Source organism: Leptospira ilyithenensis, assembly GCF_004771005.1.
Classification (GTDB): Bacteria; Spirochaetota; Leptospiria; order Leptospirales; family Leptospiraceae; genus Leptospira_A; species Leptospira_A ilyithenensis.
Genome location: NZ_RQHV01000050.1, coordinates 1 through 209,468 on the forward strand (window position 1 = coordinate 1; position 209,468 = coordinate 209,468).

Genomic DNA, 209,468 nt, shown 5'->3' on the forward strand with positions numbered 1-209,468 from the left:
GAAAACGCGCCGACGCTAACGTCTCTACGAGACTCAGCTACGGACAACGTCGGTAAGGCTAGTTCGTTATACGAAATGTGGCAAATCATGATTAAAAAAACAAAATAAGAAAAACTGATAAAAAGCAATTCAGAGGAATTAAAAATATTGACTCTGTAACGCTTTCCCGTTACACCTAAATAGTGAAAGAATTCACTGCCTACAAAGGTGAAAAATTTACTATCGAATGGTATTTTGATGAGAGTGAAAATTCTGATGTTTTAGATTATTTTGAAAAACTACCTGAGTCATTTCAAATTAAAACCTTAGCTTTATTCAAAAGATTCGCTGAAATTGGGGAAATTAAGGACAGTACTAAATTCAATTTTGAAGGGGACGCCTTATTTGCTTTTAAGCCTATTCCACATAGATTTCTTTGCTTCTTTGTAAAAGGTAAAAAGATTATCGTTACTAACGCATTTCACAAAAAAACAGACAAATTGCCAAAAAACGAAAAAGAAAGAGCATTAAAAAGAAGGGAAGATTATGAAAAACGAACAAAAAAAGGCATCTATTACTAAAACTACATTTGATCGTTTAATGAAAAATCAATCTTTTAAACAAAAGTTTGATAAGGAATACGATGCTTTAACTCTTTCGGAAACCATTATTGAATTAATGGAGTCAGAGAAACTTTCTGTAAGAGAACTCTCTAAACGCGCAAATGTTTCAAGCACAGTTATTCAAGAAATCAGAAGTGGGAAACAAGATAATCCTACTTTACTAGTGCTTTCTAAATTGGTTCACACATTAGGCGCAGAGATTATTATAAAAAAAGGCAAGAAAACACTTGCTAATGTATAAGCCACATTTCGTTTAACTACGCCTTACCGCTACGCTGCGGGATTTGCTACGCAAACCCTTGCTCGGTCTCCGACACATTGTCCTCCGTCACGTTTCTTGCTTACGCAAGAAAACGCGCCGACGCTAACGCCTGCATCGCAGGCTCAGCTGCGGACAACGTCGGTAAGGCTAGTTCGTTAAACGAAATGCCTAAAATTCTTTAAGATTAAGCAAAAATGAACAAATTAGTCTCCTTTTTAAGAAATATTACATACTCTCACTCTTTTAAGTAAGGATTGAATCTTGACAAATTTCTATATCATTGTCTAAAATATAATTATGAATTATAGAGAACATCTCAGCGCTTCTCCTCAAGTTATGCTTGGTAAACCGGTCATCAAAAATACCAGAATTACCGTTGAGCTTATTCTTGAAAGATTAGGGGAAGGTATGAATATCGAAGATATTCTCTCTGCTACCCCTGGCATTTCGAAAGAGGACATCTACGCTTGCATTGCATATTCTAGCGAGGTCATTAGCAAGGAAACTCTTCTTGCTAGCTAGTTTACTAGCTGACGAAAACGTTGATTTTCGTATTATCAAAACACTTCGAGATTCTGGTATTACTGTTCATTCCATTCTTGAAGATTACAGAAGTGTTTCTGATTTCAAAGTTATTGAAATTGCTAGAAAACTAAATTCAATTATACTTACTTTAGATAAAGATTTTGGAGAATGGGTTTTCTCACATAAAGAATTTACCATTGGTGTTATTTTACTTAGATATAATCCAAAAGAATATTTAGAAATTACAAAAGCTATCCAAACTTTAATTAACCAACATAATGATAGCTTAATTGGCAAGTTCGTTGTTCTCTCTACTTCGAAGATCAGAATTAGAGAAATTCATTTATAATTCTATATCACTTTCAAAAATCTTTTTTTCTTCATTTTAGAAAATATAAAAGGTCAAAATCATGAAAAATTTAAAACTATTTTCAATTATAGTTATTAGCTCTATGCTAATAGTTTTTGCAATTGAGGCTGCTGGACGAAAAGGCAGTAAACGTGTTGGTGGCACAAACAGTAAAGGCAAAGGAAGTCATTACGTCGGTGGGAAGAAGAAAAGTAAATAGATTCTTACTAGACTTATCTTTGTCGTAGGCACTTCGTTTAACTACGCCTTACCGCTACGCTGCGGGATTCGCTTCGCTCACCCTTGCTCGGGCTAAAGCCACATTTCTTGCGTGTCACTGCGCTTGCAAAAGCAATCTCGTGCCACTTCAGAAACGTCGGTAAGGCTAGTTCGTTATGCGCCATAAGCAAAAAAAATTTCCCTCCTGAATAAAAAAGTATCATACACCTATAGAAAAAGATGAAATTGCGAATAGCAGTATTGCTTCTTATCGAAAACGCGCGCTCTCTTGTAGTTGAATTATAAAACTAATACGAACTGTGGTATTTAAATGAAATTTAAGAAAGCCATGTAAATTATCTAAAAATAAATTCATCTTACTTTAGCGAATAAAATGCAGGAATAAAATTTTGATAAGAAAGAGATTAACCATAATAACTTTCAAAACTCCTCAGAAAAAGTAATTCTAAAACAAGTTACAAAAATAAGTTATTATCTGAAAAACCATTAGAGGTGCCATGAACGAAAGTCTATATAAAAATCCATTCTCCGAAGAGACAATAAAGTTACGACGAAACCTTTTAGCGGTATCTACCGTTAATATCTTTATTTGGGTAACTTATGAAATACCAAATTCATTCTCTCTTTTTGGGTTAACATTCTCTTCATTTCAGAATCCCCACTTAGGGTGGTTTATTTTTACAATTTCATTGTATTTTTTATTACACTATCTTTCAATCTCGTTTCCCGAAATAGCTATATGGCTTAAACCAATATTAGAGTCAAAGTATCGTCAAAAAGAACGAATGAAACATCCTGCTTTTGGTGTTACAGATTTTCTTGATCTACCTGGACCTTATGATGGTGAGAATATTGATTCCGTTATTGAGGATGCCAAATACGAAGCTAGGCAAAAAACGATAAAGAGATTAAGCCTCTTCTATTCCTTTATTTATTTAAAAATAGTATTAGATGTTCTTTTACCTATTGTGTATTCAATATTTGGAATTACTGTACTACTCGTTTTAATTATTAAATAGTATTTTCTCGATTATACTACAATATGCTTACAGCGCATAACTACGCCTTACCGCTACGCTGCGGGATTCGCTTCCGCTCACCCTTGCTCGGGCTGAAGCCACATTGTCCTCCGTCACGTTTCTTGCTTAGCAAGAAATCGTGCCGACGCTAACGTCCCTTTGGGACTCAGCTACGGACAACGTCGGTAAGGCTAGTTCGTTATGCGAAATGAGTTCAAATATACTTAAGGAGAAAAAATGGACGATTTAACTTACCAACAATATCTTGAGAGTTTTGATAAATTCCCCAAAATAACTTTATCCGCATTTGATGTTAGTATATTAGATATATCAAAGTCAGAGTATCTTAATTTAATCAACAGAGAGGAAGATGGACCAGAATTACAGATTGATTCAAAAGGGATTTCAATAAAACTAAAAAGTCCCGCCTATATTGCAAATATAAATATTATAATACCCGAATCTGAAAAATCAAAAGAATTAAATATCCTGTTTCGTCCGTCATTTGGATACGCAGGTTTGATCGAAGGAAAATTCAAATTCGAAGAAAGACCAGATCTAATAACATTTAGTATAGATACTTTAGTAAGCGAAATTGTTATAAAACACAAGAAATGGTTTTTTCTTGCAGGAGATAAACAACCTGTAAGGAAAATAATCTTAAAAGGAATTCTTACAAAAGACATAATTGAACTAATTGAAAATTTTAAGCAAACCATTAGCTTTCAAGAGAACTATATTAAAGAAATAACAAAAGATAAATTAGAATTAGATACAAAAAAAACAGAATTAGTTAAACAGGAGACTCAACTTAAAGAAAAAGCAACAAAACAAGAAACTGAACTTATCCAAAAACAATCAGAGGCTCAGACCAAATCAAACGAAACCGATATTTTATTTAAATCGAAACAAGCTGAATTAAAGATTAAAGAAACAGAATTAAACTCAATATCTTCTCAATTGGAAACACTTAAAGAAGAAATAAATAAATATAACAAGCAAATAGAAACCAGTAAAATACAATTAAAAGATGTTAAAGATAAAGAAAACTCAGCGCTTGAAAATGCAAAATCCAAAAACCTTGAAACATTAGAACTAGATAAACAAATAAATATAGGTAAAGCAGAATTAATACGACTTAGTCAAGATAAATCACTTTTTACAGAAGATATTAAGGGGCATTTTCAGGAAGGTTTTAAACAAATAAGGCTATATTCTATAATCGTTTCTTTACCAATTATAGTAGCAATTTCTATGGGAATAGGCATTTATTTAAATTCTGATAAAGTTACAACCCTTCTAATTGAACACCCAGAAATAGGAATTATTAGTTTACTATCTTCTAGAATTCCATATACCACAATTTCCTTAGCTTTAATCGCCTTTTTTTCAACTATCAGTACAATTTTCATTAAAAGAATGATTTCAATCCATAAGTCGAGACTTAGATTTTCTGAAATAGGAATTTTAACAAAAGATGCAAGCGACTCTTTTTTATCAGGCCAGAGCCTATCGGAAAATCAAAGACAGGAATTTAGATTAGGGATGAGAATGAAGTTATTACGTGAATATATTTCAGGAAAGTTCGACTTTGATACGAAAGATGATGATCTATTAAATTTCATTTCGATTAAAAAAATAACAAAAAAAAATGCGAATGAAACTTCAGAATAAAACTCACTTCGCTTAACGAACGAGCCTTACCGACGTTGTCCGACCCTGAGCCTCATAGAGGCGTTAGGGACTGGCGCGTAGTTTGCGTATGCAAACGAGTGACAGAAGGACAATGTGGCTTCAGCCCGAGCAAGGGTGAACGTAGTGAATCCCGCAGCGTAGCGGTAAGGCGAAGTTATACGCAGTGGTCAATCTATTTCGGTAAAACATTTTCTAAAATATTTATCTTTAATATTTCATTTACTTTCTTTAGTTTATTTGATAATTTACCTTGAATTACAAGATAACATTTAACTTTTTTATTTATAGCATTTACTTTGGTTTCTGCAATCAAACTAGAATGATATTTGATACATTGATAAAGTCCTCGCTCTAAATCATCTTCGCCTGATCTGATTGACTTAACTTCAATTGCAGTCAGCATCTCGTTATCTTCGAAAACGACATCGATTTTATCACCTGACTTCAATGGATACTCTCTGATTCCAATGAGATCAGTTGAAAGAAATACTAAACTTGGGTTATTTTTGACATATTCACAAAGTGCTTGGTGTTCAGGAGATCCTTCACTACCGTAAGGATTATAGAAATTATTTTTTATGTCAGAAAATGATTCTGAGCTTTCTTCTTTAATCCTAAGAAGAGTTAATATTTTTTTCCATTTTTCGCCAAATTGGAAAATCTTTTTATATTCCTGTTGAACATAATCTAATTTCTTCTCTTTCGTCATATTTGGATAAGCTTCGTAAAATTCTCTTAATCCAACGCCTGGTAAATTTTCCGTTTTTGAAACTACTAAAGCTTGTATAAACGGTATTCTTTCATTCCATCCTTCAATCTTTAAGTCATCAAAGAAGTGGCCCATTTCCCCTAAGGTTATCCCAATATTACGGCCAAAAGCATCGCCAATGAGAGGTTCAGGGTATTTAATATTTTGTGCCAGTTCACTATAAGTAATATACTTATTACCACCTTTGAAATGTTCTAGCCGGTTAACTAAATATTTAAGGATTATTTTTGCCCAATAATTATGATTTATATCATTCATGTGTAATATTTTTTGACCATTGCGTATAACTACGCCTTACCGCTACGCTGCGGGATTCACTACGTTCACCCTTGCTCGGTCTCCGACACATTGTCCTCCGTCACGTTTCTTGCTTAGCAAGAAGACGTGCCGACGCTAACGCCTCCTCAGAGGCTCAGCTGCGGACAACGTCGGTAAGGCTAGTTCGTTAAGCGCAATGTCAAAATTACAATGAAAATAAAAGAATATATTAAACAATTTGAAATTAGAGATCAGCCAGATGCCTATCGATTAATCGAATCGCTCGAATTCATTTCATTTAAAAAAGTGAAGAACGAGTTGTTAGACAAAATCCAAGAATTGAAAAAAACAAACCCTGGTAAAATGGCAATTTATTTAATAAAAAAGGAAACATTTGGAAAGCGTTTTCAATATACTAGTGCCGAAAAATTAGGATATGCAATGCGCGAGCTAGAAAAGAATTTTCCTAGAGACTTTTGCATAGCACCCACTATTTCTAGTTTAAAAGCAGAGAAAATGAAATCGATTTTGCTCTTAGATGATATAATTTGTTCTGGCACTAGAGTAACTAATTTTATAGATAGAACGATTGATAAAACGATCAAGTCGTGGGTGTCCAAAAAATATACAAATGTTTTCATTCTATCTTACATTGGTTATTCAAAAGGACTTAATATAGTAAAAAAACATTCAAAATCAATACCCGCGGAGAATATAATAGTATGTAAAGAAGCGGACATTCGGAATCCGATTAATTCTGGTCTATTTGATGAGCTGTTGCAAAAATATGCACACTTAACAAAAAAAGGCAAAGCCGCTTTAGGTTACAAGAATTCAAGAGGGTATCATATATTCGAATATGGGTGTCCGAATAATATTCCATCAATTTTGTGGTCTGATGGCAATAAATGGAAATCATTACTTCCAAATCAAACGATACCTAAGGAAATCAGCCCCCTGTTCGGAGATTCTGCTAGCAGAGAAAAAACTATTTCAAAGATTCACTCTTCGGGACAGGAAAAAATAGCTATTGGAATACTTGATTTAATTGAGAAGAAAACCAAATCAGAGGAAAAAGCTAACGGATTAATTATTCTCTCAATTTTAAATATGGGTGTTAAAAAGCGAAATATAAATAAGTATATTTCGATCGAGCAATCAGAGATTTTAAGTTGTTTAAAAAAACTTCAAATAGCTGGCTTAATCAAATCCAATGGAAAATTAACCGCGATTGGAAAAGAAGTATTAAATAAATATAAAGCGAAAGACATTAATAAAAAATATTTAAGTGATGAAGTTACATACAAAATATCATTTCCAAAGTTCTTTAGGGGATTTCCGGCGAAAATTTAGCGTACAATTGGCAGAGATGTCAAATGCTAAAAGAGCAGAATAGTTTTCTGCTCATTGAAATAGCTACCGATGGATAAGACCGTTCAATCGCGAATTAAACTGCGTTCGACTTGTTTTTCGCGATTGAACGACCTTTTCGGCGTAGCTCAAAGGCTTATAAGTAAATGACTAACCGGAATCCCCATTTTTTTACAAAAAAATCACGGATTATCTCAAATAATCCAGCTTATCAGAAAGCAATTGAAACTTACGTTATTAAATTAACTTCGCAAGGCTTACCTCCAATTCTCTCTCTAAAAGATCTTGGTTACTTAACATATACTTCAAATGACTTTATCAAAAAAATTGTCCAAAGAAATATCGATTGTTATAAGAAATTTACGATTAGAAAAAAGTGGCGGTTTACGATGGATCTACATTCCTAATCCGCAATTGAATTCACTTCAATATTGGATCCAAAAAAACATTTTAGCCACCAGAACTCCACACTTCGCTTCACAGGCATATACGAAAGGTAACTCTGTCAAAAAAAACGCATCAATTCATTGTAATTCTGAATGGATGGTAAAAATCGATATTAAAAATTTCTTCGAATCAATCTCCGAATTGAAGCTATATAAAGTTTTTTTAAATTTAGGATACTCAAAATTAGTTTCGTTTTGTTTAGCTAGAATATGTACGGTTCAAATCAAAAGAAAGACTTAATTCGAAAAAATGGAAATACAAACGCAATCGAAATGACTTAATTCTAGGAAGTCTTCCTCAAGGTACAGTTACTAGTCCCTTACTTTCAAATCTTTGTGCGTTCGATTTAGATACTAGATGTAGTTTGATAGCTTCAGAATATAATTTTATTTATTCAAGATATTCCGATGATCTTATATTTACTAGTATGGTAAAAGACAAACAGAACGCCTTAGATCTTATGCGTGAGGTATTTGAAGTTTTAATTTCTTTAGGTTTTACTCCTAATTATAAAAAAACATCACTGGTACACTCAGGTAAACGTAAAATTGTAACTGGACTCGTCGTAAATTCAGATCATCCTACGCTACCAAAAGATTTTAAAATATATATAAAAAACAGTTTATACTACTGCAAAAAAATTGGACCACTTGAACATTGTAAGCGAATAGGATTTAAAAGCGTATTAGCTTTTCGCCAGCATCTTAAAGGAAAAATACTTTTTGCAAAATCAATTGATCCTAAATTAGGGGCTCTATTCGAATCAGACTATTTCAAAATAATCTGGCCAGACGCTTGACACTGCGCTTAACTACGCCTTACCGCTACGCTGCGGGATTCACTCCGTTCACCCTTGCTCGGTCTCCGACACATTGTCCTTCTGTCACTCGCTTGCATACGCAAGCTACGCGCCAGTCCCTAACGTCTCTTTGAGACTCAGGGTCGGACAACGTCGGTAAGGCTAGTTCGTTAATCGCAATAAGCAAAATATATGAGTGTAAAAAGAAAATTTCTAGTAGAAGCATTACTAAAATATAATTATTTCCCATTTCAAAAGAAGAAAAGCGAGGAGCTACCTCCGATTTTTTCATCTTCAAAACTAACAATCCCTTGTGCCGAGGAAATTTCAAAAGAAAAAATCCCAAATGACAGATCGAAAGAAGGTTATGACAGTGTTTATTGCAAGGCAACAAGATTTAATAGTATTCCGAGACTACTTAGCATTCCACATCCAAAGCCATATATAGACTTATGTTTCGAATTTTATAATAATTGGAATAAACTTACATCAATATGTACAAATGATCATAGTATAATTATTCCACGCACGCATAAGGACGGAAGAATAATAATAATGGACTATGAATCTTCCTATCAAAGAAGAGAAAGATATTTTAAAGAAGCCTTTGGCAAAAAATACGAAGTTCATACTGACATTGCAAACTGTTTTCCAAGTATTTATAGCCACTCCATCCCATGGGCAATAGTTGGATTTGAAAAAGCAAAAAAACAAAGAGGAGATAAGTTTTGGTTTAATTCTTTGGACAAAAAAATACAAAATTGTTCAAGAAAAGAAACAACTGGCATACCGATAGGTCCCGCTACTTCAAATATAATAGCCGAAATAATTTTAGAAAAAATCGACAAAGCCTTAAAAAGAAAATATAAATATGTTCGATTCATAGACGATTATACCTTATATAGTAAAGATGAAACAAATGCGCAAAATTTTATTAAAGATCTTGGCAATGAACTCCTAAAATTCAAATTAAATCTAAACATAAAAAAGACAGAAATCCACAAGTTGCCTCAACCCCTAAATGAAGAATGGATAGGAAGAATTAAAGAAATTTTACCAAAAGGAAAACCAGTTACGTCAAATCAAATATCTGATATTCTAGATTCCGCAGTAAGACTTCAGGCAAAACATCTTGATGGGAGTGTATTAAAATACACAGCTAATGCGTTAATCAAAGGATTAGACAATAAATCAGCAGATGCCTTCGTAAAATATATAATAAAATTAGTCTATTATTACCCGAACCTTCTTCCTTCGATCAAAAAACCATTAGAATTATTTCCAGAAACTAGGACTAAAAATTTAAAGAAACAAATCGTTCTCCTTTTGAAAGAGTCAATAGCCTACGGTAGAACTGATATTGTATGCTGGCTCATGTATTATTTAAAATATTTCAATTTCCAAATAGATAAACGTACAGCAAATATGTTAATTGAACAGAAAGACTGTTTACCTCTTACAATTCTTTTTTATTCTCCTGAACATAGAAAAGAAGTTGTTAAGTTTGCAAAGAAAATAGATAAGCAATATCATTATGAACTTGATAATTACTGGATTCTTCTTTATCAAATTTATTTAGAAAATCTTATAGAAAATCCATATAATGATAATGTTTTTCCAATCCTAAAGAAAAATAAAATTTCCTTTGTGAACATTGCCAAGTAAAGTTTGCTTACTGCGATTAACTACGCCTTACCGCTACGCTGCGGGATTCACTTCGTTCACCCTTGCTCGGGCTAAAGCCACATTGTCCTCCGTCACGTTTCTTGCTTAAAGCAAGAAAACGCGCCGACGCTAACGCCTCTCCTCAGAGGCTCAGCTACGGACAACGTCGGTAAGGCTAGTTCGTTATACGAAATTGTGCAAATATGATCCTGGCATAGTCTTAAAAAAAATTATAACTGCTTGACAGACATATCTGACATGCAAGCATAGCTACAGTGATTAAATCTTTCGCGGATAAGGAAACTGAGAAAATATTCAATCAAGAATTCTCTAAAAAATTTCCACCAGATATTCAAAGTCGAGCTTTGATCAAACTCTTACTTTTAGAAAATGCTGAAAAGGAAGATGACCTTAGAGTTCCTCCTTCAAACAATTTTGAACATTTAAAAGGAAATAAAAAAGATTTTTGCTCCATCAGAATTAATAAACAATGGAGAATTACTTTCAAATTCAAAAATGGCAACTCTTTTGATGTTGCTATTGAAGATTATCATTAAGGAGTTTTTTGTATGAAAAATAAGCGCATTCCAACCCCTACTATTGCAGAAATTCTAAGACTTGAATTTCTTGATCCTTTCGATATTACTCCTTATCGATTGGCAAAAGAATTACATGTTTCTACTTCTACTATCCTTGAGATTCTACATAATAAAAGAAAAATTACTGTTGATATGTCTTTAAGATTGGCTAAATTCTTCGGTATGTCAGATAAATTTTGGATCAACTTACAGAATGATTTAGAAATTAGAAAACAAAAAGAAAAACTCAGAGACAAATTAGAAAATATTCAAGCACTGCAAAAAACTGCCTAACTTTTACCATAAATAACAACTTAAAATATATAGAATTTATTACTGATTTAATAATCTCTAAGATATTGATATTAAGAAATCAATTTCTTGTAAAACTGATTCTATCAGTTATTTTACAGATTTCATTGAATTTATAACTGCACAACTTCGTATAACTTCGCCTTACCGCTACGCTGCGGGATTCGCTTTCGCTCACCCTTGCTCGGTCTTCGACACATTGTCCTCCGTCACGTTCCTTGCTCAGCAAGGAAACGCGCCGACGCTAACGCCTCTCTGAGGCTCAGCTACGGACAACGTCGGTAAGGCTAGTTCGTTAATCGCAATAAGTGCAATTGTATCTTCTTAAGAAGTAGGACTTAGAAATGTTTAATCAGAAATGGAAAATTTTATATTGGTTTTTACTATTGATTGCCACTGGCATATTATTGAATGAAAGATTAAGTTTTATTAGAGAAGGCCAATCTGCTCCTATAGATATATTTATTTTTTTAGTTTTTATTGCAGTTTTGCTCGTCCCAGTATTTAATGAAATTTCTTTCTTTGGTTTGAATTTTAAACAAGGATTGGAAGAATTTAAAAATCAATTGCAGTTTCAAATACAAAACCAAATCACCTCATTACGATTTGATTTACAAAACACAAATAACAATAGTATAAATCTTTCTTTTCCGAAGCCTCCATCTGATGAACAGTTACCCGATTTACAAGAAAGAATAAGGGATGTTGTTTCTCAAGCTTTAAGAGAACAAGGTATTACCGAAAATACCACAGCTCCACCAAATAATGCTCCTAACCTACCAGAAGATAATATTTTTTTATTTTCAGTAAGATTTAACATCGAAAAAAGGTTACGAAATATTGCTTTAAATCGATTAGAAATGGATAATCGAAAATTTGCGCCAATTTTCCAAATTACCAATGCACTAATCTCAGCTGAACTATTAAACAAAGAACTTGGTAGTGTAATACGTGAAATTTATTCAATATGCTCGCCAGCAATTCATGGAGAAGAAATTTCCCCAGCAAAAGTAAGATTTGTTAGGGAAGTTAGCGGTGATATAATAAATACATTAGATGAACTTGAACAACGTTTAATAAGGTAAATTAAATAGAGCACCTCTTATACTTAAAACAGCACTTACAGCGTATAACTACGCCTTACCGCTACGCTGCGGAATTTGTTTCGCAACCCCTTGCTCGGGCTAAAGCCACATTGGCTTTCCGTCACGCTTCATGCAGAAGCAAGAAGGCGCGCCAGTCGCCAACGTCGGTAAGGCTAGTTCGTTAAACGCAATCGCAAAATTTTAAAAGAAAAAAGAACTTTAGTAAAAATATGATTTACGGTATCTCATTTTGAGATAAACTATCTTCTGAGTGCATATTATCAGCTGGAAAAAATTAGATGATTTTATTCAGAAGTATCCCGCTTCTGAATCCTCTCTTAAAAGCTGGTTTAGAATTGTTAAAAATACTAATTTTAGAGATTTTAATGAATTAAGAAAGGTTTTTAACTCTGTCGATCAGGTGAATAAATTTAATGTTTTCAACATCAATGGAAATCATTTCAGATTGATTGTCGCTATTCATTTTAATCGACAAAAAGTCTTTGTTCGGCACGTTCTTACTCACTCCGAATATGATAAAGCCAAATGGAAAAAGGAATAATTATGATTCTTGAAATTGAAAAAGTTAAAAATGTTTGGCATGAAGTTAAAGATATTCTCTCTGTTCCTCATAATGAGAAACAGTATAAAAAACTTTTAAAAGTTCTAGATGAATTAATTGATGAAGTTGGAAATAATGAAAAACATTCTTTAGCTCCTTTATTAGAAACTGTTGGAAATTTAATTGAGGAATATGAAAACGATCATTTCATTCAGCCTAATAATCAACCTTTAGACGTTCTTAAGTTTTTAATGAAAGAAAACCAATTCTCTCAGAAAGACCTTGCGGAACTCGGAAGTCAAGGTGTTGTTTCGGAAATTCTTAATGGGAAAAGAGAACTTAATGTCAGGCAGATTAAAGCTTTGGCTCTAAAATTCAAAGTATCTCCTTCTGTTTTTATTTAATCAAATCTAATTAATTTGCGACTGCGTTTAACTACGCCTTACCGCTACGCTGCGGGATTCGCTTCGCTCACCCTTGCTCGGGCTGAAGCCACATTTCTTTCGCGTCACTGCGCTTGCTTAGCAATCTCGTGCCGCTTCAGAAACGTCGATAAGCCTAGGTCGTTATACGCCACCCGCAAAAACAAGAAAAACTAAACAAATAATAAGTATTTTTTTGTTTTTTTCTGGAATCTACCGAAAATAGTTGTACAATCTAAAGTGCCAGGCTCAAAACTGAGAGAACAGGGGGGAATAAATGTTTGCTTACTCATATGAAAGATTGATAAATTCAATTGCATTTTTTTCAACAGAACATCAAAAAATAACGCGAAAACCTCTTTATAAGACTACCCTTCTCAAATATCTTGCATTATTTTATTACAAGGTATTTTCCGAATCAGGGGAACCTCCGTTAGAATTATCCTTTATTGCGATGGAAAATGGACCTGTCGCAGAGGAAGTTTACGTTGGGATCAATGAAAATGCATTCAACGTTGCTGAATTTGAAATAATTAAAAGCACAACATCTAATGATTCAGAGCAAATACAAATACTAGGTAAAAGTTATAATTTAGACTTTTTTTCAGAATTTGAAATTGAAATCATGAATGAGCTAATTCAAAATTTTGCCACCATGTATAAAAATAACACCGCAATTATTGATGCTACACACGAACTTAGACCGTGGAAAATTGCCTGGGAAAATCGCGGAAAAAGTAGACTGAAAAAAATGAATGATGAAGATATCTTTGATGAATCATTCCAAAATACATTAGCCTCAGAACACTATGCAATTTATAAAAATTTAAGAGACATTTCAGGTGCCCATTTCAGTAGGTGATGTTTTTATTTGGTCTCAATTTAAGGGTCACAACGATGGCAGCATTAAAGATGCCTGGTTTGTCTACATAGGAAAGACCGGTCTTTATTCTGAGATTTTTATAGCATACTTATTAAGAACAACAACACAAATACATCATTACTCTCAGGGCGGATCGAGAAGTAATCATATAACGCACGTATTTAATCCTAAAAATATAGCACACAATTTCTTTACCAGCGAATGTCTATTAGATTTAACAGAGAAACCTTTCAACATAAAAGATAATATTGATACGCTTGAAAAAGTAGGTGTCCTATCAAAGAAAGGTAGATTAAATGAAAATGAATTAAGGGAAATTTACATAAAATTATCAAAAAATAAATTCATTTCCAAAATTGATAAAATGAACATTCGAGATTCCTTAAGACTACATGGAATATCTGGCCTGCCAGATTAGAAAACTAATAATTAAAAGCGCGGGCAGCGTATAACTACGCCTTACCGCTACGCTGCGGGATTCGCTCTCGCTCACCCTTGCTCGGGCTGAAGCCACATTGTCCTCCGTCACGTTTCTTGCTTAAGCAAGAAAACGCGCCGACGCTAACGCCTCCTCCAGAGGCTCAGCTACGGACAACGTCGGTAAGGCTAGTTCGTTAGCCGAAAGCCAGAAAATTTACTACAAAAAGAAAAAATAAAGAAATTAAAGCACCAAAAATACAGACTAATATATGTATTGACATACATATAGGATATCCTATCATTTGCATGTGGAGTTTGAATGGGATTCTAGGAAAAATCAAGATAATCTAGAAAAACACGGAGTAGATTTTTATACCGCACAGCTAGCTTTTCTTGATCATAATAGAGTTATTTCAAAAGACATTTTACATTCTACGGAATCAGAAGAACGATTCTTTTGTTTTGGGTCCATTCCCGAAGGTATTATTACTGTCAGATTTACTTTGAGAGCCAACAATATCAGAATCTTTGGCGCTGGGTTCTGGAGAGAAGGAAAGAAGATTTATGAAAAACAAAACAAGCTACTCTAAAGCTCCAAAGGATATTACTAACGCTATCAATTCTTCAGTAATTATTAATGATTTTTTACCTCCTCCTGATAAATTAATTACAAAAGAAGACAACTCAAAAGTTACTATTTTATTAAGTAAAAAAAGTATTAGCTTTTTTAAAGCTCAGTCCAAGAAATCTGGCGTTCCTTATCAATCTATGATCAAAAAAGTTCTCGATTTATACGCAGATAAGTTTGCTCACAAGTAAGTTTTCTTTAAAAAAGTGAATTACTATTTGAAATTTTACTTACAAATATCTATATAAATTTCACTATCCTTCTAGAAATACATTTGCCTTTTATTAATTATTTTGAATATCTCTTCAAAAGTTGCACTTAATCGTTGAATCCGCTTATTTAACTTAAGGCTTTGAAAAGACCACTTAACAATTTCTGGCCATCGGCATAACTACGCCTTACCGCTACGCTACGGGATTCGCTGCCGCTCACCCTTGCTCGGTCTCCGACACATTGTCCTCCGTCACGTTTCTTGCAAAAGCAAGAAAACGCGCCGACGCTAACGCCTGCATTGCAGGCTCAGCTACGGACAACGTCGGTAAGGCTAGTTCGTTAGCTGAAATGTGGCAACAGGTGAAAATCCATACGGTATTTTCAAATCTTTATCCATAACCAAATGACCCTACTCATTTAGTCAGAATTTTAATTGGGAATTCAGATCTTAGGAGAAATAAAAAGATCAATTCTAAAATTACTTCTCTCTTTTGCATTTCTAGATTTAAACCTAAATCAGGCTTCTTCTTTAAACGTTTTTGTTTTTAACAAAAATGCAATTAATTGTTATCAAAAGGTCGGGTTCGAAACTACAGGTTTGATTTGGGAAAACACAAAATTCAAAAATACTACAACCATGAGTATCCTTAAAAAGAGTCTATTTTTTGTAACTAAAAAAAGGTTGCAAATTTGACACCTTTAACTAAATTTAAAAAGTGTCAAAAATAGATAAGCTAATTCTTAGGTTTAAGGCTAAACCAAAAGATTTTACTTATGATGAATTGAGAAAATTACTGGGTGCTATAGGATATTTAGAAGACAATTCGGGAAAGTCGTCAGGCTCCAGGGTCGCATGGAGTCATTCAAAAACAAAGCACATCATTCGACTTCATAAACCCCATCCTCAAAATATTCTTAAAGCTTACCAAGTTACACAAATCTTAGATGAACTAATTGCAGAAGGGTATATCGAATGAAAGACATTATTGAATATAAAGGTTTCCTTGGATCTCTTCATTTTGATTCTGATGATGAGATTTTTTTTGGAAAGATCGAAGGGATAGAAGATCTCATATCTTTTGAAGGGCAATCAGTAAAAGAAATCAAAAAAGCATTCGCTGAATCTGTTGAAGATTATTTGGAACTATGCAAAAAAACAAAGAAAAGTCCCGAAAAATCATTTAAAGGAACATTCAATGTTAGAATTTCTACGGATTTGCATAGACGGGTTTATCGAAAATCTTTAATTGAAGGTATTTCCCTTAACCAATTTGTTCAACGAGCTCTTGAAAAAGAGATAGATACTAGAACGCCACACTTCAGCTAACGTCCCTTCGGGACTCAGCTGCGGACAACGTCGGTAAGGCTAGTTCGTTATACGAAAGTTGCGATTTACCTAATTCCAGGAGAAAACTAAGCAATAAAAATGCAAAATTTAAGAAATGCTCTGTAATCCGATCAAATTTTTACTAGATTTTTGACAGCATATACGCTACCATTTACATGTGAGAGTCACTGTCGACACAAACGTAATCTATCAAGCTTTAAGAGATAATAGAGGTGCTTCTTTTTACATCCTATCACTTATTGAAATTGGAAAAATTGAATTAGCATTATCTACGCCTGCATTTATGGAATATTCTGATGTCTTATTAAGGGAAAAATCTTTAAAAGACTTACAATTCAGGAAAAATGAAATTAATCTTTTTCTTGATTTTATTTCTCATATTGCAACGCCTTTTTCTATAAGTTATCTTATGAGACCCAATCTTGAAGATGAAAACGATAACATGTTTGTTGAATTGGCTTTTGCTAGCGCAAGTCGTTATCTTATTACTTCAAATGTAAAAGATTTTAATTTGGGTAATAATCTTAGATTCGACTCGTTTAAAATTATTACACCTACTGATTTCGTTAAAATGTGGAGGAAAGCATATGAATAAGAAAAATGTTCTAACTATTAGAATTCCTGAAGATTTAAAAGATAGATTAGAAAAGACCGCATCTACGCAAGGGGTCTCTTTAAATCAATTTGCTCTTTATGCTTTTACTAGAGGGATTAATGATATTGAAACTTCTAATTTTTTTAAACAACGCATTAGTGGAAAAACCAAAGAAAGCATTGAAGCAGGTTTTAAGAAAGTGATGAAGAAAATTGGGACAAAAGGCAAGCTTCCCGATTGGGATAGAATCTAATCCTAGAACCGCAACCATCGGCTAACTTCGCCTTACCGCTACGCTGCGGGATTCGTTTCACTCCCCCTTGCTCGGGCTAAAGCCACATTGTCCTTCTGTCACTCGCTTGCATACGCAAGCTACGTGCCAGTCCCTAACGTCTCTTTGAGACTCAGGGTCGGACAACGTCGGTAAGGCTCGTTCGTTATGCGTCATGATCTAAATTCATATATAATCAAAATTATTGTTCTTGAAACAAGAAAAGATAGAAAGACGCTGAATACCAGAATGAGAAAAATAAACACTATATATGATACGATTCAAAAATGGTTCCGATTAGAAAAAATCACTAATGGTCTGACTAGATCTGAGTTACGATCGGTTCGCACGACACTTTACGTTCAATTTAGTATGTTTTTAATGCCAACGCTCCTACTTGTCCCAGTATATTATAATGAACCGCCAGAAACGCATTTCTATTCTTATATCCATTATATCATTCTTGTTATTCCATTGATATTTGCATTCTTCCTTCTTAAGTTGCGTTATTTCAATTTTTCCGCTGTATTTACGTTAGTAGCTATTAATTATCACCTCGGAGCACTGACATTAGCTCAAGCTGATGATCCCGCACCACTAGGTTTTCTAATTACTTCAATTTTATCATTTCTAATGATCTCTAAGAATTTTAAGGTTTCCCGATTTCTAATGTCTATTTTGCCTTTAGGACTTTTTATTTCTAGCCAGTATCATTATAGAGTTTTAGGTGGAAATGCATTATTTGGTCCACCCAAATGGATAGTGTCTGCTGAGTATCTTATTCCCCCTCTAATACTATTATGTTTTCTTATCGTGTTGGTTGTTTACCAGTTTGTGAAAGCAGTAGATATTGCAGAAACAAAATTAATGGAAGAGCATGAAAAGTCAGAAAAATTATTATTAAATATTATGCCCCAAGAGATAGCTGAAGAATTAAAACAAAAAGGAGCTAGCACACCTAGGCAATTTAATTCCGCCACAATTTGTTTTACTGACTTTGAGGGGTTTACAAGTATCGCCGAAACTATGAGCCCAAAAGAGTTGGTAGCTGAATTGGATAGATGTTTTTCATATTTTGATAGCCTAATGGATCATTATAATCTTGAAAAATTAAAAACAATTGGAGATAGCTATATGTTTGTTGGAGGAATCCCCACTGAAAATAAGACCCATGCCGTGGATTGTGTACTGGCTGCAATAGAGATACAAGCGTTTATGAACCAAATGAAAGATATAAAAAAATCTCAAAATCTACCGTATTGGGAATTAAGATTGGGAATTCATTCCGGTGAAGTAATTGCCGGAGTAATCGGGGAGAAAAAATTCGCATATGATGTTTGGAGTGATACCGTCAATATCGCAAGTAGATGCGAATCTTCGGGCTCCACTGGAAAGATAAATATATCTGGAGATACCTTTGAGCTTATTAAAGACTTTTTTGATTGTGATTATCGCGGATACATAGAAGCAAAAAATAAAGGTAAAATTAAAATGTATTTTGTTAATGGTCTACTAGAGAAACTTCAAGAAAAAGATAATCCAAATACACCCAATAGCCAATTCAAAGAAAGATACGCACTATTATAAATAAAAGATCACGACGCATAACTACGGCTTACCGCTACGCTGCGAGATTTGCTTCGCAAACTCTTGCTCGGGCTGAAGCCACATTGTCCTCCGTCACGTTTCTTGCCTAAGCAAGAAAGCGCGCCGACGCTAACGCCTAAAGGCTCGGCTACGGACAACGTCGGTAAGGCTAATTCGTTATGCGTCATCACCTAAAATTTGATTTTAATCGAATAATAACTATTGACAACAGTATCGTGACACGTTAGCGTTTACATGTGATTCTAGGTTTTGCTGATAAAAGAACCGAAAAAGTTTGGAAAGGCGAATTTTCTAAAGAGCTACCCTCTGAAGTTCAGCTACAAGGAAGGAAAAAACTTAGGATGATCAATAATGCTATGAATATTGATGATCTTAAAGTTCCACTAGGAAACAAACTTGAACCTCTAAAAGGTAATAGAAAAGGACAGTTTAGCATTAGAATTAACGATCAGTGGCGGGTTTGTTTCATCTGGAACGGAAATAATGCTGCTTCCGTTGAAATTGTTGATTATCATTAAGAAGGAGTTTGTATGAAACGTTTACCTAACATCCACCCAGGGCAAATACTACAGGAAGAATTTCTTACTCCTTTGAAAATTACTGCTTATAGACTCGCAAAGGAAACAGGAATCCCTCAAACTAGAATTAGTCAAATTTTACTTTATAAAAGATCTATCTCTGCTGACACTGCAATTCGTTTTTCTAAATTTTTCGGCACTACTCCTCAATTCTGGCTTGGATTGCAAAATGATTATGACCTAGAAGAAGAAATGATAAAGAAACAAAAAGAATTTAACGGAATTCACAACTATAAAGATTTAGCAATCGCATCTTAGTCTAATAGTAAAGATCCAAAAAAATATTTTTGAAATGGTTGGAACTTCATTTCTTATACCATCAAATGATAAAATATACTTAACTACTGCCAGACAGGTCTTAGAATATATAAAAAAATCTCTATTTGGCTGGAATTGGAAAAGAATATCAAACTATGATGGAAACGAACAACACAGAATTTTTTTTCGAACCAACTTTCTTACTACTAAACTGTATCGAATAAAATGGTGACTTCGCATAACTACGCCTTACCGCTACGCTTCGGGATTCACTTTGTTCACCCTTGCTCGGTCTAAGACACATTGCTCTTTTCTATCACTCGCTTTGCATATGCAAGCTACGGATCGACACGCTAACACCTGCACACGCAGCAGGCTCATAGACTACCAACGTCGACAAGGCTATTAACTTTATTTTGAGGCCATTATAGGGATTGAAAACCAATCCCCAAGCAACCTGGTCCAATTTTCCTTTTTTAAATACATAGAGATTACACTTGCCATTGGGCCTTTAAGCAATATTGCTTCCGGGCTTTCATTTTTTTTGTTGACATGCAGGTAAATACCTGCATGTTGTTCTGGTATGCTGAAAGAAATGCAAGGGGCTGACAAGGTGTTCAAGGCGTTGGCTGACCCGAGCCGCCGGAAAGTTCTCGACCTTCTTTATGACAACAATGGGCAACCGCTTTCAGCTCTCTGCGAACACCTCAATATGCAACGACAATCCGCGACGCAACATATTGACATCCTAATCGATGCGATTCTGGTAACGGTAGTTTGGAAGGGTCGAGAGAAACTCCATTTTATCAATCCCGTGCCGATTTACGAGGTATATGAACGTTGGGTTAGAAAATTTGAACAAAATCGCTTAAGACTTTTACACGACCTGAAAGCGCAACTCGAAGGAGAGAACGATGGAAAAACCTAGTTTCGTCTATGTCACGTACATAGCCAGCACACAAGAGAAGGTATGGCGTGCATTAATTGATACGGAAGTAACGCACCAATATTGGCTTGATCCATTATCTAGCAAACCGGCACACATAAACGTTTCGGATTGGGAGCCCGGTTCGGAATGGAGGCACCAGCGCGTAGATGATGAAGGGACAATCGATATTATCGGCAAGGTTGTAGAAAGTATTCCTCCACGTCGCCTAGTTCTTTCATGGGCTAGGCCGAACGAAGTTGAAGAAGAATCAAAACATTCGCGGGTAACATTCGATATTGAGCCTTATGGCAATGGGTTAGTTCGATTGGTTGTTACCCACGAGGATCTAGATCATCAGATGCATGCGGGAATATCTAAAGGCTGGCCAATGATTCTTTCGAATCTCAAAACATTCTTGGAATCAGGCCGCGCTCTATCAGAGCAAATTTCAGTGACCTAAACCTTGAACATACGATTTTTCAAAAACTTTCAAATGGAGAACAAATATGAATAATCCCTATTCAGGTGGATGTGCTTGCGGCGAAATTCGTTACAACATTTCTGATGAACCGATATTTATGAATGATTGTCAGTGCCGGGACTGTCAACGGATGAGTGGCACTGGCCATGGGTCCTATCTGACGTTTCCATCTCGGGCAGCTGTAACGCTTAATGGTCAAGCATCACACTTTAATATGGTTGGCGACAGTGGCAATACCAAGACTGGTGGCTTTTGCCCAAAATGCGGCTCGCCCGTGTACATGACGTTCGCCGCAATGCCTGAACTATTTACGGTGCACGCTGCAAGCCTTGATGATCCGCGTCGATACAAACCGCAGGCAGTGACATACTCTGTGCGCGGTAACACTTGGGACCACATCGATCCGTTACTGCCAAAATTCGAAAAGATGCCTCCGACATAAAGGATTGTCGGAGAGAAAAGGTGAATTAACTAAAGCTCATATAAAAAATTCTGAAATCGATAATTCGAATAAGCCTGCCTTATCTACATTATCAGAAGCGGATGAATCGTTAGTTGATAATTTTATTCTACAAATTAAATTAATCGAAACAAATGTATTGATTGAGTTCAATAATTCATTTTCTTTTTCGAAGATACCATTTTTAGTAGTCCATCGGCAGCATCTTGTGTGGTTTTAGGAACAGCTTCGTCCGGACCTGAAGAATGGAAAACGGAAACTAGGATAAAATTAAAAGATTCTGTAGAAAGCTAACAGCGCATAACTGTTATATTCGCAATGCTCACGTACGACTAACATCTGTGTGCAAAATTAAAGGAAGGTCAAATGAAAAAACTAAAGATTTTTACAGTATCATTTGCTAGTGTTTATCCTCTCTATTTGCAAAAAGCAGAGAAAAAAGGCCGAACTAAATCAGAAGTTGATAAAATCATCTTTTGGCTCACCGGATATAACGAGAAAACCTTACAAGAACAACTGAATAAAGAAGTCAATTTTGAAGAATTTTTTGAACAGGCGCCACACATAAACGACAATGTTTCACTTATCAAGGGAATGATTTGCGGATATCGAGTAGAAGAGATTGAAGATGGGCTTATGCGAAATATTCGTTACCTTGATAAATTAATTGATGAATTAGCAAGAGGAAAGGCTATGGAAAAAATATTACGCAAACAAGATCATCAAATGAATTAATAAAAAGGTTTTGCTTATTTTTAAGAAAACTTATCTTTGAGTAATGAATTTTCCGAACGTAAAAGGGATTGAAGGTTATTCTATTTCAATTGATAAATTCATAGATGCTACAACAAAAATTGAATTCTCTGAACTGCACAAAGACTTTCTCATCTTCCTAACCGATCAAAATGCTTCTATTCTTGACATTGGTGCAGGTATCGGGAGAGATGCTTTTTATTTAGCAAATATAGGTCATTCTGTCATTGCCGTTGAACCTTTGCAGGAATTTATAGATGTGGGTAAAAAACTTTATCCTCATCAAAATATAAGATGGATTAATGATTCTTTACCAAACTTAGAATCTTTAAATCTCCATCATGGCTGCTTCGATTTCATTCTTGCTTCCGGTATTTGGCATCACTTAAATGATGTTGAACAATTGGATTCCTTAATTAAAATTAAAAATCTATTAAAACCTAACGGTATTTTTGCTCTCTCTCTTAGAAATGGTCCTCCAGGTTTAGGCACTCATGTTTTTCCTACAAATACTACGCTTACTGTTATACATGCGCAAAAGATTGGATTGAAAAAAATCTTTCTTATCGAAAATCAACCAAGTCTTATTAAATCCAAGAAGGATGTTTTTTGGTCCAAATTAGTTTTACAAAACTAAAGGACATAGTGGCGCCTTTCGGCCCAAGCCATCTGGAAAAGAGTTCAGGATTGACCCACATTTCAAAGACAGTCTTTATATCGGCCTCAAAGAAATGAGCGATAATGAAAACATCTCCACATTTTTACTCGTTAGTTGCTAAATTGGGTTTTGAACTTGCACATCCCAATACTAGCAACGTTCAAAAAGATGACAAACTTAACAAGTATTTCATGATGAAACATTATTTAACCTCCCCAAGTATTTGCCGAGGTTGCCAATATGTTGTTTACCACCTTCGATCGCACCATATTTTTTATTAACTCTTTCAAGTTCTTCTTTGCTCGGGAAAATCTGTTCCATTGTTAGATTTGTTCCTTCACCAGCTTCTTCAAATATAATCTTCGATTGAAAATCAACATCCTCGGTGCCTTCACCGTCACCAATATGTTTATAGTAAATGGAATGAGGTTTCTTAATTTCTATAAATTGAATTTTGTTTTTATAGTCATGTCCGTCAGGACCATGCATGATGAAGTCCCAAATCCCGCCATTTGAAAAATCCATACTTTCTGTCGTTAATGTAAAGCCATCCGGCCCCCACCACTGTGAAAGATGCTCGTGAGATGACCACACCTCAAATACAAGATCGATTGGTACATCAAAGTATCTATTATAAATGACTTTATTATCTTGAATGATTGTATTATCATTATTTTTAATCACGGCCTTTCTCCTTCTTAATTTTCAACAGGTATTTTTCTAGCTTATCCAAACGTTTATTCCATAAGTTTTTAATATCCAATAACCAATCTTCCATTTCATTTATCCCCGAACTATCAAGACTATAGATACGTTTTTGCGCCTCCTTTTTCATTTGAAGCAGTTTCGCTTCTTTTAGTACTTTTAAGTGCTGTGAAATAGCGGGTGAACTCATCTTGAAATTTCGGCTTATCTCGGTTGAGGTAAGCTCACCGTTCTTGGCTACCAATGTCACAATTTCTCTTCTCGTATCATCTGCCAGAGCAGCAAACGTATTCATATAAGCATATTTAAGTATTTTATTAATTAAGTCAATACTTAATTAATATTCAAAAAGTCAGAAGTAAACCCGGACAGAAATATTCAAAATCGTCTTGTATAGTCCCCCGATGAGACATAAAAATCGGATTACCGATAGTTACGGCTGAACCCTACACCTAACAAAGCACTTGCTGAAATATAAACAGAGAAATGCTTCACATCTTTCGCCAGTGTCGGAAAGATTCAAAATATATAGAAATTTTTTTCTTAACAAATAAAAATGAACCTCGATCATGTTAGTTCGTTAGACGAAATCCTAAAGGATCAATAGATATATCACCTAATATTAACTCCAAACAAGAGAAACAACTAAGTTCTAAGCCGAACCTGATGGTCGATTTTCGTGTAAAATCATATCGGGAGAATAACAATGATTTTTTTACATAAACTGGAGACAAAAATAACACAGACCTCCGTTTCGCTTAGCGCAAATCTTGTGTTACGACAGAATTAATTTGCAATACAAAGTAAGGATATTTTAGTGAAAGAATACAAAGCGAAATCTATCAAAAGCGGATCCATGAAAACGCCATCTATGGCTTAACTTAATTCTTCAACCTCGAAAACTTCGCATAACTACGTTTCAACCATTCCTGCAAAAGATTTTTTTCGTTCTGGGATAACACGTTCAGATCCTTTAAGTTTGCGCCTAATGTTTGCAAAGCATTAGAAATTACTTCATCGCCATTACTATATGATTCAGTTGTAATAGATGAAATCATAGACTCTCTTATATTTATATAATAAGAATTCTCGTGAAGGAAATCCGGCCAGGAAAGCATCGTAAGAACAACCCCTGATGCAGATGCAAATGCGCTAAACGTAGCTTCCTCCTGGCTAACCTTAAGGCACCCGGAGGTCGCCAAACGAATAATGAGATTTTTCAGTCCATCATACGCAATCTGCGCAGCCGGTGTAAATCTACCTGAGTATGATTCCCCATACATAAGCCCGTAAAGTTCGGGATTCTCCAGTCCGAATCTGACATGGATATCCCATCCTGCGCGTAATTCTTCAATTGGATTTAATGTTCCTTCGGATTTGGGCCGAATTTTCATATACCTTACAAAACCATGTTCAGCAATAGCATCGAGAAGACCGCTCTTATCACCAAACAACCTGTATATCGTAGGAAGTTGTACTTTTGCCTCATCAGCTACCGCACGAATCGTAATGGCATCCCGACCAATACTTTTTAAAAGACGTTCCGCCGCGGCGAGTATACGTGTCCTGTTCGCATCTTGTTTTTCCTTATTCATTCATCAAAACCTGAAACCTAATATTATTAACAAAAGTCCTTATTTTTTATTGACCATTTTTGGATAAAATCCATCATTATCAATGATATCATTTTTATGTTATCATTGATAACATAAAAAACAACCGAAAAGAACTAAGGAGAACGATTCATGTTTAATCTAATAACCGAAATAAATTGGATAGCTGTCATATTGGCTGCATTGACCTCTTCCATTTTGGGCGGACTTTGGTTTACAGTATTTTTTGGTCGACTTTATGCAGAAGCACTAGGTAAAGAATATACACCCAAAGAAAAACCTGCACCCATTTTCATTGTAGGACCCTTCGTATGCGGCTTTGTTTCAACCGTTGCAAGTGCAATTTTGATTTATGCCTTAAAAATTGAATCGGTTTCAAATGCGCTTATCTTTGGTTCCATTGTTGGGATCGGTTACTTGGCTTCTACTACTGTCAATACTGCGATTAACCCAAACATACCTCGTCCGCTTTTTTACGGTTTAATTAGCGGAAGCTACTTTTTTCTTTCCAGTTTGATTGTTGCCGTTATTATTTGTTTAATAAGATAGCATTCGCAAGTTCAGAACTTTTTTGATTACTGAATTGATTTGAAAATCGATTTACTTTTTTGAAATGATTTTTTGAAAAAAACCGATCCCATGTTTGTATTTGTTATGCGATAGACCCTAAAAGAATATAATTCCTAAATATATGAAAAAATTTATAAGAGAAAAATCAAGTATTCGGAATACTCTTATCCTTTGCCTTTTCTTTACTTTCACTCTCAACTGTAAAACTCAAAGCAATTTAAAAGAACCGAATATTAAACCTTCATCACCCATTTCATCTTTAGAAAAAGTCAAGATCGGCGGAGCCAGTCAATGGATTCTTTCTCGTGGCAATGATATAGAAAAACCTGTTTTGTTAATTCTTCACGGTGGACCGGGTGCCGCCTCCATAGGCTTTGCAAGGTATTTCTATAACGACTTGGAAGACCATTTTATCGTTGTTAATTGGGATCAGCGTGGCTCAGGCAAATCCTTTTCATTATTCATGCCGGAAGTAACCCCCGAAACTTACATTTCAGATACCCTTGAAGTAGTTCTTTTCCTCAAGAAAAAATTTCATACTCAAAAAATCGTTCTTATGGGGCATTCTTGGGGTGGATACATCGGTGCAATAGTTGCCCATCGCTATCCGGAGCATTTTTTTGCGTACATCGGCATTGGACCCGTAGTCAATGGCGAACAAAGTGCTCGGATTTCTTATGAATTTATATTGAATCAAGCAAACAAAGATCCGAGCTTAGCTCCAAAGGTAAAAGATCTAACTCTATTATCATACTTGGAAAATAGACGGGAATGGTTAAACAAATTCGGAGTCGGGATGTTTCATGGTGATCATAGAAACGATGAAGATGAATTTCTCCGGGGAGTAATGTTCGATTCCCCGGATTATTCACTAGTTAACATGCTGACTTATTTACCCGGAATTTGGAAGACCGCTTCCCGAATTAGACCGTTCTTTTTCAAGATGGATCTTTTTAAAGAGGCTCCTGAAATTAACGTTCCTGTTTACTTTTTTTCAGGACGTTTCGATTACTACAATCCTGGAGAAATATTAGTAAAATATGTTTCAGCTTTGAAAAGTCCTAAAAAAAGTATACATTGGTTTGAATGTTGTTCGCATGCACCTCATTTCGAAAGGCCAAAGGATTTCGCGGAAAAATTGATTTCTGTAATAAACTCAACAGCTCTTTTCGAAAATTGACTTCTTTGTATTTGTTGCGTTGTATCAGGATAAGGTGGTCAGAGGATTAACTGCTTATACCTTGCATCAATATTACTGCAAACAAAACGGTGTAGAAGAAGTTTTCTTACAAGCTGATTTAGGGGATGATTATGCAATTGAATTTTACAGATCAACCGGAACTACTCCGGAAAGTGTTGTTCATTTTTATTATCCTTTACATATGTAAAAACGATTAGACTAAAGATGAAATTAGTTACAATTTTATATGTTAAAAATACTACCCAACTCAATCGCGTATTCATGGCAAATATCCGAGTCAGAGAAAAGTCAAGTTTTTGCCTGTGATGAATTTCTAAGCAATCCTGATGACGTTCTATTTCGCGGAATATCCATAAATGCATCGCCTGAGCGCGTCTTCCTATGGCTATGCCAATTAAGAGTAGCACCATACAGCTACGACTGGATTGACAATAAAGGAAAGCCTAGCCCTAAAACGTTGAATCCAAAACTACGAGATTTGAGTATCGGACAAACGTTTATCATTTTCGAACTGGCACAATTCAAGGATGCCGAACACATAACTCTTGTTACCAATGACATCCAAATAGAATCTTTTTTCGGTAAAATAGCGATGACATACCTAGTGCAAGAGAGAGACGATGGATCTTCGAAGTTGTTAGTAAAAATTCTTGTGAAGCGATCATCTCATAAACTTATAGCGGCCTTGCTTCCCTGGGGAGATTGGATAATGATGCGTAAACAACTCCTGAACATAAAAGAACTCGCCGAACAGCCTATCTAATATGATTACTCTTGATAAATTTAGAAAACTTGTCTTTGCATTTCCGGAAGTGAAAGAGATGCCTCATTTTGAGAAAATTTCCTTCAGAGTGAAAAATAAAATTTTTGCAACTTTCGATGCCAAGGACGAAGAAGCCGTTTTGAAATTTTCTAAAAATGATCAGGAGTTCTTTTCATCGGCCTCGGGTAGCTGCGTTTATCCTATTGATAACAAATGGGGTCAACAAGGTTGGACAAAAGTCGAATTAAACTCTGTGAATTTAAACCTTTTCAAGGATATGTTGATTATTGCATATTGTGAGTGCACCAAAGAAACTTGTCGATTTGGTTAAACAAAAAAAATAACATATTGGCATTCTCCGGTAAATTTACCGTTTATAACTTCGACCGCCGTGGTCGCGGTGATAGTGGAAACACTTTACCATACTCTATAGAACGTGACATCGAAGCTGGGATGCCTAGAATATTTGTTTGGTTATTACCGCTCTTTCCCGGTTGGCGAATCATGAAGGCTCTAGCTTCGACACTTGCTTATGATATTGCCTTAATGCAGGATCTACCACCGTTGGAAAGAGCCTCACGTGTTTCCTTACCAACTCATATTATTGTTGGTGAAAAAAGTCCTTGGGGCATACATGATGTAAGTAACAAGCTGGCAGGACAGGATCATATGGCTAGTGCCAAAGTCTTATTACCATTACTTACGGATTTCTTAAAGTAATCTAACATGATAAAGTATTGGTGACTAAATTACTAAAGAGGTTATTATGGATGCAAGTTTTTGGCACAAAAAATGGGGAAAAAACGAGATCGCTTTCCACGAAAGGGAAGCTAATCCGCTACTGGTAAAGTATTTCAAAAAGCTATCTTTAGCAGAAGGCAGCCGCGTATTCGTACCATTATGCGGAAAGACTCTTGATATTCCCTGGTTACTTTCAAATGGCTATCGTGTTGCCGGAGCCGAACTCAGCAAAATAGCGATTGAGCAATTATTTCTTGAACTTGATGTTGCACCGAAAATATCAGTCGTTGGTGAAGTGGATCATTACAGTGCAGAAAATATCGACATCTTTGTCGGTGATATTTTCCATTTGTCTGACAAGATACTCCGTCCGGTCGATGCAATTTACGATAGGGCAGCCCTAGTCGCGCTTCCCGAAACAATGCGCAACAGATATACAACGCACTTAATGAAGATTACTGATAAAGCACCGCAATTGCTCATTTGTTATGAATACGATCAAAGCTTAGTAGAAGGTCCTCCTTTTTCGATTAGCAATGAAGAAGTAAACCTACACTATAAAGATCATTATAATTTAAATCCTATTGAAAGCAAAAATGTAATTGGTGGGTTGAAGGGAAAAACTACTGCAAAAGAAAATGTTTGGCTACTGCAGTCGGAGAGAAATTAATTGAAAGCGATCGTATATTCAAAGTACGGATCCCCCGATGTTCTTGAGTTTAAAGAAGTAGAAAAGCCTACTCCCAAGGCCAACGAAGTTTTAATTAAAATTCATGCTGCCTCCGTGAATGCTGCGGACTGGCGTCTTCTAAGAGCTGACCCGTTTTTAGCTCGGCTGCACACAGGACTTTTTAAACCGACAAAATTCCCAATACTCGGTTCCGACATAGCGGGACAAGTGGAAGCCGTAGGTAAAGATGTTGTTCAGTTTCAACCTGGCGATGAGGTGTTCGGAGATGTTTTCAAATCCGGTCTTGGAGGATTTGCAGAATACAAATCTGCTTGTGAAGACGAACTGGTTTTGAAGCCAACCAATATATCGTTCGAGGAAGCGGCGGCAGTTCCTTTGGCCGGTCTCACCGCCTTACACGGACTTCGCGATAAGGGACTGATAAAACCGGGACAAAAGGTTTTGATAGGCGGAGCCTCCGGGGGAGTTGGTACGTTTGCAGTGCAGATTGCAAAGTATTTTGGAGCGGAAGTAACCGCAGTATGCAGTACCGCAAAGATGGATATGGCACGTTCAATTGGCGCTGATCATGTTATTGATTATACTCAGGAAGATTTTACGAAAGGTGAAAAGCGTTATGATCTTATTCTTGCGGTGAACGGATTTCGTTCCATCTTCGATTACAAACGTGCGTTAGATGTCGGAGGGATTTATGTTATGGCCGGAGGCGATACTGCCCAGCTATTCCAAGCTCTACTGTTGGGTCCATGGATATCCTTATTCGGTAACAAGAAGATGGGAGCCCTAACATCAACTCCGAATCAGAAGGATCTGCTCTTTTTAAAGATGCTTCTTGAAGAAGGCAAAATAAAGCCGGTGATAGATAGACGTTATAGTTTAAATGAGGTTCCCGAAGCTCTCAGATATCTTGAAAAAGGGCATGCCGGAGGGAAAGTCATCATCAGTATCAGTGTGTGAAAATGCGCGGTGTTGCCTGACAACCCGCGCATAAGAAAAACCATTAGTTCATATCATCAATCTTAATGTCATCCGGCGCAGGTTGACCGTGGCCGACTTCGACAAGATTTCTCAGACTGAGTAGAAAGGTTGCCCACTTCATGCTGCAATGTGCTGTGAAATCACTTTCATTTTTCCAGTCTTGATGGCGAAAGTGGATGATCGTCATGGCCGCTCCGTCCGGTGCAGTGCTTGCTTTCAAATTAAAATCGATATGCGAACCGATCCAGTCGTCCGGTCCTGAAGTGCATTCCCAAAGAACACGCTCTGGCGCAAACTCCCGAACTTTCATCTCCATATTGGCTTTGTGTCCGAAGCCGAAGTGAATCGATTCACCTACAGCAGAAGACCCGCCGGAAAATGCTCCCTCAACTTCCTTAGTCCACCAACCTGCAAGGCCAGTCTTTGTCGTCAGCGCTTTTACCACATCAGTAGCTCCAGCGCGAATTCCTATTTTGTGATATATCCCATTCATATTCTGCTCCTTTTTCCTTTGTTGTTTTTTCTTTCCGGCAATGCCGAATCAAAACGTTATTTTATTCTTTCTCTGCCATCCAGTTTTCTAGACCCTCAAGAATACTCGCCCACCCATGGTGATGCATTTTAATTTCAATGTCGTTTGCCAAACGTTCGTGAACCAATGTTACAAGCGTCTGTGGTTTGTTAACCGCACCTGCCGAACTCTTGCCGGTAACCGCAGGCAGCGCAGTAAACGTAACTGTAACGAGTGTATCACGACCTCCGGTTGCATGGGATCGCCAGGTGAATACAAGCTTTGTGGGCTCTTCAATGGTAATGTATTCGCCCTCATGCGGGAATATTTTGCCGTCAAGAAGCATATTGATTTGAAATCGACCGCCTGGACGTGGATCTATGTTAGTCGATTCAATGCCAATAAGATCTCCGGATAAAAACCAGCGCGAAAAGTCTTCGGCTTTCAGCCACGCACGAAACAGCCGAGCCGGTTCTGCATTAATTTTTTTTTCTACTCTTAGGACCTCTGTGGTCATTGTCTTGCTCCTCTATGAAAGTCTCGAGTCTATCGAGTTTGTTCGTCCAGAATTCCTGATGGTAGGCGAGCCAGGAAGATGCCTCGGAAAGTGATTGGTTTTGCAGCTCAAGCCGAAAACTACGGCCGTCTTCCGGAGCGCGTGTTTTGCGTATAAGACCTGCTTCGGTAAGTACTTCGATATGTTTGGCAACTCCGGCAAACGACATAGAAAATGGCTCTGCCAATTCTGAAATCGTAAGCGGGCGTTTCCGTAGACTCGCTAGCATTTGCCGTCTTGAGTGATCGGCAAGCGCGGCAAATACACGATCCAACTTTTGCTCTTTTTTATATAATTCAACCATCTAGTTGAATAATTCAAGCTATTCAAACTTCGTCAACTATTAAACCATTTAGTTGAGTATTTTTTTGTCTTTAGGAAATAATGCGTCCTCTTCAAAAATTCTAAATTTTAACTTTAAACAAATGATTGAAGAAATTCCGAATGAATGGATCAATGAATTGAATTTTCTCAAAGTAGACCTGTTAATTTTTCTAGAGAATCAAGTTCTACTATTTAACAGTCTGCGTTGAGCCTTACCCAGTCCTTACGGAGCTACTACTATGCCGCAAAACATAAATGAAAACGATGCTCTCGAAGATTTCACATGTCGGGAAATCACTCTCGATGGCGCTACGAAGAAAGTATATGTAGCTGGCAGTGGACCCGCAGTGATCGTCATGACCGAAATGCCGGGCATCAGTCCCCATGTAGCGCGTTTCAGCCGTTGGGTGCGTGATGCAGGTTTGACAGTTTATATGCCATCTCTCTTCGGTCTTGATGGAGTGATATCAAGTGCCAAGGAAGGAAAAACAGTGCTAAGACGAGCTTGTGTTAGTGCGGAGTTTCGCGCATTCGCAGCCAACGAATCTAGTCCAGTTACGCAATGGCTGAGAACATTGGCAAGACTCGCACACAAAGAGTGCGGTGGTAGAGGAGTCGGTGCCATTGGAATGTGCTTCACGGGTAACTTTGCTTTGTCGATGATGCTTGAGCCCTTGATGTTGGCACCCGTCTTATCCCAGCCGAGTCTACCGTTCAACGATCTTTCCGGTATCGGGATTGCTCCCGACGAACTTGAGGCAATTCGAGAGCGACTCATCCGGGAAGACCTGACTGTAATCGCCTACCGATTCGAAGGAGACCAGCTTTGCAAAGCCGAACGCTTTGCGGCTTACTCCGAGGCCCTTGGGGATCGCTTCGTCGGACGAGTACTTCCCGACAGTGCCGCCAACACTTCCGTCCCACCGTTTTTCGCAGAACATGTGCCGTTCCCACATAGTGTTGTGACTGTCCATCTGATTGACGAAGCCGGCCAACCGACAATGGCAGCTCGCGATGAAATCCTGTCGTTCTTTGTTCAGCGGCTCACATAATATTTCGAGCTGTCTTTAGAAAATCTTTATAGATTTGGCATAAGTGAGAAAATAAAATTATGAATCATTTAAATGATATCAAAGAGAATGTTTTTGATCATTGCGGCATTCAATTACTAAACCCTTCCATGGAAAAGGAAAGTTCTGAGTATGGCGCTTGTCATTTTGAAATTGATGATTTGAAAATAACATTTCGGATCGCGAAAATAACTCCTACAAAGATCGGTCAATTTGTCACTTTATGGAAACGAAAAGACAACGGACCGATCAAACCATTCAACATCAAGGACAACATAGATTATTTTATCATTCGTGCTAACAATAAAAATCTTTCGGGACAGTTCATATTCCCCAAACATGTATTATACGAAAAAGGAATCATATCCGGCAAAAAGGAAGGAAAACTCGGATTCAGAATCTATCCTTCATGGGATATTCCGACAAACAAACAAGCGCAAATGACCCAGAAATGGCAATTGGAATACTTTCTGGAAAGTTCCAAAAACAAACCTATCGACACGACCCGGGCCAAATTCCTTTTAAACTACAAAAAATAATCCACTTCATTGGAACGCGGATTCCAACTTGACTGAGAGAAATGTAAAGAACGAAATTAGCAAATGATATCGTCTACGCAACGCCTCAATGCCGAGACCTTTCGAAATCTTCATACCAAAGATACATTCGTAATGCCAAATGCTTGGGACGCCGGAAGCGCTCGTATGTTGGCCGGTTGCGGATTTTCTGCCATTGGAACAACCAGCGCAGGCATTGCTTTTGCAGCAGGTTTGCCCGACTACCAAGTCTTAGATCGTGAAACTATGCTCGCGCGTGTTAAGGCGATCGTAGACGCTGTCGACATTCCGGTGAGTGCGGATCTCGAAGCTGGTTACGGAATTCAACCTTCCGAAGTAGCGGAAACGATACGCCAGGCAATTGCCATCGGAGTTGTAGGATGCAATCTGGAAGATCTGAGCGGTGACAAATCTTCTCCATTGCTGGATGCGGAACTTGCAAGCGAGCGCATTTATGCCGCTCGAAAGGAAGCCGATGCAAACAACCTACCGTTTACCCTAACAGCCCGTACAGATGCGTTTCTAACAAACCACCCCAATGCGTTTGATGAGGCGGTTCGGCGGGCCAATATGTATTACAAAGCAGGGGCCGATTGTCTTTTTGTTCCGGGCGTTGGCGACGCGGAAACAATCGGTAAATTGGTAAACTCCATTCAAGGACCTATCAATGTCGTCATGGGCCTCACTCAAGGCAAACTAACAGTTGATCATCTAAAATCTCTCGGAGTTAGGCGAATCAGCATAGGAGGAAGTCTTGCGAGGGCTTGTTTTGGTCTGATTCGCAGAGCGGCTTTGGAGATAAAAGAAACAGGCAGCTTTACCTTTGCAGACAATCAATATCCTCATAATGAATTATGTGAATTTTTCGAAGCATGGGAGACTAGAACCTGATGATTTTAAAAATAGCGAAAACACAAATACCTATTATCCTACTAGTATGTTTTTTTCTTCTACCGCCTTTCCTTACATGCAAACGGAAAGAATCAGCTAACAATAACCAGACGATACGGGTAAATGAATCTGAAACAATTGCACCTTCCCCAAGTATGGAAACACAACGCTTGGAAAATAAAATGGAAGATGTACATTCTCTGGGTTGGTCCAAAGACGGTGCCCTTTTTGTTTACAGGACTTTTTCAAACTCCAATGCAATCACATCCCATTCGAATCTTACCGTCAAAGTCGTTGATATTGTATCGGATAATATATTGGGATATTTTTTGAATCCAAAAAGGGATCGTATTGCCATATTGATCAAAGAATCGAGAGGAGAACCGTATTTACCTGACTATTTTATAGTAGGATGTTCACTCGGTTCAGGATTCAAAAAATGAAAAAGGCTACAACGGAAAGTATGCGTTATGCGGTAAAATTCAAAACCGTCGACGAATATATAAAATCTTTTCCTGTCGATACCCGGACACTCCTAACTCAAATGAGAAACCTGATCAAAGAATTGGCACCAAATGCAAAGGAAAAAATAAGCTACAACATGCCTGCCTATGAATTAAACGGAATCCTCGTTTATTATGCAGCTTATAAAAAACATTTCGGATTTTATCCTACCTCAAATGTGATCGAAACATTCAAAAACGAACTTACTTCATATAAATTTTCAAAAGGTGCGATACAGTTTCCTCTGGACAAACCTTTGCCGAAAGGGCTGATTACTAAAATTGTTAAGTACAGGGTAAAAGAAAATCTGCAGAAAAGTAAGCAGTAAAAGATTTGTATTCCAAAGGACAACTATATGGATAAATTCAATTTAGAAAAAGATATCAACGTCTTGTGTGTGACTGCAACATCCTTTCCTGACGGGGTAATTGAAGCGCATAACAAGCTTCATTCTCTGATCTCGCCCTCAAAGGAAAGAAGATACTTCGGAATATCACGTCCGAACAAAGACGAAATCGTTTACAAAGCCGCAGCCGAAGAAATGGAAGAAGGAGAAGCGGACAAACTATCTTGCGAACGGTTTGTAATCAAAAAGGGAGAGTTCATTTGTTTGACCATAAAAGATTTTATGGAAGATGTTCAAGGCATCGAGAATGCATTTAGAAAACTGATTTCACGCGATGATATAGACCCCAACGGATATTGCCTTGAATGGTATTTGAATGAGAAAGACGTGAAATGCATGGTCGGATTAAAATCCTAAAAATCCCCCGAGGATGTCCAATTTTTAAAATCTCGATTGATATAGGAATGTAATTCCATTCAGCAAGAGGTAAACAAAATGAACGAATTCGTATTATTGTTCCGCATGGACATCAAAACCAAAGAAGCACAACCGTCGCCGGAACAAATGCAAGTATACATGAAGAAATGGCAGGATTGGATCGGAGGCATTGCAGCCCAAAACAAGTTGGCCGAAGGAGGCAATCATTTGTCTTCCGATGGTAAAGTAGTAAAATCGAACAATATGGTAACCGATGGCCCTTATGCCGAAATCAAGGAATCAATCGCAGGTTACATCATCATAAAAGCAAAAAACTACGAAGAAGCTGTGAAGATTGCAAAGGATTGCCCTATTTTGCAAGGAGAAGGAAATAGCGTGGAAGTGAGAAAAATCGATTCGCTTGATACCAACGACTAAGATAAAAAAATACCTCTGCAACCGTAGAGGTATTTCCTTATGAAAAATGCAGAATTGATTCCGCATCTGTTTAGAACGGAATACAGAAAAATCATATCGGTTCTTTGCAGACATATCGGATTCGAACAGATAGACATCGCCGAAGATATCGCAAGCGACACCTTCCTCAGTGCGGCAGAAACATGGGGATTGAAAGGTGTTCCTCAAAATCCGGCGGCTTGGCTTTATCATGTTGCAAAGAACAAAGCCAAAAATCACTTGCAGCGCAATTCTATCTTTGAAAACAAAATTGTTCCCGAACTAAAAAAAACTTATTCCGATTCATCAGAACAGGAAATCGATCTATCTCCTCAAAATATATATGACAGCCAATTGCAAATGATGTTTACCATTTGCCACCCTTCCGTCTCAACGGAAGCGCAGATCGGATTATCACTTCGCATTCTCTGCGGTTTCGGGATTGAAGAAATTGCGGATGCGTTTTTAACGAATAAGGAAACAATCAATAAACGATTATTTCGTGCCAAAGAAAAACTAAAGGAAGAAAAGATCAAAATCGAACTTCCCGAGTTGCAGGAAATCGATGAACGATTAACAACAGTATTAACAACGATTTATCTATTATTCAATGAAGGGTATTATTCCGTCAGCGGGAACAAAACTCTTCGCAAAGATCTTTGTTTGGAAGCAATTCGTTTGTGCAATATGCTCGTTGAAAACGAACATACCGATAAACCTCAGGTAAACGCATTGCTTTCTTTGATGTGTTTTCACGCTTCCCGATTTGAGGCAAGACAAAACGATAACGGTGAACAGATATTATATGAAGAACAGGATAAAAATCTCTGGAACACCGACTTAATCGGCAAAGGAGAATATTTTTTTACCCGCGCTACAACGGGAACTAAAATTTCCAAATATCATTTGGAAGCTGCCATAGCCTATTGGCACACTCAAAAATCAGAAACAAAAGAAAAATGGGAGAACATTCTGCAGCTTTACAATCAGTTGCTACAAATGGAATATTCTCCTATTGCAGCACTGAACAGAACGTTCGCTCTCTCAAAAGCAAATGGAAAAGAAGAAGCAATCCGAGAGGCGGAAAAACTAAATCTGACAGACAATCATTTTTACTTTACCTTGCTTGGTGAACTTTATACTGACATTGATAACGACAAAGCGAAACAAAATTTTCAAAAGGCTCTCGCACTTGCAAAAACAAACTCGGACAAGTCGGCAATTCGGAAAAAAATTGATAACTTATGAGAATATAGTTCAAAAATAGGAAAAACAAGTGAAAACAAACATCCATGTTCTTTTATTTCTGTTGAAGCGATTAAACAAGATTACAAAAAGAATGATTGCCTAGAATAAAAAATACATTTATGACCTTTCTTCGCAGATTAACAATACTCACCGCCATCATGACCGCTTGTTCCTTTTTTCTTTCCGGTCTTGTAGCATATTATATTTTGCTTAAGGATTCGGTGCTTCGGGAAGAATGTTTCGCCAGGAATGAATCGGATATCAATTGCAATCTGATCGGAGAGTGGAGTTTCATCGCCATTCCCATGATGGTACTGATTGCTAACTGGATCTCAGGCTTGATCATTTCCTTTGTAGCTTATTTTCTACTTCCGCAGAACGCCAAACAGCATTTTTATACTTCTTTGATTGCCGTTTTATTACATCCATTGTTGGTTTTCATCATTTGTATGCCGATTATTTCATTGTTATAAAAGTTAACATCAATTATACTTAATGGTGGTGATGCATAAAGCGAGCCCGATGGAGAGAAGTTCGTTGTTCCCAAAGTAGCTACCGTATAGATGCGATTTTTTCTTATCCTTCCGACTTCCCGCTCACCGACTCCAAATAATCCCGTAACGAGTAATAAGAAGACCATAGTATTTTTTTATCTCTAAAACTTTTTGCCAAACCAAAGGATCCTTCATGGACCGCAACAATGAACTCGGCAATCTTTCTCGGATCCGATTTTTCTTTTAAATAACCTTCGTTTTGTGCTCTTTCCAGATAGCCTTCCAATCCTTCTATCCACAGCCTCATCACAGAATGAAGTTTTTCTCCAAACTCAGTATCTACTGCCGACATCTCCTGAGTCAGATTGTTGATCGCACAACCATACGTCAGAAAATCATCTGAAACGGTTTCGATGAATTTTCTATAACGACTGATGATTCCTTGTATGGGATTTTTATAAGCGGCCAAAGGATATATCCAAGTTTCCAAAGTTACCTTTTTGATAACTTCATCTACCAAAGCGTAACCCAGATCGTTCTTGGTCGCAAAATAATGAAAAAAGGCACCAGTCGTCAAATCCGTCTTGGCAACGATATCCCGAATGCTCACCCCTTGAAACCCTTTCCGGTACACTTCTCCGAATGCCACTTCAATAATGTGGGCTCTTGTTTTCTCCGGATCTCTTGTCTTTTTCACCAAATCTCAACCTTTTTTTAGTTTTGATTATACCACCTGATATGTCGATGATATTTTTTTTCCTAATTTTATTGGAAAATCGTCAAATAAAGTTCAAATTTCTAATTAATTTTATTTTTTTTGCTTTACAACATATCAAACGGTATGTTATCTAAATCGCTACGGACCCATTTTTGGATGTTCAACTTCCATAAATCTAAAATACAATAACAAACTAAAAAAGGAATAAAAACATGAAAATAACACTCATTATACTGGGAGTCATCGCATTTGCGGTAATCCTATTGTGCATATTCGCACCAACGGATTTTAAGCTGGAAAGAGATATTACAATCAACAAACCTAGGAACATAGTTTTCGCGGAAATCAAACTTCTAAAGAATCATTCCAAATGGAACGCATGGTTAAAAAAAGACCCTTCTGCAAAGATGGAATACAAAGGTACAGATGGTACGGTCGGGTTTATTTCGTCTTGGGAAAGTGAAAACCAGGAACTAGGAATCGGTGAACAAGAGATCATAACTATCACGGAAGGAGAAAGATTGGAAATGCAACTCCGATTCAAAAAGCCGATGGAGGGCAAACTTGCTTCTTATATAATCACCGAATCTCTCGGGGAAAACCAAACAAAAGTTACAGTCGGCATGTATGATAAAATGCCTATCCCTATGAACGCGATCCACCTGATCGTAAACGTGTGCTTTGAAATTCAGAAAAAGATGACGGATAATATGGATGCAGGTCTGAACGATTTGAAGGTTATATTGGAAAAATAAATTCCAGGGCAATGATCTGTCATAGGTACCACAAATATGTCCTGCCGCGTAAGCAAAGAAACTCCGGCTTATGTGGTAGGTACCACAAAATCACAAAACTCCCAGCTTACCCCACCCACTCCGCCTCTCCCACTAGTAGACCCAAACCTACTTTTTTTCTTTCTTTCCTATCATTTTCCCTTGACGAAATTTTCGAATTGACCGTATTTTACCAAAAGGTTAATTAACCATATGGTTCAATATACTTCCACTCCCGACCAACTGAGTCTCACATTTGCGGCCTTGGCAGACCCAACCCGCAGACAGATCCTCTCTGCTTTGAAATCGGGGGAGGTATCGGTAAAAGAACTCGCGGAACCTTTTTCCATCAGCTTGCCTGCGATTACAAAACACCTGAAAGTTTTGGAAAAAGCCGGACTCATTTCCCGTGGCAAAGAAGCGCAATGGCGCCCTGCCCGGCTGGAAGTTGGTCCCCTGATCGAAGTAGCTACCTGGGTGGATAAGTACAGAGAATTTTGGGAAAAACGCTTTGATCGTCTGGAAGAGTATTTACAAGAACTGCAAAAAAAAGAAAAAGAACAGAACTGAAGTAGTCAGAGGAGAATAACATGAACAAAGAAAAAATCAAGACCATCGCATATTGGGTCATCACGATCCTAATAGGAGCAAACTATTTGTTTGCCGGATTTATTTACCTCACAAGAAATCCTGAGGTCCTTGCAGGAATGGCTCAATTGGGCTATCCTTCTTACTTCCCTTTCATTTTAGGCACATGGAAACTATTAGGTGGAATTGCCATAATGGTACCGGGATTTGCTCTTTTGAAAGAATGGGCGTATGCTGGAATGTTTTTCAATCTTACCAGCGCTGCCATTTCCAGCGCCGTCTCAGGCTTGGAAATACAACACGTGATCAGTCCTCTCGTAATGCTTGTATTTGTGATCTTATCCTGGTGGTTGAGACCGGAAAACAGAAAGTTAACTTCGATTAAATCTAAATAATCGAAAAACCCAGAGGGCGTAGCGTAAAAATAACACGTAAAACAAGTCATAGGAAATGAAAAATGAACAGTAACAATACGGAAGACAGAACAATTTCCACCACACGAGTGTTTGATGCCCCGAGGGAACTGGTGTTCCAAATGTGGACAGACCCGAATCATGTTGGAAATTGGTGGGGGCCAAAAGGTTTTACAAACACGATAGAGTCCATGGATGTAAAACCTGGCGGAGTTTGGAAATTCGTAATGCATGGGCCGGACGGAGTGGATTATCCGAATGTGATTGTATACATAGAAGTCCAAAAACCGAAACTACTCGTTTACAGACACGGATCAGATATCGAAGACCATCCGGGTGATTTCCATGTAACGGTGACATTTGAAGAGGAAGGTAAAAAAACCAAACTCACAATGCTTGCTTTATTCCAATCGGCGGAAGCAAGAAACGAAGTCGTAGAGAAACACGGAGCGATCGAGGGTATGAGTCAAACAATGGAACGACTCCGGGATTACTTGGAAAAGGTCTAAGTATATAAATACTTTATAATATAACGGATGGAATCAGGAGAAAACAAATGGTGAATACGAATACGGAAACTTCCAAATTAGCAGACAGGGAAATCATATCCTTACGAACCTTAAGTTTTCCGCGTGAACTTGTTTTCAAAGCATGGACTGAACCGGAACGATTGGCACGTTGGTGGGGACCGAAAGATTTCAGGAATACATTTGAAGAATTCGATCTCCGTCCAGGAGGTAACTGGCGTTTTGTGATGCATGGCCCAAACGGAGATGATTATCCAAATCATTGTGTTTTCGTGGAAATCGTAAAACCGGAGCTTCTTGTATTCAACCACATTAGCCCGGTTCATTTTTTCCAAGTAACTGCAAGCTTTGAAGAAGTTTCAACGGACAAGACAAAAGTTATATTCCGTATGATGTTCGAGTCTGCGGAAGAATGCGACAAGTCCAGACCTTACATTATCAAAGGAAACGAAGAAAACTTCGATCGTTTGGAAACGGAATTGGCAAGAGTTGCTTAACCGAGCGGAATATGGGAAAGCTGATTTTTCAAATGATGGTATCTTTGGATGGATACCATGAAGGACCAGATGGCGAAATCGATTGGCATGTTGTGGAGAACGAATTCAACAACTATGCAGCGGATTTATTGGACAAAGTTGATGCTTTGATCTTCGGATTAAAAATCAAACTGAATTTAAAACTGATTCAAGCCAAAGCACTTAATTCCAGTTTGGTTATGATTTATTATAAACCGAATACAAATATATGAATCAAACGACAACCACACCACCCCGGGCAGGAAAAAAAGAATGGATCGGCCTTGCAGTCATCGCCCTTCCCTGCCTGCTTTATTCCATGGATCTGACGGTGTTGTACCTCGCAGTTCCTCACCTAACAGAGACGTTAAAGCCTACAGCCTCCCAGCTTTTATGGATCGTGGATATATACGGGTTTCTTGTGGCAGGATGTATGATTACGATGGGAACACTGGGAGACAGAATCGGAAGACGCAAACTACTATTAATTGGTGCCTTTGCATTCGGGGTTGCCAGTATTCTTGCCGCATTTTCCACAACGGCGGAAATGTTGATTATTACCCGTGCCTTGCTCGGAATCACTGCGGCGACACTTGCCCCTTCCACTTTATCCCTGATTCGAAATATGTTTCATAATCCGGAAGAGCGCACTAGGGCCATCGGGATCTGGGGAACCAGTTTTTCCGTGGGAGGCGCTATTGGCCCACTCCTAGGAGGAGTTCTATTGGAGCATTATTGGTGGGGTTCCGTATTTTTAGTCAGTGTCCCGGTGATGGTACTTCTGTTAATAGTGGGTCCCAAATTATTACCCGAATTCAAAGACCCGCAAGCAGGCAGGCTTGATATAACGAGCGCTATACTCTCACTTGTATCGGTACTCTCGGTGATTTACGGGTTAAAGCAAATAGCGGAACACGGTTGGGGACTAGTTCCCGGTTTTTCCATTTTCGCAGGAATCATCTTCGGTCTTGTGTTTGTTCAAAGACAAAAAAAATTGAAAGACCCTCTCATCGACTTGGAATTGTTCAAAACACCCGCATTCAGTGTAGCTTTGCTTGCAAATACTCTTTCTATCTTCGTAGGACTGGGAAGTTTTTTATTCATCGCTCTGTATCTGCAATTGATATTGGGACTCTCTCCTTTTGAAGCCGGGTTATGGACCTTGCCAATGGCTGCCGGAAATATTTTGGGATCCATGTTTGTTCCGATACTCGTCAAATACATCCGCCCCGCCTTTGTCATAGCAGGTGGATTTGTACTTACGGCAATAGGCTTCTTTCTTTATGCACAATTGGACGGAAGTTCCGGTCTCAGCTATATCGTGTCAGGCGGGATTATTCTTGCATTCGGAATCTGCTGTGTAGTGATTTTGGGAACGGACATCATAGTAAGTGCCGCTCCCGCAGAAAGAGCCGGTGCTGCCGCATCCATATCGGAAACAGGAGCCGAGTTAGGTGGTGTTCTGGGAATAGCCGTCTTGGGAAGTATAGGAACCGCCGTTTACAGAAGTAAAATGACAGAATCCATTCCGGCAGGATTGACACAGGAAGTCGCTTTTGCTGCACAAAACAGCATCGGTACTGCGGTTGCCATCGCAAAAGAAGTTCCGGTTCAAACAGGTTCCATAATTCTCAGTTCGGCAAATGAAGCATTTACAAGCTCATTACAGCTTACGTCCGTTATCTGCGCACTCATTTCAATCGTTCTCGCGGTTACAGTCGTTTATATGCTTCGCAATATGAAGAAAGGAGAAGAAACATGAAGACAGGCTATGATACAAAAATTGAAATTCCCGATAGGGAATTGGTGATTTCCAGAATCTTTGACGCCCCGAGAGAACTGATCTACCGGATTTGGACCGATCCTAAACATGTTGTCAAGTGGTGGGGACCGAAAGATTTTACCAATCCTGTCTGTGAGATGGATTTGCAGGTAGGCGGAAAGTATAAATTTGTTATGCGGTCTCCCGAAGGAATCGACTATCCGGTTGTTGGGGTTTATCTGGAAATCGTAAAAAATGAAAAAATCGTATGCACCGACGTTGTCGAAGATCATCCGCAGGAATGGATGGATCAATTGAAGAAAGATATAGGAGAAAGCAAAGATTCTCCCGATTCGGTCGTAACGGTTCTTTTTGAAGATTTCGAAACAAACAAAACAAAGCTCACCATCCAAACTCGTTTCAAATCGAACGGAGTCAGAGATGCATTCCACAATATGGGCATGGCGGATGGTTGGACGGAAAGTCTCGATCGTTTCGAAGCGGAAATTTTGAAAGTCTAATGGTAACTTATGAAAGCGGTTAAAGAGAAGTCGGGCAAAAAAGTTACAAATCAAAAGACGGAAAACTATACGTTTATGCTTTTCCCGCTTTTGATAGATATAAAATTTAATAAGAAAACCGATGAAAACAAATCGGAATCTGAAGATAAAAAAAGAATCCCAAGCGAAAATCCGCAAAGGTAAGAATTACGACCTTTTTTCCCCTTTGCCTTTGGAAGCATTTGCCAGTTTTGGTAGTATGGTGAAAGAACTCCAGCTCCGGCTGCTTCCTGAAATCGCAGGACAGACAGAGGAATTAAAAAACTACCTGGCTTTAACTTTAAAAGTTCCTCCGGAAGACATCACTCATGTGGAAATAATCAATCGTTCCATAGACGCGCGCCAAAGAACCGTGTACGTCAATTTAAAAGTAAACGTTTTTATCAAAGAAGAATTTACGGAAAGTTTGCCGACTTTGCCTCGTTACCCGGATGTAAAAAACGCAGAGGAAGTTCTTATCATCGGCGCAGGTCCTGCAGGATTGTTTGCAGCCCTCAAACTCATTGAACAAGGAATCAAACCCATTCTGATAGAACGGGGAAAAGACGTAAAGGAACGAGTGTCCGACCTGCGGGGAATCAACGTCCATCATATTGTTAACGAAGACTCTAACTACTGTTTTGGGGAAGGGGGAGCCGGAACATATTCGGACGGAAAACTTTATACGAGGTCGAAAAAACGGGGAAATGTCCGGGAAATTTTGGAACTGCTCGTGGCATTCGGTGCCAACAAAGATATATTAGTCGAAGCACATCCCCATATTGGTACAAATAAACTTCCGGATATCATCCGTCGCATCCGTGAAAATATCATACAACACGGTGGAGAAGTTCATTTTCAAGAAAGAGTGACGGATCTCGTCATAGATAAAAACCAAATTCAAGGAGTATTGACAAAAGACGGACACCATTTCAAAGCAAAAAAAGTAATCCTGGCTACCGGACATTCTGCACGGGACATATTCGAATTATTGCATAACAAAGGGATTCAAATCGAAATGAAGCCTCTTGCCGTTGGAGTCCGTGTCGAACACAAACAGTCTTTGATCGACTCCATTCAGTACAGTTGTGAAGATCGGGGCCTTTATCTTCCTCCTTCTCCTTACAGTCTTGTCAAACAGGTGGATGGAAGAGGAGTGTATTCTTTTTGTATGTGCCCCGGAGGTGTGATTGCACCTTGCGCCACCAAACCGGGAGAAGTCGTCACGAACGGATGGTCTTCTTCGCAACGATCCAGATCCACAGCCAATTCAGGCATCGTAGTGGAACTGAAATCGGAAGATTTCAAACCATTTGCAGAACACGGCCCGCTTGCAGCGATGGAATTTCAAAAAGACATTGAAAAAAAAGCATGGGTCTTGGGCGGAGAAAAACAAACAGCTCCCGCGCAACGACTGTTAGATTTCATAGAAGGAAAAATTTCCGAAGACTTGCCGAAAACATCTTATCCTCCAGGTATTATTTCCAAAGACTTAAAAAATATTTTCCCCGACTTCATATACAAGGCCCTGCAAAAGGGATTTAGAGAATTTGACAAATCCATGCGCGGTTACCTAACCAACGATGCGGTTGTCCATGCCCCGGAAACCAGAACCTCTTCCCCGGTTCATATCCCCAGAGATCCGGAAAGTTTACAACATATCCAAATCAAAGGATTGTTTCCTTGCGGAGAAGGCGCCGGTTATGCGGGGGGAATTATTTCCGCCGCAATGGATGGAATCAGGTGTGCCGAAGCATGCTCGGTTCCCATTCCGAAATAAGAGGTTTCCAGAGTGATCCTTATTTATTTTAGTTTTAGATCTAGTGCCATTGAATAGTTTAGGTTTCCAACGAGGAAAGATATGTTCACACTGGAAGAATTGAAAAAAAATTGGATTTTTATCTTGGGAATCGTATTCCTGTTTCTCGCTACAATCTACGGACTCAGTGTTGCTTTCGAAGAAAATCTGATTCCCGAAGAAGCTAAAATCGGATTCGGCTTATTCCTTTCTCTTACCATTTGTTTTATAGGATTCAAATTATTTTCCAATCAAATTGAACTCATAGGAGAAGTCATTTCGGGATTTGGAGTTTCCATCTTATTTGCAACATTCGCATATGCGAGCTTTGTCTCCCACATTCAATGGTCTTCTTATACTTTATTCGTATCTCTTGCCGCAGTTTCCGCTACTCTGATTTATTTTTCCTACAGATTCGGAATGAGAATTCTCATGAACATTTGTTTGGCGGGAGGTCTGATAACTCCTCTCATCATCAATGCTGTCCCTTCCCAAACAGTTCTGCTCTTCGTTTATGTTTTCATTTTAAATATTACAAGTCTTTACCTGAGTTTTCTCAAAAAATGGCCTGAGACCAGAGCTGTTTCCCTTTTCATTACCATTCTTATTTTTCTAACTTATTATATCAAATTTTCACCCGTCACTTGGCCCGAACCTTTCTTCTATATTTCCGTTTTGTTTTTAATTTATCTTATCGGACTTCTCGTCTCTGCCAAATTTGAAAAGGAAAAATTCGACGGAATCAGCCTTTATATCAGCGTTCTAAATATACTAAACTATGTTATATGGACTATTTACATATTCAAAGCATTTACCCTTGTTTATTCGATTCCTCTGATCATTCTCAGTTTTATACTGATCGGGACGGCCGCCTTATTGCATTTTTTTTTGAAAGAAAGCAATTTATCGGCGATCGTCTATCTGGTCGTAGGTTATTTGTTACTCGGTATTTCTTTCGGAAATATTGCCGACTCCTACCAGGACAAAGGTATGAATTATGTGATCGTCACTACAGGATGGCTTTTCATCATTTCCTCCATTTATATGTTTGGAAAAAAAATCAAACAACAACAACTCATGCTTGGAAGTATCTATCTGTTCGTTGTCCTCCTTGTCTATTGGTATGCGAATGCATGGAGCGTGGAATGGATCGAAATTTTGGGATTCAAATACATTCCTTTTTTAAATCCCGGTGCTTTGGTTTGGATCTTGATCGCATCCGTTTCCTTTTATATCGCTAAGGTGGGAACAAGCGAGCTTGCGGATGAGAAACATGAAATTCTCCAACTACCTAGAGTGATTTGGGAACTTTCTTTTTCCATCATCGGTCATTTGGTTGTAGGGGGACTACTCACTGTTCAAATTCAAAACCTTTGGTTGGCTTACGAATTTACTTCCATCCAATCGGACGTGGTTCTTTCCATCTCATGGACCATCTATTCTTTGATCCTATTTCTTTGGGGAGCTTACTCCAAGAACACTGCTTTTCGTGCCTTCGGATCCATAGTTTTGATTTTGGTATCTTTAAAAGTTTTTTTCTTCGATCTGGAAGATCAGTCTAAGGCATACAAAGCGGTTTTCTTCTTTATTTTAGCGGTTCTTGTCATCTCCATTGCTTATGTAAATCAACGATGGAACACTCAGGAAACAAAAGAAAAACCAAAAACGTAAAATTAAAAATAACTTTATGTAACTTTTATCCGCCTTAAAGCGAAGTATAGGGAGACCTTATAATGAAAATCAACCATCAAATCATCTCCCAACTTCGTGTACTCGGCACTATCCTCGGCGAACTCAAAGAAGAAGAGTTTGTCGAAAAAGATTCTCTGCTTTGCGGAAGCTCCATCGGCCAACATGTAAGACATACTTTGGAATTCATTGAATGCTTAATAAATTCCAAAGAAGGGGAAATTTTATCTTATGACGATCGTAAAAGAAACCTTACATTGGAATCATCTCTTTCTTTTGCAAGAGAGACTTTGGAAAAAACCGAGCTTGATTTGTCCGATTACATTCCTTCCGGAAAAATCCGAATCAAACATATCTTAAATGAAACGGAAAGTTTTATCACGGAAACAAACGGAGAAAGGGAATTGCTTTTTGTACTCGATCATATGATCCATCATATGGCTCTCATTCGAATTGCGATGGAAAATAAATTCCAATGGATTTTTTTACCTGCGGATTTCGGATACACTCCTTCCACTTTGATCGCCAGATCCGTCCCAAGATAGTTTTCCATGTTGGACTTTCTTCTACTGATCGGGGGTACGTTCGTATCTGAAGATTTCACCTGTATTACGGGTGGAGTGTTGGCAAAAGACGGAAAAATCAATTTAGCGCTAGTTATATTTTCGTGCACGACAGGAATCTACCTGGGAGATGCAATTCTGTTCTTTACGGGAAGATACTGTAATCAATTTTTACTCTCCTTTTCCCGATGGAAATCCATTACAAATTCCGGAATCATCCGATCCTACCAGACAAAACTGGATAATAGCTTCGGATTCACTATCTTTCTATGCCGGTTTCTTCCCGGAACCAGACTTCCTATCTATGTGTTTGCGGGGATCACGGGCAAAAGGGTTTTTTCATTCCTGGTTTATAGTTTTTTTGCAGCCCTACTTTGGACGCCTTTACTCATACTTTTGGCGTATTACTTCGGAAAGGCGGTTGAGGCTTTTTTCCATTCGGGGTATTTTTATCTTTCCCTATTCATAGCAGTTCTTTCTTTTTATTCGGTATATCGTTTTGTTTTGTCGATTCTTATCCGAGAGAAGAGAGTGGCATTGGTTCTATCTTTAAAAAAATCGATTCGTTTGGAATTTTGGCCGGCTTGGATTTTTTATCTTCCACTAGTTCCTTACGCAGGATTTCTAACGATTCGTTATTTAGGTTTCCGTTATATCACGGCGTCCAATCCCGGGATTTTTGCAGGCGGGATCGCAGGTGAATCCAAATCGGAAATTTTATCGAATCTTCCCATCGATTCCGTTTCCAAATTCAAACTTCTTTCACCAAATATAGATTATAATGAAGATCTGATTCTGAAGTACATCTCTGACTTGCAAATTCAATTTCCTATCATCATAAAGCCGGATATAGGAGAAAGAGGTGCGGGAGTGCATTTGGTTCATTCCGTACAGGAAGCTTTGGAAGTTTTGAAAATCAAACTGGCTTTTATTTTGCAAGAATATCATCCGGGGCCGTTGGAAGCCGGAATTTTTTACTACCGGTTTCCCGATGAGGGCAAAGGTCATATTCTTTCCATCACTGACAAAATTTTTCCCATTCTATCAGGCGATGGCAGAAGAAATCTAAAAGAACTGATCGAAACTCATGAAAGATTTCGATTTCAAAAGGAGACTTATTTCCGAATTCTAAATTGGAAATTGGAACGGATTCCCGCACCGGGAGAAAAAGTCAAACTGGGATTTGCGGGCAATCACATCCAAGGATGTATGTTTAAAGACGGATCCCATTTGATCACAGACAAGCTGGAAGAGAAGATAGACAAAATTTCCAAACAATTCAAAGGATTTTATTTTGGAAGATATGATATTCGTTATGCGAACGAAGGATCACTCAAACTCGGAGAAAATTTCAAAATCATAGAACTCAACGGGGCGATGAGCGAATCCACGAATTTATATGATCCTGATTTTTCTATTTGCAGGTCTTACCGATACCTTTTCAAACAATGGGCGATTCTCTTCAAGATAGGATATCAAAATTATAAATCGGGAAACCCGATGGTCACTTGGTACCAGTTTTATCGGATTTTAAAAGACCATACTCAATACAAAAAGAACATCAGCTCGGTTACAAAACTTTCCGTTTGATCATTGAAAATAATGTTTCAAGACAGGAATGTTTTTTCTCTCAACATATACCAAATATACGGATGAGATCAGAACGATACAAGCCAAACCGAATAGAACTCCGTAATCTCCCATCACTTCCACTCCAAGAAAGATCAAATGGGAAAGGATCGCTCCGCTTATGATATTGAGAGAGATAAGGGCACCTAACCAGACAAAGGAGGGAATCAAAAGCAGCACAGCAGCGAGCAATTCCACTCCTGCGGAAACATATCTGCCCCAAGGCTCCATTCCCAGGGTTGTAAAAATATAAACGGACTCTTCCGCACCCGTAAACTTAAAATAAAGAGTCTGGCCAAGTATAATAGCTGCTATAAATCGTGCGGAATGGAAAATGATTTTTTGTGATTTTGTCATTTAGAATTTACCATTAATATTTTATCTTTGATTAACTTCTCTTGGGTCCAGGGAATGAAATGATTTTCATCCGTAAGTTCCATACTTTCGAATCGACGGGGATTTATTTTTTTTCTCATATATTCAACATTCTCAAATGAAACTAAAAAATCCTTTTTTCCATGAATGCTAATGACTGGAAAATTAATAAATTTCCAAATACCATCCCAATCAGTCAGTTGCCATTTTAGGGGTATCATCTCATCATTGCTATTGATTATTTCTTTCGGTAGGAAAATTTTAACAAAAAAATAAGTGGCCAACCGATTATACCACCTTACTTCCTCTAGTTGGGAGTCCATCGGCGCGGATAGAAGAAAGAGCGCATCTTTTCTATAAGGAATATCAATCGCGACTTTAGCGGCAATCGGCCCTCCGTAAGAATGGCCCACTAAAATCAATGTCGGTTTTGTTCGGTCGGAAACAAATTGTTCTTTTAAAAAACGTTCAATTGCAATACGGATGAGTCCGGCTTGCAATTGCAAATCGGCAATGGAAGAATCCTTACCGGAAAGTCCGAAACCGGGACGATCCAAAGATAGTATACAGAAAGAACTTCGAAGATCTTTGTCTTTCAAATAAGCGATATAATCACTCCATCCGCCGGGAGAACCGTGGACAAAAATCAAAACTTTATTTTTGTTCGGCAAACAACCGCTTGTTACAAGAAATATTTTTCTATCTTCTGCAGTAACATAAAACTCCTTCACATCCGATATCTCCGACTTTAATTCCAACAACGATTTTTTGGAATCCGCGCTGCAACTGAAACAAAATAAGAACATACTGATCATACAGAAGCAAAATAAATTCTTATTATTGAATATAAGATTTGTTGCTAACACAAAAATCGGATTTTTAAGAATTCTGAATCCCCAAATACATTTCTTTGAATTTGGAATTCGGTTTCAACGGATCTCTCAAATCGGAAAGGTCTTCCTTCAAACCTTTGACCAAATACATATCGATCTCTCCTTTGTTTTTGGCAGTTATCTTTCCTCTATGTTCGCATTCGAAAAAATCTTTGACTTGTTCATAAGTTGCAAAAGATATATTCACTTCTCCCACAATCCCGGAACTTTCCAAACGACTCGCGGTATTTACACTATCACCCCAGATATCATAGGCGAATTTTTCAGTACCGATCACTCCCGCGACTGCGGCGCCGGTGTGAATGCCTAATCTCAACTCCCAAAAGGGTTGATTTTTCAATGATTTGACCTCTTTTTCGTCTTTCATGTATCTTTGGAATTCAAGACCACATAACACGGAATCAATGGGATGTGTTTTGTTCCGAACCGGCAATCCTCCCGCAGCCATATACGCATCACCGATGGTTTTGATTTTTTCCATATTATGGTTTTTAATAATGGAATCGAAACTTCGGAAAAAACGATCCAGTTCGCTTAATAGTTCTTCAGGACTCATTTTTTCCGCGACTTTCGTAAATCCTGCCATATCCGTAAAAAGGATGGAGATGCTTTCGTAACGGACCGGAGCAACGGATTGATTCTTTTTTAATTCTTCCGCGATGGATCCCGGAAGAATATTAAGCAAAAGAGAATCCGATTTTTTTCTTTCTATATTCAGGTTTCTACTCAAAATAAAGATAAGTATCCCTGTTAGTATTTGCACGAATATGTAATTTCCGCCGGCATCCAAGTACCTTTCCGCATCATTTGGATAAAATATTACAAGATCCCTTCTATAATATTCTATCGTGTATAGGGAAGCGGTAAACCCGATGTAAATCAGATATAAAATCCAAACACGATGATCCCTCAAAAGAATCATGGCAATTACCAATGCAGGTATAAAATAATAATGATTTCCCCCGAGAGAACCCCCGTTATAAAACCACATCGAGGACAAATACGTTAAGATCGTAAAATTAAAAGGCCAATACAGAGAGTAATATAAGTTCTTTACCCGAGCCAGAATGTACATTCCGAACATCAAAAGTCCCGATGTTAGATTTAAGATAAAAATAACTTCAAAATTGGGTAAGTAAAAGGAGCCCAATGCCCCGAATATATTGAGGAATGCATTTACCAAAGAAACAGTATTAAAGAGACGATGTTCCAAGGAGTTATGTCTGGGATCACCAAATAGCAAATAAACGAAGGATAAAAAGGTCTCTTTCATAATGACTCATTTTCAGAAGGAAAGACAAACTAAGCAATAAATAATTTAGTGATGTACTTGGTTTTGCTTTACTAAAAAAGAAAGCGGGCTGATAAGGAATAAAGGATATAGTCCTTTTTTCCATACAATGGGAAACATATCAGGCAATTTCAATGTCAAAGTAGATGGATCCGTAATTAGAAAAAATGATACCATCTAATGTCTATTTTACTATCATCCGAAAACGACAAGATTATATCGGAAAAGAATTTATTCTCAGGCCTACAAATACAAACAATGAAACGTAAAAAAATTTTCGCCATCTCAGGCAGCACGCGTTCCCAATCTTCGAACGAATCCATTCTCAAGACCATTTCAAAAATACATTCGGATCGGTTGGAAATCGAAATTTTCAAACAGCTGACCGAGCTTCCCCACTTCAATCCCGATTCGGACAAAGACAATCCTCCCGAAATCATTCAAAATTTTAGAAATTCCATTAGAGAGTCTGACGGAGTTATTATCTGTACGCCGGAATATATTTTCAGTCTGCCTGCGGCTTTAAAGAATGCAATCGAATGGATGGTATCTACTACCATCTTTACGGACAAACCCACAGCGTTTATCATCGCATCGGGTCTTGGAGAAAGAAGTTTCGAATCTTTAACAGTGATTATGGATACATTGCAGGCGAAAACAAACGATAGGACCAGATTGTTATTGAAAGGCTCCCGAAGTTCCATTGACGAAAACGGTTATTTATCCGATCCTTCTTCCATCGGAGAAATTGAAAAATTAGTTCATTCTCTGGAACGGATGATGGAATGAATTCATGTAAAATCCTTTTAGCTGATTGACAGAAACCAAACAAATGCAACAATGTTGCAAATGAAGAATTTAGAAAAAACCTGGGATGTAATCATTATCGGAGGAAGTTTCTCCGGACTAGCGGCGGCACTTGCACTCGGACGATCGATTCGAAACGTTCTGGTAATTGACGATGGAAAACCATGCAATAGACAAACACCTCACGCACATAATCTTTTGACTCATGACGGAAAACCTCCTTTCGAAATCAAACTACTTGCAAAATCGGAATTATCCCATTACCCAACCGTTCAATTTTTAGATTCCAAAGCGATCAAAGTATCCCGATCAAACTCCAATTTCGAACTCAAAACTGAAAACGGAGAAAATCATTTCGCAAGAAAATTATTATTTGCAACAGGAGTAACGGATGTTATGCCTGATATTCCCGGTTTTAAAGAATCCTGGGGTATTTCCGTATTTCACTGTCCTTACTGTCACGGTTATGAAGTCAGAGATCAAAAGTTAGGAGTCTTTGCCAACGGTGATATCGGTTATGAATCAATCAAACTGATCAGCCAATGGTCCAAAAACCTGACCTTCTTTACAAACGGACAGTCCTCTCTTTCCAAGGAACAAAACTGGAAACTGAATGAAAAGAAAATCAAAATCATAGAGACGGAAATTTCCTCAATAGAAAATAACAATGGTTATCTTACAAAAATTTTATTGAAAGACGGGAAGATAGAACCGTTGGATGCATTGATGGCTCGTGTTCCTTTCGTTCAACATTCCCATCTGCCACTGGACCTGGGCGTTGAGCTGGATGAAATCGGTTATATCAAAGTGGACGGTTTCAATAAAACAAATCTGAAAGGAGTTTATGCCGCAGGAGACAATACTACGATGCTTCGAAGTTTAGCCGCTGCCATTGCATCGGGAACGTTATCAGGTGCCATGATCAACAAAGAATTGATCGGAGATGATTTTTGAATTTCTGAAAATCGGAAAAAGTCGGATATGAGGTTTGATAAAAACATTGAACTGAAATGTTAACTTATTTAGGATCGTATGGAGACGATCCTTTTCCAACTTACGCATGTACACTCCGAAACCGTTTGCAATCACAGACCCTAACATCATCAACCAAATCATTTATGACAATAGTTTCGCCACACTTGTTTCAGAAACGGAAGGCTCCTCCCTTACCGCTACACATATTCCACTACTTTTAAATTCTTCGGAACAAGTTCTATTCGGACATATTGCACGCCAAAATCCGCAAGGAGAGGTATTGGAAAATAAAAAGATTCTCGCGATTTTCCATGGTCCGCATACTTATATTTCTCCCAGCTGGTATGAAACAAAGAAATCAGTACCTACTTGGAATTATCTGAGCGTTCATGTTTACGGTAAAGCAAGCTTGGTTCAAAACGAAGAAGAGCTGAGAAAATCGTTGGATGAACTGATTCTGAAATATGAAGGTGAAGAGAGTCCCTTCTTTCTCAGAAACATGGATGAAAAGTATATCGATGCATTGATCAAAGGAATTATAGGAATCAAAATCAAGATTACTAAAATCGAAGCGACTGCGAAACTAAGCCAAAATCATAGCTTGGAAAGAAAAAACTTAGTCATTCAAGAGTTGGAAAAACAAAAAGATCAAAATGCGAATGAAATCGCAAAGTGGATGAGGGAAAATCTAAATGCCTAAACATAAAAAATTTCTATCGGGTTATTATATTCAATTTTTATTATATTTTTTACTACTTATCCTTCACTCTGCGATTTTACCTTGTGATAAGTTTAAAGATTTTTCCCTTCCTCCCAAGGACGAATCTGATAAAGACAAATCCTTTCTGGAATTCAAAACCAAATTCATGCAAGCTGTTCAAAAGAAAGATGCGGAATTTCTAAAATCAATTACCGACAAAGATATCAAATTCAGCTTTGGAGAAGAATCCGGCAAAAAAAGATTTTTAGAATCTTGGGAGTTGGATAAAAATCCGAAAAACTCAAACATCTGGTCCAGTTTGGAAAACAGTTTTAAGTTGGGATTTTCCAAAGACAAAGATGGTTTTTCCGCACCATACTTATTCAATCATTTCCCCGAGGAATACGATGTATTCAGTTATTCTCTCATCAGCGGAACCAATGTGAATGTTCGGGCGGAGGCATCCATCAAATCGAAAGTAGTTACAAAGCTAAGCCATAAAATCGTATTTTTGGATAGAGATTCCAACGAAAATGAAGCTGAAGGTTCCAAAGATGAATGCATCTGGCAGAAGGTATGTCTCGCGAACGGGGAAACAGGCTTTGTATGCGATCAGTATTTGCGAAGCCCTGTGGACTATAGAGCGATTTTCACAAAAAAAAACAATAAATGGACGATGGTAGTTTTCATTGCAGGAGACTAAAATCCTTCTCAAAAGAAGAATTTCCTTCTTTTTTCACAATTTAGGAATATTCAATTTCCGTTTCATTCGTAACAGTATTATCAAGCCATAATCTAAATGAAAAACTTTATCTCACAAAAGACCTCATTTACACTATTAGTAATTTCAATTTTGCAAATTCATTCCCTGCGAGCGCAAGAGACCGTCAAACAGATCAAAGATGAAAATCCTCCCGCAAGGATCAAAGAACTTTATATCGATGAAGCAACCGGACAACTTTTTTCCACGCCAGGCGCTAATCGAAGAAAGGTTGTTTTGGAAAACCAAGATTACACTGTAAAAGTTCCCGAGCCTACAAGTGGATTTGCCAATCGCCCGGAAGAACCGGTGAATGAAAAATTAACCATCTCTGGTCGGGTCCAGTTCCGGGGAATCACGGGCCAATCCGGTTCCGTTTATGCCAATGGAAAAGATGATTACAGTGCGGTGGATTGGAACTTCAGGCGACTCCGTTTGGGATTTATCTATGAAGGAAACAAATGGTGGGGCGGTTTTGCCAATCTTCGATTGGAAAATGCGATGAGCAATTCCTTCCTTAGAGTCACCAAAGATTCTGCAAGCGGAAATGTAAAAGACGTAAGTCTTGCAAATTCCAGAGGAATCATTCAGGAAGCAGGGATCTGGCTGAACATTCCTTTTATGAAAACACGCGTCACATTCGGAACGGTACATGTTCCCTTTCAAAGAGAATACATGATGACTTCCGCCAACCTAACAAACATTGAACGGTCTATGTCCACTTTGACTTTGCCTCAGTTTGATACTGGAGTGAGTATAACTTCGCATCTATTGAAACCGATCAACGAAAAATGGGAGCGTCTCTTGACCGGACATTTTATGGTAGGCAATGGCCATGGCGGGACGGGAGATTACGGATACGGAAGAAGGGCGGACTTGGCAGATGAAAGACCGAATGCACCCAAGCTGCTTTCTCCCGCTTATTACGGAAGATTGCAATGGAATCCTTTGGGAGGTTTGGAGAAAGACGGAAAGGATTTGGGTTGGATTGAAGGAGAAGAAATTTTCCAAAGAGACACCAAACTTTCCATAGGTACTGCATTTGCAAGTATGCAAAATGTAAAAGTCCCTTCTCCGTTTAACCCCGATTATTACCCTGCGGGAATGGCTCAACCCAGTTTGTTAGCCTATCAAACCACCAGAGACGGAGGTGATCCGGGAACAGCATACGGTGATCAAACCTTAAATAAAACCAGTCCTTCCAGACCGAAGTTGGGAATGGTCGCACATACTTACGATTTTACTTTTACCACTCACGGTTTTTATACAAACGGGGCGTATTCCGTATTTACCGGTTCGGCAGCTCCTCAACATGAAAAAGGTTATCAATTTACGTTCGGATATGTCATTCCGTTAGGTGGAGGAAAATTCATCATGCCGATTACCCGCTTTGATTATTTCCAAGCTGACCTCAACTGGAATAAAAATTTGGAACCCGGAGAAGCATTTCGTTCCTATTGGGTGGGCTTGAATCTATTCGGAGACAAACACGTATTCAAAGCTCAGATCTTTTATCAAGTATTCAATGATAAGTTGCATAAGACTGCGATCACAGGTGAATCCATAGACATTAGGGATAATGTTTTTTATTTTCAACTTCAGGCGAATTTCTGGACAGGGACAATGACTCCTGATCGTTTTTCCAGACTGGAATAAACACGCATCATTCTTCTCTTAAAAATTTCATTGTATCTCCCAAGAGAAGACCGATTTGAAGGCGCAACTGAATCAATTCATAGTGGTTTTGGATTTGGTTACGCATAACCTCACGAATACGTCTATCTACAGTTTGCAATTCCACAATGGAAGCGGAGCCGGTTTTATACGACTTTTCCATAATTTGCAAGTTCTCTTCCGCAGTCCTTTTGCTTTCCAAAGAAATATCATTCAGCTCGACCAAATTATTATGTTGTTGGACCAACTCGAATAAATACAATCCTGTATTCTCTCTCAGGAACTGAGATTGGGATTTGGCAAGTTTGATCTCGATTTTCGACTTATCGAATTCGTTTTTCGACAGAAACCGGTTAAACAACGGAATCCTCACTCCGAAGTTTGCTCCTGCGGAAGAAAAAGGATCTGGGTTATTTGCATAAAGCGAATAATCGCCTCTCGAATAATCATAAACGTAATTCGGTTGAGTCCAACTTCCACCGATTCCGTAAATTGTTTGTTTGGTGCTATTTTGATATAAGTTTACAAAAAAATCGGGAACCCAAAGTTCATTGAACCGGACTTGTTTTTGTACTTCCAAAATTTTGACCTGGTTGATGGATAGAACGATATCAAAATTGATTTCGCTTAGATTTTTTTCATATTCCTTGAGGGTTTCTTCCAAAGGCAATGCTTTGAATTCTCTGGAAGGAATCGGCTTTAAAGAAACGTTCTTCAATAAAAACTTTCTTCGAAAGACAGATTGGCTTTTTTGCTGATCTAACTTTGATTTAATGGCATTGTACTTATAAAATAAAAAATCCACTTTCGAGTTTTGGGCAACCATATAGGATTCAATACCTTGTTTGTATAATTTTTGAATTGTTTGGTATTGTTTTTCGGCATCCTCTTCGTTGGAAAAATCATAATCGAAAAAAGCTAGTAGCTTCAAAGTTTCCGCATATTGAAATGCCTGATCGAATAATTCTTTTTGAAAGAGCGCTCTGTATTCCAAAAGCAATCTTTCGTATTCCAATTCCATGATCAGGTTTGTTAAAACAGCATTGCCTTGTTCCTGGAAATTCCAATTCAGATTTAAAGAGCGGGACCAACCTTTCCGATCAAAACCTTCCGAAGGAAGTTTCTCAAAAAAAGGAGCGTATTCGAAATTCAAAGAAGGAAGATAACGGAGATTTCTAGTATCCATATCAACTTGTTTTCTTTGAATTTCCATTTCTTTCAGTTTCAGTTCATAAGACTTTTCAGCGACTAATTTTGGTAAGTTGAAAAAATCAACAGCCTCTCCCCTTACTTCCGCAACCAAGGCAAAAAACAAAAGGCAGAGAATCTTTCTAAACCGATGAGTCACTGTTTCAATTATCGGATCGCCTCCTGTCTGGAATGAAGCAAATGATAGATTCCATTTCCTTGCAACAGTTCCGTATGTGCGCCGCTTTCCTCGATTTTGCCGGCTTCCACAACGAAGATTTTATCATAATTGCGGATCGTATCCAATCTGTGGGCGACCACAATGATGGTTTTGTCTTTAAACACCCTGTGTAGATTGTTTAGAATTTTTTCTTCGGTTTCCCGATCCATTGCCGAAGTGGGTTCATCCAAAACGAGCAAAGACGGTTTCTGTAAAAAAATCCTAGCCAGTGCCAACCTCTGTTTCTGCCCCCCCGAAAGGATCATCCCCTTCTCGGATAATTCCGTATCATACCCAAGAGGAAGTTTGCTTATATCCTCATGAATGAGGGCGAGTTTTGCCGCTTCCACTACTTCCGAGAGAGTCCCCTCGGGTCTTCCCAAACTGATATTCTCCCGGATGGTTCCCGTTAGAACCGGGTTTTCCTGAAATAAGACTCCCATCTTGGAACGATACGAAGGGGTCCAGATCTCGGATAATAAAACACCATCCAAAAGTATTTCACCTTGCGAAGGTTCATAAAAACCTAAAAGCAATTTGAGAATCGTGGATTTGCCGCTCCCACTTCTACCAACAAACGCGTATTTGCTGCCTGCATTCAAAACGAAATCTGCACCGTTCAAGCCGAACCCCGACTTGGAAGATCTATAATTATAGTAAACGTTCTTAAATTCGACTAATCCTTGTATATCGGGAATTTCAATCCTACTGATCCGCATATCCGGAGAATATTCAGATTCCAGTCCGTCCCATTCCTTCAGACGGCGCCAGGAAAGATTTGCTTTTTGGTAACGGTAACCGTCTTCCGCGAGAGTCATCATGGGAGAGCGTACATAAGAGATAAGACCTAAAACGGCAAACAAAGTGCCCAATGTAATTTGATCCGAGAAAATCTGGTAAGTACCGAACAACAATACGCAAATATTTGTTAATAATCGAAAGGATTCCGAACTGGTTTCCAAAATGCTGTGATAGAACATCCGATTGCTTTCCGAGTTAAGTTGTGCGGTGAGTTTCTTTTCAAAATCCCATCTTTGTACCGAGACTGCTCCCAAGTTTTTGACGGTTTCGTTTCCGTTAATGGTTTCTATAAAATAGCTGAGAGTTTCGGAGCTTCTCAAAGATTCCCTTTTCGTTTCCCTTGCAATGATAGGATGCAATTTATAAACCAGGATCATCTCAGGTATCAGAAAAAAGAGAATGGTTCCGAGTAGAATAGGAGATAAAAAGAAAAACAACATGAATACGATCACCCCGAAGATCCAATCCAAAACCTTAATGGAACTTTGCTCCGAAAAATAACGGGTGATCCCTTCGATCTCCTCCCATCTTTGCAGGATCTCTCCTTTTTTGTGTTTCTCAAAAAAAGACAAAGGAAGAGATAATAATTTTTCCAAAAATCGAATAACGATTGTTTGATTTACTTTGCTCGTGGAATAAAACAAAACATTTGTTCTTAAATATGATAAATAAATTTGGGAAAGACTTAGCAAGGTAACAGCAGTGAGGACAGGTATAAAGTATTCCCTACTCTCCTGTAATAAAACGCTATCGATTAAATAGAGATTCACCAAAGGCAGACAAATCTCAAGAGACTTGATTAAAAAACTGGCAAGGATTCCTGAAAATAAAAAAGAAAAAGTAGATCTGAAATAAACAGCTAATCCGGGAAAAGTCGGGAAAGAATCGAAAAAATTCAGCTTGGGTTTTGTTTTGGGAATAAAAACGACTGCAAGCCTTCCCGCTTTCGCTTCCCATTCCTTTTTGGAAACTTCTTTGATTCCAAAGCGGGGATCGGCGATCTTCACTCCATAAGAAGAAAAAGAAACCACAACCACATACTGATTTCCCTCCCAGCGAACAATCCAAACACGATTTTTTAAATCCCTTTCAAATCTCCTTCTATTTACCACATAACAAGAACCACCTGCTCTTTCAAAACTTTCCTTCCAGGATGCGGTTGTGACTTCACCGTCCGGATTTGGAAAGTTGGAATCCAAAAGAAGATCTACATTTCGAAAACCCCAAAAAGACAAAATCATCTTTCTGCAGGCATTTGCAGTCTCATCCGATGATTCTTCCAAAATAAAGGGAAATGAACGGAACCAGAATCTTTTCGGAGAAAAAGACGGAGAAGGCAAAAAAGTAAGTGAGTCCTCTTCTTCCTGAAAATCTTCTTCGGAACTTTCCTTCAAATCAGAACTTGTTTGATTCCATTTTCTTTCCGCAACAACACTTCTTAAAGTAGTATAAAGACTTTCCGACTTTTTAAAAAAGGTTTCCGCATCCTTTGCAAGCAATTCATAAAAAATACTATCTTCACTCGCGGTGACTGTTGCATTCCTTACTTTTTTCTCAATAACTCCCATCTCACCGAGAACCGAACCTGCCTCCACAAACGAAGAGTAATCATCACTCCAACTGGATTTTGTTATACGAAACTTGCCTGACTGTATAAAAAACAAAGAAGAAGACTTGCTTCCTTCCCGAATCAGTATTTTTCCTTTACTGATTTCCCTTTTGATCAAAAGTCCGGACAACTCGATAATTTCATGTTTGGAAAGTTTTCGAAAATAAGGATGGATGCGAAGCTCGTCTCTCAGTCGGATTTCCTGAACAAACCGATTCCAAATTTCCTTTCGTTTGGGATTCGATTGGAAAAAATGAAGGAAAGATTCCTGAGATAGTACCAGTAGTTTTGAATTTTCCTCTGCAAGATAGGAGTTTTTATTTAATACATTTAATCCAAGTTCTGCGATCCCGTAAATTTGCCCTTCGCTGATCGTTTTGACTAATAAATCGTTTCCACCTATCGTCAAACGAATCTGAAGACTACCTGTTTCCACATAAACCAGATTCGTTTTGTTTTCTTCATCTCCCTTGAGTGGCTCCGATTCGGAGAGAGACGTAATCTCCCAAAGTTTAAAAAACGCCCTTTGTTCCGAATCGGATAAAAGTCGGATCGGATCTTCATTGGAGAGAGAAAAAGGCAAATCGTTTGTAATTTGTTTGGACTTCATTTGTCTTCTTGAAGATTTGATTTTCGAAATAGAACTTGGAAGATTCGTTTTCGACTTGTGATGATATCCGCTTCTACCTTGAGACCCGGAAACAATTTGAAAACTTTATCGTCTTTCTTCAAGTCCTGGTCACTGATGCTAAGTACTACCGAGAAAGTATCTTTTTCTTTTACGTTAGGAACAATCTGTTCGACTTTACCACCTAATACGCCGAAGTCGTTCTGGTGAAATGCATGTATCTTGATCACCGCATCCATTCCCGCCTGGATCAGACCGATATCTTTATTTCGGATCTCTACAAATGCTTCCAAAGGTTGACCTTCTTCAATCAGCTCAGCAATCGTTTCGCCTCTTGTTACATTTTGTCCGATATTATTGACAAGTAAAGCTCCTACAAATCCCGAAAAAGGCATTCTAAGCACAGCGTTATCCACTCTCTCCTTTTTAAGACGAGTATCTCCCCTGAGACTTGAAATCGTATTTTGTTCTTTCTGAATTTCGTCTTTTAAGTTTCCGAATTCTTCGTTGAACTCCAATAGACTTTGATCATATAAAAATTTGGCGCCGATTCCGTTTTTGAAATCCATAAATGCTTTTTTGAGAGAAACGAATTTACTCAAAACAGCGCCGGATAATTCCGAACCGGGATTTGATTCCAAATTGAATTCCAGATTTTTTAAAATCTTTTCGGCTTCTTTTCGGTTACGAATCAGCTTTTGTAAACGTTTCTCTTCATAACCTAACGTATTAGAATCTTTGGAAAGCTCAATCTGCTGCTCCGAAAATTCCAATTCCAGAATGGGATCTCCTTTCTTTAAAAAATCTCCGGGCTTCGCATATATGGACGTGACAGTTCCCGTTTCCAATGCTTCCGAAACAAAATAATTTCCCTTTGGTCGAAGGATTCCCTGGGAAGGAATGATCACATCCACTTTTGCAACAAAGAGAAAAATTAAAAAAACAAAAAAGAAACCAAATAGTAGTAAGATGCCCTTTCTATCCCAATCGGGGGCGGGATGTTTTAATAATTCATCATAATAAGACGAAGAATGGGTTTGTTCCCAATTGGAATCCGTTTCTTTTAAATTCTTAAATCGTTTCAAATTCATTGTGTGAGTCCTCACTGGAAGGAAATAAGTGATAATAAAAACCTTTTGCAGAAATCAATTCCGAATGAGTTCCCATCTCTACAATCTTTCCCTGATCCATAACGATAATCCGATCGGCACCCACGGTAGAGTGAAGCCTATGCGATATCTGAACAACTGTTCGGTCCCGAAACATATTTTCCCATTGGTTTTGGACATAGGCTTCCGATTCCGCATCGAGAGCGGAAGTAGGCTCGTCTAAAAACAGAATGCTCGGGTTTGTAACAAGTGCGCGTGCAATTGCAATCCTTTGTTTTTGTCCACCGGACAATCCGATACCGCCTTCCCCTAGTTTGGTGTCATAACCGAAAGGAAGCCTTTCGACAAAACTATCTACTGCGGCAAGTTTTGCTCCTGCGTACATTGCTTCTTTGGAAAGAGATGGATTTTTTTTGCATAAATTTTCCGCGATTGTCCCGGAAAATAAAACAGGTTGTTGTTCCACCGCACCAAACTGGATTCTTACTTCCTCAGGATCAAGTGTGGACAAATCGAAAGAATCTACGAATACCTTTCCTTCCGTAGGAGCCAAAGTTCCCATCATCAATCGGAGCAATGTGGATTTGCCGCATCCGCTTCTTCCAACGATCGCCACTTTTTCACCCGCCTGAATTTCCAAGTTTATATTTTTAACTATATTTTTAGTCTCTTTCGAATATCTAAAACTAACATTCTCTAGCCGAACCTTGCCTTGAAGTCTGGGCAATTCTCCAAAGGGCCTTTGGCTTGCAGATTCTCCCGGCATGGAATAAATATCCATCACCCTTCTTCTGGCAGAACGAAGTTCCAACATATCTTCATACAATCTGCAAATCCTTAAAATCGGTTCTACCAAAAGCCCGAACAAAACCTGAAACCCCAGAAAAGTACCAAGAGTGATCTTATCTTCCAAGACGGAATTGATTCCGATCGCAATCACAGCAAGCATTCCCACCTGCTCGAAAAACTTTCCGGAAAACTGAAGCAAACTTGTTCGTTTAGCCACATTAAGCTCGGTTAGTATCGTCCTTGAAATTTCGTTCATTCCTCTTTGTAAAAACATTGTCTCTTGCGAAGATGCTTTGATGATAGAGATTCCGTTGATGATGGATAATAAAAAGGATACCGTTTTCTTTTTGGATTCGAAAGTATGTTCCGACAACTGACGGATACGTCCTGAGACTCTAACAACTAACAAGGCATAGACAACCAGGAAAGAAAGTCCGTATATGGTAAGACTGAATTCATTAATAAGCAAAACCAATAAAAACACGGGAAGAACGATCAAATCAAGCAGCACCGAAACTCCCGAACGCGATATTATTTCCAATATCCTTTGGTTTTCCTTAAGTCTCTGGGTATAATCGCTTGCTTCGAATCTACGGAATTCAGGCAGAGAAAGTCTGAGAATGTGTTGGAAAAACCGAACAAGAAAGGTATATTCCAAACTTTGCATAATACCTATCATCAGTAAATTTCGGAAAAGGGAAAATAAACCTTGGAATACGATGGAAATCCCGACTCCTAAAAATAATGTCAGTAAAAAATTCCGATCGGAAAAAACCAAAACCCGATCGATCACTTCTCTTAAAAAATAAGGAACGGACAAAGCAAGAATCGCCGATATAACAGTTGTTCCGAGAATCCAATTCAACTCGGAACGATGTGGCCGAAACAAAGCTCGCAATTCCCGAACAAAGCTGAATAATCCCGAATCAGCCGTCATAGCGGGAGGAGAAGGCACAAATTGTAAAATGATTCCGTCCCAGGAAGATAAAAATGCTTTCATATCCATTTCTATAATCCCTTTTAAAGGATGGGATATCAATGCAGCATTGGCGGTTAAGTCCCAAGCATACAGCGCACAGGGCAAATTTTCTTCATCGGTAACGAAAACAGGAAAACTAACATTATTTAGCTGGCTAGGTTTGATACGAAGTTCTTTGGTAAGAAATCCCATTTTTTCCAATTCGATGGCAAGTTCGAAAATGCCGGGAATCCTGTTTCTGGAGAGTTCGTTTTTGATTCTGATTTTCCAGTTGGCAGGGAGAGATTTGTCAAAATTTCTAAGTGCAATCTCCGCACAGACAAGACCCACAAGTGTTGGTTTATCTGTTGTTACTTGATCGATTCTGATTCTACGAATTCCCTTTCCCAATTCGTATCTTTTGGATTCGAAAGGTCTAAGAACATTTTCTTCCTTTTCCTTCGACTTATAAGTAGAATATCTAAGCAAGCGGGATTGAACCACTTCTTCCAGTTTGTGACCTTTCTCATCGCCTAATAATTTATGGAGAGATTCACCTGGCACCCGATAGACGACTGTGTCTTCAGCACTGATCGCACTCGCAAGTCTCGGTCCATGACTAAAGATGGCAATCTCTCCGAGTATATCTCCCGCTTTCAGGATGGAGATCAGCTTCTTAGGATTTTCCGTTCGAATATGAATTTTTCCTGATCGGATGATATAGGCAGAATGCCCTTCATCTCCTTCCTGGAATAAAAATTCCCCCGCATCAATCTTTACTGTTTCAATCGTTTTCAAGAAAGTACGAACTTCATCGGGAGACAGTTCCGAAAAAAAACTGAGTTTGCGAACAGAATGAAACTTCTCCTGTTCTTCTTCCCTATGCCTAGCCTTCTCGGCAATATTCGGATGTTTTTTTACCAGATCTAAAAATGTCTTAACAGGCAACAAAAGAAGAACCAATGGTTCCACTGCAAAATGATCCTGTTTTGCGGGTATTCCCGTTAATGTGATCCTTTCGCCAAAGGATTCGCCTTTCTCCAAATAACCGGACTTGTCTTCTTCCGTCTCCTCCGATGAAAGTCCGGAACCGATCCGTCCGTTCAAAACGAAATGAACAAACTTAGGCATTTGACCTGCTCTTAAAATGGTTTGTCCCGTTTTGTAAAAACGGATTTCCAGGTCAGGATATAGATCGTCTAACTCTTGTTCATGTAATTCGGCAAATAGATAATTGTTCTTAAAAACTTGTCTTATATTTTCTGCATGACGGGAAATTTCTGGTTTCACACCTATTTTACCGCAATCAAAAGCATATTGGTAACAGGCCAGGAGACAGGCGTAAGATCGGAAAGCGAATGTATGGAATGAGAGACGGCTTCCCAAATTTCAGATTTGTTCTGATAACGATTTTCTATGATCCAAGGATTGCTATAGGCGCGGGAAGAATTTTGAATTTTAAATCCTATTTCTTCGAGAGAAGTTTTCCATTCGGAAAAAGACCAATAGCAGAAAGACTCGTGCATTTCACTGTCCCAATTGTCCGTATAATCCTTTTTAGAAAGATACTCGCAAGCATCCTTCAAGGAAAGAACCAGGAATGATTTTCCTTCGATGGTTTTCAAAGCATATTTCAATTTATAGTTTTGATCTTTTCTAAAATCCCTTTGAAAATAAAAAAACCTCGCATAAGTGGATAAGGAATCCAGATGTTTTTTCCTTTCTTCTTTGGAAGAAAACACTTTTCCTTCGGCATCGGCGACTCCGTCTTTATCGTCCAACCAAAGATAAACTTCCTTCTCCTTGTCTTCCGGTCCCACAACATCCCGGTTGATCCAAACGCCGCCTAAGGAAAGTTCTTCGTAGCGGTTTTGAATGAAACTTAGGAGGTTTTTCCTTCCGGTATAAGATTCGATCTCATGTGTCAAAGAAGAAGTGTGAATCGTTTTCATAGAGCTCTTCGGAAAAACAAGTCCTGTGACCGCATTTTTTCTTAGGAAAAATACGTTTGTATTGTGAAAGTCACCGTTCTCTTTTCTTTGGTGGCAAATATCGTAAAGTTTGCGGGCAATTTCCACTCCGTAAAAATCACTTTCCACCAAAGCCAATTCTTCCGTAGCAAGCTTAATCCAGGAGCCAACGGCACAACCTATATCGCCGATTCTTCCCGGGCGGATAAAATCCCTTGTCTCGTTAAACTTAAGTTCTGCGATCTCGTCCATTTCTCTGACATAGGAATTGTAATTCCTAGTTTCCGTCAGATCACCGTCATCCCCTACAACCGCATCGGAAAACAACAGTCGAACCTTTTCAACCACTCCGTATTCTTTCCACAAACGTTTGCTAGCCGGATGAACGTAATTGATGTATTCCAGATGTTTGTCGATCGGACGATCATCCGCAACAATCCCTTCGATGATCTGCCATGGTAACTTGGTCAGATATTCTTCTTTTTTACCCGGAATCTTCTCTACAGGTAAAATCCGAAATCCCAAATCCTCATACAACTGGACAACCGGTGTAGAACACAGCACGATCGTATTATCCGAATTCAATCGAAGCAATCCATCCGTTTCGGCTTCGATTTTTTTTATCGTATATTGTCCGAAATGTTCCGAATGGCCTACGTCATCAATGGGTACCACATAAGAAGAGTATCCCAGATCCGAAGAAAAATCCTGGATCATCATCGCCCTCTGGTAAAGAGGCAAAGGATTTCTTCTTGTAGAATTATGATTGGCCGAGGTAACAGCAAATATAACTGCCGTTACCTTTTCTTTGACTTCCAAATCCTTTCCATGTATATCCACTGCTCCCCAAAGCCCTTCTTTGCCCAACATCGAAAGATACTCATGTTGAAACCTGGTAAGTAGATGGTGTCTTCCTGGAAGCAGCAAATACATTATGCTTTCGGATTTTCTAGAACGATTGCGATTCCTTGACCGCCTCCGATACAAAGCGATGCTACTCCGTATTTCACTCCTCTTCTTCGCATTTCAAGTGCTAAAGTAAGAGTCACTCTGTTTCCCGATGCTCCGAGCGGATGTCCGATTGCAATCGCACCTCCGTTCACGTTTGTGATCTTCGGATCCAATCCCAATTCCTTTTGAACTGCAAGGTATTGCGCCGCAAATGCTTCGTTTACTTCCACAAGACCGATATCTTTTAGACTGAGTCCCGCTTTTTGCAAAGCGATGGGAATTGCAACGGCAGGACCGATTCCCATCTTTGCCGGATCACAACCGGCAAGACCCCAACCTTTAACAATTGCTAGTGGCTCTTTGCCTATTTTTTTTGCCTGAGTCAGAGATGTCACAACAATCGCGGATGCGCCGTCATTGATTCCGGAAGCATTTCCGGCAGTGACAGTTCCGTCTTTTTTGAATGCGGGCTTTAAAGCGGAAAGTTTTGCCGCGCCTGCTTTTCCTCTTACAAATTCGTCTTTGTCAAACACAACCGGAGTTTTTCCGCCGATAGTGATTGGCAGGATCTCTTCTTTTAATGCGCCGCTCACTGTGGCAGCTTCCGCTCTCTCTTGGGAAACCGAAGCCCATTCATCCTGTTCTTCGCGGGAAATTTTGTACTGGTCGGATAAATTTTCCGCAGTCATCCCCATAGGAAGTTCCACATAAATATCAGTAAGACCTTGTGCTAACGAATCTTCAAATTCAGTATTTCCATAACGCACTCCGAATCGTGCATTGCGAACCACATAAGGCGCGTTACTCATTGATTCCACACCACCGGCAAGAACTGTATGAGCTTCTCCGAGCAGGATTTTTTTTGCAGCCTGGATCACAGCTTCCATTCCCGAACCGCATAACCTATTCAAGGTGAGAGCAGGTGCGGAAACAGGAACTCCTGATTTTAATCCGATATGTCTTGCTAAATAAATTCCTTCTTTTCCCGTCGGAATTACGTTTCCAAAAATGGATTCTTCGACGGAAGCAGGGTCAATTCCTGCTCTAGAAAAAGCGGCTTTGGAAACTTCCACTCCCAAATCCACTGCGCTAAAATCTTTGAGTGAGCCGCCGAAATTGCCGAATGCGGTTCTAGCCCCGTTTATAATACAAACTTGTTCCATGAAACCAAAAACTTAGAAATTTAGCCTATTGTCAGCTAAGAATTCAAATTTCACTTGAAACTCCAAACTTAACGTTTAGCCTTCCCTGCATGAACGAGGAACCTCTTTTCGGTTTGAGCACAGGCTTTTTATCAAAACAAATGACTGGGCTTGTCTCTACCATTCTTCGAAAAAAATACTCGATCCTTCCGGGCCAGCCAATTCCTTTAAGATTTGAAAATTCTCCCCTTTATCCCGGCCTCGGACTCATAGGTACCAAAGGAAAATCGTCCGTAGAAACCGGTCTTATTGTTGGCTCTATCCGAATGGGATACGGGCACCACAGAATGGCTTTGTCAGTATACTCCCACTCTCTCGCTAAAAAAATTCCCACTTATCTCCACGACTTACTTGCGATCGAATCCAATGAAGCACGGGCGATTTCGGACATAGACAATTCCTATAGTTATCTGAGCAGACTTTCCACCGACTTAGGCGGTGCCGCAGAATGGGCATGGGGTCAATTTTTGAAACAAGGAAATCTCACCTCACTCGAGTTATCCTGTTCTCTCGCAGATTCTTATAAAAACATAATGTCCTCTCTTCCCAAAGACAGTCCTGTCATTTCCACACACCCGCTCAACGGACAGATTGCCGTGGCTTCCGGATTTAAGAAAGTCATCCACCTGATCTGTGATAACCATCCTCAATACTATTTGCTTGTCCCTGGTGCGCTTAATTTAGTACAAAGTCCTTCTTCCTATATGAAATTCCTGGAGATGGGAGTTCCGAAGGAAAATCTTTCCGTTGCAGGACATTGGGTTTCGGAGGACATCGCTAAAAACGCGATCACCGATTCTGAAACACGGATCAAAAGAATTACTTATAAAAGAAAAAGACGGTTTTTGATTCCGATTGGGGGAGCCGGAGCACAAAAAGGGTATATCAAAGAGTTAATCCATTTAACAAAGAGTAGGCTATTGGATAAAAAATGTTATTTTTGGATCAATACCGGGGATCATAATAAAGTACTGAACAGCCTGGAGTCTTATCTGAACTCGGAAAAAATCCCTTATGAATCCGTTTTAAATTGGGAGGACCTGAAAAAATTCATCAACACATCTTCTTTTAAAGAAGAAGAAAAGGACAAACTGGCTTCAATCGTTTTGTTTAATTTTTCCAATCACACGGAAGCGTTTTCAGCTACGGAAAAACTGATCCGACTCGCGGATGTATTGGTAACAAAACCTTCTGAACTTGCATTTTATCCGATTCCCAAGTTATTTATCAGAAGAGTAGGAGACCACGAGGCCGGTTCCGTAGCCCGTTCTTTGGAACTGGGAGAAGGAACCGTGGAATGCAGGGAACCGGAACATGCGGCAGATCTGTTGGGAATCTTTGCTTCTTCGGAAGAGCCGCTTTTGCGGATGAACGAAAGAGTGATCAAAAGTTCGGAAGACGGAATCTATAACGGAAGCAAGGTGGCTGTCGAGATGGCGGAAAAGTTCCTCAAATAAGAGAGGAGCTACTTAAACTTGGCCTGTAATTCTTTTTTGGTTTCTTCCCAAACAGGAGGAACTTGAATGGAAAGCGAAACAGATCCTTCTATATCACCCTCTTTGACTTTTGCCTCCGCTTCCACCACCAACTTGGACATGGCGGCAAGACCGAAATTGGCAGCAACACCTTTGATTTGGTGGAGCTCGGCTTGGAGTTCTTTTGCCTCTTTGGATTGAACCAATTCAGTTAGATTTTGCATTCGAACAGTCATGTTTTCCAATAAGGAAACAATCATGTCCTTAAGCCATGCTTGATCTTCCGGATCATTAATATCAACTAGGGATTCTATTCTGGACCAGTCAACGTTCAATTGGCACTCCGTTTGCTACTCATTTAATTCCCTTGAGAACTCAGTTGTAAATTACTTTTTAAAAAATCCTTTGCAGTTGTCTTGGAGGAGTTTTTTCTGATCTTACATGAAGATTCACCCCACAGCGATCATTGATCCAAAAGCAGAGCTCCACGAATCCGTGGAAGTAGGTCCGTTTTGCGTTATTGATAAAGACGTAAAAATCGGAGAGGGAACGGTTCTTGATTCCAACGTCCGAATTTATTCAGGCACACATATCGGCAAATTCAACAAAATTTATTCCGGTGTTGCACTAGGCGGAATCCCTCAGGACTTAGGGTTCAAACCTGAAACAAAAACCTATCTTGAGATAGGCGATCATAATACGATTCGGGAAAATTGCGTTTTCCACAGAGGAACCAAAGAAAACGGATCAACCAAGATTGGGAATGATAACTTCCTAATGGGAAATATCCATATTGCTCACGACGTGATCTTGGGAGACAATAATATCATTGTACAAAGCAGTATGCTCGCAGGCCATGTTGAAGTAGGAAACAAGGTATTTATCTCAGGTCTTGTAGGTGTGCATCAATTTGCAAGAGTGGGAGATTATTCCATGATTGCCGGTCTTGCGAAAGTAGTGAAAGATGTTCCTCCTTATTGTACGATTGACGGAAATCCTGCAACAGTCATCGGACTCAACTCCGTCGGTTTGAAAAGAGCGGGACTTTCTTCCGATGTTCGCAATGCGATCAAAAGAACATACAAAACCATCTATCACAGCGGCCTCAACACAAAACAAGCATTAATCGAACTCAAAAAAGAGACCAACCCGATCCAGGAAGTAAAACACATCATCGAATTTTTTGAATCGGGCAAACGTGGTGTAACCGACCATAGAGCCATAGGCGGTGGTGGTTCGGAAGAATGAGGGTTCTTGTAACTGGTGGTGCCGGCTACATTGGAAGCCATATTGTTTTAGAACTGATGGAACTTGGCCATAACATCCTGGTTGTGGATGATATGGCAAATGGAAACGAAGCCAATCTGTTTCCCGGAAACGAATTCATCAACGGTCATATCCAGGATCCGAATGTCCTAAAAGAAATTTTCTCCCGTCCTGTAGATGCTGTTTTTCATTTTGCAGCATGGAAGGCAGCGGGTGAATCCATGACCAACCCGTCAAAATACACGCTCAACAACTTAAACGGGACTTTCCAACTAATATCCGCTATGTTAGAGAATGACTGCAAATACATAGTATTTTCCTCTTCTGCAGCGGTTTACGGAACTCCTCAGTATCTGCCTTTGGATGAAAAACATCCTCTATCTCCTGAGAATTACTACGGCTATACGAAACTCTGTATCGAAGAAAACTTACGTTGGTTTGACCAATTGAAAGGTCTGAAGTCCGCTTCTTTACGGTATTTCAATGCAGCAGGCTACGATACCAAAGGAAGGGTTCGAGGAATCGAAAAAGCTCCGGCGAATCTTTTGCCAATCATTATGGAAGTCGCTTCCGGGCTGCGCAAAGGATTCGAAATTTACGGAGATGATTACGATACTCCTGACGGAACTTGTGTTAGGGATTATATCCACGTATCCGATCTTGCCACTGCTCATGTATTGGCATTGAAACAAATCATGGAAACTAATCAAAGTTTGACGGTCAATCTCGGATCTGAATCAGGTTACTCCGTCAAAGAAATGGCGGATCTTGCTGAAAAGGTAGTCGGAAAACCGATCGCCCACAAAATCGTCGGAAGACGTGCAGGTGATCCGGCAAAGCTACTCGCCTCTTCCGCAAAAGCAAGATCTCTACTAGGCTGGAAACCCATCTACAGCGATGCCGATACCCTTCTTTCCAGTATGTGGGAATTGTACCGAAACCTTTAGTAAAATTTAAACTTCAAACTGAATATACAAAATAAGAGGTGCTAACAATGTTTTGGCGCCTCGTATTTTTTTCAATTTCCAGTTTTTGTTTGTTACACGACCGCGCTCTTCGCTTCAATCAGACGTAAAACAAGTAAAGTTGATCCATTCTTAAATACGGAAAGCAATTCTCGCGGTAACGGAGGCCAAGGATGGCCGGAGTTTTTTCGTCGGAACAGGATGTTCCGCGAAAAAGAGCGGGGAATGTTTTCCGTTTGATTTCCGCTGCGATCGCTGGCGCGGGACGATTCGGCAAAAAGGCGAACTTTTTGGAAAAAATTTTGCAATGAATAGGATTGGGATCGAAGGAATAGGGAATTTATGTTAGGCGGTTATTTGCAGCCCACGACCCTCACCCCCCAACCCTAAAAAGGGAGGGGGCTCGATCGATTCCCCAAGAAAACTATGTCACATCCGTATTCTATCCGCCACGGATTGCAGCGGAAATCATGAACATATATTCACTCTTTAACAAGGAGAACACATCTCGCGGTGGCGAAGGCCAGGATGGCCGAAGCTTTTTCGTCGGAACAGAATGTTCCGCGAAAAAGAGCGTGATTTGTTTTCCGTTTGATTGAAGCGAAAAGCCGGGTCCCACGAAGTGGGAGGCGCCATTGTGTTTAGTTTAAGGGATAGAAATGCCCGCGCAATCGGCATTGATGGATTGAACATAATCGATTGCGCGATCACCCAATACAGCAGCGCCAAAAAAACTACCGGCAAGATTGATCTTCTTTTCCCGAAAAGATTTTACCCATTCTTTTTGCAATCTGTTGGAGATAGGAGCATAAGACCAATGCCATTTTTCTTCATGGTATCCTTTTCCTCCGCGTTTCGCCAATTCATTGTAAGGTTGGCAAAATCCGAATCTGGAAGCGTTCTCTTTCATCCAATCGTAAAGAACCTTGCCCTTACCCGAATTTTCAAAATAAGAATTTTCTAATGCATTGATATCAAAATCAGTTCCCCAATGGTGTCTTGAAGTGCCGGGTGCACTCGAAAATTCCAAGATAAGAGAAATGATCTCTTCGGGAGTTTTGTCTTTGATAGGTTCCCGCATAACTTTCTTGCCGGTATACTTTGACTCCCAAATTCCCTTCTGATGGGAAAAATTTCGAAACGAAGATACAAGAAAGATATGCTGTTTGTAAGCAGAAGGTTTGCTTTCTTCGAAGGCTGTGATCATTTTTAAAAATGCTTTTTTTACTTCCGGTCTGAGATAATGATCTTTTGAAGTGTCATCCGGTTGAACCTCGGAAAGTATATTCAGAGAATTGAATTTCCCGGTAAGATAAGATTCTTTTTCCACGCCCAAATATAAATTTTCAATTTGTTGCGGCTGGGACTGAACGGACGGATCTCCACAAGAAATACAAATGAAAAATACGATGAACACCAAAACTTTATACATAAAAATCCTTAGACGAAACATATTTCAAAACAGTTTGGGAGTCAATTCGCAAATAAAAATTTGCCTTCTTGAAAACGAGATTGGATTTCCCATTTTTCCGTATCATCTCCGTTTGCAAATTCCGTTGCATCTTTTTTTGCATCCTCAAGTAAATTGCGATCATGCACCAAATCGGCAATTTTAAATTCGGGAAGTCCACTTTGTTTTACGCCTAATAATTCACCGGGCCCTCTGATTTCCAAATCTTTTTCGGAAAGCGCATAACCGTCATTAGAATTTACAAGCGCGTTCAAACGTTCCATAGCATCGTCACTGATATAATTTCCCGTCATCAAAATACAATAGCTTTCCAGATCACTTCTTCCCACTCGTCCCCGCAACTGATGCAATTGGGAGATTCCGAATCGATCCGCATGTTCCACCACGAGTATGGTTGCATTGGGAACATCCACTCCTACTTCCACAACGGTTGTCGTTACTAAAATTTGAATTTTATTCTGTTTGAAAGCAGCCATAACAGTATCTTTTTCGGCGCTCTTCATCTTTCCGTGCAAGAGTCCCACTTTCAAATCGGAAAAAATATCCTTACTCAATTCCTCGTGCGCTTTGGTACAAGATTCCAAATCCAATTTTTCGGAATCCTCTACCAAAGGATAAACGATATAACATTGTCTTCCTTCTTTTACATACTTTCGAATGGAATTATAAACACCTGCTCGGCGGTCTTCTTTGTACCATCTGGTATCAATCGGTTTACGTCCGGCAGGTTTGGAACGGATATTTACCAATTCCAAATCCCCGTACAAAGTCAAACAGAGCGTTCTGGGAATGGGAGTCGCGGTCATCGCCAGAATGTCGGGATTTTTTCCTTTGGATCGGATCGTTTCCCTTTGATCGACTCCGAATTTATGTTGTTCATCAATTACGACGAGTCCGAGATCTGCAAATTGAACATCGTCCTGAAACAAGGAATGAGTTCCCACAACCAAGGAAGATTCTCCGTTTTTAATCCTTGCCAACTTTTCCGCTCTGGTCTTTTTATTTTCGCCACCTAGCAAAAGTTCAATACCGAGGAACGGCATATTTCCCAAAAACTTGTAAATAGTTTCGAAATGTTGTCTGGCTAAAATCTCGGTAGGAGCAAGAAAGACCGTTTGTATGCTATTGTCAATATAATGAAGTGCAATGAGTAATGCGGTGATCGTTTTGCCCGATCCCACATCCCCTTGAAGGAGAGCCGCCAAAGGAGCGTCTTTCTTAGTGGATTTTAAGATGCTGTCAACAGCATTCTTCTGATCTTCTGTCAGAGAAAAAGGAAGATTTTTCAAAAGGCTTTCGGCACTTTTGGATTTCGGCAAAGGCCAAAGTACACGTTTGACTTTTTCTCTTTCCTTTTGTTTGTACAACAGCAACAACTGAAAGTAGTATAACTCTTCATAGGCGAATCTTTGTCTGGCCGGTTGAATGGACTCCATTGTTTCCGGAAAATGAATGATCCTGATGGCCTCATCCCGATTCATAAGATTTCTTTTTTTTATGACTTTGGTCGGCAAATTTTCAGGAATGGCACCCTGTTTCAAAATCGAATCGATCGCTTTTCGGAATCCTTTCGAATCAAAACCCTCTTCTTTCAAAGCTTCCGTAGAAGGATAAAGAGGAATGATCCTTCCCACATGCAATAGATCGTTTTCATCTTCATGTCCGTCGGTTAACAACTCATATTCAGGATGTAAAATCTGATAACCTTTGAAGTATTCCAATTTTCCGGAAACAACTAACTTACGGTCAACGGTAAGCAGTTTATTAAAAAAATTGACCCCCCGAAAAAAAACCAGATTCACCCGTTCATTGTTTTGAGTACGAAATCCCACAATCAGTCTGGATTTTCTGCCGTGAACCAGATAAGAATCCGAGATGGATCCGAGTAGTGTCACAACATCACCCTGTTTGAGAATGATGTCCTTTGTAAAATTCCGATCCAGATAACGACGAGGATAAGTCGTGAGAAGATCGCCGTAGGTTTCTATTCCATGCGATTTTAAAACTTCCAATCTTTTGGGACCGATCCCTTTGATCGAAGTAATACTCTCGTCTAAATTTATTTTCCCCATCAGAGTTCCGGTTGTTCTTCCGGTTTATTATGAATTGAACCGGAGTCCTGTTCCAATTGCAGATAACAGTATTTGCATCCGTAGATTTGTGCCTGTTTTTTGCCTTCCGAATTGATTTGGCTGGAAATGGCCGCATATAAAAACTCATCTTTGCGGAGCAATGTTCCACAAACAGGGCAAAGGCGAGGTCTTGGAACATCGGGGTTCCAATCTTTTGAGTATACTTTTTTAGGATCGGCCCCGCGGAATAGATCGTCTTTTGCCTTTCGTATTTTTTCCTTTTTGTCCAAAGAACGGTTGTCTACGGCAGAAAGCGCATAGAGAAAAAAACCAATCGTAAACAGAACACCACAAATAGTAACAAATGTTACCATATCAATTCTCGCGTATAAAATCTTCTGAGCTGACTTTGGAAATCGGGTTTTGGCGGATCAATTTGAGATTTTTTTCCGAACAGTCCACTTCAATCAACTGATTCCAGCCTTCGTCTGTTGTTTGGCAAAGATTGGTTTGAATTACTATTTTATCTTCTATGAATATTTCCGCAAAATACCCGCCTTCCTGGAAACCATGAACGGAGTCCACCGGACCGAAGTTAGATGGATTCAGATAAACGGTCCCCCTTTTTTTTACTACACCCTGGTCTTCATGCACATGACCTGAAACCACGAGAGACGGGGAATAATCGTCCAAATATCTGCGAATCCCCTGACTTCCAATATTTCCCACACCGGGAATTTTATCTAAAAATCCGTAAGCAGGATTGTGAATCACACAAATATCAGGCTCTTCTTCACGAAAAAAATCTTCGGGTTCGCTATAATTTTTGCCATGTTTGGTGTATTCATGAAAAACAACGGCTAGTTTTTCCGGAATCCCGGAAGTCCAAACAGGTGCTCCTCCATAACCGGAGAATTTCAAACCCTTAAATTCAAAATTTTTACGATGGATGTCTCTTTCGTAAAGCTCGGTGTATTGGAGATCCAGATCGTAATTCCCCGGCAAACAGTATACAGGCGACTTTGCATATTTGCGAATTAGCTTTTCAATGATCTCGTATTTGTCCTTCATTGTCTTTGCGGCGATTTGATAAAGATGACGGTAAGTATGCGATTTTTCCACTATCGCCGCATCGTATTTTTCAGGGAAACGGATCGCCTTGGTTGTAAAATCATAAGGAGTGATATCGTCTTTCTTTTCATTTAACAGATAATACAACTCTTCCTGAACTCCGCAAAAATCAATGATGCGATCGTAAGAAAAGAAGGCTTTGTAAATGATATCGCCTGAAAACAAATAAAGATCGGCTTCCGTATTCTGCAATATGGCTTTTAACCCGTGAAGACCATCATGAATATCCGTTAAGTAGATGATCTTCATAAAATTTTACGATTTTCCCCAGAGAAGCAGAGGAACATCTCTATCTTCTTCTATATAATCAATCTTTACATACTCAGGCCCGAAAAAATCCACAAGCGGTTTCAGAATAGTTCCCGAACGTACAAAGAAATAAATTTCAGAATTGTCTGCGACGAGATATTGGATTTCAATATTTCCCGCAATGGATGGAACAAGTTCCAAAAAATATCTCAGGTTGATTCGAATTTCCCATTGAAGGCTTGTTAGAGATAGGAGATGGGGAGATGATTTTAAAATTGAATCTAGTACTTTCTTTTTGTGAAACGGTTCCACCTTTCCAAACCATCTTACAAAATCAAAACGCCTCGGTTTCGTATCCCAAACCCGATACCCGATGATTTTACAGTGAGCCTTATTGTCTTTTACAAGGACAGGTTTCAATCTTACCCGGTAATGGATGGCTTCCACACCGAGAAAACGGGCAACCCAAAGCCAGCCCATCAGATAAACTCCCGTCAGGATAATCTCCCCGTTAGCAGATGTTATTTCCAAGGTTTCCAGGTCCGGTTCTTGGTCGATGATTTCAGTCCGAATGACAGTTCTTATGTTTTTCAATAAGAGCGTGACTTTATAATTACTCTTTGGAACCACTTTTTGTGGCAAGAGTAGGTTCAAAGGATTGAAACGGAAGAGATCCGTTAAAAGCATAATTTAAAATTATTTTCTATTGCCTTTTTGGAAAGCAGATTTAAGATACTGAACTCATGAAGATCGGAGTAATTGGCTCGGGAAGTTTTGGCACCGCACTAGGTAGCATCCTTGCGGATAAAGGGTATAATGTGATTCTTTGGACTCGCAATCCGGATCAGGCAAAGTCCATCAATGAAAACCATATCAACAACAAACATATGCCGGATTTGGTTTTGCCGGACCTGCTTAAAGCGAGTACGGATCTCATTGAAGTTGTCAAAGACAAAGATATGATCGTCTCGGCACCCCCTTCCCATGCTTTGAGCGGGATTTTAAAGGAAATCAAAGACCATATTCCTAAAAAAATCCCGATCGTTTCAGCATCCAAAGGAATTGAAAACGAAACCCTCCGCCTTGTATCCGAAATCTTCGAATCGGAATTGCCCGGTTCCTTTCATTCTCAACTTTCCTATCTTTCCGGTCCCAGTTTTGCCAAAGAGATGGTTCGCAAAGTCCCGACCATCGTTTCCATTGCCTCTAAAAATGAAGCCACTGCAAAACGAGTTCAAGAAATATTCAGTTTCAAATATTTTCGCACTTACTGGACTCCCGATGTGGTGGGAGTGGAAGTCGGAGGTGCTTTGAAAAACGTTATCGCCATTGCTGCGGGAGTTGCCGACGGATTGGGTTTCGGCCAAAATACAAGGGCGGCCCTCATAACACGCGGGTTAAATGAAATCACCAGACTGGGATTGAAGATGGGCGCGGATCCGATGACTTTTCTAGGTCCCGCCGGGATGGGGGATTTGGTTCTCACTTGTTGCGGAGAAGCATCGCGTAACAGAACGGTAGGTTTTCGTTTGGGCAAAGGCGAAAAATTAAAAGATATTTTAGGATCAATGAATGAAGTCGCGGAAGGAGTCAAAACCACCGAGTCTGCAAAAAATCTAGCCGACAAACTGGGAGTGGAGATGGCGATCACCGGCGAAGTCTACAAAATGTTATACGAAGACAAAGACCCTAAAGAAGTGGTGAAAGATCTGATGGGAAGGGATCTGAAACGGGAAGGGGTTTAAAATCTGATTTTTTAAACGCGGATGTTTATGTTTAAAGATATTTTACTCATCGGCCTGGGGGGATTTCTCGGAACAATGGGTAGATATGCCTTAAGCACAATGATCAATCATCAGATGAAATCCTTTTTCTTGGGAACATTTGTAGTCAATGTGCTCGGCTCTTTACTCATCGGTATCTTTTACGGCTGGGGAGAAAGCCGCAGTTGGATGAATCCACAAACCAGAATATTATTAACTTCGGGTTTTTGCGGAGGATTCACAACTTTCTCCGCATTCGCTTTTGAAAATGTAAAACTGATTGAATCCAATTCGTTTTCCATTCCGGCACTTTATATCATAACCAGTGTATCCGTCTGCATTTTCGCCGGATACGCCGGCTATCAACTAACTAAGTAAAAATCTTCCAAATCAAAAATGCAAAACAGACTACCTGTGTGACGTAAGCCGTAAAACGGATATCGACTGCCCGAGAGGAACCTGAGATAATATGAGTGACCGATTGGAAGACTCTTGCACCGATTATAACCAAAGTAACATTTCCGAACACATTGTCCGCACTTCCTGTCAATGTCGCAACGATTACAATAGTAGCGAAAATCGGCAGATTTTCCAGACAGTTGGCATGTGCACGGTTGAGTCTCCAATAACGTTCCGGTCCGTGTTGGATGCCTGCAGGAAATTCATTGGATTGTTTTTTTCCGAGTAATACTTGAACGGTTCGATAACCGACCAAACTTAAGCCGAGTCCGATCGTCCAGATAACAAAAAGAAGGAGGGAGATAATCTCTAGATTCATATGTTGTTTACTTGATTCCTTTTGAATTCATACATCCGGCGAGTATTCCATTTTCAAAAAGAATACTTTATCAGATGTTTAGAATCGAGCTAAAGTATAATGGATTTCCAAAAGATGAAAAGAAAAATTTATATCCTTTCGAGGGATTCTATTCATTCATCATTGATGAATATAATTGATTTATAAAATTTCGGATTTGATCCGGGTCCAAACGGAAATCCAAGAACCGGTGAAAAAATGATCTTTTGCAGAAGGAATGGTTTCTGTGCTGATACCGGCAAGTTTCGCAGTCTCAACGGTTTTGAATATAGGGAACCAATCGTCAGAAGTAGGAAGAAAAATCTTAACCGGTTTTTTTGCCTCTGATAAAGAATCGTTCACTGCAAAACCGGGTAAAAACAAATTCCGAAGAAAGAGACTCAATCTGGAAAAACGAATCTTAGAATTGAGAACGGGAAAATCCAAACCATCCACTTCTCCCGATTCCAACCAATCGGAACTGCCAAGTGTTCGAAGTGTTAGTTCATTTTGCAATAAGATCGTTTCTTTTTTCAAGTCACTCGACTTTTCATCAGTCATCAACAAATCCAAAAACTGTCTGATGTTTCCCTTTTCATATAAATAAAAAAGACTCAATCTGCTATCCAGAATGGGAGATAAAAGATAACGGCCGCTAAAGTTAATTCGATCTTCCATCATCAGAAGTGCTGCCCCTCCTCCGCTATGTCCGATCCCAATCGTGGGAAGATGTATCCAATTTTTTAATTTCAAAAACTCAAGAATATCTTTAACTGCTGTTTGTGGGTTATAAGTTCCACCGGAATTCCCGTGAGAAGGGGGATTGTATCGAATGATGGCGTAGTCTTTCGCTGCAAGTTCGGATTCTTTCAAACGAAAGGAACGCGCGTTTCCTCCGGTAGACGGCCAGATCAATAGGAGCTTTTTCGGATCCGTAGATCCGGATGTTAAAATTTCAAGTTGGTTCAAAGTTGGTGGTACGGCTCAAATGGAAATCACAATCTTTCCAAAATGGGAGCCCGATTTCAAATAATCCAACGCCTCTCTTGTTTCTTCCATAGGAAAAATTCTATCGACAACAGGCTTCAATCCGCCAGATTCAATGGCTCGATTCATTTCTTGAAACGCCTTACGCCCACCCACAACAATTCCTTGGATTTTGATATTATTCATCACGGCAGGAAGTAGATTCAATTCTCCGGAACGTCCGGCGAGAATACCGATCAAATGAATCACACCAAACGGTCGGCAGGCGGCGATCGACTGTTCCAAAGTTCCCGCCCCTCCTACCTCTACAATATGGTCAGCTCCGTTTTTTTCCGTTAGATTGCGAACTTCCTTTCCCCAATCAGGTGTCTCTTTGTAATTAATACAAAAATCAGCTCCCAAAGATTTTGCCTTTTCTATTTTTTCATTGCTGGAAGAAGTCAAAATTACTTTTGCACCGGAGAGCTTGGCAAACTGCAATCCGAAGAGAGAGACTCCTCCCGTTCCTTGGATCACAACTATTTCTCCTGCCACCAAACGACTGTAAACATGAAAGGCGGACCAAGAAGTAAGAGCCGCACAAGGCAATGTCGCACCTTCTTCAAAACTTAAATGTTTTGGCATTTTAACAAGCCCTGATTCGGGAAATAAAATGTATTCCCTAAGTGTTCCGTCAATAGGACCACCTAACGTGTATCTCATCTCCTGATGAGTTGCCTTATCGGCTATCCAGTGTGGGGCAAATGTAGCCAATACCCGATCTCCCGCATGAAACTCACTTACTCCTTCTCCGATTTCAATTACCTCGCCTGCTCCGTCACTGCAAGGAACCATAGGAGTGGGAAATTTGGGATTGTATTTGCCTGTAATGACCAGATTGTCCCGAAAATTTAAAGAAGCTGCACGCATCCGGACAAGCACTTCTCCCTTGCTTGGTTTGCCAGGCAAGGGAGTATTTATTAATTTGAGATTTTCAATTCCGAAAGAGGAAAGTTGGATTTGTTTCATAGAAAGATTCGGTTACTAAAATAAAAATTTTTGATTTTCCTTGTCAATGAGATTTGAGAGAAGAGCTAACTCGACGATCGAACCAGCCTTACCTACGTTGTCAGTAGCTGAGCCTTCGAAGAAGGCGTTAGTGTCGGAGCCCGAGCAAGGGTGAACGCAGTGAATCCCGCAGCGTAGCGGTAAGGCGTAGTTATGCGAAGTAGAGGTATTTAACCGACTTTCTTAAATTCTTCATTCACTTTTTCTGAAAGTAAAATTTTGATGAGCGATTGATAAGGGACATCATTTTTATTCGCTAAGGTTTTAAGTCTTTCTAATAAAGCTTCAGGCAATCTGAGAGAGATCATTTTAGTAGAAGGTTTAAGGTTAGGGAATGTTATTCTCTCCGGATTTTGAAAATCGAAAAAATCAGTAGCTTCATTTTTATCCCAAAATTCAATTTCGTCGTCAGTAGATTTGAATTTAGGGATTTTCTTTTTGATAGTTTTCATAAACTTTTCTCTCTTTTTTACTCATATCTCTGACAGAAATAATTCTAATTTTATTATTACGTACAGTGAAAACAGCGAATAGCCTTCTCGAAGAGTTAGTAATTCCTAAGGCAGCAAATCTTACTTCTCTTTCGGAATGATTTTCATCATGTGCAATAAGTATAGGTTCATTAAAGAAAATTTCTTCAATTTCTCCTGGTTTAACTTTATGTTTAATCCAATTTTTATCAATATTCCCATTATCCCACTCGAAACCTTCAATTAAGGAGAAATCAGGCAGTTTCATGTATATTTCTAATATATACAGAATTTATTACTGAATCAATTAATTTTTCCTTATTTTATTCCCCCTTTGGTATTTTTTATACAAAAGTATTACCAATGTCCTGAGGCATACATTACCTCTATTTCGCTTAACGAACTAGCGCCTTACGGACGGTGTCCGTAGCTGAGCCTCTCTGAGGAGGCGTTAGCGTCGGCGCGTTTCCTTGCTTAAGCAAGGAACGTGACGGAGGACAATGTGTCGCAGACCGAGCAAGGGTGAACGGAGTGAATCCCGAAGCGTAGCGGTAAGGCGTGGTTATACGAAGTCGCTGTGGTTAATCGAAGAGAGTTTTTTCTTTCTCAATGATTTCTGCAATTTGTAAGTAAAGGGTAGGAATTTTATTCTCAACAAGATCCCAAACTATATCATAATCTACAATAAAGTATCCATGAACAAGGTGGTTTCTAGTTGCCGCAAATTTTCTCCATTCGGGATCCGGGTATTTCTTTTTAAAAGAATCAGAAAGTTTATTTGAAGCTTCCCCAATAATTTCAATACTTCTAACAAAAGCACGTTTAAGAACATTATTAATTAAGAAAGAGTCTTTGTTTATTTTATTGAACTCTTCTCTTAAGAAAAGAATTTCTCCATAAATGTGATTAATGTAATCTAGATCAGACTTCAATTAAAATAGACTCATTTTCAATAGATTGTTTGATAGAACCGGCAATAGAATCAGAAGTAAGTAGGTCGACTTTCACTTCAAACAAATCTTCTAATAAGAAAGTAAGATTAATATAATTATCAAAATTTTTCATCCCGGATTTGAAAGTAACAAGAAAGTCAATATCACTATTTGGCTGTGCCTCTTTTCTTGCGACTGAGCCGAAAATGTAAATAGCCTGAACGCCCAAAGAATGTAGCTCTTCTTTATGATTTCGTAAAGATTGCTGAATGCTTGTTTTATCTAAAGAATCGACGGCGATCATATTTCAAATTTCTTGATAAATCTTCAAAAGTCAAGCGAAGGACTTTTCTCGTTTTTTTAATTTTTTAAGGTATTTTATACTCATTTTACAGCGATTTCGCATAACGAACTAGCCTTACCGACGTTGTCCGTAGCTGAGCCTGCGATGCAGGCGTTAGCGTCGGCGCGTTTTCTTGCTAAGCAAGAAACGTGACGGAGGACAATGTGGCTTCAGCCCGAGCAAGGGTGAACGGAGTGAATCCCGCAGCGTAGCGGTAAGGCGTAGTTATGCGCCGTTGAGTTGTTTTAGAATAAGATTAACGGTAGTTTTTAGATTATCCAACTTCTCATTACAGATATTAAAGATAATTTCGTGATCAAGACCTTCATAATGATGAGAAATGACATCTCTCATTTTCATAATTTTTTCCCAATCAGTGCTGGAATAATTTTTTAGGAAATTAGAGTCAATTTTAACGATGGACTTTATATTATCGCCGATGGTTTGAAGCCTCATAGCAATGGAGTCGAGAATGGTTAAACCTTCGTCAGAATTTATGAAATCATCAGGGAATTTAATTTTTTTAAATCTAGTTTCAATAAGAAGAATGGATTCAGTAATAAATTCGAATCTTTCTTTAATTTCTTCAGACATTAATAAGATCTTTTTGAATGCGCTTCAAGAAAGAGAGTTTAATCAGATTTCTTTTTCTAATTAAATCGACATTTCTTTCAAGAAGATTTTCGAGGAAGATTTGAAGTCCGGCCAGAGAGTCAAAATTGGGATTTTTTAAATCGACGAAGATGTCTACATCACTATTTGAATTAATTTTGTCTTTCGCAAAGGATCCAAAAATACCAATCTGCAAAACCCCAAAATCAGATTCGAGCTTTGGTTTAACATCAGAAAGCGTTTGAATCAATTCTTGCCTGCTTTCTACCTTCATATGTAAATTATCTTGAATTAGAGCGAAAAGTCAATAATTGGATTTGTGAATCTTCCTTAATATAGCGTTCCTGAAAGGAGAAACGACAGATTTTTTCATATTTTTCGTAAAAATATGCTCAATGGCGCTTAACTCTTAATATGCGTTTAGCAAATTAGTCCGGTAATACGACCTCTCCCTTTTCGTTCAAAGGAAAAAAAGGATTGTGCGCCACTTCGAAAATATGTCCGTCCGGATCGGCAAAGTAGGAGCTGTATCCGCCCCAGAAAACTTTCTGCGGGGTTTTTAGAATCTTTGCTCCAAGAGAACGAACCTTTTCAATCACTTCGTCCACTTCTTTTTCGCTGGCTGCATTATAAGCGATGGTGATTCCGGAAAACCCGGTTCCCTCTGCGCTAAGGTGGGCATCTTCCGCCAAAGCTTCTCTTGAAAACAAGGACAACACCAGGCCATTTAACTGAAAAAAGGCGACAGATTCCTGACTAGCGCTTGATTTTTTCCAGCCGAGGCCTTGTTCATAAAATAGCAGGGACTTTTGTAAGTCGGATACTCCTAATGTGATTAGGTTCAGTTTTTGTTTCATGGTAAGAGATATCTTGAATCAAATCGGTATGAGTAAAGTCAAAGAGGCAAAAAGGCGAACAAATTTATAAAAAAAAGGACAGAATTAAAGAGAGCGTTGTCAAAAAAATCCATTTGTGGTAAATGGAAAGCATTGGGTGGCGGGTGGTTCACCCCTCCCAATGTCGATAGGGCGGGGATAGTATTCTAAAAATTTCCTTTCTTTACCGTTCGCCTAGGATGATCTCAAAGCACCAGGGATCGGAGCGAGGAGACCGCCAGGTCACCGTCCGAAGGACCGAAGCGGATGCGGAGTCGCGGAAGAGCCCGGTCTCCCACCTAATGTATTAAAGGTGAATCTCCGATCGATCTGTGGGAGAGGCGCCCTCAGACAATTAAAAATTCATCAATGTATTCTACTCTTAAAAACAAGTGAGATGCTTCCGGCGGTGGCGAGGCCAGGACGGTCGAAGCTCGTGCGTCGTGACAGGATGTCACGCGCACAGGAGCCCGAAGCATCGAACGTTTATTTAGACCCAAGTCCTGTGGTTTTTGCTCCGACAAGGATTGACATGTTTCCTGCTGGGTGTTTGTTTTCCCGCATCAACTGATGGCATTCCCCCGTTTGGTTGAACTCGTAAGTTTTTGCAAGAACAGGATCGACTTTCTTTTGAATCACAAGATTGTTCAGGTCGCGGCAATTATCGTCGTTCGCGAAATGAGAACCTTGCAGACGTTTTTGTCTCATCCACAGATAACGAAGGTCAGACGTTGCATTGAAACCGGATGTTCCCGCACAGATCACGACCATACCGCCGGTTTCACAAACAAATGTGGAAGTAGGAAGAGTGCTTTCGCCCGGATGTTCGAAAACGATTTGAGGGTTTTTGCCTTTGCCTGCAATGTCCCAAATCGCTTTACCGAACTCGCGCGCATCTTTGGTCCATTGACCGAATACTTCCGGTTTGTTGATCTCGGATGTAATCGCACCCCAATGTTTGAACTTGTTACGGTTGATCACACCTGCAGCGCCAAGGTTTTTACAGAAATCGATTTTGTCATCGGAAGATACGACTGCAATTGGAATTCCGCCCGCTGCCTTTACGATTTGGATTGCCATAGCACCGAGTCCGCCGGCACCACCCCAGATGAGAACTACGTCATCCTGTTTAACATCGTTCGGTTTCCAATGATGTAACATGCGATATGCTGTAGCAGCAACTAACATATATGCTGCGGAAGCTTCCCAAGTCAGATGCTGAGGGCGAGGCAAACATTGATGATCCTGTACTTTACAAAATTGCGCGAAAGATCCCCAGTTGGATTCATATCCCCAAATGATTTGGCTCGGAGCGAACATAGGATCTTTTCCGGCAACCACCCAAGGGTCTTTCGGGTCCCACATCGCACAGTGAACTACAACTTCATCGCCTACTTTGACATTTTTGACTTCCGATCCGACTTTATAAACGATACCGGATGCATCCGATCCGCCGATATGGAATTTTTCCGGTTCGCCTTTTTTGTTTCTGGCACCGATGACATCGACAGGATATCCGAGGGCGGCCCATACGTTATTATAATTTACACCTGCCGCCATAACGGCAACTAGCACTTCGTTAGGTGCAATTTCGGGAACATCGATTACTTCTGTTTGAAAGGACTTGGTTGGTTCCCCATAACGCTCCGGACGAATGACCTGTGCGTGCATTTTTTTCGGCACAACTCCTACTGGTGGAAGTTCTCCAACTGGTACGATTTCAACGTTACTCATGTGATTACCTTTTTATGGATTTCTCTATTTTAAGCGATTTCCTTGCAGAGTAGAAATCCGGCTCTTACTGTCAATCGCTTCCCCACTCCATGGAAAAGGCAAATGTCCAGGCGGAATGATAGAGTCTGTAGTCCCGATCCCTCTGAAACGGGTATCTATAAGCTACGTTGAAGTTGTATTTTTCCGAAAAATTCCACGAAAACCCGAGAGACCCTTCCGTAAAATACTGAGGGTTCAGCTTATCCTTGCTAGCTGAGAAGTCCACTCCGTTATAAGGATTGCGGTATAAGATCCCTGTAAATATGGAAATCTCAGGCATCAAATAATAAGTAACGTAGGCGGAAAGAATTGCCGTTTTTTTGAATTCATACTCCGGCGTAGGTGGAGTCGCGGACGGAAGTCGCAACCAATAGGGAATCCCGTCGTTGTCCTGGAGATTGTTCGGTTGTGGACGGGTCAAAGGTTGGAGGCCACCGAGCTTGGTAACAAACGACCATTTTTCGTAGAGATAACCTAACTTCAGATAACCGGCACCGGCATAATAATTTCCTCCGGTAAAACGATCCGTATCTGGGCCGGAAGGAAATCCTACCGACCCTTCGATCACAAAAAAATAAGATTTATCCAAATCAAAGAAAGGTTGGTATTTGAAACCTAAGTAGCTTTTCCCAACTCTCGCCGCATCCTCCCGATTTCTTTGCTGATAATAATTCCAGGGAACAGCGGCATTCAGCGCAAACCTTCCTCCGAAAAAATTCATTTCAGCGAATGCGGTCGTTGTGAACAGATTGCTGTTCTCTCTAGTTGATTTGTAATAATCCTGAGTGATCACCAAATAATTGCTAGGTTTCTCTCTTTTTCCGGTAAACGGATCGACGAATCGGGCAGTCGCATTAGGACTGTCAGACGAACCTGTGTGATGAGCGGACATTTCACCGGAAAAAACAAAAACGATGAAAAAGAAGAAAAGAAAAAAAGGTAAATTTGAAAAACTGGATTTCATTGGAATGATTTTTGATTGATTGTTGTTAGTTGGTTTCACTAAAATGTTCCCTTACCGCAACTCTACGTTGGGAAAACATCCGGGGACAAAAAAGATCAGATCTTCCGTTGAAAGATTGTCACTTAAGATCTTGTATAAGTCGGTCGCGGAAAATTCGGCGATGACAAGAGAGGAAGTGCTCCCAATAAAACTAGGATAGTTGGCAAATAAAGTCTGTAAAAAAGTATAAGTCTGCGATAGATAGATCCGATCCTTGAAGATATTGGAATACTGAAGTGAAATGGGAACGGGAGTTTTACGGGCACCGTCCACAGGGATTCTGCATTTGGGAGAAATCATTTTTGTTCCCGGTTTCAGATAAATTTGCGTTTTTATAATAGAATTATCGCTCTGACGTATAATCTGCAAATCCCAATACCATTCCGGGATCGACATGGACACAAGTGATACCACCCCGACCGGCGCATCTGTAATGGTTGTTAAATTCGGAACACTATAGGCATACCCCGTATCCGTCTGCGCATTCGCCGTAAAAAACGAATTCAAGACGGAACTACCTATATAAGAATACGATTTGCCATACGGATCAGTCGTAGGCAAATCCAAAGGAACCGTATAAGGAGTATGTGTTTTTACGGAAACAGAAGAGCTTGCATTTATAGAACCAAACAACCGATTGCTGGGGTTGATTCGATAACTCCCCGAATCGATTTTCAAAACTGCCGATTGAACCGTAATCGAATAGGTAATGTTATTGCTGATCAGATTGAATCTACCGAGAGAATCATCCGACTGATCATCATACAAGACCACCTGGCTTTGTAAGCTGGTACGGATTTCATTGATTTGGGTCAATAGGTTTTGAAGAATGGTCAATTTTTCTGCGTTCGCATCTCCAATGGAACCGAATGTGCAACCACTGGAGAATAATACTGAAAGAAGGAAAAAAAAGGGAAATCGTTTGTTATGCATTGTATTCAAATAGGGTTTGGTCATCGAATGATTTGTTATCAGATTTTCACTATCTCTTCAAAAAACATATCATTGGAACGGATTGGAAAACTTGGAATCGGTTAAAAATTCGGAATCGGTCAATGCCAAAAGAAAATTGATCAAATCCGTTTTTTCGGAAGGCTGCAAAGAGAAAGGGCGGATCAAAGTGGTGTCGACATTCGGATGCCCTTTTCCTCCCGCAACATACTGATCGATCACTTTTCCAAGCGCATTGCGTGCACAAGTTTCAAGAGTAGCACCACTGGCCACACCGGTCGGATGTCCGGGATTCGCAGAATCATCACACATAATGCTTCCATCGTGCATATAAGGAAAAGTCACTCCCACATTACGAAGACTAGGTGCTCTAAATTTTCCTTGATCGGAAGCAAGTAAGGTAATTTCTTCAAGTCCACGTTTGTTTATTGGTAATGCAAGATATTCTGCCTGTGTATGAGTTCCATTATTATGATATGCAAACTCTTCCGAAGTCTGTTTTGTATGAAGGGTAGTATCCGTAAAATTGAATCCCCCGTGGCAGTGAAAACATTCCGCGACTTCCCCGTTGAAAATACTAGCCCCTCTGGTTGCAGATGCAGACATGGCGGAACGGTTTCCGTTGGTAGCCTTATCATAAGGAGAATAACCGGAAATCATCGTTCTTTGAAAACTTGCCAATGAAAACCGTACATTCTGTTCGGTAACAGCAGAGTCTCCGTTTCCGAACGCTGCGGAAAATAATTTTTGATAATTGGAATCGGATTTCAATTTTCCCAAATAATCTTCATTCGCAAGACCTAGTTCCGGAGGTGCCAATGAAAACATAGGAACACGTGCTTGTTGTTCCAATGTTTTCAACAAGGGATTACTCCATGTTAGACGGGGATGGTAGGCCGCATTGCTTAACTGTTGCGCGTTTCTCGGATGTGCTTCCGAAGTGATTCCCGAAGGAGTTGTCTTTCCATCCGAAAATGCCAGGTTTTGGAAATGACAGGAAGAGCAGGCCATGGATTCGTTTGCCGAGAGTTTACTATCATAAAACAAAAACTTGCCCAAGTCCACCTTGGCCTGAGACATCGGATTTTCCGAAGGAACCGTCGGTATAGGAAAACCGGGAGGCAAATTCCAAACCCAACCGGAACCTTGGCTGAGAGCCAAGGCAAGTAGCAATAGATTGTTATCGTCTTTTGATTTTTTGAGATCTAAAAAATCGGGAACGCAAACATTTGTAAAATTCAAGATTCCTAATAACAATAATACTTTATATAATTTCATAAAAAACCTCAGCATAACGGCTGTTCCATAATCAACATCCACATTAATACATTATAAAAAACTAAATGGGGAAAAGTAAAAACCTCTCCCCCGTTTCCCTTTAAGGTTTCAAATAAAACGCACTTTGCACTGTCAATGTAGCTCCGTCGGTTTCATTTACTCCGACGTTATTCAATAGTGTCTTACACGCCGCCGTTGTATTTCCTGCCATACAGGTAAGTGCCGCACCACCGCTATTAGGATTCGTATTTGTCCCGCTAACCAAACTTTTTATATCGAAATACACAGGGTTTGCAGTAGGATTCCAAGCTACGCTTCCGGAAGTTTTGATTGTAACAGTCGGGCGATTTGGGTATGTACATGATGTAGTTAGTATGGAGGTACCGGATCCATTGCATCCGCCGCTTCCCAGATGAAAAGTTCCGTTTGTAGAAGCACCGTCTTTCGTAACCCAATCAAACTTCATAAAAATATATCCGGATGCCCATGCCCAAAACATTGCCGAATTATTCAAAGGAGCGTCCGCAGTCGTACTGTTTAGATGATTCAAGTCGAAAGGAACACCCACTTTGAATTGAATGCCCACATAACTACCTGATGGTGCCGTTCCTTTGATGCTGGTATTTGTTTCAGTAGTCCCCGTACAGTCGCCTGTTTTATCTTCAAAATCCAGAAAAGCTACTTTGGAAGTCTGCCATTTGTTATCGGAAGTTAGAGTAAAATCAACTGTAGACCCGTCCGCTTTCACAAGCTTTACATCGTGAATATAAAACCTCGCATCTCTTAAGTAAAAATTCATACTTTCCGAGATATGTTTTGTATCCATTACGGAACCCGAATGTCCTGTGGTCAGTTGATTGCATTTTGGTGCAGTATCCGATCCCGCCACCATTTGAAACGGGATTTCCGTAATTCCCGAACCCAGATTCGCAACGATCGCAAGCAAACCCAGATTAGTTGCATCATCCGACTTCTCTTTTTCTTTGCAATTTGCGAACACGAAAATCGCAATACTGATCATATATAATAACTTTTTCATATTTCCTCGAAGTAAAATAAAACTTAAATTTGTTAGTTGAACTAAACAATAAACGGAAACTGTGCACTTCTTTTCGTGCACAATGAATGCGAAATGGATTTAGTGTTCCACAGGCAAGAGCCCGAAGGCTTTCCCGGATTTAAGCTTTGGGTGGGAAAAAAGGAGAAGGATCAAATCCTTCTTTTGGAATATCGGAAAGGATCACGATAGAAAATAAAATATCATATCGTATGGAAACTTCGGAAGAGTTTGTTTGGTAATTCCACGTTTGGTGGAAATTTCGCAAAGCAGACGCTTGGGATTTGTTCTTTTTACAAGAACAAAGGTGAGTCTCTCCCGACTTTGAAGAATGACAGCTAGGCAAAACTTTGGTGCTCTGTTTGTGATCGTCATGGGAAGAAACGGTCACTCTTTCTTTGGAAAACATTTCATCTTCCGGATTTTTATGAAGCTCTTTGCGAGATCCATGATTGCATTCGCAAATTTTCGCACCGTCTTCCAAACAATAACCGAGAAGGCCGCTGTTCAGGAATATTGCCTGAAAAAGCAGAATCATGGCAATCAGAAGGGAAAGTTGAGCCCGGAACAACATTCTTTCTCATAGAACTCCGATCCCCGCTAGAAATCGAGACAATTTTTAGGCTTTTTTCTGTCCAGGGGGTTGGCATCGCAAAATGATGGCTGTAGAATAAGAAAAGAGACTCGAAAGAGGTCCAGACCATGAAACGCACAGAATTAGAACGCAGAGAAAGAGATCTGCGAAAAATGGAGAAAAAGAAAATCACACCAGGCCAAAAGGAAAGCATGAGTGTAGGTGACTACATTGATGGTTTATTTGGTCTCTTTCGTTACGACGAAGAAGAGATTTTCAACGCGAGCGATGATGAGGACGTACTGGAAATGTTGGAAAACATGAAAGGCGAACACCCTGAAAAACAGTGGGATGTTATCATCCGAAAAGCAGTGAACAAAACAAAAGTAGCTCAAAAAGACAAAGCATACGAATCTCTAAGGATTCTTGCAGGCATTCAGCCTGTCACAACTTAAAGTTTAAGTATAATCTTGTTTTGATTCCACAAACAGATTTACAAAGGAAGGCTTCTGATTTAATGTAGAAGCCTTCTTCGACCATGGATACAAAAAACACACCCAGGAATTGTTTTCAACCTTCGTCGATTCTAAAAAGGATTTGGTTTTTCGGTTTTAGCTTTCTTTTTTTTCATCTTCCAATCATCGCAGAGTCACAAAGCCCAGTCTGCCCATCTCAAACCATTTTAGAAGTGAACAGTCTGGAAGGGAAATTGGATCTTTCTCCCTATCTCAAGTATTTCAGTACTAACAATTCTTTATTGGGCATCCAACCCATCATTGATTCCAAAAAAAATCTGGTATTCAAGGATACAAACGGTGTAGTTCCCAATTTTGGAAACACTGAATCGGATTATTGGTTTTGTTTTCATCTCTCAAACAATTCGGCTTTTGTGGCGAATATAATCGCTTTCATCAAATATCCGTTGTTAGATGAAATTGATTTTTACGATCTTTACTCGGATGATTCCTGGGGGAAAAAATCGCAAGGCAGGCTTTATCCTTTTTCCGCAAGAGAAGTAAAATACAGAGGGTTTGGTCATTTGGTTAGCTTGTCACCGGGTGAAACAAGAACCATCTTTATCCGAGTGGGAACGCAAAGTTCCATGTCCGTTCCACTCTACATTGCAAAGGAAAAAGATTTTTATGAATTCGCAATGGAAGACAACATCCTTCAGGGCATCTATTTCGGAATTGTCGGGGTGATGACTCTTTACAACGTGTTTGTATTTTTTTTGGTAAAAGACAAAGCCTATATTTATTACGTAATCTATCTTGTTTTTTCTTCCACCTTGTTCCAATTATCACTCAACGGACATCTTCCTTTTTTCTTTTTGCAAAATCATCCCTACTTTGTCTGGAACTTACACAACATACTTTATTTTATCTTTTTACTCACCATATTTCCCATGTGCATTACAATGATGAACCTAAAGGAAAATTCACCAACCGCCTACAAGTTGTTTATTTATCTAATGTGTTTCCCGGTAATTTGTTTATTACTACTTCCCTTTTTATCCTATCGTTCCATGAACGAAACAGGGGATATCTTCTCCATGTTTCTGGCATTTTTAACATTGATCGTTGCCTATTACGTTGCATTTAAAAAACATTATCGTCCTGCACGATTTTTCTTTTTGGCATTTTTAGTAGTCATAGTCGGAGGAATCGCATCCCTTTTGAAATATATGGGATTTCTTCCTGTGAATGTTTTCACGGAAAATTCATTCCAAATCTCAATGGCAATCGAAGTGAATCTGATGGCTTTCGGATTGGGAGATCGGATCTCCATGGTTCGAAAAGAAAAAGAAAGAATTCAAATCAAGGCCGAAATCGACAAACAAAAGTTAATCGCATTTCAAAAGGAGCTGGTTTTAGCGCAAAAACTTCAAGAATCGACTCTCCCCCAACAAATTCCCGAACCGGATGGAATCCGAATCAAAGCAGGTTATATCCCCGCCTCTCTCGTAGGAGGTGATTTTTACGATATTGCCAATCTGGGAAATTCCGAAATCAGTTGTTTGATCGCAGATGTAACCGGCCATGGAGTGCCTGCGGCAATTGAAGCCGCTATGTTAAAAATCGCCTACACTAGCTCCACCCAGTTTGCCAGTAGCCCGGGAAAAATCCTCGAAAGAATCAATCAGTCGTTAGTTGGCAATTACAAAAACCAATTCCTTACTGCCTCGGCCATTTATCTGGATCTGAATCAAAAATTACTGAAAGTAGCAAATGCAGGGCATCCTCCATTGTATTGGTTCAAATGCAAAGAAAAGATCATTTTGCCCATTCGCCCGAAAGGAAAGCTGATCGGATTTTCCAAAGAACTGATTTATCCGGAAGAAGTGTATGAACTTTCCATCGGTGATAAGATTTTACTTTTTACGGACGGACTCTGGGAAACATGGGAAAGAGATGAAAAAGGAAACAAATCTTTTGCTGACGGATCGGGAGAAAAAGAACTTTTGAAATGGCTACAGGAAAAATGGGGTGAACCGGTTACAAATCTTTATCAGATGATGGAAGATCATATCCGAACCAGGATCAAAACAACGTCACCCGAAGATGACATTACTTTTATTCTATTTGAAATTGTATGAAAAGCCCTGTGCCGAATGGCACAGAGATTTCGTATAAGGAAAGTTAAACTAAGCTTTACACATCCGCGTAAATCGAGGTATTTAGGAAACGGGAGATATTGTCCAGGTTCCGAGAAACATCACGATACAAAAGAGCCGGTAGAAAATTGGATCTCTTTTGATACTTTTTCTTTCTGACTTTGCTCTCATTCTTTTTCAAAGAACGAATCATTTCAAAACGATATTCACGGCTCTGATTTCGAATTTGAGGGTTTCCTAAAATATCGAACGACTCGCTCTTTTCTAAATTGGAAAGCAACAAGTCATAGTGATGTTTGAGTAAATCCAGTTGTTCCTTGATCGCAGATTCGAAAGGTTTGTCCAAAGACACTTTCTGCCTATGGGCTTTTTTCACCTTACGTGCGATAGATGCAAAGTTGTCACCCATCTCTTCAATGGATTTCACACGTTCCATGATCCCGAGCACATCCTTTCCGTAAGTTCCGGTAACACCGGATTCCTGGATTTGGTTGAGGTAGGTAAGAACTTGAGAACGAACCAGATCCAATTCCTCTTCTTTTTTAAGGACTTGGGCCGCTTTTGCAGGATCAAAAGGACGAAGTAGAATCTGTTCCGTAAGCGGGAAAAAATCGTAAGTCTCCCGAATGATTTTTTTGGTGAACTCGGAAAGTTCTACCATGGCGAGTTCAGTAGTTTTTACCGCACCTGATTGCAAAAGTTGAATCGAATCTCTTTCCTTTTCCTTAAGCGGTCCGAATCCGTCTACAATCCAGCTTACAAATCTGGACAGAGTGTCCACAAACCAAATCATAAAAAAAGTATTTGTAACATTGAAAAGAGTATGGAAAAGGGAAATATGAAATCTGGTGGATTCTTTGTCTGTCAAAGGATCTCCGGGAATCAAATCATCCACAATGCCGGTGAAAAGTTTGAAAAAGACCAAAGCCCAGATAACTCCGATTATATTAAACATGGTGTGTGCAAGTGCGGCTTTTTTCGCATTTCGGTTTCCCGGTATGGCAGCAAGGTTTGCAGTGATAGTGGTTCCGATATTTTCACCCAAAATCATACCATAAGCCGCATCAATCGGTATAAATCCCGAAAAAGCGAGAGTGATCGTAATGGTTGTGGAAGCGGAAGAAGATTGAATTACAATTGTTAACAGGGTTCCGATCAATACAAACAGAAGGATCGTATTGAATCCCATATTCGTATATTGCTGCAAAAACTGAAATGTTTCCGGGCTTTTTGCAGAATCGGGAACGGATGATTTTAAATAATCCAATCCCAAAAACAAAAATCCGAATCCAATGAGAAAACTTCCCCAACCGGATCTGCTTTCTTTTTTAGAGAAATGTAATATCATTCCCAGGGCGATTGCAGGCAAAGCAAACGAGGCAATGTTGAATTTGAAACCTAATAAGGAGACAATCCACGCAGTGACCGTAGTTCCAATGTTTGCTCCCATGATGACACCGACTGCTTGCGTCAGTTGCATGAGTCCAGCATTCACAAAGCCTACAACCAAAACCGTTGTAGCAGAAGAAGACTGAATGGTTGCAGTAATCAAAGTCCCGCTTAAAACCGCAGAGACTCTGTTTTTTGTCATAGAAGAAAGAAAGGAGCGTAATCTTTCACCAGCAACACGTTGTAATGATTCGCTGAGGAGTTTCATCCCGTAGATAAAAATTCCCAGACCGCCAAGGACTTGTATAAGAAGAGACCAGTTCATATTGAATGTTAATACCGAGTATGAAATTTCCTCACCAATGGTTTTATACCAATCTTTTATTCGGTTGCAGTATTTTTTTCCACTTTAAAATTGTAATGAATATGTCAAATTCAATCAGCAAAGGAAAGGTTGTAGGGTTCTCCTACCATCTTACAAATTCCCAGGGTGCGACTCTGGACAAGTCCGATGAACCACTATTATACCTTCATGGCTCCGGTAATATCATTCCCGGATTAGAAAATGAATTGGAAGGTTTAGTAAGCGGTGACTCTAAAAAAGTAGTCGTCTCTCCTGAAAATGGTTATGGGACATATGATGAAAAATTGGTTTTCCAAGTGCCCAAAAGCGAACTACCGCCGGAAGCAGAACTGGAAATCGGTATGGAATTCCAAACGGATTCCGCCGACGGTCCTATGGTGCTTTATTTACATGAAGTTCGGGAAACCGATGTAATTTTGAACGGCAATCACCCGTTAGCTGGAGAAACACTTCATTTTGATGTAATTATCCAGTCAATCCGCGAAGCAACCAAGGAAGAACTGAAACATGGGCATGTGCATGGACCGGGCGGGCACCACCACCACTGATCCTTGTTCAAAAAAAAAATCATAATAATACTTTGAGTCTATCTTTCCTGTTGCTTTTTTATCGGCAGGAAATAGACTGGTGGAGATTCAGAGTATTATAGATTTTTCACCGCCGAAGTAGTCCTTTCTGTAGCTTGCACGCCGATAGCTTGGTTCTTAAGTTTCCCTGCAGTCCTCTAAAGAAGTTCTCTACCCAACCCCATTTCAAACTGGGTTTTCTGTCGTTGCGAAATCCAAATTTCGGAGTCCAAATTAAACTTTTAGAGGACATTTTATGTCAGTAAACATCTACGTGGGCAACCTTTCTTATGATATGACCGAGGGAAAACTCGGCGAACTTTTCGGAGCACATGGTGCTGTAACTTCTGCAAAGATAATTACTGACCAATACTCAGGCAGATCTAAAGGTTTCGGTTTTATCGAAATGAAAGATGGTCAAGAAGCAGACAACGCGATCAAAGAATTGAACGGTAAAAACATTTTGAACCGTGAGATGAAAGTAAACATCGCAAAACCAAAAACAAACAACTGGAGATAATCTCCCGTTTTACTTGCGCTGCAGGTGTTTCACGACATTTGCAGTGTGAGTCCTTTGATTCTCCCCGCCGCCCTTTCTTTTATCATCCTTTTCCTATTTCTGATCGCACGAACTCGTAACCTCCTCTTATTTTTTCTCTCTCAATCTTTCCGGTAACAATTCCAGTTTATAAGTCTTTGCCATTTTCAATAGCTGTTCATCCGTAAGTCCGTGAACATTTTCCCCGCTATGTCTGTTTTCCAAAGTTAAGATAAACACCGAATAACCGTAACTAGATGCCAATTTGAAATAAGGTTCCATTTCCCAATCCAAGGTGAATGTATTATCTACAAATACCTTTTCCATGGATGATTCCATAGCTAGTTTTGTATTGTTTTCGCATTCTTTATAAGCCAGATGGTTCTCTTTGTAATTAAATTGATACTCTCCAGTGTCTTTGTTTGTAAAATACGAATCCACTGAAAATACCGGATACTTTCCTCCTTCGGAAAGAAGTTCGGCAAAGGAAGTTTTTCCACTGCCGGGAAGGCCGCGAATGAGAATCAATGTCTTGGTTTTATCCATACGTTTTGCTGTGAGATTGAATGGGAATCCGAGGCTCACTAGCTTTTTTTTAAAACCGTTTCATAAAAACTATAGATAAATAAAACCATTTGTTAAGGATGAAGTAGTACTATATATAGGAAAGGTTCTTTATGTCTTATCAAGTTTACAAACTCATGCACATGGTGGGAATATTTTTGCTCTTTCTCTCATTGGGTGGGGTTGCTCTTTTTACCATCAACGGAGGAACAAAATCAGGAAATAAATGGAAAGCAATTGCTGCTGCCACACATGGATTCGGTCTGATTTTTCTCATAGTTGCCGGATTCGGAATGATGGCAAGATTGGGAATTCCCCATGCTTCCTGGCCAGGTTGGGTTTATGCGAAAATTGTAATCTGGCTTTTGTTTGGCGGATTGCTTACATTGGTGTATAAAAGACAAAGTTATGCTAAAATTTTATGGTTCGGTTTCCCTATTTTGGGTTTCCTTGCCGCTTATTTAGCGATTTTCAAACCTTTTTAATTCAAACATATCTCTTGATGAAAAAAGCGATTCTTTTGGGATCGCTTTTTTTGTTTTTCCTTTTCATTATATTTTATTTTATAAAATAGGAAGAACAAAGTTTATTAAGAGGATTTATGAGCACTAGAAAAGAATCAGATTCAATGGGCGAGATAGAAGTTGAATCCAGCAGATATTGGGGAGCACAAACAGAAAGATCATTGCATCATTTTAAAATTGGCGGAGATCGTTTCCCCAGAGAAATGATTCGTGCTTTCGGGATTCTCAAAAAATCCGCAGCCATCGTAAATCATGAATTGGGAATTCTTCCCGCAGATAAAAAAGATCTGATTCTTAAAGCCGCTGATGAAGTTATTTCCGGAAAACTAGACGATCATTTTCCATTGGTAGTTTGGCAAACCGGTTCCGGCACACAAACCAATATGAATGTGAATGAAGTGATCTCCAATCGTGCCATTGAAATGACAGGCGGAACGATGGGTTCCAAAAAACCGATCCATCCGAACGATGATGTAAACAAAGCACAAAGCTCCAACGATACTTTTCCAACCGCAATGCACATTGCCGCAGGAGAACAACTGGTTCATAAACTTATCCCTGCTCTGAAAACTCTACGCACCACTCTGCAAAAAAAATCGGAAACATTCCAATCCGTAATTAAGATCGGAAGAACCCACCTTCAAGATGCGACTCCTCTCACCTTGGGTCAGGAATTTTCAGGTTATGTACAACAATTGACCTACGGAATCGAAAGAGTGGAAAGGGTATTACCGTCTGTTTACCGTTTGGCGCTCGGAGGAACGGCAGTAGGAACAGGACTCAATACCCATCCTGAATTTGCCGTAAAAGGTGCTGCAGCAATTGCAAAGGAAACAGGACTTCCTTTTGTTACCGCTGAAAACAAGTTTGAAGCATTGGCCGCGCACGACTCTCTTGTCGAAGTCAGCGGTGTTTTGAAAACAATCGCCGCTTCTCTTATGAAGATCGCAAACGATATCAGATGGCTTGCTTCGGGACCACGTTGCGGAATCGGAGAAATCAGCATTCCTGAAAACGAGCCGGGATCATCCATCATGCCCGGCAAAGTAAATCCGACTCAATCCGAAGCGATGACTATGGTTGCCGCACAAGTGATCGGAAACGATGTAGCCGTAAACGTAGGCGGTGCTTCCGGAAACTTCGAATTGAATGTTTTCAAACCTGTGATCATTTTCAATGTATTGAATTCGATCCGACTTCTTTCCGATGCGGCCATTTCCTTTGAAGAACATTGTGCGCGTGGAATCGAGCCGAACAAGGAAAACATCCAACACAACTTGAACAACTCACTCATGTTAGTTACTGCACTCAATCCGCACATCGGTTACGATAACGCTGCAAAGATTGCAAAAACAGCTCACAAAAACAATTCCACTTTGAAAGAAACAGGAATCAAATTGGGACTTCTGACCGCAGAACAATTCGACCAATGGGTAAAACCAGAGGATATGATCACACCTAAGCTATAAATACGTTCGATGCTTTACGCTACTGCTCGCGGAACTTCCTGTTCCGACGAGTATCGAGGTAGGGCGGGTAAAAATTAATGTGACACAGTTTTTAGACCAGAATATTAAAATCCCCCGCCCAGTTGATCAGCTTCGCTGATGATTCTCCGAATACTTTTCGCTTCTATTGGCGCGAAGGAGGGGTTGGGGGTGTGGCTCGTGGGAACTCTGCCACTGAGGTCAGACTCCCGCCGAAGGACAACTCCCCCCAACGTTCTCTTCTAATTTGCTTTTCTTGCCGATCGTTTTATTTCAACCGGCGACTCGTTTAAAAACTTCTTCACTGCAAGCCTTACTACTTTGGATTGATCCATTTCATTATTTGCCGCATAAAGTTTGATTTTATCTATAAGATCCTTCTCAAACTTAATACTTATTTTTGTGTCTTTCACTATCGCCAACATCCCCCACCCCCTCAGCTCCAAAGTTTGGTCACTAACCAAAGTATGGTGTTTGGGATTATTATGTCAACAAAAAAGTCGGACTTTTCCACTTAATTCCACCCAGAGACAAAGAGACATCAGAGACATGATTTTGAAAAATTTGGCAAGGGCAAAAAAAAAGGGAGGTAGATACCTCCCAATGAAAACAGGTTTAGTTTTAAACTAGTTAGTTGGTTTTGCCCTTCTTCCACAATAGATTGCATAAGATCGTGGTGAATAGATCCCGTAAGTGATCGCACCGAGAAGACCGTTCAGAAACGAATAACTAGTTTCCACCGCAACAACTGGACGATCATCACAAACCTGAGCAGCAGAATATTCTTTTGTTTGTCCAATACCTGCGATAAAGAAATGAGAAGTTCCTTCTTGTGTTGCAATCCGTCCGTCATTTGTGTCCTCAGAAATATAGATCTTTTGAGTCGCACAAGCGGAAAGAAAAAGAGTAACCAAAATCAAAAATGAAATGTTTTTCATTAAATTCTCCTAATGGAAGGAATAACGTAAAATGCGGATTAGACTGTCAATGCGAAAACAGACGTTATTTTTTAATTTTTATTGCCGCATTTAATCTTAGCGAAGAATCTTAAAATATGGAAGAAGATGATAAAAAACTTAACGCACTAGAATTTACTGAAAAAATATCTGGTTCCCGAAAAGCCAAAGCTCTCGGTATCCCAATTTTAGTGAAAGTAGGTAACAAGTTAATTTTCATGAATCCGGACGGGACAGAAAAATTCCTTAAGGATGTTGAGCCACCCCGGACTGTGCCCAGAAAATTTAAGCTCTCTTAACACAGTTTTCCTAGTACGTAAAAATTGTTTTTTTAATTAAGCGTTAGGCGAATTACTTCAAAATACTCGCTTCTCCATTGTTACACTTTATCCAGTAGCGATGAAGCGTTTGATCATAAAATCTAAACATCTTACACCCTTCCACTTCAAATAACATTCGAAGATGATAATCTTCATGTACTCCCGGAATGGATGGTCCTTGACTTCCAATATCATTGCATGAAACAAGGTTGAACATAAAAAATAAAATTATAAGAATTCTCATTTATCCCCCGAAACTCTTTACGACGATCCAAATACCAAGTCTTATTCCGATTAGAAACCCGACCACGAAGCAAACAATACATGGAATCATAGTCTGATATTTTACCTACCCTGTTTGGCTTCCTGGATCGAAACCAGGATTTTTCCATTTCAAATCGTTTTCAGAATATTCTGGTTCTTCTTTATCTAACTTCGCTTTCATTACATGATAGAAAACTAGATCGTCCAAATTTTTATCTTCTTCTGTTCGTTGATACTTAGGAAATGGGTTCACAATGGCATTGTACAATTCCAGAATCAAGGAAAGATTCTTTTTCAAGATGTCAGACGGTCTTTCTTTCTTTTCAAAGTCGAGTTGAACTGGTACAATCAAAACGCTTGAGAAGATTGTAAACGTGATTTTACATACAATATCCCACTGGGTAGGGTTTATCCCGTTGAACACTGCAAAGATGATAAAGATCCAAGCAAAAATTAGAATTCTATAAAACATATTTTATTCTCCTATAAAAGATGTGCATTTTGGAGAGCGTGAAGCTCTTCTTTTAGTTCGGCGTATTCCGGAATAGGTTGCTTACGATTACCGTCTCCCTTGACCGAAGTCGGTAAAAGATTTTTCAATTCAAGAATTTTGAAAAGATTGATGATGACGATTCTCTGTGATTCTACGATAGTTTTTAATTTTTCTATATCACTCATGTAGTAATCCTTTTAGTTTGCTGGTTTAGATCGTAAAACACTGATTATCTCGGCGGCATCTGCCGGATTTGATTTTACCCAGGTGAGTGCTCCTGTCACAAGATCCGTTCCCGCTTTAAAAAATTCTGTCCAAAGTTCGGTTTTTCGTTTTGAGTTTGCTTCGATCTCTTTGATTCTGATTTCCGTTTCACGTCGGGAGATTTCTTGCAGTGCGGTTTCTCTATTTTGATAGATCTCTTGCGAAGTTTTTAATTGAGTTTGAAACGTATCTGTTAACATTCCCATCTTCATCTTGTTAATTTCATCGGATGCAGTGATCATCATTTTGATTTGATCTGTAACAAGACGAATTTCATTTCTCATTTGCTCGTTTGAATTATCCATCGGATAAGAATTTCTTTGTTCTCGTGGCGCTGGTTCAAAGTATTCGTACAAAACTTCTTTGTGAACAAGTCTTTCTCCGGAATATACAAAAGCTGTGATCTTTTGCGAGTCTTCCGATTTGTCTTTTATGATCGAAGAACTTTTAGGAACCTCTTCGATCGGATAATTTTCTACTCCGTTGTCGAATTCAAATGTCACAGAAATTTCCGGAGGATTTTCCATCCTTTCTATTCCATTTTTGATTCTTCCGAGAGTACTTTTAAAGCCTTTCCATTTTTGTTCGAGTGTAATACTCATTGATCTTGTCCTCTTTCACTTGTTAAAGACTGCATTCTCACTGTGAAATCACTTTCCATTTACTATGAAAGCACTTAAATTCCACTTGCAGGGGTTTTTTTTACTTATTGCCTACTTGAATTTCACTTGTTTATAAATTATGTTCACATAATAAGAACTTGGTGAGGATAAAGGAGTAAAAAATAAGATCACTTGACATCTTAAGGCAATGTTATAATTGTTTTTTTTAATATGACATTGAAGATCCAAGCGTATTTAAAAGATGATACGGAAGAGTTTTTTCGAAAAGAGTTGAGAAATGATGAAGATCAGAGCAAACAAAAATTAACTCATACGTTCACCCTCCGCCGGTTGTTGGCAGAATTAACAGAACGTAGGGGCAGAGATGCGGCTTGAATAAAGTTGAGGAGATTATTTCTTTATTGAGGGAATCAAATGAGCTTCAAAGAAATCTAAACGCTAACTTTGATACCATCATTGAAAGATTGGAAGGTATAGAAGATAGCGTATGTGAAATTCAGGAAAGACTAAGGTATGGATAGATCTAAATTTTTGTTGTAACCTTTAAGAAGATTCGCCACGCAAAAAATCCGAGTGCAATGATTACAGCACCAATATACAAATTTCTTATACCATACCATTTCCCAGCATCGGCCGATCGTTCAGTGGCCAATTCTTGTGCATCTTGTGCGCTCTCTTTTGTTGTTTGAATCGCTACATCAGAAAGTCTTTCATCTATTTTAATGTTATCTAAAAACTTCCGGAAGCGTGTACGTTCTTCCTCCGGAAGTTTATTTGCAAGATCCTCTATGAGATCCGCTTGCCGGGCAATCGAACCCGGCTGTTTTTCCAATGAAGAACAAAAAGAGAAAAAGCAAACTGAATAAAGAATGAATCCGATTATGATAAATGGTTTCATTTTCGTTTTGTATTTTTTGCAAATGCCAATAACACTAATACAGCACCTAATCCAATCACGATTATTCCAGATCCAGATTCAGGCTTCTTTGCTTCCGGTACAATTGTAATCGGTATTGATGGATCGACCAAAGGCGGATTTGGAATTGGTGGAGAGACTACAGCCGGGGGAGGAGGTGGAATCACAGTCAAAGGATTACTATTTGTAACCGCATTAACTAAGTTTTGCGCTTGTTGCCAAAGCGAAATTTGAGAATCAATCCAACCCCATGTTGCCGGGCCGACAACTCCATCCTGAACTAAGTTTCCTTTTCTCTGTTCAGATATGACAGCCGTTTCTGTTTTTACTCCGAAGTCGTTATCGACGACGAGCTTGTAATTTCCTATATCATTAAGATATGTTTGTAATGTACCAACCCAGGTTCCTTTTGAACCTCGGCGTAATAGTGGGCGATCGATTGCCATCTTTTCTCTCCTGCAATGTCAACCGCACAATTACACATTACAAGGATTCGATGTTGTTTATGATCGTTTCTTTCTTTTCCGCTTATGCCTATCTACAAACGGATCAAAAGGAACTTGGGGAACATCATAGCCACCTTTTGATTCTGGTTTAAATTTATCGTATGCAATCGCTAGGAACGGAGCTACAAACATCACAAGTCCAACGAATGCCATACCAAGGAATCCCGGAAAACTAAATCCGAATCCGGACACGGTAGTAGAGATTTCATTATAAAGGAAAAAACTTTCCAATAATATCCCGAGAGCAAAAATAATAATTCCGGAGATCCACAGTCTTTTGTCGTTTAATGTCTGTTTCATACAATATCCTTTGATTCTGTTACTAAAACTGGAAACTTATTGCTTCCATATTCTTTATAAAGTACGTCTCTAAACTCTTTCCATTCGGATGAAGACCATCCCGCTTTAGTAACCATGCAACCAGCACTTGATCCATCGACCCGGCTTCCCGTATAGCTGGCATGAATATTGATCCAAAATCTATTACCAACTGAATCGGTATAGATTTGATCTTTTTCATTCCACTTAAGATCCTTATTTCCATCTCTTCTTCCGGAGATTGGAGAAGCGGAATTGAAAGCATCCTTTCCATCATGCTTTCCTTTTTGATAATAGTACAAGCCCGGTTCGATTCGGAATGTTCCGTTTTGATTGATCGGATTCAACGCCCATTTACGGCCAGGATCACAAGTTGAAAGATATACTTTAACATCGAAACCTTTGATCAAAACGAAAAGATCGTTCCACTCATTTAGAATGTTATTGTTACGCGCAATTGCTCCGTCTTTATCAACCGAACCTCCTCGTATAACAAGTAAAGTCCAGTTTTTGAAATCCAAATTATAACGGGACCCGTGGATCTTTAATTTTCTGATTTGTTCGTCGTTAAGTTGCATTCTATCCTCTTTTAATAAAACATATCCTATGATTGCGGCGGCCGTGATTGTTAATGGTGTAACTTTCATTAACTTTTTCTTTTCTGGTTGATTGCCTTCTTATATACAAAGTAACATCCGCCAGCAATCAGAGTGTATTTTCCGAATCGAAAAAGATCTTCTTTAAAATCGTTGTTCAAGGCAGTCCTAGCAGGATCAAAAATGAATTCAGATAGACCCGTGATGTTTCTATTCGAATCGAGAAATATTTCTTTGAATCTTCGTATGGCGTAATCTGTAGAAAAAAGTTCACCGGAAAAAGATTTTCTAAACGTGCTGTTCTTTGAAACGTCGATCGAAATTTTTTTACTGATTGAATCATATTCAAAATGATCGAATGCTTTGAGCATTTCCGGAATGATTGGATCTATTCCTTCGGTTTCCAACCAACTGATTACATATCGCGGATAAGTATTTGAATCTCCGTAAGGAACATCCCAGCCAGGAAATAAAGAACTTGATGGCATCTCTCGAATAAATTTTGTATTTCCATTCAATATGAGATTGATCATTTCTTTTTCCTTTGTGGTTTTTTAAATTGTTTAAATCCAAAATAACCCAATCCACCTACTATAAGTAGGACAACAAATCCGGAACTTGCCTTTTTGACTTCATCCAATCCGGTTGCGCTTGTTATATCGCTTACGTTAGGAACGAATGGTATATCTGTGCCTTTGTCGTCGAAAACATAAAATCGAATATATTCGTCCAAGACTCTGGGGTTACTTCGTTTAAACTCTGTTAGGAAACTTTCTGCTGATGGATGATCTGTAATCAGCTTCGTTGTAAATTCGCATCTTTTTACAGATCCTTCCGGAAGGACAAAAGAGACTCGTCTCGATTTATCATTCTTGGAAAAACTATAAAATCTTAGCAGCTCCGGAGAAACCTGGATTGATTCATTCCATGAAGTGTATTCAACTGCGAATCGACACTTTCTTCCCGTATAAGGTGTTGAGGATAAACAGAAACCAAAATCAAGAGCCATAACTTAGTCAGCTCCTTTGCGGGAAACGATATTATAAATTTGAGTTAAAACTCCACCTTGGGCTTCTATCTTATCATCAAGTTTTTCAATTTGATTTTCGATTCTTTCAAAACGTTTGGACGTTTCGTCCGCTTTATGAGCTAAGAGAGTAATATCAGTTTGAACAGATTTCTCTAGTTTAATGAAATCTTTTTGAATCTCATTGATTCTTTCATGCTTTCGAATAGAAGACTCTAGGCTTTCTTTCTTATTTTCCTTGTTAGATTCTTCTAGTTTATTAAGTAGAAAATCTTTAGCGGTTGTTATTTTAGAATTCGCTTCGTTTCGGATAAGATAAAGTAAACCTGCCAATGCGGCACTGGTCGCGGTAACTAAAAATTTTGGATCTGATAAAAGCTCGTTCATATATTAACCGTAAACAGGTGTTCCTACTAAATTTCGTTTTGTCCCGGCGGTAACGTCCGCTTGTAGTGATGTAAATTCTGCAAGAGATTTAGTACCTACGTTTCCGGAAGCGATCCAAGTATAAGAATCTGCAATCAATTTTCTAGCATTATCTGGAAAATTTGGTCCCCAATAGGCTTCATATGTAGTAGACATCCAGTCAGCTCCTGGATCACTTACTTGCCAACCATTGATAGGAGTAAAAATAAATTCACCAGGTATTTCTCGTATATAATGTATTCCATTTATTGGTGCTTCATATACATAGTGGGCAGGTACAAAAGTATAAGTCTCATAACTTACGTTATCGTAACTAGTAATTGAAAGTGCAGTGGCCAAAAGCATTCCTAGCATTTTACCAGCCCTTCTTCCAAGACCCTAGGTAGTTTGTTCCATTATAGAACATAGTTAAGATACTTATCTTATTTGCGGCCAAGTCTATAGATTCCCCGGAAGGAATTTTAACATTAGAAGGAAGTGTGATCGTTCGGCCGCCGGTTGCATCTTGGGTAAATACCATTACATAGACATTCCCTTTCGTGCCACCGGAAACAGTTGTGAAAGTAGTGTTGCCTGTTAACGTCGCTTCATACGTTCTATTCTGATTGAAGCCGGAAAAAGAGACGTTTCCGGAAATGTTCCCTCCGGCCGCTGTCTCATTATTCCAGAGCCTTTTATCATTAAATGTATGAAAATACTTATCGCCTGTCTCGGTTATATCGGTTGCATCAATTGCACCATTATTTCGTTTTCCATCAAGTGCAGATTGTAAACTCGTAATGTCTGTTATACTGTGACTGTGCGGTGAAGGTGTAAAGGTGCTTGGTTTCCCTGTTATGTTTGCCCATTGCAAAACTATATCTAATGACTCGGCTTCGGAAATTTTAATCCAAGTTGTGTTTGGATGATCCCATAAGTAACCTGCCGCTTCTAAAGAAACTGTCGGATCTTCTGTCGCATCTCTAACCCAAACTTGAGTAACTCCCGTTAAGGTTGGAATAAGTGCATTTCGTGCGGTTATATTATTTACTATGATTGCAGATGGATTTTGGTTATAAGTTTGAGAAACAGGAACTTTACCATTCACATCTAACTCAGGATAACCATTCGGTGTTCCTTTGTTTGATTGTCGCTCTACTCCGGACGGAATCTTATTTATATGTAATATCCCGCCAGCTTCAAGTCCCGCATAACCGTAAGGTTGATTTTTTTCAGATAATAATTGAATGCTTGGCTTGCTTTGTATTTGATCCCATGCCGGACGGTTTTGAGTAATAATCGGAAAGGCTGGATTTTGTTTATCTATAGTAATTCCGGTTCCAGTGGCGGCGGATAGATCAGAGATCTTTCCAGAAAGAGCATTCGTAAAGAGCGCAAATCTTTGTTCTAGTCCATCGACTTGATCCATCGAAAATACTTCGACAAATTGATGTAACTCGATTCGAAGGCCATCGAGGTCATCCTCTGGAGGAATAGGATCGTATAGAAGATTTTCTAATCTTTGTACAAGGTATTCGAAAGATTCTTCTCTGGCTTCGATTTCATTCGTCAATCCAGATGATAAATTGCTAACTCCTGTTCCAAGGTCAGATAATGATCCACCCATTTCAGTGAGTCCTTGTATCACGTCCCAGACTGCTTGAGTTAAAGTATCTCCGACGTAATCTCCAAGAACTCCAGTCAGTCGTCCATCACCGGGAGGATAATCCGGATCATCCGCCCAGCTCTGAAACCAGGCGTCGTAAAATGGAGAACCGGGACCACCGAGGAAAGCCATTTCTTAATACTCCAACTGAAAGTTGCATCGACCGGCCACGCCGACTTCGGTCATTTGAATTTTTGGCAAATATGGAACTATATAAAGATGGCTGTATTGGTTTGGGTTTTGAAAAAGGATGTCTTCATTTGAAGAGAACGATCCTGCTTGAATTACATATATATTTGCAACTTGAGCCGCTAAGTTTGAAGGTAACACCAATTTGCTGGCGGACGCATGAAAGTAATTTGCTTCCAGCATATCCGGATAATCCGAATATTCCGGAACACCTTGATAGGCAACCCTGTAAGGAAATCCTTTTTGCATTGGATGATCAGGGATCTCCGGAATCGGTTCGCCCGGTGCGATAACTTGGTTTAGTTTACCCTCATTCGCATCTACGAGTTTATTAAATCCATCGCTTAACGAATCTTCCAAACTATCTGCAAAGATAAATGCAAGATTCACTGGATTATCAAGAGCCAACTTAGATCGAAAGAAGTACGGAAGAATCAGTGGCCTAGACACTCTAACTTGTTTAGATTTTTCAATAGGAACCCTTGATAAAGAGAAAGTCTCACTATACATAGGGAATTCGTCAGGAGAAGGTTTCTGATTTTCTCTCCTGAAACTTTGACTAAACGAGAATGAGTGGCTAACTGGGATTTGACGCATTTTTAAGATACTTATCTAATCTTTAAGCCGCTGATTCATTCCGAACCAGTTCTTCAAACATAATTGCAATAGCGATCTCTTCCGGATTGATCGCACGTCCGGAAGGAGCACGAAGACTCACACGTATAGCATCTTGACTTGCAACAAATGGTTTATCACCTGGGATCGGAAACATCTGAAAGCCAGGTGTCCCTTTAGGTGCTCCGGCAGTGGATACTTGCAGTTCGCCATGTATTAACCTTCGAGTTTTGAGAGAGTTTTCCGATGTGAATTCTATTAACGCATTTTCTAATGTAAATTCACTACCTGGTATTTTGCTTTCCGCATAACGTAAAACAAACCCATGAATTCGGCCACCGGTTGAAGATGGATTTGTTATGACGATTGCGTCATTGGCAGTCTGCCCTTGCGCAATCGTTTTTTTGTTATGTCCTGCTAAAATAGTAAACGGGTTTTTCTTCGATTCTTTTTCCATTTTAATTCCTCCGATTAACTTTTACTATATGCTACTTTGCGGCCTTGTCTTCGATCGTAAGTAGTTTGAAAACTAACAAGTAGTTGTTCAAGACTGCATCGACTCCGATTGGGTGGCGTGCTTCGACTGTGAAGGAATCTCCAGCTTTAAGATCAAGAGGAAGTCTTAAGACTTTTCTCTCATTCTCCAATCCTCCGTTTGCTGGGACAAGAGCACTGACGGGAACGTGACCATTTACTGTTCCAGTTCCGAGCAAAGCACCGCGCATAACCTGAGGTAATGCTTCATGAAATTCTTCACCGATCGCTTCACGCTTAGGATCTTTGTTTAGGCGAATCTCAAACGCAAGCTGAGCAAGCAATTGAGTAGCCGCATCGAGCACCTTGTAATCGCCTGCGGTTGTTCCTGCGGAAAAGTCAATTTGCTTAAAATCCGGCCCGTAAAGTTTGAGCTGGCCAGCGAGCAATTTTCCAACTTGCGAATCAAGAGGATTCTTTCCTTGCGTATTGTACTTCGCAAATTGTGGGTAACCTTCCGCAGCTTCCTGTTGAGCAAAGTACGGGAAAGTTGTCCTGTTTGTTGTGAGCCTAACAGTTGAATATTTACTAGAAATGATTTTGTTATTATCTAGTATTGTTGCAACCGGGTTGCTGTTTGGTGGTTGTTTTACCATTGTTTTTTCCTTCTCTTCATAAAGAGTACATTTTATTCTACGCTTTAGAGAGCGTAGATTTCATCACCTAAACCGGATAACATAGAATAAACGTCATCAGCCGATTCGGTTTCTGTTAGATCGCTTGAAGTGATTGAATCACCATAGCCTGATAAGGATCTGTTTCCGGAGAATTGAACTTCGGGGAGTGCATTCTTGATGCGCTTTTCAACTTCTGTTTGTAAGATTTGTTCCAGCCTATCGGCTCCGATCGTTACTCCATCTGCTACGCCTGCACCCGAAAGAAGTGTTTGAACTTGTGCGGGTAGGTTTGATTTGATCTTAGGAATATTCACGATCGAAACTAATGCCGCAGCTCCTAAGCCAGCTTGGCCACCAGTTCGAATTGATTGATCCTTGATCGTCTTACCAAACTTAATTGCCCCAACAAACAAAGCTGTTGAAGCCGCGGCCGCGGCAACGCCTGGGAATTTATCAGCTCCGATTTTTTGAACCGAATCGGATTTGCTAAGTGCGCGGGATACAAAAAAAGAACCAAACGCGGTTACGGCTAACTTTGCCGCTTCGATGGATTGATTACTCATTTACGCAACCTTCTTGAGAATTTTCCCGACTTTCTCAGTTATTGCATCACGAAGCTTTCTCTTCTTTTCAGGTGCTTCTTTTGCTTCTTTATACTTTGCAGCATATTTAACCATGCGCGTCTCGTATGCTTCCCATGTTTTGATTGAAGCACCGGCTTTAGGTTGTTTTGGCTTTTTCGGAAGTTTTCTTCTCTTCATCTTCTTCGTCCTTGTTTTAAAAATAGAATTGCTCCGCCTAATACAACAACCGCGCCACCTATCATAATATAGGTTTTCGTGTTGTCCTTTGGTTGCGCTTGCTGTTGAGATGTAACGGAGTTCGTAATTGGTGTTTGCGTTGAGCGATTTGCAACCGGCGTTTGAATAGCGCGAGGTGGTGGCGGTGGTGTGACAACTGGCCGCGAAGCTGTACTCGTGACTCTTGGAGGAGTAGGAGCCGGTCTTACTGTCGTTTGTGGACGGCTTGCAGTCGTTCCCGAAGCTCCGGGTAAGAATTGACTCACCAACGGTAAAGCCAAGCCAGCTCCGGGTATAACGGTGCTTAATGCTGGGCCAGCAATAGAAAGTAAAGAGCTTATATCAAATCCTAAATTTGAATTTGAACCGTAAGGACTACCGTCCATCGAATAATATTGATTTGTCGTCGGATCTAAGTATCCAGATCCATCTATCAAATAGTAGATCCCATCATTTGCCGTGTATCCATTTGCATCTTGGTATCCAGGTTCCAAATAAGAGGAAGGTTGTGTCGATCCGGTCTGTCCTCCGTAAGGACTACCATCCATTGCATACCATTGACCCGATTGAGGATCTAAAAATCCAGATCCATCATTCAGATAATACATTCCATCGCTGGCAGTGTATCCTTGTTGGTCTTCGTATCCGGGTTGAGTATAATCCTGTGGTTGCTCTTCTGCGCCAGCTTCTTGTCCTGTAGCCATACCAGCATTTGGATTCAATATGTTTGAAACCAAAGATGTTGCAGTGCTGACCAGTCCACTGGCCGCTTGTCCAACTGCTTCAAGAGGTTTTGTCAATGCTTCATTTGTAAATTGCTGAGCGCCTTGACTGATTTGTTGTCCTACGTTAGAAACACCTTGGCTAATTTGCTGACCGATGTTAGAAACCATGTTACCGATGTCCGGAACTTTGATTTTAGGAATGTCGATCTTTGGGATGTTAATCTTAGGAATATTTATTTTTGGAATTTTAAACTTTGGAATATTGATCTTAGGTATAGAGATTTTAGGAATGCTGATCTTCGGAAGAGAGATCTTTGGCATCGAAAGTTTAGGCATTGAGAGTTTGGGTAACTTTAGGCCGCCGACTTTTAAAGAAATTCCGAGTTCGTGCGCGCCTTCTAACAATACATAGTTGTTTTGTGCTGTTGGATGAGAGATCCCGGCAAGTGTGCCGTCTAAGTTATAGTGAATGATTGTTTGTGGAGATGTATTACCTAATGTTCCATCTTCAATGCAAACTGAACAACCGAGCAAATTCCCTTTCTTGCCTACATGCCAAATGACACCTTTCGAATCTTGGAATGATTCGACGGCTTCTTCCGTACCTAAGTTACTAGGAGTGTAACGTTCATATAGCGGAGAATAATCATACCCGACGATATGATCTCCATTCAGTGAAACTTTGTATTGTTTTCCGATAGTTGAATCACCGAAAAGGAAATGGCTTTTCTCTTGCTTTAAAAGAGAAAGACCATCCTTCCCGTGATCTCCTTCCAGAATGTGTAACTGTGCGGTTGACATTTCTGATTACGCTTATCCGATTCTCAGAAAAAAGGGATACAATTAAATCGTCTAACTGTTCAAAGGTTACGTTACATACAATTCATCTATTGAAGACTTTCTATATAATTGTATTCAATATAACCTAACTAATCATAAAAATATCGAATAAATCCGGGCACAAATGGTGCAACTCCGTACTCATTGTGCGGATATGTTGGATCAAATGGAATCCATTTGATCGAATCAGTCTTTTTGTATTCGATATATATGTGATGAGGATCTGCAAATCTTCCGACAACTAACACTCTATAATCATATAGTCGAGGCTTTCCGAATATTTTATTCATGTAGTTCTGTAGCATGAAATAACTTAGGCTAAGGATCGTTCTATCATCGCAATCGAAAGGATGTCCTGTTCCTGCAAGTGCAATTGAAATGCGCGGCCTGTTTAAAAATTCGATTCGATCCGGATCTTTTACATATTCTTGGGATCTTACGAATGCAAAAAATTCTTCCGGTGATAATGCGGCTAATCGTATTCCAAATTTGTTATTATCAAGAAGATCGGTAAACCATGTCCGGGCTAACCTGTAGACATGAGAAACAGTTTCTTCGTAATCAATGAGTTCTTTGGCAGTTAGTTTGTATGGCCATGGTAAAAAAAAAGTCTCGTTCATGAGACCTTTTGGAGCAAATTAGAATTGGATTGTCAAGGTAGGAAAAGGAGAGGGCTAGGGGTTATTTTTTTGAAAAAATCTTTGTGACCAAGACTTCTTTTCTTTCGGTTCATTCTTATCGAACGATAAAGAAGTATTCTCCAATTTACTTAGAATGGATTTGATAGCAGACTCTGTTCGGTTATAAGCTTTAAATTTTTGAATTTGGTCTCTAACGGTGCTAGGATTACATTTCATGATATAAATCTTCTTTTGAACTGTTATGAGAGCCGCTTTCAGGATTAACCGATTACATATAATCTCTTCCAGAGAAAAATTTTGCACTTTATTTTTGCTCATTAAAATAAATCCTGTTCGACAGCTCGCTGGAGAATGACTTCCTTCTTTTTAACGATCTTGTCCTTTTTGTCGTTAACATAGTTAAGTTGATTAATGATAGTCGATAGTTCCCTATCGACCTCCATCATTTCTTTTTCCGCTTTTTCTAATTCCTTTTTCCAAAGAGGTTTTAGGTTATCTGTTTCCATATACGACTGCGCAGGGTTAAACGCTTTCAGTGCGCCCATTTGTTTCCTCTCCATTTCTAGGCTGGTTAGTAGCGCTTTGAGGTGCTTCTCCTGGATCGCTATTACTTCCTTGTGGAGCTTGCTTATCTCCTCCGTTGATGGCATTCGGATTTTCGGAAATTTGATTTTGAGGGACATCTCCGGGAATGTTGTTTTGTTTTGCATCGTCATTTTTCCCTAGATTAGATAAGTGCGAAACGGCTTTCTGTATTTCTTTAGCAGTCGGCTTTTCTTTCTCATAGAATTCTTTTTCGAGTGCTGCTCTGATTTCTTTTCCCATTGAAAGGAATTGTTCCGTCTCAAGTTGTTCGAGTATAGAATCAGAATGTCCATTCGTATAGCACCATTCCAACCAGACAAGTTCTCGTCGAACGCTTAGAACTAAAAGATTGTCAGAAGTATCTAAAACCTTTTTTAGTGCCTCAAGTGATTCATCTGGGCTTACACCCCAATTCCGTAGTGCACGTGCCTTTGTTGTATATATCATTATCATTTACCTCCAATGATTGCATTAAATATAAACATACTTATCGTTGTATGCTTTCTGTGTGATCATAGCGTAAGCTTCTGTTACATGATCTTGGCATAAGAGATTGCCATCTATGATTTGATCCCCAAAGGATTCGCATCCTTGCGCTTCGCAAAACTCTGAAAGTTTCCGTTTAGGTGTTAAGTTGTTATAAAGGCTCATACTCTTTCTCCTCTATAGATAGAAGATCGTGTAACAATCTCGCCATGGTGGCGAAGTTGTTTTTGACATTCTTCGAAAGTTCCAGTGTGTATAAAGTTATCGAATATATAGGCGTTAAACATTTCCCCGAAGAGGCCGCCAGGAATTGGTTCAAGTCTTACGGATGGTCTCATTTCTCATCTCCATCATCACCCCATCCTGAAATGTATAAGAATACTCCTGATGCCCAAATTGAGAAGGGAATAGAAGCAAGGAACCCAATCCGCAAATTTAATGTTTCAAAAGGGGAAAGACTCCACTTAACAAAAGCGAAACAAGTAAATGAAAGAAGAATCCCGAAAGGAACTGCCAAAACCGGAATCGGTACTTTTTTCAATAGCTTTCCGTAAAAAGAGAAAATATCTTCTTCTAGTTCATTGTTTTCTTTCATTATTTTGCCCTCCACGAATTCAAATAGGCTTCGAGAATATCAGTAGTAACAAACGAAACGAATAAATAGCTTATGATCGTAACGGGAGACCAGTCAAGGAGTGACCAGCTAGCACTAAGTAGACCAAAGATAAAATAAACGAATGAGAAAGCAGAGGTAAGAATAAGAATTTTTTTCATAACTCTTCGCCCACTCTGATCCCAAAAGTTTTACCGATTAATTTTCTGTAGGTAGATTCTTTCCGCTTATTCCATTTTCGTAAGGTTGTAAAAGCACCACGCTCGTAGTTAAAGATTAACAGTAGATATTTGCCTTTCTTTGGTAGCCGGAAGTTTCCTCCTGGGAAACTAGTATCATAGTTTTTGAAAGTATCAGAAAGATCTTGTAAATCAGTAACAAGGACTTCTAATAGCACCGCATGTAGAGGGATTTGTTTTCCAAATGTGTTGAACTTATCATAGTAATTAAAAAAAGTTATCGTTGGATGATCACCATTTTCTTTAGAATTGAACACGGCAATCGCGTGTAAGCATTCTTTTCTAGATCCAGTGTAAATCAGCTTATCGTCAACGAAAGCCTCGTAATTATAATCGCCATAGATCTTCTTGATATAACATCGGTTTTGCTTCTTCATTTTCTACTCCGTCAGTGTTTTTCTGAAAATAATGTCTCTGATGTCTTCTTGTCTCCGGTGAGTTTAACAAGAAATGCACGGTGATTTCGATCAAGCTTACCTCTGTGGAAGTTCATTTTTGCCAACCCTCTCCCGATCCATCGAGTATCCATTTTAAACGTAGGATGTTTTTCGTGGATAAAGAGATAGATGTCCGTTGCATTCATCCATCTGTGAGTTTTATCTTTCTCTTTGTATTCATCCAATTTGAGAGGCTTGAAATACTTTAGAATCAATTCATACTCGTTGTTAGAGTATTCGTATTGAAGATTGTTTTCTTGGATTTGCTTTTGTTCGTCGGCTCCCCAGTGAATTTGATTCCAACGAATACTTTTATGAAGGTGGAAGACTTGCGCCCAAAATTTTTCAATTGGGATCTTTTGAAATTTATCTATCTGGATTGGTTCAGCTAATGAAAATATAATGAAACGACGATTCCCTGTATCATCAACAAGGAACTCTACCTTGTTACATGCGGCTAGAAAGTTGGTTATCCGAGAAAAGTGTTGTGCATTGCGTGCGTAGGAAGCTCGTTCGAAGGAGCCTTTACTCGAAAGAAAATCGCGTAGATCTGCCGCATCCCTTTTGCTTGTGATCTTATCTATTTCATCCAAAAACCAAATCCAAATTTTAGAAGCCGCGACCACCATATCTTTGGATCTTAAATCTTCGGGAATTCTTGAATTGTAATAGGCTTTAAGTTGCTTTGGGATTAAACCATTAATGAAAGTAGACTTATACCAACCTTGCGAAGATTGGATGATCAAACAATGTTCATTACTAAATTCAGTTTCACTGAACAAAGAATATACGGCACGAATACACCATTTCTCAAAATATCTTCTAAATTCTAAATCGTTGGATACTTTAAGACAAGAACATACTTTCCCGATCCAATCGGTCTTCTTATCCCAGGGTTCCAATGATTCGAAATAGTCTTTAATTGGGTGGTAAGCAGGTATAAAGGAGGAACTCAATATTGAAAGTAAAGTATCCTTAGAAACATACTTATATTCTTTAAGTCTTTTAATATTAAGATATAGATCAGAAAAATCGCGGTCTGTCCATACAGTGAAATTCTTTGCACCTTTCGGTTTATGCTCTAAATTTTGACTTACTTCATTGTATCGAATTTCCGCATTATCTTTGATATATGACTCTAGCTTGTGAACCTCTCCATCATAATCAATTTTGTCTGACTGCTTAACCGACTTCGTTGTATCAATTTTATCTACTACGATTAATTCAATTTTTCTTTTTCCTACTGAATTCGCTACCGCCTTGTTTAAGTCTTCAAAATATTTATTCTCTATATGTTTCTTTGCCGCCAATGCCGACGAACCATTGAACCCGAATATTATTTTCGAATCTGTTAATTTAACGAGCGTCATCCTTTCAAAAAAACGATTATAATAGATTGCTGGTATAATCTTTTGAATTTCTATTTGAATTTTGTTTTCAGTTGGTTCGATCATAGAAAGGCTATCCTTAATTTTTTAAACTCGACTTTTATTTCTTTAAATCGATCCAACAAACATCCCTTACAAAGATCAAATTGATAGAGCTTCACGTTCGAAGCTCCGCAATTAGAACAAGGTTTACTTTCTTTTTGTGTTTCATTTTCTTTCTCTTTAGGGCTTTCTTTTTTTTTCATGCAACTTTCAGTTGTTTGTAGTAATCACTTATCACCTTACGGTCTAATGACGAGTGTAGGTAAACTCTTGCAATTATCTCCGGTGAGTTACCAGCAAACTCGGCAATGGCGCCAATGTCCCAACCGGCTTTTACCTGTGCTGTGATCCACGTGTGTCGGAAGAGGTGGGGATAAATTCTACGTCCTAAATACTTGATTCCGATTTTAGAAATGATCTTCCCGATCTTTGAGGTGGTCATTTGGTTGTGCCATTCGGTTTCGAAGAGGTAGACCATGCCACCAAAGGCGTGTCTGATTTCTTGATAGAGTTCGGTAGGAATAGCTATGAATCGCGTTCTGTTGCCTTTCCCTACGATTTTAATCTCAACTAGGATTTCTTCACCGGATGGTTCAATTAGGGGACGGCAATCACGAAGCTTAATTGAGCTTAGGTCACCGACGCGAGCTCCTGTTGTCCAAAAGAATTCTGCCAGGGCTTTCCAGCGTGGAGGAGAGAGTCGGCAAATCCGTTTCATCTCATCCATAGTCACTAGGTCAGCCTCAGAAACTCTTGTAGCGTTTAATCGGATAGGGAGGGCTTCGTTTAATTCCTGTCTGAGTTCATCAATGAACCCGCGATAGGTTTCTTGCCCGATGATACTTTTTCGAATCCCCCTTAGAATCGAATTCTTATCACTCTTGATCGTGCTGAGAAATAGCCCTCTGTTGCGTCTCTCTTGCAAATAGAAAAGGATTCGTTTGGAAGTAATAGCTTCCCCGCGATTCCATTGTAGAAATTGAATCACCCTGTATGCGTCGCGTTTGAGCAAAAGCCCAAGGTGTTCGTTAATTAAATTTGGATCTATAGATCTTACCATTGTTTGGGGGTAAGATCGGCATATAACAGTTAGAAACGGTAAATTTGAAAATTACCTAATGAGACATAGAGTGTGGTGTGGCTCGTGGGCTGCAACAAATCGCCTAACACAAAATTATCAAATCGCCAAGCCCTTTCTCTAAACCGTAAAAAATTTTAAATTTAAGTTCGCATTTTTGCCTATTCTTCCCCGAAACCCTTAGACCGAATCTTCCCACCCCACTATTTCAATTCATCCGGATAATCCATCACAGTAAGTCCTTTATATCCTTCCTGATAAATCGCCAAATACAAACGGTCTTTGCCGGGAACTACTACAATGATATTGGAAAAAAGATTTCCGGAATGCATCGAATAATACAAAGGCTTCGATCCGTCCGGAGATAAAGCAATAATACCCGTTTTGCGGGAAACGGGAAGAAGCCTGTCAGGAACATACAAAAGCAAACTTTTCCAAAAAGGATGTTTGTGAAACCAGGTCACAAGTTTACTTCGTTCCGTAACAAGTGCGATCCAAATTCTACCATTTGTATCACGATCCATCCCATCAGGAAAACCGGGAAGTCCTTCGATTACAATTTCATCAAGCCCCGCCTTATCTCCCGTTAGATGCAATCGAAGCAATCTCGACTTGGAAAGCTCATTGACTATGATACCGGTTTCCTTTTCCCCTTCTCCGTATTCCAAAAGAATCCCGTCCAGATATGAATATTGGTACGCCACCAAACTTGCGCTTTGTTCCTTTAAATCATATTTCCATAAATGTCCGTTTCTACCCAGAGTCAAAACCTCGCTTCTGGATTGAGGACTCACTCCTAGGATAGCACCGGGATGATCATAAGGTTCCGTAAAATAAATACGTTCTCCGTCCTTGCTAATGGCTAGATCATCCGCTTTTTCCACATTACGACTATTTGCTGAATTCATATTGGTAAAGGAAATTTTTCTATCTTTCCCAAAAGGATACAAAACCCCTATCTGCCCTTCTTTCGGTTTCTGGTCTTTCGGAGCCAAAGGAACACGAGTCCCGATTTTACGAATTGATTTGGTGGAAATGGTCAACTCATAAATACCAGGTCCGTTTTCCTCAACAGGATCATCTTTTTTCCCCCGAGACACGCAAAAGAAAATAATATCTTTATTTTTAGGATGTTCTACCATTCCTCCCGGCAATAAAGGAGTCCGTACATATTGTACGGAAGTTTTCTCTTTCAAATCAATTTTCCAAATCCATCCGTCCATTGACGCAACGAATGCCCGATTCAAATCCTCTTGCAGTATAATTTCATCCTGAGGAGGCAATTCTGAAATCGGCAAGGAAACATGTGCCCGGATCGGATCACCCTCTTTTTTTATTTTTTCTATACCGGAATGATAAGGCAGATCCACAGGTTCTTGGATTTGGTTTTTGAAATGAGCTTCCGGAGTGCGGCAATGATGAAAACAAATTCCGATCAGAACAAGAAACAAAAAATGCTTTTTCAAGTAGAGTTACCTCGATGAAAATATTCTAAATATCAAATCTTCCATTTGTATACAATTAAACTGAATTCGTATACCTTATGAAATAGAATTCAAATTGAATTTTAATATCGCAGAAATTTAAAATTCATTTATGACAAATATCAAAAAAATCAATTTGGGAAACCAAGGGCTTGTTGTTCCTATAGAAGGACTTGGTTGTATGGGAATGTCCAAAATAGGCGGAATGAATATTTATGGTAACGCCGACGAGACCGAATCCATTGCAACCATTCACCGTGCCTTGGAATTGGGAGTGAACTTTCTGGACACCGCTGATCTCTATGGTCCTTTGGAAAACGAAAGGTTGATCGCCAAAGCCATCAAAGGCAATCGAAATGCATATATCCTTGCAACTAAGTTCGGTTACGAAGTGGACGACAACGAACAACTTACCTGGCAAATTAACGGCAAACCTCAATATGTAAAAAAGGCAATCGAACGTTCTTTGAAAAATCTAGGCACCGATCATATTGATCTTTATTATCTCCATCGCCTTGATCCCAACACACCGATCGAAGACACAGTAAGTGCGATGTCGGAACTTGTCAAAGAAGGTAAAGTGCGTTACATAGGACTCTCGGAAGTTTCTTCCGCCACCATCAAACGCGCCCACGGAATACATCCGTTGACAGCTGTACAAACGGAATATTCTTTATTCGAAAGAGAAGTGGAAAGCGCGGGAATTTTAGCTACCATGCGGGATCTAGAAATCGGACTTGTCGCCTATTCTCCGTTAAGCAGAGGATTCTTAACAGGAGAGATCAAATCTCCCGATGACTTTGATGCAAATGATTTTCGAAAAAACATTCCTCGTTACCAAGGAGATCAGTTTTATAAGAATATAGAATTGGTAAATGAAATCAAAAAATTAGCGGCAAAAAAAGGAATCACTCCTTCACAAGTGGCAATCACCTGGGTATTGGCAAAAGATATTGTCGCGATTCCCGGAACCAAACGAGTCAAATATGTGGAAGAAAATATCGCCGCGGCAAATATCTCTTTGACCCAAAACGAACTCGACCAACTGGAATCCATCATTCCATCGGGAGTTTCTACTGGAGATCGTTATGATGCAGGTTCGATGGCAGCACTGGACAGATAAAATCTATGGCAACAAAAGGACTGGTTACATTCAATTCTATCGGTGAATATCATAAGATTTTGAATTTACCAAAACCACAACATCCATTGGTAGCCATTATGAAGCTTACAGGAACTAGCTTGAGTCCTTATTTTTTGGAAAATAAATTTGTTTATGATTTTTATATGATTGCGATCAAAAAAAATCTCAAAGGCACCATTCGGTATGGGAGACAAAATTACGACTTTAGCGAAGGGATCATGAGTTTGAGTTCCCCCAAACAAGTGTTTTCTTTTGATGAGTCAACAGATCTCTCCGAACTGTCTGGATGGAGTTTGATCTTTCATTCGGATTTTATTCGGAATTATAATCTGGCAAAACAAATCAAAAACTACGGTTTCTTTTCCTATGAAACCCACGAAGCACTGCATTTATCCGACAAAGAAGAAGCGGTCATCGAAACAATTATGAAGAACATCGAACATGAATATTTCACACCGATAGATATGTTCAGCCAGGATGTGATGATCTCCCATATCGAACTGCTCCTTAATTATGCAAATCGGTTTTACAACAGACAGTTTATCACCCGAAAGCATACCAATAGTGATCTGTTGATCCGATTGGAAGGTTTGTTAAAAGAATATTTCGACAGCAATAAAGTAAAGCAACTAGGGCTACCCACAGTCAGATACCTTTCTTTCCAATTGAATGTTTCTCCAAACTATTTAAGTGATATGTTGAGGACGATCACAGGTCAAAACACCCAGCAGCACATTCATAGTTGGGTCATAGAAAAGGCAAAGGAAAAATTGTCCACTACCTCGTTGTCAGTGAATGAAATCGCAATTCAACTGGGATTCGAGTACCCGCAATATTTCAGCAGGCTCTTCAAAACAAAAACAAAACTCTCTCCGATGGAATTCAGAAATTCATTCGATTGAAAACCCCATAAACTTCTTCGTTCCGTCTGTTTCCTTTGTGTAGGAAAATATTTTCAGAATGGAAAATTTTTCAAATCCCGTTTCTTCTGTCTGATATTCCCAAAGCCATCCCCAAAGACTTCCTCTTTTTTTGTATCCTCTGTCCAGTTCGGTTGTTTCCCTATACAAAGCACCTAACAAAATATAAGTTCCATACTGATTGTCCGCTTTCGTCTTATTATGATAATAACCCAAACCGAACAACGCCAATTCGGTATTCTCTTCTTCCGAATCATAATTATAATACAAAAAAGGGCCGAACATTCTGGACTTATCCGCAGTAGAATCTGCGGTCCGAAATATAGGAAAAAAATTTACTATCTTCTTTGAAGAAGACCGATCATCATAGCCTAACCAGAGAAATGTGGTTCTTGCAATACCTCCCTCATTGGTTCTAAAACTCCAGAGATAATCCCCCAAACTTCTGAACGTATAAGTGGACTCGGCTTTTTCCGATTCAACCAAAAACAGAAAATTGTAATAATGACCCTTTTCTCTAAGATGCAGATATTGAAGCAGCGTAAACGTTTTAAAGCTATCGCTATCCCACCAATTGAAGGAGAAAGGAACGATCGAAAAAATTTTTTTCTCATAATAAAAAGGAAATACCATCAAATGCGAAAGTTCTTTTGTTCTTTTGTCGTTTTCATTCGCAAACAAAGTAGGACGTTTTCCCCAATCAATAAACCATAACAAGTTGGTTCTATCTTCGTAAGAGTCTGACTTGTGATAGAAGAAAGGAGTGACCCAATATTTTTTGTCCGATCGATTTTGAGAAATCCTGTTATGAAGCGAAACCCAAAGAGGCCAAAAGAAAAAATCGGAAGAATAAAAATCCTTCTCTTCTTCAACCTCCGAACGGGAAAATAAAGTATATGTTGTTTCTTTGACTGCGTCTGCCGTCTTACTTTTTCGTTGGAGATAAAAAGGAAGAACGCGATGGCCGGAACCAAGATCTGACTCATACATATTAATGAAAGGCCAGACAAAAGATTTTTCTTTTAAATGATTTTCTTTCCATTCCTCCCCAATATAAAGATTTATTAGAAATGCATGAATCTCGGAACCGTTATCTTTTTGTTTTCCGTAAAAAGGAAATAATACTTTATATTCCAGATCATCCGATTTATAACTGAGCCAAATAGGAAAGAAAGGAGGAAGCAATACTACCTTGTCCTCGGAAGCTTCATCCCAAGTAAACCATGCAAACGGAAGAAGCCGAATATGCCTTTTGGTATCGCCTCTTTCGTAAGAGAATACACCGAATAACGCACTATAGCCGATAAAATTTTCGGAACCTTCCCGATTGAACTCTCTCTTTTTGACCAACTTCGGGTCTTCGGAAAGGTTAGATTTTAAATTCGGTTTTCCATTTTCAGTCGTTTGTTTTGCATTTATGATTTTGGTTCTTTGTGAAAACCCGAATAAATTATAAAATACTCCGAAATCATAATCCAAATACCAATTTTTATCTTTTCTTGAGATATCCAGATTAGCCGAGTTTGATTTTGTGTACCATAGAAAATTGATATGATAGTCGTTTTCATCATCCGAATAATTTACATAAACAGGAAATATCAGATCCAACTTTCTATCGGGAGTTTTATAAAACACGAGCAAAGGAAACAATGTGAAAAGACTTTTTTCCCCGGCTTGGTCCTTTGAATAATAAACCGGACCCAACCATAATTTCGTTTTCTTCTCATTATAATCCTGAAAGTATAAAAAGATAGGAATGAATAGAAAGTCCCTATGAGAGTAATAAAAAAAAGGAAGAAAAGAAACCCGATTTAAATTTCCGGAATCATTTGTTTCAAAATGCAAAAGCGTCAACAAACGGGAGTAATGTTTTTTATTGCCCTCATCCCTGCTACGGCTTTGATAATATACCAATGGCAAAATAGGAAAGCCGAAGCTAGCAAGAGAACCGGAGTCGGAATAAAAGTAAAAAGGAACTACATTATGATAAGATGAATTTTTCCCCTTTCCCCAAAACGAGAACGGGAAAACGGATTTGTCCAGATCTTCATTTTCTTTTGTTACAGTATAGTTTAAGACCCGTTTGTATTCCCGATTGTCTATTTTACTTTGAATGCCGTAATAAAAAGGGAAAATGGTTTTGGATTGGAACTTCGGATAATCGTACATCCTGTAAAGTCCCAAAGCTTTAACTGAATGATGGCCTTTCCAATTTTCCACTTCATAAAGAATATTGTTCGAGGTAAATTTTAAACTTTTTTCGCTACCGTAGATTTCAGTTTCCTTTTCAGTCTCCAAATCGTTCCAGGTTTTAGCCTGAAGGGAAACTGAGATCAAATTGGAAAGTATAAGTATAACGGCAAATCCGATTGAATATCGAAACACCAGAACATTGAACAGATTTGCCATATTTCCCCAGATGGAACAAAGACCTTCCTTATCCCATACCGCACAGGAAAAAACGTCCTATGTTAAAAGAAAAAATTCGCCGCCAAGAAAACAATGTCAAGTGGGATTGGAAATACTTTCAAACAATCCTAATATTTCCAACGAAAAGATTTTATGAAACTACCGAACCCGAGCCGGAAATTTTCCATCCTTACTTTGATCCGAAACATTCGCCTGCGTCTGAAAGCGATGATATGCTAACAGAAATCATTCGACCTTGGGCGGGAGCTGTTCGTTCTCTCAATCCGGGCGCTTCAACGATTGCGATCGCCAAGATGGAAATCGAATACGGCAAAGAATGAGTTGTGAAACATACGATTTCGAAAGTTCGGACAATCACTGAAGGATTTAGGCAATTAAGTCAAAGCGTAAAACAATCTATGACACGAATTTACCATTAAACATAAGTTTTACGGTACTGTATTAGAAAAATTTTGCCCAAAATGGTTTCTTCCACAGTCTAAGGCTTTAACCCCATTAAAGAACCGATCAGAGATATGTTTAAAGTTGACCACCTGGTCAGGATTGATTTTTATTTGCCTTGCCGGGCCTCGGGGAAAATTATGTTTTTAGACCTTTGGAGAATAAAATGAGCTTTGCTGAGCTTTCGATAAAAAGACCAATTTTCATTACCTGTACCATCGTTTTGATTTTGATTACGGGTTATCTGTCCTTAAACAAATTGGGAGTCGATTTATTCCCCAATATTACAATTCCCGTGGTAACAGTCACAGTTCCTTATCCGGGAGCCGCACCGAACGAAATAGAAACGCTCATTGCAAAACCGGTAGAAGACGAATTATCCACTATCTCCGGGGTCAAAAGAATCAAGTCCATTTGTAACGAAAGTATGGGAACCGTAGTTGTGGAATTCACAATGGAAACGGATGTGAAATATGCAGAGCAACAAGTTCGGGACAAAATCTCTTCCGTAAAACCGAAGTTACCCGACGATGCCAAAGAACCCATCATCCGAAGGATTGATCCGGCGGATCAGCCGATTATCATTTTGGCATTGAGAGCGGATCTTCCCGAAGCCGCCATCTACGATATTGCAAACGAAGAAATCAAACAAAGTCTTCTTACTACGAAAGACGTGGGAAACATCACAATCTACGGAGGCCGCAAAAGAGAAATCCATGTGGAACTGGATCGGGAAAAATTAAAATCCCATATGATCTCGGCTTCCATGGTTTCCAATCGATTGGCTTCCGGCGGAACGAATATCCCTGCAGGTAAGGTAAGCCGTTCCGACAAAGAGTTGGTTTATAGAACTATCAACGAATTCAAATCTCCCGACGAAATCCGGGATACTCCTCTTTCCCTTTTCGGAAACGAAGTTCCGGTCAAAATCGGTCAACTGGGAGAAGTAAGGGACACGATGGAGGACGAAGCTTCCCGTGCTTACTTTAACGGGCAGAAGGCGGTCTTCCTTCTTATTTACAAACAATCCGGTGCGAATACAGTAGCAGTTGCAAAGGATATAAAAAAGAGAGCGGAAGAGATTAATAAGGATCTGGCTAGAAGAAACGGATCTCTCTTCCTTGCGATTGCAAATGACAACTCAACCGCCATCGAAGACAATATTTACGACGTACAGGAAACCATTTTCATAGGTATCGTACTTACCATATTTGTAGTTTTACTCTTCCTCGGAAGCGTTCGCTCCACATTGATTACAGGGCTTGCACTACCAAACTCTCTGTTAGGTGCGTTTATCCTGATGGCGATTGCAGGATTTACGGTAAACGTGATGACTCTCCTCGCTTTGAGTTTGGCTGTGGGTCTTCTCATTGACGATGCGATCGTGGTTAGGGAAAATATTTTCCGCCACAGAGAGATGGGAAAAACGGCAAGACAGGCTTCCATCGACGGAACCAAAGAAGTAACTCTTGCCGTCATCGCCACTACAATGGCCGTCATTGCTGTATTTATGCCGATTGCATTTATCAGCGGTGTTGTGGGCCAGTTCTTAAGAGAATTCGGGCTTACCATTTGTTTTGCCCTATTGATTTCATTGTATGATGCGCTTACCATCGCACCGATGCTTTCCGCTTATTTCGGAGGAGCCGTTGCGGGACATGGTGGCGGTGGCCACGGAGGAAATCATTCCCCTACGGAAACAACAACCAACTCCAAGTCCAAGAAAAAAACGCAGGAAGAGCCCGCTTCCATTTCCACTCCCGCAGAACTGGGGATAGTTGGCAAAGTTCTTTATGTGATCTTTACCCCTCTTCGCATCGTAGTAGCGATTTTGAATTTCGGATTGGAGAAAGTGTTGGCAGTATTCAACAGATTTCAAACCCGTTTGGAAAATGTTTATGCTAAAATTCTGAAGTTCACTCTTAAGTTTCCGATTCTGATTATTTCCGGATCCATTCTACTATTCGTATTCAGTATCTATCTCACCAAATACGTAACGAAAACATTTTTACCTGCACAGGACCAAGGTAAGTTCCAAGTTACACTGGATATGCCTCCCGGCACTTCCGTAGAAAAGATGGCGGGAGTTGCGAAAGAAGTGTATGAAATCATTTCCGCTCACAAAGAAACAAAACAAGTAGCCATGTTCAATACGAACCGAACCACTTCCATGTTCGTTCAAATGATTCCTTCCAAAGAAAGAAAGGTAAACACAAGCCAATTCAAAGACGTACTTAGAAAGGAATTGGCCAAAACTCATGCTTACGCGATTCCGATTGTAAAAGACATCGATATGGTAGGTGGGGGACAAAGACCTTTCGTATTAGTTGTCAGCGGTCAGAACGGACCTGAAGTTCAGGAATACGGCCTAAGACTTTTGGAAAGACTTAAAAAATCAAAAGCATTGTTGGATGTGGATACAAGTTACCGAGCAGGAGCTCCCGAGTTTCGTGTGATTCCCGATCGTTCCAAAGAAGTATTGCTCGGGATTCCCGGGGCAGCCATCGGGATGGAGCTTAGGACTCTCATCGAAGGAACAACTCCCGCCGTATACAGACAAAACGGTGTTGAGTATGACATCAGAGTCCGACTCAAAGAAGGACAAAGAAACCTAAAAGAAAGTTTCTTTCAATCTTATGTTCCTAACTTCAACAACATCATGATTCCTATCAAAAACGTGGCGACCTCCGAAGAAACAACCGGACTCGCAACCATCAACCGGTTGAACAGAAATCAATCTCTGGAAATTTATGCGGACATGGCTCCGGACGGACCGGGGATGGGGGGAGCGATCGAAGAGATCAGCAAGATCACTCAGACCGAACTACCTCTTCCTTCTACAGTGAAGATCAATTATCTGGGACAAGCGGAAAACTTCAAAGAGCTGGGTTCTTCCATGGCAATCGCTATGGGCCTTGGAGTTCTGTTCATCTATATCGTTCTCGCTTCCCTTTATGAAAGTTTCATCACTCCGATTGCCATTATGTTGGTTCTGCCATTGGCGTTATGCGGTGCCTTCATCGCTCTCTTTTTGGCAAACGAATCCATGAACCTGTTTTCCATGATCGCGCTCATCATGCTCATCGGGGTCGCCACCAAAAACTCCATCCTACTTGTGGATTTTACAAACCAGTTGATCCAACAAGGTGTGGAAATGAAAGAAGCGATCATCGAAGCGGGAAGAGAAAGACTTCGTCCGATCCTTATGACATCATTCGCGTTAGTCGCAGGATTCCTGCCGATCGCCATCGGTTTGAACGAAGCTTCCAAACAAAGAACGAGTATGGGTTGGGCACTCATCGGAGGGATTATTTCTTCGACACTGCTCACTCTGATTGTGGTACCTGCCGCATTCTCCTACATAGAAAAATTGAACAATTTCGTAAGAAGAAATTCTCCGGACCCGGACGCGAAGTAAAAAGCTTCCAGCCCCCGACAAAATCTCCAACTAACAACCTGTCTCTCGGGTTTAAGTTGGAGATTTTTTTATCTAACCTCTACCATTCGCAAATGCAAACCCCAAGTTCGTATTTGTTATTTCTTTAGATTATATTCTTGGGCGCCATTTCCGGCTCTCCGCTTCAATCTTTGCTACGCAAAGGATTTCCGCTATGATCCGGGGCGCGGGGAAGGATTTTAATATAGAGATGAGCTTTTAATTTGATTAGATAATAACGAAGGTAAGTAGCCTTATGACGTTTTGTCGGACACTTCTCTATGCTTCTTTTAATTCGAACTGATCAGAACTCACATAACTTAGAAAAGAATGTGATCTTTGTCGATTATAAAATATCTCTATATAATCAAATAGATGATCGTAAGCATCCTTTAAATTTAAAAACACATTAACAGCATTGTCCCAACAATTGCCCTTACGGCTATTACTTCTTCTTATTCTGTTCAGTATTAATTCCCGTCTAACGGAATCAGAACAATAATTGGAACCTCTGTCTGAATGAAATATCAAACCTTTGCCTGGATTTCGTAGAGTAATTGCTTTGTGAAGGGCTTTCGATACCAAATCGGAATCATTATTGTTACTTAGCGCCCATCCAACAACTTTTCGTGAATACAAATCTAGAATCACACAAAGATAAAGCCAACCAGTAGATGCTTTGATATAGGTAACATCGGATACCCAAACTTCATTCTTCTTTTTGGTCTCAAAATCTCGCTTAACAAGGTCTGGGGCGGTGCGATCTGCATGACGGGAATCTGTTGTATTCACTTGATCTAAGATTCTAGGTAGTCCGTAGCTTTTTCGACTATTACTCCAAGTCAAAAATACAAAGCTAAGAAGAGATTCATCTACATTGCCAAATGGCCTTTTCAACCGATTGAGATAGTTATAAAAGTTTGAACGAGATACTTCCAGATACCTTGCCATGCTCGTAACCTTGAATTCCTTCCTATGAGTTGCCATAAACTCTAATCGGGATTCTGTTCTTTCGAGAGCATGGCTGCAAACTTTTTTAAGATGCTATTCTCATCTCTCAGTTTAACTATTTCTTTACGAAGTTTCTTTAACTCCTCGCTCTCTTTCATCTGTTTATCTGTTGGAGGATTTATTTGTTCTGAATTTTTCAAGAATTCTGCCTTCCATTGTCTTAGCACAAAATAGCTGATTCCCAATGATTCCGCTACTTCTTTTATTGTGAAAGAACCTGACATCGCTCGTCTCACTGCTTGTTCTTTAAACTCAGGCGAGTATTTTCCTCGTCTCTTCATCTTACACCTCTTGCTTTTTCTTCGCAAAAAAGGTGTCCGGTTTTACGTCATAAGGCTAAATTTCATAGAAAATATTATCCCCCAAAGAATACCCTGCGGGTCAACAACTCCGACAGGCTTCCCCCTCTAACCGATCAGCTCCAACAATTCTTCTCTGCTGATATTTGAGTGTTTTAAATTAGATTCAGAATCAAATAAATTAGAAAAAAGTTGCTGTTTTTTTTCTTGCAGTTCTAACACACGTTCTTCGATAGAACCTTCCGAATACAGTTTATACGCAAAGACAGCTTGAGTTTGCCCGTATCTATGAGCACGATCGGTAGCCTGGTTTTCTACGGCGGGATTCCACCAAGGATCCAAATGAAAAACGGTGTCCGCTTTGGTTAAAGTCAATGCGACTCCTCCCGCCTTCAGGCTGATTAAAAAGAAACGCCTTTCCCCTCTTTGGAATCGTTTCACATATTCCTGACGTTTGGCGGCGGAAGTTTTACCATCCAAATAGAAATATTCGATTTTTCTTTTTTCAAAAACCATTTTCACAATGGAAAGAGAATCCGTAAATTGACTGAAGATGAGAGCGGAAGAAAAAGGTGACATTTGTTCTTCGACCATTGATAACAACCGATTGATTTTTTCCGACTGAAAAGGATCCAATTTTTCCATTCCAATGTCCGGATGACAGGCAATTCTCCTAAGTCTTGTTAGAAGAGGCAAAAGTAAAAACAAATAATCGGAGCCTGCATTCTGTAAAATCGCAATAGCTTCCTTTCTGGCACTTTCATATAATTTTTTCTGTCTATCTCCCATCGGCGTAGGTATCCGGATGTCCGTGCGGGGAGGAAGATCGGTGAGTACGTCCTTTTTCCTTCTCCTTAGCAAAAATTTTTCAGTCCTCTTCTGCAACTCCCGAATGCTTGTCAGGTCTCCTGCAAAAAAATTCCTTTGAAAGGAACGAAGATTACCGAGAAGTCCGGGCATGGAAAGATCCATAAGAGCCCAAAATTCATCCAAATGATTTTCCATAGGAGTTCCGGTCAGACAGAATACCGATTTAACTTTCATTTTACGAAGATATCTTGCTGCATTTGTCTCGTGATTTTTTACATACTGAGCTTCATCCAAAATCATTATCTGAGATTGAATCTTTTCAAAAAGGGGTATATCTCTGGCAAACGTGTGATAGGTGGTTAGGATCATTCCTTCTTTCGGGATTTTTTTCTCCTTGCGGGACGGTCCATGCCAAACTTTCACAACTGCATTTGTTAAAAATCTTTTACATTCATCTTCCCAAACTCCGATCGCCGCCAAAGGAGTAACTATGATCACTTTTGTCTTCGGCTTCTCCTCCAACACTTTCGAAAGAAATGCAAGACATTGGATCGTTTTTCCCAGTCCCATCTCATCGGCAAGAACTCCTCCCGTCCCGAGAGAATAAAGATTATACAGGAATTCGGCACCAGTCTTTTGGTAATCCCTAAGTTCGCCGGTAAACATTTCTCCCGGTAAAAAACCGGAAATCCGACTTCTGGATTCAAACGATTCGGATAACGATCGTTTTAGTTTTCGAAGGGAATTGGCGGATCTGAGACTGGATTCTATATCAAGTGCAATCGCCTGACCTCGATTAAACTCAGAAGATTTTCCATTTTTATCAAGATGGATGCCCGCGCTGTCCAAAGACTTGATTATATTTTCGAATCCAAGATGGGAAAGGTTGACAATACCGTTTTTTTGCAATTTTACAAACTTTCTACCTGCTTTCCATGCCGCATAATAAGCCTTTGTTGCATCGGAGTCCATTCCTTCGATTTGAAGCTCACCGTAAAACCAATCTACCCCGGAAGATTCCTTGATTTGAAAAGACGCCTGTTTTTGAGACGTTAATCCGTCCAGGTCGGGATGAAGTTCCAAAACAAATTTCCGTTTTAATATTTCCGGAAGAGTTTCTGCAAAAAAGGAAGACACTTTTTTCACAGGAATTCTGAATTCGCCGGTTGCTTTTATATATTTCAAAGGAATCTCTTCCTTTAACAATAACCTTTCCTTTTTAGTATTTCGCCTTACCACTGTTCGGTCCGAATGTTCTATAAAAAAATTTGAACGATGATATCTTACCGGTTTTAAAGGAAAATCCGCCAGGACTTTCTCTCTAGGTTGTTTCAATTGTTCCGCAGTATCGGTTTCCGACAGAATCGGTTTCTTTCGCTTGGCTTTTTTCTTATTCAAATCAATCGTAGGAATAAGATCCTCTTTGTATTTTGAATAAACAATGGCAACTTTACCTTTCAGGCTCAGACTATCACCTATCTCTTCGTTATATTCCGGTCCCAAAAAGATAAAAAGCCCCGGACCTTGGGAAATACATTCCGGTAGGATTTCAAGTCCTTCTATTTCCAATGTTCTCAATCTGTCCATTAATTCGAAAATTGCGGAGGAAGTTATGAATCCGTCCGGACTTGCATAGTTCAATATCATTCTCTGGTCGGGACTCGGTCCGTCCCAAAAGACGGGAATCCGTTTTTCAAGATGATCTTGTGTTAGATGGGATGGCAGAGAAGAAACGTAAGGACTTTCCCAAATATACTTTTCATTGTAACGGCTCAAACTCTGTGTTTGCGAAAGAAAAGAATGACTGATTCTTTGAATCCGATAACGGCCTGCTTCATCTTTGCTCAATTTTAATTTGGATACAGAATTGCCTGCAAAATACGCGGCCCTACCATCGTTCGTAAAAACCTGAATCTGCGGAGTTATGGAATGGATATAATAGTTGAAAAGATCGGAAATTCTGAATTTACGATCATAGTTTCCGTATAATAACTTCGATACGAAAGATGCTTGGGAAGTTACAAAAGCATTTGCAGCTTGCAGCAGACCGATTGAATAGAGTGAGGCAAGAGAAAAGATCTGATTTTTGTCATTCATTCCCGCAAATTCGCAGAAAACTCCGTCCGGCATTAAAAAAGCGACAAGTCTCAATTTACCTTTCATAAGATATAATTCTTTCTAATTGAAAATTTTCAATTCATTCTAAATTTTCCGATTTTTATATGGCAAGAACTTAATTTTCATAATATTTTACTTATTTATCCATCATCGCCTATCGAAACTTAAGTTGTCATGACTAACAGAAATTTGCAGGAACTTCCTAAGTTTGAAGATAACTGGTCTTATTTGTATTTTGAGAAAGGCAAAATCGACCAATTCCAAAAATCTATTGCCTTCCGCTATTTAGATAAGACCGTTCCCATCCCAATTGAAACGGTAACCCTACTTCTTTTAGGACCTGGAACAACAATCACCCATGAGGCGATCAAAAGAATTAGCGAAAGCCGTTCCATGGTAGCTTGGACAGGGGAAAAGGGTGTTCGGTTTTATTCGGCAGGTTATACGGGGACATATTCTTCACGAAATCTATTAAAACAAGTTGAGACCTATGCAGATCTAAAATCCAGAGATAGAGTTGTTCGGAAAATGTATCAAATGCGTTTTGACGAAGAGCTTCCCGAAAACCTAAATATTGAACAAATCAGAGGAAAAGAAGGGGCAAGAGTCAGAAAGTTTTACCAAACTTATTCGGAAAAAGTAGGAGTTGAATGGAAATCCAGATCTTATGACCAAAACCAATGGGACTATTCGGATCCACTGAACAGAGCTTTGTCGTCAGCTAATGCTTGTCTCTACGGAATTATTCACGCGGCCATTCTAAGCTCAGGATTTTCCCCTGGAATCGGTTTTGTTCATACAGGCAAACAATTATCATTCGTATATGACATTGCTGATTTATATAAAACGGAAGTTTCGATTCCTTTGGCTTTCGACGTTGTAAAAGAAAATCCCTTTGATGTAGAAAGAAGAGTTCGCCTCAATTGTAGAGATTATTTTCAAAATTCTAAAATCATGAAACGGGTAATACCGGATATGAAGGAGCTGATTTGGGGTGTGTGTATAGAGACGGGATTCGCCTTCCGCCGCTTTTCCCATCCAGGTCAAGTAGACGTCCCCGCCAGCCTTTGCACATGATGCGCAAAGGACAAAAACGTTTACGCTCCCATCGGTCGCTACCATTTCTTTCTGTTACGGTTGTTCGAACCCCAACTTCTTTACGTTAAATTGAAAATGATTTGATCTTGGAATCAGCTTTGCTGATGTAAGGTGGGTGGATGACGGGATTCGAACCCGCGACGACTGGTACCACAAACCAGGGCTCTACCGCTGAACTACATCCACCATATATCTGACTGAACTTTGACCCGAGAGGGATTCGAACCCCCGACCAACGGCTTAGAAGGCAGTTGCTCTATCCAGCTGAGCTACCGGGTCAGATAGAACAACTGACTCGGGATGACAGGATTTGAACCTGCGACCCTCTGTACCCAAAACAGATGCGCTACCACTGCGCTACATCCCGAAAGTAGTTCTGATTCTCCAGTTTTTTGGCAAGAAGTGCCGTGTCAACAAAAGGGAGAGATTATTTTCGCAAACTCTTCAATCGTTCCAAAAGAACAGGGTGATTTGGGTTTTGTTTCAAACCCTTTTGAAAGGCTTTCCACGCAGATTCCAAATTTCCGGATTTTTGGAGCAAAAAACCGAAAGAATCCAAATAAGCCGGATTGTTCGGATCCATACTCAAAGCTTTTCGTAAAGACTCAATCGCTTCTTTCTTTTCCTCCGGGGTAATCCTTGGCTTTAAAGCCAAAAGATAACCTAACGAATTCAAGCTGTTCTTATAATCGGGAGTGCTTTGCAGGATTTTTCTATGAATTTCAACCGCCTCATCCAAACGATGGGTGTATTCGTAGATATGAGCGAGAAAGGACAATAACTTCGGATCGTTCAAAGAAAACTGCAATCTTTCCAAAATGAGTTTTTCAGCGGAATCCCATTCCTTCAATTCAATATAAGAAAACACCTTCAGTCGATAGACATTATCAATTTCGATGAACTTGGGATAATCCTGAATGATATGATCGAAAACTTGAATGGATTTTTTAAAGTTCTTTGTCTGAAAACAACATAGCGCAAAATTATAATGCAAAACAGGATCATTCGGAGAATTGTTTATTTCTTTGTCGATCAGGGTCAACGCCAATGCATAATTCCCCTTTTGCATATAACTGATATAATCTTCTGCCATATAAATTTACTTTGAAATTTGTAATATCCCTTCCAATCGGGAATAATGGGTTAGATCCAATTGTATTGGAGTAACAGGAAGTTTTCCTTGGTAATAAGCTTCAAAGTCGGTTCCCGCATCCTCGTCATGTCCGAGCAGACTTCCGTTCAATTGAAATTCGCTTACCCCTTCGATGATTGTTTTTTTATCGTATTTTTCCGCATAACGCCTACGACCTAATTTTGTAAATACCAATTGGTCGAGTCCGCCATGGCCGGAAATTTCAGGAGGAAAATTTAAATTCCAAACTTCCCCCGCTGCAATCTTTTCAAAATATAAATCCAAAAACTGACTTACCAATTTGGCTTCCCGTTCATATCCGTCTTCCGGGTCGATCCGCCCGGAACTCACAGCCAAGGAAGGAACTCCGTGCAACGCTCCATGTTTTGCGGCACCTACAGTACCGGAATAATGGACATCATAGCCCATATTCACTCCCCGGTTGATTCCGGATAACACCAAATCAATAGAAGGAAAAATCTCAGCATACAATCCGATGTTTACACAATCCACAGGAAATCCGTCGGCTATGTAATGATTGTCGTTGATCCGTTCCACTCTCATGGACTGAAAAACAGTGAGTGCCATGGAAGTGACCGAACGCTCTTTGAGAGGTGCGATCAGATATGTATTGTGCTTTTTTCCTAATTCGGACTCGAGAGCTTTGATTCCACTGGAAGAAATTCCATCATCATTGGTAATCAATATATTCAATTAAAAATCTCCAGCTAATGACTGCAATATGGTAGTTGCAGTATAAAGGTTAAACAACAAAGGAAATAAAATGCTCAAACCGAGCGCAGTATATCCGAATTTGAACGCATCTTTATCTTTTAAGTCGTAGATGTATTTTGCTCCGCGACCTACAAGAAGTGAATACACCAACAGATGAAAGATAAGGACCAATAGCCCGATCCCTCGTCCGCCAAAACCAAGATTTTGCAAAATAGTACAAAAGGGTGCGAACAAAATAAAAATCAGAACGGAATGACGGGCGTAACTGAGTAAAACCGCTACTTTTGCATTCCGTCCTTTTCCTTGCGCATAATAATCAAAAATGATTACAAATATAAAAGGAAAAAAACGAACCGCAATCACGTTGGCAAAAAAACCAAATATAAGAAATCCGATCGTACCGATCGTGTAAGGCGGTGACAACAAGCTCATCCCGGTTGTGATGCCGAGTGCGGCAAATACTGCAAATACCCAATGTATGGAATTTCCCCTCGCCAAAGGGATATCTTTCATCTCTTCAGGAAAACGAAGCGGTTCTAAAAATACGATTTCCAAAAGATCGACAAAATCATAAAACAAATCCCGGATCATAAGCTCAATTTTCCAAGAGAACTGGGTAGAATCACAAGCACTTGAGATTGGAAAAGCAAACTCAACTTATGCGCTTGCAATGCTTTCCCTTCAAAAAGAACCCCGATGGATTGTAAAAAACGATCGAAGGGTGTGATTTCTTTTTCGATGAGAGGGATCAAACCGTCGTAAAGACAAAGTTCGGAAAGTTTTTTATGAGCTTCCCTTCTCCCTCCGATATCATCAACCAATTTGTTTCGGAACGCATCTTCTCCGGAATAGATTTTACCTTCCGCCAGTTCTTCCACCGATTTGACGGTTTTGTTTCTGCCTTTGGCAACATCTTCAACAAACCGACGATAGGTGTCTGTGAGTTGTTTGTTGATCATTTCATCTTCTTCCGCTGTGGAGTCCCGAAAAGGAGAATACATGTCTTTGTATTTTCCCGCTTTATAAGTTCGAACGGATACTCCGTAACGATCCATTAGCCCCTTAAAATTGGGACTGAAGGAAATCACTCCGATAGAACCGGTAATGGTTCCGTTATGAGCAAAGATATAATCGGACGCCGAAGCGATATAATAACCGCCGGAAGCGGCAACATCCTTCATGGATACGACTATCTTTTTGGTTTTACGAAGTTCCAAAAGCTCGTTGAATATTTCCTGGGAAGCGGCAACGGTTCCACCGGGAGAATTGATCTCTACAAGAATTCCTTTGATATTCGAGTCTTCTCCGATATCGCGTAACTCACGTAAAATGGTATCCGCTCCGGTGGAATCATAAGTAGACTCACCAGAATGGATTTCTCCTCCTATGCTGAGAACGACCGCACCGATTTCGGAGGTTTGAAATAATCCTCCGCCTGTTCCTGCGGAAAAACGGCTGGAGCCGGAGCTTGTGGCAATTTGAACGATGCCGAGTACGGTTGCTACGGCGCTAAGTAAAAAACTGAGAAAGAGAAGTAATTGGTTTCTTTCCATGGGACTCCCCCCAAAAAAGCCGCACAAAACAACCAGTCAACTTTAATAATACTTTACATTTTTTCAAAAAATTATATCTTCTTCTTGTACGTAGCTACCGATAATTAGATTGGTAGCTTCAGGGTTTCTTTCTCCATGAAATGGGGACATAACCCGATTATCAAGGAAGGTAAGGACATGGATGTTCGTCTCAACCGGCTTCTCAATTCTGCAGAAAGATTTGTTCAGGACAAAAAGGAAGTAAAAGACACAAATTCTTCAGGAGCAAACGCGAGCGCGAAAGCTTCGGAAACAAAATCGGATTTTGCTGTTAGCCTTCCCGTCCAGTACCACAACATCCAATCAAAGCTGACGGAATTACAAAAACAATTGTCCAGGGAACAATCCCGAATGAGTTTCCTGGAGGACAATAACACCAAACAGGAAGATCTGATTCATATTCTTTTTGAAAACGAGCCATTGTTTCCGGAACTGGCAAATGCCGAAGGAAATTTTTCCAAAAAGGACTCATTGGCTGCGACCCAGTCCGGGATTCGTGCTTTGGTAGAAGAACTGAAAAAGAAAGAAGTAGAAGGAGAAAATATTTTCTCTCTCGGTATGATGCATAGCCCGGAAGAATTCAAAGGGAAAATGGGAGACGTGTCTCCTTATGCACAAAAACCTCTTTCCGAAACTATTGTAAAACGCCTGCTAGGCGGATAAGCCTGGAGTTAAAGCGTTCCCTCAATCTTTTTGACTCCATCTCTTTGCTTTTTTCTTCGATGGTGGGGTCGGGCATCTTTTTCACATCCGGTTTTCTATTACAAGAAACGGGAAATCCCTGGATCGTATTAATCTGTTGGGCCTTGGGCGGTTTACTCGCCCTATGCGGTTCAATCACTTATGCATATGCCGCACGCCTGCTTCCTTTTGCAGGAGGGGACTATGTTTATTTAAAAGTTGCTTATTCTCCACTTTTGGCATTTGTAAGCGGATGGTCTTCCCTACTTACTAATTTTTCCGCCTGTATTTCGGTGCTCGCATTGGCATTCGGAAAGTATATCTGCATTTTATTTCCCAATATCCCTATTTGGAATTCTCCCACCTACAAATTCTTAGGCGTCGATTTTCAAATCGGTACTTCGACCTTCATCGGAGTTTTACCAATCGTATTTTTCAGCGTACTTAATTTTTTCGGAATCAAATCGGCGGTTCGTGTTCAAAACTTTTTTGCAGTAGTTAAAATCATCGGTCTGGTTTTGTTTTTGATATTCGGTTTTTCCTTGGGAAATGCAAATTGGAGTTATCTGTTAGACGCACCTTTTCCCGACTTCCGATCTTTTTCCTTTTTATCCAAACTTTTAATCGGCATCGTACCAGTATCTTTTTCCTATCTGGGTTGGAACATGATTACCTATATAGCCGAAGAGGTAAAATCTCCCGAAAAGAATCTGGTTCATTCCGCGACAACAGCCTGTTTGCTTGTAACCGGATTATATATTTCTTTAAATACTTTATTCCTGGTATCGGCACCTAGCGATGTTTTGTCAGGGCAAGACGGAATCGGAGCAATCGCCTTTCAAAGGTTACTTGGAAGTCACCTGTCCGTTCTCACAACGGGCTTTATTTCCTGGGTTATCCTCGGATCACTCTCGGCGATCATCATTGGCGGCAGTCGGGTGTATTTTGCAATGGCGAGAGACCGTGCTTTTTTGCCGAGCTTTGCAAGAGTTCATAAAAAATACCACAGCCCTTATGTTTCCATTTTTTTTCAAGCTTTGGTCGCCATCCTGTTTTTATTAGTCAAAGAGATAGAAGCATTGCTGTATATGATCACTTGTTCCATATTGGTATTGTCTTGTTTGACGGCAATGACCCCGTTCCGATTCGAAAAGATGGGATTCAAATCCGAATATAAAATTCCTTTTTATCCGTTTCCTATGATCATCTACGTGTTGGCAAACATTGCAGTTATGATTGTTTTATTTAAAGAAAAACCTGTGAACGCATTATGGGGACTGGTGATTACACTCAGCGCAATTCCAGTCTACTACGGCTTTAGGTTAAACAAAAAAATTACGATACAAAAAGAGTTCCGCACTCAATGAAGGAGAGAGATATGAAAAAAATAAAATTTCTATTTCTATTATTACCTATTCTACATTTTACTCCCTTACTGGCTCAGGCAGGTAAGGTAGAAGGCAATGCCGTTCGACTTAAACTTGCGTTACTTTCAGGGTTTTACAATTCGGATTGGGAAAACAGAAACCAAGGCTTTCAACTTTTTTACAATAGAGTTTTGGAAGACAATTGGAAGGATAAAAACAAAGCTTACGGCGGTAAGCTGGGCGTCGATTATTATGCACCTTTAAAAAATACTACTTTCAGCCATCTGCTCTTCGGTGCAAGTTATAGCACAATCAATGGCGGCTTTCCGATGGCAAGATATGGAACGGGAGAATTGCAAACCGGAAAATATTCAGGCGGATACAATCAACTGGAACTCACATTCGGAACAGTGATCAACGCATACGAAGGACTCAGGGTGATTCCTAAATTCGTACATCGCTCTTTGACTCAAAATCTTAAAAACAAAGTGGATACTTACTACTTTACCGATACTAACTTGGGTTTATTGAACGGAACGGAAACTTACAAAAGCAATGCCGCGCTGGGGTATTTAGGTTTGGGTTTGGAGTATGATATCACTCCCACTCTTACGGTTTATTTCGACTCGCTTCTATTCAGCAATTTCCTGATACAATCCAACGGAAAATACCAAGTGGATGGAAACGCACAAGGATTTCTATTGTCCAACAGCTCTACTGTTTCCATGACAAGACTGGATCACTCTCAAGGGAATTATAAAGTCAGTGGTAACCGGTTTTTACTTGGCTTTAACTTAAAGATAACCGACTCGTTCCGATTTTTCATCGCTACGGAAAAGGATACGATTGTAACCGAAATTTCCAATCCGATAGGATCAAACGTTTTAGCACTACTTTCCCTGTCCACTCGTCCCACCTTTGCCGTGCAAGGTGATGCAATCAATAAAACAGTTTACGAAATGCTCTTATATTCGGGAAAACAACGTATCGAGTCCACCACATTACAGTTAGGTGTGGCAAAAGATATTAACTTTTAATTCGAAAGCTTAGGAGTCACATCCTTTCCTTTCACTTGCGTATTTTGCAATGGCGAGAGATGGCGCATTTTTGCCTAGTTTTGCAAAAGTGCATCAAAATACCACAGTCCTTACATATCAATTTTTTTTTCAAGCAGTCATCGCAGTTCTTTTTTATCAATAAAAGAGGTTGAAGTCTTGCTTTATATAATCACTTGTTCATCTTGGTATTGTTTTGTTTGACGGTCCTTAGCCATTTCAATTTGAAAAAATGAGGCTTAAATCGGATTATAAAATCCCTTTTATCCTTTTCCTATATTAATTTATATTGTAGCGAATATTGCCGCTATGATCGTTCTATTTAAAGAAAAACCAATTACCGCATTATGGGGGTTAATGATTACGCTTAGCGCAATCCCCGTTTATTACGGTTCCAAGCTAAATCAAAAAAATTCAAAAAACTAAGAGCTTTCTGCTCTACATAACAAGGAGAAAAAGTATGAAATTTCTATTTCTACTATTATCTATTTCTTTTTTAACACCTTTGTTCGCCCAAGCGGGTAAAGCAGAAGGTGACACACTTCGATTCAAAACAACTGTACTTTCCGGATCTTATAATTCGGATTGGGAACCAAGAAATAGAGCTTTTCAGGCTTTGTATAACGGAACTTTGGAAGACAACTGGAACCATAAGAACAAAACTCATGGCGGCAAGTTGGGAGTTGATTATTACACACCTTTGTATGACAATCTATTCAGCCATTTGCTCTTTGGTATCAATTTCAGTGCAATCGGTGGTAAATACCCGATGTCAAGATACGGGCAGTCTCAAGTGCATAATGGAAAGTATTCCGGTGGTTACAGGCAAGTAGAAATTACATTCGGAACCGTCATTGATGCTTATCGAGGGCTTAGGATCATTCCTAAATTCGTACACCGTTCTTTAACACAAAGTTTAAAAAACGAAGTGGATTCTTATCTTTTTTCAGCAACCTCAATGGATACATTTTCCGGAAAAGAAATTTACAAAAGTAATGCGACACTCGGCTATTTCGGATTAGGTTTGGAATACGATCTTAGTCCGAATCTAACTGTTTATTTCGATTCGCTGCTGTATAGCAACCTTCTGGTCCAGTCCAACGGAAAATACCAAGCGGAAATTAAAACGCAAGGATTCTTGAGTTCAGCCGACAATTCAGCCAATACCCTAATGCGGCACAGTTACTCGGAAGGAAACTATAAGGTAAGTGGAAATAGATTTCTAATCGGAATGAGTTTTAAAATTTCCGATTCATTCCAATTTTTTATAACAACGGAAAGAGACACGATCAGAACAAAGATATCCAACCCGATCGGAACCAACGTGACAGGAATGGTTTCGTCCGCTTCCCTTGGTTTTGACGGGCAAATGGATGTCGTCAACAAGACACTTTATGAAAAGTTGCTTTACACAAGAGATCAAAGAATCATATCCACCACCACTCAGTTAGGTGTAGCAAAAGATTTTTATTTTTAAGAAGAAACTATCGGAGTCATACCCTCTGTTCGGAAAACATTTCCAATATAGGATATGACTTCGTCCTTCGCAAATACCAAAACCACATCTCCTCCTTTCACTTGCGTATTTCCGGAAGGAATCAAAAACTGTTCCCCTCGGGCAAAGAGTAGTCTATGGGATTCGGCGGAAAGTTTGATTTCGAACAAGGAAACGATAATGTATGCAGAGAGAAAAACCGGGCGAAATACCAACGGGAAAAACTGAGCAAATTATAATCCGCAAAATCAAGTCCACCCGGTCCGTCCCAACCGACTAACATACTGAAGATTAAAAAAATCAAAAGGATCGGAAATCCGAAACGAAAGAAAAGTTTGCCGGAAATAATGGAAAATAAAATAAGAGCGGATACGATAAATGTCTGTAAGGTGAAAGAATTGATTATTTAGCGGCTAGTTTATTTCCTCCCATTCAAAATTTCCAAAGCTTTTGCTCTTAGGATGGGATGAACTTTGAAATCGTCAGGATTCAGTTCTTTTACGGATTCCTCTCGGTTTGCGGCTTGATCGGAAACGGTAGAAATCTCCGAGGATTTGAACTTGTCTTTGCCCAGCCACTCGGACAAGGCCATCACCATTCGTTGGAATATCTCGTCTACCTTGTCCTGACGACCCGCCTTTTTATAATAACCGAAAGCAAGCATAGGAAGTCTCCTGTCGTACATAAAATGATCACCCAAACGAACAAGTCCGTCCTGGTAGCCGGTTTTGAGAAAGATCTCACGGGCCTTTCGGATATCGCCCGCATTAAAAGCCTGATTTCCTTCCCGGATCAGCTGTATTCTTTCCTTTGATTCCATGCTTATGTTATCGCTAGAAAATCTTGATTTTACAATAGAATTTTGTCTAAGTGATAAATAAAAAGGGGATCCAATGACAGAACTCATAGTAGGCAAGAAGGCACCGAGCTTTACAGCAAAAAACGCAAATGACGAATCAGTGAAACTTGCCGATTTAGTAGGCAAAAACGGAGTCGTGATCTATTTTTATCCGCGCGATATGACCCCGGGTTGTACAACGGAAGCTTGTGATTTTAGGGATAACTTCGCAAGAATCAAAAAATTAGGATTCAATGTTGTGGGCATTTCCAAAGACACAACCAAGTCTCATACAAAATTTATAGAGAAAGAAAGTCTCAATTTCGATCTGATTTCGGATGAGACAGGTGAAATTTGTGAAAAGTACGGCGTTTGGCGGGAAAAAGTATTTATGGGCCGCAAGGGTATGGGAATCGTTCGTACTACTTTTATCCTCGATTCCTCTCTCAAAATCAAAAAAATCTATGACAGTGTAAGGGTCAAAGGTCACGTAGAAGAAATCATCAAAGATATTCAGGAATTATAAGAAAAATGAAAATAGAAACTTCTCCTCTCAGCTTCCAAGTAGGCAATCTCAAAGGCAATACTCATTATAAAATCGAACTAGTATTCCAAGACGAAGTAAAAGAAAAACTTGGCAAAAAATTTCCGAACCAGGTAAATGCCAAAGTTTTTTCAGGTGATTTCGGACAAGAACTAAAAGATGAATCCGAACAAGTCCTATACATCGGTCTCGGTGAAAAAGAAAAACTCATCTTTCGTAAGTTAGCCGGTCTATTTATAAAATATGGCGAAAAAGTTTTAAAATGGAACGGAGTCGGTTTGGAAATCCATATTCAAAAAGAACTTACGAAACTTTTTTCTGCTGAAAGAATCGCTTATCAAATCGCAAACTCGCTTTCCATCGGATCTTATCCTGTCAGTGTTTTACAAACCAAGAAAAAAGAGAAAACCACTCCGGGTTCCATCGCACTCGTATTCGAAGATAAAAAATCCGAGAAGGAAGCGGCAAAAGGTTTGGAAAAAAGCAAAATTGTCGCCAAACATATCAATGGTGCAAGACATATCGCACATCTACCTGCCAATTATTTTACCCCGGATGATTTTGTTTCCCGTTCCAAAGAAATTGCAAAAGAAGGAAAACTCACTGTCAAAGTTTGGGATGACCCTCAATTGAAAAAAGAAGGTTTCGGGGGAATTCTCGCTGTTAGTCGGGGATCGGAACTGAGCGGCAAGATGGTGATCATCGAATACAAGCCTGCGAAAGCCAAAAAGAAATTTGCAATCGTCGGAAAAGGCCTCACCTTCGACACTGGCGGAATTTCCTTGAAACCTCCGGGTGAAATGCACGAGATGAAGTATGATATGTGCGGAGCCGCTGCCGCCATACATGCCATAGGTGCCATTGCGGCACTCAAAGCCCCCATCCATGTGATCGCAGCGATCGGGGTTGCGGAAAATATGCCCGATGGAAAGGCGATCAAACCGGGAGACGTTTACACTGCTTACAACGGAACTACTGTCGAAGTGCAAAACACGGATGCGGAAGGTAGACTTGTGCTCGGTGACGTTCTTTCCTATGTTTCCAAAAACTACAAGCCGGATTATATGGTCGATCTTGCCACTCTTACGGGTGCCGTAATCATCGCGTTAGGTCATGAAGCTGCGGGAATTATGACAAATTCCGACCCGCTTAGGGATGCTTTGCACAAAGCATCCGATGCGTCCGATGATCGGGTTTGGGAACTGCCTCTTTGGGAAGAATATGGCGAAGATTTGAAATCGGATATCGCCGATTTGAAAAATATCACAGGCGGCGGGAAAGGCGGCGGCACGATTTCTGCCGGAGTCTTTTTGTCCAAGTTTGTTTCCGAAGGAATTGATTGGGCTCATATCGATATCGCAGGTGCGGCTTGGAGAAAAAAAGCTTCAGGAACTCAAACCAGCGGACCTACCGGGTACGGGGTACGTCTGTTAGTTGAACTGGCAAACGAGCTGGCGAAGAAATAAACCGGACAAAAAGGCGAACAAATCGGAAGAAAAATTCCTGAAACAAGAAAGCCGCTTTACGAGAAGTAGGTGATGTGGTAGAAGGAGCGCATTGGGTGGCGGGGTGGTTAACCCCACCCAATGTCGATAGGGCGGGGATAGTATCCTAAAAACTCACAACAAAGACTTCCCTTCCAAAACGGATTTCAACTTCAAATACTGAGGGTGCTCCGAATCAATAACACCTAATTTCGACAATAGTCTCTTAGCCTTCTCTTCGTTACGAACCAACCGATAACATCCGATCAAATGAACCAAATTTTTAAAATGTTTCGGATCCCTTGATCTCAATCGTTCTCCCAGATCAATCGCTTTTTTGAAATGTTTCAACTTGCGATAAGCATAACTCAGTTGCAGCAGAATTTCATTGTCCGTAGGCAGATAAGTAAATATCTTTTCCAAGGTTTCTACAGCGGATTCATAGTCTTTGGCTTGAAGCGATGTTCGTGCGGATTCCCTAAGTTCTTCTTGAGCATCGTCGAGTGACGGGCGCTCTCCCTTCCACTCCAGGCGAATAAGTGTTAAATCATCAGAAAGATCTCCAAACAATTTAAGTCTTTCCGCCAAATCTTCCAAGTTTCCATTGGACTCTTCCACTCTACGCAAAAACTGAGTTTCGTCTTCATTGATTAGGCGATTTTCCGGAAATCCTTCCGACAAAATCAAATCATCCCGACCATCCGATCCGACAAACAATACATCTTCCGCCTGCAATGGAAAAATACGAATACGAATCTCTCCTTCCATTCCTTTGGTTCCGATCTTGCGTAATTCCAATTCCTCTTCGATAAAACACGCCACACCGTCCCGATAAAGAACCGTCCAAGGATGTTCCGCATTGATATAATAAAGTAATCCTGTTTCCTCTTCCACAAGGCCGATCACTACGGAGATAAGCATGGAACCGTCAAAAGACTCGAAGATAGATTGTAATTCCAAAAAACATTCTTTCAGCCAACGTTCCGGAGACTTTTCCTTGTATTCTTTTTTGGATTGAGTCCTTTTGATAAAAGATAAAAACACTACGCCAAGCACAAGTGCTCCGCCCGCCCCTTGCATGGATTTGCCCATGGCATCTCCGTTTACAAATACTGTGTATTTTTTTCCGTTTAATAGAATCACATCGGTGATGATGATATCGCCGCCGATTTCCCTTTTTTTGTTTCTAAACTCGAATTCTTTCTTTTGTTTGGTATAGGATTCGATTTGAACCAAAGGTGAATCCTGATGATTTGCAGAAAGAGGTTCAAGCAAAAGGGATGTGAGAAAATAGTCTCCGTCTTGTTGTATCTTTAACTCCTGTACGGTGGTAAGTGTCCTTTGTAAATCATTTGTTCTTTCTTCGACTTTTTTTTCCAAGGTAGCGTTGAGTTTTTCCACTTCCTTATGAACGCGAAGAAAACGATTGGCAAGTACGACGGCAATTCCCAAAACAAAAAATAGAAAACCAAATCGAAGCAGTCCCAAATTCTGAATGGGAAGAACCCCCATACTTCCCAAAACATCCCAGCACCCGGAGACAAACATGACAACAAAGCCAAATAACATTCGCTTTGCGTCCCGGTTCCCGGTAACTACCCCTCCGATAATCAAATAAAGGGTATATAATGAAAAAACTAAAACGGAAACCTGCCAAATCAATAAAATCTGTATGGAAACTGCGCGACTCACAAAAAACTGAACCAAAGCCAAAACACAGACAAAAATCAGATAAGAAAGAGAAATCTTGCTGAGGTATCCTCGAAAAAACTGTTCTGTAAAAAGAAGCAACCAGGCAGAAATAAAAAAAACTACGAAGTATTCCAACCGGGATTGAAGATAAGGTTCCAACTCCAAAATATAAACCGCTTGAGAACGGAATATCATATAAACGGATAAAAATACCGCAAACAACGCATAATATAGATTATATGTTTCTTTTTTTCTTTTTATATAAAATAATCCGTGGTACACACCGACAAAAAAATACAAAAAGAGAAGCATATAGGTAAAATACTCCTCGTTTATTTTCCTGTTTTCGGAAGCAAAATCGATTTTTGCTGGAATATCATTAAACAAACGATAAACGCTCAGTTCTTCACCAGGAGCGGAGGCAATCAGAATCCGAATCTCATTCCACCCGAGATTCAGACGATAACGATCCATACCAACGGTGATATGGCGCCTATACCCGCTTTTCAAAATCCGACCGTCTTCGATCTCCCCTCCCCGACTTACCAAATCACCGTTGATATATACTTGGTACACATTCGAAATATAAGGGATATGCAAACTGAACGCATCTTTTGCAGTTTCTTCCATATCCTTGTTTGTGATGATAAAACTCTTATGCATTGTCACATAACGAATATTATCCGGCTCAAAATTCAATTTCGGAACGATTTCGCTCAAAGGCAAAACATCCAATTGAATCCAACGGGGAGAACTGGGCAAAACTTCCAAAATCCATCCCGTAGTCACTTGCCAGTTTTTACTCAAGTCGATGGGTAAAGCGAAGGCCGGTGTAAAAGCAAAAAAGGCGAGTAGATAGAATACATATTTCATTCGAATCACCTTTCGCTCAAAAATAGAGTTCTCATCGCCAATCTTTTAGGAAGACTTGGCTTGAAACTCCAACTTCAAACCGAATGTCTCTTCAAACAGATCTTTTTTTTCTTCCACGGACCAAACTTCCAAATGCGGATCGTTTTCTTTCAAGTGGATCATTTCCAATACGACTTTGGAACCTTGGCGAACCGCCTTCACCTGATCAATCAAACATTTTTCCGATCTGTCCAATCCGTCTCCGATCCGAAGCAAGGAAGAAAGTTTTTTTACTAAAATTTGATCCTCGAGACGAAGAGATTTAAACTCTTCATGTTTTTGTTTGGGCCCGCCCTTTCTATGATAACGGGAAACAAGTGCGATGATCTCGATTTCCGAATTGGAAAATCCAACCATTGCCTCGGAGTTTTTAATAATATAATAACTATGTTTGTGATAGGAATGATGGGAAATACAAAGTCCCACTTGGTGAAGATGGCAAGCCGCTTCCAGATATTCTCTTTCCTGAGCTCCCAATCCGTGCATATCTCTCAAATCATCAAATAACTGTAAGGTGAGCTTTGCAACTTGTTCCGCATGTTTTTTCCCTTGCGGATACAAATTGGACACAGTTCGGAGCGCCTTGTCTCTGATATTATCCAAAGCGGGTAGGTTCGTATTCTCATGGCGATACCAACTTTCAATCGTATCATACACCATTCCGTCTCTGAGTGCAAAATCGGAAACAATCACGGAAGGCGCCTTCACCAGATGCAATACTTCATCCAAAACCAAAATCCCACCCACGATGATATCCGCTCGTTTGGAATCAAGTCCTGGGATTTTCAGACGTTTTTTCACACTATCCGCTTCCAAGACGGATTTACGAACTTCTTTGAACTGATCATAAGTAAATTCAAAGCCGTTCAAACGATCTAGTTTTTCCCCTCTGCCCTCCAAAATCATAGAAGTAACAGATGTTATACTACCGGAAGATCCGACAACTTGAAAGGGTTTCCATTGCTCAATTTGAGGTAAAAAGGCGGAAAGCACGGATTCGATGTGAATTCTACATTTTTGCAAATCCACAACTCCCAAAGGATCTTTTTTCAAAAACTTTTCCGTAAGCCGGATAGCACCCAGTTTCAAGCTCGTAGAAAAAAGAATCTCCCCTTTTTCCCCCACAAGTAGTTCAGTGCTTCCTCCGCCGATATCGATCATCAAAATCCGTTTATCGTAAACGGGAAGTCCCTGCAATATACCCAAATAAATGAGTCTTGCCTCTTCATTTCCCGAAACCACGTCAATTTTCAAACCCACTTCTTTCTCGGAGCGTTCAAGAAATATGTCTCTGTTTTCGGCTTCGCGTAACGCACTTGTGGCGACAGCCCTGATCTCAGCTTGGTAAGAATCGGCCAATGTTTTAAATCGTTTTAAGCAGGATAGCCCGCGTTCTATTGCATCTTCTTGAATGACCGCATAATCCCCGCTACCGCTTCCCAATCGAACGGACTCTTTTTCTTTTGTGATTGGTTCGAGGGTTCCATCGGCACGGATGCGAACGATGACTATATGAAAGGAATTGGTTCCCAGATCGATGGCAGCGAGTATCTTTTCATGAGAACTCGCCCCACTTCTCTTCTTTAAAAGTTGGCTGAATGGTAGCATTTTTCTAGTATCAATCCTATGAAAAATTTTTACGGTTGAAAGCAAAATCCTACCGAAAATTAATGGGAACAGGTAGTTTTAAGCTTTTCTGATGGTTTTTCGACTTACCATCTTCGTGATCCTACCGTTTCATACTTATTATCAGGACATCATATGATTTTTGACAACCTCTACGGACTATTTTCGAACGACATGGGTATCGATCTAGGCACAGCAAACACACTCGTTCATGTGAAAGGACAAGGCATTGTTCTCTCAGAACCATCCGTAGTAGCAGTCCAAGCTTCCACCGGAAGAGTCCTAGCAGTTGGCCAGGAAGCAAAACGAATGCTTGGTAGAACGCCGGGAGACATCGTTGCCATTCGCCCGATGAAAGACGGAGTGATTGCCGACTTTGAAACTGTGGAAAAGATGATCCGCTATTTCATCGCGAAAGTCCATAATCGCACTACATTTGTAAAACCTCGTATTGTTATTGGTGTTCCTTCCGGGATTACGGAAGTGGAAAGACGTGCCGTGCGGGAATCTGCAGAGCAAGCGGGAGCACGTGAAATCTTTCTCATCGAAGAAGCATTGGCAGCAGCCATCGGTGCCAACATCCCGATCCATGAGCCGGCAGGGAATATGATCGTAGATATCGGAGGAGGTACCACAGAAATCGCTGTGATCTCCCTCGGTGGTATGGTGATTGCCGAGTCCATCCGTACAGGAGGGGACGAATTTGACGAAGCTATTGTAAAATACCTTCGTAACCAATACAACCTTGTTGTAGGGGAAAGAACTGCGGAAGATATCAAACTTACCATTGGAAATGCATTCGCAGACAAACGAGTGGATACCATGGAAGTGAAAGGTAGAGATGCGATCTCCGGACTTCCTCGCACACTCGAACTGGATTCCAACGAAATCAGAAAAGCTCTCAAAGAACCTACCGACGAAATCCTCGACGGGATCAAGTCCGTGTTGGAAAGAACTCCTCCCGAACTTGCAGCCGACATCGTAGAAAGAGGAATCGTTCTCACAGGTGGTGGTTGCCTTCTTCGTGGTTTGGAACACTACCTCACCAAAGAAACAGGAGTTCCCGTTTTCCGTGCAGAAAACCCGCTCACTTGCGTGGTTCTGGGAACAGGACGTTATTTGGACGAGCTCAAATACATCAAACCGGGTATCAGATAATTCACCAATCGCCCGCTAGTCGGGCGTCGTCTCTTTTTCAAACTCCTCTCATATGACATAATTTTCCCCGGGAATCTTTAAAACCCCCACCCTTTTTAGGGTTGGGGGGAGTGGCTCGTGGGCTTGCAACAAACCACCTAACACAAAAAAATCGAATTGCCCATCCCTTTCCCAAAATCCCCGAAAAAAATAAAATTAAGTTCGCCTTTTTGACCATTTCTTGCAAAATCTTTGGGCGCCATTTCCGGCTCTCCGCTTCAATCTTTGCTACGCAAAGGATTTCCGCTATGATCCGGGGCGCGGATTCACCTAACAGATATTTTCATTAGACACGACGATTAGAAATCTTTGATTTTAATAAAAGTTATCTTGTGAATACCTGTTATATTATACTCAAAAAGGATCTATTCCTCTTATCGATGATCAATTCGAAGTTGTTAACATGGTATTAATGCTTTTAAAATATTCAGAACAGCAAATCTTTCTGATCAAGCAATCATAATCAAACTTCAAAATTTCATTTCCTATAACTGCGCAATCGCGATAAGCGAACCATCTGGTGGGATTTTGACCATTTCACATAATAACCAATTTTTAAAACATACGAAAGACTTAACCTTGTCTTTACTGCGATACTTTCTAAATAATCATTCTGAAACTACTCTAGAAAGTTCAGGAGGACGAGTTATACACTTATTTCAAAATTAGGAAATGCAAAAAATCAATTTCCCTATGCCGCGGCTTTTGAATTCTATTTAATTCTGATAAAATTATTTAGTAACAGAGAAAAACTTACTACATTTAAGATGGATATTGCTTTTAGAGAATTATATACTCCGAAAGCGCAAAATTTAAGAAGTTAGATTCAAACTGATCAGGACTCACATCTTGCCTTACAACATTTGTAAGGTGGTGTACGAAGGCTCAGTTCGTTGAATTCCAAATAGTCTCTAAAATCTGTTTTAACAATTTTTCCCGTTTTTCCGCCAGATGTTGGTGAACCAATTTGGGATGATGAAAACCGACAGTGGCTTCGAAAAATATTTTCCCCAGGTTTGTGGCAGAATCTCCTTGGATTGCTTTTTCATCCAAAGCTTTCTGAAGCAATAACTGAAGTTGGCGGTACATTTCATTTATATGTTTTACAACGAACGGTTTTAAAGATTCCGCCGCGATGTCAAACGCTTTGAAAAGCTCGGGATCCGTTTGGACTTTTTCTTTTTTCATTTGGTGAAAAGTAAGAAACCAGTCAAAGAGCAATTCTTTGGACGGCTTCTTCTTTTCGGTGATCTTTAAAAGAGTTTCATCAATTCGATTGAGCCATCTTTCGGAAACTGCATTGAGTAACTCTTGTTTGTCGGGAAAATGTTTATACAAAGCAACATGACTTACATCCAAATCTTTTGCAATGTCTACTAGTCTGAATTTTTCAAACCCATGCCGACGAATTCTTTCTTCGGCGGCATCGATTGCTTTTTCCCGAATTTCAAGCGGAGTCAGTCCCGTCCTAGGCATAACTCAACTTACTACATGTGCCATTCCTTGTGAAGGATATCTTTCTCCTAAAACTGCGTTTTCATGAAAAATCTCATTCAATCGGAATTTTTCCTCATCACTCAATAGGATCTCTGTTGCTTTTAGATTTTCAGCAAGCCTAGTTCTCTTGGAAGTTCCTATCAATGTGAGAATGTCCTCACCTTGGTTTGCCACCCAAGCAAGTGCGATCTGAGATGGAGTTGCACCTTTCCCATCCGCGATTTTTTTCAATTCCTCAACGAGAAGATTATTCTTAGTTAGGTTCTCGTTGGAAAATCTAGGAGAGAAAGAACGGAAGTCTCCTGCTGCTAAATTTCCGGTGATGGTTCCGGAAAGAAGTCCTCTGGACAAAGCACCGTAGGCAACAAGACTGATTCCCAATTCTCTTGTTGTAGGTAGAATTTTTTTCTCAGCTACCCGGGTCGCTAGAGAGTATTCAATTTCCAAAGCAGAAACAGGATGCACTTTATGCGCTCTTCGGATCACTTCTTCTCCTGATTCGGAAAGTCCTAAATAACGAACCTTTCCTTCTTGTATGAGTTCCGAAATCGCACCGACCGTATCTTCTACAGGAACCTCAGGATCAGGACGAGAAGGCTGGTACAAATCAATATAATCCGTTCCTAATCTTTGCAATGAGTAACTGATAAAATTTTTCACTGCCTGCGGTCTTACGTCATAGCCTAAAAATTGCCCATTATGGGAGCGGAGTGCTCCGAATTTGACACTAATGAAAAACTTTTCCCTTTTGCCTTTGATTGCTTCACGTAACAAAAGTTCGTTGTGGCCCATTCCGTAAAAGTCGCCCGTATTGAAAAAACTAATCCCTGCTTCCAATGCGGCATGAATCGTAGCGATGCTTTCTTTATCATCACGGGTGTCTTTATTTCCGTAAAAATCGGACATTCCCATACAACCCAGCCCAAACGAGGAAACCAGCGGTCCGCCTTTTCCTAAATTGATTTGTTTTAAATTTCCCATCTTCGTTCTCCGAAAGTTACAAGTTACATATAACGTAATATGTAACTTAATAAAGTCAATCCGTTTTTGGAAGAATTTTTAGGCGAAGGAAGAGGAGTCGGTTCCGAATGCGGGAAAAAAGAAAAATTCGTGCCTGCCCAGGGGACTAGCGGGAGAAAATTTGTAAGAGGTACCACAAATCTTTCTACGCACAAATGGGTTTAGGGCAAAAAGGCGAACTTATTTGAATAAAATTTCAAGGGAACGGTATCATCGCTTTACAGGGAGAGGTGATGTGATAGAGAGGAGAGTCATTGGGTGGCGGGTGGTTAACCATCCTAGTCTCATTAGAGCGGGGATAGTATTCTAAAAACTCGAACCCTATCCAACCCCCGCCTACACCCCTCTTAGAAACTCTGCAGCAGGGCTCGCAGCGGAAATCAAACGGAAAACATTCCCCGCTCTTTTTCGCGGAACATCCTGTTCCGACGAAAAAACTCCGGCCATCCTTGGCCTCCGTTACCGCGAGAATTGCTTTCCGTATTTAAGAATGAATCACTTTACTTGTTTTCCGTTTGATTGGAGCAAAGAGCCCAGTCTCCCACCTAATGGATCAAAGGTGAATCTCCGATCAATCGACGGTAGCGAGGCCAGGACGGCCGAAGCTCGTGCGTCGTGGCAGGAATGTCACGCGCACAGGAGCCGGAAGCATCGAACGTTTATTTGGTAACAACTTGGAAAGTAACTCGGCGGTTGATTCCGTCTGTTTCGGAAAAACCGGAAATAGGAGCGGTAGAACCGGATGCTTTCGTAGTGATTCTTTCAGCAGGAATTCCTTGTTTTACAAGTGCATCTTTTACTGCATCGGCACGAATTTGAGAATAATATCCGTTACCTTTTTTAGCGCCTTCTGCTTCTTCCGGACCGGATGCGTCAGCATGTCCGATGATTTGCAAAAGATACTCTGCAGGAAGTTTGTTCAAAGCTTCTTTGATATAAGCAACATTGTCTTTTGCCCAAGTATTGAAGTCTTCTTTTTGAATGTCAGCTTGTTTGTAGCTAAATCCTCTTTTACGAACTCCATCCGGATAACGGTAATCTTTCAGTGCCGTGTTGATTTCGTCCAAAGCTACCAAATTCAAGTCGCGTGAAGAGACAGTGTTTGAAGTATTGGATGAAGTGGATGTATCTGCTTGTGGTTCTTGCTTAGGTTCTGTAGAAGAACAATTAGAAATAGCGAGCGAAATACCAGCGATGAGGAGAAGATTAAAAATTCCTTTTTTCATCAGTTGACCTACCTTTCAGATTCCATAGTTTAGAACTTTTCATTAGATAACAACCGAAAATGCAAATATTTGTTACCGTTTCCGAAGAATACAATCAATCCCGCCTGGATATTTTCCTAAAAGACAATGCAGGCGATGATTTGTCCCGATCTACGGTACAAAAATGGATCGATTCCGGATTTGTTAAGAATTCGGAAAACCTGGAGAAGCCTCTCAAAAACGGACATAAAGTCTCCACCGAAGAAAAATACGTAATCGAAATTCCTCCCAAACCTCCTTCCCGCTTGGAGCCTGTGCAAATGGACATTCCTGTTTTGTACGAGGAAGAAGAGTTTATGGTGATTCATAAAAAAGCGGGCATTCCTTGTCATAGCGGACCGGGTGACGACTCTCCTTCGCTCGTGAACGGATTACTCTATCAATTTCAAAATTTGTCCAGTGTGGGCGGAGACAGAAGACCGGGGATTGTACATCGTTTGGACAAACCTACGGAAGGAGTGCTTGTCATTGCAAAATCGGACAGAGCGCACGCCGCACTTTCAAAAATGTTCCAAGAAAGAATGGTGAAAAAAAGTTATTATGCTTGGGTTTTGCAATCTCCTGTGGAAGGAGAAGGCAAAATCAATCTACCGATCGGGCGCCATCCCGTAGAAAGAATCAAGATGTGTGTCAGAGAGGACGGAAGAGCCGCAGTCACTCATTACAAAACGGAAAAAATCATTCAGACTCATACGGGGAGAAAGTATTCTTTTTTATCTTTGGATTTGGAAACAGGCAGGACCCACCAAATTCGTGTTCACTTACAAAAATCGGGTTGTCCCGTCGTAGGTGACAGTCTGTATTCCAGATCGGCAAAAGAATATGCTCAGTACGGATTGTTGTTATTTTCCAAACGGATTGAATTTCCTCACCCGTTTCAAACGGAAAAGACGGTGGCCGTGGAATTGGATTTTCCCGAAAGATTCAAAACTTTTGAAAGAAAATGTGTTAGTTATTAAATCATAATCAAACTCTAGTTGTGGTTTATGTTCTTTGTGCTAAGAATCCTACTTGTATCTTTCTTCTTTTGGATTCTGTTTCCCGCTTGGGAAAGGATTTATTTTTATCATTTCGGGGAAGTAGCAAATAGCGATGCATTTTACCCCTTTTTGTTTGCAGGTGATTTTTGGGTTTCTCCATCCTATGTAACAGGATGGTCCCTCCCCCCTTCCCATTGTTTTTTTCCTGACGTTTTGTTTTTTATCTTAAGCTATCCTCTCTCGGGGGAAGTTTTCCAGCTATATTCCTTTTATGCGGGATTTTGTTTTATTTTTGTTTATTATTTTTTTCGGCAAATGGAAATTCCAAATTATGCGAGTTTGGCGGGAACTGTTTTCCTTCTGAAATTAGGAGAAATTTCACCGGATTCCTGGGGGCAATTTTATCTACCTGGATTTCACTCCGCTGAAATTTTTATGGTAATGTGTTTTTTTATTTTATTCAAAAAGAAAGATAAGACACGGGTTTCTTTTGTTTTTCTTTTTACCATGCTTACTACTGTTAGTTTATTTTCCGAGCCATGGTTTGTCGTTCATTCGGCTCTTCCTCTATTGATTTTATTTTTAACGGACAAAGGAATCCGCAAATATAAAATCATCATTTATATCATTGTTTCCGTAATTCTATACCAGATCTTTTTATTTTACTTGGTTCGTCTCGGGTTTCAGTCCTACAATCCGAATGAATTTCCAATTAAAAAATTACTGCTGGAAACCTTGGCTTCATTCAAAACAAATCCTGTTTCACATTTATCTTCCGTCTTTATCAAAAATTCGAAACTTCCCGTTTCAAAATTTTTATTTCCAACTTATTGGATCTTCGTTTTATTCTTTATACTGTCCTGGAAAAAATTTCAAAAACGAGTCAATGACAAAGAAACCTATCATTCTACGATTCCTTATATATATTTGATTCTATCCCCTTTTTGCGGATTATTGTTTTTATCCTTAACTGGAATAGAATTTAATGCCCGTTATCTGTTCATTTTACCGATTTCCTGTTTCGGTCTGTTTTATTATTTTCTGAAAAAAAGAAAGATTTTACTGAGAGTTTTCGTATCTACTTTCCTTGCATTTAGTTTCATAGGTTCGAACCGTTTCATCCCCGATCCAAAATTACAAGAACAGATTCTGTCCGATAAAACCAAACAAAACCATCGAATCGAATGCACTGTGCAAACCTGGACAAAATGGGGAAAGCCCGTCGGAGCTTCCAGTTATTGGCCCGTGAAATATCTGAAAGCAATGAGCAAAGAACCAATCCATTTGATTCCACTAACCGAGTCCGGAAAGTATTATCCTTGGGTCCACAACCGAAATTGGGATACGGGGATTACAAAATTAGATGATATCGACTCTTTTGGTTGGGCAATTGTAGAAGGTGAAAAGAAGGAAATTTGGAATCGAAAAGGAGTGGAATTTGTGTCTTGCGAAAACTGGCAGCTTATCCACTTCGGTTTATCTCAATAAATTTTGATTGGATTTTTAGAAAATCCCAATTAATTTTGCGATATAGGAACTCATGATAGAAACATTAACTGACCCTTCCCTTTGGGCGGCACTATTCACCCTAACAGCGCTCGAAATCGTTCTAGGAATCGACAATATTATTTTTATTTCGATTCTATCTTCCCGTTTGCCAAAACAAAAACAAAAGAAAGCCAGGCAAATCGGGCTTCTCCTAGCAATGGTTACACGAATTTTGCTATTATTTTCCCTTTCCTTAATTATGAAATTAACTTCTCCCTTATTTACCATCTTCACTCATGAAATCAGCGGAAGAGATTTGATTTTGATTGTAGGCGGACTTTTTCTAATGGCAAAATCAGTTACAGAGATTCACCACAAACTGGAAGGTGACCCGGAGTCCATGGAAGGAAATTCCAAAAAAACCACTTTCACAAAAGTAATCGTTCAGATTATGATTTTGGACATTGTATTTTCCTTGGATTCGGTGATCACTGCCGTAGGGATGACGAACCAATTGGGGGTGATGATTGCTGCGGTGGTTTTATCCGTTGGGTTTATGTTGATGTCCAGCGGTAGTATTTCCGATTTTGTGGATAGCCATCCTACTATCAAAATTCTTGCTTTGAGTTTTTTGATATTAATCGGTTTAGCATTGTTTGGTGAAGGTTGGGAATTGCACATTCCGAAAGGATACATTTATTTCGCAATGGCCTTCTCCGTGATTGTAGAACTTCTGAATATGAAACTTCGTAAGCCTGATGAAAAGCCGGTGGTCTTAAAAGGTAAATTCGATTGAAACGATCCAAGTTTTTAAAAAATCTTGCCGGCACTACTTCCATTCTGCTACTGCCGACTTACATGCGTTCGGAGTCCATAGTTGTGACCGATACTGATTTTATAACAAAAGTAAATTCGTTGAAATCATTGAAGGAAACAAAGGATTTTTTAGCCACCCTGATTCCCCGAGAATCCTTACTGTTTATTTCAGGAGAATGGTCGTTAGGAAAGGTATTTTCCCATTGTGCCCAAAGTATAGAATATTCGATGAATGGTTTTCCCGAAATGAAATCTGCAGTGTTTCAGGGAACCGTGGGAAAATTAGCTTTTTCCATTTTTTCTCTGCGGGAAAAAATGAGCCATGGATTGGAAGATCCTATCCCCGGTGCCGCAGATTTGGAAAATGCGATTGAATACAAGCTAGGGCTGAGCCGGTTGCTACAAAGTATCGATCTATTTCAAAAACAAGAATCTTCTCAATTGAAACCTCATTTTGCCTATGGAGAATTGGACAAGGAAGAATTTGATCTGGCACATACGCTTCATATCAAAAATCATTTTGAAAGAATAGCTAAGAAGATCAGTTAAGACCGATGGGATCAATCTAAAGGATAATCTGCAGCAGACAAATCGGCAGAGGAGCCTCCTTAACTTTTATAGTTTTAATTCCCACCTTTCTTCCACTAAGCCTGGCTTCCATACATCGTTCGGCTTCGAATCCGTAAGAATAAAGTTAAAACGATTATATAGATTGCGTGCCGCCGCTAAATGATGAAGAGTCCACAAAGACAAATCTGAAAAGTGCTGTCGGCTGTATTCAATGGCAACAGTGAGTAATTTTTTACCAACACCTAAATTACGATAAGCTGGCTCGGAATAAAACCAACGCAATTGCGCGGATTTATTTTCCGAATGTATTATACCAATGGCTCCTATAATCCGATCATTACTTTCAGCAATCCAAACCTTATCCAAAGCAGATCGGTTTTTCAAATAATCGGAAATCCCGTTAATTACATAATGTTCGAACACATCGTTAAATTCATATTCAGCTTGGTACAATAATGCATGCCTGTGAATGATATATCCCAAATCACCTGCCTTGCTTTCCCGTATGGAAAAGGGTGCTTTGTTACCGGCTAAGATGTGTTTTATCATATCCATTGCCGAAACCAACTCACCAATCTCAAAAGCTGACGCCTGTTTGATTAGATTTGCAATCTGTTCATTCGATGCCTTGTTTAATACTGTAAGCTCCTGTTTTCCCTTTTTGCTCAAACTCAGATTTAAAATTCGAGTGTCTTCTTTGCTTTTTTTGCGAACAACTACCCCGTTTCGCTCCAACTGCTTTAAGGTCCTACTCAGATATCCTTTATCAAAACCGAAAAGTTGGACCAAATCGCTTGCAGTGCATAAATTCGTATTGCCGATTTCGTACAATATCCTTGCTTCCGTTAAAGAATATTTGCTATCAAGAAAGTGAGTGTTCAAAAGTCCCAGAGCATTTGTATAATACCTGTTGAATTCCCGAATCCTACCGACTGATGTTTGCATGAAAGATACACCCCCCTCTGTCAAAAAGAGGATTTCAAAAAGGTTGTCAAAAGCAACTAAAAATTAAAACGACTTGGCCCGCTTGGGAAAGAATGTGCTGAGGGGACATAATTAAGTCGCGGGTGTAAAAATCCCCCGCGCCTTGAGATCAGCTTCGCTGATGATTCTTCGAATACTTCTTTGCCTCTATTGGCACAGGAGAAGGGGTTGGGGGTGAGGATCGTGGGCTGCAAGCATCCGCCTAACATAGAAAAAGTATCGCGCCTACCTCATTTGCCAAATTCTGAAATTTTTTACAAATAAGTTCGCCTTTTTACGCTGATCATCCTTTCCGATTTTTTGCGCTATCTTCTTCTTTCAATGTTTTCAATTCGATCAGCAATCTTTCCAAATCGCCTGGCCCTTTGGCTCTATACATTCCTCTTAGATAATTGTTTTTATCGAGCAAGTAGACATTTTCCGTATGAACAAAATCATTGAGATCGCTTTGTCCTTTGATGACCTTTACATCGGCGCCGAATTGTTTCCTTGCCATATCGTAAATCGTATCCTTAGAGCCAGTTAGAAACGTCCAATTGTTTCGCGTTATTTTATACAAACCGCGAAACTTTTTCAATTCATCTACAGTGTCAATTTCCGGATTCACTGAAATCGAAATGACTTGAACATCTGTTTGGTTGTCAATCTTAGGTAAAAAATTCAATATATTCCGGGTAATCAAAGGACAAATACCGTTGCACTTTGCATAAAAAAAAGTAACAAGAGTGTATTTGTCTTTCAAATGATAAAGATTAAATTCTTTATTTTCATGAGTGCGAAGGGTAAAGTCGGGAATTTTTTTAAGATCTTGAGGTAGGTTTTTTCCGTCCTCCTGCCAATAAGGATCCATCACATCCCCCTTAAAGTAAGGCAATACCCCTTCTTCGGGCACGGATGCAAACGTAAGCTCAGGATAAAAATTCGATTTTTGTTCGTCACAAGATAGAAGAAGAAATACTATGAGTAGTATCGATGTTGAATAAAATAATTTTCCGATCAATTTACATTCCTCCTATCCTGTTTTTTTATTGGTTCGCAGATTTTACTTCCCGGCATTCCCACTGAACTACCGTTATCCGTAAATACTATATTCATATAAATTTGCCCGTTTCGGTTCCACTTTTTTGAGACAATCAATCTGCCGTTACTGTCAAACTTTTCGTAGAGAGACGGTTTATCATTATCGTACCATTCCCAACGATCATTGATATATGTTCCTTCGTTGAACTCCGCATACTGCTTGTTACTTCCATTGGGAAACCACGATCTGTGAATTCCGTGTTTCTGTCCCTCTTTGAAATATCTTTGCTCCAGTATTTGACCGCTTTGGTTTCTCGCGGTGTATTCTCCGTCTTCCAATCCGGTTTTGTAGTGAGTGAATTGGACTTCAGCAAGAGCGGGAATTTCCTGTTTGATGGTTCCATCGAATGGCTCTGCTTTATAAAAAATCCTGCCCTGAAAAAGAGCGATGTCGGGATCGGTGGATTCAATGGTTCTACCTCCCTGACAGTGTATCAAAGATACAACTATCAGGAAGTTTAATAAGGTTATTAAGAAAGATCTAATTGGATACTGATCCTTTGTTGCCATAAAAGAAAGAACCCATCAATGTATCAATTGTCGCAGTACTATCATATGCTAAATGGTAGTGATAGGTTGCTGTAGTAAAGTGATTTGTTTTCGTAGTATGACCGTGCAAGGAATCTAAATCACTCGGAGTAAAGTCGTCCGTAGTCACTGTAGTGGCATTATCACATTTTTTACCATAGACCGCATAACCGTCCAAAATGAGCCCGACTAAATTCGCATCATTATTGGTAATTTTAGAAGCACCCGCGTGATGATGATAAATGCCCGTGTTTTGAGGATGACCGCCGTAGTTGTCAAAAGTTAGTGCTTCGACTGTCAAAAGGTCAGGTGGTGCCGCTGCATTATTGAAAATGGCAAGTCCATTCACAGTAATACCGATGGAAACCAAACCGCCTTGTGTACTAACTGTACCCGTTCCTTTTGTAGGAGTAGATGGGATCGTATATACAATTTTTTGTGAAGCTGTCGTGTTCGGGTTTGCGCCTGTAGTCGTTCTGGCTTCGTACAATGGAGAAGATGTGCCGTAATAGGAACTCTTTGTATTAGGAACGTTTTGAGATTTAAGAATATAATTTGTACCGGAAACATAACCGGTAGCACATTTGAAATTGTCTTTGATCCAGGAAGGAAGCGCAGTATCCATACAAGTAGTAACACCAGTTACACATCCTGAAGAAGCATCCAATGTAGCTGTACTATTGGATACGGTAGTACCGGTTGTTGCAGTTGTGCCGTTGCAAGTGCCCGAGCTACTCGACAAATAAGCAAGCGCAAGAAGTGAAGAACTATCTTCACTCTCCTTTTTTTTGCAGGTTCCAAAAACCAGACCTGCAAGTAACATAATGATGATCGTTCGATTCATATTTTTCTCCTTTTCCGTATCCTATCATAGGACGATCGGAAATCGTTTCTTCCTAAATAATTTATTTCATAATAGCACGATTCGGGCTTTTTATCGCCCGAACCAATCGGCTAAGACTCATTTTTTTTGCTTTTTCCCAAAAAATAGAGAGAGGGCGTGTCTCCGGTAACCCTCTTAAAGGAATCATTGAAAGTAGATTTCGAATTAAAACCCACTTGGAAAGCCAAACTCAAAAAATTCGGTTTTTCTTCCCCGGAAGATCCCAGTAGCAAAATAAATTCCCGAATTCGGTATTCATTGACAAAATGATAAAAGTTCGTTTCCAGAACTTCGTTCAATGCCTGTGTGATATGGGCTCTCGGGAGATTCAGATGATCCGCCAAGTCATCCAATGAAAATCCACTGGAAAAATAAGGTTTTCTCACTTCCATATAATCTTTTACCGCATGGACGTAGTCTTTTAGTTTTTCAATTTCCAATCCCGACTTTTCGTATTTCTTTTTTTTAGTCGTTGGATACGCAAAACTCTGGCCAAGGAGCCAAGCCGAGTGAATCATACTTTGACGGACCCCAAACACGGAAAAAAGAATCGTAAATACCAGAATATCATAACCTCGGATGGGAGGTAAAAACAAACCGGAAAACCGTTCAGACTGTCCGTTAATAAAGCCGGAAACCGCATGGTATAAAACAATCAATATGGCAAGACTGATGATTGTTTTTAGCCAATTGAATTGTATGGATTCAATGATAGGATTTGCCATTTCGTTTTCTACTTTATGGATCCGATACAGACTAAAGGTCGAATAAAGAAGAAAAGAGAAAAAAGTGAGCCTCTTTAAAACAATATTACCCCGACCGAAAAAAAGATCATACTCCACATTCCGAAACATGTCCTCAAAACTTGTCAGAGCGAAAAAGAAAACTACGGAAAGAAGATAGGGAACAAAATGAACTAAATCCTTCTTTCCTATCCGAATTCCAAAAATGTCTTTTAGATAAAGAAAAAATAGAGGTCCGAAAAGAAGCTGTGAAATATGAAAAAAATCAAAGTAATACTGACCGAAATCCCTTCTAACCAAATGCGCAATATGCAAACAACTCAAGGAAATCAAAAATAAAGCGAACCAACGGTCGAAAGAAAACCGCGGCCTTTTCAAAGAAAGGACCAGGATCGAAAAAAAAGTGATCGTAAGTGAGATCACAGGAATAGGAAACCGCGGAGGACCAGGAGGGAATACAGGGGGCATTAAATAAACAGATTTAAGTTCAAAATGTAAGTTTACTATTATTTATTTCAAAGTCGATAAAATAGTTTCAACCAGTTCTTCTTTTCTGAATAATTTGGAAAAATAATAATGCACAATGCCTTCCAAACCTTCTTCTTGCAAAAACTTTTTTCCTCCCGACAAAGGTGCATCGGAACTGATCAGAATGATAGGTATCATCCTGTCTTCTCGGACGGCTTCCCATTCATGAACAAAAGAAATACCGTCCATAATCGGCATATGTTTATCAGTTACAATGATATTAGGTGTAATTCTCGTTAAATGGTCGAGTGCGTCTTCTCCGTTCTTGGCTTCGATAACTATCCATTTCTTACGTCTTAATTCTTCCGCGAGTTCGCTTCTAAATTGATCCGAGTCATCTACAAGAAGTATCGATTTTAAGGTATCCGATAATAAAATTTCGAATCTGGAACCTTGGCCGATTTCACTTTTGATTTTCAGTTTTCCAAAATGAGCTTCCAAGATGGTTTGAGACAATTTTAGACCAAGTCCTGTGCCTAGTTCCCCTTCTGTGCCTGCTCTGCTTTTGGGTTGGCCTTCCGCAGTAATCTGGTATATTTGATCTGCATCCATTCCCATTCCATGATCAACTACTTCAACTGAAATCCAACCATTGTATGATTTTTCAAAAATTTCTATTTTCGAACCCTTGAACGAGAACTTGATGGAATTGGTAATGATATTCTTGAACACCTCTTCCAATAAGATACGGTCTCCTATGATAAAATTATCTTTTGTTAGATTAAGTTCGATACTTACATCTTTGAGAGAAGTGATCGGATGCAAGGTTTTGACAATATCTTCCAACAAGTCCTTTATGGAAAAAACAATCGGATGCAATCGGATCCCATCCGAATCAAAACGACTTACATCCAATAATTGTTTGATCATCCTGAGGGAGTTTTGAATTCCGTCTTTGCATAAATCCACAATCCTATGTTTCTCCACTTTTTCCATAGAATCGATATTATGTTTCATCAAATCCAATATCTGGCTCACTCCGACCAGAGGCGAACGTAGATCATGCGATAGTAATGAAATAAAGTTTGCTTTCCAACGATTTGCTTTCTCCAATTCGGAAGTTCTTTCTTTGACCTTATGTTCCAGATCTTCATTACTTCGAAATAAGGTTCGCGAAATCTCTTCTTCCCGTTTGAATACCTGAATGAAGGAGCGAGTCAGAATATAAGTCTGAGGAGTGAAGAAAAAGAAAAGAGTATAAAGTCCGATGTAAGGTATCGGATTGATAAAATTGAAAGTACCTAATACCTCCAAGGTAATAGTAATCGAAGGAAGGATTAAACTGAACAGGAAAGGAATACTATTTTTTTTACCTTGTACAACGGCACGAAACACAAAAATAACCGCACTAAATATCAGAATCAAACTGAAAAAGGAAAGATATTTATTAATTGCCCAAAAGGTACGAATAGGTAAAAAGATGGCGACCGAACTTGCAACAAGACCGTAAGCAAGTCCTGTCCATAAAGCCCATTTGTCATTTTTCGTACCGAATAAATAATATATCACACCGCTGCACCCGGCAATAATCAATGCGAAACTGGCACGCCCGGCTCGAATGAAAGTAAGGCACCAGGAGTCAGAGAAAAGATCGAATAAAATCTTTTGTTCTGCAAGACCGATACGAGTATAAATCACTCCTAAAAAAACAACAGCAAGGCATAAAGAAGCAAGTTCCGTTTTACGGGCAAAGTAAATCAATATATGATACAAGCTTAAGAAGAGTAATATAGCGGAAATAACCCAATTCAAAACCCTTTCACTCATTATGCGGGAATAAATGGAAGCGGGTCGGCCGATACTGATCAGGTCATGAATTCCCGCGTTTCTATCGTAAAAATTCGAAACTTGAATCTGTATTTTCAGTATCTTATTTATATTCTTTATAGGAATCAATGCAGACTTCAAAGAAGGTGAACTACTTTCGGGATCGGAACCCAATACTCCGCCCTCATGGACAAACTCATTGTTTAAAAAAAGTTTGTAATTTGTATATATACCCGGAAGAGAAAGAACCAAATCCTCATTCTCATCCGGCAAAACTACCGTTAAACGATACGTCGCATAACCAAAACTAGGTAGTGGGCTTCCGGATTCTTCCAGGCTGGTCCAGGATTTGGGAGAAGCAACATAACGGATAAGATCGGGTTTTTCTTCCCTAGGTTCCAAAAACTCCAGCCAGTAAAATTCCCAATTGCCTTTTAAATCTGCGCTCTCCTGAAAATCCCAATGCCTTAAATCCAGAACTCCCAACTCAGCAGAAGGAGTTACGATCGGATTACAAAACCCGAAAGCAAATAACAAACTTATCGAAAAAACAAATTTTATGAATATACGAAAATACAATTATTGATCCCAGAGTGTGAAAGCTAATATTTTTTCCACTAAGTCTTTTTTACTATATAATTTAGATAAATAAAAGAGAACCGCATTTTCCAAACCTTCTTCTTCCAAGAATTTTCTATCGTTAAAAAAAGGCGCATCGGAACTTAACATAATAATCGGTATTTTTTTATCTTCCTTTATGGCTTCCCATTCATGAACAAAAGAAATTCCATCCATAACCGGCATGTGTTTGTCAGTTACAATCAAATTCGGAGTGATTCTTGTCAGATGATCCAATGCTTCTTCTCCGTTCTTTGCTTCCAAAACAACCCATTTCTTACGTCTCAATTCTTCAGCCAAATCGGATCTGAACTGATCCGAATCATCCGCGAGCAAAATCGATCTAGTTATATTGGATAATAGTATTTCAAATTTGCTACCCTTAGCCAAATTACTGGATATTTTCAATTTTCCAAAATGAGCTTCCAAAATCGTTTGGGATAATTTCAAACCAAGTCCTGTTCCCAATTCTCCTTTGGTTCCATGTTGGCTTTTAGGAGTTTCGTCTCTCGTGATTTGATCCAATTGATTGGAATCCATTCCCACACCATAATCAATGACTTGAATTGAAATCCAGTTACCGTCGATGGTTTGTATAACGTCCACCTTGGAACCGGAATAAGAATACTTAATAGCGTTTATTATGATATTCTTTAATACTTCTTCCAAAAGTATTCTATCGCCGACGAGAACCGGATTTTGATTCATCTTCAATCGAATATCGATTTCTTTCACTGTCGCAACGGATTCGATTGTCCTGATCACATCATCTAATAATTCTTCCAAATAAAACAAAGCAGGTTGCAATCGTATACCTTCCGAATCAAAACGACTTACATCTAACAATTGCTTTATCATACGAAGTGAGTTTTGAATGCCAGAGCGACACAGATCTAAAAATTTCTGCTTTTCCGGATTTCCCATAGAATCAAAATTATATTGGATGATTTCCAGGATCTGGCTCACTCCGATCAAAGGAGAACGCAAATCATGCGATAATAAGGATATGAAATTCGATTTCCAACGATTTGCTTTTTCCAATTCAAAAGTTCGTTCTTTGACTTTTCTTTCCAAATCTTCGTTGCTGCGAAGAACGGCACGGGAAACTTCTTCTTCCCTTCGGAATAGAGTGATAAATGACCTGGTAAGTATGATGGATTGCGGAATAAAAAACAAAAATAAGCCGTAAGCTCCGATCGGTCTGATCCCGGGTATCGTATTTTGGAAATAGAGCAAATCATGAACCCCCGCAATGGATGTTAATGCAAAACTTGTAAGATACAAAAGGCTGTCTTTTTTACCTTCGATGACAGCTCTGATGATATAGATAATTCCTATAAATAGAAATACACTTACCACCATCTCAAATGGTTCGGAAACTTTCGCCACATACCTATTTGGTGAAAGTATAACTGCAAATGCATATACCGCACAATAAACGGTTACTACCCGGAAAACAACAGTTTCTCTTTTATAATAAAACAAATGATATATAACAGCACTGCCAAAGTACAAAATGAACGGTAATATCAGTTTGGACATTCGGATCAGAGCAATACACCAGGAATCCGGCAAAGAACCGTATAAATTCCTGGGTTCACTCAAGGAAAGAGTGATAAAAACAACGCATATATACAATAACCCCAAATACAAAGATGCAATCTCTGTTTTCCGAACGATATAAATCCAAATATGATACAAGCTCAACATGAACAGAAATATGGTAACTACCCAGTTCAAAACCACCGAGCTCATATATGAGCCGTAAATATTCGGTATGGTTCCGACTCGGATCAACTCTTTCATACCCGCAATCGTATGCACATAATTGGCAATTTGAACTTGAATCCGAACGGTTTTGCCCGTTCTCTCGAGAGGACAAATTTTGATTTTGTAAGAAGGACGAAAATGGTCTTCATCCGTTCCTACCATTCCGTTTTCATGAATCAGTTTGCCATCTACGAAAAGGCGATAGGAAGTATGCATCACCGGCATTGAGATTGCAATTTGTTCCTTTAAATCAGGCAGGACCAGAGTCAAACGATATGTCGCATACCCGAAGCTGGGAAGCGACCTCCCCTTTTCTTTCAAACTGGTCCAATGATTGCCGGCTAAAGAGTATTGTAGTTTTTCGGGTTTTTGTTCCTCAGGGTCGAGTAGTTCGTTCCAGTAAAATTCCCAATTGCCCCTGAGCTCCAAATTTTTTTCTTCCAGAGGAAAATGGCCGACATCCAAAACTCCTTTTTGAGCAATCGGAGGATGATAAACTTTTTCTCTACAAGATCCTAGACAAATTGAAAATGACAGTAGTAAGAAAACTTTTAAGTACGTGCGAAATTCCTTTGACGTAAAACCGACTTTGGGTCGACTTAGAAGTCTTATACGGCGAGCTAAAAAATACACGTGGAATCCATAAAAATTGCTATCTTAGAAGATCATTCCGTAGTTACCGAAGGAATCATATCCGTTTTAAAAACCAATCCATTCTTTCCGATTGTAGGAGAATTTCGTACAGGTGAGGAGTTACTGCGCTTTTTGGAAAAACGGCAAATCGATTTCCTGCTTCTGGACATCGATTTGCCGGACTGCAACGGACTCGATATTCTCAAGGAGGTAAAGGAAAAGTATCCCAAAACCAAAGTAGTCATTTTCTCCCTCCACGGCAGCAGAGTTTATGTGGAAGATGCAATCCGTTTGAAAGCAGACGGATACATGATCAAATCCGATCCGATTTCCCACCTACCGTCTGTTATTCAGGCAGTCGTACGCGGAGAAAAGTATATTTCGGAAGGAGTCAGCAAAGAAACCTTACCGTTTTCACCCTTCCAAATCGAGATCATCAACCTGCTCATCCAAGGGCTATCTCAAAACGAAGTGGCCGAAAAGATCCAAAAATCAAGAAAAACCGTAGAGTATCATCTCAACCAAATGCGTACAAAATTTGCATGTAAAAACAATAACGAACTGATTTCCAAATACCAAAAAGAAATACAAAAATAGTTTTCTAGTAATTTGTTCAGATACTGTTAGGATATATTTGTCTTATGAAACATATATATCTATTGAGACATGCAAAATCCGAATGGGACGAACCCTTTCAAAAAGACGAAGAAAGAGGTCTTTCCGAACGGGGTAAAAAACAAACGAAAGCATTGCGCTCCTTTCTTTTGGACTTCGGAATTGATGTGAATTCCGTCCTTGTTTCTCCCGCAGAACGTGCTCTCAAAACCTATCAACATTTACGTAAAGAGATCCTGGGTTTGCCCAAACCGGACATTCGGGACTCTATTTACGAAGCAGAAGAAGAAGATCTTCTTTTCCTTTTGCATGGAATTCCGGACACAATCCATTCGGTTATGATCGTCGGGCACAATCCCGGACTGGAAAATTTCGCATCTAGCCTTCTTTACGGACAATCGGCGCCCAGCCGATTTCATAAATTTCCCACGGCAAGTTTCTTAGGGCTTAGTTATTCCGGAGAAGATTGGAAAAATTTAGATTGGGGAACATGCCACTTGAAGGTATTCTGGATACCGGGGCATTTAGGAAAGGAATGAAGGCATTATTTTCAGAAGAAAGAATTCACAATCGTGTAGATGAACTCGGACGGGAAATCTCGAGAGACTTCCTTGGCAAAGAACTCATATTGATCGGGGTGCTGAACGGAGGGTTTATCTTTACTGCGGATCTATGCCGTTCCATTGCCATCCCTCACGAAATCGACTTTATCGGCGCTTCTTCCTACGGCGATGAAAAGGAATCCAGTGGAAAAATCGAATATACTAAATTTCTAAAAAGATCCATCAAAGGTAAGTCAGTTCTGATTGTAGAGGATATAGTCGATACGGGAAGGACTTTGGAATTTTTGGTGAATGATCTGATGAAACACCAACCTCTTTCTCTTAAGATCGCAGCGTTATTTTGGAAAAAAGAAAAAGCTAATCCACATTTGTATGTGGATTATTACGGATTTGAAATCGGAGACGAATATCTGGTAGGTTATGGATTGGATCATGCGGGAATGTACCGCAACCTACCGTATGTTGCATCTTTAGAACCGGATGATTCTAAAGATGATTAGGATCTGCGGAAACTTCCACCTCAGGCATACTAGCACGTAAATACCCGGAGCGAATTACGGATTCTTGTCCTTTTTCACTCGTTAAAAAGGTAATGAACGCGTCGATCTTATCCCCTTGGTCGGTTTTATAAATCGCAAATAGCTCTCTTGCCAAACGATACTTTCGATCGTACACGCTTCGGATCGAAGGAGTAACATACGGGTCGTTTGCTTTTCTGGCATAATCCAAAGATTTAACTTTTGTTTTGTTATCTATGATCGCACTTCCCATTCCCATATAACCGATTGCATTCGGGTTCGATTCTACAAAGTTTGCAAGTTCCGAATTGTCCTTGACGATCTTTGCCGTGGAAACGATCTTGTTGGATTTGTTTTTTTCAAATTCGGGAATCCCAAAGTCTTTTTTCCGAAGGATATGATTTTCAAAATAATCCTGTGTTCCCGATTTATCATTTCGGATCACAATTTGGATTGGGGCGTCCTGACCACCCACCTCTTTCCAGTTCTGAATCTTTCCCGAAAATATATCGGATACTTGCTCTAAATGCAGTTTGGTGGCAGGGTTCTTGAGATTTACTACCAAAGCAACTCCATCATAGGCAACTCGAACCTTTTCCAAATTCCCAGTTTTACGCAGATCATCGAATTCACTTTGATTCAGATCTCTGGATGAAACTGCAATGTCGATTTCGCCCTTGCGTAATTTGTCGATTCCCGTTTCGGAACCGCCGCCTTCCACAGTGACTCTGATGTCAGAATTGACTTTCTCATATTCTGAACCCAGATACCTCATCATCGCATTCATGGTTTCGGAACCTGCGATTTTTAAAGATTGTTTTTCCTTACATGCGGAAAAAGCCATTGTAATCAAAATGTAACAAAGGATAATGAGGTTTTTCATGATTAAAATGGAGATGCCCCAAAAATCTTTCCCGGTCAATCGTAAAAAAGATTCTGTTTTTTCCGAAGAACGGATTTATTTTTTTTTATTTCCCCCGATGTTAAAAGCGTGAAACCAATTTTCTTTTCCATTCTGATCTCCACTTTGTTTCCCCTATGTCTTTTTGCAGTGGAGACTCCGCCCGTTCTATTGCAATGGAAGTGGAAACAAAACCAGGTTTTGGAACTCAATGAATACCACGATGTTCTATTCCGGGTGGGCAAACACAGTGTTGCGCGCGAAGATAAAAACAGAGTTTTACTTAAAACCACGAAATGTGACACGGCCTCCTGCCAAGTGGATGCCTTGTTCAATACTTACGTTCGGTTTGGAAAAACGGAAGGACCTTACCGAAAGGACAAAGATTTCAAATCCAACTTTATCATTTTTAGAAACGGCAAGTACGAAGTGGCGGACGAATATGTAATGCCTAACCTGAGAAGTTTTCCTTCTTTTCCAGAAACAGCTGTTAACGCAGGAGACACTTGGAAAATTCCAGCAGAGGAATCTTTTGATTTTTCAGGAGAAAGAATCAAAGTCACGGTAGAACCGGAATATTATTTTCATGGAAAGTCAAAATGGGCTTACGAAGACAAATCAGGTTTCGCGGAAAAAATCACTTACACCTACCCGATCTATTATGATTCCTTATCCAAAAAAGATAAGATAAACAATGTCCCGAATAAGATTTTCGGATTTGCCCGGGGGACTGTATTTTTCAATGCAGAGAAAGGAATCCCGGAATACAAAGATGTAAAATTATCCTACACTTTTGTACTTCCCGACGGAACAGTCCAAGAAGCCAACTTTCATATCCACGGACTTTACCAATCACGCAAAAGTTTGAATGCGAACGAAAAGGAAAAATTCAAAGACGATGTATTGCAAGATCTGATTGTAGGAGGGGAAACTCTTTTAGGAAAAGGAAAGGACAATCCGAACGGAGAAGATCCGTCTCCTATCAGCGTTCGCACTACGGAAGACGGAGTTACATTCTCTCTCGATTCGATCCTATTTGATTTCAATGACTCCAAGTTGAAGCCCGAAGCGGAAGAAGCAGTTCGTAAAATCGCCGAAATTCTGAAAAAACATCCTGAACGGGAAGTAAGAGTTTCGGGACATACCGACAATATCGGTAAAAAAGATTACAATCTCAAACTCTCCGAAGAAAGAGCGAAGTCCGTATTACATAAATTAGTTGAAAATCACAAAATGGAAGAAAATCATATTTCCTTCAAAGGATACGGAGACGAAGTTCCTGTGGCACCAAACGACTCGGAAGAAAACCGTAAAAAAAACAGACGAGTGGAAATCACTCTGGTACTTGATTAATTTACGTTGATATCCAATCCCACCGAATAAGGGGGAACAATCGGATCAGTGACGGTTTTTCCCCTTTCGACCAATGTTTCCATTTGTTTGCGAATCTCAATCAGAATTGAAGCGATTCCTTCCCGTTTATTGGACTGGTAATCCCGAAAGAAAGGTTTCACGGAAAAAGCGGGAGAAACTAAAACATGAGCGGTATTTGCTCTCAATTCCGTTTTTCCGAAGATATGTTTTTCAAAACTGTAGATCCACTCGAACAAACGTTCGGCGGAAGGCCATTGGATCAGGTTTTTAGGTTTTGTGATTAGAAAAGTATAAGCCATATCTACAAGTTGCCTTGCTCTTTGAATATCTTTTTCAGTAAGATGTTTCGGAGTATTGGGAAGAGGAGTTCCTGCCTCAATGCTATCCAAAGAAGTAAATAGATCCCTGATTTTTTGTATAGCATGGTCCGTATCATGAAAGGTAACATTTAAAATGGCTGCGGCTTGGTTTAAAGCGGTATGGCGTGCCCTACCCAATCTGTAATCAAAATCTTTTCCTTCTATATCTGTCCTGGTAACACCTAATTCATATTCGGTTTCTTCCAAAAGAACCCTGCCTACCGTTAAAAATCTGCGAAGAAGTGTTCTCCCTCCGGGGAAAATTTTCAACTTCTTTTCTATTCGTTGTAAGGAAGTCTCCACTTGATTTAAAATACTATCTCTCGACCCGGAGATTGCATATTTAACGAATGTAGGCTGGATGAATAAATCTGCGGTGGGATCTTTTTTCAAGGCATCTTCCAATCCCCAAAAAGCAAGCTGCGCCATGCCGGGCATAAAAGGAACCAAGTTGTCATTTTCTCCCGAGCGCATTCCTTCCGGGTACAAAACCAATTTGCCTTCCGGTTCGGATAAAATCTTGCGAGCCATCTTGATCGCATCCCTATCGGCTCCACCAGATAACACGGAAAAGGCGCCAACTCTTTTGATCACTTCTCCTACGATTCCGAATCCCCAATTGAATATATTTCGGGAAGCCATATAATGAAAACGGGTTCCTATTTTATTGGCAAGGTAATATGCAATGGCAGGTTCCGTATCGGAAGGATGATTGGAGAGATAGATAAATCTTTTTTTGCGAAGATCCTGTAGTTGTTTTTCATCTTCCCGTCTGATCTCCACTCCGTCCAGATTGAACATTAACTTTGTAATGATAGGAAAACCCAGATCAAGAGTCCAAGCTAAAGGTAGCTCAAAAGAAGGGGGGATAAATGATGATTTCATATATAGTGTCTAGATAGAATGTACGAAACTAGTAAGGTTTTCTAGCATTTTATTCATGAATGTAGCCCCAAGTCTCCAGAATTTTTTTCACTTCCTTCCCCATCTCTTTTTGTGCAGTGGATTCGGAGTCTCCGCTGAAACTTGCATCATTATAAATCCAAGGCAGACCGGACTTATCCCAACCGGAAGGTTCCCTTTCCGAAGTTAGTAATTCTTTCAAAAGCCTGGGAGTCGCCCAAACAAATTCCAAACCCCATCGACCTACCCGGTAGGAAACTGGCAAACCGTCCCGATAGAGTCTGAAATCCGCTTCCAATTCAGGATTTACAGTGAGAAATATAAGTTCTTCCGAGTTCCCGCTTATATTCTTTTGATACTGGATTTGTTTTGCCGAAGTCGATTGAATCAAAGTATCTTTGGGAACTATCCAATCATAGATCGATCCCTGGACTTGTAAATTCCCACTGTCGTTGCAAACGGATTTTCCGCAAGGCGGCAATTGCAGATGAATTTTGTTTCTATTCAAAAACCGACCTGTTTGGAAAATCTCGCGCGCAGAAGAAAGTAAGGCTTGCGAATCACGACTTGTATCTTGTGAAAGATTTGTTTTTTCTGCCGGATCTTTTTTTAAATCATATAATTCTTCCGACATCGTATGAGCTTCTCCGTCGAATTTTCGCCTAACGGTAGTAAAACCAGGATACCTTCTGATATATTTGAACTCTTCCGTGCGCAATGACTCGGACATCCTTCCTTCCGTATAAATGGTTTTTTCCTTTGGATTTTCAGAATCCCCGAAAATAAACGAAGAATAATCAACTCCCCTGAACTGTTTGGGATCGAACGGCAGATTCAGTAGTCCTAGCACAGTCGGGACCAAGGACAAAAGGGATGACTGACCGGAAATTTTTCGATTTTCTATTTTTGCTTCAACCGACCTGGGGGGTTTGATAAAATAAGGGACATTGATTTCTTCGTCATAATGGGTTTCTCCATGACCAAAACGGGTCTTCATGATAAAATGATAACTATAATCATGATGAGGACTGAACAATTCTCCATGATCTCCGGTAACAATGATCAGACTGTCATCATATAGGTTTTTATCTTTCAGGGTTTTTAGCAAACGACCGACTTCACGATCCGTATAAAACATTTCTCCGATATAACGCTGAACAGGTGATTCGAATTTATAAAACACTTCGGGAGGAATCATCTTTTTGACAAGAGCCATATCTTCCGAAGGAGGAGAATAGGAAGCATGGGGAGTATTCAAATTGAAATGAAGGAAAAAAGGTCTTTGCCCGATTTCATCTACAAAAGAAACAGCATGATCCGTGAGCGCGGGAGTATCCAAAATATCCATCCCCACTTGGAAAGAATTATGAAATCCCAAATCAATTCCCACGGTTGTGTAATCCAAAAAGAAGACATTATTCATCACCGTTTTGGTATAATATCCGTTCTCTCTCAAAATGTTTGTTAGATTGTATCTCTTTTTGCCGTAATAAACCTTTCTTTGATAAGGCTTTGTAGTAAACCAGGAATTGCCGAGACCCAGATTGGAAGAATATTCCGAATGAAAAAAAGATATCATCGAAGGTTTCGTCCAATTTCCGTTGGAAAAAGGATTTTCAAAAAACACGGATTCTTTTGCCAACTGATCCATATTAGGCGTAATTGGATAAGGAAATCCGTATGATCCGAAAAAATCTTTTCTCGCCGAATCCAAAACAATCAAAATCACGTTTGGTTTTTTAGAATGGTCTTGAAAATAAAGAATCGGTTCCGCCAAATACAGATGGGAATTCTCCGATTTCCAAATGAATTTGATATTTTGATGAACTGAGATCTGCAATCCGATCGATTTCCAATTTTCCCGATTGTCATCTTCAAAAACAAAGGATTGGATTTCTTTTCCGTCCACTTCCAAGGACAATGTTCCTTTCAAACCGGAAGAGTTGATACTTTCTCCCAGGATCCCGGCAGAGAATTTAAAATCATAATCACCTTTTTCAATTTTAAAAAAATAACTGGAGTTTGGTGGTAAATACAACGCGTCCAGGGAATGATTGATAAATAGAGTTTTGTCCGTATTGAAAGTGATCTGGGTATTTTCCCATTTTCTTTCGATGGGCAAACCCGAATGTCTTCCCGGATTTTTTTTCCAGTGGTAAGGAAGAGGATCTTTGTCGGGAAATTTTCCCTCCACCTTCGTGCCGGGCAACGCCAACAAACGAGTCAGATCGTATGCAATTCCGGTTTGGTCTTTTTGTTCCGAGCAAAATTCCAAACCCCCGCAAAAAATCAAAAGGAAAAACGGATTTAAAAATCGGAACTTGATTTGAGAAAAAGGAAAGTACATCCAAGAACAAGGATTTGGAAATTGTGTGGGGAGGAAATTCGATAATTGAAAAAGACAAAGAGAAAATATCGGAAAAACCTGTTGGAAAATAAGGCCCGGAGGCAACCGACCGAACTCTCCCAAAGAGATCTCCCAACCGTATGCAAAATATTACGGGAACTGCCATTCCAGCAATCGAATACGGTTGGGAAAGAGGAGCACTGATGTCTCCGAAGGGTTTGGAAAAAGCTTAAATGCAAAAATAATATTTTTTATTTTCGCATTTACATACTCGGCTGATTCCAAGGAAATAAGTCGAAAAAAGAGAACTTACACAAAAAGATTTGGCGGCAAAAAATCGAAACTTCACAACCAACGATGGCTAGAATCGAATCGGGAAATTACGAGAATCTTTCTCTTTCATTTATTGATTGTTATGCGAAATCGTTGAAATGTATTCCTCCAAACATAGATAATACTTTTGTAGCGAATCAATAAGGAATGTTATTAAAAAATCATTGACACAAGGCACACATTGTCATCACATTTACATAGGTGAAAAATTATCGCTGGGATCTGGAAAAAGACGAGATTTTAAGAAAAGAAAGGGGGATTTCTTTCGAATTAATTTTATACCAAATCGAAAACGGATTTCTCTTAGATATTATTAAACATCCAAATATAAATAAATATCCGAACCAGTCTATTTTCATTATTGAAATAGAAAACTATGCTTACTTAGTTCCATTTATTGAGACGAAAGATGAAATTTTTCTTAAAACAATTATCCCTAGCAGAAAAGCTACTCGCAATTATCTTTTAAAGGAAGGCGGAGACGATGAAATCTAAAATTAACAAAGAATCCAAAAAACTTTCATCACTTTCTAAAGAAGAAGATGATATTCTCTCATCTTATGAAGCTGGTGAGTGGGTATCTGTAGGTCTAAATAAAAAATTGATTAGCAGATACCAGAAAGCAGCCTCTGCTACACTCGCAAAAAACAAAAGAATCAATATTAGGCTAAACCAATTAGATTTACAATCTATTCAAAAGAAAGCTTTTGAGGAAGGTTTACCTTATCAAACTTTTATTTCTAGTTTAATTCATAAGTTTGTCACCGGCAAACTAGTAGAAAAATAATTCAAGTAATCAACGGCTTCGCATAACTACGCCTTACCGCTAGGCTGCGGGATTCGCTTTCGCTCACCCTTGCTCGGGCTAAAGCCACATTGTCCTCCGTAACGTTTCTTGCCTAAGCAAGAAAACAGGCCGACGCTAACGGCTTGATGAGGCTCAGCTACGGATAACGTCAGTAGTGATGGACGATATCACTTCTTACATTGCATTCGTAGGATTCGGAGATAAAGAAGAGAAAATCATAGCAGAAACAGCAATAATGATAGCTAGTTATTTATACAAAGAGTAACATAAACACTTTATAAAAAAAGTATTTCGGAAAACGACGTCTTGAGCGGAATCAGGTTCCATCAGCTAATCGCAACTACCATCACAAACAAACTCCGTCGTATTCCAAAGCACCCGCACTGTTTGGTGCCGTCCTTGTCGTTCCATAAAAATCGATCGTCGATCCACCCGTCCCGATCTGAGTCGTTTGGCATGGGGAATTCACGGTGAATGTCCAATTTTTATTGGTGCCGAAATTGGAAATGAACATAGGATTTTGCAGCAGGTTTCCCGTGGAAGAAATACCGTTCAGATGGTTGGCCGGACAACCGGCAATGGCAGGATAACCGACACCGCAGATCGTATCATAACTTTGGCTGGTATTTCCGTTATAAAACAATACGGAGCAGTTGTGCATTACGTTCAGGTCGAATCTAAATAACGATGAAGCTGACGCGTATTTGACGCAATACCTCACATTGGTTAAAGATTCCACCATAAATATATTGTTTTGGATATCCGTTGCATTGGTTATCCCTTTTAAATTCAAGCCGACGGATTCGCTGGTAGGTACGGGTGAGGATGTGGTACCGGAAGAAACGGTATTATTATAAACTTGAGTGACCGCATTATTTCCGTCTAACGTCATCCCTTCGGAAATCGCAGTCCCTGTCGCTGAAATGCTAGTGCCTCCGTCTACAAAATTATTATGGATGGAAAAAGTGGCGCCGCTGAAAATCTGCAATCCCACCGAATATGCGTTATTTGATCCTAAATTCCGACTCACTCCTCCGAAAACCCGATTCTGCTGAAACCGGGAAGCAGAAGTTCCATTGCTTAAATAAACTGCGTAACTAGCTGAGAAGCCTGCAGAGTCCGCAGTAGAAGTTCCCGCACTTACGGTATTTCCAAACATATCGAATGAGCCTGCTTGTGAATAGATTCCGAAACCGGTAGCAGTCCCTGCAGTGTTACTTACACTTCCTCCGGAAACGGTATTGTAATAAACATTTCCGCCTCCCGTCAGATAAATTCCGTAAGAAAACAAAACTCCGCTTCCTCCCAAAATCACATTTCCTTGTTTGGTGGCATTATTCCCCACGTTAAGTCCCATATTGGAAGCGAAATGAAGTCCTTTTGTAGTATTTGCGGAACCGCCCAAAATATAATTTCCGATTAAAACCCCACCGATGGACTGTTGCAAGAAAAGACCGACACTGAGAGACCCTGCGGTTCCGGCTGTCACAGTACCTCCCGAAAAAACATTGAACCTTACCAATGTAAAGTCGGGAGAGGAAGTGGCATTTGCATACATTCCGTAAGTAATACAGCTAGGCGTATTGCAACTTCCTCCCAAAACCTGGTTGTATTGCAAAATGGGATAGGTGGTGCTAACCGTGTTGTTATAATAAATTCCCGCCGTATTACAACTATTAGGCAAACACGCTCCTCCGAAAATGGAATTTAGCACAATTGCCCCCGCATTCGGATCGGCAAGACTGCTGCCTCCGAAATTTACCAAAGACAATCCCGCGACAGCATTGCCCGCGCCGCCTTCCAGGGAGTTATTGGAAACGATAGGATTTCCTCCCAGAATATGCATAGCAGCCGAATCGGCAGTTGCTGCCACTGTGGCTCCGATCATACGAAAGCCGTCGATCACTGTTTTGTTGGAAATGGTACTGTCAATCCAAAGGGTTGAACAAGGATTTACTCCGATCACTGCCGCAGTACACACAGCGGCGTTAGGTGTTGAGTTTCGAAGAATAGTCAATTTGGCGGATGTATTTCTGGTAGCAAAACCTGTTCCGGCGGTGTAACCGCCGAAAAGAGAAATACCATCCCGAACCAGAATAAAATTTTTCGCCAAAGGAACGTCCGTCGCTTCATAGGTTCCGTCTTCCACAAGCACAACACAATCTTTAGTTGCAAAACAAGCGGAAACCACCAAATCATCAATCGCTTTGTGGACGGTTAAAAACGGATCGGATACGGTTAGTCCGGTATTGGAATCATTTCCCGTAGTAGAAACGTAACGAATCGCAGAAGGTACCGTATAACGGAAACTTGTCGATGCATTGGCAAGACTGTTTCCGCCTACGCTGACACAACTCAAGGGGACAGCCTTGGAGCCCGGAGTCCAAGTGCTGACTCCCGGAGACAAAATTAAAGTATCATCCGGTATATTTGTAGTTGTGACGGAATACTGAATTGCGCCTGCATCGGCTCTCGGCATAACTGCGGCAGTGACAGGACAACTACCCGCATTCACAGCTTCTGAAAATTGCAATCTGACAGTTTGGTTCGGTAGTAAAGCGGAAAGATTGGCGGGAGTCTGTGCAAGCACACTGAAACAATTCACACTTGCAATAATGTTCGTACCCGCGATTGTTCCGTTGACTGAACCGGTTAGGGCGCAAGTATGAAGCGCCGGTTGATTGGAGATGGAAAGGGAATAACCTGCACCGTTTACCAAATCACTGGGAAAATAATGTGTGCCGTTCGCACTGACAGTCAAAGATTCGGTGCCTTGATTGAGTGTCAGAGTTCCGGAAGCAAGACCGGTTACATTTACGGCGACACCATATGAAGTAGCTGCACCACAACTAATAGAAAGGGAGGTGATATTGGCTGTGGAAAAAGTTCCGGAACCGCCGGTTAAAGTACAAGTTTGACTGGGATGAGAAGGTTGGGTAGTAACTGAGACGGAATAAACACTTCCTTCCGCATATATATGGCTCGGAAAGGCAAAAGTTCCCGAGGGATTTGTAACTAAAGCCGTATCGGTTCCGTTGTTCGTCAAAGTCACACCCGTAAAACCTAAAAGACCGGTGATATTTCCACCTAATGTATATTTAGTGGTATCGCAATTTATGTTGATGGATTTTACGTCACTCGTCCCCATTACTCCTTCTCCCCCGGACACGGTACAATTCTGAGTAGGTGAAGCAGGTTGTGTTTTCACTGTGACGGTATAATTGGAACCCGAAGGAATCATTTCGACAAAAGACTCTTCTCCGTTTTGAGAAATAGCTAGAGTGAACGAATTGTTTAAAGAAAGAACGAGGCCCTTTCCCGATAGACCGTTTACAGTCACGAAAATTTTAGGAGCGGATGAACTTTTACTTTGAGTCCTCAGAAGGCTAAATGCGTCCAAAATGCTTTTTTCCAATTTTGGAATGCAAGCTTCCAAAAAGAGAAAGGAAAAAAGACTCAGAAAAAAGAGAAAGGACCGGCTCAAATGTGACATAAACTTTATTTTGATCCCTTCTCTATAGTACAACAATCCAAGCTTGTTCATTTTCTTTTTTTTACCACAAATATAACTCATACCGTTCGATACTGCCATGAAAAGTTCTTTCTTTTTCCCTTTCCTACCGTGAATTTAGCATACTATGAGTATATGGGAACAAGCCTACTCCCGCGAGGAGTCTACATTTAATAATAAGGACGGTGGTAAAATTTATTACCAAGTCTTTCGACCGAAAAGCGGTGCCAAAAGAGTGCTCGTGGTTCACCACGGATTTGGAGAACATGGTGGTCGCTATACTAACTTATTAGACGCAATTGCAGAAAAAGGATATGTAGTTTATTTAATTGATGCAAGAGGACACGGGCGTTCCGAGGGAAGACGAGGTGTAATAGACCATTATACTGATTTTTTTGCAGATTTAAAACAACTCATCGACATCGCCAAACAAAAAGAAGGCGTAAAAAAAGTTACCCTACTCGGCCACTCAATGGGTGCCGTTGTCACTTTTCTATACACAGGAACGGACAATAACCAGGAAGACCTGGACGGTCTAGTCGTCAGTGCGCTTGCCATCAAAGTCCAGACCGACTTCGTTATGGATGTAAAAAAGGCAGCAGGCGGTTTCCTGGCAAAACTTCTACCTACACTTACAATTCCTGCGGGTCTTGATGTAAATATGATCTCGCATGACAGGGATGTTGTGGCAGCTTATGTAAACGATCCTTTGGTTCATGGAAACGTATCCACCTACCTGGGTGATTTTTTGCTTAATGTATATCCTTTGGCTTTGGAATCTGCGGAAAAGATAAAGGTTCCTATTTATATGTTTCACGGAAAAGAAGACCAAATCGCGGTTTATTCGGGAACTTCCGATGCATTCGAAAAGGTTGCCTCAAAAGACAAAACTTTGAAATTATTTGACGGATTGTACCACGAATCCATGAACGAAACTCCCGCAGAACGAGCTCTCGTCTTCAAAGAGTTAGTTGCATGGATTGACAAACACTAAGGAGAAAATGAGCCTATGGCTGTTAGCAAAGATATAGTTGGAAAAAAACTAGATCGTTTTGAATTTACCGTAGAGCGGGGCAAGATCAGGGAATTTTGCCTTGCTATCAACGAAAAGAACCCGATTTACTTCGATTTGGAAGAAGCGAAAAAGGCCGGTTATACGGACATTCCCGCACCGCCTACTTTCCCGACCGTAATTCAATTTTGGGGATACCCTAAAATTTGGAATGATATGGCGGAACTTGGAATCGATCTTTCCAAAATCCTTCACTTAAAAGAAGAATACACCTATCATAAAATCCTCTATCCGGGAAAAGTTTCCGCTCAATCCGAAATCTCGGATGTAAAAGTGGGAAGAGCGGAAATCGTTACTTTCAAAACCACAATTTTTGACGCATCGGAAGATCCGATTCTTTCCGCAGAAATGGCAATTTTCATTCGTAAGGACTAAGTTAGGAGGATTTAAACAATGGCAAAACTCAAATTTGATAGCGTAGAAGTAGGACAAACACTTCCTCCTCTTGACGTTCCCGTCATCGAACATGCGAATTTAGTTCGTTATGCGGGAGCATCGGGAGACTTTAATCCCATCCATAACGATCCTGATTTTGCACGCAAAGCGGGCCTTGACGGAACCATCTCTCACGGTATGTATGTGATGGCACAAGTCGGTAGACTTTGCACTTCCTGGGCGGACCAAAAGGACATCGCATATTTCGGAGTGACCTTCAAAGCGATGACCAAGCTTGGAGAAAAACTCACTTGTGTGGGAACGATCAAAAAGAAGTTTGAAAAAGACGGCAGAAAAACAGTGACCGTACTAGTTGAAGCCAAAAACGAAGCTGGAGAAGTGAAAGCAGGCGGAGATTTAGTCATCAACGCAGTTTAACTTTCCATGATTTCAGTCTCAGGTGGTTACTAAAAACACCTGAGACAATGTTTCCTTATTTATGTTAAATGGTTGGAATCGTTCCACCATCGATTATATATTCTGTGCCAGACAAATACCCTGCACGCGGAGATACCAAAAACCCAACAAGCTCTGCAACTTCTTCAGGTTCAGCTGGTCTTCCCATGGGAATGCCACCCAATGAATCCATTAATCCTTGCAATGCGACCTCAAGACTACTCCCCGAACTTTCCGCCAATCGTTGAATCATTCTGTCTGCAGCGCTTGTTTTGATAAAGCCAGGTGAAACAGTTAAGACTCTTACACCTTTAGGTGATACTTCATTCGACAAACTTTTGCTATAGTTGATTAACCCAGCTTTCGCAGCCGCATAAGGCAACGTTGATTCATACAAAGGAAGTGTTCCTTGAATGGATGCAATGTGAACGATCACACCAGATTTTTTTCCTAGCATATAAGGCAATAATCCTCGGTCCAATCTCACTGGAGCCAAAAGATTGGTAGCAATTGTTGTTTCCCAATCTGTATCCGTCAGTCGAGCAAAGCCGCCTCCTGGTGTTTCCGATCCACCTAAGTTGTTGATAAGAATATCCACTCCGCCAAACTCCATTTGGATCTCTTTTACGACTTTCTCAGTTCCCTCTGGTTTACTTAAATCGGCAGAGATAAAATGAGTGATTCCTTCGGACTCTTCAGGTGTAATTCTGGCTGTTACAACAACCTTTGCCCCCGCCTGGGTGAGTCGTTTGACAATTGCTTTTCCCGTTCCTTTGGTACCACCAGTGACCAAAGCTATTTTTTCTCTTAACTCATTATCGAAATTCCCATTTTGATCCATTGTTTTCCTCTGAGCTGGATTCTTTTCTATGTATTGTAGGTGCAAGTATGAAATAATTTGTATATACTGATAAATTTTTCACTATGATACTTTTTGGAACTATAGAAAACTACAATTATGACTCTAAAGAAAGAAACGATCACACTCGATTGCGGCTTAGACCTGGTGGGAGAAGTTTTGTATGGTAAATGGAAAATGCGTTTGCTGTATTTTATTAATGAAGGTCATAAACGCCCAAGTGAACTTCAGCGTAAAATTCCTGATGCCACTCGCAGGGTTTTGCATTTGCAATTAAGAGAACTGGAAGAACATGAACTTGTTTCCAAGATAATCTATCCGCAAGTTCCGCCTAAAGTCGAATACAGTTTAACGGAATTTGGAAAAAGCATAATCCCTCTCATTTCTTCCTTTGGCCAATGGGCGGATAAACACGACGAACAGTTACGCCGAGTCATTGCCAAATAATAGATCACTTCAACTAAGTTAGAACGAAACATATATTTGTTTAGAAGAAAAAAATATAAATAAAAAAATAGTCTGGGGTTCTTATCCGGTCTATATAAGAAGAGTCCAATCAGCTCATTCATTTAAAATCTCTATATAGGCTATACAATGACAAACATCGATAAAAAAGCTCCGGTATTAGTAACAGGAGGCAGCGGTTATATTGCTTCCTGGATCATCAAATATTTATTAGAAGACGGTATCTCCGTCAGAACCACTGTCCGCAACCTGAGAGATCTCAAGAAAGTGGAACATCTCCTGGAATTATCTAAAAAATTTCCAGGCAAACTGGAGTTATTCGAAGCAGACTTAATCGCAAACGGATCTTTCGATCAGGCTGTCAAAGGAACCGAACTTGTGATTCATACGGCATCTCCTTTCTTTATTTCGGGAATCAAAGATGCGCAAAAACAACTCGTAGAACCAGCGTTACAAGGAACTAGAAATGTTCTGGAATCCGTCAATAAAGCGGATTCCGTCAAACGGGTGGTTTTAACATCCAGCGTTGCCTCCATTTACGGAGACAACATCGATGCGGCAAATGTTCCGGGAAATAAACTCACAGAAGAACATTGGAATACATCCAGCAGTCTATCCCACCAACCTTATCCTTATTCCAAAACATTGGCGGAAAAAGAAGCTTGGGAAATCAATAAAAATCAAAACCGTTGGGATCTGCTTGTGATCAATCCATCCTTTGTCATGGGACCTTCCGTTTCCAACAGGGTGGATGGAACAAGCGTGGACTTTATGTTGTCCATGGTGAATGGAAAATTCAAGTCAGGTGTTCCCAATACTTTGATCGGATTTGTGGATGTAAGAGATGTGGCCAAAGCTCATATACTTGCAGGTTTTACTCCTTCTGCCAAAGGTAGACATATCACATCCGCACAGACACTTCCTATGTTAGGTGCAGCAAAGATCCTTCGCGAAAAATTCGGGAAAAAATACCCGATTCCTACCGGAGAGCTTCCTAAATTTTTGGTGTATCTGGTAGGACCTTTCTTCGGACTCTCCTGGGCAAATACTTCCCGCAATGTGGGAATTCCTTTCGACCTGGACAATTCCTACAGCCAAAAAGATCTAGGCCTTAAATACAGACCTCTTTCCGAAACATTTGTAGAACATATAGAACAATTGGAAGCGGCGAAGTTGATTTAAAAATAGATCAACTTGCTCTTGCTAGCTGGAAACAGAGGGATCCATTTTTAGCTAGCCTTATCCCTGTTTATCTTGCGAAAACAAATCATATAGAAGTATTTCTTGTATTACCACCCTCCCATACTTCCCCCTCCCGATGAGGAGGAAGATGAAGATCCTGAGCGTGAGCTTGAGGAACCCGAAGATGTAGGACGGGAACCCGCTGAAAATTCGGACAATCCGTCCAAGGTATCCCAACTAACGCTCGCTCCACCGCCTGCGGAAGTTCCCCCGCCGCCGGAAAAACTTTTTTCCGAAGCGGAACTGCCGGAATCTACCGAGGATGTTTTTATACGCGAAGATCTTTTTTGTTTTCTGCCTTCATTTTCAATTTCAATCGAACCAATCCCAGACAATACCAAAAGATGAGAGGCGTCGTTTTTCTCTTTATGCCTCTTTAAAATTTCATTGTACAATCCGAGTGCGACAAAGTCCATCGAGTCTTTCCCCGATAACTCGGACAGGTCTCCGTTTTGTATATAATCCTTGATTGCATCCTTTAATTTCTTTTTCACAAAGACAAGCCACTGATCGTCTATTTCCGAAGCAACCGGAATATAATAGAAAAAGAACATAAATAGAAATGCGGATAGAAACAGAGCAAAAGAATTTTCTATTTCAAAAAGGTTGTAAGTAATTAATAATAACAAGACTCCGGTAATCAGCTCCGGCAACCGAAGGGACCTTTTTAAAAAATAGTCCTTTTGATTGTTTAATTTTAAATTGGAAAGAGGAACCCAATCGAAAATAGAAAACACAAAAGAAAGAATCATATAAGCAAATAAAATGAAAGCGTATGGAACTAATATGTGCAGAAAAATCGGATAACCGTAAAAGATAAAATTCACTAAGGGAAACAGTATCAAAGAAAATAGAAGCCAGCGGGAAAAAAATTTCGATTCAAAACTATTTGCTTCCTTCGAATAACGGGAATAAACTTCCGAATGCAAGGAAAAATAGCCGTGTTTCTTTTTATAATACTTTTTTATTTCTACATCAGTAGTCCGATCGGAATCTACAAATAGTTTATCTAAAATTTCCTTTTCTGACTTAGTGAGCGAATCTTTGGATACGAGCAATACAAACTCAACCAAACCACCTGCCTGATGGATTTGAATTTTGCCCTCGGCCACAAGCCTTCCCAAAAATACGGAAGATACTTTTTTCAAATCGAATTGGATTGCTATACTTTCGGCAGAATTTTTTCTCAAATAAGACAAAACATCTTTTGGAGAAAGATTTAGTTTTTTGCTTTTCCATCGGAGGAAAGTGAAAGACAATAAATAGAATAGTAAAAAACAGAAAACGTGGCTAACGATGACGATCGCCGCTCTTTTCCAAAAAACCATCTCATCCGTGTTATACCAATTTTCCAGGAAATAGGAAGGGCCGGGGCCGGTCCATGTTCCGTTTTTTTCAGGCAGAAAGAAAAACTCGGAACTGTATACATAGAACTCGGAAGGAACCAAAGGTTTACTACTTTCGAAATGAAAATCTTTCCGTCCTTTCGGATGTTCCCATTCCTTATCCCAATTCAAATTCAATTGGAATTTTCGGATGGAATCTTTGCGATCCCGGGCCAAAAAGTCATGATTGATTTCATATGCGCCCTTTTCTTCATGCTTAGTTAGAATATTTCTATATTCTAACTTAATCCGATAGGTTAAAACCTCGTCCTGAAACGGGGGATCATTGTCTTCCCTCGAACGTATCTTCAGTTCTTTTTTATTTGAAAAGGAGTATCTATCCTTGGTTTCCGTATCTCCCTCGTCGAGAATCCGCCAGATTTTGTCTTTGCCTAGTTTTTCGACGGAAATCAGATCAATGGATTGTCCTCTTTTGAAATCGTAATGACGATAAGGTCCCCTCCAGTCACCGTTGAATCGGATACTTTGAATTTCTTCTACGGAAAGAGTTCCATTCGAAGACAAGTGAGCGTTTACTTCTACTTTGTCCCAAGAAAGTGTTTTCTCGTCTTCCCACTCTGCAAAAGAAACTTCTGGCAAAACAAAAAAGAAAATAAGAATAAAGCGAAAAATATATTTCATTCAAAGAACCTTTGGGTAGATCATTATACCTGAAAATAAATTTACCACAGCAAAATTATTTGAGTTTGCTTTGCTTGTATTTTTCCTTTTTTTATGTTTTCATTTGTAAATGGAAGCAAGTCAAGGTCCGGACTGGGATGTTCATATTTTTTTCACACCCGATTATTTGGAAACGGGAAATGAAAAACAAAGATCCCTTCATTCGGATCTTTCCAATCATAAAATCATTTCCAAACTGTCCGGGTTTTATCCTCTGATTGCAGGAACGATTCCTTTAGGCATTGATACGGAAAATAGCGATGTGGATATACTCACTTATCACAACAACCAGAATCACTTGATTAAAATCGCTTACGCAAAATTCCGTCATTATTTCAATTTCTCTTACGAAACCAAAGACTTCGACGGAGAACCTTCGGTAAAAGTTTCCTTTCAAACAAGTTTGTTTTCTTATGAAATTTTTTCTCAAAAGATAAAACCGGAAAATCAAAAAGGTTTTTTACATATGGTTGCGGAAAAACGGTTTTTGGATTTGGCGGATGCTGATTTCAAAAATCAAATCATAGAAAAGAAAAAACAAGGAATGAAAACAGAACCTGCTTTCTGTGAGGTGTTGGGACAAAAAGGAGATCCTTATCAAATCCTTTTGGATCTGGGAAGATCTTCCGACGAAACATTGAAAGAAATTTTGAAATCCAACCACTTTAAACTAAAGTAAAACAAACACAAATCACCGGGAACTTACCGATTACTCCGAATACATTTTAGTCCGCTTCCAGTTTTGGTAATCCTCTTTCAAACAATGTCCGCAAGGGCGATAACCTCGATGAATTGCTTCTTTCTCAGAAGAAAAAAACACCCTATTTTCTCTTTTCATTCGTTTTCCCGACTTACAGCCCAACTTTCCGTAAATTTTAAGTTTTGCATTTCCCCCGAGAACTATGATTCGGTTTCGGATTTGCTTTCGAAGTTCCGTATCGCTGATTTGATTGTGTCGGATCATAGTTCGATTTGCCGGATAATGTTATGATACAGGCAGAGATTGCTTTTCCCAACCCGAATCTTGCGAAAGTTTTTTAATTAATGTAAGAGGTACCACAAACTATGTCCTATCCCTCTCTTTTTCGACTCTTGCTTTAAAAAAATGAGTTGGAACTAGATTTATCCGGGTAAAACTTTCCTATAGAGATGACTCCTACACGCGCTGTTCAATCTTTTATCAATGCCAAAAAAGAAGGAATCGACGTTCCTACTTCCACCCTAGAAACCATTCGCAATTTCCGCAAATGGAGAGAACCGGAGTTGATCGGTCTTCGCAATGCCTCTTCCTATTATCCCGATATCTATATAGAAAAAGGAATGGAAGAAGAGATTACCAGACTCTTAACAATAGTTAAAAATAGAAACGTAGCCCATAAATTCTAATGAACCCAAACCAACCTAAGGTCCTCTACCAAGAGGCAAACCCTTACGGTTCTTTTACTGCCTTTCTCGAAGACGACGGAAGAACCATTTATCTTTACTTGCAATCCCATAACAATCCGGAGTGGCCGATGAAATCACTTTGGATTCGTAATCTCATTGATGCACCTGAGGAAAGAGATCCCGATGATTTCAGCAAAGGACTCGCACCGGTTCACACAAAAAAAGAAACCAGTACCATCCACGCCTTGCCCAGTTTGAAAGAAGAGGAAATTCATTTCATCTGGTCGGAAGAAGGAGATGCAGTCGCACTCTTTGTAAATGAAGAGCTCTATGCGTATCTTCCTCCTTGGTCGGGAGTCAAAGGAATACACGGCTACTCCAAAGAAGCAAAAGAAGACGCGGCCGCAGCATCTCCCTTAGGCGATGTGAACAACGGAGTCATTGCGGAACGAGTGAAAGAATCACGCAAGTTTTGGGAAACCGTTTCCGAAAAAAATCATTGGAATAAACTCCAAACATTACGATTGAATTTTTTGGAAGAACGATTGGGAAAACACGATAAATACTGGTCTGCTGACGGAGGAAAGTATCCTTCCCTCGGAATCGCATCTTTTTTACCAAAAGAATTTCCAGGAATCAAAATATTCTCAACAGTTGGAATGAGTGCACAAAACCAACCGTCTGTTGAACTCTATCATAAAAATTTTGAAGATTTTGCACGCATTGAATTGGTATTTGCCATAAAACTTTCCAACGAATACGAAGATCATTCCGAATCTTGGATACAACATGTACTGGGAGAAATGATCAAATTTCCTTGGAACACAGGAATCTGGTTCGGACATTCTCATACAATTCAAAACCCGCGCAAAGATCCGGACCAACTCTATTTGGATTTCAGTTGGTTTGTTCTCAAAAATATAACGGATGAATTGGATAAAGATCAAAATTTTCCCTATCCCAAGTTAAATGGACTCATTTCGGAAAACGGAAGAAGAGTGAACTATCTATTTTTAGTTCCTATCTCTGTGGAAGAACGAATTTGTTTTCAAAGAGAAGGTTCTGCAAAGTTTTGGGACACTTGGGTCAAAGAAGGCTTCAGTTTTTTCCATGAATCCGAGCGAAGAATGTTGGAATTCTAAGTTTGTAGTCGGAAAAATTACGAATCAAAAGATAGAATCTGTCCGTTACTCATAGTGATATGGCAGAGACTTACACTAAATTTTTTAATCTGGAATTCGAACCATTTGACATGGATCGAATTTTCGAAGCACGTAATGAATCGACCGGGTTCTTTCTTTCTACCGTTTTTCAAAAACGTTTCTCCGAAGAAGTCAATTTGAAACGCCATGAAGATCAAAAACTTTGGTTTCTTTCAAAAAATTTACGATACCTTGCCCTAGATGGAATCCAGAAGGTTGCAGATGATAACGGAAAGCTTGAAAGCGCTTCTATCCTCTACCTATTGGTGTTTTTTGATCATTCTTCCATCACTGAACTTGGTTTTGAAGATACTTGTCATATTCTAATGAAGAGATACGATCTATCTTCTCTCATTTTAAAACTTCCGGACTCGGATCATTTGGAAATTTGGGGAAAAGACTCCACACGTAAGGTGTATAAGAATGTTTCCCATCCTAACATCGATTCATTACTCAAATCACTCTTTCAATCCATCAATAAGAAGGATCATTTTCAATTTGTAGGGATAGAAAGGCCGAACTTAGATAAAAAACAAGGGATTTCCATGGGAAGAAGGGGATTTACGCGCGCAATTGCGTAATCATATCATTGCCCTTAAAATGAAAAAACCCGCAAGTTTTGCGGGTTCACACAATCTTTCTTCGAAAGAATCGAAGTAAAGAGTCTTATGTTTGAATAAGCAGCTTACTTCTTTTTCGCAGCTTTCTTTTTTGCAGCCTTTTTCTTTGCGGCTTTCTTTTTTGCAGCTTTCTTTTTAGCAACCATTGGTATCGTCCTTATCTTTTGATTTCAAAAAACCACTGTCCTTGGCAAACAGCAAGTCGATTGATACGACATAATTAATTCATCTCAATATTGTTGTAAAGAAAAAATATTTTTTTGTAGGAATTTTATTTCATTTTTTATTTTTTCATAAAATAGACTAATACACATTCTACGAAACTCTAACAACAACCTTACCAATTGTCTTACCACTTCGAAAATAATCCAATGCAGGTATCAATTCATCGAAAGAAAACACTTCACCTATCCTTTGTGGTGATAAATTCAGCTCACTCAGTGATGAAAAATGTTTTTTTAACTCTAACTTTTCATTCCAAAGCCATATTAGATTAAATCCCATCACAGATTTATTGTCTGAGATCATAGAAAGAGGGTCAATCGATGGTCTAGTTAGGTAATGATACGCAAGTTTGAACCAATTTCTATGTGATGAACTAGGTGTAAACACTGCACTTCCATAAGTGACAAGCCTTCCCATTGGCGATAACAATGTATAACTGTCTGAAAAATATTGTCCACCAGTGCATTCTAAGACCAAATCCAATCGTTTTTCCAATAAAATTCTCTTCATCTCTTGTTTAAATGCTTTAGAGCGTGTTAAATATGCATCGAAACCTTCTTCTTGTAGGATAGAATACTTTGATTCATTACCTACAAGACCTATGGTAAACGCATTCCACTTCTTTGCGATTCGATTAGCAAGTATCCCTACACCACCTGCAGCACTATGAATGAGAACTGTTTGTGAATTTTTTAAATTACCAAGCGGTAATAATGCATAATAAGCAGTGAGTGCTTGCGCTGGAAATGCTGCGCCTTCCTCAAAGGACCAAGCTTTCGGAAGTGCAAATATATAATCTTTTTGTATATTAAGATGAGTTGCGTATGCACCGAATCTTGTAGTGCCATAAACGGAATCACCTATCCGAAAATCTTTTACATCTTCTCCCTTAGAAATGATGATGCCTGAAAATTCAAGACCGGGAATAAAACTTTCTTTCGGAGTGGCCGAATATAATCCGAAAACGGAAAAAACATCGGCAAAATTAAATCCGATCGCTTTCACTTGAATGGTAACTTCGTCTTTTGCGGGAGAAGAAAGTTCTTCCTCCATTCGTTTCAAACCTTGCAAAGACCCCGTTTTTACAACTCGATATACTTCTCTCTTCATAATATTTTATAAAAAAATCGAATTCCATTGAAAAGAAAAGATTTTTCCATGGCATTAAGTCCCATAAGTTGGGGAAATCAAGAGAGAATGCAGTTGGAATTGAAACAAACCCCCCTCTATCAAATTCACAAAGAACTAGGAGCCAAAATGGTTCCATTCGGAGGTTGGGATATGCCCGTCCAATACACGGGAATCATCCAAGAACACCAAGCGACAAGAACTCATGCAGGTTTATTTGATGTCTCTCATATGGGTGAGATTTTTATCACAGGAAGTGAAGCAGACATTCTTTCTCTTTTGGAAAAAACAACCTGCAATCAAATTTCTTCCCTATACGACGGACAAGTTCAGTACAACGCAGTGCTCAATGAGAACGGCGGACTCGTAGATGATATCACTGTGTATCGTTTTTCTTCCACAAAGTACATGGTTTGTTCGAACGCATCGAATTATCCCGCTGTTGCAGCACATTTGCAAAAGTATGTTTCCGGAAATTGTAAAGTGGAAGATGTAAGTAAAGACTGGCACCAAATCGCATTGCAAGGACCGAATGCGAATCAAATCTTGGAAAACTATCTGGGAAAAGATCTAAGCCAACTTCTCTATTATCATTTTATCGAATTGGAATTAAATGGTGAGACGATCATTCTCTCGCGTACTGGTTATACAGGAGAAGACGGATTTGAAATTTATACTTCTCACTCTCTCGGATTAAAACTTTGGAATGAATTGCTGGCACAAGGAAAAGATTTGGGACTTGTTCCCGTAGGTCTTGGTGCCCGCGATACACTCCGACTCGAAGCAAAGTATCCTTTGTACGGACATGAACTGAATGCGGAATGGTCTCCGGTAGAATCCGGGATCGGTTTTATCGTAAAAGAAAAAAATCCCCCTTACTTTGCTTATGATCGGATTCAAAAAGATAAAAAAGAAAATCCTAAAAAGAAAGTAGTAGGAATCATTTTACAGGAACCGGGTGTGTTGCGCGAAAATTTTCCCGTCTTTTCTTCGGATGGAAAAGAAATCGGAAAAACAACTTCGGGAACACATTCTCCTACCAGAAAAGAATCTTTGGGACTTGCCATGCTTGATTTTGAATTCACCAAAAATCAAACGGAAGTATTCGTAGAGATTCGCGGACAAAAGAAAAAAGCAAAAGTAGAAACGGGGGCTTTCATCAAAGGAAGCGTTCGTAATCAAAAACAATCATAAATCAAAGAATCACAAAATATTTTAAAGAGGAAAAACAATGGCAGTAACAGAAGCAAAAGACGGATACTATTATACGGAAAAACACGAATGGGTGAAAGTTGAAGGAGACGTTGCTCTTGTTGGGATTACCGATTTCGCACAGAATGCATTAGGTGACATCGTATTCATCGATTTACCGAAAGTAGGCAAAAAAATTAATCAAAAAGACAGCTTGGGAACAATCGAATCCGTAAAAGCCGCAGAAGATTTATACGCACCTGTCTCGGGAGAAGTTTCCGAAACAAATGCATCTTTGTCCGCTACTCCGGGCAATGTAAACACCGCACCTTTTGATTCCTGGATGGTAAAACTGAAAGGGATCAAGCCGGAAGAACTGAAAGGATTACTCTCAGCTTCCCAATACAAAGAATACGTATCCAAGCTAGATTGATTTCAGGAGAAAACAGTTGAAGACATATACCCAATCCAATCTAAACTCCGTCGATGGAACTTACGAAGAAACTCTCGCACCAAGCGATACATTTTTACGCAGACATGTCGGTTCAAACCAAGACAAAGTGAATGAGATGCTCGATGTGATCGGCTATAAAACTTTGGATACTTTGATTGATGATGCCGTTCCGAAAAACATCAGATTGAAAAAAACTTTGGAACTACCGAAGCCATTGGGTGAATATGCACTTCAAACGGAACTGAAAAAGATTGTTTCCAAAAACAAAATCTTTCGTTCTTATATCGGACTCGGTTATCATTCTTGCATCACTCCTCCAGTGATCCAAAGAAATATTTTGGAAAATCCCGGTTGGTATACCTCTTACACTCCCTACCAAGCGGAGATTGCACAAGGTAGAATGGAAGCTCTCATCAATTTTCAAACGATGATCACCGATCTTACCGGAATGGAAATCGCAAACGCTTCTCTTTTGGATGAAGGAACTGCTGCTGCCGAAGCGATGAATATGTTATTCTCCTTGAAAGAAGACAGCCAAGGTAAATCTTTCTTTGTTTCTCAATCCGTTCATCCTCAAACTTTAGATGTGATTCGAACACGTGCCATTCCTCTCGGAATCAATATTGTTGTCGGGTCTTTTAAAAAGATGGTTCCTTCTACTGATTTTTTCGGAGCTATTGTTCAATATCCTTCTACAGATGGAACCGTATTTGATTTTTCCGAATTCATTGCCAAATTACACGAAGTAGGTGCAAAGTCCGTTGTTGCTGCGGATTTACTCGCACTTACCATATTAAAATCACCCGGTGAAATGAATGCGGATGTGGTAGTGGGAAGTTCCCAAAGATTCGGATTGCCTCTCGGATTCGGCGGACCACATGCAGGATACTTTGCAACCAAAGAAGAATTCAAAAGAAATATGCCCGGGCGACTCATAGGCGTATCGAAAGACGCGCAAGGAAAACCGGGTTATCGTTTGTCTTTACAAACCCGCGAACAACACATCCGACGGGACAAAGCCACTTCCAATATTTGCACGGCGCAAGTATTACTGGCTGTCTTATCTTCCATGTATGCAGTTTATCACGGACCGAAAGGTTTGAAACAAATTGCATCCAGAGTACATCGAATGACGACTCTACTTGCTACCGGTTTGGAAAAACTTGGCTACAAAGTAGTATCAAAACCGTATTTCGATACCATTCGAGTAGAACTTTCCAAAATCACTTCGGCAGAGATCATTCGTTATGCGGAAGACAAGGAAATCAATCTTCGTTCCATTTCCCAACACGTCATCAGTGTATCTTTGGATGAGACTACAACACTTTCCGACATCCAAGACTTGTTGGAAGTGTTCAATGAAAACAAAGCGACTCATTTTTCCGCAGAAGAACTGGCTCAAAAAGAAGAATGGGCTATTCCTGAAATTTTAGAAAGAAAGTCTTCTTACCTCACACATCCTGTTTTCAACAGCTTTCATACGGAAACCGAGATGCTTCGTTATATCCGAAGACTGGAAGGAAAAGATCTATCACTTACTACTTCGATGATCGCACTGGGTTCCTGTACGATGAAACTCAACGCATCCACGGAAATGTATCCCGTGACTTGGCCCGAATTGTCAAATATCCATCCTTTTGTTCCTGAAAACCAAACGGAAGGATACAGAAAACTATTCGGCCAATTGGAAAAATGGCTCTGTGAAATCACTGGTTTTGCGGAAGTATCCTTACAACCTAACGCAGGTTCGCAAGGAGAATATGCAGGTTTGATGGCAATTCGCAACTATCATCAAAGTAGAAACGACAATCATAGAAATATTTGTCTGATTCCTATTTCCGCGCACGGAACAAATCCCGCTTCGGCAGTGATGGCAGGATTCCAAGTGGTTGCGGTGAATTGCGATGATAACGGAAACATTGATGTTGCCGACCTAAAGAAAAAAGCAATCGAACATAAAAATGATCTGGGTGCTTTAATGGTAACCTATCCTTCCACTCACGGAGTGTTCGAAGAATCCATCGTGGAGATTTGCAACTCAATTCATGAGAATGGCGGCCAGGTTTATATGGACGGTGCCAATATGAATGCACAAGTAGGACTCACTCGTCCCGCCGATATAGGTGCCGACGTATGCCATTTGAATTTGCACAAAACATTTTGTATCCCTCATGGAGGTGGCGGACCAGGTGTCGGACCCATCGGTGTGGCGGAACATTTGGCTTCCTTTCTTCCGGGACATAGCCTGATTGAAAACGGATCGAATAACAGCCAGTGGGCGGTCTCTTCCGCTCCCTGGGGAAGCGCTTCCATCGTTGTGATTTCCTGGGCATACATTGCGATGCTCGGATTCGAAGGATTACAATACTCAACCAAACTTGCCATTTTGAATGCAAACTACATTGCGAAGCGACTTAGCTCTTCTTTCCCTGTTTTGTACAAAGGAAACAAAGATCTGGTAGCTCATGAATGTATTCTGGATATGCGCGGATTCAAAAAAGCAAGCGGAGTGGAAGTGGAAGATATCGCCAAACGTCTGATAGATTTCGGATTTCACTCACCTACTATGTCTTTCCCTGTTCCGGGCACTCTTATGGTAGAGCCTACAGAATCCGAATCAAAAGAAGAACTGGATCGTTTCATTGATTCCATGCTCAGCATTTTTTCCGAAATCAAAGACATCGAATCGGGAGTTCTGGACAAAACGGACAATCCTTTGAAAAACTCTCCGCATACTGCCGAAGTGGTGATTTCCGATTCTTGGAATCATAAATATTCCAGAGAACGTGCGGCTTATCCGCTTCCTTGGTTACGAACTCGCAAATTTTGGCCGAGCGTGGGAAGAGTGGACAATGTGTACGGCGATAGAAACCTGATCTGCTCCTGCATTCCGATGGAACAGTACAGTTAGGATTCGCAGAAGCGCCACCCGTTATGGAAAGAGTTTACGATAAACATTTTTTTGTCTGTGAAAACAAAAGGGCACCCGGTGAACGGGTGTCTTGCGGGAACCAAGGCTCGGAAGAAATTTTAAAATTGCTCAAAAAAAAATCGGTAAAGGCGGGCATCACTTATCCTTTCCGAATCCAAAGAGCGGGCTGTATGGAAAGATGCGAACTAGGCCCCGTGCAAGTATGTTATCCGGAAGGAAAATGGTTCAAACTCCAAACGGAAGCCGATGTGGATATCATCCTGGAACATTATTTCAAAAACGACGATCCTTCCGCTTATGAACATTTGCTTGTGAAGGAATAGATTTTTTATTTTCAAATTTCTTTTTTTCTTTTTTGGCTTCAACTTTTCCCTTTTTTGTTTCCGACCTTTCCTTTTGCCCCCCGCGCTCTAACGGATCTGACTGTCTTTTATCATTTTTACTTTCACCACTCTCAAAAGGTTCAGATAGACTTTTATTAAGATCACTATCACCGCCGTCTCCGGAATCAAATTCAAAGCCACCCACAAGACCTGTAAGAAACGCAGGAACCTCCGTACGTAAAAACATTTCTTTACCGTTAAACGGGTGTAAGAAGGAAATGGACCAGGAATGCAATGCCATTCTGGAATAGGATTTTTCATCATCTCCGTACTTTTTGTCTCCAATGATCGGATGTTTTTCGTCAGCAAAATGAACTCTGATTTGGTTCTTGCGACCGGTTAACAGATCCACTTCGACCAAAGAATAATTTTTGGTTTCTTTGAGCACTTTGTATAGAGTATGAGATAATTTTCCAAGAGAAGGTTCCTTTGTAGAATAGACAACTTGTGCTTTGTTTTCAGTGAGATAGGATGTAATGGTTCCCGAAGATTTGTCCCAGTTGCCGTGTGTGACTGCTATATATTTTTTCTTTGTCCGGTCCCAGTCCGATTGTAATTTTAATTTTGCATCTTCTGTTTTTGCAAAAATCAGAATGCCGGAAGTATCACGATCCAAACGATGAACGATAAAAATCCTTTTTTTGGATTGGATACTTCCTTTTTTTACATAATCGGTCAGTGCCGCATAAGCGGTTTTTGTTTTTTCCGAATCCGTTGCCATCGTAAGTAATCCGGCGGGCTTATCTACTACAAGGATGTCACCATCTTCATATAAGATGGTTAGTCCTTTGGGAAAAAATCGTGTGTTTGTTTTGGAAAATTTTGTCATCAAACCTTTTCTTTGTCAGCTAAAGATAAAATCACATAGTAACAAAGAAGATTCAATTTCTATTTTTAATCATTTAGACTTCTTCATTCTATTTTTTCCGCATACGGCAAGTCACTGATCAACTGCCATCCGGAACCGGTGTTGATAAAGGAAAAGAATACGTGATTCTATATTCCGGATGCAGAATTGTTTCCAATTTTGCAGGATCCTGCTCATCGCCCGCGCGGACAAAGTTTTTGATTTTTTCCTTAATCTCATCTTCATCGGAAGCATAAACACTCCCCGCAGCAAGTGCCACGGCAAAAATACAAACAAAACTCATCAGATTATTCATTTTATATCTCTCCCTGTTTAGTTAGTTCGCATACTAACTAAACAAACAAATGAATCTTATCGCTTTTAAGACAAGAAAAATTTAAAGTTTGTTTGTTTTTTCTGCGAGTTCGGAAAGATATTCGCGGGGAAATTTTGTTTGTTGGGTTAGTTTTTCAAGCTTGGAAGATATTTTTTTTTCCGCTTTGAATCCGCTTTCAGCAGTTTTTCTACCTTTGGCTGTAAGACTCAATAAAGAACTGCGGGCATCTTCTGAATTCTTACGTACATGAATAAATCCTTTCTGTTCCAACTTTTTAGTCAAACTACTGATGTTCGCCTTATCCCGCATAGTCAACTCACACAGCTGGGAAGCAGTCATCTCACCCCACTCGGAAAGACTTAATAAAATACTCAATTGCGGAACGGAAATCATAAGCGGTGTGATTTCTTTTTCCAAATCTGCGGCGGCAATACGGCCCGCACGAATGAGCAAAACCACCGATTCCATGTTCTTCCAATCAATCTTCATTTTGATTCACATAACAACACACTGCCCATGAGCTGTCAAAAAAGAATTGGTTACGATTTTGGAATTCGGATCTTCTCACGGGACCGCCAAAATACCGATTTAGGAAATAATTTTTTGTCTTGAATTAAAACCGAAATTCTTTCTAATCTACGGACGTTCCGATATCCATTTCCGAGGGAAAAATGATGAAACCAATCTTTCTTTCAGTTTTAATTTTTACTTCGTCCCTCCTTTTTTTTCAATGTGGCAAACTTTATGAAATATATCAGAACAATGTTTCCGGGATAGAGCTCACTGATGAATTGATTCAAAAATATGTAAGTGCTGTGAAAGCACTTCATAAATTAGGATCTGATATTCCCAAACAATTGGCCGAAAAAGGGGAAAGCGAAGCCACGGGTTTGGAACTATTCAATCAAATCGAATCCATTATCAAAGATGCGGGATTTAAAGATTATGCGGAGTTTGTAAAAGTAAACGCCAAAGTTGCTTGGGCATGGAATGTTTCTCAAGGAGAATTGGGGATTCAAAAATTTCAGAACATGAAAGATGACGGTTTGAAACAAATAGAAGACACACTTGCCGATCCTTCCGTTCCGGAAGAAGCAAAAATAGAACTGAGAAAGGCAAAACAAAAAATCACCGACGATTGGTCACATAACAAAAAATATGCGGATATTTCCATGAGCATTGTCCGTCCTCTTACCAATAGCCACGATCTTGAGATCATAAAACGGAACCAAAAGGAAATCATGGAAGCCTACACCGGTATTCCTCAAAACAAATTAAAAGAAATAGATCCTTCCCTATTCATTACAAAATAAATCGAAATTAGGAAACCTCCGATGAAAACAAAACTTTATATTCCCATTCTATTTTTGCTCCATTCCTTCGTTTATGCCCAATCAGCTCAAGAGATGTACAATCAGGGAATCGACCTACTATACAATCGCAACCGACCGGAATCCGCGCTAACATCCTTCCTGAAAGCCTACCAATCGGAACCGAACATATGGTCTCGTCCGTTTATGATCGGTTATACGCTAAAAAATTATTTGAAAAAACCGGAAGAAGCTATCGTCTATCTGGAAAAATCCTGGGATTTGAATTCGGAAGGAGACGAACTCCCCTACAAAGAGACCGTCATCTGCTTGGAACAATTGGGAAAAATCGACCAAGCAATTTCGAGAAACACCAAAGCGCAAGCCGCGCTCAAATCCGCAAACAAAACACCATCTCCTTGGTTCGGGGAAAATCTTTCCTGGCTCTACTGGACGAAAGGCGATACAGACAAAGCTTTGCAATTTGCCCCCGAAGGTTCTTGGGTAAAAAACCAACTCGCTCCCAGAACCATTGAAATTGACTGGAACATAAAAATCACAAAACTTCTGTCAGCTTGGCGATTGTTGGATACTGACAAGATCCGAATTACAATTCCATTAGACAGACCTTATCAAAAATTAATATCAGCTAATATTGATTCTACGAACTCCATTGTATCCTCAAAAAGAAAATCTTCACGCGGTAACCAATTCTTGGAATTGGAAAAACCTACCGGAACCGATTGGCCGGAAGAAATCAGACTTCAATTGAAATTGGAACAGAATTTAAAAACAATGACTTCCCGTCCTGCAAAACTGAGACCGGCAAGTCCCGAAGATCCGAATTATTCTTGGGCCAGCGAAAACAGAGACGGATTGTTTTCTTTGGATGACCCGGAGTTTCTAAAGAAAGTAGAAGAAATAACTGCAAACGGTAAAACCACGGGAGAAAAAGCGGAACTTGCTCTTCAGTATCTTAGAAAGAATTATAAATACGGAGAAAGAGTGGAAGGAAAAAGCATCAAAGAGTGGCTCGACCAAGGAACGGGCGATTGCGGATATTTTACATATATCGCCATAGGTATGTTACGTGCTCTTAAGATCCCCGTCCGAGGAGTATACGGACTAGGGCCTTGGAACGATCCTTCCCCCGCACTACCCCATTCGATTTTGGAAATTTACGATGCATCGAAAGACCAATGGTTTCCACATGACCCTCAGTCTGATCAATTGTACGGAGTGATTAATCCGTCTTACATTGCTTTTACGGCAGGGAATCCGAAACAAGACGCAGCCGCTCTTGCGGAAGACGGTGTTTGGGAAATAGATACGGTTTGGTTTTTCTGGAACGGGAGCGGTAAGGAAACCCTATCGTATACAGTGAATGTAAAAAATCAAAACCAGATTGCATCCAGATCTCTACGTTCGGATCAGAATATTCAAAAACCTGAATATATAAAAACTCCCCAATCAGGAGGTCCTCCTCCATTGAAATAGATTTGCAAATTCGATTACTTTGCCTAAAAATCATTTTATGAAATACCTACTCGCAACAACGATTCTGTTCTCATTATTTTCTTGTTCCGTAACTTCCCATAAAGCATCCCTGTTTTCCAAAGGAATGTCCATCGGCTTGGATCAAGTCGGCATGGAAAAAACAGGACCGATTCGATTTCAGAAAATCATAGTGGCGGATTGGGTAGGAGATAGAGATGGTTTGATCGATATAGATGATCCTAAAGCAGTAGCGGCAGGTTTGGAAAAAGGAAAGGAACCTATTCAGATTTATTTTTATACAATTACTCATCCTAAATTCGGAACTTATTTAGTGGATTCAGGTGTATCGCAATCGTTTCGAAAAGACCCCAAAGAATGGCCGATTACAGGAATTGTTGCAAGCGAAATGAATTTCTCATACCTGAAAATCAGGCAAACTACGAAAGAATGGTTAGATGCTCATCCGAATCGCATCGAAGCGGTTTTGCTAACACATAGTCACTTGGATCATATTTTAGGAATTTCCGACCTTCCGGAAGGAATACCGATCCTTGCCGGTCCGAAAGAAACCACTCATACTTATTTTTTAAATGCATTCGTACAAGGAATGACTGATACCTTATTAGGAGACAAACCGAAGTTATACGAACTTGATTTTCCAGAAGAAGAAAAAAATCCTTCACTGAGAATTCTTGATTTTTTCGGAGACAAATCTTTTTTAGTGATTCATGTCCCCGGACATACAAGCGGCAGTCTCGCGTTCGTGGTAAAAAGTACATCAGGTATTCATTTGCTTACGGGAGACTCCAGTCACACCAATTGGGGTTGGAACAATAATGTCACACCCGGACAATACAGCGAAGACAAACAAAAGAATAAAGAAAGTTTGGATTTTTTAAAGAAGGTTGCTTCCCAATTCCCCGGAATCGAAGTCCATTGCGGACATCAATCTTTCACGGGAACCGCACAAAAAGATTAACAGAAACTAGGTGACATACCGTTGTTGCCTTTTAAGGATCAAACGAACGGGTCATACCAAAAGTCAAGCCTACCACCGCCAATGCTTTGGTTTGAAAAGAATATCCGCCAAAATTAAAATCCTTATCTCCTTTGTATCCATGAAGAAGTGCCCAATCCGAACCCCCGGCCCCTTCTATGTTTTTTCCGGGAGGACTATAAGAGGCTCCAAGATCAAAACTCCAAGGGCCGGTTATGTAGGAAAATCCTGCGGAGACAGTGTGAGATAAGGAAAAAATAATTCCTGCAGATCCATTGGCACCTGCAGCAGAAGTGATAGGAGTATTATAACAATATCCCAAACGATAAACCCATTCTTGAGTTAGTTTATGTTCCAATCCCAATGTAATACCTGTTTGGTTCTGATAATTCAAGCTGGCATTTACATTGGCGGAGTTTCCAAAAGGACTGACAAACCAAGGGTGTTCTAAAGATTGTTTCACAGACTTCAAATAGGATTTGTAATTCACATAGGTGAAATCGACTCCGAATTTAATTGATTCCGAAGAATAAGCAAAACCAAGGGAATGTTTTTCAGGCAAACTGTAAGCAAAAGAAACACCTGCGTGCTCGTAAAACTGCGGATCATTCACTCCTATCGAATAATTCCCGTTTAACGGAAGTTTAACTTTTGACTGATAAGAATATCCCATTCTGAACCAATCCGTAAAACTATAATTCAATCCGAAAATCCCTCCGAGCGCCAAAACTTGTTTTTTGCTTTCATATTGATATCCTTGTCCGGGGATTTCAATTCGTCCACTTGCATCGAAGTATTTTTGCGTTCTGGATTGTCTACCGTAATTGATTTCCACAGTAGCGCCTAATGAAAGCTTACCGAATTGGACGGAAGCTCCGTTTGCCACTTTGATCAATAAGGAATCGTTGATTGTAGTCTCTTTGATTCTGGAACTATCTCCCAAAGGAGAAGGAAGATTGATCTTTGCCCATTGATTGACAGACTGTCCGGTAGGAGTGTTTCTATCGATTCGATCGGTGCCCCCGGGACCTCCTCCCACAACATAAAACGCGAAACCATAATCGATTTTGTCAGTTATTGGGAGTTTGGCGGCAAAATAGGGAGCAACTCCGATACCTTGTCTTTCCTGTGTGTTTCCATAAATCAGCTCCGGGTTTTTATCTAAAAACCGGTCTTTCATAACAGCTTGTGTAAAAGTGCCTGTTCCCCCGAATTCTATTTTTCTACCCTTGGTCAGATATAAGTTCGCCGGGTTCAAAGAGACATCAATGGGAGAACCTCCCAAAGCAGTATTGAGCCCGCCAAGTCCCTCATAACGGGCATTAATTGAACTTCGTCCCGAGCCGGTGATTGCAAAATTAGATTCGGAAACAAAAAAAGTAAGGTAAAAAAGAAAGAACGGGAAAGAAGAAAAATGCCTTCTTATGCAAAATGACTTTTTCTTCCTGTACTTGGTGAACATGGTCGGCTTTCACGACTTTGTCAACCGGGGAAAAAATTTCAAACCAGTTAAGTACTTCCCCGTATGTTTTTATAGCAAATACCCTAGCTTGAGCTAATATCCGCCTTCAGCCATTTTTTCTCACCGATTGATTTCTTCATATTTTCTATGAGTGCTACGGTGATATTGGTATTGAGTTTGATCATATCCGGGTCTTGGGCGAATAAAATCATCTCATCTATCAGATAATCAATTAAATTCTCTATCGACTTTCTACCGGTAGGATCTTGTGCCATCGCCACAGTCGCTTTGGAAACTGCTTGGTAGATGGACAAACTCAACTGTTTTGCAACGTTTGCCTGCATTTCCTTAGGAAGAAAAGAAATCGGTTTCAAATGATTGGATACATTATCCGAAATCTCGACGACAAGGTTTTGAATCAGATCTCTTAAGTTTTCGTTTTGTGCGGACTTTGCAATATTATTCAGAACTACTTTTTTAAGCTCTTCTCTGTTTTGATCAATCGCATTCACAAACTGATCCAAAGAATTTCCCGACTTCACCTCGTTTTGCGTTTCCGTTAAAATTTGAATCGTAACAAGATCCGAAATTTCTTCTTTGATGATATTGCTATAATAACGCAAAGTTTTGCTGATCAAATCATTTCCTAAGATTCGGGTGAACTGATTGGTTTGCAACATCAGGTAAATTTTATACACACGAACCAACCGGAAGAAGCGGAACTCAACCAAAGGGATGAGTCCCAGCACATCGTACCAATGATAGATCGGATACAGGAACCAGGCAATGTATGTTTTTTTTCGAATGGCAAGCAACCAACTGATTCCGAATTCGAATAAGAAAAAGGCAAGGAACGGAGCATCTAACAATAAATAGTGATTGACCGGCTTTCCGTCGGAACCGATTGCGCGGTAATAATTCAGTTCAAAATACGTTCGAAGATGATTATTAAAAAAAGCCACCTTATCTTCCAAGGCCCGGTCCGCATCTCTCCAAAACCATGCAAATGCCACTACAGTGGAAGGAATCCGATCGCGGCTAAGAACCAAGTCCAAGTCTTGACGGATCTTAATATCGCGTGCTTTTGTTTTATGAATTTGATATTCCGCTTTGATGATATCCTGTATGGAAATAAAATTTTCCGTTTGCCCCGACATGGCGAACGGATTCGATTCAACGATTTCGAGCATTTTTTTATCCATAGAAACCAGAATCTTTTCCAACTCCTGGCCTTCTTTGCCTGCTTGGCTCAAGCGATTGATGAAAAAATACTTTTCCGACAAATCAATGAGGGCATTGATATCGTCCGTCTCTTCCAAAACACTGAAAAAATCGATGAACTGAACCAAAATGGGTTCCAATTTTGCACGACGGATTTCCACATCTTTAATCAATAGCCCCGATTCGAAATTGGTATATAATACGTCGAATTTCTCGCTGGATACGGAACCTTTTAACTTTTGTAATACGGTATGGATTTCTTCTCTGGTTTGTTTGCGTTGGTTTTCACGAAATTCGGAATCACGGAGTTTTGTCAGATAAACCAAATCATCCACAAACCCCGTATATGCCTCTGTTATACGATGAGGTTCTATTCCTAAAATCGGTTTATCGTAAATTTTAAGGACAATGGGGAAATTCTTAAAATAAAAAGGACGAAACCAAAGATATGTAAGATCAAACAGGATAAGCCCCAAGTTTCCTAACACGACGAAAACCATAACCAGATCCCAGAGCAAAGGTATCCCCAGTTTGTGTTTTTTAATAAATTCCCAAGAAATCATTTCTTCCCTCAGATCTTACATATTTCTGCGATACTGCCCGCCCACTTCGTAGAGTGCTTGGGATATCTGTCCAAGAGAGGCAACTTTCACAGTTTCGAGTAACTCGCCAAAAACATTTCCTTTCTCTTTGGAAGTTTTTTTCAAAGTATGGACGACACCTTCCGCATCTTTTTCATTTCTTTTATGAAAGAACTCAAGGTTCGAGATTTGTTTTTTCTTTTCCTCGTCCGTAGAACGGATCACTTCGCCGGGAATCACAGTCGGCGAACCGTTTTTACTTAAGAAAGTATTTACCCCGATGATAGGATATTCTCCGGTGTGTTTTAAAGTTTCATAATGCAAGGATTCTTCCTGGATTTTATTCCGTTGATACATTCTTTCCATAGCACCCAGAACCCCGCCTCTTTCCGTAATACGGTGAAACTCTTCCAAGATCGAAGCTTCCACAAGATCGGTGAGTTCTTCTATGATAAAAGAACCTTGTAAAGGATTTTCATTTTTGGCAAGACCTAACTCACGATTGATGATGAGCTGGATGGCTACGGCCCTACGGACGGAATCCTCCGTAGGAGTGGTGATCGCTTCATCGTAGGCATTCGTATGAAGTGAATTGCAATTATCATAAATCGCATATAGCGCTTGTAATGTTGTACGGATGTCATTGAAGTCGATCTCTTGAGAGTGAAGAGATCTTCCCGATGTTTGGATATGATACTTCAACATCTGGGATCTTTCGTTTGCGTTGTATTTATAACGCATCGCTTTTGCCCAGATCCTACGTGCCACACGACCGATTACTGAATACTCAGGGTCAATTCCGTTGGAAAAGAAAAAAGACAGGTTCGGCGCAAAATCATCGATATTCATCCCTCGACTGAGATAATATTCCACATAGGTAAATCCGTTAGCCAGAGTGAAAGCCACTTGGGTAATCGGATTGGCACCTGCCTCTGCTATATGGTAACCGCTGATGGAAACGGAATAAAAATTCCGAACATTCTCCTTAATGAAATAATCCTGAATGTCACCCATCATCTTCAGTGCGAATTCAGTAGAAAAAATACATGTGTTTTGTGCCTGGTCTTCCTTTAGAATGTCCGCCTGAACCGTTCCACGCACTTGCGACTGAGCGTCCTTTTTGATTTTTTCATACGTTTCTTTGGGAAGAACATGATCTCCCGTTACACCCAGAAGCAGAAGCCCCAATCCGTCGTTACCTTCGGGAAGCTTTCCAGTAAACGTAGGTTTGGTGAGACCTTTCTCTTTGTAAATCTCTGCGATTTTTTTTTCGGTCTGTTCGAGTAAACCTTCTTTTCGAATGTATTTTTCACAAGACTGGTCGATGGCTGCATTTAGAAAAAAAGCAAGCAGCATGGGAGCAGGTCCGTTGATCGTCATCGAAACGGAAGTGGACGGATCGCATAAATCAAATCCGGAGTAAAGTTTTTTTGCATCATCCAATGTGGCGATGTTCACTCCCGAGTTTCCTATTTTGCCGTAGATATCGGGACGAAGATCCGGATCCTCTCCGTACAAAGTCACGGAGTCAAAAGCAGTTGACAGACGTTTGGCGGGAGTTCCCGAACTGAGATAATGAAATCTTTGGTTGGTTCTTTCCGGTCCACCTTCTCCGGCAAACATTCGGGTAGGATCTTCCCCGGCTCTTTTGTAAGGATAAACTCCTGCCGTATAAGGAAAAAAGCCCGGGAAATTTTCCTGGTAGGACCAGCGTACAATTTCTCCCCAATCGATAAACTTTGGTGTGGCGATCTTCGGAATTTTGAGATGGCTGAGAGATTCGGTGAAGTTTGCCACCTTGATCTCTTTTCCTCTTACAAAATAACTGTAATTTTCCGCACGAAAACTGGCGAGTCGTTCCTGCCAATTTTCAATATGAGTTCTGGTTTCTGTAAACATCGAATTCCAAACGGATTGAAATTCCGCATTCAGTTCGGAAACATCCTTTCCTTTTTTTTGAAAATGATCGATGGTTCCTTTCAATTGAAAGGCTTGTCTCGCAAGGGAAGATTCCTTTTCCACAAAAGTATCGTTACGATCGATTTCTTCTTTGATTTCGGAAAGATATCGAACCCGATCGGGAGGAAGAACCACAGAATATTCGTTAGATGAATGATTGTCCCTGAACCGGGAAACCCAATCCAATTTGTTTTTGGAAATGATACTTTCGATCAAGTTGCAATAAAGTTCATCAGTTCCCGCATCCTGAAATTGGGAAGCAATCGTACCGTAAACAGGCATCTCATCAATGGATTGCGTAAATGCCTGTTTGGAACGTTGGTATTGTTTTTTAACATCGCGTAATGCGTCTAATGCGCCTCTTTTGTCAAATTTGTTGATCGCAATGAGATCTGCAAAGTCGATCATATCGATCTTTTCCAATTGTGTTGCTGCACCGTATTCCGGTGTCATTACATACAATGATACATCGGATACTTCGGTGATTTCAGAATCGCTTTGTCCGATCCCCGCGGTCTCTACAACGATCAAGTCGTAACCCGCAGATTTTAAAATTCGAATGGCACCTTTTACACTGCGGTTGAGCGCAATATTCGCTTCACGAGTGGCAAAAGATCGCATATACACCCGTTTGTTGAAGATGGAATTCATTCGGATTCGATCGCCCAATAGTGCTCCTCCTGTTTTTCTTTTGGAAGGATCAACGGATAATATCGCAATGGTTTTTTCGGGAAAGTCGGTTAGAAAGCGACGAACCAATTCGTCTGTCAAAGAAGATTTACCCGCTCCCCCGGTTCCGGTGATTCCCAAAACAGGGATTTGTTTTGCGGACGGAGGAAAATTCAGTTTGAGAGAAAGAGAAGGAGAGTCTTGTAATAATGCGAACTCCATCTGAGTGATAGCTTGGGCGAGAGCGAGAGGATTTTTATTCAGCACTTGCGATTGCAAATCCCCGTTAAACGATAGAGGTGTGGGAAAATCGGATCGTTTTACAACATCATTGATCATCCCTTGCAAACCCAAATTACGTCCCTCATCGGGAGAATAGATATGTGTGACTCCGTATTTGTGCAACAGATCGATCTCGGAAGGAAGAATCGTTCCGCCTCCGCCGCCAAACACCTGTATATGAGAAGCTCCGTTTTGTTTCAGAAGGTCGACCATGTATTGAAAAAATTCAACATGCCCGCCTTGATAGCTGGTAATTGCGATTCCTTGCACATCTTCCTGGATGGCACATTCTACAATTTCCTGAACACTTCGGTTGTGCCCCAAATGGATAACTTCCACCCCGCTTTGTTGCAATATCCTTCGCATGATATTGATGGAAGCATCATGCCCGTCAAACAGGGAGGCTGCCGTCACAAAACGTATTTTATTTTTTGGGGAATAAGGGGATAGTTCCATTGTCATACAAATACAAGATTCTCATAGGAATTGAGAAGATTCAATGTTAAATTGAGCCTTCTCCGCCATAGTTTTGGAACTATTCTTGCCAGGATTCTTTAATCGGATTCGGGGGAAGCGATCAGCGAGCGCACTCTCTCTTCTAAAATCTCGGTCAGTTCCTTTGCTGCTTTCTTTTCAGGACCTTGGGGAAATTCGGAAGGCAAAATCGGTTTTCCTATATTGTAACGAATTTTGGTTTTGAAGGCCTTTCCGGACAAAAAGGCTTCCGGTTTGGACATATTAGTAGCACCACTGATCCCGGAAGGAATGATAGGAACATTGGCACGAATAGCAATCTTCGCTGCCATTGCTTTGAAAGATCCGATTTCCCCTGTTTCCGAGCGGGTACCTTCCGGATAAATGGAAAGGATTTCTCCTTCCTTCGTCAAATCCACCATATAGTTTTCCAATTTTTCATAGTACTGCATCGCCGCACGTTTGTCCATGGTTGTGGATTCTCCCGCAGCATCGCGGATGATGGGCATACTTCCCCAATTGATTAGATTGGCCTTAATGATCCCGCCGAGAGATTGCAATGTTGCTGCCACCAAAGGTTTGGTGAAACTGAGAGGGGGGTAAGAGAATGGAGAATTTTTATGATTGAGATATTTCAAAATCTCATCTTGGGGGTGATAGAGCTCGTATTTGCCTAAATAAACGATTTTTCTTTCGGCATACGCCCCTTGCACCGGGATGTCCAGATAATCCGTGTGATTGGACACAAAAACTGCCCCGCCCGTCTCCGGGATGAAATGGGAGCCTGTGACTTTCACATCGTAAATCAATTCCAAAAGATTTCTTAAAATGGTTTTGGGGACTTCGCGGGGAATTACGAACAGACTCTCTAAAATATCGTTTTCTTTTTCGGTGGATTCCATAGAAACACCGATCATTACAAAATAAAACTTTATGAAATCAAGTTGGATTTTCATTCTAGATGGAAAATCCTATGAATGACTCATTTTTTTCCAACCAAGCGATCTGGTTTTCCCAGGGACCACTCGATTCACTACACAGCTTGGACCCAAGTCTAGGTACGATCTTCCATTTCCTCTCCCTCGTTTGTCATTTTTTGGGGGGAACGGTTTTCTTCCTCGGACTGATTTCCACTGCCTTCGTATTTTTCAGCCCCAAACGTTCCTTGGAACTTTCCTTCGCATTATTGACTTCAGGGATCGTAATCGGACTTGCCAAATTTTATTTTGAAAGTCCCCGCCCCCATCCTTACCCGGAGGCCTTTGATGAAAAAGCATTTGGTTTTCCTTCGGGACATGCCTATTGCGCCGTAGTCGTATGGGGGTTGTTAGTCTATCGGATTAAAAACCTGGGATTTAGGATTTTTGCCTTAACAGTTATAATACTCACCCCTTTCAGTCGAATGTATCTTAGGGTTCATTTTTTAGGAGATGTCACTTTGGGGTTCCTGATGGGATTGATTCATTTGTTTTTAATTATACTGGTATTAAGGTCCTTAGACAAAAAATCCCTTCCTCATTATTTTTTCAAAACGGAAAAATACAGAACCTTGGGACTACTCGGGATCGTAATCACCCTTTCTTTACTTTTACTTGATTCCCGATACAGTTCAAGTGAACATTACCATAGTTTGGCGGGAGCCGTAACTGCTTCGGGGGCTCTTGCAGGATTTTGGATGGGGCTGCTTTTTTATCCGAGATTTTCCAAAGAGGAAAATTTGGATTGGGGGTTCCCTAAAAAAGAAGGAAAGCCGGATTATCAATCCATATTTGTCCGGTTAGCTGTTCTTTTTTTGTTTTTAATTGTATTTTATATTTTACCATCCCTTGCCATTAAAAATACAATCTGGAAGGATGATTTGTTTCTGAAATATCTGCGTTATTTTCTAGTGAGTTTCGCTCTGGTTTTGGGATTTCCGGTTCTTTTGCAAAAAATCTCTCGAGGGCGTTTTCTTTTCTCCAAGTAAGAATGAAAAAACTCAAAAATCTATTCTTACTGCTAAAATCGGAACTGAGACGGGAAGGAGTTTTAAAAAACTCCTTTTTTGTCAGTGCTTCAAAAGCACTTTCTTCCGTAGCAAACTTGGTATTTATGATCTATTCGGTCAATTTGCTAAGTAAAACGGAAAATGGCAAATTTCAGTACTACTTAAGTTTTTTGCCAGTAGTTCTTGCCATTGCGGAATTCGGCCTACCTACTGCTTTGATTAAATACATTTCTCCTCTGGTGGAAAAAAAAGAAAATCCAGGTGCGGTTTTACGAGCGTCTCTCCGCATCAAATTTTATTCTTTTCTATTACTTGCTTTATTAAGCCTACTCGCCTATGCCGTCACGAATGAAAACTATTTCGTTCTCACAATACTTTTGTTTGGTGGTATCATAGTATCTTTTATCTCTTATTTTGAAAGTCTATTCGTATCATATCGAAAATACAGCTCTCTCTCGCTTTGGAACCCGCTTCCCAATTTGATAAGGCTGAGTGTACTCTATTATTTAGCCGAAACCTCCATCCACCCTCTGACTTATCTGGATATATTAACTATTTTTGCAGTATCTCCTTTGTTCGTATTGTTTCTGTTTTTTTTCTTTTTCCGGAAAGAAGAGCTCTCATGGTCCGCCCCCAAAGAGGAAGTGAAAGAAAAAGAAAAAAATCTGATGTTGTTCAATCTTTGGGCGTTCGCTGCATCCATTCTGGCCATCCTTTCCGATCGTCTGGAAGTATTTTTTCTCAACCAATTTCATCCTTCCGATATCGTTGCGGATTACGGAACCGCATTGCAGTTGTTTAGTGGATTTATCATAATACTTGCTACTTTCAATTCCATCATTTACCCGAAATTATCAAGGCTTGCAGATACGCCCGAATTCGCCGATTTTTTAAAGAAAGCCGTGGCACTGGGCGGATTGATTGCCATTTGTTTATTGCCGGGAATTTTTTTAGCGGAACCCATCTTGACATTGTTATTCGGTGCCAAATATTCCAACTCAATTTCCGTTTTTAAAATTCTATACCCCAATTTCCTATTACAATTGGTGTTTGCCCCTTTGGGAATGGCACTTTTTGCCTTGGGTCAACCACGCATGCTTGCCGGACTCGCCTTACTCCGATTAGTATTCGGTGCTTTGTTCGATTTTTGGATCGTTCCAGACTGGGGGGCAAATGGGGCGGCGGTCTCTCTCTTTTTGGGACAGATCGTATCCTGGTTGATTTTGGTAGGTTATTTTTTGGCCTACTTCAGACGGTAAACGTTCTATGTTTCCCGCGGTGGCGAGGGGGTTTATCGAAATAAGGGGAAATGAGTTTTTAGAATACTATCCCCGCCCTATCGACATTGGGTGGGGTTTCCTCCCATCCCGTTACCCATAAGTAAGTAACTTCCACATGATTGCCGCAGATTGTAATTTGTAAAGTCCCCTAGCCA

226 protein-coding genes, 3 tRNA genes and 3 pseudogenes are annotated in these 209,468 nt (G+C 39.8%); 120 read left to right on the forward strand and 112 right to left on the reverse strand.

Going from position 1 to position 209,468, the window contains the following annotated elements; translation table 11 throughout:
• Positions 1–182 precede the first annotated feature (182 nt).
• The 7 genes from EHS11_RS11155 to EHS11_RS11180 all read left to right on the forward strand — a co-directional run bounded on the left by EHS11_RS11155 (position 183) and on the right by EHS11_RS11180 (position 4,671).
• On the forward strand, positions 183–560 hold the full coding sequence (locus EHS11_RS11155; protein ID WP_135764498.1) for a type II toxin-antitoxin system RelE/ParE family toxin: 378 nt from the start codon (positions 183–185) through the stop codon (positions 558–560).
• Positions 526–843 (forward strand): helix-turn-helix domain-containing protein, encoded by a 318-nt coding sequence (locus tag EHS11_RS11160; protein ID WP_135764499.1) that lies wholly within the window; start codon positions 526–528, stop codon positions 841–843. The genes EHS11_RS11155 and EHS11_RS11160 overlap by 35 nt, the downstream gene beginning before the upstream one ends.
• Positions 844–1,200: 357 nt before the next feature.
• The gene (locus tag EHS11_RS11165; protein WP_210413681.1) at positions 1,201–1,386 is read left to right on the forward strand and encodes a DUF433 domain-containing protein; all 186 of its coding nucleotides are present in this window, start codon (positions 1,201–1,203) and stop codon (positions 1,384–1,386) included.
• On the forward strand, positions 1,376–1,738 hold the full coding sequence (locus tag EHS11_RS11170; RefSeq protein ID WP_135764501.1) for a DUF5615 family PIN-like protein: 363 nt from the start codon (positions 1,376–1,378) through the stop codon (positions 1,736–1,738). Before EHS11_RS11165 ends, EHS11_RS11170 begins: the two co-directional genes overlap by 11 nt.
• A 61-nt stretch (positions 1,739–1,799) precedes the next feature.
• A complete protein-coding gene (locus EHS11_RS19825) occupies positions 1,800–1,958 on the forward strand; it encodes a hypothetical protein (RefSeq protein WP_167884415.1) in 159 nt (52 codons plus the stop codon).
• Positions 1,959–2,475: 517 nt separating this feature from the next.
• A complete protein-coding gene (locus tag EHS11_RS11175; RefSeq protein WP_135764502.1) occupies positions 2,476–2,997 on the forward strand; it encodes a hypothetical protein in 522 nt (173 codons plus the stop codon).
• A gap of 237 nt (positions 2,998–3,234) precedes the next feature.
• A complete protein-coding gene (locus EHS11_RS11180; protein WP_135764503.1) occupies positions 3,235–4,671 on the forward strand; it encodes a hypothetical protein in 1,437 nt (478 codons plus the stop codon).
• Between the two features lie 193 nt (positions 4,672–4,864).
• Here the strand turns inward: EHS11_RS11180 and EHS11_RS11185 are convergent, their stop codons facing one another.
• Positions 4,865–5,719: a hypothetical protein gene (locus EHS11_RS11185; protein WP_135764504.1), complete on the reverse strand. Its 855-nt coding sequence runs from the start codon at positions 5,717–5,719 to the stop codon at positions 4,865–4,867.
• Between the two features lie 210 nt (positions 5,720–5,929).
• Here EHS11_RS11185 and EHS11_RS11190 point away from each other — a divergent pair, with 210 nt between their 5' ends.
• From EHS11_RS11190 to EHS11_RS11315, 25 genes are all read left to right on the forward strand, one after another.
• Positions 5,930–7,072 carry a phosphoribosyltransferase-like protein gene (locus EHS11_RS11190; RefSeq protein ID WP_135764505.1) on the forward strand — a complete coding sequence of 381 codons (1,143 nt, stop codon included), beginning with the start codon at positions 5,930–5,932 and terminating at the stop codon, positions 7,070–7,072.
• Positions 7,073–7,817: 745 nt separating this feature from the next.
• The gene (locus tag EHS11_RS20335) at positions 7,818–8,336 is read left to right on the forward strand and encodes a reverse transcriptase domain-containing protein (protein ID WP_135764507.1); all 519 of its coding nucleotides are present in this window, start codon (positions 7,818–7,820) and stop codon (positions 8,334–8,336) included.
• A 192-nt stretch (positions 8,337–8,528) separates the two neighbouring features.
• A complete protein-coding gene (gene drt4 / locus EHS11_RS11205) occupies positions 8,529–10,001 on the forward strand; it encodes an antiviral reverse transcriptase Drt4 (RefSeq protein WP_135764508.1) in 1,473 nt (490 codons plus the stop codon).
• A gap of 275 nt (positions 10,002–10,276) precedes the next feature.
• Entirely contained in the window at positions 10,277–10,558 is a 282-nt protein-coding gene (locus tag EHS11_RS11210) for a type II toxin-antitoxin system RelE/ParE family toxin (protein ID WP_135764509.1), read from the forward strand.
• A 12-nt stretch (positions 10,559–10,570) separates the two neighbouring features.
• On the forward strand, positions 10,571–10,873 hold the full coding sequence (locus EHS11_RS11215) for a HigA family addiction module antitoxin (protein WP_135764510.1): 303 nt from the start codon (positions 10,571–10,573) through the stop codon (positions 10,871–10,873).
• A 362-nt stretch (positions 10,874–11,235) separates the two neighbouring features.
• Positions 11,236–11,976 carry a hypothetical protein gene (locus EHS11_RS11220; RefSeq protein WP_135764511.1) on the forward strand — a complete coding sequence of 247 codons (741 nt, stop codon included), beginning with the start codon at positions 11,236–11,238 and terminating at the stop codon, positions 11,974–11,976.
• 271 nt (positions 11,977–12,247) lie between these two features.
• Positions 12,248–12,538 (forward strand): type II toxin-antitoxin system HigB family toxin, encoded by a 291-nt coding sequence (locus tag EHS11_RS11225; protein ID WP_135764512.1) that lies wholly within the window; start codon positions 12,248–12,250, stop codon positions 12,536–12,538.
• A 2-nt stretch (positions 12,539–12,540) separates the two neighbouring features.
• Complete coding sequence (locus tag EHS11_RS11230; protein WP_135764513.1) at positions 12,541–12,942, forward strand: helix-turn-helix domain-containing protein; 402 nt, start codon at positions 12,541–12,543, stop codon at positions 12,940–12,942.
• A 319-nt stretch (positions 12,943–13,261) separates the two neighbouring features.
• Positions 13,262–13,822 carry a type II toxin-antitoxin system antitoxin SocA domain-containing protein gene (locus EHS11_RS11235; protein ID WP_210413674.1) on the forward strand — a complete coding sequence of 187 codons (561 nt, stop codon included), beginning with the start codon at positions 13,262–13,264 and terminating at the stop codon, positions 13,820–13,822.
• Positions 13,803–14,261 (forward strand): hypothetical protein, encoded by a 459-nt coding sequence (locus tag EHS11_RS11240; RefSeq protein WP_135764515.1) that lies wholly within the window; start codon positions 13,803–13,805, stop codon positions 14,259–14,261. The genes EHS11_RS11235 and EHS11_RS11240 overlap by 20 nt, the downstream gene beginning before the upstream one ends.
• 310 nt (positions 14,262–14,571) lie before the next feature.
• On the forward strand, positions 14,572–14,853 hold the full coding sequence (locus EHS11_RS11245; RefSeq protein WP_135764703.1) for a BrnT family toxin: 282 nt from the start codon (positions 14,572–14,574) through the stop codon (positions 14,851–14,853).
• Positions 14,828–15,082, forward strand: coding sequence for a CopG family transcriptional regulator (locus tag EHS11_RS11250; protein ID WP_246047809.1), 255 nt, complete (start codon positions 14,828–14,830; stop codon positions 15,080–15,082). The genes EHS11_RS11245 and EHS11_RS11250 overlap by 26 nt, the downstream gene beginning before the upstream one ends.
• 738 nt (positions 15,083–15,820) lie before the next feature.
• Positions 15,821–16,081 carry a type II toxin-antitoxin system HicA family toxin gene (locus EHS11_RS11255; protein WP_135764516.1) on the forward strand — a complete coding sequence of 87 codons (261 nt, stop codon included), beginning with the start codon at positions 15,821–15,823 and terminating at the stop codon, positions 16,079–16,081.
• Entirely contained in the window at positions 16,078–16,431 is a 354-nt protein-coding gene (locus EHS11_RS11260; RefSeq protein ID WP_135764517.1) for a type II toxin-antitoxin system HicB family antitoxin, read from the forward strand. The genes EHS11_RS11255 and EHS11_RS11260 overlap by 4 nt, the downstream gene beginning before the upstream one ends.
• 178 nt (positions 16,432–16,609) lie before the next feature.
• Positions 16,610–17,047 carry a putative toxin-antitoxin system toxin component, PIN family gene (locus tag EHS11_RS11265; protein ID WP_135764518.1) on the forward strand — a complete coding sequence of 146 codons (438 nt, stop codon included), beginning with the start codon at positions 16,610–16,612 and terminating at the stop codon, positions 17,045–17,047.
• On the forward strand, positions 17,040–17,300 hold the full coding sequence (locus tag EHS11_RS11270) for a toxin-antitoxin system HicB family antitoxin (RefSeq protein ID WP_135764519.1): 261 nt from the start codon (positions 17,040–17,042) through the stop codon (positions 17,298–17,300). Before EHS11_RS11265 ends, EHS11_RS11270 begins: the two co-directional genes overlap by 8 nt.
• A 267-nt stretch (positions 17,301–17,567) precedes the next feature.
• Entirely contained in the window at positions 17,568–18,905 is a 1,338-nt protein-coding gene (locus tag EHS11_RS11275) for an adenylate/guanylate cyclase domain-containing protein (protein WP_135764520.1), read from the forward strand.
• A 257-nt stretch (positions 18,906–19,162) separates the two neighbouring features.
• Positions 19,163–19,444: a type II toxin-antitoxin system RelE/ParE family toxin gene (locus tag EHS11_RS11280; protein WP_135764521.1), complete on the forward strand. Its 282-nt coding sequence runs from the start codon at positions 19,163–19,165 to the stop codon at positions 19,442–19,444.
• Positions 19,445–19,456: 12 nt separating this feature from the next.
• On the forward strand, positions 19,457–19,762 hold the full coding sequence (locus tag EHS11_RS11285) for a HigA family addiction module antitoxin (protein WP_135764522.1): 306 nt from the start codon (positions 19,457–19,459) through the stop codon (positions 19,760–19,762).
• A gap of 583 nt (positions 19,763–20,345) precedes the next feature.
• The gene (locus tag EHS11_RS11290; RefSeq protein WP_135764523.1) at positions 20,346–20,690 is read left to right on the forward strand and encodes an ArsR/SmtB family transcription factor; all 345 of its coding nucleotides are present in this window, start codon (positions 20,346–20,348) and stop codon (positions 20,688–20,690) included.
• Positions 20,677–21,150 carry an SRPBCC family protein gene (locus EHS11_RS11295; protein WP_135764524.1) on the forward strand — a complete coding sequence of 158 codons (474 nt, stop codon included), beginning with the start codon at positions 20,677–20,679 and terminating at the stop codon, positions 21,148–21,150. Before EHS11_RS11290 ends, EHS11_RS11295 begins: the two co-directional genes overlap by 14 nt.
• A 46-nt stretch (positions 21,151–21,196) precedes the next feature.
• Positions 21,197–21,613, forward strand: a complete 417-nt coding sequence (locus tag EHS11_RS11300) for a GFA family protein (protein ID WP_135764525.1) — start codon at positions 21,197–21,199, stop codon at positions 21,611–21,613.
• Between the two features lie 177 nt (positions 21,614–21,790).
• Positions 21,791–21,925 carry a DUF4357 domain-containing protein gene (locus EHS11_RS20485; protein WP_135764704.1) on the forward strand — a complete coding sequence of 45 codons (135 nt, stop codon included), beginning with the start codon at positions 21,791–21,793 and terminating at the stop codon, positions 21,923–21,925.
• A gap of 72 nt (positions 21,926–21,997) precedes the next feature.
• Complete coding sequence (locus EHS11_RS11310; RefSeq protein ID WP_135764526.1) at positions 21,998–22,366, forward strand: DUF2200 domain-containing protein; 369 nt, start codon at positions 21,998–22,000, stop codon at positions 22,364–22,366.
• Between the two features lie 43 nt (positions 22,367–22,409).
• Positions 22,410–23,021, forward strand: coding sequence for a class I SAM-dependent methyltransferase (locus tag EHS11_RS11315; RefSeq protein ID WP_135764527.1), 612 nt, complete (start codon positions 22,410–22,412; stop codon positions 23,019–23,021).
• Between the two features lie 210 nt (positions 23,022–23,231).
• Here the strand turns inward: EHS11_RS11315 and EHS11_RS11320 are convergent, their stop codons facing one another.
• The 3 genes from EHS11_RS11320 to EHS11_RS11330 all read right to left on the reverse strand — a co-directional run bounded on the left by EHS11_RS11320 (position 23,232) and on the right by EHS11_RS11330 (position 25,342).
• Positions 23,232–23,726, reverse strand: a complete 495-nt coding sequence (locus EHS11_RS11320; RefSeq protein WP_135764528.1) for an SRPBCC family protein — start codon at positions 23,724–23,726, stop codon at positions 23,232–23,234.
• Positions 23,719–24,042 carry an ArsR/SmtB family transcription factor gene (locus EHS11_RS11325; RefSeq protein ID WP_135764529.1) on the reverse strand — a complete coding sequence of 108 codons (324 nt, stop codon included), beginning with the start codon at positions 24,040–24,042 and terminating at the stop codon, positions 23,719–23,721. Before EHS11_RS11325 ends, EHS11_RS11320 begins: the two co-directional genes overlap by 8 nt.
• Positions 24,043–24,628: 586 nt before the next feature.
• Positions 24,629–25,342 carry a TetR/AcrR family transcriptional regulator gene (locus EHS11_RS11330; protein WP_135764530.1) on the reverse strand — a complete coding sequence of 238 codons (714 nt, stop codon included), beginning with the start codon at positions 25,340–25,342 and terminating at the stop codon, positions 24,629–24,631.
• 150 nt (positions 25,343–25,492) lie between these two features.
• On the opposite strand from EHS11_RS11330, the gene EHS11_RS11335 reads away from it, so the two are divergent.
• The 8 genes from EHS11_RS11335 to EHS11_RS11370 all read left to right on the forward strand — a co-directional run bounded on the left by EHS11_RS11335 (position 25,493) and on the right by EHS11_RS11370 (position 30,283).
• Positions 25,493–25,909, forward strand: coding sequence for a DUF1761 domain-containing protein (locus EHS11_RS11335; RefSeq protein WP_135764531.1), 417 nt, complete (start codon positions 25,493–25,495; stop codon positions 25,907–25,909).
• A 142-nt stretch (positions 25,910–26,051) separates the two neighbouring features.
• Positions 26,052–27,110 carry an alpha/beta fold hydrolase gene (locus EHS11_RS11340; RefSeq protein ID WP_135764532.1) on the forward strand — a complete coding sequence of 353 codons (1,059 nt, stop codon included), beginning with the start codon at positions 26,052–26,054 and terminating at the stop codon, positions 27,108–27,110.
• Positions 27,111–27,144: 34 nt separating this feature from the next.
• Positions 27,145–27,318 carry a hypothetical protein gene (locus EHS11_RS11345; RefSeq protein ID WP_342775446.1) on the forward strand — a complete coding sequence of 58 codons (174 nt, stop codon included), beginning with the start codon at positions 27,145–27,147 and terminating at the stop codon, positions 27,316–27,318.
• Between the two features lie 291 nt (positions 27,319–27,609).
• The gene (locus EHS11_RS20190) at positions 27,610–27,894 is read left to right on the forward strand and encodes a hypothetical protein (RefSeq protein WP_246047812.1); all 285 of its coding nucleotides are present in this window, start codon (positions 27,610–27,612) and stop codon (positions 27,892–27,894) included.
• Between the two features lies 1 nt (position 27,895).
• Positions 27,896–28,225, forward strand: coding sequence for an MmcQ/YjbR family DNA-binding protein (locus EHS11_RS11355; protein WP_167884416.1), 330 nt, complete (start codon positions 27,896–27,898; stop codon positions 28,223–28,225).
• Positions 28,210–28,614 (forward strand): hypothetical protein, encoded by a 405-nt coding sequence (locus tag EHS11_RS11360; protein WP_210413675.1) that lies wholly within the window; start codon positions 28,210–28,212, stop codon positions 28,612–28,614. The genes EHS11_RS11355 and EHS11_RS11360 overlap by 16 nt, the downstream gene beginning before the upstream one ends.
• A 46-nt stretch (positions 28,615–28,660) precedes the next feature.
• Positions 28,661–29,305 carry a thiopurine S-methyltransferase gene (gene tmpT / locus EHS11_RS11365; RefSeq protein WP_135764534.1) on the forward strand — a complete coding sequence of 215 codons (645 nt, stop codon included), beginning with the start codon at positions 28,661–28,663 and terminating at the stop codon, positions 29,303–29,305.
• On the forward strand, positions 29,306–30,283 hold the full coding sequence (locus tag EHS11_RS11370; protein WP_135764535.1) for an NAD(P)-dependent alcohol dehydrogenase: 978 nt from the start codon (positions 29,306–29,308) through the stop codon (positions 30,281–30,283).
• 43 nt (positions 30,284–30,326) lie between these two features.
• Here EHS11_RS11370 and EHS11_RS11375 read toward each other — a convergent pair whose 3' ends face one another.
• From EHS11_RS11375 to EHS11_RS11385, 3 genes are all read right to left on the reverse strand, one after another.
• On the reverse strand, positions 30,327–30,797 hold the full coding sequence (locus EHS11_RS11375) for an SRPBCC family protein (RefSeq protein WP_135764536.1): 471 nt from the start codon (positions 30,795–30,797) through the stop codon (positions 30,327–30,329).
• Between the two features lie 61 nt (positions 30,798–30,858).
• A complete protein-coding gene (locus EHS11_RS11380; RefSeq protein WP_135764537.1) occupies positions 30,859–31,332 on the reverse strand; it encodes an SRPBCC family protein in 474 nt (157 codons plus the stop codon).
• Positions 31,295–31,675, reverse strand: coding sequence for an ArsR/SmtB family transcription factor (locus tag EHS11_RS11385; protein ID WP_135764538.1), 381 nt, complete (start codon positions 31,673–31,675; stop codon positions 31,295–31,297). Before EHS11_RS11385 ends, EHS11_RS11380 begins: the two co-directional genes overlap by 38 nt.
• A gap of 259 nt (positions 31,676–31,934) precedes the next feature.
• Here EHS11_RS11385 and EHS11_RS11390 point away from each other — a divergent pair, with 259 nt between their 5' ends.
• The 9 genes from EHS11_RS11390 (at position 31,935) to EHS11_RS11430 (ending at position 37,657) form a co-directional block, all read left to right on the forward strand.
• The gene (locus EHS11_RS11390; protein WP_135764539.1) at positions 31,935–32,747 is read left to right on the forward strand and encodes a dienelactone hydrolase family protein; all 813 of its coding nucleotides are present in this window, start codon (positions 31,935–31,937) and stop codon (positions 32,745–32,747) included.
• Positions 32,748–32,806: 59 nt separating this feature from the next.
• On the forward strand, positions 32,807–33,304 hold the full coding sequence (locus EHS11_RS11395; protein WP_135764540.1) for a MepB family protein: 498 nt from the start codon (positions 32,807–32,809) through the stop codon (positions 33,302–33,304).
• Between the two features lie 132 nt (positions 33,305–33,436).
• Entirely contained in the window at positions 33,437–34,213 is a 777-nt protein-coding gene (locus EHS11_RS11400) for an isocitrate lyase/PEP mutase family protein (RefSeq protein ID WP_246047814.1), read from the forward strand.
• A gap of 155 nt (positions 34,214–34,368) precedes the next feature.
• The gene (locus tag EHS11_RS11405) at positions 34,369–34,656 is read left to right on the forward strand and encodes a hypothetical protein (protein ID WP_210413676.1); all 288 of its coding nucleotides are present in this window, start codon (positions 34,369–34,371) and stop codon (positions 34,654–34,656) included.
• Positions 34,657–34,676: 20 nt separating this feature from the next.
• Entirely contained in the window at positions 34,677–35,045 is a 369-nt protein-coding gene (locus EHS11_RS11410) for an iron chaperone (RefSeq protein ID WP_210413682.1), read from the forward strand.
• A 27-nt stretch (positions 35,046–35,072) separates the two neighbouring features.
• Positions 35,073–35,480 carry a transcriptional regulator gene (locus EHS11_RS11415; RefSeq protein ID WP_135764544.1) on the forward strand — a complete coding sequence of 136 codons (408 nt, stop codon included), beginning with the start codon at positions 35,073–35,075 and terminating at the stop codon, positions 35,478–35,480.
• Between the two features lie 78 nt (positions 35,481–35,558).
• Complete coding sequence (locus EHS11_RS11420) at positions 35,559–35,918, forward strand: YciI family protein (RefSeq protein ID WP_135764545.1); 360 nt, start codon at positions 35,559–35,561, stop codon at positions 35,916–35,918.
• Between the two features lie 39 nt (positions 35,919–35,957).
• Complete coding sequence (locus EHS11_RS11425) at positions 35,958–37,184, forward strand: RNA polymerase sigma factor (protein WP_135764546.1); 1,227 nt, start codon at positions 35,958–35,960, stop codon at positions 37,182–37,184.
• 119 nt (positions 37,185–37,303) lie between these two features.
• On the forward strand, positions 37,304–37,657 hold the full coding sequence (locus EHS11_RS11430) for a hypothetical protein (protein WP_135764547.1): 354 nt from the start codon (positions 37,304–37,306) through the stop codon (positions 37,655–37,657).
• Between the two features lie 103 nt (positions 37,658–37,760).
• Here the strand turns inward: EHS11_RS11430 and EHS11_RS11435 are convergent, their stop codons facing one another.
• On the reverse strand, positions 37,761–38,375 hold the full coding sequence (locus tag EHS11_RS11435) for a TetR/AcrR family transcriptional regulator (protein WP_167884417.1): 615 nt from the start codon (positions 38,373–38,375) through the stop codon (positions 37,761–37,763).
• A 233-nt stretch (positions 38,376–38,608) separates the two neighbouring features.
• Between EHS11_RS11435 and EHS11_RS11440 the strand changes: the two genes are divergently transcribed.
• The 12 genes and pseudogenes from EHS11_RS11440 (at position 38,609) to EHS11_RS11495 (ending at position 49,153) form a co-directional block, all read left to right on the forward strand.
• The gene (locus tag EHS11_RS11440) at positions 38,609–39,151 is read left to right on the forward strand and encodes an SRPBCC family protein (protein ID WP_135764549.1); all 543 of its coding nucleotides are present in this window, start codon (positions 38,609–38,611) and stop codon (positions 39,149–39,151) included.
• 231 nt (positions 39,152–39,382) lie between these two features.
• Positions 39,383–39,739: an ArsR/SmtB family transcription factor gene (locus EHS11_RS11445; RefSeq protein WP_135764550.1), complete on the forward strand. Its 357-nt coding sequence runs from the start codon at positions 39,383–39,385 to the stop codon at positions 39,737–39,739.
• Between the two features lie 20 nt (positions 39,740–39,759).
• A complete protein-coding gene (locus EHS11_RS11450; RefSeq protein WP_135764551.1) occupies positions 39,760–40,152 on the forward strand; it encodes a DoxX family protein in 393 nt (130 codons plus the stop codon).
• Positions 40,153–40,214: 62 nt separating this feature from the next.
• On the forward strand, positions 40,215–40,679 hold the full coding sequence (locus EHS11_RS11455; RefSeq protein WP_135764552.1) for an SRPBCC family protein: 465 nt from the start codon (positions 40,215–40,217) through the stop codon (positions 40,677–40,679).
• A gap of 47 nt (positions 40,680–40,726) precedes the next feature.
• Positions 40,727–41,194, forward strand: a complete 468-nt coding sequence (locus tag EHS11_RS11460; RefSeq protein WP_135764553.1) for an SRPBCC family protein — start codon at positions 40,727–40,729, stop codon at positions 41,192–41,194.
• A 35-nt stretch (positions 41,195–41,229) separates the two neighbouring features.
• A pseudogene (locus EHS11_RS20410) lies at positions 41,230–41,352 on the forward strand (dihydrofolate reductase family protein); the annotation flags it as partial.
• Positions 41,353–41,441: 89 nt separating this feature from the next.
• Entirely contained in the window at positions 41,442–42,974 is a 1,533-nt protein-coding gene (locus EHS11_RS11470; RefSeq protein ID WP_135764555.1) for an MFS transporter, read from the forward strand.
• The gene (locus tag EHS11_RS11475) at positions 42,971–43,495 is read left to right on the forward strand and encodes an SRPBCC domain-containing protein (RefSeq protein WP_135764556.1); all 525 of its coding nucleotides are present in this window, start codon (positions 42,971–42,973) and stop codon (positions 43,493–43,495) included. Before EHS11_RS11470 ends, EHS11_RS11475 begins: the two co-directional genes overlap by 4 nt.
• Before the next feature lie 238 nt (positions 43,496–43,733).
• The gene (locus EHS11_RS11480) at positions 43,734–45,293 is read left to right on the forward strand and encodes an NAD(P)/FAD-dependent oxidoreductase (protein ID WP_135764705.1); all 1,560 of its coding nucleotides are present in this window, start codon (positions 43,734–43,736) and stop codon (positions 45,291–45,293) included.
• 81 nt (positions 45,294–45,374) lie between these two features.
• Positions 45,375–46,982: a DUF2339 domain-containing protein gene (locus tag EHS11_RS11485; RefSeq protein WP_135764557.1), complete on the forward strand. Its 1,608-nt coding sequence runs from the start codon at positions 45,375–45,377 to the stop codon at positions 46,980–46,982.
• Positions 46,983–47,044: 62 nt separating this feature from the next.
• Positions 47,045–47,545 carry a hypothetical protein gene (locus EHS11_RS11490; RefSeq protein WP_135764558.1) on the forward strand — a complete coding sequence of 167 codons (501 nt, stop codon included), beginning with the start codon at positions 47,045–47,047 and terminating at the stop codon, positions 47,543–47,545.
• A 6-nt stretch (positions 47,546–47,551) separates the two neighbouring features.
• Positions 47,552–49,153 carry a VTT domain-containing protein gene (locus EHS11_RS11495; protein WP_135764559.1) on the forward strand — a complete coding sequence of 534 codons (1,602 nt, stop codon included), beginning with the start codon at positions 47,552–47,554 and terminating at the stop codon, positions 49,151–49,153.
• Here the strand turns inward: EHS11_RS11495 and EHS11_RS11500 are convergent, their stop codons facing one another.
• The 3 genes from EHS11_RS11500 to EHS11_RS11510 all read right to left on the reverse strand — a co-directional run bounded on the left by EHS11_RS11500 (position 49,154) and on the right by EHS11_RS11510 (position 51,733).
• Positions 49,154–49,549: a DoxX family protein gene (locus EHS11_RS11500; protein WP_135764560.1), complete on the reverse strand. Its 396-nt coding sequence runs from the start codon at positions 49,547–49,549 to the stop codon at positions 49,154–49,156.
• A complete protein-coding gene (locus EHS11_RS11505; protein ID WP_210413677.1) occupies positions 49,546–50,298 on the reverse strand; it encodes an alpha/beta fold hydrolase in 753 nt (250 codons plus the stop codon). Before EHS11_RS11505 ends, EHS11_RS11500 begins: the two co-directional genes overlap by 4 nt.
• 148 nt (positions 50,299–50,446) lie before the next feature.
• Entirely contained in the window at positions 50,447–51,733 is a 1,287-nt protein-coding gene (locus tag EHS11_RS11510) for an adenylate/guanylate cyclase domain-containing protein (RefSeq protein ID WP_135764562.1), read from the reverse strand.
• A gap of 276 nt (positions 51,734–52,009) precedes the next feature.
• On the opposite strand from EHS11_RS11510, the gene EHS11_RS11515 reads away from it, so the two are divergent.
• The 5 genes from EHS11_RS11515 to EHS11_RS11535 all read left to right on the forward strand — a co-directional run bounded on the left by EHS11_RS11515 (position 52,010) and on the right by EHS11_RS11535 (position 56,649).
• The gene (locus EHS11_RS11515) at positions 52,010–52,540 is read left to right on the forward strand and encodes an NADPH-dependent FMN reductase (protein ID WP_167884419.1); all 531 of its coding nucleotides are present in this window, start codon (positions 52,010–52,012) and stop codon (positions 52,538–52,540) included.
• 60 nt (positions 52,541–52,600) lie between these two features.
• Entirely contained in the window at positions 52,601–53,512 is a 912-nt protein-coding gene (locus tag EHS11_RS11520; RefSeq protein ID WP_135764564.1) for an NAD(P)/FAD-dependent oxidoreductase, read from the forward strand.
• Between the two features lie 106 nt (positions 53,513–53,618).
• Positions 53,619–54,233 carry an FMN-binding negative transcriptional regulator gene (locus tag EHS11_RS11525; protein WP_135764565.1) on the forward strand — a complete coding sequence of 205 codons (615 nt, stop codon included), beginning with the start codon at positions 53,619–53,621 and terminating at the stop codon, positions 54,231–54,233.
• A complete protein-coding gene (locus EHS11_RS11530; protein WP_135764566.1) occupies positions 54,226–54,936 on the forward strand; it encodes an SH3 domain-containing protein in 711 nt (236 codons plus the stop codon). Before EHS11_RS11525 ends, EHS11_RS11530 begins: the two co-directional genes overlap by 8 nt.
• Positions 54,937–55,086: 150 nt before the next feature.
• Positions 55,087–56,649: a hypothetical protein gene (locus EHS11_RS11535; protein ID WP_135764567.1), complete on the forward strand. Its 1,563-nt coding sequence runs from the start codon at positions 55,087–55,089 to the stop codon at positions 56,647–56,649.
• Between the two features lie 7 nt (positions 56,650–56,656).
• Here EHS11_RS11535 and EHS11_RS11540 read toward each other — a convergent pair whose 3' ends face one another.
• From EHS11_RS11540 to EHS11_RS11565, 6 genes are all read right to left on the reverse strand, one after another.
• Entirely contained in the window at positions 56,657–57,994 is a 1,338-nt protein-coding gene (locus EHS11_RS11540; RefSeq protein WP_135764706.1) for a TolC family protein, read from the reverse strand.
• Between the two features lie 29 nt (positions 57,995–58,023).
• A complete protein-coding gene (locus EHS11_RS11545; protein ID WP_135764568.1) occupies positions 58,024–61,095 on the reverse strand; it encodes a peptidase domain-containing ABC transporter in 3,072 nt (1,023 codons plus the stop codon).
• The gene (locus EHS11_RS11550; RefSeq protein WP_135764569.1) at positions 61,092–62,204 is read right to left on the reverse strand and encodes a beta-barrel domain-containing protein; all 1,113 of its coding nucleotides are present in this window, start codon (positions 62,202–62,204) and stop codon (positions 61,092–61,094) included. The genes EHS11_RS11545 and EHS11_RS11550 overlap by 4 nt, the downstream gene beginning before the upstream one ends.
• Positions 62,185–65,259, reverse strand: coding sequence for a peptidase domain-containing ABC transporter (locus EHS11_RS11555; protein WP_135764570.1), 3,075 nt, complete (start codon positions 65,257–65,259; stop codon positions 62,185–62,187). The genes EHS11_RS11550 and EHS11_RS11555 overlap by 20 nt, the downstream gene beginning before the upstream one ends.
• Positions 65,260–65,261: 2 nt before the next feature.
• The gene (locus EHS11_RS11560; RefSeq protein ID WP_246047818.1) at positions 65,262–66,809 is read right to left on the reverse strand and encodes a class I SAM-dependent methyltransferase; all 1,548 of its coding nucleotides are present in this window, start codon (positions 66,807–66,809) and stop codon (positions 65,262–65,264) included.
• A gap of 62 nt (positions 66,810–66,871) precedes the next feature.
• A complete protein-coding gene (locus EHS11_RS11565; protein WP_135764572.1) occupies positions 66,872–68,053 on the reverse strand; it encodes an acetyl-CoA C-acetyltransferase in 1,182 nt (393 codons plus the stop codon).
• Between the two features lie 89 nt (positions 68,054–68,142).
• Between EHS11_RS11565 and EHS11_RS11570 the strand changes: the two genes are divergently transcribed.
• Entirely contained in the window at positions 68,143–69,549 is a 1,407-nt protein-coding gene (locus EHS11_RS11570) for a DUF6938 domain-containing protein (protein WP_135764573.1), read from the forward strand.
• 8 nt (positions 69,550–69,557) lie between these two features.
• Here the strand turns inward: EHS11_RS11570 and EHS11_RS11575 are convergent, their stop codons facing one another.
• Positions 69,558–69,902, reverse strand: a complete 345-nt coding sequence (locus EHS11_RS11575; protein WP_210413678.1) for an Hpt domain-containing protein — start codon at positions 69,900–69,902, stop codon at positions 69,558–69,560.
• Between the two features lie 106 nt (positions 69,903–70,008).
• On the opposite strand from EHS11_RS11575, the gene lpxA reads away from it, so the two are divergent.
• Complete coding sequence (gene lpxA, locus EHS11_RS11580; RefSeq protein WP_135764574.1) at positions 70,009–70,815, forward strand: acyl-ACP--UDP-N-acetylglucosamine O-acyltransferase; 807 nt, start codon at positions 70,009–70,011, stop codon at positions 70,813–70,815.
• Positions 70,812–71,780 (forward strand): UDP-glucose 4-epimerase GalE, encoded by a 969-nt coding sequence (gene galE / locus EHS11_RS11585; protein ID WP_135764575.1) that lies wholly within the window; start codon positions 70,812–70,814, stop codon positions 71,778–71,780. The genes lpxA and galE overlap by 4 nt, the downstream gene beginning before the upstream one ends.
• 664 nt (positions 71,781–72,444) lie before the next feature.
• Here galE and EHS11_RS11590 read toward each other — a convergent pair.
• Genes EHS11_RS11590 through EHS11_RS11610 form a run of 5 tightly spaced genes read right to left on the reverse strand, consistent with a single transcriptional unit; the run spans position 72,445 to position 77,408 of the window.
• Positions 72,445–73,230 (reverse strand): M15 family metallopeptidase, encoded by a 786-nt coding sequence (locus EHS11_RS11590; protein ID WP_246047820.1) that lies wholly within the window; start codon positions 73,228–73,230, stop codon positions 72,445–72,447.
• A gap of 41 nt (positions 73,231–73,271) precedes the next feature.
• Positions 73,272–75,341 (reverse strand): ATP-dependent DNA helicase RecG, encoded by a 2,070-nt coding sequence (gene recG / locus EHS11_RS11595; protein WP_167884420.1) that lies wholly within the window; start codon positions 75,339–75,341, stop codon positions 73,272–73,274.
• The gene (locus EHS11_RS11600; RefSeq protein ID WP_135764578.1) at positions 75,341–75,715 is read right to left on the reverse strand and encodes a hypothetical protein; all 375 of its coding nucleotides are present in this window, start codon (positions 75,713–75,715) and stop codon (positions 75,341–75,343) included. Before EHS11_RS11600 ends, recG begins: the two co-directional genes overlap by 1 nt.
• 1 nt (position 75,716) lies before the next feature.
• On the reverse strand, positions 75,717–76,721 hold the full coding sequence (locus tag EHS11_RS11605) for a metallophosphoesterase family protein (protein WP_135764579.1): 1,005 nt from the start codon (positions 76,719–76,721) through the stop codon (positions 75,717–75,719).
• A 6-nt stretch (positions 76,722–76,727) separates the two neighbouring features.
• Positions 76,728–77,408, reverse strand: coding sequence for a hypothetical protein (locus tag EHS11_RS11610; protein WP_135764580.1), 681 nt, complete (start codon positions 77,406–77,408; stop codon positions 76,728–76,730).
• Between the two features lie 56 nt (positions 77,409–77,464).
• Between EHS11_RS11610 and EHS11_RS11615 the strand changes: the two genes are divergently transcribed.
• Positions 77,465–78,466, forward strand: a complete 1,002-nt coding sequence (locus tag EHS11_RS11615) for an NAD(P)H-dependent glycerol-3-phosphate dehydrogenase (protein WP_135764581.1) — start codon at positions 77,465–77,467, stop codon at positions 78,464–78,466.
• Between the two features lie 27 nt (positions 78,467–78,493).
• Positions 78,494–78,862, forward strand: coding sequence for a fluoride efflux transporter CrcB (crcB, locus tag EHS11_RS11620; protein WP_167884421.1), 369 nt, complete (start codon positions 78,494–78,496; stop codon positions 78,860–78,862).
• Here the strand turns inward: crcB and EHS11_RS11625 are convergent.
• The 16 genes from EHS11_RS11625 to EHS11_RS20020 all read right to left on the reverse strand — a co-directional run bounded on the left by EHS11_RS11625 (position 78,855) and on the right by EHS11_RS20020 (position 91,182).
• Positions 78,855–79,262, reverse strand: a complete 408-nt coding sequence (locus EHS11_RS11625) for an MAPEG family protein (protein ID WP_135764583.1) — start codon at positions 79,260–79,262, stop codon at positions 78,855–78,857. The genes crcB and EHS11_RS11625 overlap by 8 nt on opposite strands.
• A gap of 180 nt (positions 79,263–79,442) precedes the next feature.
• Positions 79,443–80,249 carry an alpha/beta hydrolase family protein gene (locus EHS11_RS11630; protein WP_135764584.1) on the reverse strand — a complete coding sequence of 269 codons (807 nt, stop codon included), beginning with the start codon at positions 80,247–80,249 and terminating at the stop codon, positions 79,443–79,445.
• 15 nt (positions 80,250–80,264) lie between these two features.
• The gene (locus tag EHS11_RS11635) at positions 80,265–81,275 is read right to left on the reverse strand and encodes a zinc-dependent alcohol dehydrogenase family protein (protein WP_135764585.1); all 1,011 of its coding nucleotides are present in this window, start codon (positions 81,273–81,275) and stop codon (positions 80,265–80,267) included.
• A gap of 209 nt (positions 81,276–81,484) precedes the next feature.
• Complete coding sequence (locus tag EHS11_RS11640) at positions 81,485–81,766, reverse strand: BrnA antitoxin family protein (RefSeq protein ID WP_135764586.1); 282 nt, start codon at positions 81,764–81,766, stop codon at positions 81,485–81,487.
• Positions 81,738–82,052, reverse strand: a complete 315-nt coding sequence (locus tag EHS11_RS11645; protein WP_167884422.1) for a BrnT family toxin — start codon at positions 82,050–82,052, stop codon at positions 81,738–81,740. Before EHS11_RS11645 ends, EHS11_RS11640 begins: the two co-directional genes overlap by 29 nt.
• Positions 82,053–82,365: 313 nt before the next feature.
• On the reverse strand, positions 82,366–82,716 hold the full coding sequence (locus tag EHS11_RS11650; protein WP_135764588.1) for a HepT-like ribonuclease domain-containing protein: 351 nt from the start codon (positions 82,714–82,716) through the stop codon (positions 82,366–82,368).
• Positions 82,706–83,020, reverse strand: a complete 315-nt coding sequence (locus tag EHS11_RS11655) for a nucleotidyltransferase family protein (protein ID WP_135764589.1) — start codon at positions 83,018–83,020, stop codon at positions 82,706–82,708. The genes EHS11_RS11650 and EHS11_RS11655 overlap by 11 nt, the downstream gene beginning before the upstream one ends.
• 264 nt (positions 83,021–83,284) lie before the next feature.
• Positions 83,285–83,653: a HepT-like ribonuclease domain-containing protein gene (locus EHS11_RS11660; RefSeq protein WP_135764590.1), complete on the reverse strand. Its 369-nt coding sequence runs from the start codon at positions 83,651–83,653 to the stop codon at positions 83,285–83,287.
• Entirely contained in the window at positions 83,646–83,963 is a 318-nt protein-coding gene (locus EHS11_RS11665) for a nucleotidyltransferase family protein (RefSeq protein WP_425460582.1), read from the reverse strand. The genes EHS11_RS11660 and EHS11_RS11665 overlap by 8 nt, the downstream gene beginning before the upstream one ends.
• A 136-nt stretch (positions 83,964–84,099) precedes the next feature.
• Positions 84,100–84,528, reverse strand: a complete 429-nt coding sequence (locus EHS11_RS11670) for a VOC family protein (protein ID WP_135764592.1) — start codon at positions 84,526–84,528, stop codon at positions 84,100–84,102.
• A 504-nt stretch (positions 84,529–85,032) separates the two neighbouring features.
• Positions 85,033–86,280, reverse strand: coding sequence for a crotonyl-CoA carboxylase/reductase (ccrA, locus tag EHS11_RS11675; RefSeq protein ID WP_135764593.1), 1,248 nt, complete (start codon positions 86,278–86,280; stop codon positions 85,033–85,035).
• 70 nt (positions 86,281–86,350) lie between these two features.
• Entirely contained in the window at positions 86,351–87,322 is a 972-nt protein-coding gene (locus tag EHS11_RS11680; protein WP_246047830.1) for an LIC11086 family outer membrane transporter, read from the reverse strand.
• A 12-nt stretch (positions 87,323–87,334) separates the two neighbouring features.
• Positions 87,335–88,279: a hypothetical protein gene (locus EHS11_RS11685; RefSeq protein ID WP_135764594.1), complete on the reverse strand. Its 945-nt coding sequence runs from the start codon at positions 88,277–88,279 to the stop codon at positions 87,335–87,337.
• A gap of 45 nt (positions 88,280–88,324) precedes the next feature.
• Complete coding sequence (locus EHS11_RS11690; RefSeq protein ID WP_425460583.1) at positions 88,325–89,563, reverse strand: MbnH family di-heme enzyme; 1,239 nt, start codon at positions 89,561–89,563, stop codon at positions 88,325–88,327.
• Positions 89,564–89,651: 88 nt separating this feature from the next.
• Positions 89,652–90,590 carry an MbnP family copper-binding protein gene (locus EHS11_RS11695; RefSeq protein ID WP_135764596.1) on the reverse strand — a complete coding sequence of 313 codons (939 nt, stop codon included), beginning with the start codon at positions 90,588–90,590 and terminating at the stop codon, positions 89,652–89,654.
• A 139-nt stretch (positions 90,591–90,729) separates the two neighbouring features.
• The gene (locus tag EHS11_RS20020; protein WP_210413679.1) at positions 90,730–91,182 is read right to left on the reverse strand and encodes an LIC_11090 family protein; all 453 of its coding nucleotides are present in this window, start codon (positions 91,180–91,182) and stop codon (positions 90,730–90,732) included.
• Between the two features lie 128 nt (positions 91,183–91,310).
• On the opposite strand from EHS11_RS20020, the gene EHS11_RS11705 reads away from it, so the two are divergent.
• On the forward strand, positions 91,311–91,637 hold the full coding sequence (locus EHS11_RS11705; protein WP_135764597.1) for an LB_289 family protein: 327 nt from the start codon (positions 91,311–91,313) through the stop codon (positions 91,635–91,637).
• Positions 91,638–91,720: 83 nt separating this feature from the next.
• Entirely contained in the window at positions 91,721–93,778 is a 2,058-nt protein-coding gene (locus EHS11_RS11710) for a 7TM diverse intracellular signaling domain-containing protein (protein WP_135764598.1), read from the forward strand.
• A gap of 55 nt (positions 93,779–93,833) precedes the next feature.
• Here EHS11_RS11710 and EHS11_RS11715 read toward each other — a convergent pair whose 3' ends face one another.
• On the reverse strand, positions 93,834–95,510 hold the full coding sequence (locus tag EHS11_RS11715) for a Na/Pi cotransporter family protein (RefSeq protein WP_135764599.1): 1,677 nt from the start codon (positions 95,508–95,510) through the stop codon (positions 93,834–93,836).
• A gap of 95 nt (positions 95,511–95,605) precedes the next feature.
• Here EHS11_RS11715 and EHS11_RS11720 point away from each other — a divergent pair, with 95 nt between their 5' ends.
• Positions 95,606–96,097, forward strand: a complete 492-nt coding sequence (locus tag EHS11_RS11720; protein WP_135764709.1) for an FKBP-type peptidyl-prolyl cis-trans isomerase — start codon at positions 95,606–95,608, stop codon at positions 96,095–96,097.
• 274 nt (positions 96,098–96,371) lie between these two features.
• Complete coding sequence (locus EHS11_RS11725; protein ID WP_135764600.1) at positions 96,372–96,635, forward strand: RNA recognition motif domain-containing protein; 264 nt, start codon at positions 96,372–96,374, stop codon at positions 96,633–96,635.
• A gap of 126 nt (positions 96,636–96,761) precedes the next feature.
• Here the strand turns inward: EHS11_RS11725 and EHS11_RS11730 are convergent, their stop codons facing one another.
• On the reverse strand, positions 96,762–97,199 hold the full coding sequence (locus EHS11_RS11730; RefSeq protein ID WP_135764601.1) for an AAA family ATPase: 438 nt from the start codon (positions 97,197–97,199) through the stop codon (positions 96,762–96,764).
• A gap of 131 nt (positions 97,200–97,330) precedes the next feature.
• Between EHS11_RS11730 and EHS11_RS11735 the strand changes: the two genes are divergently transcribed.
• The gene (locus EHS11_RS11735) at positions 97,331–97,702 is read left to right on the forward strand and encodes a hypothetical protein (protein ID WP_135764602.1); all 372 of its coding nucleotides are present in this window, start codon (positions 97,331–97,333) and stop codon (positions 97,700–97,702) included.
• A gap of 116 nt (positions 97,703–97,818) precedes the next feature.
• Complete coding sequence (gene fumC, locus EHS11_RS11740; protein WP_135764603.1) at positions 97,819–99,210, forward strand: class II fumarate hydratase; 1,392 nt, start codon at positions 97,819–97,821, stop codon at positions 99,208–99,210.
• 260 nt (positions 99,211–99,470) lie between these two features.
• Here fumC and EHS11_RS19830 read toward each other — a convergent pair whose 3' ends face one another.
• Entirely contained in the window at positions 99,471–99,641 is a 171-nt protein-coding gene (locus tag EHS11_RS19830; RefSeq protein WP_167884423.1) for a hypothetical protein, read from the reverse strand.
• A gap of 213 nt (positions 99,642–99,854) precedes the next feature.
• Positions 99,855–100,166, reverse strand: coding sequence for a Bor family protein (locus EHS11_RS11745; protein WP_135764604.1), 312 nt, complete (start codon positions 100,164–100,166; stop codon positions 99,855–99,857).
• Positions 100,167–100,282: 116 nt separating this feature from the next.
• On the opposite strand from EHS11_RS11745, the gene EHS11_RS11750 reads away from it, so the two are divergent.
• The gene (locus EHS11_RS11750) at positions 100,283–100,483 is read left to right on the forward strand and encodes a hypothetical protein (RefSeq protein ID WP_135764605.1); all 201 of its coding nucleotides are present in this window, start codon (positions 100,283–100,285) and stop codon (positions 100,481–100,483) included.
• A 52-nt stretch (positions 100,484–100,535) separates the two neighbouring features.
• Here EHS11_RS11750 and EHS11_RS20525 read toward each other — a convergent pair whose 3' ends face one another.
• The 4 genes from EHS11_RS20525 to EHS11_RS11765 form a co-directional block, all read right to left on the reverse strand.
• Positions 100,536–100,748 carry a DUF4884 domain-containing protein gene (locus tag EHS11_RS20525; RefSeq protein ID WP_476737711.1) on the reverse strand — a complete coding sequence of 71 codons (213 nt, stop codon included), beginning with the start codon at positions 100,746–100,748 and terminating at the stop codon, positions 100,536–100,538.
• Between the two features lie 105 nt (positions 100,749–100,853).
• The gene (locus EHS11_RS11755; protein WP_135764606.1) at positions 100,854–101,240 is read right to left on the reverse strand and encodes a hypothetical protein; all 387 of its coding nucleotides are present in this window, start codon (positions 101,238–101,240) and stop codon (positions 100,854–100,856) included.
• Between the two features lie 11 nt (positions 101,241–101,251).
• Positions 101,252–101,446, reverse strand: coding sequence for a hypothetical protein (locus tag EHS11_RS11760; protein ID WP_135764607.1), 195 nt, complete (start codon positions 101,444–101,446; stop codon positions 101,252–101,254).
• Between the two features lie 12 nt (positions 101,447–101,458).
• Positions 101,459–102,127 carry a hypothetical protein gene (locus tag EHS11_RS11765; RefSeq protein WP_135764608.1) on the reverse strand — a complete coding sequence of 223 codons (669 nt, stop codon included), beginning with the start codon at positions 102,125–102,127 and terminating at the stop codon, positions 101,459–101,461.
• A 237-nt stretch (positions 102,128–102,364) separates the two neighbouring features.
• Here EHS11_RS11765 and EHS11_RS19835 point away from each other — a divergent pair, with 237 nt between their 5' ends.
• Positions 102,365–102,523: a hypothetical protein gene (locus tag EHS11_RS19835; protein ID WP_210413680.1), complete on the forward strand. Its 159-nt coding sequence runs from the start codon at positions 102,365–102,367 to the stop codon at positions 102,521–102,523.
• A 148-nt stretch (positions 102,524–102,671) separates the two neighbouring features.
• Here EHS11_RS19835 and EHS11_RS11770 read toward each other — a convergent pair whose 3' ends face one another.
• The 26 genes from EHS11_RS11770 to EHS11_RS11890 all read right to left on the reverse strand — a co-directional run bounded on the left by EHS11_RS11770 (position 102,672) and on the right by EHS11_RS11890 (position 118,877).
• Positions 102,672–103,046 carry a hypothetical protein gene (locus EHS11_RS11770; RefSeq protein WP_135764609.1) on the reverse strand — a complete coding sequence of 125 codons (375 nt, stop codon included), beginning with the start codon at positions 103,044–103,046 and terminating at the stop codon, positions 102,672–102,674.
• Entirely contained in the window at positions 103,043–103,510 is a 468-nt protein-coding gene (locus EHS11_RS11775; protein ID WP_135764610.1) for a peptidoglycan-binding domain-containing protein, read from the reverse strand. Before EHS11_RS11775 ends, EHS11_RS11770 begins: the two co-directional genes overlap by 4 nt.
• A 57-nt stretch (positions 103,511–103,567) precedes the next feature.
• Positions 103,568–103,870 (reverse strand): hypothetical protein, encoded by a 303-nt coding sequence (locus EHS11_RS11780; protein ID WP_135764611.1) that lies wholly within the window; start codon positions 103,868–103,870, stop codon positions 103,568–103,570.
• Positions 103,867–104,535: a hypothetical protein gene (locus EHS11_RS11785; protein WP_135764612.1), complete on the reverse strand. Its 669-nt coding sequence runs from the start codon at positions 104,533–104,535 to the stop codon at positions 103,867–103,869. Before EHS11_RS11785 ends, EHS11_RS11780 begins: the two co-directional genes overlap by 4 nt.
• A complete protein-coding gene (locus EHS11_RS11790) occupies positions 104,535–105,017 on the reverse strand; it encodes a hypothetical protein (protein ID WP_135764613.1) in 483 nt (160 codons plus the stop codon). The genes EHS11_RS11785 and EHS11_RS11790 overlap by 1 nt, the downstream gene beginning before the upstream one ends.
• Positions 105,014–105,493 (reverse strand): hypothetical protein, encoded by a 480-nt coding sequence (locus EHS11_RS11795; RefSeq protein WP_135764614.1) that lies wholly within the window; start codon positions 105,491–105,493, stop codon positions 105,014–105,016. Before EHS11_RS11795 ends, EHS11_RS11790 begins: the two co-directional genes overlap by 4 nt.
• A gap of 3 nt (positions 105,494–105,496) precedes the next feature.
• Entirely contained in the window at positions 105,497–105,898 is a 402-nt protein-coding gene (locus EHS11_RS11800; protein ID WP_135764615.1) for a hypothetical protein, read from the reverse strand.
• A 3-nt stretch (positions 105,899–105,901) separates the two neighbouring features.
• Entirely contained in the window at positions 105,902–106,291 is a 390-nt protein-coding gene (locus tag EHS11_RS11805; RefSeq protein ID WP_167884425.1) for a hypothetical protein, read from the reverse strand.
• Position 106,292: 1 nt separating this feature from the next.
• Positions 106,293–107,714 carry a hypothetical protein gene (locus EHS11_RS11810; protein ID WP_135764617.1) on the reverse strand — a complete coding sequence of 474 codons (1,422 nt, stop codon included), beginning with the start codon at positions 107,712–107,714 and terminating at the stop codon, positions 106,293–106,295.
• Between the two features lie 3 nt (positions 107,715–107,717).
• Positions 107,718–108,368 (reverse strand): hypothetical protein, encoded by a 651-nt coding sequence (locus EHS11_RS11815; RefSeq protein ID WP_135764618.1) that lies wholly within the window; start codon positions 108,366–108,368, stop codon positions 107,718–107,720.
• A 22-nt stretch (positions 108,369–108,390) separates the two neighbouring features.
• Positions 108,391–108,843 (reverse strand): hypothetical protein, encoded by a 453-nt coding sequence (locus EHS11_RS11820; protein ID WP_135764619.1) that lies wholly within the window; start codon positions 108,841–108,843, stop codon positions 108,391–108,393.
• A gap of 31 nt (positions 108,844–108,874) precedes the next feature.
• Positions 108,875–109,516, reverse strand: a complete 642-nt coding sequence (locus EHS11_RS11825; RefSeq protein ID WP_135764620.1) for a hypothetical protein — start codon at positions 109,514–109,516, stop codon at positions 108,875–108,877.
• Positions 109,517–109,560: 44 nt separating this feature from the next.
• On the reverse strand, positions 109,561–110,100 hold the full coding sequence (locus tag EHS11_RS11830) for a hypothetical protein (RefSeq protein ID WP_135764621.1): 540 nt from the start codon (positions 110,098–110,100) through the stop codon (positions 109,561–109,563).
• On the reverse strand, positions 110,101–110,298 hold the full coding sequence (locus EHS11_RS11835) for a hypothetical protein (protein ID WP_135764622.1): 198 nt from the start codon (positions 110,296–110,298) through the stop codon (positions 110,101–110,103).
• Positions 110,295–111,863 carry a hypothetical protein gene (locus EHS11_RS11840; RefSeq protein ID WP_135764623.1) on the reverse strand — a complete coding sequence of 523 codons (1,569 nt, stop codon included), beginning with the start codon at positions 111,861–111,863 and terminating at the stop codon, positions 110,295–110,297. The genes EHS11_RS11835 and EHS11_RS11840 overlap by 4 nt, the downstream gene beginning before the upstream one ends.
• A gap of 128 nt (positions 111,864–111,991) precedes the next feature.
• On the reverse strand, positions 111,992–112,522 hold the full coding sequence (locus tag EHS11_RS11845; RefSeq protein ID WP_135764624.1) for a hypothetical protein: 531 nt from the start codon (positions 112,520–112,522) through the stop codon (positions 111,992–111,994).
• Between the two features lie 338 nt (positions 112,523–112,860).
• Positions 112,861–113,088 (reverse strand): hypothetical protein, encoded by a 228-nt coding sequence (locus tag EHS11_RS11850; protein ID WP_135764625.1) that lies wholly within the window; start codon positions 113,086–113,088, stop codon positions 112,861–112,863.
• Positions 113,066–113,575, reverse strand: a complete 510-nt coding sequence (locus tag EHS11_RS11855) for a hypothetical protein (RefSeq protein WP_135764626.1) — start codon at positions 113,573–113,575, stop codon at positions 113,066–113,068. The genes EHS11_RS11850 and EHS11_RS11855 overlap by 23 nt, the downstream gene beginning before the upstream one ends.
• A 24-nt stretch (positions 113,576–113,599) precedes the next feature.
• Positions 113,600–113,779, reverse strand: a complete 180-nt coding sequence (locus EHS11_RS11860) for a hypothetical protein (RefSeq protein ID WP_135764627.1) — start codon at positions 113,777–113,779, stop codon at positions 113,600–113,602.
• A gap of 169 nt (positions 113,780–113,948) precedes the next feature.
• A complete protein-coding gene (locus tag EHS11_RS11865) occupies positions 113,949–114,209 on the reverse strand; it encodes a hypothetical protein (RefSeq protein ID WP_135764628.1) in 261 nt (86 codons plus the stop codon).
• Positions 114,209–114,388, reverse strand: coding sequence for a hypothetical protein (locus tag EHS11_RS19840; protein WP_167884426.1), 180 nt, complete (start codon positions 114,386–114,388; stop codon positions 114,209–114,211). Before EHS11_RS19840 ends, EHS11_RS11865 begins: the two co-directional genes overlap by 1 nt.
• Entirely contained in the window at positions 114,385–114,843 is a 459-nt protein-coding gene (locus tag EHS11_RS11870) for a hypothetical protein (protein WP_135764629.1), read from the reverse strand. Before EHS11_RS11870 ends, EHS11_RS19840 begins: the two co-directional genes overlap by 4 nt.
• Positions 114,844–114,854: 11 nt before the next feature.
• A complete protein-coding gene (locus EHS11_RS11875) occupies positions 114,855–116,357 on the reverse strand; it encodes a VapE domain-containing protein (RefSeq protein WP_135764630.1) in 1,503 nt (500 codons plus the stop codon).
• The gene (locus EHS11_RS11880; RefSeq protein ID WP_135764631.1) at positions 116,354–116,536 is read right to left on the reverse strand and encodes a hypothetical protein; all 183 of its coding nucleotides are present in this window, start codon (positions 116,534–116,536) and stop codon (positions 116,354–116,356) included. The genes EHS11_RS11875 and EHS11_RS11880 overlap by 4 nt, the downstream gene beginning before the upstream one ends.
• Positions 116,533–117,393 (reverse strand): tyrosine-type recombinase/integrase, encoded by an 861-nt coding sequence (locus EHS11_RS11885; protein ID WP_135764632.1) that lies wholly within the window; start codon positions 117,391–117,393, stop codon positions 116,533–116,535. The genes EHS11_RS11880 and EHS11_RS11885 overlap by 4 nt, the downstream gene beginning before the upstream one ends.
• Positions 117,394–117,614: 221 nt before the next feature.
• Positions 117,615–118,877: an SMP-30/gluconolactonase/LRE family protein gene (locus EHS11_RS11890; RefSeq protein ID WP_135764633.1), complete on the reverse strand. Its 1,263-nt coding sequence runs from the start codon at positions 118,875–118,877 to the stop codon at positions 117,615–117,617.
• Between the two features lie 130 nt (positions 118,878–119,007).
• Between EHS11_RS11890 and EHS11_RS11895 the strand changes: the two genes are divergently transcribed.
• On the forward strand, positions 119,008–120,018 hold the full coding sequence (locus EHS11_RS11895) for an aldo/keto reductase (RefSeq protein ID WP_135764634.1): 1,011 nt from the start codon (positions 119,008–119,010) through the stop codon (positions 120,016–120,018).
• Between the two features lie 5 nt (positions 120,019–120,023).
• Positions 120,024–120,941 (forward strand): helix-turn-helix domain-containing protein, encoded by a 918-nt coding sequence (locus EHS11_RS11900; RefSeq protein ID WP_135764635.1) that lies wholly within the window; start codon positions 120,024–120,026, stop codon positions 120,939–120,941.
• Here EHS11_RS11900 and EHS11_RS11905 read toward each other — a convergent pair.
• On the reverse strand, positions 120,930–123,368 hold the full coding sequence (locus EHS11_RS11905; RefSeq protein WP_135764636.1) for an LA_1737 family protein: 2,439 nt from the start codon (positions 123,366–123,368) through the stop codon (positions 120,930–120,932). The genes EHS11_RS11900 and EHS11_RS11905 overlap by 12 nt on opposite strands.
• Before the next feature lie 59 nt (positions 123,369–123,427).
• Between EHS11_RS11905 and EHS11_RS11910 the strand changes: the two genes are divergently transcribed.
• Together EHS11_RS11910 and EHS11_RS11915 are read left to right on the forward strand one after the other, a co-directional pair.
• Positions 123,428–123,709 carry an AAC(3) family N-acetyltransferase gene (locus EHS11_RS11910; RefSeq protein ID WP_135764637.1) on the forward strand — a complete coding sequence of 94 codons (282 nt, stop codon included), beginning with the start codon at positions 123,428–123,430 and terminating at the stop codon, positions 123,707–123,709.
• Positions 123,710–123,996: 287 nt separating this feature from the next.
• The gene (locus EHS11_RS11915; protein ID WP_135764638.1) at positions 123,997–127,248 is read left to right on the forward strand and encodes an efflux RND transporter permease subunit; all 3,252 of its coding nucleotides are present in this window, start codon (positions 123,997–123,999) and stop codon (positions 127,246–127,248) included.
• Positions 127,249–127,545: 297 nt separating this feature from the next.
• Here EHS11_RS11915 and EHS11_RS11920 read toward each other — a convergent pair.
• A pseudogene (locus EHS11_RS11920) lies at positions 127,546–128,558 on the reverse strand (IS3 family transposase).
• Positions 128,559–128,684: 126 nt separating this feature from the next.
• Positions 128,685–131,549: a DEAD/DEAH box helicase gene (locus EHS11_RS11925; RefSeq protein ID WP_135764639.1), complete on the reverse strand. Its 2,865-nt coding sequence runs from the start codon at positions 131,547–131,549 to the stop codon at positions 128,685–128,687.
• A gap of 129 nt (positions 131,550–131,678) precedes the next feature.
• Between EHS11_RS11925 and cas1e the strand changes: the two genes are divergently transcribed.
• Positions 131,679–132,581, forward strand: a complete 903-nt coding sequence (gene cas1e / locus EHS11_RS11930) for a type I-E CRISPR-associated endonuclease Cas1e (protein ID WP_135764640.1) — start codon at positions 131,679–131,681, stop codon at positions 132,579–132,581.
• Positions 132,582–132,716: 135 nt separating this feature from the next.
• Here cas1e and EHS11_RS11935 read toward each other — a convergent pair.
• The 7 genes from EHS11_RS11935 to sppA all read right to left on the reverse strand — a co-directional run bounded on the left by EHS11_RS11935 (position 132,717) and on the right by sppA (position 136,022).
• Positions 132,717–132,788: transfer RNA gene (locus EHS11_RS11935), tRNA-His, on the reverse strand.
• A 19-nt stretch (positions 132,789–132,807) separates the two neighbouring features.
• Positions 132,808–132,881, reverse strand: a tRNA-Arg gene (locus tag EHS11_RS11940).
• Between the two features lie 16 nt (positions 132,882–132,897).
• A tRNA-Pro gene (locus EHS11_RS11945) sits at positions 132,898–132,969 on the reverse strand.
• Positions 132,970–133,029: 60 nt separating this feature from the next.
• Positions 133,030–133,695: a tetratricopeptide repeat protein gene (locus tag EHS11_RS11950; protein WP_135764641.1), complete on the reverse strand. Its 666-nt coding sequence runs from the start codon at positions 133,693–133,695 to the stop codon at positions 133,030–133,032.
• A gap of 6 nt (positions 133,696–133,701) precedes the next feature.
• Complete coding sequence (gene surE, locus EHS11_RS11955; RefSeq protein ID WP_135764642.1) at positions 133,702–134,448, reverse strand: 5'/3'-nucleotidase SurE; 747 nt, start codon at positions 134,446–134,448, stop codon at positions 133,702–133,704.
• A complete protein-coding gene (locus EHS11_RS11960; protein WP_246047833.1) occupies positions 134,449–135,060 on the reverse strand; it encodes a hypothetical protein in 612 nt (203 codons plus the stop codon). It lies immediately after the preceding gene.
• On the reverse strand, positions 135,057–136,022 hold the full coding sequence (gene sppA, locus EHS11_RS11965; protein WP_135764643.1) for a signal peptide peptidase SppA: 966 nt from the start codon (positions 136,020–136,022) through the stop codon (positions 135,057–135,059). Before sppA ends, EHS11_RS11960 begins: the two co-directional genes overlap by 4 nt.
• 135 nt (positions 136,023–136,157) lie before the next feature.
• Here sppA and EHS11_RS11970 point away from each other — a divergent pair, with 135 nt between their 5' ends.
• From EHS11_RS11970 to EHS11_RS11985, 4 genes are all read left to right on the forward strand, one after another.
• A complete protein-coding gene (locus tag EHS11_RS11970) occupies positions 136,158–136,724 on the forward strand; it encodes an LIC10415 family protein (RefSeq protein WP_246047835.1) in 567 nt (188 codons plus the stop codon).
• A 2-nt stretch (positions 136,725–136,726) separates the two neighbouring features.
• Positions 136,727–138,109 carry an APC family permease gene (locus EHS11_RS11975; protein ID WP_135764644.1) on the forward strand — a complete coding sequence of 461 codons (1,383 nt, stop codon included), beginning with the start codon at positions 136,727–136,729 and terminating at the stop codon, positions 138,107–138,109.
• An 11-nt stretch (positions 138,110–138,120) separates the two neighbouring features.
• Positions 138,121–139,146, forward strand: a complete 1,026-nt coding sequence (locus EHS11_RS11980) for a hypothetical protein (RefSeq protein WP_135764645.1) — start codon at positions 138,121–138,123, stop codon at positions 139,144–139,146.
• A gap of 478 nt (positions 139,147–139,624) precedes the next feature.
• Entirely contained in the window at positions 139,625–140,641 is a 1,017-nt protein-coding gene (locus EHS11_RS11985) for a hypothetical protein (protein ID WP_135764646.1), read from the forward strand.
• Here EHS11_RS11985 and EHS11_RS11990 read toward each other — a convergent pair.
• Positions 140,638–140,874 (reverse strand): hypothetical protein, encoded by a 237-nt coding sequence (locus tag EHS11_RS11990; protein ID WP_135764647.1) that lies wholly within the window; start codon positions 140,872–140,874, stop codon positions 140,638–140,640. The two genes, EHS11_RS11985 and EHS11_RS11990, sit on opposite strands and share 4 nt — an antisense overlap.
• A gap of 203 nt (positions 140,875–141,077) precedes the next feature.
• Entirely contained in the window at positions 141,078–141,479 is a 402-nt protein-coding gene (locus EHS11_RS12000) for a hypothetical protein (RefSeq protein ID WP_135764648.1), read from the reverse strand.
• A 73-nt stretch (positions 141,480–141,552) separates the two neighbouring features.
• On the opposite strand from EHS11_RS12000, the gene bcp reads away from it, so the two are divergent.
• Both bcp and EHS11_RS12010 read left to right on the forward strand, forming a co-directional pair.
• Positions 141,553–142,023, forward strand: coding sequence for a thioredoxin-dependent thiol peroxidase (gene bcp / locus EHS11_RS12005; protein WP_135764649.1), 471 nt, complete (start codon positions 141,553–141,555; stop codon positions 142,021–142,023).
• A gap of 5 nt (positions 142,024–142,028) precedes the next feature.
• On the forward strand, positions 142,029–143,507 hold the full coding sequence (locus EHS11_RS12010; protein WP_135764650.1) for a leucyl aminopeptidase: 1,479 nt from the start codon (positions 142,029–142,031) through the stop codon (positions 143,505–143,507).
• Positions 143,508–143,660: 153 nt separating this feature from the next.
• On the opposite strand, the gene EHS11_RS12015 is transcribed toward EHS11_RS12010, so the two are convergent.
• Positions 143,661–146,090 (reverse strand): SpoIIE family protein phosphatase, encoded by a 2,430-nt coding sequence (locus tag EHS11_RS12015; RefSeq protein WP_135764651.1) that lies wholly within the window; start codon positions 146,088–146,090, stop codon positions 143,661–143,663.
• A gap of 45 nt (positions 146,091–146,135) precedes the next feature.
• A complete protein-coding gene (locus tag EHS11_RS12020; RefSeq protein WP_135764652.1) occupies positions 146,136–147,737 on the reverse strand; it encodes a Ppx/GppA phosphatase family protein in 1,602 nt (533 codons plus the stop codon).
• 153 nt (positions 147,738–147,890) lie between these two features.
• On the opposite strand from EHS11_RS12020, the gene EHS11_RS12025 reads away from it, so the two are divergent.
• Positions 147,891–148,913, forward strand: a complete 1,023-nt coding sequence (locus tag EHS11_RS12025; RefSeq protein WP_002972591.1) for a rod shape-determining protein — start codon at positions 147,891–147,893, stop codon at positions 148,911–148,913.
• Between the two features lie 924 nt (positions 148,914–149,837).
• Here EHS11_RS12025 and EHS11_RS12030 read toward each other — a convergent pair.
• The 3 genes from EHS11_RS12030 to loa22 form a co-directional block, all read right to left on the reverse strand.
• Positions 149,838–150,428, reverse strand: coding sequence for a TetR/AcrR family transcriptional regulator (locus EHS11_RS12030; protein WP_135764653.1), 591 nt, complete (start codon positions 150,426–150,428; stop codon positions 149,838–149,840).
• Between the two features lie 3 nt (positions 150,429–150,431).
• Positions 150,432–151,430 (reverse strand): aldo/keto reductase, encoded by a 999-nt coding sequence (locus EHS11_RS12035; protein WP_135764654.1) that lies wholly within the window; start codon positions 151,428–151,430, stop codon positions 150,432–150,434.
• Between the two features lie 698 nt (positions 151,431–152,128).
• Positions 152,129–152,695, reverse strand: a complete 567-nt coding sequence (loa22, locus tag EHS11_RS12040; RefSeq protein WP_135764655.1) for an OmpA family outer membrane lipoprotein Loa22 — start codon at positions 152,693–152,695, stop codon at positions 152,129–152,131.
• A 59-nt stretch (positions 152,696–152,754) separates the two neighbouring features.
• Between loa22 and EHS11_RS12045 the strand changes: the two genes are divergently transcribed.
• From EHS11_RS12045 to EHS11_RS12060, 4 genes are read left to right on the forward strand one after another with little or no spacing between them, the layout of a single operon-like run.
• Positions 152,755–153,693 (forward strand): RluA family pseudouridine synthase, encoded by a 939-nt coding sequence (locus EHS11_RS12045; RefSeq protein ID WP_135764656.1) that lies wholly within the window; start codon positions 152,755–152,757, stop codon positions 153,691–153,693.
• Positions 153,694–153,720: 27 nt separating this feature from the next.
• On the forward strand, positions 153,721–155,202 hold the full coding sequence (locus EHS11_RS12050; RefSeq protein ID WP_135764657.1) for a hypothetical protein: 1,482 nt from the start codon (positions 153,721–153,723) through the stop codon (positions 155,200–155,202).
• 52 nt (positions 155,203–155,254) lie between these two features.
• Positions 155,255–155,998 (forward strand): TerC family protein, encoded by a 744-nt coding sequence (locus EHS11_RS12055; protein WP_135764658.1) that lies wholly within the window; start codon positions 155,255–155,257, stop codon positions 155,996–155,998.
• On the forward strand, positions 155,995–156,567 hold the full coding sequence (locus tag EHS11_RS12060; RefSeq protein ID WP_246047839.1) for a DUF1569 domain-containing protein: 573 nt from the start codon (positions 155,995–155,997) through the stop codon (positions 156,565–156,567). Before EHS11_RS12055 ends, EHS11_RS12060 begins: the two co-directional genes overlap by 4 nt.
• A gap of 66 nt (positions 156,568–156,633) precedes the next feature.
• On the opposite strand, the gene EHS11_RS12065 is transcribed toward EHS11_RS12060, so the two are convergent.
• The 7 genes from EHS11_RS12065 to EHS11_RS12095 form a co-directional block, all read right to left on the reverse strand.
• A complete protein-coding gene (locus EHS11_RS12065; RefSeq protein ID WP_135764659.1) occupies positions 156,634–157,533 on the reverse strand; it encodes a bifunctional helix-turn-helix transcriptional regulator/GNAT family N-acetyltransferase in 900 nt (299 codons plus the stop codon).
• Between the two features lie 322 nt (positions 157,534–157,855).
• Positions 157,856–158,542: an SCO family protein gene (locus EHS11_RS12070; RefSeq protein WP_425460584.1), complete on the reverse strand. Its 687-nt coding sequence runs from the start codon at positions 158,540–158,542 to the stop codon at positions 157,856–157,858.
• Between the two features lie 26 nt (positions 158,543–158,568).
• Positions 158,569–159,162 (reverse strand): toxin-antitoxin system YwqK family antitoxin, encoded by a 594-nt coding sequence (locus EHS11_RS12075; protein WP_135764661.1) that lies wholly within the window; start codon positions 159,160–159,162, stop codon positions 158,569–158,571.
• A complete protein-coding gene (locus EHS11_RS12080; RefSeq protein WP_135764662.1) occupies positions 159,134–160,024 on the reverse strand; it encodes a YHYH protein in 891 nt (296 codons plus the stop codon). Before EHS11_RS12080 ends, EHS11_RS12075 begins: the two co-directional genes overlap by 29 nt.
• A gap of 110 nt (positions 160,025–160,134) precedes the next feature.
• On the reverse strand, positions 160,135–160,788 hold the full coding sequence (locus EHS11_RS19845) for a helix-turn-helix domain-containing protein (protein ID WP_167884427.1): 654 nt from the start codon (positions 160,786–160,788) through the stop codon (positions 160,135–160,137).
• Positions 160,789–161,316: 528 nt separating this feature from the next.
• Positions 161,317–163,638, reverse strand: a complete 2,322-nt coding sequence (locus tag EHS11_RS12090; protein ID WP_135764664.1) for a hybrid sensor histidine kinase/response regulator — start codon at positions 163,636–163,638, stop codon at positions 161,317–161,319.
• Between the two features lie 42 nt (positions 163,639–163,680).
• The gene (locus EHS11_RS12095) at positions 163,681–165,954 is read right to left on the reverse strand and encodes a hybrid sensor histidine kinase/response regulator (protein ID WP_135764665.1); all 2,274 of its coding nucleotides are present in this window, start codon (positions 165,952–165,954) and stop codon (positions 163,681–163,683) included.
• A 168-nt stretch (positions 165,955–166,122) separates the two neighbouring features.
• Between EHS11_RS12095 and EHS11_RS12100 the strand changes: the two genes are divergently transcribed.
• Genes EHS11_RS12100 through hpt form a run of 3 tightly spaced genes read left to right on the forward strand, consistent with a single transcriptional unit; the run spans position 166,123 to position 167,800 of the window.
• Positions 166,123–166,719 carry a response regulator transcription factor gene (locus tag EHS11_RS12100; protein ID WP_135764666.1) on the forward strand — a complete coding sequence of 199 codons (597 nt, stop codon included), beginning with the start codon at positions 166,123–166,125 and terminating at the stop codon, positions 166,717–166,719.
• Positions 166,720–166,763: 44 nt separating this feature from the next.
• Positions 166,764–167,276 carry a SixA phosphatase family protein gene (locus tag EHS11_RS12105; RefSeq protein ID WP_135764667.1) on the forward strand — a complete coding sequence of 171 codons (513 nt, stop codon included), beginning with the start codon at positions 166,764–166,766 and terminating at the stop codon, positions 167,274–167,276.
• The gene (gene hpt / locus EHS11_RS12110) at positions 167,273–167,800 is read left to right on the forward strand and encodes a hypoxanthine phosphoribosyltransferase (RefSeq protein WP_135764668.1); all 528 of its coding nucleotides are present in this window, start codon (positions 167,273–167,275) and stop codon (positions 167,798–167,800) included. Before EHS11_RS12105 ends, hpt begins: the two co-directional genes overlap by 4 nt.
• Here hpt and EHS11_RS12115 read toward each other — a convergent pair.
• Positions 167,787–168,701 carry a phosphate ABC transporter substrate-binding protein gene (locus EHS11_RS12115; RefSeq protein ID WP_135764669.1) on the reverse strand — a complete coding sequence of 305 codons (915 nt, stop codon included), beginning with the start codon at positions 168,699–168,701 and terminating at the stop codon, positions 167,787–167,789. The genes hpt and EHS11_RS12115 overlap by 14 nt on opposite strands.
• 108 nt (positions 168,702–168,809) lie before the next feature.
• Between EHS11_RS12115 and EHS11_RS12120 the strand changes: the two genes are divergently transcribed.
• A complete protein-coding gene (locus EHS11_RS12120) occupies positions 168,810–170,072 on the forward strand; it encodes an OmpA family protein (RefSeq protein ID WP_135764670.1) in 1,263 nt (420 codons plus the stop codon).
• On the opposite strand, the gene EHS11_RS12125 is transcribed toward EHS11_RS12120, so the two are convergent.
• On the reverse strand, positions 170,069–171,337 hold the full coding sequence (locus EHS11_RS12125) for a lysophospholipid acyltransferase family protein (RefSeq protein ID WP_135764671.1): 1,269 nt from the start codon (positions 171,335–171,337) through the stop codon (positions 170,069–170,071). The genes EHS11_RS12120 and EHS11_RS12125 overlap by 4 nt on opposite strands.
• A 49-nt stretch (positions 171,338–171,386) precedes the next feature.
• Positions 171,387–173,702, reverse strand: coding sequence for a sulfatase (locus EHS11_RS12130; protein WP_135764672.1), 2,316 nt, complete (start codon positions 173,700–173,702; stop codon positions 171,387–171,389).
• 296 nt (positions 173,703–173,998) lie between these two features.
• On the opposite strand from EHS11_RS12130, the pseudogene EHS11_RS20195 reads away from it, so the two are divergent.
• From EHS11_RS20195 to EHS11_RS12145, 3 genes and pseudogenes are all read left to right on the forward strand, one after another.
• Positions 173,999–174,179: pseudogene (locus EHS11_RS20195) on the forward strand (helix-turn-helix transcriptional regulator); the annotation flags it as partial.
• 57 nt (positions 174,180–174,236) lie between these two features.
• Entirely contained in the window at positions 174,237–174,530 is a 294-nt protein-coding gene (locus EHS11_RS12140) for a BrnT family toxin (RefSeq protein WP_135764673.1), read from the forward strand.
• Positions 174,520–174,822: an antitoxin gene (locus EHS11_RS12145; protein WP_135764674.1), complete on the forward strand. Its 303-nt coding sequence runs from the start codon at positions 174,520–174,522 to the stop codon at positions 174,820–174,822. The genes EHS11_RS12140 and EHS11_RS12145 overlap by 11 nt, the downstream gene beginning before the upstream one ends.
• 367 nt (positions 174,823–175,189) lie before the next feature.
• Here EHS11_RS12145 and EHS11_RS12150 read toward each other — a convergent pair whose 3' ends face one another.
• Entirely contained in the window at positions 175,190–178,435 is a 3,246-nt protein-coding gene (locus tag EHS11_RS12150) for a beta strand repeat-containing protein (protein WP_135764675.1), read from the reverse strand.
• A gap of 46 nt (positions 178,436–178,481) precedes the next feature.
• Between EHS11_RS12150 and EHS11_RS12155 the strand changes: the two genes are divergently transcribed.
• The 3 genes from EHS11_RS12155 to EHS11_RS12165 are packed head-to-tail and all read left to right on the forward strand — an operon-like array spanning position 178,482 to position 180,239.
• A complete protein-coding gene (locus EHS11_RS12155; RefSeq protein WP_135764676.1) occupies positions 178,482–179,348 on the forward strand; it encodes an alpha/beta hydrolase in 867 nt (288 codons plus the stop codon).
• Positions 179,349–179,363: 15 nt separating this feature from the next.
• Positions 179,364–179,801 (forward strand): FAS1-like dehydratase domain-containing protein, encoded by a 438-nt coding sequence (locus EHS11_RS12160; RefSeq protein WP_135764677.1) that lies wholly within the window; start codon positions 179,364–179,366, stop codon positions 179,799–179,801.
• 18 nt (positions 179,802–179,819) lie between these two features.
• Positions 179,820–180,239 carry a MaoC family dehydratase gene (locus tag EHS11_RS12165; protein WP_135764678.1) on the forward strand — a complete coding sequence of 140 codons (420 nt, stop codon included), beginning with the start codon at positions 179,820–179,822 and terminating at the stop codon, positions 180,237–180,239.
• Between the two features lie 64 nt (positions 180,240–180,303).
• On the opposite strand, the gene EHS11_RS12170 is transcribed toward EHS11_RS12165, so the two are convergent.
• The gene (locus EHS11_RS12170) at positions 180,304–181,098 is read right to left on the reverse strand and encodes an SDR family oxidoreductase (RefSeq protein ID WP_135764679.1); all 795 of its coding nucleotides are present in this window, start codon (positions 181,096–181,098) and stop codon (positions 180,304–180,306) included.
• Between the two features lie 117 nt (positions 181,099–181,215).
• Here EHS11_RS12170 and EHS11_RS12175 point away from each other — a divergent pair, with 117 nt between their 5' ends.
• Positions 181,216–181,563, forward strand: coding sequence for a winged helix-turn-helix transcriptional regulator (locus tag EHS11_RS12175; protein ID WP_135764680.1), 348 nt, complete (start codon positions 181,216–181,218; stop codon positions 181,561–181,563).
• 147 nt (positions 181,564–181,710) lie between these two features.
• A complete protein-coding gene (locus tag EHS11_RS12180) occupies positions 181,711–182,763 on the forward strand; it encodes an SDR family oxidoreductase (protein WP_135764681.1) in 1,053 nt (350 codons plus the stop codon).
• Positions 182,764–182,870: 107 nt separating this feature from the next.
• On the opposite strand, the gene EHS11_RS12185 is transcribed toward EHS11_RS12180, so the two are convergent.
• On the reverse strand, positions 182,871–184,850 hold the full coding sequence (locus EHS11_RS12185) for a DUF2207 domain-containing protein (protein WP_135764682.1): 1,980 nt from the start codon (positions 184,848–184,850) through the stop codon (positions 182,871–182,873).
• Positions 184,851–184,959: 109 nt separating this feature from the next.
• Between EHS11_RS12185 and EHS11_RS12190 the strand changes: the two genes are divergently transcribed.
• Positions 184,960–185,568 carry a DUF4269 domain-containing protein gene (locus tag EHS11_RS12190; RefSeq protein WP_135764683.1) on the forward strand — a complete coding sequence of 203 codons (609 nt, stop codon included), beginning with the start codon at positions 184,960–184,962 and terminating at the stop codon, positions 185,566–185,568.
• A 30-nt stretch (positions 185,569–185,598) separates the two neighbouring features.
• Here EHS11_RS12190 and EHS11_RS12195 read toward each other — a convergent pair whose 3' ends face one another.
• A complete protein-coding gene (locus tag EHS11_RS12195; RefSeq protein ID WP_135764684.1) occupies positions 185,599–185,853 on the reverse strand; it encodes an Ada metal-binding domain-containing protein in 255 nt (84 codons plus the stop codon).
• 185 nt (positions 185,854–186,038) lie between these two features.
• On the opposite strand from EHS11_RS12195, the gene EHS11_RS12200 reads away from it, so the two are divergent.
• The 3 genes from EHS11_RS12200 (at position 186,039) to EHS11_RS12210 (ending at position 188,058) form a co-directional block, all read left to right on the forward strand.
• A complete protein-coding gene (locus EHS11_RS12200) occupies positions 186,039–186,275 on the forward strand; it encodes a hypothetical protein (protein ID WP_135764685.1) in 237 nt (78 codons plus the stop codon).
• Positions 186,275–187,417, forward strand: a complete 1,143-nt coding sequence (locus tag EHS11_RS12205) for a suppressor of fused domain protein (protein WP_135764686.1) — start codon at positions 186,275–186,277, stop codon at positions 187,415–187,417. The genes EHS11_RS12200 and EHS11_RS12205 overlap by 1 nt, the downstream gene beginning before the upstream one ends.
• Before the next feature lie 110 nt (positions 187,418–187,527).
• Positions 187,528–188,058, forward strand: a complete 531-nt coding sequence (locus EHS11_RS12210; protein ID WP_246047841.1) for a hypothetical protein — start codon at positions 187,528–187,530, stop codon at positions 188,056–188,058.
• 354 nt (positions 188,059–188,412) lie between these two features.
• On the opposite strand, the gene EHS11_RS12220 is transcribed toward EHS11_RS12210, so the two are convergent.
• Entirely contained in the window at positions 188,413–189,432 is a 1,020-nt protein-coding gene (locus EHS11_RS12220; RefSeq protein WP_135764688.1) for a synaptic vesicle VAT-1 family membrane protein, read from the reverse strand.
• A gap of 87 nt (positions 189,433–189,519) precedes the next feature.
• Between EHS11_RS12220 and gcvT the strand changes: the two genes are divergently transcribed.
• From gcvT to EHS11_RS12240, 4 genes are read left to right on the forward strand one after another with little or no spacing between them, the layout of a single operon-like run.
• Entirely contained in the window at positions 189,520–190,644 is a 1,125-nt protein-coding gene (gene gcvT / locus EHS11_RS12225) for a glycine cleavage system aminomethyltransferase GcvT (protein WP_167884429.1), read from the forward strand.
• Positions 190,645–190,681: 37 nt separating this feature from the next.
• The gene (gene gcvH, locus EHS11_RS12230) at positions 190,682–191,074 is read left to right on the forward strand and encodes a glycine cleavage system protein GcvH (RefSeq protein WP_135764690.1); all 393 of its coding nucleotides are present in this window, start codon (positions 190,682–190,684) and stop codon (positions 191,072–191,074) included.
• 16 nt (positions 191,075–191,090) lie between these two features.
• A complete protein-coding gene (gene gcvP, locus EHS11_RS12235) occupies positions 191,091–194,006 on the forward strand; it encodes an aminomethyl-transferring glycine dehydrogenase (protein ID WP_135764691.1) in 2,916 nt (971 codons plus the stop codon).
• 23 nt (positions 194,007–194,029) lie between these two features.
• Positions 194,030–194,350 carry a (2Fe-2S) ferredoxin domain-containing protein gene (locus EHS11_RS12240; RefSeq protein WP_109021442.1) on the forward strand — a complete coding sequence of 107 codons (321 nt, stop codon included), beginning with the start codon at positions 194,030–194,032 and terminating at the stop codon, positions 194,348–194,350.
• On the opposite strand, the gene EHS11_RS12245 is transcribed toward EHS11_RS12240, so the two are convergent.
• The 3 genes from EHS11_RS12245 to EHS11_RS12255 form a co-directional block, all read right to left on the reverse strand.
• Complete coding sequence (locus EHS11_RS12245; protein WP_135764692.1) at positions 194,301–195,239, reverse strand: RluA family pseudouridine synthase; 939 nt, start codon at positions 195,237–195,239, stop codon at positions 194,301–194,303. The two genes, EHS11_RS12240 and EHS11_RS12245, sit on opposite strands and share 50 nt — an antisense overlap.
• Positions 195,240–195,357: 118 nt before the next feature.
• Entirely contained in the window at positions 195,358–195,573 is a 216-nt protein-coding gene (locus tag EHS11_RS12250; RefSeq protein ID WP_135764693.1) for a hypothetical protein, read from the reverse strand.
• Between the two features lie 81 nt (positions 195,574–195,654).
• Positions 195,655–196,083 carry a MarR family winged helix-turn-helix transcriptional regulator gene (locus tag EHS11_RS12255; RefSeq protein ID WP_135764694.1) on the reverse strand — a complete coding sequence of 143 codons (429 nt, stop codon included), beginning with the start codon at positions 196,081–196,083 and terminating at the stop codon, positions 195,655–195,657.
• A gap of 185 nt (positions 196,084–196,268) precedes the next feature.
• Here EHS11_RS12255 and EHS11_RS12260 point away from each other — a divergent pair, with 185 nt between their 5' ends.
• From EHS11_RS12260 to EHS11_RS12270, 3 genes are read left to right on the forward strand one after another with little or no spacing between them, the layout of a single operon-like run.
• Positions 196,269–196,907, forward strand: a complete 639-nt coding sequence (locus tag EHS11_RS12260; protein ID WP_167884428.1) for a hypothetical protein — start codon at positions 196,269–196,271, stop codon at positions 196,905–196,907.
• A gap of 21 nt (positions 196,908–196,928) precedes the next feature.
• The gene (locus EHS11_RS12265; protein ID WP_135764696.1) at positions 196,929–198,401 is read left to right on the forward strand and encodes a transglutaminase domain-containing protein; all 1,473 of its coding nucleotides are present in this window, start codon (positions 196,929–196,931) and stop codon (positions 198,399–198,401) included.
• A gap of 37 nt (positions 198,402–198,438) precedes the next feature.
• Positions 198,439–199,380 carry an MBL fold metallo-hydrolase gene (locus EHS11_RS12270; RefSeq protein ID WP_135764697.1) on the forward strand — a complete coding sequence of 314 codons (942 nt, stop codon included), beginning with the start codon at positions 198,439–198,441 and terminating at the stop codon, positions 199,378–199,380.
• A gap of 31 nt (positions 199,381–199,411) precedes the next feature.
• Here EHS11_RS12270 and EHS11_RS12275 read toward each other — a convergent pair whose 3' ends face one another.
• The 4 genes from EHS11_RS12275 to EHS11_RS12290 form a co-directional block, all read right to left on the reverse strand.
• Positions 199,412–200,860: an OmpP1/FadL family transporter gene (locus tag EHS11_RS12275; RefSeq protein WP_135764698.1), complete on the reverse strand. Its 1,449-nt coding sequence runs from the start codon at positions 200,858–200,860 to the stop codon at positions 199,412–199,414.
• Positions 200,861–200,943: 83 nt separating this feature from the next.
• On the reverse strand, positions 200,944–202,644 hold the full coding sequence (locus EHS11_RS12280; protein ID WP_135764699.1) for a hypothetical protein: 1,701 nt from the start codon (positions 202,642–202,644) through the stop codon (positions 200,944–200,946).
• A gap of 15 nt (positions 202,645–202,659) precedes the next feature.
• Positions 202,660–206,028, reverse strand: a complete 3,369-nt coding sequence (locus tag EHS11_RS12285) for a methylmalonyl-CoA mutase family protein (protein WP_135764713.1) — start codon at positions 206,026–206,028, stop codon at positions 202,660–202,662.
• Between the two features lie 98 nt (positions 206,029–206,126).
• Positions 206,127–206,948, reverse strand: a complete 822-nt coding sequence (locus EHS11_RS12290; RefSeq protein ID WP_210413685.1) for a lysophospholipid acyltransferase family protein — start codon at positions 206,946–206,948, stop codon at positions 206,127–206,129.
• Positions 206,949–207,019: 71 nt separating this feature from the next.
• Between EHS11_RS12290 and EHS11_RS12295 the strand changes: the two genes are divergently transcribed.
• On the forward strand, positions 207,020–208,012 hold the full coding sequence (locus EHS11_RS12295) for a phosphatase PAP2 family protein (protein WP_246047843.1): 993 nt from the start codon (positions 207,020–207,022) through the stop codon (positions 208,010–208,012).
• A gap of 2 nt (positions 208,013–208,014) precedes the next feature.
• Positions 208,015–209,292 carry an oligosaccharide flippase family protein gene (locus tag EHS11_RS12300; protein ID WP_135764702.1) on the forward strand — a complete coding sequence of 426 codons (1,278 nt, stop codon included), beginning with the start codon at positions 208,015–208,017 and terminating at the stop codon, positions 209,290–209,292.
• Positions 209,293–209,468: the final 176 nt, after the last annotated feature.

Excerpts from the sequence above, each read along its gene's own strand:
- EHS11_RS19825 (WP_167884415.1), top strand. The coding sequence starts at position 1,800 with ATGAAAAATTTAAAACTATTTTCAATTATAGTTATTAGCTCTATGCTA.
- EHS11_RS11530 (WP_135764566.1), top strand. The coding sequence starts at position 54,226 with ATGCCTAAACATAAAAAATTTCTATCGGGTTATTATATTCAATTTTTA.
- EHS11_RS11750 (WP_135764605.1), top strand. The coding sequence starts at position 100,283 with ATGGAAGAAGATGATAAAAAACTTAACGCACTAGAATTTACTGAAAAA.
- EHS11_RS11450 (WP_135764551.1), top strand. The coding sequence starts at position 39,760 with ATGAACAAAGAAAAAATCAAGACCATCGCATATTGGGTCATCACGATC.
- EHS11_RS11475 (WP_135764556.1), top strand. The coding sequence starts at position 42,971 with ATGAAGACAGGCTATGATACAAAAATTGAAATTCCCGATAGGGAATTG.
- EHS11_RS11695 (WP_135764596.1), bottom strand. The coding sequence starts at position 90,590 with ATGAAAAAGTTATTATATATGATCAGTATTGCGATTTTCGTGTTCGCA.
- EHS11_RS11185 (WP_135764504.1), bottom strand. The coding sequence starts at position 5,719 with ATGAATGATATAAATCATAATTATTGGGCAAAAATAATCCTTAAATAT.
- tmpT (WP_135764534.1), top strand. The coding sequence starts at position 28,661 with ATGGATGCAAGTTTTTGGCACAAAAAATGGGGAAAAAACGAGATCGCT.
- EHS11_RS11190 (WP_135764505.1), top strand. The coding sequence starts at position 5,930 with ATGAAAATAAAAGAATATATTAAACAATTTGAAATTAGAGATCAGCCA.
- EHS11_RS11160 (WP_135764499.1), top strand. The coding sequence starts at position 526 with ATGAAAAACGAACAAAAAAAGGCATCTATTACTAAAACTACATTTGAT.
- EHS11_RS12240 (WP_109021442.1), top strand. The coding sequence starts at position 194,030 with ATGGAAAGAGTTTACGATAAACATTTTTTTGTCTGTGAAAACAAAAGG.
- EHS11_RS11395 (WP_135764540.1), top strand. The coding sequence starts at position 32,807 with ATGAATCATTTAAATGATATCAAAGAGAATGTTTTTGATCATTGCGGC.
- EHS11_RS11460 (WP_135764553.1), top strand. The coding sequence starts at position 40,727 with ATGGTGAATACGAATACGGAAACTTCCAAATTAGCAGACAGGGAAATC.
- EHS11_RS11855 (WP_135764626.1), bottom strand. The coding sequence starts at position 113,575 with ATGATATATACAACAAAGGCACGTGCACTACGGAATTGGGGTGTAAGC.
- EHS11_RS12220 (WP_135764688.1), bottom strand. The coding sequence starts at position 189,432 with ATGAAGAGAGAAGTATATCGAGTTGTAAAAACGGGGTCTTTGCAAGGT.
- EHS11_RS12130 (WP_135764672.1), bottom strand. The coding sequence starts at position 173,702 with ATGTACTTTCCTTTTTCTCAAATCAAGTTCCGATTTTTAAATCCGTTT.
- EHS11_RS12205 (WP_135764686.1), top strand. The coding sequence starts at position 186,275 with ATGAACCCAAACCAACCTAAGGTCCTCTACCAAGAGGCAAACCCTTAC.
- EHS11_RS11285 (WP_135764522.1), top strand. The coding sequence starts at position 19,457 with ATGAAACGTTTACCTAACATCCACCCAGGGCAAATACTACAGGAAGAA.
- EHS11_RS11390 (WP_135764539.1), top strand. The coding sequence starts at position 31,935 with ATGCCGCAAAACATAAATGAAAACGATGCTCTCGAAGATTTCACATGT.
- EHS11_RS11800 (WP_135764615.1), bottom strand. The coding sequence starts at position 105,898 with ATGAACGAGCTTTTATCAGATCCAAAATTTTTAGTTACCGCGACCAGT.
- EHS11_RS12185 (WP_135764682.1), bottom strand. The coding sequence starts at position 184,850 with ATGAAATATATTTTTCGCTTTATTCTTATTTTCTTTTTTGTTTTGCCA.
- EHS11_RS11610 (WP_135764580.1), bottom strand. The coding sequence starts at position 77,408 with ATGCTTTTAACGGATCTCTTCCGTTTCAATCCTTTGAACCTACTCTTG.
- EHS11_RS12035 (WP_135764654.1), bottom strand. The coding sequence starts at position 151,430 with ATGGGAAATTTAAAACAAATCAATTTAGGAAAAGGCGGACCGCTGGTT.
- EHS11_RS11725 (WP_135764600.1), top strand. The coding sequence starts at position 96,372 with ATGTCAGTAAACATCTACGTGGGCAACCTTTCTTATGATATGACCGAG.
- EHS11_RS12285 (WP_135764713.1), bottom strand. The coding sequence starts at position 206,028 with ATGGAACTATCCCCTTATTCCCCAAAAAATAAAATACGTTTTGTGACG.
- EHS11_RS11230 (WP_135764513.1), top strand. The coding sequence starts at position 12,541 with ATGATTCTTGAAATTGAAAAAGTTAAAAATGTTTGGCATGAAGTTAAA.
- EHS11_RS12055 (WP_135764658.1), top strand. The coding sequence starts at position 155,255 with ATGATAGAAACATTAACTGACCCTTCCCTTTGGGCGGCACTATTCACC.
- EHS11_RS11515 (WP_167884419.1), top strand. The coding sequence starts at position 52,010 with ATGAAACGTAAAAAAATTTTCGCCATCTCAGGCAGCACGCGTTCCCAA.
- EHS11_RS11550 (WP_135764569.1), bottom strand. The coding sequence starts at position 62,204 with ATGAATTTGAAACGATTTAAGAATTTAAAAGAAACGGATTCCAATTGG.
- EHS11_RS11625 (WP_135764583.1), bottom strand. The coding sequence starts at position 79,262 with ATGAATCTAGAGATTATCTCCCTCCTTCTTTTTGTTATCTGGACGATC.
- EHS11_RS11470 (WP_135764555.1), top strand. The coding sequence starts at position 41,442 with ATGAATCAAACGACAACCACACCACCCCGGGCAGGAAAAAAAGAATGG.
- EHS11_RS12255 (WP_135764694.1), bottom strand. The coding sequence starts at position 196,083 with ATGAAGATTGATTGGAAGAACATGGAATCGGTGGTTTTGCTCATTCGT.
- EHS11_RS11900 (WP_135764635.1), top strand. The coding sequence starts at position 120,024 with ATGGCAACAAAAGGACTGGTTACATTCAATTCTATCGGTGAATATCAT.
- EHS11_RS11480 (WP_135764705.1), top strand. The coding sequence starts at position 43,734 with ATGGTGAAAGAACTCCAGCTCCGGCTGCTTCCTGAAATCGCAGGACAG.
- EHS11_RS11895 (WP_135764634.1), top strand. The coding sequence starts at position 119,008 with ATGACAAATATCAAAAAAATCAATTTGGGAAACCAAGGGCTTGTTGTT.
- galE (WP_135764575.1), top strand. The coding sequence starts at position 70,812 with ATGAGGGTTCTTGTAACTGGTGGTGCCGGCTACATTGGAAGCCATATT.
- EHS11_RS11815 (WP_135764618.1), bottom strand. The coding sequence starts at position 108,368 with ATGCGTCAAATCCCAGTTAGCCACTCATTCTCGTTTAGTCAAAGTTTC.
- EHS11_RS11570 (WP_135764573.1), top strand. The coding sequence starts at position 68,143 with ATGAACGAGGAACCTCTTTTCGGTTTGAGCACAGGCTTTTTATCAAAA.
- EHS11_RS20020 (WP_210413679.1), bottom strand. The coding sequence starts at position 91,182 with ATGTTGTTCCGGGCTCAACTTTCCCTTCTGATTGCCATGATTCTGCTT.
- EHS11_RS12025 (WP_002972591.1), top strand. The coding sequence starts at position 147,891 with ATGATTTTTGACAACCTCTACGGACTATTTTCGAACGACATGGGTATC.
- EHS11_RS11825 (WP_135764620.1), bottom strand. The coding sequence starts at position 109,516 with ATGGTAAAACAACCACCAAACAGCAACCCGGTTGCAACAATACTAGAT.
- EHS11_RS12115 (WP_135764669.1), bottom strand. The coding sequence starts at position 168,701 with ATGAAAAACCTCATTATCCTTTGTTACATTTTGATTACAATGGCTTTT.
- EHS11_RS12080 (WP_135764662.1), bottom strand. The coding sequence starts at position 160,024 with ATGAATCGAACGATCATCATTATGTTACTTGCAGGTCTGGTTTTTGGA.
- EHS11_RS12065 (WP_135764659.1), bottom strand. The coding sequence starts at position 157,533 with ATGCAAACATCAGTCGGTAGGATTCGGGAATTCAACAGGTATTATACA.
- EHS11_RS11590 (WP_246047820.1), bottom strand. The coding sequence starts at position 73,230 with ATGTATAAAGTTTTGGTGTTCATCGTATTTTTCATTTGTATTTCTTGT.
- EHS11_RS11670 (WP_135764592.1), bottom strand. The coding sequence starts at position 84,528 with ATGAAACAAAAACTGAACCTAATCACATTAGGAGTATCCGACTTACAA.
- EHS11_RS11885 (WP_135764632.1), bottom strand. The coding sequence starts at position 117,393 with ATGGTAAGATCTATAGATCCAAATTTAATTAACGAACACCTTGGGCTT.
- EHS11_RS11175 (WP_135764502.1), top strand. The coding sequence starts at position 2,476 with ATGAACGAAAGTCTATATAAAAATCCATTCTCCGAAGAGACAATAAAG.
- EHS11_RS12250 (WP_135764693.1), bottom strand. The coding sequence starts at position 195,573 with ATGAATAATCTGATGAGTTTTGTTTGTATTTTTGCCGTGGCACTTGCT.
- EHS11_RS11165 (WP_210413681.1), top strand. The coding sequence starts at position 1,201 with ATGCTTGGTAAACCGGTCATCAAAAATACCAGAATTACCGTTGAGCTT.
- EHS11_RS11980 (WP_135764645.1), top strand. The coding sequence starts at position 138,121 with ATGAAAAAAATAAAATTTCTATTTCTATTATTACCTATTCTACATTTT.
- EHS11_RS11420 (WP_135764545.1), top strand. The coding sequence starts at position 35,559 with ATGAACGAATTCGTATTATTGTTCCGCATGGACATCAAAACCAAAGAA.
- EHS11_RS11295 (WP_135764524.1), top strand. The coding sequence starts at position 20,677 with ATGGAAAAACCTAGTTTCGTCTATGTCACGTACATAGCCAGCACACAA.
- EHS11_RS11310 (WP_135764526.1), top strand. The coding sequence starts at position 21,998 with ATGAAAAAACTAAAGATTTTTACAGTATCATTTGCTAGTGTTTATCCT.
- EHS11_RS11710 (WP_135764598.1), top strand. The coding sequence starts at position 91,721 with ATGGATACAAAAAACACACCCAGGAATTGTTTTCAACCTTCGTCGATT.
- EHS11_RS11260 (WP_135764517.1), top strand. The coding sequence starts at position 16,078 with ATGAAAGACATTATTGAATATAAAGGTTTCCTTGGATCTCTTCATTTT.
- EHS11_RS11615 (WP_135764581.1), top strand. The coding sequence starts at position 77,465 with ATGAAGATCGGAGTAATTGGCTCGGGAAGTTTTGGCACCGCACTAGGT.
- EHS11_RS12165 (WP_135764678.1), top strand. The coding sequence starts at position 179,820 with ATGGCAAAACTCAAATTTGATAGCGTAGAAGTAGGACAAACACTTCCT.
- EHS11_RS12050 (WP_135764657.1), top strand. The coding sequence starts at position 153,721 with ATGTTCTTTGTGCTAAGAATCCTACTTGTATCTTTCTTCTTTTGGATT.
- EHS11_RS11830 (WP_135764621.1), bottom strand. The coding sequence starts at position 110,100 with ATGAGTAATCAATCCATCGAAGCGGCAAAGTTAGCCGTAACCGCGTTT.
- EHS11_RS11415 (WP_135764544.1), top strand. The coding sequence starts at position 35,073 with ATGGATAAATTCAATTTAGAAAAAGATATCAACGTCTTGTGTGTGACT.
- EHS11_RS11340 (WP_135764532.1), top strand. The coding sequence starts at position 26,052 with ATGAAAAAATTTATAAGAGAAAAATCAAGTATTCGGAATACTCTTATC.
- EHS11_RS11510 (WP_135764562.1), bottom strand. The coding sequence starts at position 51,733 with ATGAAAGAGACCTTTTTATCCTTCGTTTATTTGCTATTTGGTGATCCC.
- bcp (WP_135764649.1), top strand. The coding sequence starts at position 141,553 with ATGACAGAACTCATAGTAGGCAAGAAGGCACCGAGCTTTACAGCAAAA.
- EHS11_RS11915 (WP_135764638.1), top strand. The coding sequence starts at position 123,997 with ATGAGCTTTGCTGAGCTTTCGATAAAAAGACCAATTTTCATTACCTGT.
- EHS11_RS11520 (WP_135764564.1), top strand. The coding sequence starts at position 52,601 with ATGAAGAATTTAGAAAAAACCTGGGATGTAATCATTATCGGAGGAAGT.
- EHS11_RS11290 (WP_135764523.1), top strand. The coding sequence starts at position 20,346 with ATGCTGAAAGAAATGCAAGGGGCTGACAAGGTGTTCAAGGCGTTGGCT.
- EHS11_RS11735 (WP_135764602.1), top strand. The coding sequence starts at position 97,331 with ATGTCTTATCAAGTTTACAAACTCATGCACATGGTGGGAATATTTTTG.
- hpt (WP_135764668.1), top strand. The coding sequence starts at position 167,273 with ATGAAGGCATTATTTTCAGAAGAAAGAATTCACAATCGTGTAGATGAA.
- EHS11_RS11850 (WP_135764625.1), bottom strand. The coding sequence starts at position 113,088 with ATGGGCGCACTGAAAGCGTTTAACCCTGCGCAGTCGTATATGGAAACA.
- EHS11_RS12260 (WP_167884428.1), top strand. The coding sequence starts at position 196,269 with ATGAAACCAATCTTTCTTTCAGTTTTAATTTTTACTTCGTCCCTCCTT.
- EHS11_RS11875 (WP_135764630.1), bottom strand. The coding sequence starts at position 116,357 with ATGATCGAACCAACTGAAAACAAAATTCAAATAGAAATTCAAAAGATT.
- EHS11_RS11315 (WP_135764527.1), top strand. The coding sequence starts at position 22,410 with ATGAATTTTCCGAACGTAAAAGGGATTGAAGGTTATTCTATTTCAATT.
- EHS11_RS12150 (WP_135764675.1), bottom strand. The coding sequence starts at position 178,435 with ATGGCAGTATCGAACGGTATGAGTTATATTTGTGGTAAAAAAAAGAAA.
- EHS11_RS12175 (WP_135764680.1), top strand. The coding sequence starts at position 181,216 with ATGACTCTAAAGAAAGAAACGATCACACTCGATTGCGGCTTAGACCTG.
- EHS11_RS12200 (WP_135764685.1), top strand. The coding sequence starts at position 186,039 with ATGACTCCTACACGCGCTGTTCAATCTTTTATCAATGCCAAAAAAGAA.
- EHS11_RS12030 (WP_135764653.1), bottom strand. The coding sequence starts at position 150,428 with ATGCCTAGGACGGGACTGACTCCGCTTGAAATTCGGGAAAAAGCAATC.
- EHS11_RS12295 (WP_246047843.1), top strand. The coding sequence starts at position 207,020 with ATGAATGACTCATTTTTTTCCAACCAAGCGATCTGGTTTTCCCAGGGA.
- EHS11_RS11660 (WP_135764590.1), bottom strand. The coding sequence starts at position 83,653 with ATGTCTGAAGAAATTAAAGAAAGATTCGAATTTATTACTGAATCCATT.
- fumC (WP_135764603.1), top strand. The coding sequence starts at position 97,819 with ATGAGCACTAGAAAAGAATCAGATTCAATGGGCGAGATAGAAGTTGAA.
- EHS11_RS11775 (WP_135764610.1), bottom strand. The coding sequence starts at position 103,510 with ATGGCAATCGATCGCCCACTATTACGCCGAGGTTCAAAAGGAACCTGG.
- EHS11_RS12045 (WP_135764656.1), top strand. The coding sequence starts at position 152,755 with ATGCAAATATTTGTTACCGTTTCCGAAGAATACAATCAATCCCGCCTG.
- EHS11_RS11180 (WP_135764503.1), top strand. The coding sequence starts at position 3,235 with ATGGACGATTTAACTTACCAACAATATCTTGAGAGTTTTGATAAATTC.
- EHS11_RS11275 (WP_135764520.1), top strand. The coding sequence starts at position 17,568 with ATGAGAAAAATAAACACTATATATGATACGATTCAAAAATGGTTCCGA.
- sppA (WP_135764643.1), bottom strand. The coding sequence starts at position 136,022 with ATGGAAAGAAACCAATTACTTCTCTTTCTCAGTTTTTTACTTAGCGCC.
- EHS11_RS11600 (WP_135764578.1), bottom strand. The coding sequence starts at position 75,715 with ATGGTAACATTTGTTACTATTTGTGGTGTTCTGTTTACGATTGGTTTT.
- crcB (WP_167884421.1), top strand. The coding sequence starts at position 78,494 with ATGTTTAAAGATATTTTACTCATCGGCCTGGGGGGATTTCTCGGAACA.
- EHS11_RS11745 (WP_135764604.1), bottom strand. The coding sequence starts at position 100,166 with ATGAAAAACATTTCATTTTTGATTTTGGTTACTCTTTTTCTTTCCGCT.
- gcvH (WP_135764690.1), top strand. The coding sequence starts at position 190,682 with ATGGCAGTAACAGAAGCAAAAGACGGATACTATTATACGGAAAAACAC.
- EHS11_RS11325 (WP_135764529.1), bottom strand. The coding sequence starts at position 24,042 with ATGAATACGTTTGCTGCTCTGGCAGATGATACGAGAAGAGAAATTGTG.
- EHS11_RS11335 (WP_135764531.1), top strand. The coding sequence starts at position 25,493 with ATGTTTAATCTAATAACCGAAATAAATTGGATAGCTGTCATATTGGCT.
- EHS11_RS11845 (WP_135764624.1), bottom strand. The coding sequence starts at position 112,522 with ATGAACGAGACTTTTTTTTTACCATGGCCATACAAACTAACTGCCAAA.
- EHS11_RS11910 (WP_135764637.1), top strand. The coding sequence starts at position 123,428 with ATGTTAAAAGAAAAAATTCGCCGCCAAGAAAACAATGTCAAGTGGGAT.
- EHS11_RS11425 (WP_135764546.1), top strand. The coding sequence starts at position 35,958 with ATGAAAAATGCAGAATTGATTCCGCATCTGTTTAGAACGGAATACAGA.
- EHS11_RS11455 (WP_135764552.1), top strand. The coding sequence starts at position 40,215 with ATGAACAGTAACAATACGGAAGACAGAACAATTTCCACCACACGAGTG.
- EHS11_RS12145 (WP_135764674.1), top strand. The coding sequence starts at position 174,520 with ATGAAATCTAAAATTAACAAAGAATCCAAAAAACTTTCATCACTTTCT.
- EHS11_RS11865 (WP_135764628.1), bottom strand. The coding sequence starts at position 114,209 with ATGAAAGAAAACAATGAACTAGAAGAAGATATTTTCTCTTTTTACGGA.
- EHS11_RS11525 (WP_135764565.1), top strand. The coding sequence starts at position 53,619 with ATGTACACTCCGAAACCGTTTGCAATCACAGACCCTAACATCATCAAC.
- EHS11_RS11440 (WP_135764549.1), top strand. The coding sequence starts at position 38,609 with ATGAAAATAACACTCATTATACTGGGAGTCATCGCATTTGCGGTAATC.
- EHS11_RS11765 (WP_135764608.1), bottom strand. The coding sequence starts at position 102,127 with ATGAGTATTACACTCGAACAAAAATGGAAAGGCTTTAAAAGTACTCTC.
- EHS11_RS11410 (WP_210413682.1), top strand. The coding sequence starts at position 34,677 with ATGCGTTATGCGGTAAAATTCAAAACCGTCGACGAATATATAAAATCT.
- EHS11_RS11960 (WP_246047833.1), bottom strand. The coding sequence starts at position 135,060 with ATGATCCGGGATTTGTTTTATGATTTTGTCGATCTTTTGGAAATCGTA.
- lpxA (WP_135764574.1), top strand. The coding sequence starts at position 70,009 with ATGAAGATTCACCCCACAGCGATCATTGATCCAAAAGCAGAGCTCCAC.
- EHS11_RS12300 (WP_135764702.1), top strand. The coding sequence starts at position 208,015 with ATGAAAAAACTCAAAAATCTATTCTTACTGCTAAAATCGGAACTGAGA.
- EHS11_RS11405 (WP_210413676.1), top strand. The coding sequence starts at position 34,369 with ATGGAAACACAACGCTTGGAAAATAAAATGGAAGATGTACATTCTCTG.
- EHS11_RS12160 (WP_135764677.1), top strand. The coding sequence starts at position 179,364 with ATGGCTGTTAGCAAAGATATAGTTGGAAAAAAACTAGATCGTTTTGAA.
- EHS11_RS12265 (WP_135764696.1), top strand. The coding sequence starts at position 196,929 with ATGAAAACAAAACTTTATATTCCCATTCTATTTTTGCTCCATTCCTTC.
- drt4 (WP_135764508.1), top strand. The coding sequence starts at position 8,529 with ATGAGTGTAAAAAGAAAATTTCTAGTAGAAGCATTACTAAAATATAAT.
- loa22 (WP_135764655.1), bottom strand. The coding sequence starts at position 152,695 with ATGAAAAAAGGAATTTTTAATCTTCTCCTCATCGCTGGTATTTCGCTC.
- EHS11_RS11970 (WP_246047835.1), top strand. The coding sequence starts at position 136,158 with ATGAAATGGGGACATAACCCGATTATCAAGGAAGGTAAGGACATGGAT.
- EHS11_RS11605 (WP_135764579.1), bottom strand. The coding sequence starts at position 76,721 with ATGAAGATCATCTACTTAACGGATATTCATGATGGTCTTCACGGGTTA.
- EHS11_RS11835 (WP_135764622.1), bottom strand. The coding sequence starts at position 110,298 with ATGAAGAGAAGAAAACTTCCGAAAAAGCCAAAACAACCTAAAGCCGGT.
- EHS11_RS11380 (WP_135764537.1), bottom strand. The coding sequence starts at position 31,332 with ATGACCACAGAGGTCCTAAGAGTAGAAAAAAAAATTAATGCAGAACCG.
- EHS11_RS11655 (WP_135764589.1), bottom strand. The coding sequence starts at position 83,020 with ATGATCGCCGTCGATTCTTTAGATAAAACAAGCATTCAGCAATCTTTA.
- EHS11_RS12280 (WP_135764699.1), bottom strand. The coding sequence starts at position 202,644 with ATGATTTCTTGGGAATTTATTAAAAAACACAAACTGGGGATACCTTTG.
- EHS11_RS12275 (WP_135764698.1), bottom strand. The coding sequence starts at position 200,860 with ATGTTCACCAAGTACAGGAAGAAAAAGTCATTTTGCATAAGAAGGCAT.
- EHS11_RS11685 (WP_135764594.1), bottom strand. The coding sequence starts at position 88,279 with ATGACCAAACCCTATTTGAATACAATGCATAACAAACGATTTCCCTTT.
- EHS11_RS11640 (WP_135764586.1), bottom strand. The coding sequence starts at position 81,766 with ATGAAAACTATCAAAAAGAAAATCCCTAAATTCAAATCTACTGACGAC.
- EHS11_RS11300 (WP_135764525.1), top strand. The coding sequence starts at position 21,197 with ATGAATAATCCCTATTCAGGTGGATGTGCTTGCGGCGAAATTCGTTAC.
- EHS11_RS11560 (WP_246047818.1), bottom strand. The coding sequence starts at position 66,809 with ATGTTGGGCAAAGAAGGGCTTTGGGGAGCAGTGGATATACATGGAAAG.
- EHS11_RS11755 (WP_135764606.1), bottom strand. The coding sequence starts at position 101,240 with ATGTTTTATAGAATTCTAATTTTTGCTTGGATCTTTATCATCTTTGCA.
- EHS11_RS11565 (WP_135764572.1), bottom strand. The coding sequence starts at position 68,053 with ATGGAACAAGTTTGTATTATAAACGGGGCTAGAACCGCATTCGGCAAT.
- EHS11_RS11925 (WP_135764639.1), bottom strand. The coding sequence starts at position 131,549 with ATGAAAGGTAAATTGAGACTTGTCGCTTTTTTAATGCCGGACGGAGTT.
- EHS11_RS12010 (WP_135764650.1), top strand. The coding sequence starts at position 142,029 with ATGAAAATAGAAACTTCTCCTCTCAGCTTCCAAGTAGGCAATCTCAAA.
- EHS11_RS11485 (WP_135764557.1), top strand. The coding sequence starts at position 45,375 with ATGTTCACACTGGAAGAATTGAAAAAAAATTGGATTTTTATCTTGGGA.
- cas1e (WP_135764640.1), top strand. The coding sequence starts at position 131,679 with ATGACTAACAGAAATTTGCAGGAACTTCCTAAGTTTGAAGATAACTGG.
- EHS11_RS11545 (WP_135764568.1), bottom strand. The coding sequence starts at position 61,095 with ATGAAGTCCAAACAAATTACAAACGATTTGCCTTTTTCTCTCTCCAAT.
- EHS11_RS11375 (WP_135764536.1), bottom strand. The coding sequence starts at position 30,797 with ATGAATGGGATATATCACAAAATAGGAATTCGCGCTGGAGCTACTGAT.
- EHS11_RS11635 (WP_135764585.1), bottom strand. The coding sequence starts at position 81,275 with ATGAAACAAATCCAACTTTCCTCTTTCGGAATTGAAAATCTCAAATTA.
- EHS11_RS11705 (WP_135764597.1), top strand. The coding sequence starts at position 91,311 with ATGAAACGCACAGAATTAGAACGCAGAGAAAGAGATCTGCGAAAAATG.
- EHS11_RS11215 (WP_135764510.1), top strand. The coding sequence starts at position 10,571 with ATGAAAAATAAGCGCATTCCAACCCCTACTATTGCAGAAATTCTAAGA.
- EHS11_RS11730 (WP_135764601.1), bottom strand. The coding sequence starts at position 97,199 with ATGGATAAAACCAAGACATTGATTCTCATTCGCGGCCTTCCCGGCAGT.
- EHS11_RS11795 (WP_135764614.1), bottom strand. The coding sequence starts at position 105,493 with ATGGCTCTTGATTTTGGTTTCTGTTTATCCTCAACACCTTATACGGGA.
- EHS11_RS11785 (WP_135764612.1), bottom strand. The coding sequence starts at position 104,535 with ATGAAAGTTACACCATTAACAATCACGGCCGCCGCAATCATAGGATAT.
- EHS11_RS11770 (WP_135764609.1), bottom strand. The coding sequence starts at position 103,046 with ATGAAACCATTTATCATAATCGGATTCATTCTTTATTCAGTTTGCTTT.
- EHS11_RS12210 (WP_246047841.1), top strand. The coding sequence starts at position 187,528 with ATGGATCGAATTTTCGAAGCACGTAATGAATCGACCGGGTTCTTTCTT.
- EHS11_RS12195 (WP_135764684.1), bottom strand. The coding sequence starts at position 185,853 with ATGATCCGACACAATCAAATCAGCGATACGGAACTTCGAAAGCAAATC.
- EHS11_RS12000 (WP_135764648.1), bottom strand. The coding sequence starts at position 141,479 with ATGGAATCAAAGGAAAGAATACAGCTGATCCGGGAAGGAAATCAGGCT.
- gcvT (WP_167884429.1), top strand. The coding sequence starts at position 189,520 with ATGCAGTTGGAATTGAAACAAACCCCCCTCTATCAAATTCACAAAGAA.
- EHS11_RS11870 (WP_135764629.1), bottom strand. The coding sequence starts at position 114,843 with ATGAAGAAGCAAAACCGATGTTATATCAAGAAGATCTATGGCGATTAT.
- EHS11_RS11355 (WP_167884416.1), top strand. The coding sequence starts at position 27,896 with ATGATTACTCTTGATAAATTTAGAAAACTTGTCTTTGCATTTCCGGAA.
- EHS11_RS12180 (WP_135764681.1), top strand. The coding sequence starts at position 181,711 with ATGACAAACATCGATAAAAAAGCTCCGGTATTAGTAACAGGAGGCAGC.
- EHS11_RS11810 (WP_135764617.1), bottom strand. The coding sequence starts at position 107,714 with ATGGCTTTCCTCGGTGGTCCCGGTTCTCCATTTTACGACGCCTGGTTT.
- ccrA (WP_135764593.1), bottom strand. The coding sequence starts at position 86,280 with ATGAGTAACGTTGAAATCGTACCAGTTGGAGAACTTCCACCAGTAGGA.
- EHS11_RS12155 (WP_135764676.1), top strand. The coding sequence starts at position 178,482 with ATGAGTATATGGGAACAAGCCTACTCCCGCGAGGAGTCTACATTTAAT.
- EHS11_RS20525 (WP_476737711.1), bottom strand. The coding sequence starts at position 100,748 with ATGAGAATTCTTATAATTTTATTTTTTATGTTCAACCTTGTTTCATGC.
- EHS11_RS12075 (WP_135764661.1), bottom strand. The coding sequence starts at position 159,162 with ATGGCAACAAAGGATCAGTATCCAATTAGATCTTTCTTAATAACCTTA.
- EHS11_RS12290 (WP_210413685.1), bottom strand. The coding sequence starts at position 206,948 with ATGGAATCCACCGAAAAAGAAAACGATATTTTAGAGAGTCTGTTCGTA.
- EHS11_RS11820 (WP_135764619.1), bottom strand. The coding sequence starts at position 108,843 with ATGGAAAAAGAATCGAAGAAAAACCCGTTTACTATTTTAGCAGGACAT.
- EHS11_RS12015 (WP_135764651.1), bottom strand. The coding sequence starts at position 146,090 with ATGAAATATGTATTCTATCTACTCGCCTTTTTTGCTTTTACACCGGCC.
- EHS11_RS11760 (WP_135764607.1), bottom strand. The coding sequence starts at position 101,446 with ATGAGTGATATAGAAAAATTAAAAACTATCGTAGAATCACAGAGAATC.
- EHS11_RS11400 (WP_246047814.1), top strand. The coding sequence starts at position 33,437 with ATGCCAAATGCTTGGGACGCCGGAAGCGCTCGTATGTTGGCCGGTTGC.
- EHS11_RS11385 (WP_135764538.1), bottom strand. The coding sequence starts at position 31,675 with ATGGTTGAATTATATAAAAAAGAGCAAAAGTTGGATCGTGTATTTGCC.
- EHS11_RS12170 (WP_135764679.1), bottom strand. The coding sequence starts at position 181,098 with ATGGATCAAAATGGGAATTTCGATAATGAGTTAAGAGAAAAAATAGCT.
- EHS11_RS11790 (WP_135764613.1), bottom strand. The coding sequence starts at position 105,017 with ATGATCAATCTCATATTGAATGGAAATACAAAATTTATTCGAGAGATG.
- EHS11_RS11645 (WP_167884422.1), bottom strand. The coding sequence starts at position 82,052 with ATGAAACTGCCTGATTTCTCCTTAATTGAAGGTTTCGAGTGGGATAAT.
- EHS11_RS11950 (WP_135764641.1), bottom strand. The coding sequence starts at position 133,695 with ATGGCAGAAGATTATATCAGTTATATGCAAAAGGGGAATTATGCATTG.
- EHS11_RS11715 (WP_135764599.1), bottom strand. The coding sequence starts at position 95,510 with ATGAACTGGTCTCTTCTTATACAAGTCCTTGGCGGTCTGGGAATTTTT.
- EHS11_RS12245 (WP_135764692.1), bottom strand. The coding sequence starts at position 195,239 with ATGACAAAATTTTCCAAAACAAACACACGATTTTTTCCCAAAGGACTA.
- EHS11_RS11500 (WP_135764560.1), bottom strand. The coding sequence starts at position 49,549 with ATGACAAAATCACAAAAAATCATTTTCCATTCCGCACGATTTATAGCA.
- EHS11_RS11445 (WP_135764550.1), top strand. The coding sequence starts at position 39,383 with ATGGTTCAATATACTTCCACTCCCGACCAACTGAGTCTCACATTTGCG.
- EHS11_RS11720 (WP_135764709.1), top strand. The coding sequence starts at position 95,606 with ATGAATATGTCAAATTCAATCAGCAAAGGAAAGGTTGTAGGGTTCTCC.
- EHS11_RS12105 (WP_135764667.1), top strand. The coding sequence starts at position 166,764 with ATGAAACATATATATCTATTGAGACATGCAAAATCCGAATGGGACGAA.
- EHS11_RS11270 (WP_135764519.1), top strand. The coding sequence starts at position 17,040 with ATGAATAAGAAAAATGTTCTAACTATTAGAATTCCTGAAGATTTAAAA.
- EHS11_RS11490 (WP_135764558.1), top strand. The coding sequence starts at position 47,045 with ATGAAAATCAACCATCAAATCATCTCCCAACTTCGTGTACTCGGCACT.
- EHS11_RS12190 (WP_135764683.1), top strand. The coding sequence starts at position 184,960 with ATGGAAGCAAGTCAAGGTCCGGACTGGGATGTTCATATTTTTTTCACA.
- recG (WP_167884420.1), bottom strand. The coding sequence starts at position 75,341 with ATGGGGAAAATAAATTTAGACGAGAGTATTACTTCGATCAAAGGGATC.
- EHS11_RS11880 (WP_135764631.1), bottom strand. The coding sequence starts at position 116,536 with ATGAAAAAAAAAGAAAGCCCTAAAGAGAAAGAAAATGAAACACAAAAA.
- EHS11_RS11905 (WP_135764636.1), bottom strand. The coding sequence starts at position 123,368 with ATGGCAAATCTGTTCAATGTTCTGGTGTTTCGATATTCAATCGGATTT.
- EHS11_RS12270 (WP_135764697.1), top strand. The coding sequence starts at position 198,439 with ATGAAATACCTACTCGCAACAACGATTCTGTTCTCATTATTTTCTTGT.
- EHS11_RS11495 (WP_135764559.1), top strand. The coding sequence starts at position 47,552 with ATGTTGGACTTTCTTCTACTGATCGGGGGTACGTTCGTATCTGAAGAT.
- EHS11_RS11220 (WP_135764511.1), top strand. The coding sequence starts at position 11,236 with ATGTTTAATCAGAAATGGAAAATTTTATATTGGTTTTTACTATTGATT.
- EHS11_RS12125 (WP_135764671.1), bottom strand. The coding sequence starts at position 171,337 with ATGAAATCATCATTTATCCCCCCTTCTTTTGAGCTACCTTTAGCTTGG.
- EHS11_RS11330 (WP_135764530.1), bottom strand. The coding sequence starts at position 25,342 with ATGAATAAGGAAAAACAAGATGCGAACAGGACACGTATACTCGCCGCG.
- EHS11_RS12020 (WP_135764652.1), bottom strand. The coding sequence starts at position 147,737 with ATGCTACCATTCAGCCAACTTTTAAAGAAGAGAAGTGGGGCGAGTTCT.
- EHS11_RS11430 (WP_135764547.1), top strand. The coding sequence starts at position 37,304 with ATGACCTTTCTTCGCAGATTAACAATACTCACCGCCATCATGACCGCT.
- EHS11_RS11985 (WP_135764646.1), top strand. The coding sequence starts at position 139,625 with ATGAAATTTCTATTTCTACTATTATCTATTTCTTTTTTAACACCTTTG.
- EHS11_RS11250 (WP_246047809.1), top strand. The coding sequence starts at position 14,828 with ATGAAAAACAAAACAAGCTACTCTAAAGCTCCAAAGGATATTACTAAC.
- EHS11_RS19840 (WP_167884426.1), bottom strand. The coding sequence starts at position 114,388 with ATGAAAAAAATTCTTATTCTTACCTCTGCTTTCTCATTCGTTTATTTT.
- EHS11_RS19845 (WP_167884427.1), bottom strand. The coding sequence starts at position 160,788 with ATGGCAAATCCTATCATTGAATCCATACAATTCAATTGGCTAAAAACA.
- EHS11_RS11780 (WP_135764611.1), bottom strand. The coding sequence starts at position 103,870 with ATGAAACAGACATTAAACGACAAAAGACTGTGGATCTCCGGAATTATT.
- EHS11_RS11860 (WP_135764627.1), bottom strand. The coding sequence starts at position 113,779 with ATGAGCCTTTATAACAACTTAACACCTAAACGGAAACTTTCAGAGTTT.
- EHS11_RS11840 (WP_135764623.1), bottom strand. The coding sequence starts at position 111,863 with ATGTCAACCGCACAGTTACACATTCTGGAAGGAGATCACGGGAAGGAT.
- EHS11_RS11805 (WP_167884425.1), bottom strand. The coding sequence starts at position 106,291 with ATGCTAGGAATGCTTTTGGCCACTGCACTTTCAATTACTAGTTACGAT.